General features: G+C 56.5%; 226 protein-coding genes, 1 tRNA gene, 2 pseudogenes and 1 riboswitch (2 of these 230 running past the window's edge). Of the genes and pseudogenes, 105 read left to right on the top strand and 124 right to left on the bottom strand.

Annotation, left to right across the window (positions count from 1 at the left end):
* Both zwf and gnd read right to left on the bottom strand, forming a co-directional pair.
* On the bottom strand, window positions 1-678 hold the beginning of the coding sequence (gene zwf, locus ACYVIS_RS15725) for a glucose-6-phosphate dehydrogenase (RefSeq protein ID WP_460874375.1). Its footprint begins 723 nt before the window's first position; the window shows 678 of its 1,401 coding nt (coding positions 1-678); it begins with the start codon at window positions 676-678; its stop codon lies off the left edge, out of view.
* 2 nt (window positions 679-680) lie between these two features.
* A complete protein-coding gene (gnd, locus tag ACYVIS_RS15720; RefSeq protein WP_460874374.1) occupies window positions 681-1,709 on the bottom strand; it encodes a phosphogluconate dehydrogenase (NAD(+)-dependent, decarboxylating) in 1,029 nt (342 codons plus the stop codon).
* 511 nt (window positions 1,710-2,220) lie between these two features.
* Here gnd and ACYVIS_RS15715 point away from each other — a divergent pair.
* Both ACYVIS_RS15715 and ACYVIS_RS15710 read left to right on the top strand, forming a co-directional pair.
* Window positions 2,221-2,397: a CsbD family protein gene (locus ACYVIS_RS15715; protein ID WP_460874373.1), complete on the top strand. Its 177-nt coding sequence runs from the start codon at window positions 2,221-2,223 to the stop codon at window positions 2,395-2,397.
* Between the two features lie 24 nt (window positions 2,398-2,421).
* Window positions 2,422-2,841 (top strand): PRC-barrel domain-containing protein, encoded by a 420-nt coding sequence (locus ACYVIS_RS15710; RefSeq protein WP_460874372.1) that lies wholly within the window; start codon window positions 2,422-2,424, stop codon window positions 2,839-2,841.
* 144 nt (window positions 2,842-2,985) lie between these two features.
* Here ACYVIS_RS15710 and ACYVIS_RS15705 read toward each other — a convergent pair whose 3' ends face one another.
* The 4 genes from ACYVIS_RS15705 to ACYVIS_RS15690 all read right to left on the bottom strand — a co-directional run bounded on the left by ACYVIS_RS15705 (window position 2,986) and on the right by ACYVIS_RS15690 (window position 5,707).
* A complete protein-coding gene (locus tag ACYVIS_RS15705; protein ID WP_460874371.1) occupies window positions 2,986-3,717 on the bottom strand; it encodes a Crp/Fnr family transcriptional regulator in 732 nt (243 codons plus the stop codon).
* 249 nt (window positions 3,718-3,966) lie between these two features.
* A complete protein-coding gene (locus tag ACYVIS_RS15700) occupies window positions 3,967-4,125 on the bottom strand; it encodes a DUF3309 family protein (RefSeq protein WP_232743181.1) in 159 nt (52 codons plus the stop codon).
* A 156-nt stretch (window positions 4,126-4,281) separates the two neighbouring features.
* Entirely contained in the window at window positions 4,282-5,367 is a 1,086-nt protein-coding gene (locus ACYVIS_RS15695; RefSeq protein WP_460874370.1) for a calcium:cation antiporter, read from the bottom strand.
* Window positions 5,276-5,707, bottom strand: a complete 432-nt coding sequence (locus tag ACYVIS_RS15690) for a hypothetical protein (protein WP_460874369.1) — start codon at window positions 5,705-5,707, stop codon at window positions 5,276-5,278. The genes ACYVIS_RS15695 and ACYVIS_RS15690 overlap by 92 nt, the downstream gene beginning before the upstream one ends.
* Before the next feature lie 34 nt (window positions 5,708-5,741).
* Here ACYVIS_RS15690 and ACYVIS_RS15685 point away from each other — a divergent pair, with 34 nt between their 5' ends.
* Window positions 5,742-6,080 carry an ElaB/YgaM/YqjD family protein gene (locus ACYVIS_RS15685; protein ID WP_460874368.1) on the top strand — a complete coding sequence of 113 codons (339 nt, stop codon included), beginning with the start codon at window positions 5,742-5,744 and terminating at the stop codon, window positions 6,078-6,080.
* A gap of 249 nt (window positions 6,081-6,329) precedes the next feature.
* Window positions 6,330-6,719, top strand: coding sequence for a low affinity iron permease family protein (locus ACYVIS_RS15680; RefSeq protein ID WP_460874404.1), 390 nt, complete (start codon window positions 6,330-6,332; stop codon window positions 6,717-6,719).
* Between the two features lie 61 nt (window positions 6,720-6,780).
* On the opposite strand, the gene ACYVIS_RS15675 is transcribed toward ACYVIS_RS15680, so the two are convergent.
* The gene (locus tag ACYVIS_RS15675; protein WP_232743178.1) at window positions 6,781-7,005 is read right to left on the bottom strand and encodes a hypothetical protein; all 225 of its coding nucleotides are present in this window, start codon (window positions 7,003-7,005) and stop codon (window positions 6,781-6,783) included.
* 152 nt (window positions 7,006-7,157) lie between these two features.
* Between ACYVIS_RS15675 and ACYVIS_RS15670 the strand changes: the two genes are divergently transcribed.
* Together ACYVIS_RS15670 and ACYVIS_RS15665 are read left to right on the top strand one after the other, a co-directional pair.
* Window positions 7,158-7,373 carry a glycine zipper 2TM domain-containing protein gene (locus ACYVIS_RS15670; protein ID WP_460874367.1) on the top strand — a complete coding sequence of 72 codons (216 nt, stop codon included), beginning with the start codon at window positions 7,158-7,160 and terminating at the stop codon, window positions 7,371-7,373.
* 100 nt (window positions 7,374-7,473) lie between these two features.
* Window positions 7,474-7,620 carry a lmo0937 family membrane protein gene (locus ACYVIS_RS15665; protein WP_232743176.1) on the top strand — a complete coding sequence of 49 codons (147 nt, stop codon included), beginning with the start codon at window positions 7,474-7,476 and terminating at the stop codon, window positions 7,618-7,620.
* Window positions 7,621-7,716: 96 nt separating this feature from the next.
* On the opposite strand, the gene ACYVIS_RS15660 is transcribed toward ACYVIS_RS15665, so the two are convergent.
* Window positions 7,717-8,349, bottom strand: a complete 633-nt coding sequence (locus tag ACYVIS_RS15660; protein ID WP_460874366.1) for a PRC-barrel domain-containing protein — start codon at window positions 8,347-8,349, stop codon at window positions 7,717-7,719.
* A 199-nt stretch (window positions 8,350-8,548) separates the two neighbouring features.
* On the opposite strand from ACYVIS_RS15660, the gene ACYVIS_RS15655 reads away from it, so the two are divergent.
* The gene (locus ACYVIS_RS15655; RefSeq protein WP_460874365.1) at window positions 8,549-9,268 is read left to right on the top strand and encodes a Crp/Fnr family transcriptional regulator; all 720 of its coding nucleotides are present in this window, start codon (window positions 8,549-8,551) and stop codon (window positions 9,266-9,268) included.
* 4 nt (window positions 9,269-9,272) lie between these two features.
* Here ACYVIS_RS15655 and ACYVIS_RS15650 read toward each other — a convergent pair whose 3' ends face one another.
* Entirely contained in the window at window positions 9,273-9,431 is a 159-nt protein-coding gene (locus tag ACYVIS_RS15650; RefSeq protein WP_460874403.1) for a glycine zipper 2TM domain-containing protein, read from the bottom strand.
* A gap of 548 nt (window positions 9,432-9,979) precedes the next feature.
* On the opposite strand from ACYVIS_RS15650, the gene ACYVIS_RS15645 reads away from it, so the two are divergent.
* Window positions 9,980-10,264, top strand: a complete 285-nt coding sequence (locus tag ACYVIS_RS15645) for a hypothetical protein (RefSeq protein WP_460874364.1) — start codon at window positions 9,980-9,982, stop codon at window positions 10,262-10,264.
* 104 nt (window positions 10,265-10,368) lie between these two features.
* Here the strand turns inward: ACYVIS_RS15645 and ACYVIS_RS15640 are convergent, their stop codons facing one another.
* Both ACYVIS_RS15640 and ACYVIS_RS15635 read right to left on the bottom strand, forming a co-directional pair.
* The gene (locus ACYVIS_RS15640; RefSeq protein ID WP_460874363.1) at window positions 10,369-11,064 is read right to left on the bottom strand and encodes a PepSY-associated TM helix domain-containing protein; all 696 of its coding nucleotides are present in this window, start codon (window positions 11,062-11,064) and stop codon (window positions 10,369-10,371) included.
* Between the two features lie 37 nt (window positions 11,065-11,101).
* The gene (locus ACYVIS_RS15635; RefSeq protein ID WP_460874362.1) at window positions 11,102-11,788 is read right to left on the bottom strand and encodes a Fe2+-dependent dioxygenase; all 687 of its coding nucleotides are present in this window, start codon (window positions 11,786-11,788) and stop codon (window positions 11,102-11,104) included.
* 492 nt (window positions 11,789-12,280) lie between these two features.
* On the opposite strand from ACYVIS_RS15635, the gene ACYVIS_RS15630 reads away from it, so the two are divergent.
* Complete coding sequence (locus tag ACYVIS_RS15630; protein ID WP_460874361.1) at window positions 12,281-13,720, top strand: phospholipase D family protein; 1,440 nt, start codon at window positions 12,281-12,283, stop codon at window positions 13,718-13,720.
* Between the two features lie 341 nt (window positions 13,721-14,061).
* On the opposite strand, the gene rpoN is transcribed toward ACYVIS_RS15630, so the two are convergent.
* Complete coding sequence (gene rpoN, locus ACYVIS_RS15625) at window positions 14,062-15,549, bottom strand: RNA polymerase factor sigma-54 (protein WP_460874360.1); 1,488 nt, start codon at window positions 15,547-15,549, stop codon at window positions 14,062-14,064.
* 260 nt (window positions 15,550-15,809) lie between these two features.
* Between rpoN and ACYVIS_RS15620 the strand changes: the two genes are divergently transcribed.
* The 4 genes from ACYVIS_RS15620 to ACYVIS_RS15605 all read left to right on the top strand — a co-directional run bounded on the left by ACYVIS_RS15620 (window position 15,810) and on the right by ACYVIS_RS15605 (window position 20,796).
* Complete coding sequence (locus ACYVIS_RS15620) at window positions 15,810-16,709, top strand: glycosyltransferase family 2 protein (RefSeq protein ID WP_460874359.1); 900 nt, start codon at window positions 15,810-15,812, stop codon at window positions 16,707-16,709.
* A gap of 212 nt (window positions 16,710-16,921) precedes the next feature.
* Complete coding sequence (locus ACYVIS_RS15615) at window positions 16,922-17,704, top strand: gluconate 2-dehydrogenase subunit 3 family protein (protein WP_460874358.1); 783 nt, start codon at window positions 16,922-16,924, stop codon at window positions 17,702-17,704.
* A 3-nt stretch (window positions 17,705-17,707) separates the two neighbouring features.
* A complete protein-coding gene (locus ACYVIS_RS15610) occupies window positions 17,708-19,471 on the top strand; it encodes a GMC family oxidoreductase (protein ID WP_460874357.1) in 1,764 nt (587 codons plus the stop codon).
* Window positions 19,472-19,488: 17 nt separating this feature from the next.
* Window positions 19,489-20,796, top strand: coding sequence for a c-type cytochrome (locus ACYVIS_RS15605; RefSeq protein WP_460874356.1), 1,308 nt, complete (start codon window positions 19,489-19,491; stop codon window positions 20,794-20,796).
* Between the two features lie 41 nt (window positions 20,797-20,837).
* On the opposite strand, the gene ACYVIS_RS15600 is transcribed toward ACYVIS_RS15605, so the two are convergent.
* The 6 genes from ACYVIS_RS15600 to coxB all read right to left on the bottom strand — a co-directional run bounded on the left by ACYVIS_RS15600 (window position 20,838) and on the right by coxB (window position 27,494).
* Window positions 20,838-21,386, bottom strand: a complete 549-nt coding sequence (locus tag ACYVIS_RS15600; RefSeq protein WP_460874355.1) for a ferritin-like domain-containing protein — start codon at window positions 21,384-21,386, stop codon at window positions 20,838-20,840.
* A gap of 110 nt (window positions 21,387-21,496) precedes the next feature.
* Window positions 21,497-22,279: a PRC-barrel domain-containing protein gene (locus tag ACYVIS_RS15595; RefSeq protein WP_460874354.1), complete on the bottom strand. Its 783-nt coding sequence runs from the start codon at window positions 22,277-22,279 to the stop codon at window positions 21,497-21,499.
* Window positions 22,280-22,394: 115 nt separating this feature from the next.
* Window positions 22,395-23,732 carry a c-type cytochrome gene (locus ACYVIS_RS15590; protein ID WP_460874353.1) on the bottom strand — a complete coding sequence of 446 codons (1,338 nt, stop codon included), beginning with the start codon at window positions 23,730-23,732 and terminating at the stop codon, window positions 22,395-22,397.
* Between the two features lie 22 nt (window positions 23,733-23,754).
* Entirely contained in the window at window positions 23,755-24,354 is a 600-nt protein-coding gene (locus ACYVIS_RS15585) for a cytochrome c oxidase subunit 3 (protein WP_460874352.1), read from the bottom strand.
* Window positions 24,347-26,338, bottom strand: coding sequence for a cytochrome c oxidase subunit I (gene ctaD, locus ACYVIS_RS15580; protein WP_460874351.1), 1,992 nt, complete (start codon window positions 26,336-26,338; stop codon window positions 24,347-24,349). The genes ACYVIS_RS15585 and ctaD overlap by 8 nt, the downstream gene beginning before the upstream one ends.
* 151 nt (window positions 26,339-26,489) lie before the next feature.
* Window positions 26,490-27,494, bottom strand: coding sequence for a cytochrome c oxidase subunit II (coxB, locus tag ACYVIS_RS15575; RefSeq protein ID WP_460874402.1), 1,005 nt, complete (start codon window positions 27,492-27,494; stop codon window positions 26,490-26,492).
* A gap of 646 nt (window positions 27,495-28,140) precedes the next feature.
* Here coxB and ACYVIS_RS15570 point away from each other — a divergent pair.
* The gene (locus tag ACYVIS_RS15570) at window positions 28,141-29,493 is read left to right on the top strand and encodes a sigma-54-dependent transcriptional regulator (RefSeq protein WP_232743166.1); all 1,353 of its coding nucleotides are present in this window, start codon (window positions 28,141-28,143) and stop codon (window positions 29,491-29,493) included.
* Window positions 29,494-29,508: 15 nt separating this feature from the next.
* Here the strand turns inward: ACYVIS_RS15570 and ACYVIS_RS15565 are convergent, their stop codons facing one another.
* Window positions 29,509-29,766 carry a histidine kinase dimerization/phospho-acceptor domain-containing protein gene (locus tag ACYVIS_RS15565; protein WP_460874350.1) on the bottom strand — a complete coding sequence of 86 codons (258 nt, stop codon included), beginning with the start codon at window positions 29,764-29,766 and terminating at the stop codon, window positions 29,509-29,511.
* 201 nt (window positions 29,767-29,967) lie between these two features.
* On the opposite strand from ACYVIS_RS15565, the gene ACYVIS_RS15560 reads away from it, so the two are divergent.
* The 3 genes from ACYVIS_RS15560 (at window position 29,968) to ACYVIS_RS15550 (ending at window position 32,743) form a co-directional block, all read left to right on the top strand.
* On the top strand, window positions 29,968-30,726 hold the full coding sequence (locus ACYVIS_RS15560; RefSeq protein ID WP_460874401.1) for an endonuclease/exonuclease/phosphatase family protein: 759 nt from the start codon (window positions 29,968-29,970) through the stop codon (window positions 30,724-30,726).
* Between the two features lie 107 nt (window positions 30,727-30,833).
* On the top strand, window positions 30,834-32,078 hold the full coding sequence (locus ACYVIS_RS15555; RefSeq protein ID WP_232743164.1) for an AI-2E family transporter: 1,245 nt from the start codon (window positions 30,834-30,836) through the stop codon (window positions 32,076-32,078).
* A gap of 71 nt (window positions 32,079-32,149) precedes the next feature.
* Window positions 32,150-32,743: a BPSL1445 family SYLF domain-containing lipoprotein gene (locus ACYVIS_RS15550; RefSeq protein WP_232743163.1), complete on the top strand. Its 594-nt coding sequence runs from the start codon at window positions 32,150-32,152 to the stop codon at window positions 32,741-32,743.
* Window positions 32,744-32,817: 74 nt separating this feature from the next.
* Here the strand turns inward: ACYVIS_RS15550 and ACYVIS_RS15545 are convergent.
* Window positions 32,818-33,743, bottom strand: a pseudogene (locus ACYVIS_RS15545) (rhodanese-like domain-containing protein).
* Window positions 33,744-33,994: 251 nt separating this feature from the next.
* Window positions 33,995-34,723, bottom strand: coding sequence for an FUSC family protein (locus tag ACYVIS_RS15540; protein WP_255696736.1), 729 nt, complete (start codon window positions 34,721-34,723; stop codon window positions 33,995-33,997).
* Window positions 34,724-34,824: 101 nt separating this feature from the next.
* Here ACYVIS_RS15540 and ACYVIS_RS15535 point away from each other — a divergent pair, with 101 nt between their 5' ends.
* The gene (locus ACYVIS_RS15535) at window positions 34,825-35,181 is read left to right on the top strand and encodes a carboxymuconolactone decarboxylase family protein (RefSeq protein ID WP_232744539.1); all 357 of its coding nucleotides are present in this window, start codon (window positions 34,825-34,827) and stop codon (window positions 35,179-35,181) included.
* 130 nt (window positions 35,182-35,311) lie between these two features.
* Here ACYVIS_RS15535 and ACYVIS_RS15530 read toward each other — a convergent pair whose 3' ends face one another.
* Entirely contained in the window at window positions 35,312-35,884 is a 573-nt protein-coding gene (locus ACYVIS_RS15530) for an NADPH-dependent FMN reductase (protein WP_232743161.1), read from the bottom strand.
* Between the two features lie 289 nt (window positions 35,885-36,173).
* Between ACYVIS_RS15530 and ACYVIS_RS15525 the strand changes: the two genes are divergently transcribed.
* Entirely contained in the window at window positions 36,174-36,392 is a 219-nt protein-coding gene (locus ACYVIS_RS15525) for an RNA polymerase factor sigma-54 (protein WP_255696620.1), read from the top strand.
* Here ACYVIS_RS15525 and ACYVIS_RS15520 read toward each other — a convergent pair.
* The 4 genes from ACYVIS_RS15520 to ACYVIS_RS15505 form a co-directional block, all read right to left on the bottom strand.
* Window positions 36,374-37,297, bottom strand: coding sequence for a LysR family transcriptional regulator (locus tag ACYVIS_RS15520; RefSeq protein WP_232743159.1), 924 nt, complete (start codon window positions 37,295-37,297; stop codon window positions 36,374-36,376). The genes ACYVIS_RS15525 and ACYVIS_RS15520 overlap by 19 nt on opposite strands.
* Window positions 37,298-37,427: 130 nt before the next feature.
* Window positions 37,428-38,213, bottom strand: coding sequence for an enoyl-CoA hydratase (locus tag ACYVIS_RS15515; RefSeq protein ID WP_232743158.1), 786 nt, complete (start codon window positions 38,211-38,213; stop codon window positions 37,428-37,430).
* An 8-nt stretch (window positions 38,214-38,221) separates the two neighbouring features.
* A complete protein-coding gene (locus tag ACYVIS_RS15510; RefSeq protein WP_460874349.1) occupies window positions 38,222-39,187 on the bottom strand; it encodes a Bug family tripartite tricarboxylate transporter substrate binding protein in 966 nt (321 codons plus the stop codon).
* A 3-nt stretch (window positions 39,188-39,190) separates the two neighbouring features.
* Complete coding sequence (locus ACYVIS_RS15505) at window positions 39,191-40,381, bottom strand: CaiB/BaiF CoA transferase family protein (RefSeq protein WP_460874348.1); 1,191 nt, start codon at window positions 40,379-40,381, stop codon at window positions 39,191-39,193.
* A gap of 360 nt (window positions 40,382-40,741) precedes the next feature.
* On the opposite strand from ACYVIS_RS15505, the gene ACYVIS_RS15500 reads away from it, so the two are divergent.
* Both ACYVIS_RS15500 and ACYVIS_RS15495 read left to right on the top strand, forming a co-directional pair.
* Complete coding sequence (locus ACYVIS_RS15500) at window positions 40,742-40,999, top strand: curlin repeat-containing protein (RefSeq protein WP_370635939.1); 258 nt, start codon at window positions 40,742-40,744, stop codon at window positions 40,997-40,999.
* A gap of 50 nt (window positions 41,000-41,049) precedes the next feature.
* Complete coding sequence (locus ACYVIS_RS15495) at window positions 41,050-41,454, top strand: hypothetical protein (RefSeq protein WP_460874347.1); 405 nt, start codon at window positions 41,050-41,052, stop codon at window positions 41,452-41,454.
* 113 nt (window positions 41,455-41,567) lie between these two features.
* On the opposite strand, the gene ACYVIS_RS15490 is transcribed toward ACYVIS_RS15495, so the two are convergent.
* The 7 genes from ACYVIS_RS15490 to ACYVIS_RS15460 all read right to left on the bottom strand — a co-directional run bounded on the left by ACYVIS_RS15490 (window position 41,568) and on the right by ACYVIS_RS15460 (window position 49,289).
* Complete coding sequence (locus ACYVIS_RS15490; RefSeq protein ID WP_460874346.1) at window positions 41,568-42,119, bottom strand: NADPH-dependent FMN reductase; 552 nt, start codon at window positions 42,117-42,119, stop codon at window positions 41,568-41,570.
* Between the two features lie 144 nt (window positions 42,120-42,263).
* Window positions 42,264-43,028: an SDR family oxidoreductase gene (locus tag ACYVIS_RS15485; protein ID WP_232743154.1), complete on the bottom strand. Its 765-nt coding sequence runs from the start codon at window positions 43,026-43,028 to the stop codon at window positions 42,264-42,266.
* 69 nt (window positions 43,029-43,097) lie between these two features.
* Entirely contained in the window at window positions 43,098-44,282 is a 1,185-nt protein-coding gene (locus tag ACYVIS_RS15480) for an ABC transporter ATP-binding protein (protein WP_232743153.1), read from the bottom strand.
* On the bottom strand, window positions 44,279-45,988 hold the full coding sequence (locus ACYVIS_RS15475) for an ABC transporter permease (protein WP_232743152.1): 1,710 nt from the start codon (window positions 45,986-45,988) through the stop codon (window positions 44,279-44,281). The genes ACYVIS_RS15480 and ACYVIS_RS15475 overlap by 4 nt, the downstream gene beginning before the upstream one ends.
* An 11-nt stretch (window positions 45,989-45,999) precedes the next feature.
* Window positions 46,000-47,106: an ABC transporter substrate-binding protein gene (locus tag ACYVIS_RS15470; RefSeq protein ID WP_232743151.1), complete on the bottom strand. Its 1,107-nt coding sequence runs from the start codon at window positions 47,104-47,106 to the stop codon at window positions 46,000-46,002.
* Window positions 47,107-47,403: 297 nt separating this feature from the next.
* On the bottom strand, window positions 47,404-48,024 hold the full coding sequence (locus ACYVIS_RS15465; RefSeq protein WP_232743150.1) for a trimeric intracellular cation channel family protein: 621 nt from the start codon (window positions 48,022-48,024) through the stop codon (window positions 47,404-47,406).
* Window positions 48,021-49,289 carry a M20 family metallopeptidase gene (locus ACYVIS_RS15460; RefSeq protein WP_460874345.1) on the bottom strand — a complete coding sequence of 423 codons (1,269 nt, stop codon included), beginning with the start codon at window positions 49,287-49,289 and terminating at the stop codon, window positions 48,021-48,023. Before ACYVIS_RS15460 ends, ACYVIS_RS15465 begins: the two co-directional genes overlap by 4 nt.
* 318 nt (window positions 49,290-49,607) lie before the next feature.
* Here ACYVIS_RS15460 and ACYVIS_RS15455 point away from each other — a divergent pair, with 318 nt between their 5' ends.
* On the top strand, window positions 49,608-49,970 hold the full coding sequence (locus tag ACYVIS_RS15455) for a PAS domain S-box protein (RefSeq protein WP_232743148.1): 363 nt from the start codon (window positions 49,608-49,610) through the stop codon (window positions 49,968-49,970).
* On the opposite strand, the gene ACYVIS_RS15450 is transcribed toward ACYVIS_RS15455, so the two are convergent.
* Entirely contained in the window at window positions 49,971-50,216 is a 246-nt protein-coding gene (locus ACYVIS_RS15450; protein WP_232743147.1) for an NAD(P)H-binding protein, read from the bottom strand.
* 73 nt (window positions 50,217-50,289) lie between these two features.
* Here ACYVIS_RS15450 and ACYVIS_RS15445 point away from each other — a divergent pair, with 73 nt between their 5' ends.
* Window positions 50,290-50,886: an undecaprenyl-diphosphatase gene (locus tag ACYVIS_RS15445; RefSeq protein WP_232743146.1), complete on the top strand. Its 597-nt coding sequence runs from the start codon at window positions 50,290-50,292 to the stop codon at window positions 50,884-50,886.
* A 118-nt stretch (window positions 50,887-51,004) separates the two neighbouring features.
* On the top strand, window positions 51,005-51,757 hold the full coding sequence (locus tag ACYVIS_RS15440) for a COG4705 family protein (RefSeq protein WP_232743145.1): 753 nt from the start codon (window positions 51,005-51,007) through the stop codon (window positions 51,755-51,757).
* A 65-nt stretch (window positions 51,758-51,822) separates the two neighbouring features.
* Here ACYVIS_RS15440 and ACYVIS_RS15435 read toward each other — a convergent pair whose 3' ends face one another.
* Window positions 51,823-52,122, bottom strand: a complete 300-nt coding sequence (locus ACYVIS_RS15435; RefSeq protein WP_232744537.1) for a hypothetical protein — start codon at window positions 52,120-52,122, stop codon at window positions 51,823-51,825.
* Window positions 52,123-52,365: 243 nt separating this feature from the next.
* Between ACYVIS_RS15435 and nadE the strand changes: the two genes are divergently transcribed.
* Window positions 52,366-53,196 (top strand): ammonia-dependent NAD(+) synthetase, encoded by an 831-nt coding sequence (gene nadE / locus ACYVIS_RS15430; RefSeq protein WP_232743144.1) that lies wholly within the window; start codon window positions 52,366-52,368, stop codon window positions 53,194-53,196.
* Here the strand turns inward: nadE and ACYVIS_RS15425 are convergent.
* Window positions 53,189-53,464 carry a metal/formaldehyde-sensitive transcriptional repressor gene (locus ACYVIS_RS15425; RefSeq protein WP_232743143.1) on the bottom strand — a complete coding sequence of 92 codons (276 nt, stop codon included), beginning with the start codon at window positions 53,462-53,464 and terminating at the stop codon, window positions 53,189-53,191. The genes nadE and ACYVIS_RS15425 overlap by 8 nt on opposite strands.
* Window positions 53,465-53,531: 67 nt before the next feature.
* Here ACYVIS_RS15425 and dmeF point away from each other — a divergent pair, with 67 nt between their 5' ends.
* Window positions 53,532-54,461: a CDF family Co(II)/Ni(II) efflux transporter DmeF gene (dmeF, locus tag ACYVIS_RS15420; protein WP_232743142.1), complete on the top strand. Its 930-nt coding sequence runs from the start codon at window positions 53,532-53,534 to the stop codon at window positions 54,459-54,461.
* A gap of 42 nt (window positions 54,462-54,503) precedes the next feature.
* Window positions 54,504-54,725 carry a GDCCVxC domain-containing (seleno)protein gene (locus ACYVIS_RS15415; protein WP_232743141.1) on the top strand — a complete coding sequence of 74 codons (222 nt, stop codon included), beginning with the start codon at window positions 54,504-54,506 and terminating at the stop codon, window positions 54,723-54,725.
* 118 nt (window positions 54,726-54,843) lie between these two features.
* Here the strand turns inward: ACYVIS_RS15415 and ACYVIS_RS15410 are convergent, their stop codons facing one another.
* A complete protein-coding gene (locus tag ACYVIS_RS15410) occupies window positions 54,844-55,350 on the bottom strand; it encodes a cupredoxin domain-containing protein (protein ID WP_232743140.1) in 507 nt (168 codons plus the stop codon).
* A 147-nt stretch (window positions 55,351-55,497) separates the two neighbouring features.
* Between ACYVIS_RS15410 and chrA the strand changes: the two genes are divergently transcribed.
* Window positions 55,498-56,703, top strand: a complete 1,206-nt coding sequence (chrA, locus tag ACYVIS_RS15405) for a chromate efflux transporter (protein ID WP_232743139.1) — start codon at window positions 55,498-55,500, stop codon at window positions 56,701-56,703.
* 54 nt (window positions 56,704-56,757) lie between these two features.
* On the opposite strand, the gene msrA is transcribed toward chrA, so the two are convergent.
* The 4 genes from msrA to ACYVIS_RS15385 all read right to left on the bottom strand — a co-directional run bounded on the left by msrA (window position 56,758) and on the right by ACYVIS_RS15385 (window position 59,441).
* Complete coding sequence (msrA, locus tag ACYVIS_RS15400) at window positions 56,758-57,474, bottom strand: peptide-methionine (S)-S-oxide reductase MsrA (RefSeq protein WP_232743138.1); 717 nt, start codon at window positions 57,472-57,474, stop codon at window positions 56,758-56,760.
* 15 nt (window positions 57,475-57,489) lie between these two features.
* Window positions 57,490-57,630, bottom strand: coding sequence for a hypothetical protein (locus ACYVIS_RS15395; protein WP_232743137.1), 141 nt, complete (start codon window positions 57,628-57,630; stop codon window positions 57,490-57,492).
* A 126-nt stretch (window positions 57,631-57,756) separates the two neighbouring features.
* Entirely contained in the window at window positions 57,757-58,728 is a 972-nt protein-coding gene (locus tag ACYVIS_RS15390) for a c-type cytochrome (RefSeq protein ID WP_460874344.1), read from the bottom strand.
* On the bottom strand, window positions 58,725-59,441 hold the full coding sequence (locus ACYVIS_RS15385) for a c-type cytochrome (RefSeq protein ID WP_460874343.1): 717 nt from the start codon (window positions 59,439-59,441) through the stop codon (window positions 58,725-58,727). Before ACYVIS_RS15385 ends, ACYVIS_RS15390 begins: the two co-directional genes overlap by 4 nt.
* Window positions 59,442-59,692: 251 nt before the next feature.
* On the opposite strand from ACYVIS_RS15385, the gene ACYVIS_RS15380 reads away from it, so the two are divergent.
* The 10 genes from ACYVIS_RS15380 (at window position 59,693) to ACYVIS_RS15335 (ending at window position 70,073) form a co-directional block, all read left to right on the top strand.
* On the top strand, window positions 59,693-60,727 hold the full coding sequence (locus ACYVIS_RS15380) for an ABC transporter substrate-binding protein (RefSeq protein ID WP_460874342.1): 1,035 nt from the start codon (window positions 59,693-59,695) through the stop codon (window positions 60,725-60,727).
* 3 nt (window positions 60,728-60,730) lie between these two features.
* The gene (locus ACYVIS_RS15375; RefSeq protein ID WP_460874341.1) at window positions 60,731-61,816 is read left to right on the top strand and encodes an ABC transporter ATP-binding protein; all 1,086 of its coding nucleotides are present in this window, start codon (window positions 60,731-60,733) and stop codon (window positions 61,814-61,816) included.
* Between the two features lie 10 nt (window positions 61,817-61,826).
* Window positions 61,827-63,509, top strand: coding sequence for an ABC transporter permease (locus ACYVIS_RS15370; RefSeq protein WP_232743132.1), 1,683 nt, complete (start codon window positions 61,827-61,829; stop codon window positions 63,507-63,509).
* 112 nt (window positions 63,510-63,621) lie between these two features.
* Window positions 63,622-64,785, top strand: coding sequence for a metallophosphoesterase (locus ACYVIS_RS15365; protein WP_460874400.1), 1,164 nt, complete (start codon window positions 63,622-63,624; stop codon window positions 64,783-64,785).
* Window positions 64,786-64,911: 126 nt separating this feature from the next.
* Complete coding sequence (locus ACYVIS_RS15360) at window positions 64,912-65,730, top strand: GntR family transcriptional regulator (protein ID WP_232743131.1); 819 nt, start codon at window positions 64,912-64,914, stop codon at window positions 65,728-65,730.
* Between the two features lie 40 nt (window positions 65,731-65,770).
* Complete coding sequence (locus ACYVIS_RS15355; protein WP_460874340.1) at window positions 65,771-66,754, top strand: Bug family tripartite tricarboxylate transporter substrate binding protein; 984 nt, start codon at window positions 65,771-65,773, stop codon at window positions 66,752-66,754.
* Between the two features lie 4 nt (window positions 66,755-66,758).
* On the top strand, window positions 66,759-67,994 hold the full coding sequence (locus tag ACYVIS_RS15350) for an aconitase X (RefSeq protein WP_460874339.1): 1,236 nt from the start codon (window positions 66,759-66,761) through the stop codon (window positions 67,992-67,994).
* Complete coding sequence (locus tag ACYVIS_RS15345) at window positions 67,991-68,476, top strand: aconitase X swivel domain-containing protein (protein WP_460874338.1); 486 nt, start codon at window positions 67,991-67,993, stop codon at window positions 68,474-68,476. The genes ACYVIS_RS15350 and ACYVIS_RS15345 overlap by 4 nt, the downstream gene beginning before the upstream one ends.
* A gap of 133 nt (window positions 68,477-68,609) precedes the next feature.
* Window positions 68,610-69,341: a maleate cis-trans isomerase family protein gene (locus tag ACYVIS_RS15340; protein ID WP_460874337.1), complete on the top strand. Its 732-nt coding sequence runs from the start codon at window positions 68,610-68,612 to the stop codon at window positions 69,339-69,341.
* A 171-nt stretch (window positions 69,342-69,512) separates the two neighbouring features.
* Window positions 69,513-70,073 carry a peroxiredoxin gene (locus tag ACYVIS_RS15335; RefSeq protein ID WP_370635937.1) on the top strand — a complete coding sequence of 187 codons (561 nt, stop codon included), beginning with the start codon at window positions 69,513-69,515 and terminating at the stop codon, window positions 70,071-70,073.
* Window positions 70,074-70,115: 42 nt separating this feature from the next.
* Here the strand turns inward: ACYVIS_RS15335 and ACYVIS_RS15330 are convergent, their stop codons facing one another.
* The 7 genes from ACYVIS_RS15330 to ACYVIS_RS15300 all read right to left on the bottom strand — a co-directional run bounded on the left by ACYVIS_RS15330 (window position 70,116) and on the right by ACYVIS_RS15300 (window position 74,212).
* Window positions 70,116-70,679 carry a DUF1415 domain-containing protein gene (locus tag ACYVIS_RS15330; RefSeq protein ID WP_232743126.1) on the bottom strand — a complete coding sequence of 188 codons (564 nt, stop codon included), beginning with the start codon at window positions 70,677-70,679 and terminating at the stop codon, window positions 70,116-70,118.
* Window positions 70,680-70,753: 74 nt separating this feature from the next.
* A complete protein-coding gene (gene arfB, locus ACYVIS_RS15325) occupies window positions 70,754-71,176 on the bottom strand; it encodes an alternative ribosome rescue aminoacyl-tRNA hydrolase ArfB (RefSeq protein ID WP_460874336.1) in 423 nt (140 codons plus the stop codon).
* Between the two features lie 27 nt (window positions 71,177-71,203).
* On the bottom strand, window positions 71,204-72,283 hold the full coding sequence (locus ACYVIS_RS15320; protein WP_460874335.1) for an alpha/beta fold hydrolase: 1,080 nt from the start codon (window positions 72,281-72,283) through the stop codon (window positions 71,204-71,206).
* Window positions 72,284-72,361: 78 nt separating this feature from the next.
* Window positions 72,362-72,952: a hypothetical protein gene (locus ACYVIS_RS15315; protein ID WP_460874334.1), complete on the bottom strand. Its 591-nt coding sequence runs from the start codon at window positions 72,950-72,952 to the stop codon at window positions 72,362-72,364.
* 100 nt (window positions 72,953-73,052) lie between these two features.
* Entirely contained in the window at window positions 73,053-73,208 is a 156-nt protein-coding gene (locus tag ACYVIS_RS15310; RefSeq protein ID WP_460874333.1) for a hypothetical protein, read from the bottom strand.
* A 118-nt stretch (window positions 73,209-73,326) separates the two neighbouring features.
* Window positions 73,327-73,722, bottom strand: coding sequence for a PPC domain-containing DNA-binding protein (locus ACYVIS_RS15305; RefSeq protein ID WP_232743120.1), 396 nt, complete (start codon window positions 73,720-73,722; stop codon window positions 73,327-73,329).
* A complete protein-coding gene (locus ACYVIS_RS15300) occupies window positions 73,712-74,212 on the bottom strand; it encodes a DNA-binding protein (protein WP_232743119.1) in 501 nt (166 codons plus the stop codon). The genes ACYVIS_RS15305 and ACYVIS_RS15300 overlap by 11 nt, the downstream gene beginning before the upstream one ends.
* Window positions 74,213-74,554: 342 nt before the next feature.
* Window positions 74,555-74,622: riboswitch (Fluoride riboswitch) on the top strand.
* Window positions 74,623-74,825: 203 nt separating this feature from the next.
* Here ACYVIS_RS15300 and crcB point away from each other — a divergent pair.
* Complete coding sequence (crcB, locus tag ACYVIS_RS15295; protein WP_232743118.1) at window positions 74,826-75,209, top strand: fluoride efflux transporter CrcB; 384 nt, start codon at window positions 74,826-74,828, stop codon at window positions 75,207-75,209.
* Window positions 75,210-75,225: 16 nt separating this feature from the next.
* Window positions 75,226-75,549, top strand: coding sequence for a DUF190 domain-containing protein (locus ACYVIS_RS15290; protein WP_232743117.1), 324 nt, complete (start codon window positions 75,226-75,228; stop codon window positions 75,547-75,549).
* Between the two features lie 69 nt (window positions 75,550-75,618).
* Here the strand turns inward: ACYVIS_RS15290 and ACYVIS_RS15285 are convergent, their stop codons facing one another.
* The 8 genes from ACYVIS_RS15285 to ACYVIS_RS15250 form a co-directional block, all read right to left on the bottom strand.
* Window positions 75,619-75,831, bottom strand: coding sequence for a hypothetical protein (locus ACYVIS_RS15285; protein WP_232743116.1), 213 nt, complete (start codon window positions 75,829-75,831; stop codon window positions 75,619-75,621).
* Window positions 75,828-76,583: a COG4280 domain-containing protein gene (locus ACYVIS_RS15280; RefSeq protein WP_232743115.1), complete on the bottom strand. Its 756-nt coding sequence runs from the start codon at window positions 76,581-76,583 to the stop codon at window positions 75,828-75,830. The genes ACYVIS_RS15285 and ACYVIS_RS15280 overlap by 4 nt, the downstream gene beginning before the upstream one ends.
* A gap of 88 nt (window positions 76,584-76,671) precedes the next feature.
* Window positions 76,672-77,871, bottom strand: coding sequence for an alpha-hydroxy acid oxidase (locus ACYVIS_RS15275; protein WP_232743114.1), 1,200 nt, complete (start codon window positions 77,869-77,871; stop codon window positions 76,672-76,674).
* A gap of 55 nt (window positions 77,872-77,926) precedes the next feature.
* Window positions 77,927-78,928, bottom strand: a complete 1,002-nt coding sequence (locus ACYVIS_RS15270) for a tripartite tricarboxylate transporter substrate binding protein (RefSeq protein WP_460874332.1) — start codon at window positions 78,926-78,928, stop codon at window positions 77,927-77,929.
* 117 nt (window positions 78,929-79,045) lie between these two features.
* Window positions 79,046-80,074 carry a hydroxyacid dehydrogenase gene (locus ACYVIS_RS15265; RefSeq protein ID WP_232743112.1) on the bottom strand — a complete coding sequence of 343 codons (1,029 nt, stop codon included), beginning with the start codon at window positions 80,072-80,074 and terminating at the stop codon, window positions 79,046-79,048.
* A gap of 41 nt (window positions 80,075-80,115) precedes the next feature.
* Entirely contained in the window at window positions 80,116-80,790 is a 675-nt protein-coding gene (locus ACYVIS_RS15260) for an RraA family protein (RefSeq protein ID WP_232743111.1), read from the bottom strand.
* A gap of 204 nt (window positions 80,791-80,994) precedes the next feature.
* Window positions 80,995-81,864: a LysR family transcriptional regulator gene (locus ACYVIS_RS15255; RefSeq protein WP_232743110.1), complete on the bottom strand. Its 870-nt coding sequence runs from the start codon at window positions 81,862-81,864 to the stop codon at window positions 80,995-80,997.
* Window positions 81,861-82,067 carry a hypothetical protein gene (locus ACYVIS_RS15250; RefSeq protein ID WP_232743109.1) on the bottom strand — a complete coding sequence of 69 codons (207 nt, stop codon included), beginning with the start codon at window positions 82,065-82,067 and terminating at the stop codon, window positions 81,861-81,863. The genes ACYVIS_RS15255 and ACYVIS_RS15250 overlap by 4 nt, the downstream gene beginning before the upstream one ends.
* An 8-nt stretch (window positions 82,068-82,075) precedes the next feature.
* On the opposite strand from ACYVIS_RS15250, the gene ACYVIS_RS15245 reads away from it, so the two are divergent.
* The gene (locus ACYVIS_RS15245) at window positions 82,076-82,570 is read left to right on the top strand and encodes a redoxin domain-containing protein (protein ID WP_460874331.1); all 495 of its coding nucleotides are present in this window, start codon (window positions 82,076-82,078) and stop codon (window positions 82,568-82,570) included.
* Between the two features lie 45 nt (window positions 82,571-82,615).
* Here the strand turns inward: ACYVIS_RS15245 and ACYVIS_RS15240 are convergent, their stop codons facing one another.
* From ACYVIS_RS15240 to ACYVIS_RS15230, 3 genes are all read right to left on the bottom strand, one after another.
* Window positions 82,616-83,422 carry a slipin family protein gene (locus tag ACYVIS_RS15240; protein ID WP_232743107.1) on the bottom strand — a complete coding sequence of 269 codons (807 nt, stop codon included), beginning with the start codon at window positions 83,420-83,422 and terminating at the stop codon, window positions 82,616-82,618.
* Window positions 83,423-83,436: 14 nt separating this feature from the next.
* Window positions 83,437-84,789: an NfeD family protein gene (locus tag ACYVIS_RS15235; RefSeq protein WP_460874330.1), complete on the bottom strand. Its 1,353-nt coding sequence runs from the start codon at window positions 84,787-84,789 to the stop codon at window positions 83,437-83,439.
* A 181-nt stretch (window positions 84,790-84,970) separates the two neighbouring features.
* On the bottom strand, window positions 84,971-85,360 hold the full coding sequence (locus ACYVIS_RS15230) for a DUF488 domain-containing protein (RefSeq protein ID WP_460874329.1): 390 nt from the start codon (window positions 85,358-85,360) through the stop codon (window positions 84,971-84,973).
* A gap of 396 nt (window positions 85,361-85,756) precedes the next feature.
* Here ACYVIS_RS15230 and ACYVIS_RS15225 point away from each other — a divergent pair, with 396 nt between their 5' ends.
* From ACYVIS_RS15225 to ACYVIS_RS15210, 4 genes are read left to right on the top strand one after another with little or no spacing between them, the layout of a single operon-like run.
* Window positions 85,757-86,671, top strand: coding sequence for an SDR family NAD(P)-dependent oxidoreductase (locus tag ACYVIS_RS15225; protein WP_232743104.1), 915 nt, complete (start codon window positions 85,757-85,759; stop codon window positions 86,669-86,671).
* Between the two features lie 10 nt (window positions 86,672-86,681).
* On the top strand, window positions 86,682-87,545 hold the full coding sequence (locus tag ACYVIS_RS15220; RefSeq protein WP_460874328.1) for a MaoC/PaaZ C-terminal domain-containing protein: 864 nt from the start codon (window positions 86,682-86,684) through the stop codon (window positions 87,543-87,545).
* A gap of 37 nt (window positions 87,546-87,582) precedes the next feature.
* The gene (locus ACYVIS_RS15215) at window positions 87,583-87,978 is read left to right on the top strand and encodes a Zn-ribbon domain-containing OB-fold protein (RefSeq protein WP_460874327.1); all 396 of its coding nucleotides are present in this window, start codon (window positions 87,583-87,585) and stop codon (window positions 87,976-87,978) included.
* Entirely contained in the window at window positions 87,978-89,150 is a 1,173-nt protein-coding gene (locus tag ACYVIS_RS15210) for a thiolase (protein ID WP_460874399.1), read from the top strand. The genes ACYVIS_RS15215 and ACYVIS_RS15210 overlap by 1 nt, the downstream gene beginning before the upstream one ends.
* A 57-nt stretch (window positions 89,151-89,207) precedes the next feature.
* On the opposite strand, the gene fumC is transcribed toward ACYVIS_RS15210, so the two are convergent.
* The 3 genes from fumC to ACYVIS_RS15195 form a co-directional block, all read right to left on the bottom strand.
* Complete coding sequence (gene fumC, locus ACYVIS_RS15205; protein ID WP_232743100.1) at window positions 89,208-90,602, bottom strand: class II fumarate hydratase; 1,395 nt, start codon at window positions 90,600-90,602, stop codon at window positions 89,208-89,210.
* Window positions 90,603-90,715: 113 nt separating this feature from the next.
* Complete coding sequence (locus tag ACYVIS_RS15200; protein ID WP_232743099.1) at window positions 90,716-91,783, bottom strand: type I glyceraldehyde-3-phosphate dehydrogenase; 1,068 nt, start codon at window positions 91,781-91,783, stop codon at window positions 90,716-90,718.
* A 96-nt stretch (window positions 91,784-91,879) separates the two neighbouring features.
* Complete coding sequence (locus tag ACYVIS_RS15195; RefSeq protein WP_232743098.1) at window positions 91,880-92,836, bottom strand: LysR family transcriptional regulator; 957 nt, start codon at window positions 92,834-92,836, stop codon at window positions 91,880-91,882.
* A 105-nt stretch (window positions 92,837-92,941) separates the two neighbouring features.
* Between ACYVIS_RS15195 and ACYVIS_RS15190 the strand changes: the two genes are divergently transcribed.
* Entirely contained in the window at window positions 92,942-94,408 is a 1,467-nt protein-coding gene (locus ACYVIS_RS15190; protein ID WP_460874326.1) for an MFS transporter, read from the top strand.
* On the opposite strand, the gene ACYVIS_RS15185 is transcribed toward ACYVIS_RS15190, so the two are convergent.
* The 3 genes from ACYVIS_RS15185 to ACYVIS_RS15175 all read right to left on the bottom strand — a co-directional run bounded on the left by ACYVIS_RS15185 (window position 94,398) and on the right by ACYVIS_RS15175 (window position 97,361).
* Window positions 94,398-95,180, bottom strand: coding sequence for an SDR family oxidoreductase (locus ACYVIS_RS15185; protein ID WP_232743096.1), 783 nt, complete (start codon window positions 95,178-95,180; stop codon window positions 94,398-94,400). The two genes, ACYVIS_RS15190 and ACYVIS_RS15185, sit on opposite strands and share 11 nt — an antisense overlap.
* The gene (locus ACYVIS_RS15180; protein ID WP_460874325.1) at window positions 95,177-96,313 is read right to left on the bottom strand and encodes a glycerate kinase; all 1,137 of its coding nucleotides are present in this window, start codon (window positions 96,311-96,313) and stop codon (window positions 95,177-95,179) included. The genes ACYVIS_RS15185 and ACYVIS_RS15180 overlap by 4 nt, the downstream gene beginning before the upstream one ends.
* 73 nt (window positions 96,314-96,386) lie before the next feature.
* Window positions 96,387-97,361, bottom strand: a complete 975-nt coding sequence (locus ACYVIS_RS15175) for a D-2-hydroxyacid dehydrogenase (RefSeq protein WP_460874324.1) — start codon at window positions 97,359-97,361, stop codon at window positions 96,387-96,389.
* Window positions 97,362-97,586: 225 nt separating this feature from the next.
* On the opposite strand from ACYVIS_RS15175, the gene ACYVIS_RS15170 reads away from it, so the two are divergent.
* Both ACYVIS_RS15170 and ACYVIS_RS15165 read left to right on the top strand, forming a co-directional pair.
* The gene (locus ACYVIS_RS15170; protein WP_460874323.1) at window positions 97,587-99,470 is read left to right on the top strand and encodes an alpha/beta hydrolase family protein; all 1,884 of its coding nucleotides are present in this window, start codon (window positions 97,587-97,589) and stop codon (window positions 99,468-99,470) included.
* A 217-nt stretch (window positions 99,471-99,687) separates the two neighbouring features.
* On the top strand, window positions 99,688-100,296 hold the full coding sequence (locus tag ACYVIS_RS15165) for a glutathione S-transferase family protein (protein WP_460874322.1): 609 nt from the start codon (window positions 99,688-99,690) through the stop codon (window positions 100,294-100,296).
* An 88-nt stretch (window positions 100,297-100,384) separates the two neighbouring features.
* Here the strand turns inward: ACYVIS_RS15165 and ACYVIS_RS15160 are convergent, their stop codons facing one another.
* From ACYVIS_RS15160 to proC, 6 genes are all read right to left on the bottom strand, one after another.
* A complete protein-coding gene (locus ACYVIS_RS15160) occupies window positions 100,385-101,086 on the bottom strand; it encodes an ABC transporter ATP-binding protein (RefSeq protein ID WP_460874321.1) in 702 nt (233 codons plus the stop codon).
* Window positions 101,087-101,854 carry a high-affinity branched-chain amino acid ABC transporter ATP-binding protein LivG gene (gene livG / locus ACYVIS_RS15155; protein WP_460874320.1) on the bottom strand — a complete coding sequence of 256 codons (768 nt, stop codon included), beginning with the start codon at window positions 101,852-101,854 and terminating at the stop codon, window positions 101,087-101,089.
* A complete protein-coding gene (locus ACYVIS_RS15150) occupies window positions 101,851-103,086 on the bottom strand; it encodes a high-affinity branched-chain amino acid ABC transporter permease LivM (protein ID WP_460874319.1) in 1,236 nt (411 codons plus the stop codon). The genes livG and ACYVIS_RS15150 overlap by 4 nt, the downstream gene beginning before the upstream one ends.
* Entirely contained in the window at window positions 103,083-104,009 is a 927-nt protein-coding gene (gene livH / locus ACYVIS_RS15145; RefSeq protein WP_232743088.1) for a high-affinity branched-chain amino acid ABC transporter permease LivH, read from the bottom strand. Before livH ends, ACYVIS_RS15150 begins: the two co-directional genes overlap by 4 nt.
* 225 nt (window positions 104,010-104,234) lie before the next feature.
* The gene (locus tag ACYVIS_RS15140) at window positions 104,235-104,807 is read right to left on the bottom strand and encodes a VUT family protein (RefSeq protein WP_460874318.1); all 573 of its coding nucleotides are present in this window, start codon (window positions 104,805-104,807) and stop codon (window positions 104,235-104,237) included.
* Window positions 104,804-105,637 (bottom strand): pyrroline-5-carboxylate reductase, encoded by an 834-nt coding sequence (gene proC, locus ACYVIS_RS15135; RefSeq protein WP_460874317.1) that lies wholly within the window; start codon window positions 105,635-105,637, stop codon window positions 104,804-104,806. Before proC ends, ACYVIS_RS15140 begins: the two co-directional genes overlap by 4 nt.
* A 171-nt stretch (window positions 105,638-105,808) precedes the next feature.
* Between proC and ugpB the strand changes: the two genes are divergently transcribed.
* The 4 genes from ugpB (at window position 105,809) to ACYVIS_RS15115 (ending at window position 110,152) form a co-directional block, all read left to right on the top strand.
* The gene (gene ugpB, locus ACYVIS_RS15130) at window positions 105,809-107,116 is read left to right on the top strand and encodes a sn-glycerol-3-phosphate ABC transporter substrate-binding protein UgpB (RefSeq protein WP_460874316.1); all 1,308 of its coding nucleotides are present in this window, start codon (window positions 105,809-105,811) and stop codon (window positions 107,114-107,116) included.
* Window positions 107,117-107,265: 149 nt separating this feature from the next.
* Entirely contained in the window at window positions 107,266-108,147 is an 882-nt protein-coding gene (gene ugpA, locus ACYVIS_RS15125) for a sn-glycerol-3-phosphate ABC transporter permease UgpA (protein ID WP_460874315.1), read from the top strand.
* A gap of 30 nt (window positions 108,148-108,177) precedes the next feature.
* Window positions 108,178-109,020: a sn-glycerol-3-phosphate ABC transporter permease UgpE gene (gene ugpE / locus ACYVIS_RS15120; RefSeq protein WP_232743083.1), complete on the top strand. Its 843-nt coding sequence runs from the start codon at window positions 108,178-108,180 to the stop codon at window positions 109,018-109,020.
* A 49-nt stretch (window positions 109,021-109,069) separates the two neighbouring features.
* Window positions 109,070-110,152, top strand: a complete 1,083-nt coding sequence (locus tag ACYVIS_RS15115; protein WP_460874314.1) for a sn-glycerol-3-phosphate import ATP-binding protein UgpC — start codon at window positions 109,070-109,072, stop codon at window positions 110,150-110,152.
* A 45-nt stretch (window positions 110,153-110,197) separates the two neighbouring features.
* On the opposite strand, the gene pdxR is transcribed toward ACYVIS_RS15115, so the two are convergent.
* Window positions 110,198-111,613, bottom strand: a complete 1,416-nt coding sequence (pdxR, locus tag ACYVIS_RS15110; protein ID WP_460874313.1) for a MocR-like pyridoxine biosynthesis transcription factor PdxR — start codon at window positions 111,611-111,613, stop codon at window positions 110,198-110,200.
* A 91-nt stretch (window positions 111,614-111,704) separates the two neighbouring features.
* Here pdxR and ACYVIS_RS15105 point away from each other — a divergent pair, with 91 nt between their 5' ends.
* Entirely contained in the window at window positions 111,705-112,145 is a 441-nt protein-coding gene (locus tag ACYVIS_RS15105; RefSeq protein ID WP_460874312.1) for a GNAT family N-acetyltransferase, read from the top strand.
* A 59-nt stretch (window positions 112,146-112,204) separates the two neighbouring features.
* Window positions 112,205-112,636, top strand: a complete 432-nt coding sequence (locus ACYVIS_RS15100; protein ID WP_460874310.1) for a carboxymuconolactone decarboxylase family protein — start codon at window positions 112,205-112,207, stop codon at window positions 112,634-112,636.
* A 115-nt stretch (window positions 112,637-112,751) separates the two neighbouring features.
* On the opposite strand, the gene ACYVIS_RS15095 is transcribed toward ACYVIS_RS15100, so the two are convergent.
* The 6 genes from ACYVIS_RS15095 to ACYVIS_RS15070 form a co-directional block, all read right to left on the bottom strand.
* On the bottom strand, window positions 112,752-113,873 hold the full coding sequence (locus ACYVIS_RS15095) for a branched-chain amino acid ABC transporter substrate-binding protein (protein WP_460874309.1): 1,122 nt from the start codon (window positions 113,871-113,873) through the stop codon (window positions 112,752-112,754).
* A gap of 78 nt (window positions 113,874-113,951) precedes the next feature.
* A complete protein-coding gene (locus ACYVIS_RS15090; protein ID WP_232743080.1) occupies window positions 113,952-114,452 on the bottom strand; it encodes a Dps family protein in 501 nt (166 codons plus the stop codon).
* A 77-nt stretch (window positions 114,453-114,529) separates the two neighbouring features.
* Entirely contained in the window at window positions 114,530-115,486 is a 957-nt protein-coding gene (locus tag ACYVIS_RS15085) for a LysR substrate-binding domain-containing protein (protein ID WP_232743079.1), read from the bottom strand.
* 72 nt (window positions 115,487-115,558) lie between these two features.
* Window positions 115,559-117,637 (bottom strand): ATP-dependent DNA helicase RecG, encoded by a 2,079-nt coding sequence (recG, locus tag ACYVIS_RS15080; protein WP_370635986.1) that lies wholly within the window; start codon window positions 117,635-117,637, stop codon window positions 115,559-115,561.
* Window positions 117,638-117,651: 14 nt separating this feature from the next.
* Entirely contained in the window at window positions 117,652-118,038 is a 387-nt protein-coding gene (locus ACYVIS_RS15075; RefSeq protein WP_232743078.1) for a Rid family detoxifying hydrolase, read from the bottom strand.
* Between the two features lie 79 nt (window positions 118,039-118,117).
* On the bottom strand, window positions 118,118-118,894 hold the full coding sequence (locus tag ACYVIS_RS15070) for a ferredoxin--NADP reductase (RefSeq protein WP_232743077.1): 777 nt from the start codon (window positions 118,892-118,894) through the stop codon (window positions 118,118-118,120).
* A gap of 374 nt (window positions 118,895-119,268) precedes the next feature.
* Between ACYVIS_RS15070 and ACYVIS_RS15065 the strand changes: the two genes are divergently transcribed.
* From ACYVIS_RS15065 to ACYVIS_RS15055, 3 genes are read left to right on the top strand one after another with little or no spacing between them, the layout of a single operon-like run.
* Window positions 119,269-120,309 carry a Fe(3+) ABC transporter substrate-binding protein gene (locus ACYVIS_RS15065; protein WP_232743076.1) on the top strand — a complete coding sequence of 347 codons (1,041 nt, stop codon included), beginning with the start codon at window positions 119,269-119,271 and terminating at the stop codon, window positions 120,307-120,309.
* 18 nt (window positions 120,310-120,327) lie between these two features.
* Complete coding sequence (locus tag ACYVIS_RS15060; RefSeq protein ID WP_232743075.1) at window positions 120,328-121,995, top strand: ABC transporter permease; 1,668 nt, start codon at window positions 120,328-120,330, stop codon at window positions 121,993-121,995.
* A 4-nt stretch (window positions 121,996-121,999) separates the two neighbouring features.
* Window positions 122,000-122,782: an ABC transporter ATP-binding protein gene (locus ACYVIS_RS15055; protein WP_232743074.1), complete on the top strand. Its 783-nt coding sequence runs from the start codon at window positions 122,000-122,002 to the stop codon at window positions 122,780-122,782.
* A gap of 26 nt (window positions 122,783-122,808) precedes the next feature.
* On the opposite strand, the gene ntrC is transcribed toward ACYVIS_RS15055, so the two are convergent.
* From ntrC to ACYVIS_RS15025, 6 genes are all read right to left on the bottom strand, one after another.
* Window positions 122,809-124,248 (bottom strand): nitrogen regulation protein NR(I), encoded by a 1,440-nt coding sequence (gene ntrC / locus ACYVIS_RS15050; RefSeq protein WP_232743073.1) that lies wholly within the window; start codon window positions 124,246-124,248, stop codon window positions 122,809-122,811.
* Window positions 124,245-125,300 carry a nitrogen regulation protein NR(II) gene (gene glnL / locus ACYVIS_RS15045; protein WP_232743072.1) on the bottom strand — a complete coding sequence of 352 codons (1,056 nt, stop codon included), beginning with the start codon at window positions 125,298-125,300 and terminating at the stop codon, window positions 124,245-124,247. The genes ntrC and glnL overlap by 4 nt, the downstream gene beginning before the upstream one ends.
* Before the next feature lie 48 nt (window positions 125,301-125,348).
* Complete coding sequence (glnA, locus tag ACYVIS_RS15040) at window positions 125,349-126,761, bottom strand: type I glutamate--ammonia ligase (RefSeq protein ID WP_232743071.1); 1,413 nt, start codon at window positions 126,759-126,761, stop codon at window positions 125,349-125,351.
* Between the two features lie 193 nt (window positions 126,762-126,954).
* A complete protein-coding gene (hemW, locus tag ACYVIS_RS15035; protein WP_370635985.1) occupies window positions 126,955-128,163 on the bottom strand; it encodes a radical SAM family heme chaperone HemW in 1,209 nt (402 codons plus the stop codon).
* Between the two features lie 93 nt (window positions 128,164-128,256).
* Complete coding sequence (gene rdgB / locus ACYVIS_RS15030) at window positions 128,257-128,856, bottom strand: RdgB/HAM1 family non-canonical purine NTP pyrophosphatase (protein WP_460874308.1); 600 nt, start codon at window positions 128,854-128,856, stop codon at window positions 128,257-128,259.
* A 62-nt stretch (window positions 128,857-128,918) separates the two neighbouring features.
* Entirely contained in the window at window positions 128,919-129,839 is a 921-nt protein-coding gene (locus ACYVIS_RS15025; RefSeq protein WP_232743068.1) for a LysR family transcriptional regulator, read from the bottom strand.
* A 113-nt stretch (window positions 129,840-129,952) separates the two neighbouring features.
* Between ACYVIS_RS15025 and ACYVIS_RS15020 the strand changes: the two genes are divergently transcribed.
* The 8 genes from ACYVIS_RS15020 (at window position 129,953) to kdpE (ending at window position 140,941) form a co-directional block, all read left to right on the top strand.
* Window positions 129,953-131,113, top strand: a complete 1,161-nt coding sequence (locus tag ACYVIS_RS15020; RefSeq protein ID WP_232743067.1) for an acyl-CoA dehydrogenase family protein — start codon at window positions 129,953-129,955, stop codon at window positions 131,111-131,113.
* Between the two features lie 42 nt (window positions 131,114-131,155).
* Window positions 131,156-132,514 (top strand): MmgE/PrpD family protein, encoded by a 1,359-nt coding sequence (locus ACYVIS_RS15015; RefSeq protein ID WP_232743066.1) that lies wholly within the window; start codon window positions 131,156-131,158, stop codon window positions 132,512-132,514.
* A gap of 289 nt (window positions 132,515-132,803) precedes the next feature.
* Entirely contained in the window at window positions 132,804-132,893 is a 90-nt protein-coding gene (gene kdpF / locus ACYVIS_RS15010; RefSeq protein ID WP_232743065.1) for a K(+)-transporting ATPase subunit F, read from the top strand.
* A gap of 1 nt (window position 132,894) precedes the next feature.
* Window positions 132,895-134,700, top strand: coding sequence for a potassium-transporting ATPase subunit KdpA (gene kdpA / locus ACYVIS_RS15005; protein WP_232743064.1), 1,806 nt, complete (start codon window positions 132,895-132,897; stop codon window positions 134,698-134,700).
* Window positions 134,701-134,782: 82 nt separating this feature from the next.
* Window positions 134,783-136,810 carry a potassium-transporting ATPase subunit KdpB gene (gene kdpB / locus ACYVIS_RS15000; RefSeq protein WP_232744533.1) on the top strand — a complete coding sequence of 676 codons (2,028 nt, stop codon included), beginning with the start codon at window positions 134,783-134,785 and terminating at the stop codon, window positions 136,808-136,810.
* A gap of 9 nt (window positions 136,811-136,819) precedes the next feature.
* Window positions 136,820-137,392, top strand: a complete 573-nt coding sequence (kdpC, locus tag ACYVIS_RS14995; RefSeq protein ID WP_232743063.1) for a potassium-transporting ATPase subunit KdpC — start codon at window positions 136,820-136,822, stop codon at window positions 137,390-137,392.
* A 94-nt stretch (window positions 137,393-137,486) separates the two neighbouring features.
* Window positions 137,487-140,225 (top strand): DUF4118 domain-containing protein, encoded by a 2,739-nt coding sequence (locus ACYVIS_RS14990; protein ID WP_232743062.1) that lies wholly within the window; start codon window positions 137,487-137,489, stop codon window positions 140,223-140,225.
* Window positions 140,226-140,239: 14 nt separating this feature from the next.
* Window positions 140,240-140,941, top strand: a complete 702-nt coding sequence (gene kdpE, locus ACYVIS_RS14985) for a two-component system response regulator KdpE (RefSeq protein WP_232743061.1) — start codon at window positions 140,240-140,242, stop codon at window positions 140,939-140,941.
* A gap of 40 nt (window positions 140,942-140,981) precedes the next feature.
* On the opposite strand, the gene rph is transcribed toward kdpE, so the two are convergent.
* Window positions 140,982-141,716: a ribonuclease PH gene (gene rph, locus ACYVIS_RS14980; RefSeq protein WP_460874307.1), complete on the bottom strand. Its 735-nt coding sequence runs from the start codon at window positions 141,714-141,716 to the stop codon at window positions 140,982-140,984.
* Window positions 141,717-141,905: 189 nt separating this feature from the next.
* Here rph and ACYVIS_RS14975 point away from each other — a divergent pair, with 189 nt between their 5' ends.
* From ACYVIS_RS14975 to ACYVIS_RS14965, 3 genes are all read left to right on the top strand, one after another.
* Entirely contained in the window at window positions 141,906-142,832 is a 927-nt protein-coding gene (locus ACYVIS_RS14975) for a YicC/YloC family endoribonuclease (protein ID WP_460874306.1), read from the top strand.
* A 16-nt stretch (window positions 142,833-142,848) separates the two neighbouring features.
* Window positions 142,849-143,028, top strand: a complete 180-nt coding sequence (locus ACYVIS_RS14970; protein ID WP_460874305.1) for a hypothetical protein — start codon at window positions 142,849-142,851, stop codon at window positions 143,026-143,028.
* Window positions 143,029-143,127: 99 nt separating this feature from the next.
* Window positions 143,128-145,368: a TonB-dependent receptor gene (locus ACYVIS_RS14965; RefSeq protein ID WP_460874304.1), complete on the top strand. Its 2,241-nt coding sequence runs from the start codon at window positions 143,128-143,130 to the stop codon at window positions 145,366-145,368.
* A gap of 55 nt (window positions 145,369-145,423) precedes the next feature.
* Here ACYVIS_RS14965 and ACYVIS_RS14960 read toward each other — a convergent pair whose 3' ends face one another.
* Window positions 145,424-145,933, bottom strand: a complete 510-nt coding sequence (locus ACYVIS_RS14960) for a cupin domain-containing protein (RefSeq protein WP_232743057.1) — start codon at window positions 145,931-145,933, stop codon at window positions 145,424-145,426.
* A gap of 14 nt (window positions 145,934-145,947) precedes the next feature.
* A complete protein-coding gene (locus ACYVIS_RS14955) occupies window positions 145,948-146,838 on the bottom strand; it encodes a 5'-methylthioadenosine/S-adenosylhomocysteine nucleosidase (protein WP_232744532.1) in 891 nt (296 codons plus the stop codon).
* 226 nt (window positions 146,839-147,064) lie between these two features.
* On the opposite strand from ACYVIS_RS14955, the gene ACYVIS_RS14950 reads away from it, so the two are divergent.
* Window positions 147,065-148,714: a VRR-NUC domain-containing protein gene (locus ACYVIS_RS14950; protein WP_232743056.1), complete on the top strand. Its 1,650-nt coding sequence runs from the start codon at window positions 147,065-147,067 to the stop codon at window positions 148,712-148,714.
* Window positions 148,711-150,987: an ATP-dependent DNA helicase gene (locus tag ACYVIS_RS14945; protein WP_460874303.1), complete on the top strand. Its 2,277-nt coding sequence runs from the start codon at window positions 148,711-148,713 to the stop codon at window positions 150,985-150,987. The genes ACYVIS_RS14950 and ACYVIS_RS14945 overlap by 4 nt, the downstream gene beginning before the upstream one ends.
* Here the strand turns inward: ACYVIS_RS14945 and ACYVIS_RS14940 are convergent.
* Genes ACYVIS_RS14940 through ACYVIS_RS14930 form a run of 3 tightly spaced genes read right to left on the bottom strand, consistent with a single transcriptional unit; the run spans window position 150,920 to window position 156,956 of the window.
* On the bottom strand, window positions 150,920-152,515 hold the full coding sequence (locus ACYVIS_RS14940; RefSeq protein ID WP_232743054.1) for an efflux transporter outer membrane subunit: 1,596 nt from the start codon (window positions 152,513-152,515) through the stop codon (window positions 150,920-150,922). The two genes, ACYVIS_RS14945 and ACYVIS_RS14940, sit on opposite strands and share 68 nt — an antisense overlap.
* Window positions 152,516-152,534: 19 nt before the next feature.
* Window positions 152,535-155,720 carry an efflux RND transporter permease subunit gene (locus tag ACYVIS_RS14935; RefSeq protein WP_232743053.1) on the bottom strand — a complete coding sequence of 1,062 codons (3,186 nt, stop codon included), beginning with the start codon at window positions 155,718-155,720 and terminating at the stop codon, window positions 152,535-152,537.
* Window positions 155,721-155,747: 27 nt separating this feature from the next.
* Window positions 155,748-156,956 (bottom strand): efflux RND transporter periplasmic adaptor subunit, encoded by a 1,209-nt coding sequence (locus tag ACYVIS_RS14930; RefSeq protein ID WP_232743052.1) that lies wholly within the window; start codon window positions 156,954-156,956, stop codon window positions 155,748-155,750.
* A gap of 394 nt (window positions 156,957-157,350) precedes the next feature.
* Here ACYVIS_RS14930 and ACYVIS_RS14925 point away from each other — a divergent pair, with 394 nt between their 5' ends.
* The 3 genes from ACYVIS_RS14925 to ACYVIS_RS14915 all read left to right on the top strand — a co-directional run bounded on the left by ACYVIS_RS14925 (window position 157,351) and on the right by ACYVIS_RS14915 (window position 161,214).
* Entirely contained in the window at window positions 157,351-158,367 is a 1,017-nt protein-coding gene (locus tag ACYVIS_RS14925) for a LysR family transcriptional regulator (RefSeq protein ID WP_232743051.1), read from the top strand.
* 251 nt (window positions 158,368-158,618) lie between these two features.
* Complete coding sequence (argG, locus tag ACYVIS_RS14920) at window positions 158,619-159,947, top strand: argininosuccinate synthase (RefSeq protein ID WP_232743050.1); 1,329 nt, start codon at window positions 158,619-158,621, stop codon at window positions 159,945-159,947.
* A 70-nt stretch (window positions 159,948-160,017) separates the two neighbouring features.
* Window positions 160,018-161,214 (top strand): MFS transporter, encoded by a 1,197-nt coding sequence (locus ACYVIS_RS14915; protein WP_232744531.1) that lies wholly within the window; start codon window positions 160,018-160,020, stop codon window positions 161,212-161,214.
* Here ACYVIS_RS14915 and ACYVIS_RS14910 read toward each other — a convergent pair.
* The gene (locus ACYVIS_RS14910) at window positions 161,198-161,857 is read right to left on the bottom strand and encodes a DNA-3-methyladenine glycosylase I (protein WP_232743049.1); all 660 of its coding nucleotides are present in this window, start codon (window positions 161,855-161,857) and stop codon (window positions 161,198-161,200) included. The genes ACYVIS_RS14915 and ACYVIS_RS14910 overlap by 17 nt on opposite strands.
* 79 nt (window positions 161,858-161,936) lie before the next feature.
* Window positions 161,937-162,845, bottom strand: coding sequence for a LysR family transcriptional regulator (locus ACYVIS_RS14905; protein ID WP_232743048.1), 909 nt, complete (start codon window positions 162,843-162,845; stop codon window positions 161,937-161,939).
* Window positions 162,846-162,958: 113 nt separating this feature from the next.
* Between ACYVIS_RS14905 and ACYVIS_RS14900 the strand changes: the two genes are divergently transcribed.
* Window positions 162,959-164,050, top strand: coding sequence for a tartrate dehydrogenase (locus ACYVIS_RS14900; protein WP_232743047.1), 1,092 nt, complete (start codon window positions 162,959-162,961; stop codon window positions 164,048-164,050).
* A 133-nt stretch (window positions 164,051-164,183) separates the two neighbouring features.
* A complete protein-coding gene (locus tag ACYVIS_RS14895; RefSeq protein WP_460874398.1) occupies window positions 164,184-165,140 on the top strand; it encodes a Bug family tripartite tricarboxylate transporter substrate binding protein in 957 nt (318 codons plus the stop codon).
* 78 nt (window positions 165,141-165,218) lie between these two features.
* On the opposite strand, the gene ACYVIS_RS14890 is transcribed toward ACYVIS_RS14895, so the two are convergent.
* The 10 genes from ACYVIS_RS14890 to ACYVIS_RS14845 form a co-directional block, all read right to left on the bottom strand.
* Complete coding sequence (locus ACYVIS_RS14890) at window positions 165,219-165,623, bottom strand: RidA family protein (RefSeq protein WP_460874301.1); 405 nt, start codon at window positions 165,621-165,623, stop codon at window positions 165,219-165,221.
* An 18-nt stretch (window positions 165,624-165,641) separates the two neighbouring features.
* On the bottom strand, window positions 165,642-166,538 hold the full coding sequence (locus ACYVIS_RS14885) for an alpha/beta hydrolase (RefSeq protein WP_460874300.1): 897 nt from the start codon (window positions 166,536-166,538) through the stop codon (window positions 165,642-165,644).
* A 2-nt stretch (window positions 166,539-166,540) separates the two neighbouring features.
* A complete protein-coding gene (locus ACYVIS_RS14880; protein ID WP_460874299.1) occupies window positions 166,541-167,254 on the bottom strand; it encodes an ABC transporter ATP-binding protein in 714 nt (237 codons plus the stop codon).
* On the bottom strand, window positions 167,247-168,026 hold the full coding sequence (locus tag ACYVIS_RS14875) for an ABC transporter ATP-binding protein (RefSeq protein WP_232743043.1): 780 nt from the start codon (window positions 168,024-168,026) through the stop codon (window positions 167,247-167,249). Before ACYVIS_RS14875 ends, ACYVIS_RS14880 begins: the two co-directional genes overlap by 8 nt.
* The gene (locus ACYVIS_RS14870; RefSeq protein ID WP_232743042.1) at window positions 168,019-169,017 is read right to left on the bottom strand and encodes a branched-chain amino acid ABC transporter permease; all 999 of its coding nucleotides are present in this window, start codon (window positions 169,015-169,017) and stop codon (window positions 168,019-168,021) included. Before ACYVIS_RS14870 ends, ACYVIS_RS14875 begins: the two co-directional genes overlap by 8 nt.
* A 110-nt stretch (window positions 169,018-169,127) precedes the next feature.
* Window positions 169,128-170,012: a branched-chain amino acid ABC transporter permease gene (locus ACYVIS_RS14865; protein WP_232743041.1), complete on the bottom strand. Its 885-nt coding sequence runs from the start codon at window positions 170,010-170,012 to the stop codon at window positions 169,128-169,130.
* A gap of 26 nt (window positions 170,013-170,038) precedes the next feature.
* Window positions 170,039-170,944, bottom strand: a complete 906-nt coding sequence (locus ACYVIS_RS14860; protein ID WP_232743040.1) for a hypothetical protein — start codon at window positions 170,942-170,944, stop codon at window positions 170,039-170,041.
* 13 nt (window positions 170,945-170,957) lie between these two features.
* Complete coding sequence (locus ACYVIS_RS14855) at window positions 170,958-171,887, bottom strand: ferritin-like domain-containing protein (protein WP_232743039.1); 930 nt, start codon at window positions 171,885-171,887, stop codon at window positions 170,958-170,960.
* Window positions 171,888-171,943: 56 nt separating this feature from the next.
* Complete coding sequence (locus tag ACYVIS_RS14850) at window positions 171,944-173,119, bottom strand: ABC transporter substrate-binding protein (protein ID WP_460874298.1); 1,176 nt, start codon at window positions 173,117-173,119, stop codon at window positions 171,944-171,946.
* A 61-nt stretch (window positions 173,120-173,180) separates the two neighbouring features.
* Window positions 173,181-174,005, bottom strand: coding sequence for a GntR family transcriptional regulator (locus tag ACYVIS_RS14845; RefSeq protein WP_232743037.1), 825 nt, complete (start codon window positions 174,003-174,005; stop codon window positions 173,181-173,183).
* Between the two features lie 124 nt (window positions 174,006-174,129).
* Here ACYVIS_RS14845 and ACYVIS_RS14840 point away from each other — a divergent pair, with 124 nt between their 5' ends.
* The 4 genes from ACYVIS_RS14840 (at window position 174,130) to ACYVIS_RS14825 (ending at window position 178,166) form a co-directional block, all read left to right on the top strand.
* Window positions 174,130-175,455, top strand: a complete 1,326-nt coding sequence (locus ACYVIS_RS14840) for a hypothetical protein (protein WP_460874297.1) — start codon at window positions 174,130-174,132, stop codon at window positions 175,453-175,455.
* A gap of 231 nt (window positions 175,456-175,686) precedes the next feature.
* On the top strand, window positions 175,687-176,820 hold the full coding sequence (gene pbpG, locus ACYVIS_RS14835; protein WP_232743035.1) for a D-alanyl-D-alanine endopeptidase: 1,134 nt from the start codon (window positions 175,687-175,689) through the stop codon (window positions 176,818-176,820).
* A gap of 39 nt (window positions 176,821-176,859) precedes the next feature.
* On the top strand, window positions 176,860-177,669 hold the full coding sequence (locus tag ACYVIS_RS14830; RefSeq protein WP_460874296.1) for an NRDE family protein: 810 nt from the start codon (window positions 176,860-176,862) through the stop codon (window positions 177,667-177,669).
* A 41-nt stretch (window positions 177,670-177,710) separates the two neighbouring features.
* Entirely contained in the window at window positions 177,711-178,166 is a 456-nt protein-coding gene (locus ACYVIS_RS14825) for a peptidase associated/transthyretin-like domain-containing protein (RefSeq protein ID WP_460874295.1), read from the top strand.
* Between the two features lie 292 nt (window positions 178,167-178,458).
* On the opposite strand, the gene ypfH is transcribed toward ACYVIS_RS14825, so the two are convergent.
* Window positions 178,459-179,229 (bottom strand): esterase, encoded by a 771-nt coding sequence (gene ypfH / locus ACYVIS_RS14820; RefSeq protein ID WP_460874294.1) that lies wholly within the window; start codon window positions 179,227-179,229, stop codon window positions 178,459-178,461.
* 111 nt (window positions 179,230-179,340) lie between these two features.
* Window positions 179,341-182,106 carry a magnesium-translocating P-type ATPase gene (gene mgtA / locus ACYVIS_RS14815; RefSeq protein WP_232743031.1) on the bottom strand — a complete coding sequence of 922 codons (2,766 nt, stop codon included), beginning with the start codon at window positions 182,104-182,106 and terminating at the stop codon, window positions 179,341-179,343.
* 456 nt (window positions 182,107-182,562) lie between these two features.
* Here mgtA and imuA point away from each other — a divergent pair, with 456 nt between their 5' ends.
* The 4 genes from imuA to ACYVIS_RS14795 all read left to right on the top strand — a co-directional run bounded on the left by imuA (window position 182,563) and on the right by ACYVIS_RS14795 (window position 188,523).
* Window positions 182,563-183,294 carry a translesion DNA synthesis-associated protein ImuA gene (imuA, locus tag ACYVIS_RS14810; protein ID WP_370635935.1) on the top strand — a complete coding sequence of 244 codons (732 nt, stop codon included), beginning with the start codon at window positions 182,563-182,565 and terminating at the stop codon, window positions 183,292-183,294.
* Window positions 183,224-184,747: a Y-family DNA polymerase gene (locus ACYVIS_RS14805; protein WP_460874293.1), complete on the top strand. Its 1,524-nt coding sequence runs from the start codon at window positions 183,224-183,226 to the stop codon at window positions 184,745-184,747. The genes imuA and ACYVIS_RS14805 overlap by 71 nt, the downstream gene beginning before the upstream one ends.
* 21 nt (window positions 184,748-184,768) lie before the next feature.
* Complete coding sequence (locus ACYVIS_RS14800; RefSeq protein WP_460874292.1) at window positions 184,769-187,921, top strand: error-prone DNA polymerase; 3,153 nt, start codon at window positions 184,769-184,771, stop codon at window positions 187,919-187,921.
* 143 nt (window positions 187,922-188,064) lie between these two features.
* The gene (locus tag ACYVIS_RS14795; protein WP_232743028.1) at window positions 188,065-188,523 is read left to right on the top strand and encodes a GatB/YqeY domain-containing protein; all 459 of its coding nucleotides are present in this window, start codon (window positions 188,065-188,067) and stop codon (window positions 188,521-188,523) included.
* Between the two features lie 35 nt (window positions 188,524-188,558).
* On the opposite strand, the gene ACYVIS_RS14790 is transcribed toward ACYVIS_RS14795, so the two are convergent.
* The gene (locus ACYVIS_RS14790) at window positions 188,559-188,957 is read right to left on the bottom strand and encodes a BPTD_2524 family lipoprotein (protein ID WP_232743027.1); all 399 of its coding nucleotides are present in this window, start codon (window positions 188,955-188,957) and stop codon (window positions 188,559-188,561) included.
* 119 nt (window positions 188,958-189,076) lie between these two features.
* A complete protein-coding gene (locus ACYVIS_RS14785; protein ID WP_460874290.1) occupies window positions 189,077-190,153 on the bottom strand; it encodes an alkene reductase in 1,077 nt (358 codons plus the stop codon).
* A 112-nt stretch (window positions 190,154-190,265) separates the two neighbouring features.
* Between ACYVIS_RS14785 and ACYVIS_RS14780 the strand changes: the two genes are divergently transcribed.
* Both ACYVIS_RS14780 and ACYVIS_RS14775 read left to right on the top strand, forming a co-directional pair.
* Complete coding sequence (locus ACYVIS_RS14780; RefSeq protein WP_232743025.1) at window positions 190,266-190,919, top strand: potassium channel family protein; 654 nt, start codon at window positions 190,266-190,268, stop codon at window positions 190,917-190,919.
* A 4-nt stretch (window positions 190,920-190,923) separates the two neighbouring features.
* Window positions 190,924-192,291: a TrkH family potassium uptake protein gene (locus ACYVIS_RS14775; protein WP_232743024.1), complete on the top strand. Its 1,368-nt coding sequence runs from the start codon at window positions 190,924-190,926 to the stop codon at window positions 192,289-192,291.
* On the opposite strand, the gene ACYVIS_RS14770 is transcribed toward ACYVIS_RS14775, so the two are convergent.
* Genes ACYVIS_RS14770 through ACYVIS_RS14760 form a run of 3 tightly spaced genes read right to left on the bottom strand, consistent with a single transcriptional unit; the run spans window position 192,288 to window position 195,005 of the window.
* Window positions 192,288-193,181 carry an amidohydrolase family protein gene (locus tag ACYVIS_RS14770; protein ID WP_460874289.1) on the bottom strand — a complete coding sequence of 298 codons (894 nt, stop codon included), beginning with the start codon at window positions 193,179-193,181 and terminating at the stop codon, window positions 192,288-192,290. The genes ACYVIS_RS14775 and ACYVIS_RS14770 overlap by 4 nt on opposite strands.
* Before the next feature lie 20 nt (window positions 193,182-193,201).
* Window positions 193,202-194,164 (bottom strand): Bug family tripartite tricarboxylate transporter substrate binding protein, encoded by a 963-nt coding sequence (locus ACYVIS_RS14765; RefSeq protein WP_460874288.1) that lies wholly within the window; start codon window positions 194,162-194,164, stop codon window positions 193,202-193,204.
* Between the two features lie 55 nt (window positions 194,165-194,219).
* Window positions 194,220-195,005: a class II aldolase/adducin family protein gene (locus ACYVIS_RS14760; RefSeq protein ID WP_232743021.1), complete on the bottom strand. Its 786-nt coding sequence runs from the start codon at window positions 195,003-195,005 to the stop codon at window positions 194,220-194,222.
* 252 nt (window positions 195,006-195,257) lie between these two features.
* Between ACYVIS_RS14760 and ACYVIS_RS14755 the strand changes: the two genes are divergently transcribed.
* Window positions 195,258-196,190 carry a LysR substrate-binding domain-containing protein gene (locus ACYVIS_RS14755; RefSeq protein ID WP_232743020.1) on the top strand — a complete coding sequence of 311 codons (933 nt, stop codon included), beginning with the start codon at window positions 195,258-195,260 and terminating at the stop codon, window positions 196,188-196,190.
* A 56-nt stretch (window positions 196,191-196,246) separates the two neighbouring features.
* Here ACYVIS_RS14755 and ACYVIS_RS14750 read toward each other — a convergent pair.
* Window positions 196,247-196,323 (bottom strand) — tRNA-Pro (locus ACYVIS_RS14750).
* 101 nt (window positions 196,324-196,424) lie between these two features.
* Window positions 196,425-197,405 (bottom strand): Bug family tripartite tricarboxylate transporter substrate binding protein, encoded by a 981-nt coding sequence (locus ACYVIS_RS14745; RefSeq protein ID WP_460874287.1) that lies wholly within the window; start codon window positions 197,403-197,405, stop codon window positions 196,425-196,427.
* Window positions 197,406-197,851: 446 nt separating this feature from the next.
* Between ACYVIS_RS14745 and ACYVIS_RS14740 the strand changes: the two genes are divergently transcribed.
* From ACYVIS_RS14740 to ACYVIS_RS14710, 7 genes are all read left to right on the top strand, one after another.
* Window positions 197,852-198,376, top strand: a complete 525-nt coding sequence (locus ACYVIS_RS14740; protein WP_460874286.1) for a curli production assembly/transport protein CsgE — start codon at window positions 197,852-197,854, stop codon at window positions 198,374-198,376.
* A complete protein-coding gene (locus tag ACYVIS_RS14735; RefSeq protein ID WP_460874285.1) occupies window positions 198,377-198,826 on the top strand; it encodes a curli assembly protein CsgF in 450 nt (149 codons plus the stop codon).
* Between the two features lie 56 nt (window positions 198,827-198,882).
* On the top strand, window positions 198,883-199,773 hold the full coding sequence (locus tag ACYVIS_RS14730; protein ID WP_232743009.1) for a CsgG/HfaB family protein: 891 nt from the start codon (window positions 198,883-198,885) through the stop codon (window positions 199,771-199,773).
* 41 nt (window positions 199,774-199,814) lie between these two features.
* Window positions 199,815-200,381, top strand: a complete 567-nt coding sequence (locus ACYVIS_RS14725; protein ID WP_232743008.1) for a hypothetical protein — start codon at window positions 199,815-199,817, stop codon at window positions 200,379-200,381.
* Window positions 200,382-200,432: 51 nt separating this feature from the next.
* Window positions 200,433-200,837: a hypothetical protein gene (locus tag ACYVIS_RS14720; protein ID WP_232743007.1), complete on the top strand. Its 405-nt coding sequence runs from the start codon at window positions 200,433-200,435 to the stop codon at window positions 200,835-200,837.
* Between the two features lie 89 nt (window positions 200,838-200,926).
* A complete protein-coding gene (csgH, locus tag ACYVIS_RS14715; protein ID WP_232743006.1) occupies window positions 200,927-201,235 on the top strand; it encodes a curli-like amyloid fiber formation chaperone CsgH in 309 nt (102 codons plus the stop codon).
* Between the two features lie 329 nt (window positions 201,236-201,564).
* Window positions 201,565-202,437 carry a response regulator transcription factor gene (locus ACYVIS_RS14710; RefSeq protein ID WP_460874284.1) on the top strand — a complete coding sequence of 291 codons (873 nt, stop codon included), beginning with the start codon at window positions 201,565-201,567 and terminating at the stop codon, window positions 202,435-202,437.
* 101 nt (window positions 202,438-202,538) lie between these two features.
* Here ACYVIS_RS14710 and ACYVIS_RS14705 read toward each other — a convergent pair whose 3' ends face one another.
* Window positions 202,539-203,567, bottom strand: a complete 1,029-nt coding sequence (locus ACYVIS_RS14705) for a transporter substrate-binding domain-containing protein (protein WP_460874283.1) — start codon at window positions 203,565-203,567, stop codon at window positions 202,539-202,541.
* A gap of 120 nt (window positions 203,568-203,687) precedes the next feature.
* On the opposite strand from ACYVIS_RS14705, the gene ACYVIS_RS14700 reads away from it, so the two are divergent.
* Entirely contained in the window at window positions 203,688-204,662 is a 975-nt protein-coding gene (locus ACYVIS_RS14700; RefSeq protein ID WP_232743003.1) for a Bug family tripartite tricarboxylate transporter substrate binding protein, read from the top strand.
* A 135-nt stretch (window positions 204,663-204,797) separates the two neighbouring features.
* Window positions 204,798-205,241 carry a universal stress protein gene (locus ACYVIS_RS14695; protein ID WP_232743002.1) on the top strand — a complete coding sequence of 148 codons (444 nt, stop codon included), beginning with the start codon at window positions 204,798-204,800 and terminating at the stop codon, window positions 205,239-205,241.
* 89 nt (window positions 205,242-205,330) lie between these two features.
* Here ACYVIS_RS14695 and sufT read toward each other — a convergent pair whose 3' ends face one another.
* From sufT to ACYVIS_RS14660, 7 genes are read right to left on the bottom strand one after another with little or no spacing between them, the layout of a single operon-like run.
* Window positions 205,331-205,888, bottom strand: a complete 558-nt coding sequence (gene sufT, locus ACYVIS_RS14690) for a putative Fe-S cluster assembly protein SufT (RefSeq protein WP_460874282.1) — start codon at window positions 205,886-205,888, stop codon at window positions 205,331-205,333.
* Between the two features lie 13 nt (window positions 205,889-205,901).
* Entirely contained in the window at window positions 205,902-206,357 is a 456-nt protein-coding gene (gene sufU, locus ACYVIS_RS14685) for a Fe-S cluster assembly sulfur transfer protein SufU (RefSeq protein WP_460874281.1), read from the bottom strand.
* A complete protein-coding gene (locus ACYVIS_RS14680; protein WP_460874280.1) occupies window positions 206,350-207,612 on the bottom strand; it encodes a cysteine desulfurase in 1,263 nt (420 codons plus the stop codon). The genes sufU and ACYVIS_RS14680 overlap by 8 nt, the downstream gene beginning before the upstream one ends.
* Window positions 207,609-208,916, bottom strand: coding sequence for a Fe-S cluster assembly protein SufD (gene sufD / locus ACYVIS_RS14675; protein ID WP_460874279.1), 1,308 nt, complete (start codon window positions 208,914-208,916; stop codon window positions 207,609-207,611). The genes ACYVIS_RS14680 and sufD overlap by 4 nt, the downstream gene beginning before the upstream one ends.
* Window positions 208,913-209,683: a Fe-S cluster assembly ATPase SufC gene (gene sufC, locus ACYVIS_RS14670; RefSeq protein WP_232742997.1), complete on the bottom strand. Its 771-nt coding sequence runs from the start codon at window positions 209,681-209,683 to the stop codon at window positions 208,913-208,915. Before sufC ends, sufD begins: the two co-directional genes overlap by 4 nt.
* 12 nt (window positions 209,684-209,695) lie before the next feature.
* On the bottom strand, window positions 209,696-211,144 hold the full coding sequence (gene sufB / locus ACYVIS_RS14665; protein WP_232742996.1) for a Fe-S cluster assembly protein SufB: 1,449 nt from the start codon (window positions 211,142-211,144) through the stop codon (window positions 209,696-209,698).
* The gene (locus ACYVIS_RS14660) at window positions 211,141-211,638 is read right to left on the bottom strand and encodes an SUF system Fe-S cluster assembly regulator (protein ID WP_232742995.1); all 498 of its coding nucleotides are present in this window, start codon (window positions 211,636-211,638) and stop codon (window positions 211,141-211,143) included. The genes sufB and ACYVIS_RS14660 overlap by 4 nt, the downstream gene beginning before the upstream one ends.
* A 261-nt stretch (window positions 211,639-211,899) precedes the next feature.
* Between ACYVIS_RS14660 and ACYVIS_RS14655 the strand changes: the two genes are divergently transcribed.
* The gene (locus tag ACYVIS_RS14655; protein ID WP_460874278.1) at window positions 211,900-212,634 is read left to right on the top strand and encodes a carbonic anhydrase; all 735 of its coding nucleotides are present in this window, start codon (window positions 211,900-211,902) and stop codon (window positions 212,632-212,634) included.
* A gap of 38 nt (window positions 212,635-212,672) precedes the next feature.
* On the opposite strand, the gene ACYVIS_RS14650 is transcribed toward ACYVIS_RS14655, so the two are convergent.
* The 3 genes from ACYVIS_RS14650 to ACYVIS_RS14640 form a co-directional block, all read right to left on the bottom strand.
* Window positions 212,673-214,469, bottom strand: coding sequence for an ABCB family ABC transporter ATP-binding protein/permease (locus ACYVIS_RS14650; RefSeq protein WP_460874277.1), 1,797 nt, complete (start codon window positions 214,467-214,469; stop codon window positions 212,673-212,675).
* Window positions 214,470-214,562: 93 nt separating this feature from the next.
* The gene (gene ribA / locus ACYVIS_RS14645) at window positions 214,563-215,210 is read right to left on the bottom strand and encodes a GTP cyclohydrolase II (RefSeq protein ID WP_460874276.1); all 648 of its coding nucleotides are present in this window, start codon (window positions 215,208-215,210) and stop codon (window positions 214,563-214,565) included.
* A 176-nt stretch (window positions 215,211-215,386) separates the two neighbouring features.
* Entirely contained in the window at window positions 215,387-216,088 is a 702-nt protein-coding gene (locus ACYVIS_RS14640) for a pirin family protein (RefSeq protein ID WP_460874275.1), read from the bottom strand.
* A 137-nt stretch (window positions 216,089-216,225) separates the two neighbouring features.
* On the opposite strand from ACYVIS_RS14640, the gene ACYVIS_RS14635 reads away from it, so the two are divergent.
* Window positions 216,226-217,155, top strand: a complete 930-nt coding sequence (locus ACYVIS_RS14635; protein WP_460874274.1) for a LysR substrate-binding domain-containing protein — start codon at window positions 216,226-216,228, stop codon at window positions 217,153-217,155.
* A 27-nt stretch (window positions 217,156-217,182) separates the two neighbouring features.
* On the opposite strand, the pseudogene ACYVIS_RS14630 reads toward ACYVIS_RS14635, so the two are convergent.
* Window positions 217,183-218,082, bottom strand: a pseudogene (locus ACYVIS_RS14630) (LysR family transcriptional regulator).
* A 93-nt stretch (window positions 218,083-218,175) separates the two neighbouring features.
* Between ACYVIS_RS14630 and ACYVIS_RS14625 the strand changes: the two are divergent.
* Genes ACYVIS_RS14625 through ACYVIS_RS14615 form a run of 3 tightly spaced genes read left to right on the top strand, consistent with a single transcriptional unit; the run spans window position 218,176 to window position 220,896 of the window.
* The gene (locus tag ACYVIS_RS14625; protein ID WP_460874273.1) at window positions 218,176-219,537 is read left to right on the top strand and encodes an acyclic terpene utilization AtuA family protein; all 1,362 of its coding nucleotides are present in this window, start codon (window positions 218,176-218,178) and stop codon (window positions 219,535-219,537) included.
* Window positions 219,530-219,901, top strand: coding sequence for an AtuA-related protein (locus ACYVIS_RS14620; RefSeq protein WP_460874272.1), 372 nt, complete (start codon window positions 219,530-219,532; stop codon window positions 219,899-219,901). Before ACYVIS_RS14625 ends, ACYVIS_RS14620 begins: the two co-directional genes overlap by 8 nt.
* A 20-nt stretch (window positions 219,902-219,921) precedes the next feature.
* Complete coding sequence (locus ACYVIS_RS14615) at window positions 219,922-220,896, top strand: Bug family tripartite tricarboxylate transporter substrate binding protein (protein WP_460874271.1); 975 nt, start codon at window positions 219,922-219,924, stop codon at window positions 220,894-220,896.
* A 13-nt stretch (window positions 220,897-220,909) separates the two neighbouring features.
* Here the strand turns inward: ACYVIS_RS14615 and ACYVIS_RS14610 are convergent, their stop codons facing one another.
* Window positions 220,910-221,803, bottom strand: a complete 894-nt coding sequence (locus ACYVIS_RS14610; protein ID WP_460874270.1) for a LysR substrate-binding domain-containing protein — start codon at window positions 221,801-221,803, stop codon at window positions 220,910-220,912.
* A 168-nt stretch (window positions 221,804-221,971) separates the two neighbouring features.
* Between ACYVIS_RS14610 and ACYVIS_RS14605 the strand changes: the two genes are divergently transcribed.
* From ACYVIS_RS14605 to ACYVIS_RS14585, 5 genes are all read left to right on the top strand, one after another.
* Entirely contained in the window at window positions 221,972-222,364 is a 393-nt protein-coding gene (locus ACYVIS_RS14605; protein WP_460874269.1) for a cupin domain-containing protein, read from the top strand.
* 10 nt (window positions 222,365-222,374) lie between these two features.
* Window positions 222,375-223,991 (top strand): sulfatase-like hydrolase/transferase, encoded by a 1,617-nt coding sequence (locus ACYVIS_RS14600; protein WP_460874268.1) that lies wholly within the window; start codon window positions 222,375-222,377, stop codon window positions 223,989-223,991.
* A gap of 40 nt (window positions 223,992-224,031) precedes the next feature.
* Complete coding sequence (locus tag ACYVIS_RS14595; protein WP_460874267.1) at window positions 224,032-225,000, top strand: Bug family tripartite tricarboxylate transporter substrate binding protein; 969 nt, start codon at window positions 224,032-224,034, stop codon at window positions 224,998-225,000.
* A gap of 28 nt (window positions 225,001-225,028) precedes the next feature.
* Window positions 225,029-225,973, top strand: coding sequence for an alpha/beta hydrolase (locus ACYVIS_RS14590; RefSeq protein ID WP_460874266.1), 945 nt, complete (start codon window positions 225,029-225,031; stop codon window positions 225,971-225,973).
* A 125-nt stretch (window positions 225,974-226,098) separates the two neighbouring features.
* A protein-coding gene (locus tag ACYVIS_RS14585; RefSeq protein ID WP_460874265.1) for a sigma-70 family RNA polymerase sigma factor crosses the window boundary here: on the top strand, window positions 226,099-226,398 show its 5' portion. It continues 231 nt past the right edge of the window; only the first 300 of its 531 coding nucleotides appear in the window; the start codon lies at window positions 226,099-226,101; the stop codon falls past the right edge of the window.

The raw sequence follows: 226,398 nt of genomic DNA, 5'->3' as shown, positions 1-226,398 counted from the left end.
TACATCGCGAATTGCGCCCACGCTTTCATAAAAGCTTCCACGCCCCTGCACGCCAAATGATTCGGCCATGGTGATTTGAATGCTTTCTATGTGATTGCAATTCCAGATGGGGTCGAGCAATGCATTTGCAAAACGGAAATAAAGAAGGTTCTGAACCGGTTCCTTGCCCAGATAATGATCGACCCGAAATATCGCCTCGGCGGGGAATGATTCCATCAGCAACCGGTTGAGCGCCTGTGCCGAAGGGAGGTCGCGGCCAAAGGGTTTTTCGACAATCACACGGGCATTTTTGGCGCAGCCCGATTTGGATAAACCCTTTACGACCGTCCCGAACAGTTCGGGTGGCACGGCCAGGTAGTGCAAAGGCTGTGTTGCCTTGCCCAATGCCGCATGCAGTTTCTGGTAAGTGGCGTCGTCGAGGTAGTCGCCGCTGATGTATTGGAGCCGCGCCGAGAGCTTATTGAAGGCATCGCTGTCCAGCGTGCTGTGTTTTTCAATGCTGTCGCGCGCCCGGGCGATGAATTGATCAATGCTCCAGGCAGATTTTCCCAGGCCTATGACAGGTATATCGAGCTGCCCGTGACGAATCATGGCCTGCAGCGCGGGGAAAATCTGCTTGTAGGCCAGATCGCCGGTAGCCCCAAAAAAAACGAATGCGTCCGACTTTGATGAAGCCATGTTCAGCCTCCGGCTTTCGGGTTTGATTTCTCCACATGGCCTCCGAACTCGTGTCGCATGGCAGACAATACCTTGTCGGCGAAATCCGCATTGTTGCGCGAGCTGAAACGCTCATACAAGGCGGAGCTCAGGACCGGGGCCGGCACCGCTTCGTCGATGGCGGCCATGATGGTCCAGCGTCCTTCGCCCGAATCCGAAACCCTGCCTTCGAACGAGGCAAGCTGGGGGTCTTTTTGCAGAGCGCTGGCGGTAAGATCCAGCAGCCACGAACCGATTACGCTGCCTCGGCGCCAGACTTCCGCCACTTCGGGTAAATCGAATTCATATTGATAAAACTCCGGATTTCTCAGCGGTGTCGTTTCGGCGTCGACATCGCTGGACCGCGTTCCGATATTGGCATTTCGCAAAATGTTCAAGCCTTCGGCATAAGCAGCCATGATTCCATACTCGATGCCGTTATGGACCATTTTGACGAAGTGTCCCGCGCCGTGCGGCCCGCAATGCAGGTAGCCCTGTTCGGCCGTGCCGTCGCCACGGTTGCGGCCTGGGGTAACAGGCACCGTGTCAGGCCCCGGAGCAAGCGCCGCAAAAATGGGTGCCAGATGTTGTACGGTCGTTTTTTCTCCACCTATCATCAGCGAGTAACCTCGTTCTAGTCCAAAAACACCGCCGCTGGTTCCAACATCCACGTAATGGATTCCGCTTGACTTCAATTCGGTGCTGCGGCGAATGTCGTCGCGGTAATACGAGTTTCCGCCATCGATGACAATGTCTTCAGCGTCGAGCAGCGGAGTCAGTTTTTCCAGCTCGCCATCGACTACCGCTGCCGGCAGCATCAGCCAGAGCACTCGCGGCCTGGACAGCGCGGCAATAAGATTTTCAAGTGTGTCAGTTCCCTTGGCGCCCTGATCTTCGAGTTTTTTTACGGTCTGTGCATGGGTGTCGTACACAACGCATTCATGGCCTTTTTTCATCAGGCGTCGTGTCATGTCGCTGCCCATGCGCCCCAATCCGATCATGCCAAGTTGCATTGAAAATCTCCTGGAAGTTTATTGAAGTAAATTGTTATTCCGGCGCTCGGACCTGCTTGCGTCGCTGCCCGCAAGCGTCCGAAAACTGCTTTGAACCGTTTCGTTTGATTTTGAAACGGTCTTTAAGAGAAGACAACAATTGCCAGAATTAGTTCTTGAAGGGCGCACTGCAAGTGCACTATGGCAGTCCGCATGTAGTCAGTAACCATTATGCGCGCTATCGAACAAAATAACAGCACGCGAGCGGGCCTGGATCTGTACGATTCCGTACAAAATATCAGCAATCCATTGCGTGTTCAAGCAAGTTAGCGGGTATTTTCACTCTTCTGAAAAATTCGGAAACGTTAATTAATCAGATGAGCAATTTACTCAATCGCGGGGATAGGGCCGGTGCTGATTGTTCGATAGCGCACAGACAATATGCCGCCTTGCGTTCATTCTTGCCGAAGCGGTCGATGGGAGTTTTACGTCGTACCGACTTATCGTAAAAATTATTTATCAGGAACTCATCATGAATAAAGATCAAGTCAGTGGGCGCGCTCAAGAGGCAGGAGGCCAGGTCAAAAAGGCCGTCGGCAAAATCCTGGGAATTAAAACTCTTGAAGAAAAAGGCAAGCTTGAGAAATTGGGCGGAAAGGTTCAGTCTGGCTTTGGCGATTCAAAAAATGATCTCAAAAATAAACGTTGATCTTTTTACCGAAAGGGGATGGACATGATTTACGAATATCAGAAACCAGATCGCATGAGCAATGCGCGAGTGAGCAGCCCCAGCGTGGACGTTTGCGTTCTTTGTGAGCCCAGTCTAATGGGCACCAGCGCGCTGGTGGGCAGCTCTGTTCATAATCACAAAGGCGAGGACCTGGGCGAAGTCAGGGAAATCATGCTGGACGTGCATACAGGTCAAGTGAGCTACGCAGTACTGTCTTTCGGCGGCTTCCTGGGTATGTGGGAAAAGCTCTTCGCCGTGCCTTGGGATGCGTTGACCCTCGAGCCGAAGCAGGGGCTCGTAATCTTGCAAGTGGAGATGGATCGCCTTAAACAGGCGCGTGGATTCGATAAAAAAAAATGGCCCAGTACAACAGATTCGCTCTGGCTGCAGGGAATACGACCTTACGATCAAGCCAATCTGTAATAAAAATTCAGCTCCAATAGCCCTTTTTCCGTAGAATTGATGCAGTTTGGTTTCGTAATTTCGATCCAGGGGCTATCTTCGTTATAGCCCGGACTGCTTTTGATCTGCTCGCGCGTAAGCGATACTTCTGTCGAAATGCTGTGCCTAATCTGAAGTCAGTGTGCGATTACCCCCTGGCAACAGGCGATCGCACTCCTTCTTGACCACCTGGTAGCATTCGCAGGCGCGCGCCTCGAGCCCTGGCCGATCAAGGACGGTGATCCGGCCACGACGGTATTCGATCAAGCCAGCCCTTTGTATATTTCCGGCGGCTTCTGTGACGCCTTCGCGGCGCACTCCGAGCATGTTGGCAATGAGTTCTTGTGTCATGACCAACTCGCTGGAAGGAAGGCGGTCGAGGCTTAGGAGCAGCCAGCGGCAAAGTTGTTGGTCCAGTGAATGATGGCGGTTACATACCGCGGTCTGTGCCATTTGCGTCAGTAGCGATTGGGTGTAGCGCAACAATAACTGCTGCATTGGGCCGGCACGATAGAACTCGTCTTTCAAGAATTGCCCTTTCAGGCGATAGGCATGACCGGCGCTTTGCACAACGGCCCGGCTTGGTGTGGTTTCGCCACCCATGAAAAGTGAGACGCCAACGATGCCTTCGTATCCGACGACTGCAATTTCAGCCGATGCCCCGTTTTCCATGACATAGAGCAGTGAAACAATCGAAGTAGTGGGGAAATAGACGTGGCGCATATGCGCGCCGGATTCGTATAGCACGTTGCCAAGCGGCATCGATATCACTTCCAGATTTGGAAGCAGGCGGATGTACTCGTCTGTCGGCAGAGCGGCAAGAAGGTGATTTTCGCGTGGATCGTGAAGGATGAGCATAATTGTTTTTGATCAGTGGCATCGATCGCCCGGCCTGGCCGGCGCCGCTGAATCAGATGCTTGATTGTCCTTGTTATGAATGTCTCGTACTTTATCTACATTCTATGTTGGACATGAGACGTAGTATTGTTCTTCGTCAAAACGGAATTGAACCGTGGGGAACAGATGAACCAGATGGTGGACTGCAGGCCCAAAGGCTTTGGTGCCCGGCGCGTCTAAAGCTTGGCTGCCGCGACGTGGATTGCATCCCTATATTCTGCCCATCAGCAACAGAACGATCACAATCACCAACACCAAGCCAAGGCCGCCGCTGGGACCGTAACCCCAACTACGACTATGAGGCCAACGTGGAACTGCACCGATCAGCAACAAGACCAAGATAATCAGAAAAATCGTTCCCAAAGTCATTTTATATCTCCTAACAGTCATAATGGGCAGGGCAGTCATCGCCACGTCCTCATATCGCACTGTTACATAAATTGGAAACACAGTCTGTGCGGTATCATACACAATGCCCGCTTCGCCGCCATGGTCGCGAGAGGTTTCAATGATGCAATCAAGGGCTTATACGCCCAGGGCGAACAACATCATGAATGTGGCAAAAAGCACAAAATGCGTCATGCCCTCGATGGCATTGGTCTGGCCATCATTAAGATTGATCGCCACGACGACAAGAGTGAGAAGCGTCATGACTGTCTGAACCGGTGTCATCGCCATTTGGAATGGTTGGCCGCTGTATAGCGCCAGTGCTTCCATTGAGGGGACCGTCAAAACCACAGTGGAAAGCGATGCACCCATTGCGATGTTGACCACCGATTGCATGCGGTCCGCCAGTGCAGCGCGTAAAGCGGTGAGGATCTCGGGGGTGGCGGAAATAATGGCAACGATCAACGCTATGGTTCCCAGAGGTACGTTTATTCCCTTGATGCCTTGCTCCAGTGCCTTGGGCAGCAACTCGGCCAAAGCACCCACCACCACGATTCCTCCCACCATTATCGCGATCGAATGTGTGCGTCCCATGTTGGCGGCCGTAGCCGGCAACCGGCGCCGCTTCTTGTCGGGGTAGCTATAGCTAAAGAAATAGCTGTGCGGCCCGGCCTGCATGCGCAGGAACACACCATACAGCAACAGCATTGTGATAATCGTAAAGATGGAATACGCCCGCCAAGCCTCTTTGGCAATAAATTCCGGAACCATCATCGAAATTCCCATAGCCGTCAAGATCATGGCGCTGTAGGTGCGCGCCGAATCGTCGTTATATGACTGCTCACCGTGCTTGAATCCGCCGATCAGCGCCGCTACTCCCAGTATGCCATTGATATCCAGCATTACCGCCGAATAGATACTGTCGCGCACCAGCGTTTTGGATGTAATGCTGGTAGTCATGATGCCCAGCACTACAACCTCGACCAGCACGGCCGATAGCGTCAGAATCATGGTGCCGTAGGGGTCGCCAACCTTCTGCGCGATGATCTCCGCATGATAGGCAATGCTTAGGGACGCGCACAGAATCGCTGCAATCAGGACTATGGCCGTCAGCAGCGCAAGCACTTTTCCGTCATAGGGGAAAAATGTATTGGCGGCATACCCCATACCGGCTGTCGCGATGGCAACGAACAGAAATTTTTCTTGATGCAGGAGATTTTTCATAAATGGCAAGCCCTTCCATTTCAATGACAAGCGGGGCTATGCCCGCAAGATCCTTTACCGCTGCTGGTTGAATTTGCATAAAGCTGGCATTTTGTGCAATCACAATTAAAAGCAAGCAATAACCATGCCAGACAATGGCGCTTGGAGGCCACGCCTCGCACATCGGCGGCGCCAAATATAAAGCCGTAAAATTACCGGATTGTGTAAAAAATACCGCGCACGATATGCTGTGGCTCCTGTCGCGATTCAATCGCAAGGTGCCGGAATTATTTTGAAAATTGCCAGGCACGTTTCTTGCTCGCTTGTTATGGAAATCAGAAAAGATATCCGCGATGGACATTTCGGTGCTTTTCTGTTCTTAACAAGGAGCACACATGAGTGCAGAACAGCATCGCATCAACATAAACCGGCAAAAAGAACGTGTCGTTTTCGACATGAAAGACTTGATCGCCGGCACTGAAGCCCTATTGCGGTCTACTGCTTCCTATACGGGCTCGGAAATCGAACAAGCGCGGGCCAGTTTGAAAGAGCAGCTTCAGTCAGCGCAGCAACAAGCCAGCCAATGGAACCAACTGGCCAAAGACCGATATCGCGATGCTTCGGATGCCACCGACGAGTATGTGCACGACCATATATGGGGCCTATTGGGTGCTGCGGCGGTTGCAGGCCTTGTCATCGGCATGTGTCTGGGCAGTGACAAATGCCGCGGCTGATCTTTTTTTCTGAAATTTTCGGCAGGGTGTAATCGCGACATACTGATCGTGCGCGCATTGCGCGGAAATATTATGAACGACCAAATTGATTTATCTGGCAAAACAGCCGTAACAGAAGAGAATACACGGGCGCCTGGAGCGGGCCCTCACCTGGAGAAGCCTGCGGTAGCCCATGGACAAGAATCGACGTGGGAGGAAAAATGCGAGAGCAGCCCCGAGGAAACACGCCGTGATACTCCTGGGCTTGGCATAAATATCGTTTTTGACCGCTTCGCCCGTTCCGTTACCGGTTGGGCAGGTTCTCCCGCCGCATTCGGGCTGGCCTTTCTGGTAGTCGTCGTGTGGGGAGCCACCGGCCCAATATTTCATTATTCAGAAACCTGGCAATTGGTCATCAATACGGGAACAACCATTATTACCTTCTTGATGGTGTTTATTATTCAGCAAAGCCAAAACAAGGATAGTGTCGCGCTGCACTTGAAGCTCAATGAGTTGCTCGCCTCCCAAAAAGGAGCCAGCAATAGCCTTGTCGATATTGAAAAACTCGATGACGGCCAATTGGAAAAAGTAACGAAATTTTATGCTGAACTGGCTAAACGCGCCGACGAATTGCAGGGCACCGCTCGATCACCCCGATAGTGATATAGCCCCGGGATGCAGTGCGGCAGTCGCTTTTTCGTGCCGTGGCGTTGTTCACTACTCAGGAGCTTGATTTTGTGGCTTTTTTTGTGCTGATGGATACTGGATCGCTGGCCGGAAAGCTTTCCTCCAGGGCTTCGTCCAAAGCCTTCTCCTTTTTTGTCTTGGTCTTTACGTCTGGATTGAGCGCGGGCTTGCCCACGAATTCTTCGCCAGTCCCTGGATTGGCACGCTTGGTAGGAAAAGGCGTATTTTTTCTGCCTAACGCTGTATCGTTCTTTTTCATGCTGCGGCTCCTTGCCACAATTGGGTTATTTGAAGTCAGCAAGCATTGTGCCCAATTATCATCAAGTTCACGCGGCACGCCGCTTGCTTGTTTAAGCGCGTTGGCACACAATTTCATCGTGGCCAAGTCAAATCAACCAATGAGGTGTTTCTATGAAAACAACGAAACGAATCGCGGTTAGTACATTTGTAATGGCAATCCTGCTCAGCCTTGGCGCATGCAGCGGAATGTCCAGGCAAGGTAAAAATACAGCCATCGGCGCTGGTGTAGGCGCTGTAGGAGGCGCAGTTCTGACCGGCGGCAGCACACTGGGAACATTAGGTGGGGCGGCAGTCGGCGGTGTGGTCGGCCACGAGGCCGGTAAGTAACTGATACGCGTTGCTGGCCAGAGGCCAGTCACGCGCTTCATGCGGCGTGGCTCCTTCCTTGTTCCTCTGCTTGAAAAATTTTGCGAAGGAAAAGACTGATATGCTCTATACGATCGCAGTGATTCTTATTGTTTTGTGGCTGCTTGGGATCGTTACCTCGTACACGATTGGTGGTTTCATCCACATTCTTATCGTTGTCGCCATTGTTCTGGTCCTGGTGCGCCTGATTAGCGGCACAAGGTCATAAACTGTAATGCATTAGGCCACTTCCTTCCAAGTGGCCTAATCATGAACACCTTGCGCAGTTGCATCAAGGTGTTCCTTGCATATAAACGCCTCATGGCTACTTCATATATTTGAATTCCGGCATGGATTTCAATTGCTCTTTTGTATAACCCTTGAGTATCAATTTATTGCCCGCCGATGTGACCGCATCAAAAGGTATGGCTACGGCATGGTCACCCATTCCAAGGAAGCCGCCGGCGGCCACTATGAAATATGTGCTTTTCCCGTCAGGGGAAATAATAATGTCATTGACCTCTCCGACTTTCTCGTCGCTTTCGTTATACACGGTCTTGCCCATGACCTTGTCTTTAACACTCCAGCCTGTAACGATGCCGCCGATGTGAGTATTGGTGGTTCCCGCGACGGTCGTGTTTATCTTGGCAGTGTCTCGATGGGCATTGCCGGGGTTTGCATTTATCTCCGGAGTTTCGGATTTAACGCTTTTATCGATGGGCGCACTGTTTTGTGCAAATACGTTCTGCGCCATCAATAAAGGTAAGGAACAAATGGCAAAAGCGAGGATTTTTTTCATAAAAGACCTTTGAGTGGTTGATAAAAATAAGAAGTCCTTGTGCCACGGTGGCTCTGGATAACCTTCAGACTGACAATAGCAGTTGCTATGCATGCGGATCTGTTCGCTTACATACATAAGGCTGAAAAATGCCCTGAATTCCGGTTTGGCACGCTTCACGCCAAGCCAGTGATAGCCGTATGCTGGACACTAACGGGCAGGATGGAATACTGAATAGGAATTGACAGGACAGGGCAAGAGATCAAGAATTGAAAATCACAGACCACATGGCCAGAATCATTCCGGTACAACTGTCCATAAAGAATTGTTACAACTGGTTTGGCAAACATACCGACGTTCTGCTCATCAGGAGCGGCCAATGCTGAGGCAACACAGTTTAGAATTGAACCATCTGCTGGCCGTCATGCCTGCGGAGGAAAGAGATCGATTGACTCCTGATCTGTCGCTGATTGACGTGCCGCTGGGGTATGTCGTCTACGAATCCGGAAATCCGTTGGATCATGTTTATTTTCCCACTACCTCGATCATTTCCTTGCTGCATGTGACCAGAGACGGGGCCTCCGCCGAAATCGCGATTGTTGGAAACGAGGGGGTTGTTGGCATTGCTCTATTCATGGGAGGTGAAACGACGCCAAGCAGGGCAATAGTGCAAAGCGCGGGTCAAGCCTATCGACTCAACGCCCGCACGCTAAAAAAAGAGTTCAATCGCGGAGGTATCTTGCAACGGCTATTGCTGCGCTATACTCAGGCGCTAATTACGCAAATGGCTCAGACTGTCGTATGCAATCGGCATCATTCGATTGATCAGCAATTGTGCCGTTGGCTGCTGTTGAGCCTTGATCGGCTGCCCTCGAACGAGTTGGTGATGACGCAGGAATTGATCGCTAATATGTTGGGGGTGCGCAGACCCGGTGTTACCGAAGCAGCGTTGAAACTGCAGGACGCCGGCCTGATCCATTATAGCCACGGGCACATCCAAGTACTGGACAGGCCGGGCTTGGAGACGCGCGTATGCGAATGCTACGGCGTCGTAAAACGAGAGTTCGATCGTCTGCTGCCGGATCTGCATGCGGCCTAAACGACTACCTTCCCACTTGGTTTCCGACAACCCCGCCCACGGCAGCTCCACCAATTGTGCCTAATGGACTGCCGCCGGTCAGTACCGCACCCGCAACGCCACCCACTCCAGCACCCACAACGGTGTCTGTGCCGCGCCTGGACATGCCGCCGCACCCAGCCATGCTCACGACGACAAGCACAGCCGCCACACCCACGATATATTTGCGAAAGTTACCCATGATGATACCTCTTGTTCGCCGCAAAGGACGATCTGGCGCGGTTGGCTCAAAGAGCCATTGATATAGATATATCGCATACCGCTGAATACTTTTCATGCTAAAGAAAGAAAGGGCGATCGTCTGTTCGACAACGCACATTCAAAGGGGCCAGCTCGAGCGTGGGGCAGCATTGCCATTGGACTTAACAGACATTGTTCTGTAGCGCACAGACGGGTATCTCATTTGGAGGGATGATGTCTTCGATTTAGATCGGAGAATGATATGCGTATTTTTATCTATACATGCCTTGCTGTTCTTACGGCCGCGCTCTCGGGATGTGTATGGGGACCCGGTGGCGGCTACCGTGGAGACCGAAATGACGGCCATCGCGGCAATGCGGTGACTCAGCAACACAGGCCTGACGGCCATATGAACGATTCCCGATACTCTCATGACCAAGGGTGGCAGCAACATTGATTTTTACAATGTGCGACACATCAAAGAGGCTTACTATGTTTACCACCGTTCTTCCCGTTCATAAGGGATTCGAGATTCAGACGTACATCTACGTCAGCAGAGATCAACACGGCATGCCGGCGTGGAAGGGCCAGGGATATGATGTCTCGGTAAGAATTTTCCGAGCCGGCAGCGAGCCCGACATGCTCAATAGCCGGATATTCCCGCTTCCCAGAAGTCTTTCATATGATGCCCTGGGGGAGGCAAGGCGCGCCGGCGTGAAGCACGGAAGAGCCGTCATTGACGGCAGTATTCTGGGCCAGTCTGTATCCGACATGTAGTCACGGGGAAGAACTCGGCGGCGTGGAGCTGGGCGACGCCGCCTTTGGCTTCCTTTCGAAGCCAGCCGAAAAGATAAGGCAGCGGGGCATTGGAATCGACTGAGTTATAAGCGCACGCTGATTAATCCGGCGACTGTCGCGGCCGATAACGCGAAAATCAATGTCCCGATGGCTCGCTTGCGGCTGGTTTGCACCCACAGGATTACACCCGAAATCGACAGAAAAATCAGAGATCCCGCCAAGGTATCAACCAGCAAGATCCACGGGATGCTCATTCCCACGCCTTTATGCAGGTTCATGAGCGTGCCCAGAAAACTATTGTCGGTGCGACGCACGCTTACCGAACGGTTACCCGCCCAGGCATCTACAAGAGTCAGGGAATGCGGGCCGCCAAACCTGAAACTCCAGTGTTCCGGCTGCATGTGCATGGATGGCTGCGCGGAGCCGGCGGTTGCCGGTTCCGCCCATGCGACCCGACGGGCGGGTTCGACGCGTATCGAGGGTGGGCTGTCCAGATTCAATGCTCCCTGCAGCCAGAGGCCCATCTCTTTGGCATTGGGCGGAGTCGGGTCGGGGACGGCAATTTGCATGGTCGTGCGTTGCTGGGCTGCCGCCGGCAGTTTCAGCACTGCCCGATGGTTGAGCCAGATGCCGCTGGTGCCAAACAACAGTCCAAGAAGGGCTCCCCACAGCCCAATCCAGCCATGGGTCTTGCGTATCCAGCGTATAAATCCGGCGCGTCGGTTATGCTGTCGCGCACGTGACGCATGCGTGGTACTGCTGGTTTGAGTAGTATTCATCGTAATCCGTTGGAAATAGGCATGCAGGCGCCAACCTTCAAGGCTGGCCCCATTGCCGCAATAAGTTGTGATAACAGCCAATCAGCGTGCGGCGCGCGGCGGCGTCCGCTCCTGTTTGGTTCAGACGTTGGATGGCGTTGTCCATGTCGAAGAGCAGCGAACGCCGCCCGTCATCGGACACGAGGCTCTGTACCCAGAAAAAACAGGCCACGCGCACACCGCGGGTAACCGGGGTAACCAGGTGAAGGCTGCTTGCTGGATAAATAACCATGTCGCCGGCCGCCAGCTTGACCGCATGTACGCCATACGTGTCTTCCATCTGCAGCTCGCCACCGTCGTAGTCGGAGGGGTTGCTGAGAAACAGGGTGGCGGAAACATCCGTGCGCAGTTTTTGACCAGTGTGCGGATGGATACGAAAGCTGCCGTCCACATGCGCTCCGAAATTCATGCCCTCGCTGTAACGGTTGAACATGGGAGGGTAGACCACATTGGGTAGCGCAGCGCTGATAAACAGCGGATGCCGCTCCAGCGCGCCCACAATGATTTTCTGGCAGGCTTGCGCCACGTCGGAGCGCTCGTCGATCTGCTGGTTGAATTTTACCGGCGCACCTTGATAACCGGCCGTCACGCGTCCATCGACCCAGGCGCTGCCGGCCTGGTCCAGATGGTTGCGGACAGTTTTGACGTTTTCCGGATCAAGTACGTTTGGAACCGAGATCAGCATGATTATTGTTGTGTAGTTTCAAAGTGATTTACATGCGATAAGCCAGCGACAGCATGACAGTGCGGCCGGCTGCTGTGCGATGGCAGTGGGTGACGCAAATAGAGCAAACAGAGCCGTGCCTACAGGGGTGTAGCGATTCATGAGGGAAGTCTTCTTCGGGTAACTTCAGGTCGTGCTGTGTGGTTCAAGCACTTTTTATTAAATACAAATGATAATGGTTATTATTATAATGAATTTTTACGAAAAACTGTCGCGGCGAAACAATTTTTATAATTCCAGGCCCTGTGACAGACGCAGGCCTCTTTGGCTTGTCGGGCAGTTTGGCGCTGAGCTCCAACCCGTCCTGGATCCAATAAAATACTATCCAGTGTGGCTAAATGGAGAAGGCCCATGAAATGGCCTGGTCTACGTACTCTTTGCGCACCAATGACCGTAGTCCTGCTGCTGTCTGGCTGCGCGCAATTGCCTTCTCTAAAAGGGCGGAGCCAGTCTGTGGCCGTTCAGAATACAGCCGATACGTCCCTGGGCACTTTGCTTGAGCCGCTTGTGCTGGCGCATCCTGGAAAATCCGGAGTGATACCCTTGGCAAACGGCCCCCAAGCGTTGGTCACTCGAATTTTCCTGGCGAATGTGGCGCAGCGTTCTCTTGATGTCCAATACTACATCTGGCATAACGATATAGCGGGAACCTTGCTGTTTGAAGCACTGAGTCGCGCAGCCCGGAGAGGCGTCAGGGTTCGGCTGCTGCTTGATGACAATAACCGCGACATTGACGGCATCCTCAGGGCCCTGGACGCGCAGCCCAACATCGAGGTGCGCCTGTTCAATCCTTTTATGCATCGCAGTTGGCGGGTTCTGGACTATCTGGCTGATTTCCCCAGGTTGAACCGCCGCATGCACAACAAATCGTTTACCAGCGACAATCAAGTCACTATCGTGGGCGGGCGCAATATAGGCGACGAGTACTTTGGCGCGGGCCAGGATTTCTTGTTTGTTGATCTGGATGTGCTGGCGGTTGGCCCGGTGGTGCAGGCGGTCTCGAAGGATTTTGATCGCTATTGGGCGAGCGGCTCATCCTATCCCGCCGACCGTATATTACCCAAGGTGGATCCAACTTCTATTTCAGATCTGTCGGCCGCCGCCACTGCAGCCCAACAAGAGCCGGTCGGGCATGCCTACGAACAGACGCTCGCCGCGCTGCCGTTTCAGAAACAGTTGCGCGAGGGCCATCTGCCCTTTGTGTGGGCTACCACTCATATGATTAGTGACGACCCGGCCAAAGGGCTGGGTCTCGCAACAGATAATGAATTGCTGCCGAAGAGGCTCGAGCGTATTTTTGGATCTCCCGAACACGAGTTGCAGATTGTGTCGCCGTACTTTGTGCCGACCTCGACAGGGGTTCGCTACCTTGCCGCCCTGGCAAAGAGTGGCGTAAAAATCACCATTCTTACCAATTCGCTGGAAGCCACCGACGTGGCCATAGTCCATGCGGGCTACGCGAAGCGGCGAAAACCGCTACTGCGCGCAGGCATTGCCTTGTTCGAAATGAAGCGCCTGGAGCCGGGAAGGAGTTCCAGGAAACGAAACCTGACTGGGAGCTCGGGCTCCAGCCTGCATGCCAAGACGATTTCGATCGATCATTCGCGTATATTCATAGGATCGTTCAACTTCGATCCTCGCTCCGCACGCCTCAACACCGAAATGGGTTTTGTAATCGATAGCCCCCAAATGGCACGGGCAATTCCTCAAGCGATCGGCGGCAATGTTCTGAGCCGAACCTACGAAATCCGCCTGAATCCGGCTGGTGAACTGCGATGGCTGGAACATAAAGACGGTAAGGTGATTGTGTACGATACCGATCCAGGCACAGGATTCTGGCTGCGGTTCGGCGTGTCCGTATTGTCGGAGCTGCCAATTGACTGGTTGCTGTAATCTTTTCTATGTATGACAGCGTACAGAAAAGGCTTTGCAATTCGACTACGCTGAGCCTGCTGTCTGAACTTGATGTTGCGTGTACCGATTTTGCAGCGCGGCAAGGTTCGGCTTTCAACCATCAATCATCCTATGAGGCTATCGATGATAAGGCACCAATTGCAACAAAAAATGCTCGCCTGGGAGTCGCGCCAGGTACTGTTGGAGCCACCAGGCGCAGCTAAAGACTTTATAGAAAACTCCAACACTCAATACCAGGCGGCAGCGCGGCCAAAGCGGAGCAAGCCCACCAGGATTCCAGCCAGGATGGACTAAGGCCGGACACTCTGGACTGGAGACTATCACGCAGATCGCCGCAGCTCTGCCGCCGGACGCTTGATCTGGGCGCGATACTTCGATACCGTTCTACGCGCGACGACGACTCCCTCGTGAGCCAATTTGCGAGCGAGCACTACATCAGACAGCGGCTCTTTAGGATTTTCTTCCTCGATCATTTCCTGAATCAGCGCGCGCACGGCCATAGCCGAGCATGACCCTCCCGATCGAGTTGCCAGTTTGCGCGAAAAAAAATGCTTGAATTCGAAGATTCCCGTTGGAGATGCCAGGTATTTATGGCTAGTTGCACGCGATATGGTGGATTCGTGCAAGCCGAGCTCATCGGCGATTTCGCTTAGCATCATGGGGCGTAGCGCCACTGCACCATAGTCGAAAAACGTCTGTTGCCTAGCTACGATGGCTTGCGCCACGCGCTGTATGGTGGCATTGCGCTGCTCCAGGCTGCGCACCAGCCAGCGCGCTTCCTGCAAGGCGTTGGCCATCGGAGAACGGTCGCCACCGTGGGATTCGCGAAATAATTTGGCATAGGTGTTGTTCAGGCGCACTTGCGGCGCCGTATCCTGATTTGTCGTCGTCATCCATAATTTCCCCACCTTGCGCACAATGGCATCCGCAATGACATAACATGAGGGTTCGACGGGAGTAAAACAGGCGGCGGGGCGAGGGTTGAGGCTGCGGATCAACGTACACGCCTGCATGGCCTGTTGTTCTGTGCAGGCCATAAGCCTGGCCAGCCCGCTGTAATCGCAACGCCCCAGTTGTTCGAGCGCATCGGCGGCAATGCGCAGGGCCAGTCCGCGGCCTGCGGTATCATCGTGCAGGGCGTTCAGCTGCAAGCTCAGGCATTCAGACAGATCGCGCGCGCCCAGGCCTGGCGTGTCCAACTGCTGTACCAGCTTCAAAGCGGTGATCCATTCGCTATCGCTGACCGGTGGGCTGAACTGTTTGGCGCCGGCCAGATCGGAAAACGAAGTTCGCAAATAGCCGTCCGGATCAAGCGCATCAATAATAAATTCGATCAGACATCGTTCTCGTGCGCTCAGTTCATAGCCACACAGGCCGGCGCGCAACGAGTCCTGAAGGTTGGTTGGGCTCTGCGCCCATAAGCCCACATCATTGTCTGCGTGACTGTGTGTGCCTGGATAGTCGCCCGAATAGCCGGATGCCGAATCGGCTACGTTGTATTCGAGGTGTTCAACGCCAGGGCCGTCCGCATCCGGTTCAGGAGCGGCGGCCGGCCCTGAACTTGCGGGTTCTTGATTGTGCGCTTCCGATGCTTCCGTGGTGACATCCATGGCCAAATCAGCCGTGCGCAAACCGATGGCGTGCGCACCTTCCGCAGGATCTTCCAAAAAGGGGTTGTTGGCAATTGCCTCGGCAACTTGCCGATTGAAATCCAGCGTAGACATTTGCAGCAGCTTGACTGACTGTTGCAGGCGCGGAGTGAGGCTGGTTTGCTGTTCCGCCTGTATATCATAAGTGAGCTGTACCAATTTGCACCTCGTTTGGAAACATGGGCTCCAGGGCCTATACCATGATTCAAGCAATAACTGTGCCAAGTATGGAAACGAGATGGGAGCCCTGTCCGCCGCATGCCAATATCACATCACCACATCGAGTGTGTGTGACGCCCGAAACTATAAATTACCGATTTGGTGTAAGAAGTACCGGCCCATCGACAGTTGGAACAAGGCTGGTGCGCTGGGCACACTCTATGCTATTTACCTTGGAATAGGTTTATCGGGAAAAAGCCATGGAAAATTCCGTAGAGGCGCGTATCACGATTTTGGTGCTGACAAGTAATCACTGTGCTCAATTGCTGGACACTCTTGGGCTGATTTGCAAGTTGCCTGAACGCTGGCCGATCATTGTTGTTGACAACGGTTCGAACGACGGCACAGCGGCTGCAGTTACCGCGCGCTTTCCCGAAGTGTTGTTGATCTGCGCTGGACATAATCTGGGTGCGGCGGCGCGAAATATCGGCGTGGCCTACGTCCATACCCCTTACGTTGCTTTTTGCGATGATGATACGCACTGGGAGCCGGGCGCCTTGAATCGGGCAGCCCATCTGCTCGACGCAGCGCCCGATGTGGCAGTACTGAGTGCTTGCGTGAAGGTGGGCGTTCAGCGCGAGACGGATCCTCTTTGCGTTTCCATGGGGCATAGTCCTTTAGCCAGAGAGCATTTGCCCGGCCCGCAACTACTGGGTTTTATGGCGGGTGCCTGCGTTATGCGCACGCGGGCCTTTTATGACGTAGGAGGCTACTGGCCGCCGTTCTTCCTGGGAGGAGAAGAGGTCTTGATGGCCCTGGACTTGGCTGAACGCGGCTGGCGCATGGTTTATGCGGACGATGTGGTTATTCGGCATTTCCCGGCTTCCGGGCTGGATTCCCGGCAAGTGCAACACCGCCTTATCCGCAATGCGATCTGGGTGGCATGGATGAGACGCCCCTTACGCGCAGCCTGGCGTGAAACATATTTTCAACTTGCGCAGGCTCGTCAAACCGATATGTTTGGGTGGCTGGTGCTGCAAGTGTTATGGGGCCTACCCCGTGCGTTGCGACTGCGCAGGGTTATTTCGCCCGCTATAGAAGCAATGAGGGATTTGCTTGACCATGCATCGATGCCCCCGTTCATGGGGTCGGCGCGCTGATTTCACGCTAAAAGCGTAGCGCTCCGGCTTCCTCCAGTACTGACGCATCTCTCCTGCTGGAAAAGTGTTTTGTAAAGAATACAGTGGTTTGTAAATAATGCACGGTTGTTTATATAGCACGCCTGAATCGGGATAGGCACAGAATTTGCTGTCGAGTCGACAGCATGTTGCGGCGGCATGGCGTCCTGCCGCTCATTTAAAGAGGTGGATACGTGAACACTCCGTTGGGGTTCGGAAAAATATTGTCTCGTGCGGGCAACAACAGTTATTCGGTCGACACGTCTCAAGCCGAAATTGACCACCTTGTTTCAGCGCTTCGACGGCGCCTGCTTGCAGGCGCCTTGTTTCTGCCTGTAGGCGGCTTGCTGTTTGGCTGTGCCGGCAATGAAAAATCCAGGCCTCCTTATTTCCGAAGCTTCCTCAATGACCACGAGCGCCGATTTGTCGATGCGGCAACGGCCAGGCTGATTCCAGACGAAGATAGCGGTACCGGAGCTCCCACTGCCGCGGTGACCTTTTTTATCGATCGTCAGTTGGCCGGTCCGTATGGGCATGCCCAAACCTGGTATATGCAAGGGCCTTGGGAGAAGGGCACGCCCGAGCAGGGATATCAATTGGCTTATACGCCGGCCGCCCTGTATCGCGTTGCCATTGACAACGTCGACGCTTATTGTCGTCAGGTTTTTCAAAAACAATTCGCCGAATTGTCGCCATCGCAACAGGACCAGGTATTGCATGGGCTCGAGCATGGAAAGATCAAATTGAAAGATGTGCCAGCCAAAGCTTTTTTCACGCTGCTGTGGCAAAACACACAAGAAGGCTTTTTGGCCGACCCCATGTATGGTGGAAATCGAAACTTTACGGGCTGGGCGCTGATCGGATTCCCGGGTCCGCGCTACAACTATGTCGACGAAATCAGCCTCTATGGCAAACCATACGCACAAGCGCCTGTCGGCTTGCTGGGCCGCGACGGAAAACAGGTTTTGAAAGGATAAGCAATGGCAACTCGACTTCCATCTGTTGACGTGGTGTTAGTGGGCTTTGGCTGGACGGCCTCCATTATGGCGCAAGAACTCACCGACGCAGGTCTCCAAGTGCTGGCGTTGGAACGTGGCCGCGATCGCAACACGGTGCCGGATCTGGCGACCACGCTAATCCAGGACGAGTTGCGTTATGCGGTGCGCAATGACATGTTTGAAAACCTTGCGCGCGAAACCCTGACCTTCAGAAATTCGTCGGATCAAACTGCCTTGCCAATGCGCCATCTGGGTTCGTTTCGTCCCGGAGCCGGCGTGGGAGGGGCGGGAGTTCACTGGAATGGGCAGACATGGCGTTTTCTACCTACGGACTTCAAGCAGCGTAGTCATATCGAGGAGCGCTATGGCAAGAAATTCATTCCCGAGGACATGACAATCCAGGACTGGGGCCTGACATACGAAGAGTTGGAGCCTTACTACGACAAGTTCGAGTATCTGTGCGGCATATCGGGGCAGGCCGGCAATATAAACGGAAAAATCCAGATCGGCGGAAATCCGTTCGAGGGCGCGCGCTCGCGCGCTTATCCACTGCCGCCGCTTAAACGCAGCCTGGGTACCGTATTATTTGACAAGGCGGCCAGGGAAGTCGGACTGAACCCATTTCCGGGGCCAGCGGCAAATACATCCCAGCCTTATTTGAACCCTCTGGGTGTGCAAATGGGACAGTGCACTTATTGCGGTTATTGTGAATGGTTTGGCTGCGGCAATTATTCCAAGGCATCGCCCCAGACCACGATTTTGCCGGTACTGCTGAAAAAGGAAAATTTTTCGTATCGGACCGGTTGCGATGTCACCCGCGTCAATATGGACCCATCGGGCAAGCGGGCCACAGGAGTAACTTATGTCGATCTGGAAGGGCGCGAGTTTTCACAGCCTGCCGATCTCGTTATTTTATGTGCCTTTGCTCAGCACAATGTACATTTGCTGCTTCTCTCGGGAATAGGCAAGCCCTACAACCCCAAAACCGGTACAGGCGTGACAGGCCGCAATTACGCCTACCAAATTACCTCTTCGGTCGATGTGTTTCTTGATGACATCATGAACCCTTTTATGGGCGCGGGCGCATTGGGCCAGTGCGTGGACGAGTTCAACGGTGACAATTTCGATCATGGTCCGCACGGATTCATAGGCGGCGGCTATCTCGCTTTATGGACCACGGGCGGCCGCCCTATCCTGCAACACCGCGTTCCAGAGGGGACACCCACCTGGGGTGCAGGGTGGAAGAAAGGTCTGGCGGAAAATTATCTTAAAAGCGCATCGGTCGCGACTCATGGCAGCGTCATGAGTTATCGGGACTCGTACCTGGACCTGGATCCGACTTACCGCGACATTTACGGCAATCCCATGCTGCGCCTGACGTTCGACTTTCATCGCAATGAGCACGATATGTCTCATTTCCTTACCGACAAGGCGACGCTGATTGCCAAGGCAATGAAACCGCGCTCGATCAAGATTATGCAGCGTGACGGTCATTATTCCATTTTGCCCTACCAAACCACGCACAATACCGGCGGCGCCGCGATGGGCGATGATCCCCGCACCAGTGTGGTGAATCGCTATCTGCAATGTTGGGATGTACCCAATGTATTCGTAATGGGGGCTAGCGTGTTTCCGCAAAACGCGGGCTACAACCCCACAGGCACGGTCGGCGCACTGACCTATTGGGCAGCGCACGCCATCCGCACCCGCTACTTGAAAGACCCTGGGCCTTTGGTTCAGGCATAAGCATAAAGGAGACGGGTATGTTTCGGGCACGTCATGCAGCATTGGAGTTGACGGGCATGCTGGGGCTGGTCTTTCTGACCACCCAGGGCGCCTGGGCTCAGGGAACCGGTTTCACCCAGATACAGCGCGGGCGCTACCTAAGCAAAATAGGTGACTGCATGGCCTGTCATACGGCCAAAAATGGAAAGCCATTTGCCGGAGGGAGTCCGGTGCCGACTCCGTTTGGAACCATTTTTTCCAAAAATATCACGCCGGATCTTGAAACCGGCATAGGCAAATGGTCTAACGACGATTTCTACAAGGCGATGCATTTTGGAATAGGCCGAGACGGGCATCATCTTTATCCCGCTTTCCCGTATCCCTGGTATACCAAAATGACCCGTGCCGACGTCGACGCCATTAAGGCCTATCTCGATACACTGACGCCGGTGGCTCAGGCCAACAAGCCGTCGCAACTGCCGTGGCCGTTAAGCACGCAATCGGCCGCCGCGGGCTGGCAAATGCTGTTTTTCCACGCTGGAGAATATAAACCCGTTGCCGGCAAATCCGACATTTGGAATCGCGGCGCTTATCTGGTTGAGGGCGGCGCCCATTGCGCCGCCTGCCACACACCGAAAAATATGTTTGGGGCGACCAAGGAGAATAAAAACCTATTGGGCGGCGATGCGGGGCAGTCGTGGTTTGCGCCCAGCTTGTCTGGCGATATGCGTGATGGAATCGGCTCCTGGAGTACCCAGGATATCGTCGATTATCTGAAAACAGGTGCCAATCGCCACGCGGCCTCGGCCGGTCCCATGACGGAAGTCATCATGAATTCGACCCAATATCTCACCGACGCGGACTTGAAGGCCATGGCGGCATATCTGAAGGACTTGCCCGGTGATGCCGCTCGGAAAGGCGCCGATTCGAGCGTTAAAACCACGCCGGACAAAAGCAAGGTGGAACTTTCGTCTTTGGATCACGGACGGGCACTTTATACCGATAACTGCATAGGATGCCATATGGCCGGAGGAACCGGACAGCCACACGCATTCCCTGTGCTTAAAGGCAGCCCATCAATTCAGGCGGCCAAGGCCGATACGATTATTCAAGTGATACTTTCCGGCTCAAAAATGGCCGATCCCAAAACGCGGCCCACGGGGCTTGCGATGCCGGCCTTCGGATGGAAGCTTAGCGACTCGGAGGTTGCGGATCTGACAACATACATTCGCAACGCCTGGGGAAATCGAGGCACGGCGGTAAGTCCGGACGCGGTAGCCAAAGTGCGTAAAGACGTTCATAAAGCCGGCGCGCCGGAGCAGGGCGCATTGAATAGCCCCTACTGAAAACCGCGAACCACGGCCGGCTTTAAGCCGGCCGCTTTTAACTAATCAAGCAGGTCGCGCATTTCGTCGGCATGTTCCTCTTCTTTGGCCAGGATCCCTACCAGCATGAGTCTGGTCGTGGGATCGGTATCACCTATTTTTTCAATCATCTGGCGATACGATTCAACAGCAACACGCTCAGCAATAAGATTGGCCCGGATCATGGCTTTAATATCGCTCGAGCTATCATATTCAGCATGGCTGCGCTCGTCCAAGGTGGCCGGATTCAAATCGGGCTGGCCGTTCAACTGAACGATGCGCTCGGCAATCTGATCGGCATGGCCTTGCTCGTCTTGCGCATGTTCCAGGAATTCCTCCTTGATCGGCGTATTCATCAAACCTGCTGCAGTGTAATAGTGGCGCTTGTATCGCAGTACACAGACGAGTTCGGTGGCCAGGGCGCTGTTAAGGAGAGCCAAGATTTCCTCGCGATTGCCCTGATAACCAGCCGTAACGGCTCCATCATCCATATTTTTTGCCGCTTCCCGAATCGCGGAGGTGTCCAGCGGCGAGCGATAGGTTTCTTTAGGCTTGGCTTTGTCTGATTTCATGGCATCTCCTGTTCAAAAACGTTGCTGGAGGCAAGATCTCAAAGAGAGTCATTGCCGATATGCTCTTGGTGCTTGCCCTTGCGGCGGCAAGTCAAGAGATGGGGATCCGATTAGTCCCAATATCCCTTTTTGCCGTAAAACTGATGCAGCTCGGTCTCGTAGTCTCTTTCCAGAGCCATGTCTTCATTGTATTCAGGGCTGTTTTTGATCTGCTCGCGTGTCAGTTTGGTCTGTACGGTGGAATCCATCCAGTCTATGCTTTCAATCCACTGGGTCGCGATAAGAACTTTTTTTCCGCCTGGCCACCAGTTATGTGTGTCCACCACCAAATAGCGTATAGCCCATTCCTTATCGTCGAAGATAAAGCCTTTCACATGGCCGATAGCTTCATCGGTGCCGTGAATATCATAGCCGGACACCTCATCGCTGCTGTGCAGATGAACATCTTCAGACGTGTCTGAAGAGGCGTGATCCAGTGCTTCGTCACGTTGCTCCGCTGCTGGAGAAAGGCCTCCCGCCACTGTGGATACGGGCATCGGATAGGCACCAATTCCCCACATATAAGGTCCCGACCAGTACTGCCCGTATCCGTAATAGCGGGAATATTCGCTTTCCGAGTGACGCGATACAGGCTTTTGGGTATCGACGTCAGGCGCATTTTTTACCTGCTCGCGCGTCAATGAAACCTGTATGGTTTCTGACGCATCGTCGATCTCCGTGATTGAATAGGGGGATAGCAGCACTGGGCGCTTCGCCAGCCACGAACCGGTCTCTACGATCAGGTAGCGCACGCCCCATCGTTCGTCGTCGAAATATATTTCCTTGGCATGACCTAACTCGTCATCGGTCGCGCGAATGGCATGGCCATTCAAACTGGCTACTGTGCGTAACATAGGACTGCTCCTGGGTTTATGAATGTCGTTATGCAAGCAGCAATTGCCGTGCCTGAGCTGGAGATCCGTAGCCTTTTACTATCACATAATGCGGGGTGATGCCGATAACGGGCGCTTACTTGTGAAGCTTGGTGCGCAATGTCGAGACGTCGCGTGTGGTCACGGCCGCCGCGTCGTTGCCCCAGGTGGTGCGCACGAAGGTCAAGACGCGCGCAATTTCGGTATCGGTGAATTTACCCGAGAACGCGGGCATTTTACGATGTTCGGGCCCACCGAGCGTTTGCGGGCTGGCGCCACCCTCAAGCAAAAGCCGTATAAGCGAGGTCGTGTCAGCCGCCAGTACGGCGGGGTTGCCGGCCAACGCAGGAAACTTCTGCGCCTTCCCGTGCCCATCCGCTTGATGGCACTTCATGCAAAATGACATATACAGACCCGCGCCAGGACGCTCGATAGCGCCGGTTTTCAATGAGGCTACGGCTTGTTGCGCTGCAAGGGACTCTGGCTTGTATGCTCCTGTTTTTTCACTTGCGGGCAGGCTCTTCAAGTAATGAGCCACTGCCTTCAAATCATTGTCTTTGTAATATTGGGTGCTTATTTCCACCACCCGCACCATGCTGCCAAAAGTGACAACATGCGTATTGACCCCGTGCCCGGTTTTCAGGAATGAAACAATGTCCTGTTCCGACAATCGTCCCAGGCCGGAACCCATATCGCCGTCCAGGCTCGATGCGTACCAGTTGTCGTTGACGGCGCCCGCCAGATAGTGCTTTGAAGACTCGTCGTAGCCACGCTCTTCCATGCCGGGCCCACGAGGCGTATGGCATGCACCACAGTGCCCAAGCGATTGCACGATATAGGCCCCTCGATTCCACAGGACATCATGGTCGGCCGTAGGCGTAAAGCGTTCATGGGACACAAACGCCATGTCCCAGAAGGCCAGGCCCCAGCGTTGGTTGAAAGGAAAAGGCAGGTCCGTCTCGGGAGGCCGATTGTCGACCGGCTGCACGCCGTGCATAAAGTAGGCATATAGGGCCCGCATGTCCGGTTCGCTGATCTTGGTAAACGAAGGATAAGGCATGGCGGGGTATAGGCGCTTGCCATCGCGCCTCACACCATCGCGCAAGGCGCGTTCAAAGTCGGCATAGCTGTAACGGCCAATGCCGGTTTGTTTGTCCGGCGTAATATTGGTCGAATAGATGGTGCCGAACGGTGAACCCAGCGCCAGGCCGCCGGCGAAGGGTGCGCTCGATGTCGCCGCCGTGTGGCAGCCCGCGCAGTCGCCGACCTTCGCAAGATAGGCGCCGCGAGCCATCAGGGTGGCATCCGGGGCGGTCTCTTTTATGTTCGCGCTATGGAGCTCTTGCGCAACGACGGGAGAAGCCAGGCATAACTGGCTCGCTGTGAGAGCCCAGGCAAGCGAGGCAAGCAGGGCGCGCGATGGGGTCTGGTCCATTATGGTTCGTTCCCGTCCTGGCCTAGAATAAAAAAGGCGTGATATACAGCGTGGTGAAAATAAAAAGCCACACAATATCGACGAAATGCCAATACAAGCCTCCTATGCGCAGAGCGGCGCAGCGCTTGTCGTCGAAATAGCCCAATGAGGTCCAGATAAGCAGGAACGCCAGCACGATTAATCCGACCAGCACATGAATGACATGAAAGCCGGTAATGGTGAAATATAGCGATCCATATAGGTGTGTCGTAATGCCATAGGGGTGGTGGCGCCATTCCATGAGCTGGATGCCAACGAATAGGATGCCAAGTGTAATGGCCGTCGCCATGGAAGCAACGGCCCATTTGATCCTGCGCCTGCGCACCAGACGCTCGCACAGCCACACAAAGACACTGCTCAACAGCAGAATGCCTGTATTAAGCGCCCCGATGCCAATTCGAGGCAGCCCTTCAGGCGGCCAGTGCTGCAGGGTCTGCGAGGCAAGGTACAGATATGAAAAAATCAAATATGCGAATAACGATGCTTCGGTGACTATCATTGCGCCCATTCCCCACCAGCCGCCGGACAATTCGCCCGCGCTGCCTACTGGTAAGATACGACCGCGGTCCATAAGCTCACTCATCGTACTCTCCCGCGTCTCGCACTGGCTGCGGTTCGCGCTGAATCAACAAGCGCTCGGGCCATAGCCATATCAAAATCGACACCGCGCACGCGGCTGCCATCAAGCCCGTGAATATCCATGCACGCCACAGCATGGCGACAAACAGCAATGCGCTGGACAGGCCGAGCAGAAAGGGCGCATAAGAGTCCGATGGCATTTTCAAGATGACGCTGGGATCGGCTCTGATCGAACTCGTACCCAGGGCCTCACGGCCGTGATCGAGCAGAAAGCCAGTATCGAGCGAGGAATGAGCCCCCAGTCCGATCCGGTCTTCCCACAGCGGATACCGGCTTGCCACGGTCGGAACAACCGCGAAATTGTAGGGTGGCGGAGGGGAAGGGATGGACCATTCGAGCGATGCTGCATCCCATGGATTGATGCCGGCGGCTTTGCCGTTGCGCAGACTCAGCGCAATATCCACCATAAAAATGAGTATGCCCAGAGCGAACACGAACGACCCTATTGATGTGATCATATTGCTCGTGTCCCATCCCATGCCGGCTGGATAGGTATACATGCGACGCGGCATGCCCAGAAGCCCCGAGATATGCATGGGGAAAAAGGCGACGTTAAAGCCCACGAAACTGATCCAGAACGAGATTTTTCCAAGCGCCTCGTGAGTCATTTTCCCCGTGACTTTCGGAAACCAGTAATAGATGCCCCCCAACACCGGAAAAACGTTGATCCCGAGCAGCACGTAATGCAGGTGAGCGACGATAAAATAGGTGCCAGTGAGTTGTAAATCGAAGGGCACGGCAGCCGTCATGACGCCAGATAGGCCGCCAATGACAAACAGTAGGACAAAGCCTGAAAAAAACAGGAATGGCACACGGTATACAGGGCGCCCGAGCCAGATCGTTGCAATCCATGCGAAGGTTGCCACGGCGCTGGGAATTGAGATGATGGTGCTGGTGGCACCAACAAATGATAAGGTTGCAAGCCCGATGCCGGTGGAAAACATATGGTGAATCCAGACCAGGAAACCGATCGCCATGGTGGCTACCGTGGAGATTGCAACCGCCGAGTAGCCCACCAGCGGCCGGCGACAGAAGGTAGGCAAGGCATCCGACACGATTCCCATGGCCGGCAGCACCACGACATATACCCAGGGATGCCCGAACATCCAGAACAGATGCTGCCACAGCATCGGTCGTCCGGCATTGGCGACATCAAAAAAATGAGTGCCTACTTGCCGGTCCAGCCACAACATTAAAAATGCCAGGCTGACGGCAGGCACTACCAGCAGGTTGGCCACCGAGGCCGTCATGGTGCCCCACACCAGAATGGGCAGTCGGTTGATCGACATGCCCGGCGCGCGCATCCGCAATAAAGTGACGACAAAGTTCACCGACCCAACCGTGGTCGAGACACCCAGCAATATCATGCCAAGGGCGTAGACATCTATATTGGGCCCCGGGCTGTATTCGAGGTTGGCAAGCGGCACGTAATTGAACCAGCCCGCGTTAGGCGCCTCTCCAAGAGGAAAGCTGGAATACAGGAAAACTCCAGCGAATAAAAAAACCCAATATGACAGCGCGTTCAGCCGAGGAAACGCCATATCGCGTGCGCCGAGGATAAGAGGCCACAGATAATTCGAAAAACCCGACAACACCGGCAATGCATACAGGAAAATCATTGTGATGCCGTGCATCGTGAAAATTTGATCGTATTGCGCCGGCGACAACAGGTGCGAATCCGGCCGCGCGAGCTGAACGCGCATGACCAAAGCCTCCAGGCCCCCGGCAATCAGAAAAAGGAACGCAGTCACGATGTAACGCAAGCCGATGCGTTTATGATCAACGGTCGCAAGCCATCCTCGCCAACCTGGCGTGCTTTCCCATAAACGACGCAGATATTGCTCACGTTCGCCGCCTGGCGCCATGCGGCTGATTTCCGGCTGGCGAGCCAGGCGCAAGTCAGGCGAATCGGGTGGGCGATAAATCATGCATTTCCTTCTTCGAAACAACGTTTTGGCAGCCATCAATTTGATGGTCAAGGCTTTAGTAAATTTCGCCTTTCTTGCCGCGAATTTTCACATTCAGCGGGGAGGAGGGGTCGCGGCATCGGCCATGGATACCTCCCCGAGGGCGTCAGCATTAATGCAAGGTCGCTAAATACGCCGATAGCGCTGCGGCATCTTGCGCGTTCAGCGCGATGCTTGGCATAAGCGAGTCGGGCTTGATTTCCTGCGCATGCTCGATCCAGTCGAGCATGTGTTCGGGTGTGTTGCTCAGAACGGCCGCTGCCAGTTTTCCACGCGATCCTATATGCGTGAGGTCGGGAGCGAACACCCCAACTGCGTCGCTGCCGCGCACTGCATGGCAGCCGGCGCAGCGGTCCATGAAAACTTTCTGGCCGATTCGACCGATTTCGTCAACGGGTGGTACCGCCCGGCGCAGTTGCGAGGCGCGCCAGGCCTCGAATTCCGTACGTGACTGTGCGACGACTTCAAAGCCCATGTGTGCATGCTGCGCGCCACAAAACTGTGAGCACTGGCCGAGATAGATGCCAGGGGTGTCCGCCTGGATCCATTGTGTGTTGGTTTGCCCCGGAATCGCCTGTGTCTTGCCGGCAAGCCGCGGTACCCAGAACGAATGGATCACGTCGGCACTTTTTAGGTCGATCTTTACGGGAATGCCGGTGGGGATGTGAATTTCATTGGCCGTTGTAAAGCGCTGTGCCCGATCGGCAGCGTCGGTGTAGTCGACTTTCCACCACCAATCGTAAGCTGTGACAACAATTGTCAATGATGGCACCGATGATGGTGGGCGGCCTGCCCAAAGCACGACAAGCGCATAGTAGAGAGCTACGAACAATGCCGCGGACGACACGGCGGTGCCGATATATATCCATGCCATGCCGCCGCCTTCCTTGCCAAGTTCGCGCGAATCGGCGGGCGGGCGCTGCCGCTTGAGTGCCGCCAATAACAGCGCGGAAATTATGACGATGACGGCAATGCATAGCGCGGTTATACCCCAGCTCAGGTGCATCGCTGGCGATGCGGCGGGGCCTGCCGCATGCAGGAAATAGTCCAGTGGCGCAGCAGGTGACAGCGCCGGCAAGAAAACCGCCAGCAAAAGGACAAGCCTGCGCGGTGTCAATGTGGGCACTGATTGCCCGGCCTGGAGGCGAGGCCAGATAATGGATGTTTGTTATTGAGTTTCTTTTTCATGTCGTTTGCTCATCGTTTGCTCAAATAGGGACTGTTGAATAATTCTGGACCCAAAAAACAAACGTCGCAATACGGCTTCTACAGCTTTTTTATGCAACCGTCACACCCATTCGAGCAGCCCGGCTCGGAAAATTCAACGATGCTTCGCTCGAACCGAGGCCTGGGCACATGACTTGCTGTCCGGGAACGGCATTGAAATCGAGCGAGCCCAGAATGTGGCACCCGCTACACTGCATCGGGACCGATCCGGAGAGTGCAATCCACCTAGTTTCGTGCACAAAGCGCGATGAATGACCGGCAAGCCATGAAGCTAGCCCTGTTATTCTCAATGTAATGAAATTCATGACATTAAAAGTGTAATAATAAGCTTCTTCATCCCTACCGTTAGCATTTTGTTGCATTTTCTCTATTCGAGTCGGTGCAGCCTAATGTAAAACGAGATACGGTATTTTTAAAAAATATCGAAAGAACAAGCGGGAAATCGAAACGCAGAATATGAACTGATGTGCATTCGCACTGGAAGTCGTCTATGCAGCGGATTCCAGACTGCCTGAAACCACTAATATCAAATCCATATGCCGCATCTATTAATCACCGACGATGAGCCTACCATCCGCGAATTGCTTGCCGAAATAGCAGAAGGCGAGGGTTACACTGTAGCGGTGGCGGCCAATATACGTCAGGCTCGCATTCAAATTGAACGTCAAAAGCCCGACATGATCCTGCTCGACATGATGTTGCCCGATGGCGACGGCATCGAGTTTTGGAAAGGCCTTGAACTGGTCGATACACAGGTTGTTTTTATTACCGGGCACTCAAGCATTGACAGTGCAATCAATGCCCTGCGCTGTGGGGCCGTTGATTATCTGCGCAAGCCTGTCAGCCTGCACCGAGTACGTGCTTTGCTGAGCGAGTTGAAGTCTTTGCTGCATGAGCCTCTCATTCCGGGTTCAAACGATTGCTTTATCAAAATGATAGGGAAGTCGCGCGCCATGCAACTGCTGTGCGCCCGTATTGAGAAAGTGGCGCCCACTCGGGCCACAGTGCTGCTCGTGGGAGAAAGCGGTACCGGCAAAGAGCTTGCCGCCGAAGCCATTCATTTGGCCAGCCCCCGGCACAACAAACCCTTCATGCCAGTCAATTGCGGCGCCATTTCGCCCAACTTGATCGAAAGCGAATTGTTCGGCCACGAAAAGGGTAGTTTCACCGGTGCCGATCGCCAGCATAAAGGGTATTTCGAGCGGGCTCAGGGCGGCACTTTACTGCTGGACGAAATCACCGAAATGTCAATGGAATTGCAGGTGCGGTTGCTTCGGGTTCTGGAAACGGGCTGTTTTATGCGCGTGGGTACGAATACCGAAATCCCTGTCGATGTACGAGTGATTGCCGCCACCAATTTCAATCCGGAGCAGGCAGTGAGCAACGGCACACTGCGCGAAGATTTGTACTATCGACTGTGCGTATTTCCTTTGGAACTTCCACCTTTGCGCGAGCGCGAAGGCGACGTTGTGCTGCTTGCCGAGCACTTTCTACAAGAACTCAATGAAGAAGGCCACACCCGCAAGTCTTTTGCGCCCGATGCCATGAAAGCCATACAAGAATATTCATGGCCGGGCAATATACGGGAATTGCGAAATTATGTATACCGCAGCTATATTCTCGCCGACGAGGTGATTAAAGGTAATTTCACTTCTTTCGATCTGCAGTCACATTCGGCGGGGCGGGGCAGCGATATTTCGCTGCCGGTGGGGGTGCCGCTGGCCGACGCCAACCGGCAGCTCATCCTGGCGACCTTGAAGCAGTGCGGAGGGGTGAAGAAGGTGGCCGCTGAAAGGCTGGGCATAAGTCTTAAAACCTTGTACAACCGGCTTGAAGAGTACGGCGCCGCGGCCGACAAAGATACATCGTCTTCCCTGCCTTCCAATTAACCTGACAGCAAACTATTATAAAACCGGGTCGCCCGCATGTGTCGTTACTTGCGTCGCAGACGACTGGTCAAGCTGACAACGAGAGAAGGCTAATAACTGCTGATTGAGCTTGGCGCCACGCTCTATGCCATGACGAGCGGCTGCAAAAAGGCGGCCGGTGGCCTCGTCATGAGCGATTCGCTCGCTTAGCATTTCGAGACTTAAACCAATAGTCATAAAAATGTTGTTGAGTTCGTGTGCGATGATCTCAGCAGTTTTCTCGGTCTCTTCCATTTTGGCATTCGCCTTGCAGGTGTCGATTGTCCGAGGATGCGGATCGTCGGCCTGGAAACCACTCTATTCCAATGCATGACTGCTTGTCAAACAAAGTCGAGCCCACGGCTTGGTGCTGCGGTCAAGGGATTCAGAGATCCACGCCCTGGGCGCGGTACTTGCTGACTGATCCATATTCGATCGCTGCGGATCCCCATGACTATCGACAATCCTCCATTCAAATTAAAGATTCTCACTGTAAATGCACATAAGGGATTTACGGTTTTCAACAGCCGTTTCATTTTGCACGAACTGCGTGATGCGATCCGGGCAGCGGGGGCCGATATCGTTTTTTTGCAAGAAGTGCTGGGAGCCCATCAGGAGCATGCGAGCCGTCTTGCGCGCTGGCCCGCCACCAGCCAATACGAATTCCTGGCCGATTCTATCTGGCCCGATTTTGCCTATGGCCGCAATGCCGTTTACCCGTATGACCATTATGGCAATGCCTTATTGTCCAAATACCCGATCACGCATTATGACAATCTAAATATTTCAGTAGGCAAGCACGAGAAGCGTGGCTTGCTGCATTGCGTGGTGAGACCGGTGACCCTTGACACGGACATACATGCTATTTGCGTCCATCTTGGATGGCGAGAGCAGCAGCGCAGCCTGCAATTATCTGATCTTTGCCGCCGCATCGATGATCATGTCCCCGCTGACGCGCCACTACTTGTAGCGGGCGATTTCAACGACTGGCGCTTGCGCGGACATCATTTGCTGATGCGTCGAAGCGGCTTGAAAGAAATTTTCAATGAAAGGCGAGGGCGGGTTGCCCGTAGCTTCCCGGCGTGCTTCCCATTTTTACGTCTCGATCGGATTTATGTGCGAAGCATCACACAATTCGAACCTGCCAGGCAGGTCGCGGACCCATGGAAACAATTGTCCAACCACGCGCCTCTGGCTGCGGAGATCGAGTTATGACGCTCAAACGGTCAATGGAAAATTTCCATGGAACCAGACTGTCGGCCAGCATGAAAATTGCTGGCATTGATACTCAAGAACAATAATTTGATTTGCCAGAGGCACCCATGGATGCAGATCGATCCGAAACAGTCTTGCGCGATGTGCTGACCACTAATGCAGAGAGTAGCCAGGGCATCGCTCCAGGCCCGGCCATTGCACTGGCCCATGCCACGCCGCCATCGGAACATCGCAAAGTGAATGTCAGTAGCGTTGCGTTGTCCATACTCACAGCCATCGCATTTGTTTTTGCGTTGCAATGGGCTCGCGGATTTTTCATCCCACTTGTTTTCGGCATTTTGATCTCCTACACGCTCAATCCCATGGTCGTTTGGCTGGAGCGCATTAAAGTGCCACGCGCTGTAGGCGTGGGTCTCATTATGCTCGGTCTTCTGGCCACGACAGCCGTAGTGGCGACCACGGTATACAGAGAGGCTCAAGCCATCATGGATGAAACGCCGATGGCGATCTATAAGCTCAACGCTGCACTCATAAGAACCAACGACGGCAAACTAGGAGCCTTGGATAGGCTTCGCAGCATGACCGATGCGCTTAAAAAGGCGGCTAGTTCGGCGACTGACACAGAGGCAAATAACGAAACCAAAGGCAGTAGGGCCAAAGGCAAGAATCAGGTAGCCGACGCAGCCGCGGCAAAGCCACCCGGATTCAACGTCAGTGGTTGGCTTTGGGCCGGGTCATTGAGCGCTGTCGGTTTGGTAGGGCAGTTGCTCATGGTCCTTTTTCTGGTTTTTTTCGCCTTGCTCTCGGGAGACACATTTAAGCGAAAACTGGTGAAACTTACCGGGCCCACGCTGACGAACAAGAAAATTACCGTTCATATTCTGGACGACATCAATACATCGATCCAGCGATATATGTTTATGCTTTTTGTGATGAACATATCTCTGGCCCTCATCACATGGCTGGTGCTGCACTGGATTGGACTTGGCAACCCGGGAGCGTGGGCAGTCGCGGCCGGCCTGCTTCATGTCATTCCCTATTTTGGACCATTGATCACCGCGGTTGCGATAGGCGTTGCCGCATTTTTGCAGTTTGAGTCGTTTTCGATGATGTTCCTGGTATTCGGTGCATTGCTGGTGATTTCAGCTGTGGTTGGGATGCTGATTACAACCTGGATGACGGGCCGGATTGCGAAAATGAATGCAACTGCCGTTTTCATTGGGCTGCTGTTTGGCGGATGGCTTTGGGGGCTGTGGGGCATGTTGCTTTGTGTTCCTCTTATTGTTGTTATAAAAGTCATTTCAGGACACATCGAGGGCATGCAGGCGATAGCGGAATTGTTGGGCGAATGACTTGTTTCTTTAGTTGGGCATGTTTCTTGCTGACTGGCAAATACAGCACTCCAACATCACAGAGGTTAATTATGAAACAAAAACTATCGATGTCTCGCAATAAAGGTCTAGCCATTCTGGCTGTAGCAGTGGCCAGCCTGGCATTTTCGGGCTGCACCACGACCGCGCCGAAGGATCAGGCGACCGCCAGCCAGCAGCGCAGCGACATTAACACGAGTGCGAATGCGACTCTGTCCCGGCTTTACAAGTCGGCGCCCGACTCGCGCGCCCTTGTCGAACGAGCCAAGGGAGTCTTAGTGTTCCCGACTGTTCTGAGCGCGGGCTTTGTGATCGCTGCCGAACACGGTAATGGTGTCTTGCGGGTGAATGGTCGCAATGATGGCTATTACAGCACTACGGCTGGTTCTATCGGCCTCCAGGCGGGCGCCCAATCCAAGGCAATAGTCTTGCTGTTCATGACCCAAGAGGCTTTAGATAAGTTTCGCAACAGCAATGGTTGGACGGTTGGCGCTGATGCAACGGTTGCCATTGCCAATATAGGCGCCAATGGCAAAATAGACACCAACACCGCGAAACAATCCGTTGTCGGTTTCGTGCTTACCAACGCGGGTCTGATGGCGGGCGTCTCGCTTGAAGGCGCCAAAGTGCAAAAGGTCGCGCTTTAGCGGATGGGGCACTTGGCATAATTTCATAATGTCCAAGTCGTTCATGCTCGGTGATAAGAGGAATAACGACAGTTTTACGATTCAACTGAATAGCCAGCGGCAATCCATGCGTGGATGCCGCCGGCCAATGGCCGTACGCGACTGTAGCCCAGCTTCATAAGGTGCTTGGCGACTTGGTCGGAAGAGGCTTCATTGGGACAAGCGCAATACACAATGACTTCACCGTCATGCGTCATATCCAGGTCAGAGGGGAGAGGCCCTTTTATTTGCATCGGAACAGCGCCCGGTATACGGCTTTCATCCTGTGAGAGCGCAGAGCGGACATCAATGATGGTGGGCGCCGTGCCTTGCTGCAATAATTGGTGGAGTTCGTCCATAGATATGCGCGCCATGCATAAGGACTTCAGGAACTGCTGGCGCTGCCACCATTTTCTTGCAATAAACGCGAACAACGCTGCTCCTATCAAGAACAGGCCCCACTTGCCCAGATGTTCAAGGACGTTCAGCAGGTCGCCGATAGTTGTGCTAAATAGCGAACCTAGATAAATGGCTGATCCGGCCCAAAGCGCGGCGCCCAAGCTATCGAAGAAAACAAACTTCAGGCGCCGGGTTCCCAGTGCGCCGGCCAATGCGCTGGCGATGGATGCGAAGCCAGGAATAAACTTTGCAACCATCAAGGATGGCACCCCCCAGCGCAAGTAAACCTGCTCAGTCTGCCTGACGCATGAATCAGGCGAGAATGAAATACGACAGAGCAAAGACATGACTTTGCGGCCATAGCGTTTTCCTACCTGGTACCACGCGACATCAGCAATTAATGCGGCAAGCACGGCGACGAACAGCAGCAAAGGCGCTGAATAGCTGCTGCGTACCAGCAATGCGCCGGTGATGACTAGTGTGGGATAGGACGGGGCAGTGGCGTACCCAATTGTTCAATGAGTACATTGAAAAAGACAAGGGTAAGGCCGTATTGTTCGATCAGATGTAAAAGATAGTCCATTGCAGCGCTAAAGACCTTGTTGGTTAAAAAAATCTGGGCATGGCAGACGGGTTCAATAGGCAGGCCAGATGACAAATTTGAACATCATAAGTTCGATATTATGAACAATTGGTCGTAGCAATGAAGGATTGAAATGGTCTTTTGATGTACTCGAGACTCAAGGACTTGTGGTTGATCGTGTTGATAAGAGACTTAATCATGAGTCGATAGGCTATACACGAGCGAGTCATGCAGATTTATCATCTCCGTGTTCAGAAATTCTGGCAGATGGGAAAGCGGCGCGGGCTTCGTTCCTGCATGAATGGCATCGGATAGCGTTGCCAGCGCTTGTCTGGCCTCCCTCTCGCCGTCGGGGCCGAACAGCGTGCGAGCCATTTCAGGGGCGGCGTCCGCTCCCGCAGACTCCAGCGACCAGCAGGCGGACAGCACGCGGTAGCCAAGCCGCTGCGCCGCGACGACCGCGGGCCATGACCGCTCGGCAACATCGCGATGCCACAGCGTGGCGCCGACGCTGACATCGTAGGCCTGGAGCAGGGCAATGATGTGATGTGAAGATCGCGGCGTGCCCGTCGGGCAGCGCCGGTCGTAACCTCTCCTTCGGCGGCATGGCCGAGCGTCGTCGTAAGCGCCGCCAGCGCATTGACGAGTTCCTGCGGAATGCGCTCCACTACGGTGCGCAGCGTCGTCATCGCCAAGATCGCAAGACCAGTCATGCAGCCGATAAAGGTATCGACGCCGCGCACCCAAAGCACGTGCCCTACATCCGGCACGGGATGCCCGCCCGATGCGATGGTCAGGGCCGCAGCGGTGATGAACACGACGGCCAGAGCATAGTTGCGAGTCACGGTCATCTCGATGATGAACTGGAGAAGCATGAGCGTCAGGACGAGCCACAGCCCTTGAGGATGCACTGCGAGAATGACCCCAGCCAGGATCAGACCGACCAAGGTGCCGTTCATCCTTTCGACGCCGCGTGGCACCCACAATGAACTACCATTCTGCTTATATAGGATCCTAAACCAGTAACGGATGTTCACCGAGAATTTCCGCTAAATTGCTCAACAATGGAGAACTGATCATGATGCTAGATTGGAATGAATATCGTAAACAAGTGGGTGCCGGCGTCAAAGAGGTCGCCCAACTTAGTCCTGACACCATCAAAGGGTATGTCGGCCTCAGTTCGGCTGGCCAGCAAAAGAATTTGCTTGGTGCAAAAGTGCGCGAGCTTATTGCCTTGGCGGTTGCCGTCACGGTGCGTTGCGACGGTTGCATTGCCGTCCATACCGAAGCCGCCATCCGTCAGGGGGCCAGCAAGGAAGAAATTGCGGAGGCGTTGGGCGTGGCCATCTCGGTCAATGCCGGTGCGGCGCTCGTATACTCGACGCGGGTGATGGATGCGGTCAAGGAGTATCCGGCCGTTCAATCATCGCATGTCTGAGTCAGGCACAGCCAAGCGCACTGGGAGTGCGGGATTATGGCAGCCACAAGGGCGGCGACCACAAGGGTCGCCCCTACGATGCAGCGGGTACGTTTTGCAGCGACACCCCGCGTGGGCACCATTTAAACGATTAATCCTTGTTGCGTAGACTTTTAAGGGCTTCGGTCCAGCGATAGAGCTCATTGAGCATGGTGGTCGCCGAATTGATGATGAGCTCATTCGCCTTGAAATTCTTGTTCTCATCAAGCAATGTGGCAACCATGGGAATGGCAACCCCTTCCACCATTGGCATCATTTTCAAGGTTGTGACGAGTTGCTTTTCAAGTTGTACCGCGCGCAAGCCGCCCGAGACGCCGCCATAGCTGACGAAGCCGCAAGGCTTATAGTTCCACTCCTTATAAACATAGTTCAATGCATTCACGAAGGAGGGCGGCGGGCCGTAATTGTATTCCGGCGTTACGAACACGTAAGCATCTGCAGCCGAGACACTTGCGCTCCAGGCCTTCGTGTGTTCCTTTTCATATTGGCGTAACGCCGGATGGTGAGGTTCGTCGTACAGCGGCAAATTGAAATCGGCTAAATCGACAAGAACGACCTCAAACTCGGAATGTTGGGCCGCGTAATCATTGAACCAATGAGCTACCGACGGGCCGACCCTACCGGGCCGGGTACTACAGATAATGACGTGAAGCTTAAGCACCATAATGAGGGTCCTTGATTGTAGTGTTGCCCGGCCTGGAGCCGGACAGAAAGCCTGCCTTACTTGCCTGATTTGAGGGCAGTATAACCACCTCTGGCCGGATCGCTCAGGCTAAACCATTGCTGCATGGTTTGTCAGTGATTTGTCCTGAATGGCCGGTGAGGCATCTATGCTCAGCAAGGCGTATCATTAACTTTACATAATATACATTATGCGTATATTATTGGAGCGCTTCGCAGGCACATGAATAAGTAAGTATGCTTGTTCATGTGCTTTGCCTTAGCTACTTAAGTTGCGGCCATTCACCCGCAGGACACCATTACCATGTTCGCCAGCGATCACAAAGCCTGCGCTAAGTAAAGAGCCGCTGTCTGATGTAGTGCTCGCCCGCAAATTGGCTCGCGAGGGAGTTGTCGTCGCACGTAGAACGGTGTCGAAGTATCGCGCCCAGATCAAGTGTCCGACAGCAGAACTGAGAAAATCCATCTCAGTTCATAAGGACTGTGACTGACGCGCCTCCACGACTTGAGGGTCATTCAACAGAATCTCGGAGAACTGCCGGACTAGCGTGGATTGATCTCCTGTTTCGGCACGCAGCACCAAATGCAGCGTTCGTTCAGCCCAGACGTCTGTTATGGGTAGTGCAAGAAGTTGTCCCTGCCCGGTAGCCGGACCGGCAATGCTTGCAGGCACAATGGCGACGCCCACACCGGCTCCGACCATGTACAGCGCTGCGCTGAAATTGTGTACATGCACCCGGACTTTCATGGATTTTCCAGCCAGGCGTGCTTGGTTGGACAAGAACAGGAAGTTGCTGCTTGCGCGTTGCATGGACACCAGGTCGTGGTCCAGGATCTCTTCAAACACTGTGCGAGGCGCGCGTGCCAAGGGGTGGTCGGGAGGCATTACGCAGACCAGCCGGTCTTGCGCATAAAGCCGGCGCTCCAGGCTGGGCAAGGGGTCCAGATCTGAGCCAATTCCGATGTCGGCCACGCCCTCCTCGATTGCGCCACTGATTTTCAGGCTTTCCTGTTCTTTAAGATCAACATTGATTCCCGTATTGCCGGTAAGAAACCTGGCAAGACTGGGTATCAGGAAGCCATTGAGCGAACTGCTATTGGCCAGCACCCTGATGGAGCCGCGCAAATTGCCGGAATAGTCGCTGAGCTCTGTGTGCATGGTCTCAACGCTCGCCAGCAGTTTCTTGGCATGGCGGGCCAGAACCTCTCCCGCCGGTGTCGTCGTCATCCCTTTCGAGGTTCGCACGAATAGCCCGCTGCCCACCGTGTATTCAAGGTTTTTCAGTCGATAGCTGGCCGACGAGGCCGTCATGTGCATCGTGGCTGCCCCGGCCGAAAGGTTCTGAGCCTGGACGATGGCAAGAAAAAGCTTCAAGTCTTTTAGTTCGTAGCGCACAAAATAATGTCCCGTTGATCGTTACGCAAACAGCTTGGCCAATAATGATAGGCTTTTTTACCGCGCAAACGAAAAGCCCCCGGTTCTTGCATAAAGGAACCAGGGGCATTAAACGATGACGGTCGCGCCACTAAACGGACTTCTGTTTTGCCTTGATGAATTCGCCCATGTACTTCTGCGGCTCACCTGTATTGAATGCCTGCGCGAACTCGCGCACGCCATTCAAAATGGAGGTTTCAAGTGGTTCGTTCTCCCATTCGCGCAACAGTCTTTTCTGCTGAGCCAAGGCGGCTGGCCCCAAGCCAGTCATCATTCGGGCCACGCGCGTGACCTCTTCGTCCAAATCGGTCAGTGGTACCACGCTGTCAAGCAGCCCCCAGTTCAGGGCCTTGTCGGCGTCCACAATCTCGCCCGTCAACAGCATCCAGCTGGAACGCGCCGTGCCAATTAGTCTGGGAAGCAAAGCCGCCTGGATAATGGACGGAATGCCCACCTTGACCTCGGGCATACCCATTTTTGCCGCGTCCGCGCCAATGCGGAAATCGCACGCCAAGGCAAACTCCATACCGCCGCCCAGGCACCAGCCTGGAATGCGCGCGATCACCGGCTTGGGAAGCAGGCGTATCGCGTCGGAGAGTTTGCGAAGGCCATCGATGAAAGCTGCGGCGCGCTGCATGTCGAAGTGGGCCATTTCTTTGATGTCGGCGCCGGCAATGAATGCCCCATCACCCTCACCCCGCACGACCAGCACGCGGATGTCGTCGCGATCGGCAACATGGGCCAGTGCCTCGGTCAGTGCGCAAATGACCGGAGTGCTTAGGATATTCAGCTTTCCGGCATTCTGGATACGCAGTGTTCCAGTGCCGCTATCATCCACCGACAGATCGGCGTGTTCAGACCAAGTATTTTCGCTCATCGTTCACCTCAAAGCTTTTCAAAGCCAATGGCTTGCACGACGCCCTGCCATCTTTTGTTGGACTCTTCAATGATTTTCTTGAATTCCTCGGGGCTTGTATGATCCGGGACGGCGCCTTGCTTTTCGATCAGATCGATCACCTTGGGGTCGGCCAAAACCTTACCGACCGCTTTGTTAAGGGTTTCGAGCACGTCAGCGGGAAGCTTTGCCGGTGCCGCCATGCCAAACCACGAGGGAGTATTCAATTGTGGGTAGCCGACTTCCGCATAGGTGGGAACGTCGGGCATGCTCTTCACACGGCTAGGGGCCGCTACAGCAAGAGCGCGAAACGTGCCGGCGGCGATCTGGCCGGCGGATGACGGAAGGTTGTCGAATACCACATCGACCTGACCACCCAGAAGTCCGGCCAACGCTGGCCCCAGGCCGTTGTAGGGCACGTGGAGCATGTTGGTTTTCGTCACGCTCAGGAAACGTTCGCCGAACAGATGGCTATAGCCCCCAAGCCCGGATGAACCAAAGGCGAGCTTGCCTGGCTTCGCCTTCAACACATCGAGCAATTGCTGGAAGGTCTTGATGTTCGACTTGGCACTGACGTCCAGGACGCCCAGCACATTGGCCAGGTTGCTAATGGGAGTGAAATCGTTGATGGGATCGTATGGCGGCTTGCTTCGGACGCTGGGGTTGACGGCGTGCGAGCTCTCCACAGCCATGACCAGGGTGTATCCGTCGGGCTTTTGGCGTGCGGCATAAGCGCTGCCCACGGCACCACCAGCCCCAGGCTTATTGGCGACCACGACGGACTGCCCCAGGACATCGCCGAGCTTGGTCGCCACAATACGGGCAATCAGGTCTGTGGTCCCACCCGGTGCGTACGGAACAATGAATTCGATGGCCCGATCCGGATAGGCGGCGGCCGATATGGTTGAAAATGAAAACAGGCATGCGGCGATGCCGATTTTGATGTGTTTATGCATTCCTTATCTCTCAATATTTGTATTCAAGCATTCGAGTACCGACGCGGTATGCTCGCCCAGTAATGGAGGAGCCGCGGGATACGTGCCGTCTTCTTGGTTTCCGGCCAACATCGGATTTTTGACCAGCTTTATTTCACCCAGCTTGGGATGGATGATTTTTTGAAGCATTTGACGGTGCAGAACTTGCTCGTCCTGAAACACTTCTTCAAGCGAATTGACCGAACCCCAGGATATGCCCAGCTTATCGAGCTCTTCGGTCCAGTATTGTCGTGGTTTCGTTGCCAGTATTTCACTGAGAATGGTTCGCAATGCGGCCAGATGGTTGATTCGGCCGCTGTTCGTTTTGAAGCGGCCATCCTGGGCAAGCTCGGGCCGCTCACAAAAATCACAGAAACGCGCAAATTGCGTGTCATTGCCGATTGCCAGGATGAAAAAGCCGTCACTGGCCTGGAAAACCTCGTAGGGAGCCAAATTGGGGTGCGCATTACCGCTGCGCCGTGGGCTTGAGCCCGACACCAGAAAATTGGCGGCCTGGTTGGCATTCAAGGCGACGGCCACATCCAACAGTGCCAGATCCAGCCACGCGCCCTCGCCTGTTTGCGTGCGCTGAAACAGGGCGGCCAAGACTGCGGAAGTGGCATACATTCCGGTGGAGATGTCCACCACGGCGACACCGGTACGCAAGGGGCCGGCACCCGGCGCGCCATCGGCCGGGCCCGTGTAGCTCATCAAACCGCCAAGCCCCTGGAAAATGTAGTCATAGCCGGGACGATGCGCCTTGGGCCCGGTTTGGCCGTATCCCGTAATAGACGTGTAAATCAGCCGTGGATTCACCGCCTTGACGCTATCGTAATCCAGCCCGTACTTTCCCAACGTTCCGACACGGAAGTTTTCCACCAGCACGTCGGCATCACGAATCAGCGCCAACAACTGCTGCCTGTCGGCTTCTTGAGTGAAGTCCAGCGCAACGGACTTCTTGCCGCGATTGCAACAAGTAAAGTAGGCGGACAAGATGTCGCCTTCCACGGATTCCAGATATGGCGGCCCCCAGCCGCGCGTATCGTCACCGCTGCCGGGTCTTTCGATCTTGATGACTTCCGCACCCAGGTCGGCAAGATTTTGGGTGCACCACGGGCCAGCCAATATGCGTGACAAATCAACTACTTTTACGCCCTTCAATGCCGTACCCAACATATGCCAGCCTCATTCAAATAGTGCCTGGAAGTCTAAGACGGAAGCAAATGTGTGGCCAGTTGAAGTTTTCGTTGGCGGCGTTCGAATTTATTCAACACCTTGCGAATCGACTGTGTTCATACGTTCGAATTACGCCATAAAGCCACGTGGGATTAAATCGCATGCCCTATGTTGCTGCCCCTTTCTCCTATCTAAGATGGGATCCATTAAAGGCAGTTTCAACATGTTTTTAAAAAGCGGTAGTTGTGAGCAATAGGCAGAAAAGCTTGGCCAGAATAAAACAATAAAGCAGGAAAAATCCCCACTAACCGTGTCGTGGTAAAGCCGGGATGAGCACTCAAGACAATGTGAATCTGCAATATGCCAGCCTGCCTTCGCCGAAGAGAAATAACCAGTCGTTCCACTCAGGAACAAGGTGGATCGCAAACGGTGAGGCTGTATCAGAACGCCAGCAATAACAACGCCACTATTACCCAGGACGGTTACGGAAACTCGGCTTTTGCAAGCCAGGATGGAAGCTTCAATGCTATGTCAGTCACTCAATATGCAGGAGCCCCGCCGCTCAAGGTTACTCAATACAACAGCGTCGGAGCCTATGCGAAAGTAATCCAGTGCTAAGACCGCTGGGTTAGGGTGTATTTCAGGTCTTAAATTTGAGGAGAATCACAATGAAAATCAGTCTTTCAGCACTTGCGTTGGGTCTGGCATTCGCATTCGGGGCGCCCGCCATGGCGTCGAACGGCGGCAGCATCTACCAAGCCGGCAGTGACAACGATGCAGCCATTACCCAGACCTACAACGACTACGCGCTATCGTCGATTGACCAGCGGGGCAGCGACAATACCGCCAAATCCGACCAGCACGACACCTTTGCCTACACGAAAAGCACTATTGGCCAGGCCGGTAGCGACAATTTCGCCAAGGTAGACCAGCATGACGGCGGCAATATGGTCTCTTATATTGCCCAGACGGGCGGCAACAATAACGCCAGGGTTACTCAAACCGGCTGGAATCAGACTGCCAGCATAATTCAGTCGGGCTGGGGCAATACGGCCAAAATCACACAGCACTGATATGTATCGACCTTGTCAATTACTTTATCCATTTTCCTCGAACGCGAGGCTCATTGATCGGCGAGCCGCGTTCGGGCGCCTTTAGCATAATGCGCTTTGACTTGCCTGCGATATTATGATTTCACAAAATCGACGAAATCATGCACGAACTGCTGTAATTGCGCCTTTACTTTCTGATCGATGAGATCGCCTGCATCGTTAAATACGCTTCCGGCGCGGGACACCAGCAGACGGCCGTCAAACCACGGGCGCACGCCCAAGGTCCGCAGCACAGGCAGCCAGGCCGCCTGAGATAGGACCGTGCCGAATCCGCCGGGCGACGCGCCCGTGATGGCAATGGGACGATTGCCAAACACGCGGGCAATGTCAGCCGAAGGCCGAGACAACCAGTCGATGGCATTTTTAAATACACCAGGCATCGAATTATTGTATTCCGGCGTTACCAGCAGCACCCCGTCGCAAGCCATGATCTGGCTTTTCAAGACCTGCACTGCGGGGGGAATACCCTCTTTTTCCTCAATGTCGCCGTCATACAGCGGAATCCCTTTTATGGTCGCTATTTCCAAAGTGGAGCCATCGGGCATAACTCCGGCGGCCGCGCGCAACAGCGCCGCGTTAAACGAACCGGAACGTAAACTGCCTGCTATCCCAACGATTTTTGCCATCAGGCTCTCCCCTCTAGGCATACTTTGCTCAGGGCAAGGATTTATACCCGTGAGGTTTTTGAAGCTGGAACTAATTTGCCCATCGCACACGCACGTACATTATGCGATATCTAAGGTTTTTTGGATATTTGTTGAAACCCTTTTTCAACCGCGGCCGACAAACGGCATATTGCTCGCCATGACCGTCATATTGAGTACATTGGTCGTCAGAGGCATGGCGGCGACAAGGCGCACCGCGTCGGCAACGTATTTGACATCGAACATAGGCTCTGCTGCCGTTTGGCCGTTGGCTTGCCGCACGCCTTTGGACATACGAGCCGAAAGTTCTGTCAAGGCATTGCCGATGTCAACCTGGCTGCACACAATGTTGTACTCGCGGCCATCGAGCGCAATGCACTTTGTCAGGCCCAGCACTGCGTGCTTGCTGACGGTATAGGGAGTGCTGAGCGGACGCGGCGCATGGGCCGAGATGGATCCATTATTGATAATACGACCGCCCTGCGGCGTTTGTTTTTTCATTAATCCGAATGCCGCACGGGCACACAGGAACATGCCGGTAATGTTCGTATCGATGACATTGGTCCAGTTTTCAAGCGGTAGCTCATCGATGGTTAGCGCTGGAGCGTTGATCCCGGCATTGTTGAACAGTACATCGAGCCGCCCAAAGTTTTTTTCGATCTCGGCAAACAATGCTTTCACGCTCGCGGCATCGCGCACATCGGTGGGTACAGCCAGCGCGTGCTGCCCGGCGCCCTTCGCCGTTTCGGCCAGTTCGACAAGCGGCTCCGGCCGCCGTCCGGCAAGCACGACGGTAAAACCGTCCTGCAGCAGCGCTTGCGCCACTGCCCGGCCGACACCGCTGCCGGCTCCGGTGACAAGCGCGATTTTGGATACAGGGGAAGAAGTCATGAACAGTCTCGGAAAAAATGGAATAGGGAAAAACGCCAGATCAGGCAATGAGCAAATTCTTGGTCACGCTTAGTCGATCAGAGGGGCCGCTAGCACCGGTTTTTGCATGGACCGGGCAACATGCTCCGGCTCGGGTAATGCACCTGGCTCCAGAAGAACGCAATGTTCGGGATTGATGGACAGATAGGCGGTCGAACCCTGCGTCAGGGTCTCGGCCTTGGTTTGCCGGATCACAATTTCGCGGTTGCCCCAATCGACATGCACCTGTGTCAGATCGCCCAGAAATACGGCGCGCCTGACGACGACAGGCCAGACATTGATCTGGTCCGGTGGCGGCTCGGCACTTAGCTGCAGATGGACGGTGCGCACCGACATCATGGGGTCCGGTCCGGGCGAGCGGTTGCAGGCGGTGCCGTGCACGATATTGCCGCCGTCGGCTTCCAGTGCGATCAGCCCATCCTGGGCCAGATCGTGGCGCAGCCGGCCACTGATCAGATTGGCGGAACCGACGAAATCCGCAACGAATGCGGTGCGGGGATAATTGTAGATCTCACCGGGGGATCCAGCCTGTTCGATGTGGCCGCCACGCATGACAATGATATTGTCCGACATGGCCAGCGCCTCTTCAAGATCGTGCGTAACGTAAACCGATGTGACACCCAGGCTATGTTGCAGTTCCCGCAGTTCGATGCGCATTTCCGAGCGCAGCTTCGCGTCCAGGTTGGACAGTGGTTCGTCGAACAGCAGTACTTGGGGTGAAAAGGCGCACGCCCGGGCCAATGCCACGCGTTGCTGCTGCCCGCCGGACAGTTGTGAAGCGTTACGGCTTGCATAGGCCTCCATCTTCACCAAGGCCAGCGCCTGGCCGACTTTTTCCTTGATTTCGGCCGCGCTCTTGCGCCTTACCCTCAGGCCGTAGGCCACGTTCTCGAATACAGTCATGTGCGGCCAGATCGCGTAAGACTGGAATACCATCGACAGTCCGCGCCGCTCCGCCGGCAGGTTGATGCCCTGCGCGGCATCGTACATGGTGCGGCCGCCGATGTGGATCGCCCCCCCGCTGGGCCGTTCCAACCCGGCAATCGCCCGCAATGTCGTGGTCTTTCCGCAGCCGGACGGCCCAAGCAGCGTTAGTTGCTCGCCCTGCTTGACCGAGAAACTCACTGGACCAACTGCAAGCGTGGAACCATAGTGGATCGTTAGATTTTCGACCTCGATTTCCGGCCGTTCGGCTTTCTCTTGTTGCAACATCATGCCCCTCCATACTGCGAAGCCCGGCGCGTGATCAGTGTGAACACGACCATCACCACGCCCACAACGACTGTCTGTATTAGCGCCATCGCCGCCGTCAGCTCGGAACTGCTCGAGAAAAAGGCTTCAACGATGGCGGGTGTCATTACCTTGGAATTCGGCCCCATCAGAAGAATGGACGCTCCGAGTTCGCGTACACTTGCCACGAACATCAATAGCCACGCGGCAAGAATCCCGGGCCGCAGCAGCGGAGCGGTAATGGTACGCATACGATAGCTCCACGATGCGCCACTGACCTGGCCGCATTCGTCGAGGCTCTTGTCGAGCTGCACGATCACGCTCGAAATTGTACGCACTCCCAGTGGCAGGAATACAGTCAGATAGGCAATCAGCAGGATCCAGAAGGTACCGTAGATCGGGATCGGAAACACCAGCCAGGCCCACATCATGCCGAACGCGAAGACCAGCCGCGGAACGGCCTGGGGAAACATGACTATGTATTCAAGCGCCCCGCGCCCCGGCATGTTGCTGCGCTGAATGATCCACGACAGCAGTCCGGTTATGGCGACCCCTATCGTTGCGGTCAGCAACCCGAGCAGAAGGCTGTTCCACAGCGCCGAGCGAACAGCGTTCAGGGAAAAAGCGGTGCGATAATTTTCCAGCGTGAAGTTGTCAATTTTTGGAAAGGCTACGGCCAGCTTCTGCACCGAAGCATATACCAGCGTCGCCACTGGCAATATCACCGACAGGAACACGTAGGCCATGCAGATGGCGAACAGCGCCCAGCGCAGCCAGCCCACGTCCATGATACGGGGACGGAACGCCTTGCCGCTGACGGTGACGTAGCTGCGATTGGCGATGATGCGCCGATAAAGGGTAAGCATCAGGAACATTGCGGCGAACAGCGAAACCCCCATGGCGGCGGCCAGCGGCGTGCGCGGCGGGTATTGCAGCACAAACTGATAGATGGCGGTTGTAATGACATAGAATCGCGAAGGTGTACCAAGGACCAATGCTGCCGAGAACGAACCCAGCATCTCGGCAAACACGAAAATCGTCGCACCCAGAACCCCGGGCGCGACCAGCGGCAACGTCACCTTCAACATTGTGCGCAAACGGCCCGCTCCAATGATCTGCGAGGCCTCTTCGAGCGACGGGTCCATCGACTTCATTACGGCGCCGATCATGACGAACGCGACCGACCCCTCGAACAGGGCCATCACCCAGGCGATACCGACCGCCGAGTTGATGTTGATCAGTGCACCCTGCCCGCCCATGCTGCGCCAGAGTTGATTGATGAAGCCGCTTTCCGGAGCCCCCAGAAGATTCCAGGCCAGTGCCCCCAGCAATGGCGTGACATAGTACGGCACGACCATCATCTGTTCCAGCGTTCGCCGGAACGGCACATTGGTGCGAGTCAGTATCCAGGCGATCAGAAAGCCGAAAAACAGCGCCACGGCCGTCGCCATGAAAGTCACGCTCAGTGTGTTGAGCATGATTCCCCAGTAATCCGACATTGCGGCAAAATTGTCGAATCCATAGGCGGTCGGCGGCCGGACGCTTGAGTCGCCCACATCGAGCGATGCCTGCACCAGATAATAGATGGGATATAGAACAAAAATGGCTACCACGGCGACAACCATTGCCATGGGGGCCATTTGGCCGGACAGCACCCGGCGAGGTGCGAAGCGTATTTGCGCTGCGAACATGGGCCGAGCTCCTACAGTCCGAGCATGGAGTTCCATTCCTTCATGAACTGGCCGTGACTGGCTGTGAAATTGGCCATGTCGGTCGGAACCAGTAGTTTGAAATCGCGCAATCGTTCGCCGCCAGGCATGGGTGGCGCGTCTTTACGCACTGAACCGTAATAAAGGTATTTATTGTTCTGGTAATGCGTCTGCCCGCGGATCGACATCAGCCAATCAACGAAGAGTCGAGCGGCTTCGGGGTGCGGCGCCTTGTCGACAATCCCGTTGAGCATTGGTGCGGCGGGAAGCCCATCGCTCGGTGCCACGAAGGTAACGGGTGCGCCCTTGTCCTTGACAAGCATATAGCCGGCGTATTCGGCCAGCACGCAAAGCTTGTCGTCGCCCTTGGATAGACGGTCGAACACCTGCGCGCGGGAATCGAAGCCGCGTGGTCGAAGCTTGGCAAATTGCTTCCAGAAGTCGTCGCCGTAAAGGCGGCGCAGCTCGTACCATTCGGCGAACTGCATGCCCGAGGTGGATTGCTTGGCGCTGACGGAGTTCTTCCATATCGGATTGAGGACGTCTTTCCAGGTTTTGGGAGCATCAGCCGCCTTCACCAGATTGCTGTTATAGGCAAGGCCGGCGAAACCCACAGCGACCCAGAAATAGTCACCGGCGGGCGAGCTGAGATGCCCTGGATCGTACGCATCGGCTTGTGGCGAAAGGTATCGCTGATAGCCGCCGCGCTTCTGGAAATCGAGCGCGGTCGAAGGTTCGGAGAACTGGATGACATCGGCGTCGTAGCGCCCGGCCGAGCGCTCAGCCAGTATTTTGCTGAACAGTGCGCCGTTCTGCGCGCGCACATACTTGCCTTTGATTTTGGGGAAGTCTTTGGTGAAGGCTTCGATGATACCGGCGGCGGCGGGCTCGCTGTCGTGAGTGTAAAAAAGGAATTCGCCCTCCTTCTCTGCCTTCGCAATGTCGGCGCCCGTAGTGAAATTGAGCACCTTGGTTACTGGGCGGGTCTGCGCCACTGCGTTCTTTGGCAGCAAGCTGCTTAAAGGGAGCGCGGCAAGGGCCAGGCCGGCCTGCAGTGCGTCGCGTCGTGTAATGTGTCTTGTTTCTTTGTTTGTTGACATTTGTTCCACTCCTCCTTGAGGTCCTTGTCAGACCGGGTTTTTACCTACTGAACCAAACGGTATTTCCTTCCAGATATGCGCGCATTACTCTCACGGCGTACTCTCCCGCGGCACTGAAGAGTACGTAACACTGGACAAAATCCGTTGTAAACCATTGCCCTGCTTATGTTTTCAGCTTAGAACAAGATGTATGATGTCATCTTGAAATACTAATATATCACGTCTATTGCCCGTGGCAATAACTATTTTTTTACCCCAGTTCGCCGCTCTTTTTTTACGGTGGCACGCGGTCGATTTCTAGTCGTCCTTGGCAAACCGGGGAAGATTCCAGTGAAAGCGCAGCGACAGGTAGCGAATTACAAAACACAAGACTATTCCCGCCCAGGGAACCCAGCGCAAGGACCAGCCCAAGACTTCGCCGCCGGTCTGAAATACCGCCGCAATGAGCGCCGCCGAGGCGTAGATTTCCTTTTGCAGGATGATCGGCGTGCGATTCAGAAATAGATCACGCAATGCGCCGCCACCCACCGCCGATATCATGCCAAGAATGACGGCCGCTTCCATGCTGTGACCATAAGCCAGGGTTTTGTGGGCGCCAAAAACGGCAAAAAAACCCAGCCCCACGGCATCGAACAGAAGTACCGGGTGGGAGAGTTTTTGCACCAGTTGGCCGCAGCCTATGACCACGCCTGCCGCGACGACAGACAAGGCAAGATAACGCCAATCCGACAAACCCGCGGGCGGCAGCGCGCCTATGCATACATCCCTGATAATGCCCCCGCCGCAGGCAGCCGTGTAGGCCAAGGTGATGATGCCGAATAAATCCAGCTTTTTTTGATGCGCGGCAACGGCCCCGCTGATGGCGAAAGCGAATGTGCCTATCAGATCGAGCGAGGTAAACAAGGCATATATGCTCACTCCTTTTGCCCCTTCCCGCACAGCCAGGCCGATGTGGCCGTCAGCATCGCTTGCAGCCCGGCTTTCAATGTGGGGTTGAGTGCCGGAGCGAATCTGGGTGAATGATTGCTGGGAATGGCATTCAGTTGCTTCGCTTCCCTGGCCTTGATGTAGGTTTGGGCGTCGGTGCCTCCCACAAACCAGAAAACATAAGGCACTTTCCAGGTGCGCCCGAAAACGCTGAAGTCTTCGCTGGCGCCGGCAGGCTTGGTTTCATATGCGCGCTCGCCGAATTGCGCCTTGAATGCCTGGGCTACTTTTTCGGTCGCCTCCACATCGTTTCGGGTCAGGGGGTAAGAGCTGAGCGTGGTGAATTCGGGTTCCCGCGGGGCGTTCGACGCGGCGCATTCCGCACAGCAGATCCGCTTGATGGCGGAAAGCATGGTGTCGCGCACGTCTTCGTCATAGGTACGTATGTTCAGCTTGAGCGTGGCTTCGTCCGGAATGATGTTTTCCTTGGTCCCGGCCTGCAAGGACCCAATCGTCAATACCGCGCTGTCTATCGGAGCGATTTCGCGTGACACGATCGTTTGCAACCGCATTGTGGTCGATGCCGCCATGATGACCGGGTCGATGGATGTTTGCGGCTGCGAGCCATGCGAGCCGCGACCAAAAAGCCTGACCTTCATGCTGTCGCCCGCGGACAGGATGACACCACTGCGATAGCCTATGGTGCCGGCTTCCCCTACCATAACGTGCTGGCCCAGAATGATGTCCGGTTTGGGAAAGCGTTCGAGCATCCCATCGTCGATCATGCCTTGCGCCCCGCGCCCGACTTCCTCGCCGGGCTGGAAAACCGCCAATACAGTACCCTTCCACACATTGCGGTGCCGCGACAAAAGCCGTGCCGCACCCATCAGCCAGGTGACGTGCATATCATGGCCACAGGCGTGAGACACGTCGACCTCGATGCCGTCTTCGTCCTTGGCTTTGACGGTACTGGCATACGGCAAGCCAGTCGCTTCGGCGACAGGAAGCGCATCCATGTCGGCACGCAGCATGACCGTGGGGCCTGCGCCATTTTTCAAGACGCCGACCACCCCTGTCAGGCCAATCCGGCGCGATACCTCGAAACCCTGGGCAGCCAGATAGTCGGCCGCAATACCCGCAGTGCGGACCTCCTGCATGGAAAGCTCAGGGTTGCGGTGCAAGTCTTTATAAATGGCTTCCAGTTCGGGAAGCAATTCCTGGGCGTCTATGTCCAAAGCCGAGGTCAATGCATTCATGACATTCTCCCTTCCTGTTGTTTGAAATGGATCAGGCTGCCCACCGTTGGAGTGCTGCGCGGTAGTGCAAATCATACGCTCAGCCCGGATGGAACTCCACGCGCCCTGCCCATAGACCCACAGCGCGGAAAACTCCAGCATCCTACGTACCCAGACGTCGTAGAAGTTTGTCCTGATCCTTCTGAATTGCCAGTATTTTTCTTGATAAATATGCGAGAGAAAGCCCTGATGAAATGAGTCGCTTTCAAGTCAAAAATGTATACTGTATTCTTATAAATCAATTCGTTACGATAATATTCTTATTTAAATTCTAAATTCATGACTGAACTTCACACCCTGGCTCTTGAACAGACTGCCGATGCCGTCATCGTTATCGATACTCAGGGAATCATTCGTATCTGGAACCAGGCTGCCGAACACTTGTTCGAGTTCAGCGCCGCCGAGACCATTGGCATGAGTGTCGATCTGATTATCCCCGAGCGTTTGCGGGAAGCTCATTGGCGAGGTTTTTCCCTGGCGATGGCCACCGGCAAGACTCGACTGGGCGGTGCCCCCACCCGGACGCGCGCCTTGTGCAAATCGGGCAACAGGCTTTACGTGCAAATGAGCTTTGCCGTCATTCGCGACGCGTCGGGGCAATCCGTCGGCTCGGTTGCCATGGCGCGGCGGATGGATTCCTGATCAATAACCCACAGTGAAACGCCGGCGCGAATGGGCTGGCTTTTCGAGTTCGTCCATCATCGCCACGGCATAGTCCTGCAGGGAGATTTTGCTATCGCCCTGCGCGTGACCACTGAAGGCGCTGATAACGGCATCATGGCCTCGCAACTGAGTGGCCAGCGTCGCTTCGTTGAGAACATCGGTTTGTACTGCCCTCAGGTTCGCATGTGCATTTACTTTGTCGGGATGGGAAACGAGTGCGGTCACCTATCCGGCAACACCCGTGTGTGCAGTCATGCTGCTCAGTATCAGCTAAGTCTGGCCCTGTACTGTGCCGCATATGGAAAAACTCAATATTGCGCTGTTTCTGCTGATCAATGCGCCACAGCACCCTCATGCGGCATTGCTTGCGATTGCACAGGCGCTGGCCAACTACGTCATCTGGATCGTGCCGGCCGTCTTGGTGCTTGGCTGGCTCAAGGGGAACGATAGCGTACGCAAGATGATGTTCGAAGCGGCCGCTTCAGGTTTGGCGGGGCTGCTTGCCAATCAGGCGATTGGGCTGGCGTGGCAACATCCCCGTCCCTTCATGATTGGACTGGGCCACACATTCATCGCACATGCCCCCGACTCCTCATTTCCAAGCGATCATCTAACCCTGCTTTGGGCTGTTTCATTCAGCTTTTTAATGCATCCCCGTTTACGTGCTGGCGGAGCGGCCTTGGCCATTCTGGGCTTGCCCGTTGCCTGGGCGCGCATTTACCTGGGGGTGCACTTTCCCCTGGATATGGCTGGAGCGGCAGTGGTCGCGGCTTGCAGCGCAGGGTTGTGCTGGCGGGCTGGATGCCGCGTCATGGAGCCTGCCTTTCGTTGGGCCGTGGCGATATACCGCATCGCGTTCGCGCCGCTGATCCGGCGGGGCTGGGTGAAATGGTAGCGCCCTGCCCGGCATCCGGGTTTTCTCAGCCAGGTCGGCAACCGTCGTTGCCCATTAATTTCCTACCTTGTTTAAGCGAGCTATTATGAATACGCCCACGAACCAAGATATACGGACGATGCTGAACAAAGTTCCGGAAGTCACAATTTTCTTCTGGGTCATCAAGATCATGGCGACTACGGTCGGAGAAACGGCCGCCGATTTTCTCAACGTCAATATGCACCTGGGCTTGACCGGGACGTCCATTGTCATGGGGGTGGTTCTGCTGGGTTTTCTCCTTGTCCAGCTTCGGGCCGGCAAATACATTCCCTGGATCTACTGGGCTACCGTAGTCCTGCTCAGCATTTTCGGCACGCTTCTTACCGATAATCTGGTCGATAATTTCGGTGTGTCGCTGCAGGCCACCACGGCAGTGTTCAGCGCAGCACTGGCAGCAACATTCGTCAGTTGGTATATCAGCGAAAAAACGCTTTCGATCCACACCATTTGCACCACCAGGCGCGAGCTTTTTTATTGGGCGGCAATCCTCTTTACGTTTGCGCTGGGCACTGCGGCCGGGGATTTGGCCGCGGAAGGCCTGCAGCTTGGCTATGCGGCATCGGCGCTGATCTTTGGCGCGCTGATCGGCCTGGTTGCCCTTGCACACTATGCCTTTGGGGCCAATGCAATAGCGGCATTCTGGATAGCCTACATTCTTACCCGCCCCTTCGGCGCATCGTGCGGCGACTTTCTTTCTCAATCGCCCGATAGTGGCGGACTCGGCCTGGGCACGGTCGGAACCAGCGCCCTGTTTCTTGGAACGATCTTTGCGCTGGTGTCGTATTTGACGGTCAAGCGCAATAAAGTCTCAGTGCCGCAGGAAGAGGTATGAGCAAGCGGCCTCGCCATAAATAGCAATCTGCTGGCTTGTGAATCGAGCCTATCGCACGCCCATTATTAATCGTCGTCGTCCTCTTCTTGGTGATGGCGGCTCCATTTTCTATTCCAATCCCTATCTCGCCAATGACGATCTTCCCGCTCCTCATAGCCCGGGTATCCATACACAACGGGCGGCCCATAAACTACGGGCGGCTCCCTATACACTACGGGAGGCGGCTCGCGGTAGACGACCACCGGGGGCTGGATCACAGGAAGGGGAATACCGAGAAATACATCAAGGTCGACATGGGCGGCAGCAGCGCTGGACACGCTTGCCGCTGCAATTCCAGTCAGTATCAAAATGCCGAATCGTTTCATTTTTTTTGCTCCAGTCCCAAGTTCATGCAGCGTGGCCAACTTCTTGGACAATGAGGAAAGTCTACTCATTAATAGTCCAGGGCTGTGAAACCGCCACGTGATATTTGTACTTGTCTGTAACTGTCCCCTTCAATAGGCCGTGCATTTTCGCCAGTCGCTCGCGAATGGTCACATTGAGATATTATTTTGCCTGACAAGGCTTATTTTTCTTTCAGACCAACCCTAGCCCAGAAAGGCCCGACCGTGCCAACACCAGAACAACGCGACATTATTGCCGAACTTTGTGTAAGCAGCGCCTTTGACGCAGAGCGGGAAATCGAGCGCCGCGTAAAGTTTCTCGCCGATTATCTGCTGTCCACCCGTCTTCACGCCTTGGTCCTGGGCATCAGCGGAGGCGTGGACTCCCTGGTGGGCGGATGCCTGTCGCAACGAGCGGTGGAACAAGCCCGTCATCGCGGGCATGCGGCAACTTTTGTGGCAATGCGCCTGCCTTACGGCGAGCAGCACGACGATCACGACGCGCGAGCTTCTTTGGATGTGATCAAACCGGACAAGACTGTCACAGTCAATATCAAGCCGGCCAGCGATGCCATGTTGGGCGCTTTGCTGGATGCGGAAGTGGAGTTTCGCGATGCCGCGCAGCAGGATTTTTTGTTGGGAAATATCAAGGCGCGCCAACGCATGATTGCTCAATATGCGGTGGCTGGAGCCCATGGGGGACTGGTCGTCGGCACCGACCATGCCGCGGAGGCGCTGATGGGTTTCTTTACCAAATTCGGCGACGGCGCGGCCGACCTTACTCCACTGACAGGGCTATCCAAACGGCGCGTGCGGGCACTGGCCCGGAAAATGGGCGCACCCGATTCCCTGGTTTTCAAGGTGCCCACGGCGGATCTTGAATCGCTCTCTCCCTTGAAGCCGGACGAAGACGCTTTCGGCGTTACGTATAACGAAATTGACGATTTTCTTGAGGGCAAGGACGTCTCGGCGCACGCCTATGACATCATCCTGCGCACTTACCGAAATTCCGCGCACAAAAGAGCTCTGCCGGCGATCCCGGAGCCGGTTATTTAAGGTACGAGCGCAGGGTACGCACTACCTGCTCCACATCGGCCTGGCGCTGCCGGGGCGGCACCTTATCCGCCCCCAGGTGCTCGCGGATGTGCCCTTCCAGGACCTCAGTCATCAAGCCATTGACGGCTCCCCGGATAGCGGCGATTTGCTGAAGCACTGCGGAGCATTCCGCTTCTTCAGCGATTACTTTTTCCAATGCTTCCGCTTGCCCTTTAATACGCCGGATTCGAGTTAATAGCCGTTTCTTGTCCCGTAGGGTATGTGACATATTTTTCCTATTCTTATATCTATACTGGGGTATAGTATAAATCATTTGTTTGGCAAGGCGGCACGCAATGGAGCAACCATTAGTCGAAGACAACGGGCATCACTCTCACGTTTTCAACGAGGGCAATCCCCTGTCTCAAAAGAACACCGCATGGGCGGCCGCGCTCACCGCGCTGATGATGGTAGTGGAGATTGCGGGAGGCTACACACTTAATTCGATGGCGTTACTGGCCGATGGCTGGCACATGAGCTCCCACGCGCTGGCCCTGGGCCTGTCCGTGCTGGCGTATACCTTTGCCACGCGATTTGCGAAAGATGCCCGATTTGCCTTCGGGACATGGAAAATCGAGGTTTTGGCCGGCTACACGAGCGCCCTTCTGCTCGTCCTGGTGGCTGGCTCGATGTTGTTCCAGTCCGTTGAGCGGCTATTGTCGCCCGGCCCGATTTTCTACAACGAGGCTATTGTCCTTGCCGCGGCAGGGCTGTTGGTCAATCTCGCCTGCGCCTGGTTGCTCAGGGGCGGGCATAGCCACGACCATCATGATCATATCGGCCATGAGCATCATCACCAAGATCTGAATTTACGTGCGGCTTATGTGCACGTTATCGCCGATGCGGCAACCTCTGTGCTGGCCATTGTTGCCTTGATTGCCGGAAAGTTCTGGGGCGCCAGCTGGCTTGACCCCGCAATGGGTATTGCCGGAGCAGGATTGGTCGCTGTGTGGGCATACGGCCTGTTGCGCGATTCGGGGCGAGCTCTCCTGGATGCCGAGATGAACGCACCCGTGGTGGGGGAAATTCGGGATGCAATCGAAGCAAGCCCCGTCAAGGCAACTATCAGCGATTTGCATGTCTGGCGGGTTGGCAAAGACAAATATGCCTGTATTGTCGGCCTAATGACCGACGCCGACGCCTCGCCCGATTATTTCCGGCGTCAATTGAGCATCCATGAAGAACTCGTGCATATCACCGTGGAAATAAACAGAGTGGCGCAATAAAATTGCGAAAGGCATCGCATTCATCCATAAAAGGAAAATAACATGAGCGGGTTTATTCTTGAAAGTGTCCTGACCTGCCCGGAATGCGGACACACCAAGGCGGAAACAATGCCGACCGACTCCTGCCAGTGGTTCTATCAATGCGAACACTGCCATGCGGTGCTCAAGCCCAGAGCCGGCGACTGCTGTGTTTACTGCTCATACGGTTCCGTGCCTTGCCCGCCGGTTCAGGAGCACGGGAAAAAGCACCATTGCTGTGATTGACCCGATATTTGCACTGAGCCGATTAGCGGAAAATACCGATACGCCGTGCCACGGCAGTCGCTGCGGCTACACCTGACTTCTTTCTCTGTTTTCAGGCATGGGCCCAGTTCTCAATGGACTATTGGATTTTGATCTTTCCGATCATGCCCGCTTCCATATGTCCTGGAACCAGGCAGGCAAAATCAACGATTCCTGTTTGTGGGAATTGCCAAATCATATCGCCTTTTTGCCCGGGATCAAGCGTAATCACGTTGGGCTCGGCATGATTCATTCCAGGCATATTGCGCATCATGGCGGCATGTTCCTTCAGCTCCGCCGTCGAACCTATCATCATTTCATGAGGAATTTTTCCGGCATTTTTAAGCAAAAACCGGACAGTCTCGCCTGGCCTAACCTGGATTTGCCCTGGATGGAAGCGCATTGTGTCGTCCATGACAATGTCAACTGTGCGGCTTACATTGACCGCATCGCCGGGCCGCCCCGTGGCCGATCCGTTTTCGATGCCGGACATGCCCTGACCCGGCATGGATTTCATATCGTGGCCGTCGATATGGCCGCCCGCGGCCAGAACCAAGGCGGGCATGGCGCCCAATAGCAATAGCAATAGCAACAAAGTTTTCTTCATGGCAACTCCTTATTCGGGCCGATGGATCAGAGGTCAAATACTCTTGGATAAAATAATAGTGTTTGAAGTAATACTTCCTACCCCAATGTTACCGAAACTTGATAAGCATGCACTTTTCAGTCATTACAGACTTGGCGGATGATGTCTATGGAAATTGAAGGTGCTCAGCGCGAGCGGGCATGGTCCATATTTCTGATCTTCTTGCGCTTGGGGCTGACCTCTTTTGGGGGGCCTGTGGCGCATTTAGGCTACTTCAGGGCTGAGTTCGTCACGCGTCGGCGCTGGCTTAGCGAACATAGCTATGCAGACCTTGTTGCTTTGTGCCAGTTCCTGCCGGGGCCAGCCAGCAGCCAGGTTGGCATGGCGCTCGGCTTGTCACGTGCCGGATTTTCGGGAGCGCTGGCCGCCTGGGCGGGATTCACTCTGCCATCGGCAATCATGTTGGTTCTGTTCGGGCTGGGTATGTCTGTATGGGGTACGGCGTTTCCCCTGGGAGTGCTGCATGGACTGAAGGTGGTCGCTGTTGCTGTGGTCGCGCAGGCCGTGTGGGGCATGGCCAGTAAGTTGTGTACGGACCGGGCACGGATTTCCATTGCCGTCGCATCAACCTGCGTTGTCCTTTCGTGGCCCAATGCATGGGGGCAAGTCGGCGTGATTGCCGCTGCCGCGGTGGCGGGATTCATGCTTTTCAAGCCGGCTCAAGATGCCATCCATGATCCGCTTCCCATCACAGTCAGTCCGCGCGTTGGCATTGTATCGCTGGGCCTGTTTTTTTGTTTTCTGTTTGGCCTGCCTATCGCTGTGGAAGCCTGGCCCGGTCAGGCACTGGCGATGGCCAGCGCCTTTTACCGCGCCGGATCCTTGGTCTTTGGCGGTGGCCACGTTGTACTGCCGCTGCTGCAATCCGCGGTCGTACCAGGCGGCTGGGTGACAAATGAAACCTTTTTGGCGGGTTATGGCGCAGCGCAGGCGGTCCCGGGCCCGCTTTTCACGTTTTCAGCCTTTCTGGGAGCCTCGATGAGCCTCCCTCCCAACGGATGGATCGGTGCTGCGATTTGTCTGGGTGCCATCTTCGCACCCTCTTTTCTGCTGGTGATTGGTGCATTGCCGTTCTGGGTGCGATTACGCCGCAGCGCGCGCGCCCGGGCGGCGCTCGCCGGGGTGAATGCGGCTGTTGTCGGCCTGTTGCTGGCGGCGCTCTACCAGCCGGTGTGGGTCAGCGCCATTTTCAAGAAGGAGGACTTCGGGTTGGCGCTCATTGCATTGGCTGGCCTGATGTTCTGGAAGCTGCCGCCCTGGCTGGTCGTTTTCGGCTGCGGGGTGGGTGGATGGCTATTAAGCATCATTTCATAAAAATGGACCATCGCGAATGTCGCTGGCTCTGCCTCTTCGCATTCGACGCTCTTGCTACGGCGTTTTCACCAGCACCGGGTCATTCCGGTAGCGATCCGGAAACAAGCGCTTGAGCTGCGCAATCTTGGGAAGGTCGTTGATAACGATGTATGGATAATTGGGGTGCATCGTCAGGAAATTCTGATGATAGGCCTCGGCAGGATAGAAGCCCGTGTATTTTTCGATGCGAGTGACCAGCGGGCGGCTGAACAGATGCGCGGCATCGAGCTGAGCGATGTACGCTTGCGCAACCTGCTGCTGCAGGGCGCTTGTAGGAAAAAGCGCCGAACGGTACTGCGTGCCGGTATCGGGGCCCTGACGGTTCAGTTCCGTTGGATTATGCGCGACGGAAAAGAAAATTTGCAGGAGCTTGCCATACGTCACTGTGGCGGGATCGAAGGTGACTTGCACGGATTCCGCATGGCCGGTGCTGCCGCCGCTGACGGTTTCATAGTGCGCAGTGCCCGCCACACCGCCGGCGTAGCCGGATACGGCTTGCTGTACACCCTGTACATGCTGGAACACGCCTTGAACGCCCCAGAAGCAGCCGCCTGCGAAGACGGCTGTCTCGGTATGCGCGCCGCCGGCCGGCTCATTATGCGCAGGGGGAGGAATGGCCGTCGCGGTTTCCGCTGTGCCGAACGAATAGGCTGTGCATTGCCAGGCCAGCAAGCCGGCGGCAATAGCCATTGCAGCGGCGCCCCTCTGCATGAATTGTCGTCGTGTAGCCATCGTATGGGTGATTCCTTAGTAGCCGCCGCCACCGTTGCCGGTATCGTTCGTCATTGGAGAGGTGCCGCTGTTATAAGTTCCGTCACCCGCGGCGCACCCGGACAGAACAGCCGCAATGACTACCAGAAATACCAGCAAGAGCTTGTTCGCTTTCATAATGTAACCCCCAGGTATGCAATAAGTGCTGCCCACCTAGGTAAACGTTCCTATCGACCGCTTTATTCCAACTCCGCCGCGAATGTTTCCATTCTCCGGCTAACGATACTCGCTGAATATTCGAAGTTATCGTGCGATGGCCGTGCCGGCGCCGCGCAATCTGCCGCCGGCTGGAACAGCGTCGGCACCTAGAACCTTGCCATTGATCGTCTGGCCGTACAGGTCGGAATCCGAATCGTGGTATTTTTTGCGGGTTGCCTCCAATGAGCCCTCGAATCGAGGGTCTTGCGGCCTGTCATGGGCATTCATGAAATAAGCCACATCCCAGGCTTGCTGATCGGTCAAGGAATAGCCTTTGCTCAAAGGCATGTTGGCCTTGATGAAAGCCGCCGCCGTTGCAACACTGTGCATGCCCGCGCCCCAGTTATACGAGTCGTCGCCCCATAGTGCCGGGAAGACCATGCGGCCTTCGACGCTTTGGCCCTGGCCGTTGGCAGCGTGACACAGAATGCAGTTTTCCTGGAAAACCTTCTGGCCACGGGTGTAGTCGGCTTTTTGCGTCGGCGGCGGCAAGCTCTTGAACCCCTGCCCCGCAAGTTTCACGCCAGTGGGCGCGCCTTTTGCGAGCCAATACATGTAAGACTCGAGGGCTACAATGGTTTCACTGTCGGCGGGCGGCATGGCGCCGTTCATGCTGTAGCGGAAGCAGCCCTGAAGGCGCTCCGCCAGGGTATTGACGTGGCCATTTTTGGCCCGGTAAGCAGGATACAAAACATAGGCGGCCCAGAGCGGCGATGCATTCTTGCGGCGGCCTGCGTCCATATGGCAACTGGCGCAGTTCATGATGTTGCCCACGTACTGGCCCGCTTGTTCCGGAGTTTTCAGGAAAATATCCTGCCCTTTGCGCACCATTTTCCCAAACTCGCCATCCGGGATAGCATCGGCCGCAGGCGGTGTGAATTGCGGCTCTGCGGCCGCAACGGATATCGTGGCGGTCTTCGTGTCGGGATTGGCTGTTTGCGCTCCCGCAGGAAAGGCTAAACTTAACAGCGACAATGCAACAGCGCCATGGGCAAAACGAATGCGTGTAGAAATCATTGCTTTGCTCCTTTTGTCTCAACGGCGTCGAGCCCCGATCCAGGCAGCTTCGACAAATAATCCGCAACCGCCGAAATCTGGGCTTTACTCATGCGGCCTGCAATGTCGCCCATCAGGGCCTGAGGGCCTGGAGCGCGCTTCTTTTCCTGCCAGCCGGTCAGTTGCTCCTGGATGTATTTGGCGGACAAACCGGCAAGCGCGGGAAAATGCTCGCCGACACCCACTGCGCCCGGCCCGTGGCACTGAAAACAGGCGGGTATATCGTGATCCCAATCGCCGCGACTGGCCAGCCATGCGCCGACCGCGTTTTTTTGAGGGTACGTATCGATGAGCCGGCTCAAGGCTTTCGTGTCGAACGGCGCAGGCAGCTTTGAGTAATAGCCTGCAACGGCTTTTATCTGCTCGGCGTTCAGCCCCTTGGCAATCGGCGCCATGATCGGATTGCTCCGTTCCCCGCTGGCAAAATCCTGCAATTGCGATGCCAGGTAAGAGGCGCCCTGCCCGGCCAGATACGGGAAACCGGCTGCCGCCATGCCTTGTCCCTTTGCACCGTGGCAACTGGCGCAGGCGGGAACCCCCGAGGCTCCGGACGCCGCTATGGTCTGGCCCATATCTTTTGCCGATTCCGCCCAGGTTGCAGGCATGAAGGCTAAAAGCCCTGTCGCCAGTACACAGCATGCCCCGCGTAGGGGGAAGCCAGACTTGTTGAGCATGTATGTCTCCTTTTGAGAGCGCCTGCGATCACTCTCGCCGATCCGCCCGCGCATGCGAGATTATTCAGCATATCGCGGGATCAATACAGATAATTTTTCCCTGTGCTGGGGATTGGGGTGAAATGTGCGGACTGCGGGTTTGCTCGGATGCTTATATCTTGAAACCATTCTTCTGAACGGCTACCATTCCTGAGCGCTATATGTATTTCGTAGCAGCACCATTTCAAATTTAAAAAAAAGGGGCAGGTGCAATGAACGCCATCGATCGTCGAATTTTTCTGAAACTGGCCGGCGCAGCCGGCCTGGCTGGAATCTCAGGTGCGCTGCCGTCCGCCTATGCCGCGGACGAAACTGCACTATCCAAGGCCAAGGCCGAAGGCAAGGCCGTGTTTTACGCCAATATTACGTCGGTCAAGGCGATCATGAAGGCCTTCAATGCAGATACCGGCATCGATGGCATATATACACGCCTCTCCAGCTCGAAGTTCTTGCCAACCATACTCACCGAATCCGGCGCCGGCAAGTTGCTGGCTGATGTGGTGCAGGCTCCCAGGCCCATGCTGGAGCTGCTGAACGAAAAAAAGGTGCTGGCGCCCTATCACTCTCCTGCTGCCGCCGGATACCCGGACTGGGCGACAAAAGACGCGGGGATCACGCTTTTCGGTATCGAGTACGTGTCCTATCTGTATAACAAAGATCATGTCAAGGAAACCGACGCGCCAAAGCGCTATGAAGATCTGGCCGATCCAAAATGGAAGGGCAAGATCGTAATGGCCAATCCAGCTACCCATTCTTCGACTATCTCGTGGCTGGTCGGGCTCAAGGAGTTCGCTTTCAAATCCGAGGCCGACTGGATGCAGTATCTGCAAGGGCTGGCGGCCAACCAGCCTATGTTCGTGGATTCGTTCGGCCCTACGCCCGCCCCGGTTGAAAGCGGCGAGAAGCTGATTGGCATCTCCATGCCCAAATACATCATTACCAAGGCGCCCGCCCCTCTGGCCTGGGGGCCGCGCGGGGGGCAGCCGCTGCTCGGTACGCCACGCGCGATTGGCGTGGCGGCCCATGCGCCGCACCCGAATGCGGCGCGCGCGTTCATGGACTTCTGGCTTTCCAAGAAAGCGATGAGCCTGTTGGCCAAGGATGTGGGCGAATACGTGCTGGCGCCTGGTGTCTTTCCGCCTATTGACGGTATAGATAAAGTGAAGGTGATGCCGGTGCGCGACCTGTCCGACAGCGAGATTCAAAAATGGGGGCACGAGTTCGGTCAAATCTTCGCGGCCAAGTAAAGCATGGAAATCAAGATCGAAGGGCTGTCCAAAAGCTATGTGTCCGAAGGCAAGACGGTCAAGGCTCTCGACAACATCGACCTGACCATCCCGGCCAACGAGATTTTCACCTTGCTGGGGCCCAGCGGCTGCGGCAAGACCACCCTGTTGCGCTGCATTGTTGGCCTTGAAACACCCGACGAGGGTGAAATCCACATCGGCGGCGAGCTTGTGTGGTCGAAGAAAAAAGGTATTGCCATTCCTCCCGAAAAGCGTGGCTTGGGCATGGTATTTCAAACGTATGCCATCTGGCCGCACATGAATGTCTTCGACAATGTGGCCTACCCGCTGCAAATCCGGGGAGAGAGCAAAAAGGCTATTGCCGAAAAGGTAGCCAGGGTACTGCACTTCGTGCAGCTCGAAGGCGTTGAAAAACGTTCCGCGACCCGGCTCTCAGGCGGCCAGCAGCAGCGTGTCGCATTGGCTCGGGCCCTGGTTGCCGAACCCAAGGTAATTCTCTTCGACGAACCCTTGAGCAACCTGGATGCCAAGCTCAGGGAAGAAACACGCAAGGAACTCAGAACCTTTCTGGGAGCTCTCAAAATCACGGCAATCTATGTCACACACGATCGCGTCGAAGCCCTGGCATTGTCCGATTCCATTGCCGTCATGCGCTCGGGAAAAATCATCGAAATCGGCACTCCGCAGAAAATCTACTTCAATGCGGATCACCGTTTCGTGGCCGACTTCATCGGACGCGCCAACCTGATCAATGCCACAGTGCGCAGCGTGGAAGGCAATCTGACCCGAGTCGAGTCGGGGCTGGGCCTTATCGACTGCCAGCATCGCGACCTCCCGGCCGGCAGTGAAGCAACCTTGTGCATACGGCCGGAATTCATCCGCATTGGCGACAACAATCGGGAAACAGGGCAGAACATTATTGGCGGTCATATCGAGTCCCTGGAATTCGTCGGCGAAGTCTATGAGGCGGAGATCCGTGTGGGCAATGAACATCTGCTGGCCAGGATAGATCCTAGTATTACCATGAAGGAAGGCGATCAGGTTAGCTTCTACCTGGATCCCGCCCACTGCCTCCTCGTATCGGCCTGACATGGCAGGCATGAATCCGTCACGACCCAAGCTAACGTGGCTGCTGATCGCCATTGTCGGGTTTCTGACCCTTTGTCCGGTGGCGATGCTTTTTATAGGCAGCTTTTCCCAGGGGCTGACGGCATTCGGAAAGTTCACTCTCGACAAGTACCTTGCAGCGTATACCGACCCGGTATTGCTTGATGTCACCATCAATACCATTGTTTTCGTGCTGGGCTCGTCAATACTGGCCACTGGGCTGGCGCTCTTTCTCGCCTATCTGAACACTCGAACCAATATACCGTTCAAACCGTTGTTCACGGTGCTGTCGATTGTTCCGATGATGATCCCGCATTTGCTGTTTTCGGTCAGTTGGGCGCTGCTGCTGAATCCCTCCAACGGCCTGATCAATAGCTTTCTGAAAGAAGTCTTTTCGCTGCAAAGCGCGCCGTTCAATATTTACTCCCTGCCTGGCATGATTTTGGTTGAGGGGCTGTTGAATATGCCCATCGCGTATCTCATCATTGCGCCGGCCATGGCTTCCTTCGATGTGTCCCTTGAAGAATCGTCAAGGGTATTCGGAGCCAGCGTTTGGCGCACATTGGTACGAGTGACCTTACCTGTGCTGCGGCCGGCCATTCTTGCGGCGTTTGTACTGGGCATGGTACGCAGCCTTGCGTCATACGCGGTTCCCCGGGTTCTCGGCACACCCGGCCGGGTAGACGTGCTGGCCACGTATTTATATCAGATGGTCGCGACCGGTTTTTCGCCGGATTACGGCAAGGCCGCCGCACTGGGCATGAGCGTGCTGGCGGCATCCATTGGATTGATTGTGCTGTACCGCGCCCTGACCTCCGAAAGCGGCAAATACGTGACTATCTCGGGCCGCGGCTACCGTCCGACCACAATTGAGCTCAAGCGCGCAAGAATGCCGCTTTTTACCCTGGTGGCCCTGCTTTCCTTTGTCATGGCCGTACTTCCGGTAGCGGTGCTGTTCTACACATCGCTGGTGCCGTACTCGATGGTTCCGAGCGCGCGGGCTTTTTCACTGATGGGCTGGAAAAACTGGATCGACGTACTGCAAGACCCCGCATCGCTGCTCTCGCTGAAGAACAGCTTGTTCCTGGCTGTGGTCGGAGCCTCGCTTGGCGTACTGCTCTCGATATTCGTGGCCTATGTTATCGTCAAGATACGAACACGCGCTTCGGGGCTGCTCGAGTCGCTCAGCTTTCTGTCGTTTTCCTTCCCGGGCATCGTCATTGGCATTGGATTCATGTGGTTTTTCGTGCAGACACCGTTGTACGCAACGCTGACGGCCCTGCTTGTTGCTTACATCGCCACCTATCTGCCCTACGGCGTCCGGCCTTTGGCAAGCGCCTTCGTCCAGGTGCATGCCCATCTTGAAGAATCGTCGCTGGTCTGCGGGGCAAGCGCGCTGACGACCATGCGCCGCGTCATTGTGCCATTGCTTATCCCCGGCATTGTCTCGGCCTGGATACTCATGGCGACAATGTTTGTGCGCGAACTGACCGTGTCGGTGGTGCTTTCGCGGCCAGGAAGCGAAGTGCTGGCGGTCCAGATTCTCAGCTTCGCCGACGACGGGCTGTGGGGCAAGTTGTCCGCGCTGGGAATCATCATGATATTGATCTCGACCACCCTCGTGCTGCTGGCCATGTACGCCGGCAAGAAATTCAGGGCCGCACAAGGCGCATGATTCCATTGCTCCCCGGATCGCCCTGCTTATCGACCTGAATCGGCATAGTGGGAAGCGCATTGCGAAGCATTGGGATTTCACCGCCTACAATGCTGACATTGCCATCCACAAGATAGCCATGACACGCTTTTCCTTTTTGCTGCGCCTGCCGATTATTCTGCTTCTGGCCGACATCTATGTCGCCCTGCGATTGACAATCGCGGCTCCTCCCGGCATCACCCGATGGCTGGCGCCAACCGCGCTGCTGCTGATCTATCTGCTGATCCTGGCCGGTTTCTTTACACGCCGGGCGGTAGGAAAGCCGGCCATCGACGCGATTGCCTGGGCTGGCTTTCTGTCTCTGGGCCTGTTTTCCTGGCTGTTTGTGTTGACTTTGCTGCGCGATGCCTTGCTGATAGCGATAAAGGCCGCGACGATGGCCGACGGCGGAATTTTCAGCGATTCCGCCATAAGTCTGTTGCATGCGGCAAGCGCCCTGGCCGTACTGGTTGTAAGCCTGCTTGCGGTTCTGTTGGGCCTGGTCAGTGCCCGGCGTCTTGCGCGAGTGGTGGATATCGAGGTGCGACTGCCCGATCTTGCCCCCCCCCTGCGGGGATTCACCATCGTACAAGTCTCCGATCTGCATGTCGGCCCAACCATCAAGCGCCGCTACGTGAGCGCAGTGGTGCACGCCGTTAATGAGCTTTCGCCCGATATCATCGCCCTTACCGGGGATCTGGTCGATGGCAGCGTGGCCAGCCTTTCCGAACACATCCAGCCTTTGGCCGGGCTCAAGGCGCGCCATGGTGTCTATGCAGTTACAGGCAATCATGAATACTACTCCGGGGCGGCACAATGGGTGGCCGAGTTCCGGCGGCTGGGGTTCCAGGTACTTATGAATCAGCACCGGGTCCTGGTCCGCCAAGACGCCACGCTGGTAGTGGCCGGCGTGACCGACTTTAGCGCCCGGAACTTCGATGCCGAGCAGGCCAGCGATCCTCTGCTCGCCTTGCACGGCGCGCCCGCCAATGCCGCGGCCAGGATATTGCTGGCGCATCAGCCGCGCAGCGCCCGTGCCGCGGAAGCGGCGGGTTACGACCTGCAGTTGTCGGGCCATACTCACGGTGGACAATTCTGGCCTTGGAAATACTTTGTGCCCCTGCAGCAACCTTTCGTGGACGGCTTGCATCGATACGGCCGCATGCAGGTGTATGTCAGCCGCGGCACAGGCTATTGGGGACCGCCAATGCGCCTGGGCGCGCGCTCGGAAATAACCCGGATTCGCCTGGCCGGCTAGAACTTCCTTCCAGAATTCCCGCAGCCCGAAGCTTCGGGGCATCTCCGATACGTGAAAACCCGCATTTAAAAATTGGCACAAATTGAGCCACCTATTCTATAATGTATTAATACAACCTAGAACATTATGGCCAAGTCAAAATCTCTCAAGAAAAGCCCCTCATCGCAAGCGCTGCTGGATCCGCTTTGTGAAGAGCCTCTCTATATCCAAATCGCCAACCGTCTGGCTACGGAAATCTCCAGCGCCCGACTGGCCCCCGGCATGCGTGTACCCAGCGAAGCCGAGCTGATGACCATTTATGGGGTAAGCCGCATTACCGTACGGCAGGCCATTGCGCTGCTTGCCCGCAATGGGCAGGTTGTGGCGCGCCGCGGCAAGGGTACATTTGTATCGCGACCACCGCTGCATCAAGACCTGAGCATGTTTCAAGGATTCCAGGATGCCTTGCGCAATCAGGGAGTCGAGCCTCAGACCGAACTGCTTGAATTTTCAAGCTCGGCCGGCCGCATCGACCGCAGCCTGCCCGAAGGGCTGGACCTGCCGGTGCGCATGCGGCGCCGCTATTGTGTAGACGATCAACCCTTTGCCGTGGTGGAGGCGTTCTTGCCGGCATCGGCCGCCGCCGTGGGCGAGCGCCGCGCGCGCGATTTGATGGTCTATGAAATTCTGCAGCAATTTCTCGGCCTGCGCATCGATCGTGCCGATGTCGTCATTCGCTGTGCACAGCCTACCGCCGCGGTGAGCCGCGAATTGGCGATCGATGCGCGGGCCAACGTACTTGTCATGGAAAGAACCTCGCGGACGGCGGCCGGGGCAATTTGCGAATTCATGCGCATCTATATTGTTCCGGAACGCTATGCGTTCCGTCTCAGCATGCCCGGGCCGCTCGAGATTGCGAGCGCTTTGCGTCCGGTCGAACGCGGAAAGAAGCTTAAACAGCAGTAAATCCAGCAGGCCTGATCACCCACCCCCAGGAGCGAGTGCCATGTCATTTTCGAATCACCGTCGTCAATTGATGCTTACGCCGCTAATTGCCGGACTATCCGGCATTTTCCAATCGACGCGTGCGTTGGCGCAAACGTATCCGTCCAGCAAAGTACGCATGATCGTGCCATTTCCACCCGGAGGCCCGACAGACATTGTTGCCAGGCCTCTGGCGAAATTGCTTGGCGACATCCTGAAGCAGCAGGTCTATATTGACAATCGGGGCGGCGCGGGCGGATCCATAGGCGCAGAAGCGGTCGCCACGGCATCGCCAGATGGCTATACCTTATTGATGGCGACTGTCGGAACCAATGCCATCAACACCACACTCTACAAAAAACTGCCCTACGATGTCATTGCCAGTTTTACGCCTATATCCACCATAGCCAGCGCGCCGATCGGCGTTGTGGTCAACCCCAAGGCCGGATTCAAATCGCTGGCAGACCTCGTGACTCAGGCTCGAGCGCGGCCGGGCCTGATCAACTATGGTTCGGCAGGCAATGGAACGCCGGGGCATCTGGCCGGCGCCATGTTCTGCAAGGCGGCCGGCATCACGCTGACGCATGTGCCGTACAAAGGCAGTTCACCGGCAATCACGGATCTGATTGGCGGCCAGATTCCTTTGATGTTCGATCCGGTGCAGTCCATATTGCCGCATGTACTCAGCGGCAAGTTGATTGCCCTGGCCGTGACCAGCCGAACGCGATCGAGTGTGTTGCCGAATGTGCCTACGGTATCCGAATCAGGATACGAAGGGTTCGAAGCAACAGCCTGGTGGGCTGTATTTGCCCCTGCGAAATTACCCCCCAATATAAAACACATTTTGACTACCGCCCTTGAAAGCATAGTCCGTTCCGAAAGCTATGCCAAAAGGCTCAATAGCATAGGCGTGCAGCCGCTCGATGTTCCGCTGGCCGCGTTCCAGAAAAAGGAAATTGCCAAATGGGGCGCGGCAGTTCGCGAAACCGGCCTTTCCCTGGATTGAAACCATGAATTTAAACGATGAAGAAAAAGCCATGCTTGCCGGAGAATTCGGCAAAGTGGCGGAAATTGCAATCAGGCATCAAGTCTCTGTCGGGGATTTTTTTGGGGCCAAGGATTTCGTTCCCATTACGCAGGCCCATATCATGGCAGACACCGAAAGCCTGGGGCAAGCCGGAGTGTTGTGGCTCGAAGGGCTGGCGGAAGCCAAAGACGGCCGCCATCAGGTCCGGGTGCCGACCATCACCGATCCCCGTGGCACCGATTTTTCGAAATCGGATGTAATTGGCCAGGCCGACTGGATGCTGCATCTGGAAAGGCGCGCCATCGATGCATTCGTGAAGCTGGGTGTGAGCATGACCGACACCTGCATCAACTACCAGACTGTGCTTGCCGCCACTCGGGGCGAGCATGTTGCGTTCGGCGATACCGGCGTGGTGATCTATTCCAATTCGGTCAATGGCGCACGGTCCAATTTCGAAGGCGGCCCTTCCGCCCTCTCTGCCGGTCTGACAGGCCGTACACCGCGCTACGGTTTTCATCTTGACGAACACCGGCAAGCCACGCTGCGCGTGCGTGTGGAATGGACCCCGAACACGCTGAACGAATGGGGAGCGCTGGGCGGGGTCATCGGCCGTCTGGCGGGAAATTATTGGCAAGTCCCCGTTATAGAGGGGATAGACAGAGCGCCAACTTCCGACGAACTCAAGCATTTCGGAGCGGCGATGGCCAGTTTCGGATCGACGGCCCTCTACCACCTGGTCGGAATCACACCTGAAGCGTCGCGCCTTGGCGATGTCGGCGGCGATGTCCTGCCAGTGCAACATCATATAAAAAAGAGCGACCTTGACGCTTTGCGAGACAGCTATGCCGTCGACAATAAAGTCGATGTCGTTGTGTTTTCCGCGCCGCAGCTCAGTCTGTATGAACTGCGATCTATTGCTGCGCTAAGCAAGGGGCGGCGCTTCAAAGTTCCGTTACTGGCAATTACCAGCCCCCAAGTCAAGCCTGATGCCGACAGATTCGGATATACCCAGGACATAGAATCCGCAGGCGGTACGGTGATGTCGGGCATGTGCTTCTATCAATCTTATGCACGCGAGATTGCCGAAGCCAAAGGCTGGAAGCACCTGGCAACCAATAGCGCAAAACTGGTCAATATCCTGGGCGGCTATGGCTATGTGCCAAAACTTGCTTCGATGGAAGCCTGCATTGCAGCGGCTGAAAAAGGAGAACTTCAATGAACACGCTGCTATTTCACGCGCGCCACGCAATGGGGCGCAAAGTCTCGGGCAAAGCCCTCGTCGCCCATGACGGGCTTTCGGCGCGCTACGACCTGGACCGGCTTCGAGGTGTGTTTTCACGCCCCACGCATAAACTGGCTGGCCAATCCTACGTCGACTGCATACTGGTGCTGGATACCGCCAAGGGGGGAGTTGCCAGCGCATGGATGCTGCATGAAATGCGCTCCCGCAACATGGCGCCGCTGGCCATTGTCTTCAATACGGTCAATACCATTCTTGTGCAAGGCGCCGCGCTGGGCGACATCACCATGCTTGCCGGATTCGATGAAGATGTAACTGCCTTGGTGCCGCATGGATCGCAGATTGAACTCGACCCGCAGGCAAAAACATTGCGCGTCATCGATCAATTCGGCCAGGCGATTGCCGATTCGAGGCAAACCTCTGGCAGTTCTCCGTTAAGGCCCATGCATAAGCGCAGCTGATTAGCGTTCGTCGATAGCCGTCGGCTCGCTATGCATGATGGCCGGCTTTCGGCACTACAATTTATCCATGCCCGGGCTGTGGATTTTGTATACGCAGCAATTATTTTTCTTCGAATCAAAAGGACCTTCTTCCATGACAGGTTGGCGCGCACGACTGGGGTTTCTTATCCCACCCGGCAGTCCCACGACAGAGCCGGAAATCTGCAAGATGACGCCACCGGGCGTATCGGCTCATTTCACGCGCATGGTCGCACACGGCATCGCGGGAAGCCTTGAGGGGCAAGAAGAACGCAACAGAACGCAAATAGCGCATCTCGACGAGAATATTGCGCTTTTGTCCATGGTGAAGCCTTCGGTAATCACCCTGGCACACACGGCCACCAGCTATACCCTGGGCCGGGCTGCCGAACAAGATCTCGTGCAACGCATCGAAGGCACCACAGGCATCCCCTTCATTACCGCTTTTGGAAGCGTCGTTGCCGCCCTCAGGCATCTGGGCATCAGCCGCGTAGCGGTTGGAACTCCCTATAGCGAAGCCTCCACGCTTCAATGCAAGGCCAATCTTCAAGCGCATGGCTTCGAAGTCGTCAGTTGCGCGCGCCTTGAAGGCGTGACGAATATCTACGACGAAACTGCGGAACGGGCGTATCGGCTCGCCCGGCAGGTAGATGTCGTCGGTGCGCAAGCCGTATTTCTCAGCGGCGTCGGCATGCCGACGATCGATATACTGGAAGTGCTGGAACGCGACATTGGAAAGCCGGCCATATCCAGCGCATCGGCCATGATGTGGAATGCATTGCGGATCGCCGGCGTCAATGCCTCTGTAGCGGGATATGGCCGGCTTTTACAAGGCTTGCAGGGCTGACCCATGCGACGATTTGTTTATCCGAGCCCGCCCCGGGTTCGTAAAGGAGCCATAATGAATTGCCATATAAAGTGTGTCGTTGCAATGATTGGGCTAATGTTATCGATGCAGGTTGCCGCCCAATCGATGTGCCGCCCAGTCTTGTGCGCCTTGCGACATCAAGGAAAAATCATGAAACTTCGCTTTGATCCAGTCAAATTTGCCGGATACGGGGCATGCGCCCTGCTCTGCTCCATGCCGCTTTCGAGCCAGGCCGCGCTGGCGGCGGGAAATCCGGCGCCAAGCTTTACCGTAGAAGCAACCCTGGGTGGCAATGCTTTCGGTTTCTCCCTGGATGAGGCCCTTAAAAAAGGCCCGGTTGTGCTCTATTTTTATCCTGCCGCCTTTACAAAAGGCTGTACGATCGAGGCGCATGATTTTGCCGAAGCGACCGACGAATACAAAAAATACGGTGCGACGGTATTAGGCGTTTCGGCCGACAAGCTCGACAAACTCAAGAAATTCTCTGTAAGCGAGTGCAGGAGCAAATTTGCGGTTGGGGCCGATCCCGATTCAAAAATAATCAGGGCATACGATGCCAAGATGGCGTTTATGCCGAACATGGCCAACCGCATCTCCTATGTAATCACCCCCGACCATAAAATTTACTATGAATACAGCAGTATGGATCCGGATGGCCACGTAAAAAACACCATGGCGGCGGTCAGGAAATGGGCTGACGAGCATCGGTGACCCGGCCGGCGACCGCTGTGTGCATAATCCAATTCAATGCAGTTAGTCATCGGCGGGCTTATTCAGCCAATTGTGCCAGCCATCGTGGCCGAGGCGACGGAGCGTTTCCTGGTTGCGTTCGTAGATTGTGCTCGTATCGGAAAACCCTGCCAGCGCACGCTCAATACTGGCTTCGCGCAGCAACTGAAAAATCGGATATGGAGCCCGGTTAGTGTAGTTTTCAATGTCGTCGGTACCCCTGTCGGCGAACTGATAGCGCGGATGAAAGCTTGCAATCTGCAATACTCCGGTCAAACGCATACGCTTGAGCAAGCGCTGGGCTCGATTCAAAAAATTGTTGTAGTCAAGAAAGTCGCTCAAGATATCGGGCACGATCAACAGGCTTGTATCGACCTGGGCCGGATCGGCATCAGCCAAATAAATCATTTCGGCCTCAAGCGCCGCCAAAACGTCTTGATCGGATATCGAGCGATCAATCACGTACCGGATCTGCTTTTTTATATAGACGCTTTTGGCAAATGGACATAAATTGAGCCCGATAACGGCGCGAACAAGCCAATGCTGTGTCGCCGCCAAAATCGATGCATCGTTTTCAACTTTATTCATTTGATCCCTTGCGGCGGTTCGCGACCGGCCGTATCAGTATGGCGATTTTCGGCCTTTTTAGCCGACTGGCCTGCTCAGCCGTGGGGGTCGTCTATTTTGGCGCGCAAGCGTTTGACTTCGCCATGCAGGGTTTTGCGCAAAACCCGCCGGCGTTGCGATGCGCGCGTCGGGCGGGTCGGTTTGCGCAACGTGGGCTGGTGCACGGCGGCGCGAATTAAGGTCAATAGCCGCTCGATGGCATCGGCGCGATTCTTTTCCTGGCTGCGAAAAGATTGCGCCTTGATCACAATGATCCCGTCCTTCGATACGCGGCGATCACCCAGCGCATGCAAGGCGGCCTTGCACTCTTCAGGCAAGGTCGATTGGGAAATATCGAAACGCAGATGAATGGCGCTGGATACCTTGTTCACATTCTGGCCGCCCGCGCCTTGGGCGCGAATCATGGTGAATTCGATTTCGCGTTCGTCGAGGAAAAGATTGGCATGTATATGGAGCATAGGCAGCGATAGTACTGCATTAAGCCATCACGGCTTGCGTGGGCAGCTTGCCGGGATCGATCCGCCAAACAGAACGGCTTGCCCGCACGCAGAAGTAAACATGCGCCGGGCGTCATGCCCCACCCCGGGCACTTCAACGAGGGATTGCTTCAGATGGGCTGGATGGCGGTGTTGCATGTAGCTGAAATAGGCCAGCCCTCGAGCCAATCGATATGGGCCCTGGGCCATTCCCGCGCACGAGCGGTCGATAAAATGGGTGTACGGATTGGTGTCGGCCGTACCCAGCAAATACGCAACCTCGCGCATGGCATAACGGGCCTCGAGTCCGGCTTCGTTCTGTTTTGCGACATAAGGGGGAGCGTCTTTCAGCCCATATTTCCATTCGATGGCCTTGGGACACGATGCAATATCGGCGGGCTGGAACGAACCCTGCGGAGCAGGCCTGTCGTTGCTGAAATACAAATAGCTTGATGGATTTGCCACGACGTAGCGAACGTCAATGCCCGCCTTGCGCGGGATTGCTTCGCCCTGGCCTGCTACGGCATAGCGTTGAACAACCTGAGCGCCGGCCGAATGCCCCACCACAACAAGCTGCGTCAGGGCCGGATATAGCGTGCGATCGGCAAAATGCCCGAGCAGCGCATCCAATGCAGAAAAAGAACTGATCGGAACCGGAACGCGTGCCGGTTCACCGCCTTTCCAGCCCCCCGAACTCCATGCCAGAGTGTCGGGTGGGAGCTTGAATGCGCGCACATCCTGGAGAGCCAGGAACTGCGGCGCAACTACCATAGTGCCTGCGCCTTTCTTTCCGGCGTCCTGCACAGTCTCCTGGCCACTGGCAAAGTAAGTACCCGCGTTTCGCAGCGTACCATGAACAATGATCAGCACTCTTTTTATATCGGGCGCCGCAACGTCAATCTTGCGGCTGGCATAAAGCGGCAAGATTCCAGTTCCGTCCTGCGTGGTAACGACGAGGTGCTGGTTGGCGATTTCCTTTACGGGCGCCTTCTGGCCCGATACTGTTTTTTTGGGCTCGGCATTGCAATTCAATGCTCCAAGAGCGATAAAAACCGTAAAGAGAAAGCGCATTGCCAAACTTGCGGGCATGGAGGGCTCACTTTTGTGTCGAGAAGGAAAATTTCCGGTGATTTGTGTACGCAGCACGTATCAGTCAGGCCTATCCAGTCATAAAGGCGGCACCAGGCCGTTCAATCCGACCGTAACTCGTACCGTACTGATAGAGCCATCCGCTTGTTTTGTTGCGCGGATCGATACGTGTTCCCCTGGCGTGAGTGCGCTGCGATCGCTTGGGGACAACATTACAATCGGTACGCCATCCGGTATTTGAACCTGTTGCTCTCCACCTTTGTAATGCAGAGTCAATATACGGCCATGCACAGCAGTCACCACGTTTTCCACGGTTGCGTTGGTCATGGTGTTTTCATTATCCATGGGGCGATGGCCCTCGCCGGTCCCGCGCATGCTCTCGGGGAAAATATGCACTTCCAGCGCCACCAATTGGCCATTGGGCCCTGGGCGGGCGGCTGTGCCGACAAATTTTCCGGTGCTGATGTCCGCCAAGCTGGCGGCCGCCATGGCTGTGACCTTGGCTGTGTCCTCGAGCTTGATATGAAAAACGGTTGCATCCTTGGTTTTTATGGTCAGGATGGAATTATCGAGTTTTTCGATTTCTCCGCGTACCCGCGCGGACTGCGCAAACGAGGAAACCGAAATAGCGGACAGCAGTAGCGCCGCAAGGATACGACTAAGCTTCATGATGTGTGTTCCGGCAGTCGATAATTTCCGATGGCCCTGAAAGCCCCGGTTTCAGACACTAGGTGTTTTTCGAGTGTAATCCTAAAGGACGGATATGGGGTCAATCCGCATATTTGCCGTTCATAAGCGTCTGCAATCCCTTGAGCAGCTCGCGCAACTCGGCTTGCATCGCCAGCGCGCGAGCGGTGGAATCATGCCTCGGCCGGTTTCCGAAGTTTGGCGTAGCTCCGCTGCCTCTGGTAACGGCGATTTTCATGCTGGCCGCCCTGGCCGCTCTCTGGCTTTCACATCGTAGCCAGGTGCGAGCCACTGGCGCGTGTCCGGCCTGCATTTCATGAGTCGCCATACGGCCATACGGTTACAGACTGCAGGCATCAATCGGGCAACCACTCCTGCACCGTCATTTCAATGGTAATGCAGGTTGGCGATGAGCCCCGCACGAACTTGCCTGCAAAAACAGTACCCTGGTTATCGGCGACTATGCCGAATAAATTCGCCGCGGCATGCCCGGACCTTGCATCGACCGACACATTCCCGGAAAGGGACAGCAACTCTACCGCATAGCCCTCCACATCGACAGTCTTGGAGGTATCTCCAGCCGACTGTTCCAGCCGGGCGCGGAACAGGCTGCCCAGGCCGCCCTTGACCACAGCATTCTCGACCTGGTTTCTGGCACACAGTTCCTCAACGCTTTCGACCAGATCGTCATTGCAAAGCAAGCGGGCGGAAAAAATGCGGCCGAACTTGCCGCTGACTAGCCTAGACTCCATGGCTTGGCCTCTCGTATTTGACGGGGTGGAATACGTGCATATTCGATGTGCGGTCCAATTCGACGGCGAAACCGGTATTGGGCGTGGATGTTACCTGTATGGTCAGCCCTGCGCCGCCGGCCATGCAATCCATCACGCTTAAATGGCCGCCGTGCATCCGGTTGTCCGCATCAATCAGAAAACCGTGGCAATGCAATAAAGGGGTTTCGTTCTTCCCAAGGCCGTAGATCGCATTGGCCGAAAAAAGCAAAGCCTTGCCTATGTTGATCCCCGTGCCGTACTTTACCAAGGTCTTGCCGGTAGTTTCGGGAGGCGCGGTATGGTAGACGGCCAAGTCCAGCATGCCGGGCGCAAATTCAAGTTGGGCAAACCTGATTGCAGCCTTGTCCAGCGCCTGGTGCACGCCATTCCAGATGCTTTCGCCGGCGTTTATGGATAATTGAAAATGGTCGACATCCCAATCGTCGACAGACAAGACTCTGCTGCTCATGGCGAAAACCTTTAAAAAGCGGCAATGGCTCGTGGCGTATTGCAACTTAAATCCCGGATGATGTGTTCCTCGGCATGAAGTCCTTGTGGGGCAGCCGAGGAGCATTTCTGCAATAAGGTCCATATAATGGATCGAACTACAGATTCATGGCTTATGATAAATGAATATGTTTCCTGCAACAAGAAGAATCAAGGATATTAGGGGTAGTTACCAATCCATAATATGGACTCATAATGCATGGGCCACGGTGCAACGCACCGCGTGCTCAAAGTGCGATGTAAAAATGCCGGCAGATATGCCGGATCATGCGATTTGATTGCGTGCCGTAGCAGCGCTTGCTACACTTTGCGCGGAGATGGCATTCCTCCGTTAACCGTCGGCACGCGCCGGATGATGATGCCTGCAGGTTCCTGGGTCAGGAGCTGCGGGCCCGCGTGCAAGCAGCGATTTTATCGGCCAGGATCACATATTCATTACAAGGATCTCGCCCCATGAAAACCTGGCTGCTTACCCCCGCCGTACCGACTCGTGTACTTCCCTCTTTCCCTGTCGCGCCCCAACCGGGCATGCCTGTTTGCTCAAATTGCACCGACTCCCGTACGGATTGAACATCATGGGAACTGCAATTTTCGCGATCTCGATTGGTGCGGCGCTGGGTGCACTGCTGCGTTGGATTCTGGGACTGAGCTTGAACTCGTTCTGGCCCACGATACCGCTGGGCACCCTGGCGGCCAATCTTATAGGCGGCTTGCTTATAGGGGTTGCCAGCGAGTTTTTCAGAAACCACAGCGGCTTGTCCCCAGAATGGCGATTGGCGGTAATCACGGGATTCATGGGAGGGCTGACCACATTCTCCACATTTTCGCTCGAGGTTGGCAGCCTGATACAGAGTCGGGAGATTGCCAGCGCCGCGCTTGAGATCGGTTTGCATGTTGTCGGTTCTATCGGGCTGACCTTGCTTGGCATCGTCATTGTGCAATACTTGTCCCATAGCTGAACAAGGAGTCGGTACCATGACAGGCTATCAGTTGAGCTTTTTCATGCAGCAGGATCGCACTTATAAAAATATGCCGCTTCATCAGTGGCTGCTGAACCTGGCTCAATCCATGCAGATTCGCGGTGCCACAATGTTTGCTGCGCAAGAAGGCATAGGCAGCGGACGGCGCCTTCATTCGGCGCGTTTTTTTGATTTGGCGGATCAGCCTATCGAGATCACCATGGTGGTGTCGCAGGCCGAATGCGATGCATTTCTGAAGCACCTCAGAGACACGCCCGAACTACGTCTTTTCTATTCCAAAGTACCGGTCGAATTTGGATTTATTGGGGAACCTGACTGAAAATACGGTGCTTGGGCTGCAAGCGCGCCGCGAAGCGGCCCAGGCCAGGCGATGCCTTTCATGCCTGCCTTATTTATGCCGCTTGACCGTCTGCATGATGTTGCTCAGCAGGATCACCAGGCACCCCAGGAAAAATAGCGGCGCGCTCCACGGGCTTTGTGCAGCGAAAACCCGCAATACCAATCCGGCCGCCACGCACCACGCAATGAGCGCAATTGCCAGACTGCCGTCGTCCACAAACAGGCGCCCTACTTTGCGCATGAACTCGATGATTCCTTTCATTGCGCGCCACCGATGGATTGAAACCGCTTGCGGGCCAAACTGACGGCAAACAGCGATACGACAAGCAGCACAAGCACCAGCAATAGAATCGCCAGATCTGCGCCCGGCCATGCCAGGCCCAACCCTTCGCCTACCCAGAAAATCCCGAAGGCCGATATCAATATGCCAACCGCGAATTTGAGTGTGTTTTCGGGAATACGGGCCAGCGGCTTTTTCAGCATTACGCCCAGCCCGATGACAAGCAGACCGGCCAAGGCCGCACCCGCACTGGCGGGTATGAGCATATTGCCGGCGGCGCCCACGGCAATGACAATAAAAACCACTTCAACACCTTCAAGCAGCACGGCCTTGAAGGCGGTCGCCACAGCCAGTGGGTCGAGCCTGCCTTTGATGTTTACTCCGGAGGCTTGCAATGCCGCGGTTTCGGATTCGAAGGCCGCCTGCTCATCATGCAGTCTGACAACGCCGGCTGCCCGCAATATGGCCTTGCGCAACCAGCGCATGCCGAAGAGCAGCAGCAACATCCCTATGGCCAGCCGCAGCAGCCCTATAGGCATGCGTCCCAGCAGAGGGCCAAAGACAAGAATCATAACCGCAAGCAAGACCGCGCCACCGGCGACGCCCGCCAGGGCGGATCGCCAGCCGCGCACTGTGCCTACCGCAAGCACAATAGTCAGGGCCTCGACGAACTCGACCAGCGAAGCGAGGAATGCCGCCAGTATTGAAGGCCCTGCGTGGGCCCAGAGCATCATGCCGGCCTCCAGGGAAAGCCCTTTCGATCACCAGATAATTCAGTTGCGCTGGCACTGGCTGTGCTCATTGACATCTGCTACCCCCACCTCAGCCAAGATACTTACTGAAAACACTATTATTCAACAAAACGGCAAGGCACTGCTCATTTATGTCTTGCGGCTTAGTCAAACCCAGCAAGCTGAGATTGCGCTTGAATTCGGAAGCCAGCAGATCCACGGCGTGCCCGACTCCATGCCGCCCTCCTATCGCTGCCGCGTATCCGAACGGCCTGCCTACAAAAACAAATTTTGCGCCCAAAGCCAGTGCTTTGACGATATCGGTCCCACGTCGAATACCGCTGTCCATCATCACAGGAATATCGGGGCAGGCGTCCACGATATCAGGCAGTACCCGAAGCGGCGACAACACGCCATCCAACTGACGCCCGCCATGGTTGGACACGATGATTCCATCGGCGCCATGCTCGCGGGCCAGCAGCGCATCAGGCCGCGCCATAATACCCTTGACGACCAACTTGCCGGCCCAGAGCTTGCGGATCAGTTTGAAATGAGACCAGTCAAGATGGCCGCGATCGGAAAAGTCGCGCAAGATGTTGCGAGAAATAATCGGAGCCCCACGCGTGGCGTAGTTGTTTTCGAAATGTGGGATTCCATACATGCACACCGTTCTTAAGAATGTGCCTAGAGTCCAGCGGGGATGAAGAACGCCATCCATCAATAGTCGCAACGAGGGCCGCAAGGGCGTCGAAAACCCGGCCCGGATGTTATTTTCTCGATTGGCGGCCACTGGGGTGTCGACGGTAATAACCAGTTTTTGATAGCCGGCGCGGGCGACTCTCTGGACCAGCGAGGTGATTTGATCTTCGCTACCCGGTAGATAGGCTTGAAACCACACATTGCCGCTGATCCGCGCAACATCCTCCAATGGAATCAGCGACGAGCCGCTCATGATCATGGGGATGTTCTTGTCATGGGCGGCTTGCGCCAGCACGCAGTCTCCACGAAACGCCGATATGGCGCTTAAACCCATGGGTGCGATGCCGAATGGGGCCGAATACATATCGTCCCATAAAGCAATATCGCTGGCCGGCTTTGCTACATTACGCAAGATGCGGGGCACAAAAGCCAACTCGTTGAAAACGGCACGGTTGTCATTGGCCGAAAAATTGGTTTCGGCGGCGCCCGCAATATACTCAAAAATGGCCCTGGGCAGGTATTTTTTGGCCTCGGCTTCGAAATCGTCCAGGCACAAGAGGCGTTCAAGCCGTTTTTTTGAGTGCGTCGTCATCTTGCGGCAATTATAGCGGGGCGCAAAGTTTTGTCATGCCGATTTCACACGCGCTTTACTGTTCAGACCAAGGTGTTTCTTTCCAGAATGCCTGAAAGTCTTTTTCACCCTGCTCCAGTTCTGCTTTATAGTCGGCGGGCGCGAGGTAACGGATGGGAACAAATAACTTATGTGCCTGCGCTTGGAATTCCGGATCAAGTACGGCTTTTTGTACAGCCTTGACAAGTTTCTGGTTTACGTCGTCAGGCAAGCCTTTGGGGGCTCCGATACCACGCAGCGATGACATGATTATGTTATAGCCTTGCTCCTTGAAAGTTGGAAGCTCCGGCGCCAAGTCGGTACGATTTTCACTCATGGAACCCAAATCCCTCATGGGAGATCCGCCCTTTTTATAGGCCATGACTTCGCCCACATTCATAGCAGCCATTACGATTTGCTGGCTCAAAACCGCACCGCGCACCTCACCGGCTCCTTTGTATGGAACATGCGTCAGCTTGGTGCCTGTATATTTTTCAAAAAGTAGCATGGCCAGATGGTCATCCGATCCGGCCCCGGTTGTTCCGACGGTGACGGCTCCGGGATTTTTCTTGGCGTATTCGGCTAGATCTTTAAGCGACCTGATTGGATTGCTTTCGAGAACGGCGAAACTGTCCGGGTCGTCAATCAAATTACCAATCAGATCAAAATTTTTCCAATGAAAATTGGATTTCCGTTCAATCGGAATCGTGAGCATATTGGGGGTATTCAGAAAACCAATGGTATAGCCATCGGGTTTGGCGCGGGCAATGTCGGTAAATCCAATGGCACCGCCAGCTCCTGGGCGATTCAGCACCACTATCTGTGCATTATTTCCCAAGTATTTTGCGATAAATGGCGCAATGGCTCGTGCGACAAGATCTGTGCCGCCGCCAGGACCGTAGGACACAATCATATTGATGGGATGATCTGGATATGCTGCCTGAGCAGCAGGGCTATAAAATAAAGAAGGGAGCGTCGAAACAATAGCACCGAGTGCCAGATACTTTATTTTCAAAAACTTGGTGTGGGAATAAAACATCGTATATCTCCTGTTTTGAATTATGGTTGTGATGTGCCGCAGTTAAGTGCGACGTAGTGTGGCTTCAAAGCGGCTAGCTCCCGCTGCACAGGCTTCACGCTGATTTCCAATTGAGCCTCAGCCATCCAAAGAGCGGAGCCGTGACAAAAACGCGGGTAAAACTTCCTTGTTGATGACTCTGTCTGGATTGCCGCCCGTGCAAATCTTGACAATCTGTTCGGCGGCCATTCGTGCAACATTTTTACGCCCCTCGTAAGTGACCCCTGCTGTATGGAAAGTCGACACCACGTTATGAAGCGACAATAAAGGGTGGCCTGCCGATGGTGGCTCCGTCTCCCAGACATCCAGCCCAGCTCCTCCAAGATGCCCTGAAATCAGTGCTGCATATAGGGCTTCTTCGTCGTGGATTCCGCCGCGTGCTGTTGTAATGAAAAGTGCCCCACGCTTCATTTTTGCAAAGGCCTGTGAGTCAAACAGATGCATGGTTTCCCGATTACGCGGGCAATGCAAAGAAACCATATCCGAAGATTCAAGCAACTCGTCCAGGGCCGTGGATTGCGCGCCACGCATCGCCATCTCGGCAGGCGTCAGATAGGGGTCATAAGCCAATACTTTCATGCCAAATGCATCACCAATCTGCGCCGTACGGCTTCCAGCATGGCCAAGGCCAACCAAGCCGAGAACCTTGCCATTCAGTTCGTGGCCCATAAGATCTTCGCGGGAAAATCCGGCCTCTCTTTTTAACTTGTTGTCGGATTCGACTATGCGGCGCGAAACTGCAAGTAGCAGGCCAAACGTATGCTCAGCCACGGAGTTGGCGTTGCCACCAGCTTGATTGACTACCAATACTCCCGCATTGGTGCATGCCTTGACATCGACTGTGTCATAGCCTGCACCCGACGTCGAAATACAAACCAATTCGGGGCAGCGCTGCAATAACTCTCCAGTTACAAACCAAGTTTTCGGAACTTCATCCTTGGCAGCGGAAATGTGGTAAATATGCGCCCGTTTCAGTGCTGCCCATATTTCATTCTCGGGAGTCTTGATATCGAGAATTTTCAGGCTGCTCTGCGGACATGCCGCCAGAATTTGGTCAAAACTGGCATCAGTCCAAAGATTGAGCCTTACGACGTTTTTAGTTTTCATGTCTGTTGCGATTTAAGCTTGCGGCTTTATTTTTATAAAAATTACTTTACGATCTCGCAATTCAGATGATTCAGACTGGCATCAATCCACGAGGTGTCCAATGAACCGTTGGCTATGTCAGCCATGATTTTTATTTCGAGCTCGTGCTTGGTCTTGGCCGCTTCGTAGACAGCATCGATATGATCAAAAGGAACACATAACAGCCCGTCTTCGTCGCCGACAATCAAATCACCAGGCTCGACAATCATTCCATCCAGGCTGATTGACACATTGATTTCACCCGGACCATTCTTATACGGGCCGCGATGCGTAATGCCAGCCGCGTAGACCGGGAAATGCCCTGTGCCTATTGCTCCCACATCGCGAACGGCACCATTGATGACCAAACCGGCAATGCCTCTTTTTTGCGCCGTGCTTACCATGATTTCACCTATGATGGCATTGGTCAGATCGCCCCCGGCGTCAACCACGATCACATCTCCTGGCTGTGCCAGATCCAGGGCCTTATGCACCATAAGGTTGTCACCCGGGCGAGTCTTGACAGTAAAAGCCGGACCTGAGAGCACGCCCGACAAATGCATTGGGCGCAAACCCGGCCCGCCCGCCGTTATCCGCGCCATGACATCGCTGATATTTGCTACCGGGAGAGCGCGGAATTTTTCAGCCCACGACTGCGCCACTCGATGTTTGCATTCAAGAATCCGAAATCCAATCATTGTTCATACCATTAGAGTTAGCGATGCTTGTTTCAATCAGCATGGCTTTTTGATCAAAACTGAGGTGTTGCCATCAAATTGCAGAAGGCCTTATAGATCAAAATTCTAGTGGAGCGACGTGTCATCGAACTGCAATTATTTTTTCTTTAAACGGAAAAAAAATTGTGTTTGAACGCAGAATTGCTTCTGAATATCGGATAAAAATCAGGCAAAGATTTTTTGAGCATGATCTACCAAAGCTTTGGCCAACGCGATACGCGGCCCCTGCGTTGCCCAAATCAATCCAATTCGCCGAATTGGAGTCCTCTCCGGCAAAGGAACCTTGAGCAACGAACAGGTTTGATACCAAATCGAGAATGAATCGGGAACCAGCGCCACCCCTACTCCGCGTTCCACCAGAGAGACTATCGTCAAAAGGCTATCGATTTCCAGGCGTTGATTGGGAACTATGCGATTGTCCTTGAGGTAGCGATCGACAAGCTGACCACTATATGCGGCCCTGTCGTAGCGAATGAAAGGCTCTGTGAGCAACAGGTCGTGAGCACTGCGGCCGGCGAGCGCTGGCGGTGCGATAACAATCAGCGGTTCTTCCTGCAAAGTACACCATTCACAATTCTTGGGAATGGTGTACTGGGGTTCGATGACGACAGCCACGTCAAGTTGGCCACTGTGCACCTTGTGACACAATTCAACCGATGGGCCGTATGCGATGAAAATCGACAGTTCGGGATAAATACTGCAAAATTTTTCAAGCAATTCCGGCAGGTGAGTTGTCAAGGCTGATGGAAACACACCGAGCCTGAGCTCTCCGACTAGAGTCCCCTTTTTGGCAATGGCCTGCAGATCCCGTGTTTCCTGAATCAGCGCTTTCGCACGGTCATAGACGCGCATTCCCGCTTCAGTCGGTTTCACGGTATGTCCGGAACGCTGAATAATGGCTATGCCCAACTCTTCCTCGAGCGTACGGATTCGGGCCGCGACGGCGCCCGAAGTGATGTCAAGCCTGCGTGCAGCCTCGGCGAAGGATTTCGATTCGACGACTTTGACAAAGCTCTCAAGATAGGTGGTATTCATTCAATCTTGTCTCTATTACCATTTTTAATCGAGAGAATGATTTTACCGATAGCTCGGGATGCATCCAGCCGATAGGCGATTCGCTTGACACTATACGGCCACGCTTCTGAAAAAAGTTTATAGTAGGCGGCAGCAATTTGCCGAGCTTGCCTCTCTGTAAAAGCCGCCCTCGCGGCTTTACCCCGACCGGCAGCTTGCAGCATGGCTGTCCATGCTGTATTTCCTGGAGAAAAGCGTGAATCCATCCTACGAGCAGGCTCAACCCTGGTCGATCAGCCAATGGTTGAATACCGTGACCCCCATCAGCCTGGAGTCCTTACGTGGCAAGGTAACGGTGCTGCATGCGTTCCAGATGCTCTGCCCTGGCTGCGTGTCTCACGGCATTCCTCAAGCCAAGCTGATACATACGGCTTTTCCGTCCGACAAGGTTCAGGTAATCGGTTTACATTCAGTGTTCGAGCATCATGAGGCCATGACCCCTGTTGCCTTGCAGGCATTCGTCCATGAATACCGCCTTGGCTTCCCGATAGGCATCGATCAGGCCGATCCGGCGGATCCCATTCCCTTGACCATGCGCGCCTACAGGCTGCAGGGTACGCCCAGCCTGATATTGATTGATAAAGCAGGCTACATACGGCTTCATCATTTTGGCCAGATCGATGATCTGCGCGTAGGCGCGGTGATTGGTCAGTTGCTGACCGAGTAAGCCCGCGCCGCAGGGATGCCCTTGAGCCACCCGCGGCAGGCACACCTATCCCGCCCTGTCTTCCAAAGGCGGGATAGGCCTCGGCTCTGAAGGCCCGCCCGCCTTGTTCAATAGGGTACTGAGCAAATCAACGGGTATGGGAAAGACCAAGGTAGAACTTTTATCTCCAGCCACCTGAGTCAGGGTTTGCAGGTAGCGCAGTTGCATGGCCGAGGGTTGTTGCGCCAGGATTTGGGCGGCTTCCATCAGGGCTTGCGCCGCCTGCTTTTCACCTTCGGCATGAATCACCTTGGCACGCCGCTCGCGTTCGGCTTCGGCCTGGCGGGCGATGGCGCGGATCATGTTTTCGTTCAAATCTATATGCTTGATTTCAACATTGGTGACTTTGATGCCCCAGGAGTCGGTCTGCGCGTCGAGTATCTGCTGGACATCCAGATTGAGCTTTTCACGCTCGGACAGCATTTCATCCAGCTCGTGCTTGCCCAACACAGCGCGCAATGTGGTTTGAGCCAGTTGGCTGGTGGCTTCCAGATAGCGTTCGACCTGGATAATGGCCTTTTCCGGAGCTATGACCCGAAAATACAGGACCGCATTGACTTTGACCGACACATTATCGCGTGAAATAACGTCCTGGCTGGGAACATCCATGGTCACAACACGCAAGTCGACCCTCACCATCTGCTGTATGCCCGGAATGACAATTACCAGGCCCGGTCCTTTAACCTGCGTAAAACGGCCGAGCGTGAAAATAACCGCACGCTGATATTCGCGCAATATTTTGATCGCGCTGACCGCCAGAAAAACCAGGACGAGAATAACCCCGATCAGACTTATATTGAATTGGTAAAACATGACATTCTCCCGCGTTATTCTTTGTAGAGCTTTTTGATGCCGAGCCTCTGGACCTGCAGCGTCAAGCCATCGATTGCCGTCACACGCACAGAATCCCCCGTGGACAATGGTTCGTGGCATTGGACGCGCCAGCTCTCGCCATGTACATCGGCATACGTAACGCTGTTGCGCGCCAGAGTCACCACACCTTGCAGGCCTATCATTTCTTCGCGCCCGCTAACTACCTGACTCCGGTGCGCCCTCGCAGCCAGAGTCCCGATGGCAAGCAGCAGCACCGCGCTGACCGCGGCAATACCCGTCAGAAAAGGAATCGACAGATCAAACCCCGGGACGCCTGTATCCATTAAAAACAGGCCACCAAAGAAAAAGGCAACCAGGCCGCCAATTCCAACCACACCGAAGGTAGGCAGAAACGCTTCGGCAATCATCAGGGCAGCCCCAATGGCGATCAGCGCCACGCCCGCCCAGTTGACCGGCAACAGTTGGAAAGCGTACAGGCCAAGCAACAGGCAAATAACCCCGGCTACGCCGGGCAAGGCCATTCCGGGGTTGGTAAGTTCGAAAAACAGGCCATATATGCCTACCATCATCAGTACCAACGCGACTTCAGGATTGGCCAGAAAGGCCAGTATCCGGCTATGCCAATCGGGGACAATCTGTTCAATATGCGCGCCGGCAGTGGACAGGCGCACGGTTTGGCCTGAATCAAGCTTTACCTCGCGGCCGTCAAGCCTGGCCAGCAAATCATCAAGATTATTGGCTACGACATCAATGACCTTTGATTGCAGGGCTTCCTGCGCCGACATGCTTGCCGCATCGCGCACGGCTTTTTCGGCAAAGCCGCTATTGCGGCCGCGCAGTTGGGCCAAGCTGCGTATATAGGCAGCCGCGTCGTTGGTCACTTTTCTTGTCATGGTGTCACCGCTCGGGCCGGCGGGGGCGGGATGAGTCTCGGACGGCTGCCTGGCGGCATCCTTGGCAGGCTGCGCCGCATGCCCCTCGCCGGAAGGCGCAGCACCAGGGTCGGGTGCGGGGTTTCCGGAAAATCCTATCGATACGGGTGTTGCGGCACCCAGATTGCTGGCAGGCGCCATTGCCGCAATATGGCTGGCATAAAGAATGAACGTACCCGCGCTGGCTGCGCGCGCTCCGCCCGGTCCTACAAAAGTGGCCACAGGAACGGGCGAAGCCAGAATCAGCTTGACGATGGTTCTCATCGATGTATCGAGCCCACCCGGCGTGTCCAGCTCAATAACTATCAGCTGTGCCTTTTCTTCGGCGGCGTGTGTAAAGCCACGAGTCAGGAAGTCGGAAGTCGCCGGGCTGATAATGCCGTCGATATGCAGCACCACCACAGTTTTCGGCAACGGGGCAGCCTGCGCCGGGCAGGCGACTTGCAAGGCAAAACTACTGAATAGCAGCAGTAGGCTGCATATAGCCAATCGTTGCAGAGCGCCACCCATATCGGGCCCCTTGAGTCATGCAGGAACCGACAATGGGATCATGGCCTTTGTCTGTCCTGCATTGACAGTATAGCGCCGGGTTCGATCATTTCAGCGATACCTTGCGTTTGGTCGATGCGGCCTTGTTCATCTCTTCGGCCAATATCAGCGCGTGATTATGCAATGGGTCTTTGGCGGCATATACCAGCGTGACAAGCTGCCCGCCCGCCGCTCCAATCACCTCGCGCATGCGCGCTTGCTGCTCCGCGGATCGCAATTCGGTCTGATAGCTTTGTTTGAATTCGTCCCAATGCTCGATCTTGTGCCCAAACCAGACGCGCAAGGCGACTGTAGGAGCCAGATCCTTGCACCAGGCATCGAACTTGAAATTCTGCTTCGACACTCCCCTTGGCCACAGGCGATCGACAAAAACCCGGTAGCCGTCGGAAGGATGCGCTTCGTCGTAAGCACGCTTTATAGTCACATGTGCAGCCATTTTTTTTCTCTCGCTGAACGTTTAGCAAAGAGCCGTGTATCAAAGACACCATGATGCAAGTAGGGCTAAACAGCTCATGCATCGCGCTTCAATGCCAAACCGATATCCAATTTCTAGTCTACTCCACCTTGACCGCCCATTTTGCAAAAGGCGCCTTTCGTTTTTGATCCCGGTCAGTGGGAAATACCTCAAAATCGGCCCTGCCCCGCCTCTGCTGTTTTTGTATTCTTAAGAGAGGGTTTGCCAAAAAGAATGACGTCTTTCCGGCGATATCCCCTACTATAGGTAGACTGGCGCTAGCGGTAGATTTTCGATATTGACGCTATTGTCCTGATCCACTTACTCGCGAATGATCGGGCGCAGATTTGCCCGCCGCACACGAAAAGGAATCTTCACATGAGCGGTATCGTATCCGGAAAAGTTGCAGTCGTAACCGGCGCAGGCGGCGGTATTGGCCGGGGCGTTGCGCTGGCCTTGGCGGCGGCGGGCGCAAAGCTTGTAATCAACGACATCGGCGTTTCGCTCTCGGGCGAAGGCGGGGGCGACGGGCCGGCGCAAGCCGTGGTTTCGGAAATTCGCAAGGCTGGCGGCATAGCGGTTTCCAGTACCGATAGCGTTGCTTCGCAAGACGGGGCTGGGAAGATCATCCAGGCCGCACTGGACATTTACGGCCGCATCGATCTGGTGGTGAACAATGCCGGCAATTTGCGCGACCGTTTGTTTCACAAAATGAGCAGCGACGAATGGCAGCAGGTGCTCGATGTGCATCTGAATGGTACGTTTTACGTCAGCCGCGCCGCAGCGCCCCATTTTCGCGAACAGGAATCGGGTGCCTTCGTTCACATGACTTCCACTTCGGGTCTTATCGGCAACTATGGCCAGGCCAACTATTCGGCGGCGAAAATGGGAATCGTCGGCCTGTCCAAATCGATTGCCCTGGACATGGCACGCTTTAATGTCCGTTCGAATTGCATAGCACCCTTCGCCTGGAGCCGCATGACCAGTTCCATCCCCGCCAATACTCCGGAAGAAAAAGAGCGGGTTCAGAATCTTCAGAAAATGGAAGCAGGCAAAGTGGCGCCTATGGTGGTCTATCTGGGCAGCGACGCGGCACGCGAAGTAACGGGGCAGATTTTTGCCGTGCGCGCCAACGAAATCATGTTGTTCAGCCAGCCTCGCCCAATTCGCAGCGTGCATATGTCGGACGGCTGGACGCCGGAATCGATTGCAGAGGTGGCCGTGCCCGCGCTCAAGCACCATTTTTTCAAACTGGAGCGTTCCCCGGAAGTCATAGATTGGGACCCCATCTGAGGCCGCCGACATGCCATTAGATTACGCCGTGGTCAAAAACTGGCAATTTGCCGATGTAACCCAGGAATATACCGAGAAAGACACCATTCTGTATGCGCTGAGCATAGGCTTGGGGCACGACCCCCTGGACGAACGACAGCTCCCCTTTGTATATGAGGCGCGGTTGCAGGCATTTCCCACCATGCCGGTTGTCCTGGGTTTTCCCGGTTTCTGGATGCAAGACCCTGACGCAGGCATTACCTGGGTCAAGCTGGTGCATGGCGAGCAGCGCCTCACTTTGCACAAGCCTCTTGCAAAAGCCGGTAAAGTGGTCGGGCGCTGCCGCGTTTCGCATGTCATCGACAAAGGCGCCGAAAAAGGAGCCCTGGTCATCGTCGAACGCAAGTTGTTCAGCGCGCACGACCATGTTTTGCTGGCAACCATCGAACAAACTACTTTTTGCCGGGCAGACGGCGGCTTCGAGGCCGGAGACAGCCCCCCGGAAGCATTGCCCAAAGTACCCTCGACACCTCCCGATTTCACTTGCACCCTGCCTATACTGCCCCAGGCCGCATTGCTGTACAGGCTTAATGCCGACCTCAATCCTTTGCATGTCGACCCCAAGGTAGCGCTGCAGGCTGGGTATCCAAAACCGATTCTCCACGGCCTATGCACATATGGCGTCGCTGCGCATGCCATCCTCAAGACCTTTTGCGAATACAAGCCCGAGCGCCTGGCTTATTTGCATACCCGCTTCTCGTCTCCGGTATTTCCCGGCGAAACCCTGGTTTGCGAAATGTGGCGCGCCGATTCGGGAAAAATACATTTTCAAGCCAAAGCCATGGAGCGCAATATCGTGGTGCTTGGCAATGGCATAGCAGGAATTAAAGTATAAAGACTTGCACCAATTCTCCCTGAAGGTCGATCCATCCATGCCAAACGCACCAGCACCCCACGAGACAGGCGCCGATCTGTATTTCCGCGAACAGCTCGATCAGGGCAATTTTCTGATACAGCGCTGCACGTCATGCCAGCATAGTGTTTTCTACCCTCGAATGCTCTGCCCCTACTGCGGCTCGGACCATCTCGAGTGGTTCTCCCCTTCGGGGCTGGGCACGGTCTACTCCAGCACTGTGGTCAGGCGCAGGCCGGAAGACGGCGGCAACTACAATGTTGCGCTTGTCGATTTGAAGGAAGGCTCGCGCCTGATGAGCCGCGTCGAGGGCATACCTCCGGAATCCGTCGCAATCGGCATGCCGGTAAAAGCCCGAATAATAAGTGCAGATGAAGGCAAACTGCTTGTGTTCGTCCAAACAGAGGCTGAATGATGATAAACAAACGTCTCAGGGGAGCAGTTGCCATTGTGGGCATAGGACAGGCGGGCATAGGGCAGGCTACCGGCTTTTCCGAAATGGAAATCCTGGTGCAGGCCGCCCAACGCGCCGTCGCCGACGCGGGCCTGACCATGCAGGACATCGACGGCATTACCACGGCAAGCGTTTCAGCCCCCATGTGGGCAATGCCTGTCATCGAGCATTTGGGGATCAAGCCCACGTTTATCGATGGCACCATGCTGGGCGGCTCCAGCTTTGTTGCGCACCTGATGCCCGCCCTCCAAGCCCTGGAGTCGGGGCAATGCAATGCCGTCCTTGTATGCTATGGCAGCACACAACGCACTTCCACGCTCAACCGTGCCGAAATTGGCAAGATTCGGCGCAAGCTTGACCCTCAGCCTTACGAGGCGCCCTATAACCCGCTCAATCCTTTGAGCTCTTATGCTCTGGCTGCTGCCCGGCATATGCACCAGTATGGAACCCGGCGGGAGCATTTGGCGGAAGTGGCCGTCGCCGCCCGCAAATGGGCGCAACTGAACCCGGAAGCGCTGATGCGCGACCCTTTGACAATAGACGACGTCTTGTCGGCACGCATGGTTTCAGATCCTCTGACCATACGCGACTGCTGCCTGGTCAACGATGGCGCGGGAGCCTATGTGCTGGTACGCGCCGATCGGGCCAAGTCGCTCAAGCACAAGCCTGTCTATGTTCTGGGTAATTCGACGGCGGTCTGGAATCGCCAGATTTCGTCGATGGACGATCTTACTGTCACCGCAGCCACGCAGTCGGGCCGGCACGCATTTGCAATGGCGCAAGTGAGTCCCGCCGACATGGATGTGGTTGAGCTTTACGACGCCTTTACGATCAACACATTGCTCTTTCTCGAAGACCTGGGCTTTTGTAAAAAAGGGGAAGGCGGCAGTTTTGTCAGTGGCGGCGCCATTGCTCCGGGCGGCCGCCTGGCAGTCAATACCAATGGTGGCGGCCTCTCGTGCATTCATCCCGGCATGTACGGCATTTTCATCATGATCGAAGCGGTCAGGCAATTGCGCGGGGCATGCGGCGAGCGCCAGATCGCCGGTGCCGAACTGGCGCTCGTGCATGGCAACGGCGGCACGCTGTCAAGCCAGTCTACGGCTATTCTGGGTTCCGAGAATACACTCTGATCACCTTTCCGCGAGCACAACGATGCGCGTCTGTTCGACGCGCCGACCATGCTTTTTTCAGGTATGCGTCATATCCATCGGCACAATCCAGGCGTCGTACTGCTCGGCGCTGACATAGCCCAGGGCCAGGGCGGCGGTGCGCAAGGTAGTTTGCTCGTGCTGTGCCTTTTTGGCAATGGCCGCGGCTTTATCGTAGCCAATATGGCGGTTCAGGGCAGTTACCAGCATCAGGTTCTTTTCCAGATTGCTCGCGATTTTATCCAGATTGGGCTCGATGCCCACTGCGCAATGATCGTTAAAGGCGCGGCAGGCATCGCCCAGCAAGCCTATGCTTTCAAGCACGTTATGCACCATGACAGGCTTGAATACATTAAGTTGAAAATTACCTTGGCTGCCTGCGAACGCCGTGGCGGCGTCGTTGCCGAAAACCTGCACGCAGACCATCGTCATGGCCTCGCACTGTGTTGGATTGACCTTGCCGGGCATGATGGACGAGCCGGGTTCATTATCGGGAATCTGCAGCTCGCCGATGCCGCAGCGCGGGCCGCTGGCCAGCCAGCGCACATCATTCGCCATTTTCATGAGCCCCCCGGCCAGCGTACGAAGCGAGGCGGAAAGATTGACCAGGGCGTCGTGGGCCGACAGGGCAAAGAATTTATTGGGTGCCGACTGAAAGGGCAAACCGGTAATAGTGGAAATATGAGCGGCTGCCGTGTCGCCGAATTTCGGATGGGAATTGAGCCCGGTACCCACAGCCGTACCTCCAATGGCCAAATCGTATATTCCGGGCAGGCAGGCTTTGACCGCGGCCAGTGAAAAATCGATTTGCGCTACCCATCCGCCGATTTCCTGTCCCAATGTAATCGGGGTCGCGTCCTGCAAATGCGTCCGTCCTGTTTTCACCACCCCCTGATATTGCGCGGACTTGGCAGCCAAGGTGTTCCGCAGCAATTCAACCGCTGGAATCAGGGCTCGATGCAGCTCTTGTGCAACCGCGATATGCATGGCGGTCGGAAAGGTATCGTTGGAGGATTGGCCGCGATTGACGTGATCATTGGGATGCACGGGCGTCTTACTGCCCAGCACTCCGCCGGCCATCTCGATCGCCCGGTTGGCAATGACTTCGTTGGCATTCATATTGGACTGCGTGCCCGATCCGGTTTGAAACACGACCAATGGAAACTCCTGGTTGTGCTTGCCGGCAATCACTTCATCGGCTGCGCGCGCCACCAGTTCGGCAATATTTCCGGGCAATTCACCCAACTCGGCATTGGCTTGAGCCGCAGCCTTTTTCAGGATTCCCAAGGCTTCGATAACCGGAGCCTGCCATTTGAAACGTGCCACCCCTATAGGAAAATTTTCTATGGAACGCTGCGTTTGCGCGCCCCAGTAATGATCTCCCGGGACATCGATGGCACCCATCGAGTCAGTTTCAACGCGGGTTGCAGCCATGAAATGCTCCTTGATTCAATATGTAAAATTGGGTCTTTGCAATAAAAAGTGATGCACACTATACGCCCGTCCGGGCTGTGTCAGGGCTGAATTCCTCTCACCCGGCGGGGGCTCTATGCATGCTGTGCGGCAAGTCTTGCCGGCTGCCGCTGATGCGCATAATGATGCGACCAGACCTCGGCCGCATCCAGCAGTCTGCACGCGAACGCCCATTCGTTATCGAACCAGACAAAAACATTGGCGAAACGGGGTCCATTGACTCGTGTCTGGCTGCCGTCCACGATCGCCGAATGAGGATTGTGATTGAAGTCGACCGACGCATGAGGAGCATCCGAATAAGCGAGCAGGCCAGGCTGGCACTCGGCGGCGCCGCACAGCAGCGCATTGATTTCTTTGGCGCTCGCATCGCGCTGCAAATTCACCATCATGTCGATGGCCGAAACATTGAGCGTAGGGACGCGAACGGCCTTGGCCTGGACCCTGCCCGCGAGCTGCGGCATAAAACGCTCCACGCCTTGGGCCAAGCCGGTGGCCACAGGAACAATCGATTGCATCGCTGAACGGGTCCGGCGCAAGTCTGAATGATGATAGCCGTCGATCAGCGGTTGGTCGTTCATGACGGAATGCAGAGTCGTCAGAAAGGCATGTTCAATGCCAAAGGCACGGTGCAGTTGCGCGATGACCGGAACGATGGCGTTGGTCGTGCAGGACGCATTGGAAACCAGGCGTTCCGTGCCGGTAAGTTCGTGATGATTGATTCCGTAAACCATGGTGAAATCGACGTCCTGCGCACTGCGCCCCGGATGCGAGAGCAGCAGGCGTGGGCAGCCGGCATCCAGGAAGCGGTTCAATTCGTTGCGCGTACCATAATGGCCGGAACACTCGATCAGCAGATCTATCTTCAAACTGTCCCAATCGACGTCTTCAGGCGCCTGTGCATGGCTGACCTGGATGTGTATGCCATCGATGATCAGGCTGTCGGGCCCCTGCTCCACTTGTCCGGGAAATACTCCATGAGTGGAATCGTACCGGGTCAGATAGACCATTGAATCCAGATCCGCCGGCTCGTTGATCGCCACAATCTGGAACCTGCTTTTCAGTGGAGATTCCTGCAAGGCGCGCAAAAAACAGCGGCCAATGCGGCCATAGCCGTTGATTGCCAGACGGACCGGGCGATTCATGATAACGATTCCAGATAAAAATTCCGAGCGGCTTGCGACGAATACACGGCAGCCTGCACACACGGATTCAAGAGAGTTCAGTACAAAAGAACTGTACTACTTTCCGTGCATTCGTGGATTCATGGAAGCCATGTTCACCGCCGGCTCCAGGCGAGGCGAGTCTTTTTCTCGAATCGATGCGGCCTTGGACAATTTTTCGAAAACCTCGATGATTGCATCGGCAACTGCCCTGACTCTTGCAGTTCGATTCAGATCGCCATGCAGAACCAGCCACATGTCATAAGGCACCGCCCTATCCGGCCAAATGCGCTGCAGCAGAGGGTCGTCGTGCGCCAGAAACGTCGGCAGCTCGCCAATGCCCAGGCCGGCCCGCACTGCATGGAACAGCATCAGGCTTGTGTTCACCTCCAGCGCTACTTTCGCGTTGCATATGGGTTCTTCGCACAGTGTTTCACTCTGATAGCGGGCGATGGACGGTTGGTAGATGACCACATCGTGGCCGGCCAAGGCAACGCCCTGCCGCGGCTCGCCGCGTGCCTCCAGATAAGATTGGGAGGCATAAAGAGCCGCTTCGCAGCGTGCCAGATGGCGAGTGATCAGATCAGGACTGTCGGGCCGGACGGGGCGGACCGCCAGATCCGCTTCACGCCGCGTCAGGTTCGTCATTTGCGAGGACGTTGTCAGGACGACCCGTATGTCCGGATGAGATGCGTGCAGCGTTTGCAAAGCATTCATCATGGCGTAAACCGCCGTACCATCGGTACATGCCACCCGGACAGTGCCGGACAGTTGCTTGTCGGTGCCCTGCATTTGCCGCTGCAATTGATGAGCCGCGTTTTCCATACGCTCGGCGGCATGGAAAGCAAGCTCGCCGGCCGGCGTCGGCACGTAGCCGGCTGGCGTCCGTAAAAACAGCCTGACATCAAGCGACTTTTCAAGCGAAGCAAGGCGCCGACCGACTGTCGCCTGATCGACATGCAGCGCGCTGGACGCGCCGCGCAAGGTTCCCATGCGGTAAATGGCAAGAAAAACCCGGGCGTTGTCCCAATCCATTTGAAATGCAATTTTGCATGATGACAAGGCAATAATACTGCTTTTATGCATTTACGGCAGCCTTTAACATTTCCACCATATTCTTCAAGATATGGAATTGTCATCATGCCGATTACACAACAATGCGCCGGCCTGGCTCCAACGCTCATCCCCACTGCAAAAGAGACATCCCGCATTTCCGCATGGCCGCTCATCGCGTTGGCGCTCGGCTTTGTCATGGCCATGCTTGACGTCACCGTTGTCAATGTCGCCTTGATGCATATACAAGCCAGTCTGGATATAAGCTTGGCCGGCCTGGTGTGGGTGGTGGACGGCTACACCCTGACATTTGCCGCATTCTTGCTGCTGGGCGGGGCGATGGCGAACCGTTATGGAGCCCGGGCCGCCTATATGGCCGGACTGTGCATATTCGTCAGCGCGTCCCTGCTGTGCGGCTTGGCTCCCAGTGGCGCCGCCCTCGTGGGAGCACGCCTGCTGCAAGGTGTTGGAGCCGCCCTGTTCATGCCGGCCTCCCTGAGCTTGCTGAATCAGGCATACCCGGAAGACTCAGCGCGCATCAAGGTATTGAGCCTGTGGTCGGCCATCGTATCGGCCGCGGGTGCAACAGGGCCACTGGTAGGAGGTATCGTTGTGGCCGCGGTCGGCTGGCGCTTCATTTTCTGGCTGAACATTCCGATCGGCCTGCTGGGGATAATGCTGGGTTTGCGCCATCTTGCCCCATCGCCCCGCCATCGCCAGGCGCTAGGCACGACAGGCCACATGCTTGCCATAATCGGCTTGGCCGCATTTTCTTTTGTCATGATCAATGGAGCATCATACGGCTGGTCATCCATGGCAATTCTGGGCGCGGCGGCCATGGGTATTGCCGCCATATTGCTGTTCGCGATGAGAGAACAGCGCAGCGCCACGCCCGTCGTGCCGCGGGACCTGTCCCATAACTCGCGCTTTGCCGCCACCAACGGCATCGGTTTTTTTATCAATCTCGGAGCATACGGGCAACTGTTCCTGATCAGTTTGTATCTGCAGCAGGAGCGCGGCGCCGACGCCTGGCATACCGGCATCGCCCTTTTGCCCTTGATGGCAATGTTCAGCATCGGCAGCTTGTTGTCCGGCCGGATCAGCGCCCGCCGGGATACACGCACCACCATGCTGGCGGGGCTTGCAACGGCGGGAATCATTTTCGTCGGTCTGACGATTTTTACGGCACGCATGCCCTATGCGCTACTAATCGTGCTGATGGCAGCGGCCAATCTCGGCGTAGGTATGGCCGTGCCGGCAATGACCGTTATCATGATGCAATTGGCGGGCCAGGATCATGCCAATATCGCGGCCGCGGCATTGAATGCCAATCGCCAGATTGGCGCCTTGGTGGGCGTTGCGGTGATGGGTGCGGCGATCCATATGCAGCCCGACTGGTCGCATGGTTTACCGTGGATGTGCGGGGTTGTCGCGATCGCCTACCTGGTAGCCGTACTGATTGCGGCTCGATATATCAGTGCCTCCGCCCCCGGCCGGGCAATGAATCTGCAAGACAGGGTCGCCCGGACGCCCGCGCCAAAGTTTAAAACGTAATGGAAAAGCCTCCGTCGACCACCAGAATATGGCCATTGACGTACGATGCGGCAGGCGAGGCCAGGAACACGGCGGCGCCTGCTATCTCGCTGGGCCGACCCCAGCGCCCAAGCGGATTGCGGCCCACGACCCGTTTGCTTTTGAGCGGGTCGTCGACCAGTTGGGCATTGGCTTCCGTCGCAAATGTGCCGGGCGCTATGCCATTGCTGGTAATCGCCTTGGGCCCGTATTCCACCGCCAGTGCACGCACCATGCCGCTCAATCCCTGCTTGGCAATCGGATAAATCGCATCGCCGGCCCGCGCCAGCTCGCCGGCAATCGACGTCATGGTAATAATGCGGCCCGCCGCCGCGCTCTTGGCCATGGCTTGGGCAGCGAGCTTGGATAAATGAACGCCGGCAATCAGGTCGACATTGACCAATTCGACAATTTCGGCGAGCGAGGCCTCTCCCAGTGTTTTGCGTATACGGATCCCGACATTGTTCACCAGAATATCGGGCACGCCAATCTGCGCGCAAAGCTGCGCGTACGCCGCTTCCTGAGTGTCGAGCCGGGCGATATCGTGCACGAACGGATAGGCCAGGCAGCCCTGCGAGCTCAGTGCCGCCACGGCCCGCGCCACATGATCGGGATTCCGGCCGTTGATGACCACACGGGCTCCGCTGGCGGCGTAGGCTTTTGCAATGACCAGCCCCAGGCCTTGCGTTGATCCGGTAACCAGGGCCAGGCGGTTATTGAGGGAAAAATCGGGTAGATCGCCGAGGTTTGTCATGACTTATGGCCTGCAAGCCAGATGCGCACGCTATCGCCGGCTCTTTGCCGTAAATACTGGGGAGCGTCTTTGCAAGCTTGCGCCAGGGTAATGGGCCCCGGCACCAGACTGAACGCCGCCGTGATTCCGGCCTTGTACAAAGCTTCGTACCCGGCGCCCAGGGACCCTACTATTGCTATAACCGGTATGCCCAGGGCCTGGGCGTAGGCGGCGACCCCTGCCGGTGTCTTGCCATGCAGGGTTTGCGCATCCATCCGGCCCTCTCCGGTGAAAACCAGGTCGGCCCCCACCAGCGCCTGGGGCAAGCCGGACAACTCGGCAAGCAGCTCTACCCCCGGGCGGAACGAACCGTTCAGGAATGCCTTGATCGCAAAACCCAGGCCGCCGGCCGCACCGGCACCAGGAGTGTGCTGCTCGTCTTTTCCCAGAATACGAGCGCTCAGGCCGGCAAAATGCCCAAGCGCGGCATCGAGCTGTTCAACCTGCTGGCCGCTGGCCCCTTTTTGCAGGCCGAAAACCGCTGATGCACCCGACGGCCCGCACAACGGATTGTCAACATCCATGGCGATCTCAAACGCGACGTGCCGCAAACGCGGGTCGATCGCCTCCAGCGACACGCTCGCAAGCTGTTGCAAGGCAGCTCCGCCTGGAGGGAGGTCCTTGCCTTGCGCATCGAGCATACCGACACCGAGCGCCTGCAGCATACCCGCCCCACCGTCATTGCAGGCGCTGCCGCCCAGACCTATGGTGATATGCCTGGCGCCGGCGTCCAGCGCTTGCAAAATCAATTGGCCAACCCCGAAACTCGTGGCGGTCAGGGGATTGCGCTGCTCAGGCGGGATTTGTGCCAGCCCCGCCGCCGTGGCGATTTCAATGAAGGCATTGCCGTTTCCGAGCCAGGCCCAGTCGGCAAGACAAGGCTGATTGTTGGCGTCGCTCACTGTCGCGCTGCGGCGCTGTGCCGAACTGGCGGCGATGGCGGCGTCGAGCGACCCCTCTCCCCCATCGGCCATGGGTACGCAGACAATTTCCGCTTTCGGCAGCACATCGCGCACACCTTCCGCCATGGCATTGGCGACTTCGGGAGCGGTCAGGCTTTCTTTGAATGAATCAGGAGCAATAACGATGCGCATTGAGCGGCTCACTTTCAGGAACAAGTAGTGACGAGTTGAACAAGATCATACAAGACGGCAATCGGTGCAAGCCCTATTTGGCCTTGACCACATTGCGGGGAGATCCGTTATGAAAGGCTTCGATATTATCCATGAGCTGATCCGCAAGGCCTTGTACCGCCTCGTCGCTGGCCCACGCCACATGCGGGGTCAGGATGAAATTGGGCAGTTCCAGCAATTGCACCAAAGGATGCTGGTTGTCGGGAGGCTCAGGCGTCGTGACGTCGAAGCCGGCGCCGCCGATCTGGCCGGATCGCAGCGCGCGCGCCAATGCCTCTTCATTCACCAGCCCGCCTCGGGCGGTGTTGATCAGCAGGGGTTTGCGAGTCATCTGGGCAAACTCGGCATCGCTGATCATGCCGCGTGTTTGCGCGTTAAGCGGGCAATGCAGGCTGATGATATCGCTTTGGCTGAGCACTTGCTCAAAAGGCGTATACAAAGCTCCGGCTTTGCCGGCCCCCTTGCGTCCCGCAAAGAGCACTCGCATGTTCAGGGCTCGGCCGATGGCGGCGACTGCCTGGCCCAGCACGCCATCACCGATAATGCCTAATGTGGAACCCGCCAGATCTTTGATCGGATAGTCGAAATAGCAGAATTGCTGCGAATCGTGCCAGCGTCCGGCCTTGACCGATTCGCGATAGGCCACGATGCTGCGGCGCAGGGCGAATATCAGTGCGAACGTGTGTTCGGGCACGGTATTGACGGCATAACCCTGGATGTTCGACACGACAATGCCGCGTTCCTGGCAAGCCGGCAAATCCACGATATCGGTTCCTGTGGCGGCCACGGCGATCATCTTGAGCTTGGGTGCGTGTTCAAGCGTGGCCCGGCTTAACGGCACTTTATTGCTGATCACGATATCGGCCTGCGCAATCCGGCCGGCGATATTGTCTTTGGCTGTGCGGCCGTATACGGTCAACTCATGGGCAAAAGACAAAGGCCGCAGCACTGTTTGCGCTGAAATGGTTTCGCGGTCCAGGAAAACAATATGCGAAGGGCGGTCAGCCATGAAAATCCTTGGAGAGGTTGTATGAGAGCTGGTTCTTGTGCGAAGGGCGCTTTGACGACAGGCCTACCCGCGTTACAGCGACATCAACGGGCAAGTATATAAACAAAACCCGCTCTGTTAAAAATCGAATCCGGTTTATCCGATATAGTACCGAGATCATATCCATACGCCAAAATTCCGACCATGCCGACAAATCCGTTCTCCCGCTTGCTGCATAAAACACATATGATATCCAACGACGGCGGCCTCGCCGCGCCGCAGGCTCCGAAACACTATCCTGTCAAGGATTTTTTCCGGAATCCCGACCGCGGCTTTTTCCGCTTGTCCGAAGACGGCACCATGCTGGGTTTCATGGAGCCGGTCAGTATCGATGGCAAGCCGGCCCGCATGAATGTATTTGTGCAGGCGCTTGAGGGCAGCACGCCAGTGGGTGAGCCGCGTCGCCTGACCGGCGAAACGGAGCGCGACATCGGCCAGTATTTCTGGAAAGGGTCGCATACAATTCTGTACGAGAAAGACTTCAACGGCGATGAGAATTTTCACGTGGTTGCGGTCGACGTTTCCGCAGGCACCATCACCGACCTGACGCCGCTTGAAGGTGTGCGAGCCAGCGTCGAAGACGACCTGGAGGACGATCCCCTACACATACTGATCAGCCATAACGGACGCAACCCGGAGGTATTCGACGTCTATCGCGCCCATGTGAAGACCGCGGCACTGAGCCTGGTGGCTGAAAATCCCGGCAATATCGTGGCTTGGCAAACCGACCACGCCGGCCGCGTACGGGCAGGCATCACCAGCGACGGGCTGCACACCACCTTGCTCTATCGGGACGATGAAACAGCATCGTTCAAGCCCATTATCACCACCGATTTTCGCACGACCGTCAGCCCGGAATTCTTTACGTTCGACAATAAATCTTTTTATGCGCTGAGCAATCGCGGCCGGGATCTTCTGGCGCTGGTCATCATAGACCCGACCCGCCCCGATCAGGAACAAGAGATTTTTACCGCCGATTCCGTCGACCTCGATGGCGCCGCCTATTCACGGCTACGCAAGGTATTGACGGCAGCCGTCTATCAAGCCGATAAGCCGGCGTACCATTTTTTCGATGCAGTCAGTGCCGAGCGCTTCAAGCGCCTGTCGGGAATGCTGCCCGGCTACAAAATAGCTTTTCAAAGCAGCACGCGCGACGAAAGCAAATTCATTGTGGCCGCCTATAGCGATAAAACGCCCGGCGCACGCTATCTTTACGACGCCGATCGCAATACGCTGGACAAACTGGCCGATATCAACTCCAGTCTGCCCGAGCAGGACATGGCGTCCGTGCGGCCTATTCAATACCAATCGCGGGACGGCCTGACCATGCACGGTTATCTGACCTTGCCGCTTGGGCGAGAGGCAAAGAATCTGCCGTGCATTGTCAACCCACATGGGGGCCCCTGGGCACGCGACGGCTGGGGCTTCAACCCTGAAGCGCAATTTCTCGCCAACCGGGGCTATTGCGTGCTGCAGATGAATTTTCGGGGCTCCACAGGCTATGGGCGGCGCTTCTGGGAGGCCAGTTTTGGGCAGTGGGGTCTGAGCATGCAGGACGACATTACGGACGGCGTGCAATGGCTGGTCGACCAAGGCATCGCAGACCCGGCACGCATCGCTATTTATGGCGGCAGCTACGGCGGCTACGCGACCCTGGCCGGCATCACGTACACACCGGACTTGTACGCCGCGGCAGTAGACTACGTGGGAGTTTCCAATCTGCTGACATTCATGGACACGATTCCTCCCTACTGGAAGCCCATGCTCGAGAAAATGCACTGCATGGTCGGCAGCCCCGAACACGACCGGAGCCGCCTGGTTGCTACATCGCCGGCCTTGAACGCCGATAAAATCAAAACGCCTTTATTGATTGCGCAAGGGGCGCACGACCCACGCGTCAACAAGGATGAAAGCGATCAAATGGTGGCAGCCCTGCAGGCCCGCGGCGTAGAGGTCGAATATATTGTCAAGGATAACGAAGGCCACGGTTTTCATAACGATGAAAACAAGTTCGAATTCTACGATCGCATGGAAAAATTTCTTGCCTTGCATTTGAAGTCGCGCAGTTGATTCGATTTTCAGTCCGGCGGCATGATTCGCGGGTGTCTCCCGCCGTATGCGGAGCGGCCCGCGGCGAGCCCACACAACGGGCGCGGAAATGGAATAAGATACACGCAACGTAATTCCGATAGCGCACTATTCAAGGAGGTTGCCGGAACTGGGTCACGCCATGCGTGACGCGCTATCCCTCTTTGGGCCATCCCCCGAAGTTTCCAGCATAAGATCAATGAAACTTTATTACTTGCCGGGCGCATGCCCTCTCGCGACGCAAATTGTTCTGGAATGGATAGGCAAGCCGTACGAATCACAGGCCGTGACCCGCACGGAAATAAAAGAACCGCCGTTTCTGGCTCTGAATCCCGTGGGCTCGGTGCCCGTATTGATCGACGGCGATCTGACCCTGACGCAAAGCGCCGCTATTCTGGAATATCTGGCGGAAAAAAATCCCGAAGCAAAACTGTTGGGCGACACGCCCAGGGAACGCGCCGAAATGCGGCGCTGGCTGAGTTTTTGCAATTCAGACCTGCACCGTACCTTCAGCCTGGTTTTCGGCCCGGCAGCCTTTACCGATAACGCGGATTTTCAAGCGGAACTGGCCAGCAAAGCGGCGGCAAGAGTCGTTTTCCTGCTTGGCATCGTTGACAAGCATCTGGCGGGAAAAAAATGGCTGAGCGGTAGCCGGTCGGTTGCCGATCCATACCTGTACACCATCATTCGCTGGGCTAAAGCCAAAGGCCTGGACATATCAGGTTTGTCGAATTTGCTGGCCTTTCACGACCGCATGTCAGCCGACCCCGGCGTCCAGGCCGCTTTGAAAGCGCAAGGATTGGCGTAACACCCTGTTAATGGCCAAAGGCTTGTTGTCGATTGAACGGCCTTTTGCAGGGGGGCAGCCTTGTGGCCGCCCGCCTTCCAACCCCGCTTTACGCGCCAAGATAAGCTTTGCGTACTTCGTCGTTGCTCAGCAAGTTGGCGCCAGTGTCGGCCAACACCACTTTGCCGGTTTCGAGCACATAGCCGCGATCGGCTACCTGCAAGGCTTTGTTGGCATTCTGCTCGACAAGAAAAACTGTCACGCCCTGCTGGCGTATCGTACGGATAATTTCGAAAATCTGGGTAATGATCAAAGGCGCCAGGCCCAGCGTAGGTTCATCGAGCAGTAAGAGCTTGGGCTGCGTCATGAGTGCCCTTCCTATGGCCAGCATTTGCTGCTCGCCGCCCGACATGGTGCCGGCGCGCTGATTGGCGCGCTCTTTAAGCCGGGGAAACATTGTATAAATATGATCAAGACCATCGATAATCTGTTTCTTATTGAGAAAAAAACCACCCATCTGCAGATTTTCGGTTACGGTCAGGTCGGAGAAGATTCGCCGCCCTTCGGGTGAAATGGCAATGCCCTGGCGCATGATGGCATGCGTATCCGCAGTGGTAATGTCCTGCCCTTCGAAAGTGATGCGGCCGCTTTTGGCCCGCGGCGAACCGCACACGGTCATGAGCAAGGTGGTTTTGCCCGCACCGTTGCAACCGATCAAAGTGACGATTTCGCCTTGATTGACTTCAACCGAAACATCATCCAGAGCCTGGATGGCGCCATAATAAGTATGGACGTTTTCGAGCTTCAGCACCTATTCTTCCCCCAGGTATGCTTTGATGACACGCGGGTCGGAGCGGACTTCGGCGGGCAGCCCCGTGATGATTGGCTTGCCGTGTTCCATGACCAGGATGCGATCTGATACCCCCATGACCAGGCTCATATCGTGCTCGATGAGCAAAACAGCCACATCGAATTCTTTGCGCAGGCGATCGATGAGCAGTTGAAGATCGCGTTTTTCCTGTGGGTTCAAACCCGCTGCCGGTTCATCGAGCATGAGCAGGCGTGGCTTGGTGATCATGCAGCGCGCGATTTCCAGCCGGCGCTGATGCCCATAAGCCAGGTTGCCTGCCTCACGATTGGCGAACTGGCGTATGCCCATGAAATCGAGCCAGTCAACCGCATGTTTAAGCGCTTGCTGTTCGGACCTGCGATACGAGGGTACCCTGAACAAACCCTGCAAGAAACCCGTCTGTAGTCGAGTGTGCTGCGCCACCAGCAGATTTTCCAGCACGGTCAGTTGTTTGAAAAGCCGCACGTTCTGGAATGTGCGTACCAAGCCCTGCTGCGCAACCTTGTGGCTGGGCAAGCCGCCGATTTTTTTCCCATCCATCAGGATGTTGCCGGTCGTGGGCTTGTAAAAGCCCCCAACACAGTTGAACACCGTGGTTTTTCCCGCCCCATTAGGCCCGATGATGGCAAAGACTTCGTCGCGCCTGACTTCGAATTCAATATCGTCGACGGCCAGCAGGCCGCCGAAACGCATGGTCAGCCCGGATACCTTCAACAGAGTGCCGCTCATGTCGTCAGCTCCACTTGCGGGCGCTTGACCGGCAATAAGCCTTGGGGACGCCACATCATCATCAATACCATTACCAGACCGAAAATCAACATGCGGTACTGGGCGAACTCGCGGGCCAATTCAGGTACGACCGTCAGCACTATAGCGGCAAGAATAACCCCCAGTTGCGAGCCCATGCCGCCCAGGACGACGATGGACAGAATCAGGGCCGACTCGATAAAGGTAAATGACTCGGGGTTGACCAGGCCCTGCCGGGCCGCGAAAAAAGCCCCTCCGAATCCGGCAAACATGGCGCCCATGGTGAAGGCCGACAGTTTGATGCGGGTGGGATTGAGCCCCAGCGAGCGACACGCAATCTCGTCTTCACGCAGGGCTTCCCAGGCGCGGCCGATAGGCATGCGTATTACACGGGAAGACACAAACAGGGCCAGCAGCGCCAGGCACAAGACCGTCAAATAAAGATACACAATTACGTCTTGGGTATTGAACGTCCAACCCATCAGTTCGTGAAAGGTGGTTTGCCCCTCCGCCGCTCGGCGCACCATCGGGTAGCCGAATACGGTCGGCTTGGGTATGCCTGATATGCCATCCGGGCCGCCGGTAATCGAATACAGGTTGGTCAACAGCAAACGTATCATTTCGCCGAAACCCAGGGTCACGATGGCCAGGTAGTCGCCGCGCAATCGCAGCACCGGAAAGCCCAGCAGAAATCCGAACAGCGCGGCCATGCCGCCCGCCAAAGGCAGAGCCTGCCAAAAGCCCCAACCTGCCCAGTGAAACAGCAAAGCATAGGTATAGGCTCCGACCGCGTAAAAACCCACGAAGCCCAGGTCGAGCAAGCCGGCAAAACCCACAACAATGTTCAGGCCCAGGCCCAGCATGACGTAAATCAGTACCAGCGTCGCGAGATCGACCTGCGCCCGGCCTGTGGTAAACGGCCAGATGACAGCGACCGCCACAAACACGTAGATCAGTATGCGCCGCGTGGAATCGCTCAGCACCGGCATGGCGAAGCGCTTCTTGCCTTTCGTTGAGAATAATCGCTGTACGACGGCAGGCCGGAACAGCTGGAACACAAACACGATGGCCATGCCGGCCAGGATCATGGGCCAGTCGGGCAGAAGATGGGTTTGCGCCCCGCGGCGCACGATCTGCAAGCCGAATACGGGCGCAATAATAACGCCGGCCATGAAGGCTGCAATCAGCGCATTCTTGAAATTCGTACCCTTCATACTTTTTCCACTTCAGGCTTGCCCAACAGGCCGGTTGGGCGAAACAGCAGAATCAGCACCAGCAGGCTGAACGCCACAATATCCTTGTATTGGGAGGAAATATAGGCTGCCGCCAGTGTTTCAGCCAGCCCCAGCAGTACGCCGCCCAGCATGGCGCCCGGTATGCTGCCTATCCCGCCCAGCACAGCGGCCGTAAAGGCCTTGATTCCGGCGATGAAGCCGATAAAGGGATTCAGCTTGCCTATGGCCAGAGCAATCAGCACGCCGCCCACCGCCGCCAGCATGGCGCCGATGACGAAGGTAAAGGAGATGATGCGATTGGTATCGATACCCAGCAGATTCGCCATGTGTATATCTTGCGAACACGCGCGCGATGCGCGGCCCGTGCGTGAATATTTGATGAAAAGCGAAAGCGCGACCATGAGCAGGACAGTCACGACAATGATCATGATGCGCGAGTAAGGCACGGTGACCGCAAAATCGGAACTCATATTGAATTGAACCGAGCCGGTTATCAGCGCGGGGACTGCCATATCGCGTGCGCCCTGCCCGATCGCCACCCAGTTCTCGAGGAAAATGGACATGCCGATGGCTGAAATAAGCGCCACCAACCTGGGGCTGCTGCGCACCGGCGCATAGGCGACTTTCTCGATGGCATACCCATAGATGCCCGTTACCACGGCGGCGACCAGCAGCATGGCCAGCACCATGAGCGGCAAAGGCAGGCCGCTATTGACGCCAATTGCCGACAAGGTAACCAGGCCTACATAGGCGCCGATCATGTAGATGTCGCCATGCGCAAAATTGATCATGCCGATGATGCCGTATACCATGGTGTAGCCGATGGCGATCAGTGCATAAATTGCGCCGAGCGACAAGCCGTTGAACAGTTGTTGCGTAAGTTCGGGTATGAAATCAGACATAAGAGCAGGGGTTCCAGGTAGCTGTGGCTTGGATGGCCGGCAACAGCAAAGCTATTTTGCAGGAACTCGTCATTACTGTTCTCCGATGAAGTTCGCCGTAACAAATTATCCGCGTTGCAGCCGGTCGGACGAACTTGTTACGGCGAACTCTAGTAGCAGGCTTCTGCCTCGTATGGCTTGGCCATTCTGACGATTAGCCCCTGCCTTGTCACTACGGAAAACCCCTTAGGCATTTTGCTGCATCGCGGCAGGACGAGCCAAATTCCACATCATGGCGCGAAATGGCGCCAACATCGTTAAATTGACAAATAGCTTGACGGCCAGGTCGCCAAACAGCAAGGCCAACCAGGGCACGCCTGTTCCTGCAAACGCCACACTGAAAAACACGAAGGTGTCGAGCGTGGCGCCCGCTACGCCGCCCAGCAGCGGAGCGCGCCACCAGCGTTGGTCGCGCAAACGGTCGAATACGTGGATATCCACCAGTTGCGCGCACAGGAAGGCAAGGCCTGAAGCGCCGGCGATACGCGGCGTGGCGACCCAGAATGACACCAGCAATGCGGCAACAAACCCTATTACGGCAACCCGCCGCGCAGCTCGCGCACCAAAGCGGCGATTCAGGACATCAGCCACCAGAAAGGCAATCGGGTAGGAAAGACCGCCCCATGTCAACCAATGATTGATCGGATACTGCACCAGGATATTCGAACCCACGACAACCACGCCCATGGCAAGGACGGCAATAAAAAACTGGGAAGGAGTCATGGGCACCAGCAGCCTGCTTGAACCGGAGAAACTCATTTTGCGTACTCGATGGCCAATTCGGCCGCCCGGCCGGATGCCGCCAGCATTGCCTGGCCGACTATGGCCGCAAACTGGCGCTGTTCGAATACGGCAAGCGCCGCCGCAGTGGTTCCGCCCTTGGAAGTCACGCGCTCGCGCAAAGTGGCCGGCGGCTCGGGCGACAAGGCAGCCAGTTGCGTAGACCCATGCAAAGTGGCCAGCGCCAGCTGGCGCGATTGTTGGTCGCTGAGCCCCAGATTTTTGGCTCCTTGTATCAGGGCCTCCAGAAACAGGAATACATAGGCGGGGCCGCTCCCCGACAAGGCGGTGACCGCATCGAGCGCCTGATCGCTCTCGACCCAGACAACCTCCCCCACTGCGCGCAGGAGCTGCTGGGCCAGGGCTTTGTCGTCTTCGGACACGCCCGACAAAGCCATCATGCCCGTAATGCCCTCGCCGATCAGGGCCGGCGTATTGGGCATGCAGCGCACCGCGCGCAACCAGGGGCGTTCCGGCGTACCCAGCCAGCCGGCAATGGTGGTACCGGTAATGCCGGCCGCGATGCTGACGACGAGCGTTTCGGGCTGGATGAACGGCCGACAGCTGAGCACCGTTTCTTTCATGTGCTGAGGCTTGACGGCGAAGATCCACACCCGGCGCCCGGCCAGTTGGGCATCAGGGGTAGCAGCCACCGTCGTGCCGCGCTCTTGCCAGGCCGCCCTTACGGATTCATTGGGGTCGATGACATGTACGTCGTGTGCGGCGCAGCGCTTGCCGATGAGGCCCGTCGCCAGTGCGGTTGCCATATTGCCGCCACCGATGAGAGAGAGGGTAAGTTCTTTAGTCATAGGGGGCATATTGTACGATTTCTGCGAAATTGATGATGGTGTTTATATGCATTGACCTGCGCATCCAGTGTCGTTACAGTCACGACATTGTAATAAGCATGTCATAGACTACTTAACAGGCTTGACCGTGTACACGACGTCTCGGCAGGCTTTTCCAAGGAGAACAAGCTCATGAGAGCGAAATATCTAGCATTATCGTTCGCCGGTCTTATCGCTACCCTCGGCACGGCGCATGCGGCGACCGACATCACGTTCTGGCATGCGATGCAGGGTCCTCTGGGCGAGCGCGTCAACTCTATTGTCGACCAATTCAACAAGAGCCAGTCCGACTATGTCGTCCATGCGGTCTACAAAGGATCCTACGCCGAAACGATGAATGCGGGCGTTGCCGCTTTCCGTGGCGGCAATGCACCCGATATCCTCCAGGTCTTCGAGGTGGGTACCGCCACCATGATGTATGCAAAAGGGGCCATCGTCCCGGTCCAGGAAATGTCCGAAAAGGCCGGCGACCCCATCAATCCCAAGGATTTCCTGGGCGCGGTAGCCAGCTATTATTCCTCGCCGTCGGGCAAGCTGGTATCCATGCCTTTCAACAGCTCGACACCCGTTTTCTATTACAACAAAGATGCTTTCAAGAAAGCGGGCCTCGATACCGAAAAACCGCCCAAGACCTGGCCCGAAGTGGCCGAGGCCGCTAAAAAACTGCGTGCGTCCGGAATGGAATGCGGCTATACCACCAACTGGCCGTCATGGATCCAGCTCGAAACCTTTGCAGCCTGGCATAACGTTCCCTACGCCTCGAAAGATAACGGCTTTGGCGGCCTGGATGCCCGCCTTGAAGTCAACAAGCCCTTGTTCGCGCGCCACATGAAGTTCCTGGCCGATATGGCCAAGGCAGGCACATTTACCTATGGCGGCCGCGGCGATACCGCCAATGCGCTATTCATCTCGGGCAAATGCGGCATGTTTACCGGCTCCAGCGGAACGCGCGCCAGCATACTCAAAAACGGCAAATTCAGCCTGGGCACATCTACACTGCCCTATTATGCCGACGTAAAAGGCGCCCCGCAAAACACCATCATCGGCGGCGCTTCGCTGTGGGTTTTTTCCAAGAAATCCCCCGCGGTATACAAGGGTATCACCAAGTTCTTCAAGTTCCTGGCCAGCCCGGAACAGGCAGCCGCATGGCATCAAGGTACCGGTTATGTCCCGGTCACCAAGGCTGGCTACGAGCTGACGAAAAAATCCGGTTTCTATGAAAAAAATCCGGGCACCGACATCGCCGTCAAAGAGCTCGACGCCACTACCACCAAGAACTCTCGCGGCGTACGCCTGGGCTATCTGCCCCAGATTCGCGATATCGAAGATGGCGAAATGGAACAGATCTTTGCAGGCAAGGTCAGCGCCCAGGCTGGTCTCGACGTCATGGTCAAGCGCGGCGATGAACTGTTGGAGCGTTTCCAGAAAAGCGTCAAATAAATAGTTGGCGGGCCTACTGAAACCGTGAGGCATGCCCCGAAGCACAGGGGCACTCTTCACGGTTTTTTGGCCTGTGCCACAATGGCGCCTGCGGCTCGCGGAGGCCCGGGCGAAGACCGGCCGGAAGGGCAAGATCACAAGGCTCAAGCATGGAAAAACGTGTTGTATTCACTCATAAAGCCCTGCCCTATTTTTTGCTGGCGCCCCAGTTGGCGATCACCATCCTGTTTTTCTTTTTGCCGGCGGGACAGGCCATGTGGCAAGCCTTCCGGATCGAAGATCCTTTCGGACTGTCTTCCCAGTTCGTAGGGCTGAGCAATTTTGCCGATTTGTTCTCCAATTCCGACTATGTCCATTCGTTCGAGGTCACGGCCGTTTTCTCGCTGCTGGTTGCCGTATCCGGCCTGGTGATCTCGTTGCTCCTGGCTGTCATGGCCGACCGTATAGTCAAGGGGGCCGGTTTTTATAAAACCCTGCTGATCTGGCCTTATGCTGTAGCCACAGCCATTGCCGGGGTTTTGTGGCTGTTCATGTTTTCGCCGTCTGTCGGCGTGCTCGCGGTCTATCTCACCCGCCTGGGTGTTTCCTGGAACCCGCGGCTGGATGGCTACGACGCCATGGTCCTGGTGGTGCTGGCCTCGGTCTGGAAACAGATTTCCTATAACTTCCTGTTCTTCCTGGCCGGCCTGCAATCCATTCCACGATCATTGATCGAAGCGGCGGCCATCGACGGAGCAAGCCCCGCGCGGCGCTTCTGGACCATCGTATTCCCCCTGCTGTCACCCACCACCTTCTTCCTGCTCGTGGTCAATGTCATCTACGCGTTCTTCGACACTTTCGCCATTATCGACATCATGACCCAGGGCGGCCCCGGAACTTCGACCGCGATCCTGGTCTACAAGGTCTACAACTCGGGCTTCAAGGGGCTCGACATAGGATCATCGGCCGCGCAATCCGTCATACTGATGCTGATCGTCGTCGGCCTTACGGTAATCCAGTTCCGTTATATTGACCGCAAGGTCAACTATTAACGAATCCAGGAATCGAACAGAGACTCTACCATGATAGAACGCCGTCCTTACCTGGATTTTTTCTCCCACCTGATCCTGCTCCTCGGGGTTGCGATTATTGCCTTTCCGCTCTACATCACATTCGTGGCCTCGACCCAAACCGCCCAGGAAGTAGCCCAGGCGCCCATGTCGCTGCTGCCGGGCGGCCATTTTTTCCACAACTACATCACGGTGCTGCTGGGCAGTGAAAACAACACGCCGCCGGTGGGCCGCATGATGTGGGTGAGCACGGTCATGGCACTGGTCATCTCCATAGGGAAAATCGCAATTTCCATGCTGTCGGCCTTTGCCGTGGTCTATTTCCGGTTCCGGTTCCGGATGTTCTTTTTCTGGATGATCTTCGTCACCCTGATGTTGCCTGTCGAAGTGCGAATCGCGCCTACCTACAAGGTCGTGGCGGATCTGGGCATGCTGAACAGCTATGCCGGCCTGACACTCCCGCTCATCGCCTCGGCAACGGCCACTTTTCTATTTCGCCAGTTCTTCCTGACTGTCCCCGACGAGCTGGTCGAGGCTGCCCGCATCGACGGGGCGGGCCCCATGCGATTCTTCAAGGATATTCTGTTCCCCTTGTCCCGGACCAGCATAGCCGCCCTGTTCGTGATCCAGTTCATCTACGGCTGGAACCAGTATTTGTGGCCGCTCATCATCACCACGCAGGAGCGCATGTACCCGATCGTCATCGGCATCAAAAGCATGATTGCCGGCGGCGATAGCGTAACCTCCTGGAACCTGGTCATGGCGACGGCCATATTGGGGATGCTTCCGCCTGCGGCGGTAGTGATCCTGATGCAGAAGTGGTTCGTAAAGGGCCTGGTCGATGCTGAAAAATAAGCACACCGCCCATAGGCAGGGCTGTGCATACAATTGGAATTAATCAACTATGGCTACACTCAGTTTTCGCAATGTCACCAAAACTTATCCGGGCAACGTCGCCGTCATCCACGGTATCGACATGGATGTGGCCAATGGCGAATTCATCGTTATCGTAGGCCCGTCCGGCTGCGGAAAATCCACCCTGATGCGCATGGTGGCAGGGCTTGAAAGCGTTACCGGAGGCGAAATCGCCATCGACGGCAAGGTGGTAAACGATCTTGAGCCCGCCGAGCGCGATATCGCCATGGTGTTCCAGAACTATGCACTTTACCCGCATATGTCGGTGTTCGAAAACATGGCATACGGGCTGAAAATCCGCAAACTCACCAAAGAAGATATCCGGCAGCGCGTCGACAACGCCGCCCAGATCCTGGAGCTGGAACATTTGCTCGATCGCCGCCCTCGTCAGCTATCGGGCGGCCAACGTCAGCGGGTTGCCATGGGGCGCGCTATTGTGCGCGAGCCGAAAGTATTCCTGTTCGACGAACCGCTTTCCAATCTGGATGCCAAGCTGCGCGTACAGATGCGCCTGGAAATCCAGAAGCTGCACCGCCGCCTGCAAACCACCAGCCTGTATGTCACCCACGACCAGGTAGAGGCCATGACGCTTGCCCAACGCATGGTCGTCATGAACAAAGGTATTCCGGAACAGATCGGCACACCGATCCAGGTTTTCGAAAAGCCCGCGTCGGTTTTCGTTGCCAGCTTCATAGGCTCACCCCCGATGAACCTGATTCCGGTACAAATCGACGCCCAGCGCCAGGTTCGCAGCACCGATGGCTGCGTGCTCGATATCGCGCAGCAGGCGATTCCCGCTTCGCTGGCAAGCCGTAGCGTGATCATGGGCATGCGCCCCGAACACATGCACCTGAATACCCCCGGAGTGCCTGTCGATATCGAAATGGTCGAAATTCTTGGCTCTGAACAACTTGTCCACGGCCGCCTCGGCGACACCCAGATCGTATTGCGTTGCCCGGTAGGGCTGACCGCGTCCCGACCGGTCCAGGCCGGCGATAAAATCCAGATGGGCGCCGACAGCAACCATTCCCTGCACTGGTTCGATGCCGAAACCGGCAAACGCATCGATTGACCAAATGCAGAACCAGGACAGCCGGCCATCTTCGGGATGCGACGTCTATAATTCGCCCAGGGCGTGGCCAAGGCGCTGGCTCGATGTCACGGCCTGCTCAGGTGTAGCAAGGTTGGTAAAGCCCAGTAACAGCCCTTTGGGCACCCTTCCACTCATACTCCAGATGGACAATGCCTGTACGGCCAAGCCTTGAGCATTCGCCGCTGCGGCCAGAGCCTTATCGCTCTTCTTCGTGTCCAGCTGTGCCAGTACATGAATGCCCCCAGCCCGGCCCGGGACATGCAGTTTCCCGCCAAACACCTGCCCCAGGGCATCGAGCAGATAGCCGCGCCGCATCGCATAAAGGTTGCGCATCTTCTTGAGATGGCGGGCAAAGTGCCCCTGCGACATGAAATCGCCTACTGTGGCCTGATGCAGAATAGATCCCTGGCCGTGAAACACCTCCGCCGTGTCCCGGAATCTTCCTACCTCTTTCTCTGGTACGACCAGATAGGCAAGGCGTAGCCCGGGAAACAGCACCTTGCTGAAGGTGCCGGTATAGAGCACGCGCCCGCCGCGATCCAGGCTCTTCAAGGCAGGCAGCGGGCGACCATGATAGCGGAATTCACTATCGTAATCGTCTTCGATGATCCAGGCCTTGCGGGAGTCGGCCCAATCCAGCAAGGCCAGACGGCGAGGCAATGACAATGCGACGCCCAGCGGACTCTGATGCGTGGGCGTGACAACGGCAAAGCGGGCATTTGCGGCGCCTTGCAGGCCTGCGTTGACGTTAAGCCCTTCATCGTCCACAGGCACCGGTGTCAGATGCATTCCAGTGCGCGTCAGGAATTGCCGGGCAAACAGATAGCCTGGATCTTCAAACCAGCCGGTATCGCCCGCCCGCAGCACGGTGCGGCAGATCAAATCCAGCGCACCGCGGTAGCCTGCCGTGACAAAGACCTGCTCATGCGTGCAGGCAATGCCGCGTGAAATGCCGAGGTAGGCGGCGATCGACCGGCGCAAGGACTCATAGCCACTGGGTTCCGGATAAGCCATGGCAGCCGCATTCATGCCGCGCAATCTGCGGCCGGCAAGCCGCACCCATGTCTTGCGAGGGAATGCGTCCAGCGCCGGAAGTCCCAGTTGAAAAAGCCGGGGCTCGGATGCTCCGGCCTGGAGCTGTTGCCCAAGCCCCTGCAAGGCCACGGGTGACCTCGTACCCGCGTGTTCACCCAATTGCGGAGACACCACGGTGCCGGCCGGACCACGGGCCAGCAGATATCCTTCGCCAGTCAGCATCTGGTAGGCCGCCTCCACCGTGCCACGAGCCAGGTTCAACTCACTGGCCAAGCTGCGCACGGATGGAACGCGATCTCCCGCGCTCAGTTTGCCTTCAGCGATGGCGTCGCGAAAACGCCGATACAACTGCAGGTAAATCGGCGCCTCCTGGCCCCGACGCGGCTGCAAATAGCGGAAATCCATCCTTATGTCCTATTTATATTTTATATTCTTGCACCTTTCGACTATGACATTATTTCCCTAAAGTAAAGGCTGCACAACAAAGACCTACGCCATGACAGCCATACGCTTGAGCCCTATCGAAACCCAGCGGGACTGCCTGGCTTGCTTCCCGGTAATGCTGGAACTCAGGCCGCATCTCGCCAGCGGGAAAGCCTTCGCCGAGCAAGTCCGGCGGCAAATGGAGCAAGGCTACCGGCTGCTTGCGGCCTGGCAGGACACGCAAGTCGTGGCCCTGGCCGGATATCGCCTGCAGGAAAATTTGCTTTGCGGGCGTTTCATCTACGTCGACGATCTGGTGGCGACCGCCGACGCGCGCAGCCACGGCTTGGGCGGGCAATTGATTGGAGCGCTGCGCCGGGAGGCACAACGACTCGATTGCGCTCATCTGGTCCTGGACACTGCTCTGGCCAATGCCTTGGCACAGCGTTTCTATTTTCGCCAGGGAATGCTGGCAACGGGCTTGCATTTCAGACAGACCCTCCCGGTGAACTGAAATCGAGCCCGTCCACTCGACCTCTTATTTGATCCTTCATCACTCCTTGGAGAATATGCATGAGTTCCCTCCGACTGCCCTACCAGACACTCTCTCCCGAGGCCTACCAGGGCTTGGGCGCCGTAAAGAAAGCTTTAGCGAAAAGCACTCTCGGCAAACCCTTGATAGAACTGGTCAATCTGCGGATTTCGCAAATCAACGGCTGCGCCTATTGCCTGGAAATGCATTCGGCGCTGTTGCGCTCGGGCGGAATGCCCGAGGCGAAATTGGATAGCGTAGCCGGGTGGCGCGTGAGTTCGCATTTCAGCGAACGGGAGCGTGCAGCGCTGGCCTGGGCGGAGTCATTGGCGGACGTAGCCAACACCCACGCTCCCGATGATGCATTCGAACCGCTCAAGGCGCATTTCAGCGATGCCGAGATATCGGATTTGTGTTTTGCCATCGCGTTGATGAGTGCGTTCAATCGCTTGGCCATAGGTCTGCGCCAATAATTGCCTGCATGCCAGGTGCAATTTTCAGCCCTTTTCGGGATGAAATAAAAAGGCCTCCGGGAGTTTCCGCCTGGAGGCCTGACTGCCAGTCGGGCTGGCTTATGTATGTTCCGTTTTATTTATAAACGGTTTTCGTGCCATCTTTGTGCCACGTAAATACATCGAATTTGAAGTTGGTCAGGTCGCCCTGCTTATTCCACGCGATTTTGCCTATGGGCGTATCGATGGAATGGCTGTGCAGATAGGCAGCCACTTTTGTTGGGTTGTCGGCGCCTACGCCTTTAATGCCGTCCGCAATCGCCAGGGTTGCGGAATAGGCGGTAAGCTGGAACGCGCCGCTTGGGTCGCGTTTCTTGTCTTTAAAGGCCTTGACCACTGCCGCGTTGCTGGCGTTTTGAGAAAAATCGGCAGGAAGCGTCAAAAGCATGCCTTCGACGGCCGGGCCGGCAATGGCGTTGATGTCGGGATTGCCCACGCCTTCAGGCCCCATGAAGCGGGCCTTCAGGCCTTGTTCGGCGCCCTGGCGCAGCAACAGGCCCATTTCGGGGTGATAGCCGCCGTAATAGACGAAATCGGCATCCACGCTTTTCAGCTTGGTGATGACCGCCGAATAATCGCTGTCGCCAGCGTTGATCCCTTCGAACAGCACAACCTTGATGCCGTCTTTTTCCAGCTCGTTCTTGACGGCGGTAGCGATACCCTGGCCGTACGACTGCTTGTCGTGAAGCACGGCCACGCGCTTGGGCTTGATTTTTTCGGCTATGAACTTGGCGGCGGCGGGGCCTTGCTGGTCATCGCGGCCGATAGTGCGGAAGATAGTGTCGTAATTCTTGCCGTCGGTAACGGCGGGCGATGTGGCCGATGGAGAAACCATGACCACGCCTTCGTCGTTGTAGATATTGGTTGCGGCAATGGTGGCACCCGAGCAGACATGGCCCACTACATAATGTATTTTTTCATTGACGACGCGATTGGCGACAACCGGGCCTTGTTTGGGTTCGCATGCGTCGTCGATCGTGACGGCTACAAGCTGTTTGCCTAAAACCCCACCCTTGGCATTGATTTGCTCGATAGCGGTGTCTACACCTTGTTTAACCATATCGCCATATTGCGTGAGCGGCCCCGTGAACGGGCCGGCAATGGCAATTTTGATGGTATCGGCGCTGGCTGCGCCAGACATGAGCATTCCGACGGCAAGGCCGATAGCTGCCGCAGCTGGAGTGAAACGAATATTCATAAGGCCTCCTGATTGTACGGCGCAAGCATACACTGAAAGAGGCGTTTATGACTAGAATCCGGCGGGCAGGGTTTTCTATTATTGCAACAAGCTGCGCAGCATCCACGCATTTTTTTCATGTATGTCGAGGCGCTGGGTCAGGAGATCGGCGGTAGGCTGATCGTTGGCCGCATCGGCACGCTTGAATGCGGCCCGAGCGGTTTTGGCCACGGCTTCGTTGCCTTTGACCAGCATGCGTACCATTTGGTCGGCATCAGGGACCGTATCGGGCTCGGCGATCGAAGACAGCTTGGCATATTGAGCGTAGGTGCCTGGCGCATAATGACCCAGGGCGCGAATACGCTCGGCAATGCTGTCGAGGGCCTGCCATTCTTCGGTGTACTGCGTCATGAACATGAGATGCAGCGTATTGAACAACGGCCCGGTCACGTTCCAGTGAAAATTGTGGGTCATCAGATATAGCGTGTAGGAATCGGCCAGCATTTTGGAGAGTTCGGCAGCCACGGCGGCGCGATCTTTCTCGGAAATGCCAATATCGATGAGCATTGCGTTATTACCAGATTTAGCTGTTTTAGCCATATCAACCTCCGGGTGATGATGAGTTTGAAGCACCATCCAAGGATAACATGGGCGTGTGACAGAAGACCGGCAATGCATCAGGCTTCAAGCAACTCTTTGGCGGAACGCGTCTGCAGATAATTGACGCCGGGCAACCCACATGCATATACGGCGGAAGTCAGCGCATCGATCGCCGCCGGGCGTGGAAAGCTTTTACGCCAGGCCAGCACAACGCGCCGGTCCGGAACGGGTTTTTTAAAGGGGATATAGCTCAACAAGTCGTTTTGCACGCCTGGCATGGACAAAGAACTGGCCGGCAGGACGGTCACCCCTATGCCAGCCGCGACCATATGCCGTATCGTTTCAAGCGATGAGCCTTCAAACGTGCGCTGGATACCGTCGCTGGCGGCCGAATAGCGCGACAGCTCGGGGCATACTTCAAGAACCTGGTCTCTGAAGCAATGGCCGGTTCCAAGCAAAAGCATGGTCTCTTCCTTGAGCTCATGGGCGTCGATTTCCTTGAGCTTGGTCCAGGGGTGGTGCTTGGGCACCGCCACAAAAAACGGCTCGTCATAGAGAGGACGCATCATCAGCCCCGATTCGGGCAGAGGCAAGGCAACGACCGCGCAATCGATTTCACCTTGCCGCAGCAATTCAAGCAGGCGCACTGTAAAGTTTTCCTGTAATAGCAGCGGCATCTGCGGCGTCACGGCGATTTGCGTAGGGACGAGGCGCGGCAGCAGATAGGGGCCCACAGTATGAATAACCCCCACGCGCAAAGGGCCCGCCAAAGGGTCATGGCCCTGGCGAGCGATCTCGCGCAGATTGGTGCTTTCTTCCAACACACGCTGCGCCTGCGCCACGACACGCAAGCCGATAGGCGTAACACCCACTTCGGTCCCTCCGCGCTCGAAGAGTACGACTCCCAGTTCATCTTCGAGCTTGCGAATAGCTACCGACAGGGTTGGCTGACTGACAAAGCACGCTTCCGCCGCCCGGCCGAAATGGCGCTCACGAGCAACAGCCACAATGTATTTCAATTCCGTCAAAGTCATGCTGCATCTCACAATATAAATACGTTTACGGTAAAACAGTCACATGTTCCGGTGCTGTCGACTCGCCAAAAATCAGCTGCGCAAAAAATCCTGTCGTCCTCGCACCCAGCGCTGCAGGTGGGCTTGCGCCTGCTTTGGAAAGTGCTCCCTGAGCTCCTGGGCCGCCGCTCTGGCATGCTCGACGATCAGGGCATCCGTTTCCAGGCTGGCGAAACGCAATAATTCGACACCCGACTGCCGCACACCCAAAAACTCGCCCGGGCCACGCTGAGCGAGATCGCGCCGGGCAATTTCAAATCCGTCGGCCGTTTCATACATCGCACGCAGGCGCTCGCGCGCAACCCGCGACAAGGGCCCCTGATACATGAGCACACATACCGACTTCACACTGCCCCGGCCAATCCTGCCGCGTAACTGATGCAGCTGCGCCAGGCCAAATCGTTCGGCATGCTCAATGATCATAAGCGACGCGTTGGGCACATCGACTCCGACCTCTATGACCGTGGTGGCCACCAGCACATCGATAAGCCCATTGCGAAAATCCTGCATGACCTCGGCCTTGTCGCCGGGCTTCAAGCGCCCGTGCACCAGGCCAATCCGCAAATCGGGCAAGGCCTCGGCCAACCGGGCATGGGTGTCCACTGCCGTTTGGAGCTGCAAGGCCTCGCTTTCCTCAACCAAAGGGCAAACCCAATACGCCTGGCGTCCAAGCCTGACTTCGTCGATGACGCGAACCATGACTTCGTCGCGGCGCGTATCGGCCACCAGCTTGGTCAGTACCGGGCTGCGTCCGGGCGGCAGCTCGTCGATCACCGAAACATCCAGATCGGCGAAAAAAGTCATGGCCAGGGTTCGCGGTATGGGCGTGGCACTCATGCTGAGCTGATGGGGAATCACGGCCGCGGCGCTTCCCTCGCCTTTGCGGCTGAGCAGCAATCGCTGCCCGACCCCGAAACGATGCTGCTCATCGAGTATGACCAGATCCAGACGAAAAAATTTCACCTTGTCCTGAATCAGCGCCTGGGTTCCGATGACGAGCTGCGCATCCCCGGACGCAATGGCCAGGGATGCCTCCCTGCGCGCCTTGACGCTCAGGCTCCCTGTAAGCCATGCTACTTTCACACCCAATGGCTCCAGCCACGAAACCAGTTTCTGAAAATGCTGTTCAGCCAGAATCTCGGTGGGTGCCATGATCGCCACCTGAGAACCGCTGGCGATGGCCTGAGCCGCCGCCAAAGCCGCAACAACGGTTTTGCCGCTACCGACATCGCCCTGCAATAAGCGATGCATGGGAAACGAACGGGCAAGATCGTGCGCAATTTCAGCAGAAACCCTTTCTTGCGCGGCGGTAAGGCTGAACGGCAGGGCCCGGAGCAGGCTTGACGCAAGCTCACCGCCTCGCAGGGAGCGTGCGCGCTGACGCAATCGCGCAGCGCGCGCTGCCGCCAGGGACAACTGCTGGGCCAGCAGTTCGTCGAATTTGATACGGCGCCAGGCGGGATGATCACGTTCGATCAAGTCGGCATACGAAATATGCGGTGGAGGATGATGCAACACCCGAATGGCCTGATCGAACGGGATCAGCTCATGACGGGCACAGATTTCAGACGGCAGCGTATCCGACAGATCCGCCACCTGAAGAGCGCGGTCGATCGCGCGTCGCAAGGTCGGTTGCTGCAATCCGTCGGTCGTTGGATAAACCGGAGTCAGGGAATTGGGGAGCTCGCCGCCCGCGGCAACCACCTTCGGATGCACCATCTCACGCCCGGCAAAACCGGCGCGGACTTCGCCGCGCACGCGCACACGATTGCCAACCGCGACCTGCTTTTGCTGATTGGGATAAAAATTAAGCCAGCGAAGCACAAGCTCGCCCGTTTCATCCTCGATCAGCGCAAATAACTGGCGCCGCGGGCGGAACTGCACTTCGCAGCGTACGATCTCGCCCTCTACCTGCCGCGTCTGGCCGGCATATAAGGAACCGATGGAAACAATCTGTGTTTCATCCTCATAGCGTATGGGCAGATGCACGACAAAATCCTGCGGATCTTTCAAGCCCAGGTGCAGAAGCTTGCGCTCAGTCAGGGAGCTGGATTTTGCGGGCGCGGGGGACGTAGCCTTGGCGCGTGGCCGTGAATAAGCCTCGGACACGATCTTTGCTTATTGGCCTAGATGACAATAACCGCTTCGACTTCGAACTGGGCGCCTTTGGGCAGGTTGGCAACCCCTATCGTTGAACGCGCTGGGAAAGGCTGCGGAATAACGTCGGCCATAATGGCGTTGGCACTGGCGAACTTGCTCAGGTCGGTCAAAAACAGTGTCAGCTTGACGATGTTCTCGAGTGTGCCGCCGGCCGCTTCGATGACTGCCTGCATATTGGCGAACGACTGGCGCACCTGCCCTTCGAAGTTCTCGGAAATCAGCTCGCCGGTACCTGGTTCCAGGCCGATCTGGCCTGACAAATACACTGTTTTTCCTGGTGCGGCCGCAACAGCCTGCGAATAAGGTCCCACGGCGGCTGGAGCCGCATCGGTATGAATAATCTGCTTGGCCATGAAATAACCTCTGAGAGATAAAAACAAAACATCTATCAGAGTTTAATCATCTATAGAGAATATTAACAGCCCCAATGGTCTATTTTTCGACGAAAGCCCGTTCGACCACATAATCTCCAGGCTGGCCTACTCCCGCCGAGATGACGAAGCCGCGCCGATCCAGCATCTGGCTGATGTCGTTGAGCATGTGCGGGCTGCCGCAAATCATGCCGCGATCGGTTTCGGGATTCAAGGGAGGCAGGCCTATATCCTGGAACAAGCGCCCGCTTTCGATCACTTCTGTGATGCGGCCCTGATTACGAAAGGGTTCGCGAGTAACCGTGGGATAGTAGATCAGCTTGTCTTTGATGTGCTCGCCGAAATACTCGTTATTGGGCAGATCGTTCTGGATGAAGTCCGCATAAGCCAGTTCGCTGACGTGACGCACACCGTGCAGCAGCACCACCTTGTCGAAACGCTCGTAAACATCGGGATCTTTGATGATGCTCATGAATGGCGCCAGGCCGGTACCCGTGGCAAACAGATACAGATGCTTGCCGGGCTTCAGATCGTCGACCAGCAGCGTGCCTACAGGCTTCCTGCTGACCAATACCGCATCGCCCGCCTGCAAATGCTGCAAGCGCGATGTCAACGGCCCGTTCTGGACTTTGATACTGAGGAATTCCAGGTTTTCTTCATAATTGGCGCTGGCAATACTATAGGCGCGCATCAAGGGCTTGCCATTGACTTCCAGGCCCAGCATGACGAAATGGCCATTGTGGAACCGTAATGCCGAATCGCGTGTGGTGGTAAACGAAAACAAGGAGTCGTTCCAGTGACGAACGCTCAGAACCTGCTCAGAATTAAAAGCTGCCATGTATTTGCAAAAAAAAAGAATAAGGTTCGGCCAGCATGTTCAGAATTGCCGCTGAAATATCAAGCCTTTACCGGGATGCGCCTAATTTTACCCTACGCTGCGCCCTGCTTTCCCGAATACATCGCGCATTGAAGGGCTACCGATGCTCAAGCATACCGTTGGCTGACCGCCTTGTCCCGCATGGCTTGCCTGAAAACTTACATTAAGTTGAATGAATTTATCGAATCTGTTATCTTCCTGAGAATCATTTCTATTTAAACATATTTACACGCCGATTTATATCTTCGGCATTGCGCGGTCTTTGCGTTTGCAGGGTTCGCGCGGCCAATTCAATCCCCTTTGTTTTCAGATTCCAGAATATCAGGAGAAATTTGATGGGTTCAACCCGTACGCCATTATCCACGCTATGCGCTTTCGCGTTGGCAGGCCTGAGTGCGCTGCCGCTGGCGGCCTGCGCGGCTGACGTCAATCTGTACACGACCCGCGAGCCATCGCTCATACGGCCCCTGCTCGATGAATTCACCAAAGATAGCGGCATTGCGGTCAACACAGTGTTCGTCAAGGATGGCCTGATAGAACGCATCAAGGCCGAAGGAGCGAAATCGCCGGCCGACATGCTGATGGTCGTGGACATAGGCAATATGCTCGACCTGGTTGAAGCCGGCGTTACGCAACCGGTCAGCTCCACCGTGCTGGAAGAAGCCATTCCCGCCAATCTGCGTGGAGCCGATAAGCAATGGTACGCCCTGTCATTGCGCGACCGTGTGGCCTATGTGGCCAAAGATCTGGACGTCGGGGCCATTACCTACGAGGCATTCGCCGATCCGAAATGGAAAGGCAAAGTGTGCATACGGTCAGGCCAGCACCCCTATAACACGGCCTTGATAGCGGCCATGATTGCGCACAATGGCACCGAGGCCACCGAAGCCTGGCTAAGAAATGTCAAGGCTAATCTGGGGCGCAAGGCGACAGGCGGCGACCGCGACGTGGCTCGCGACATCCTTGGCGGCATTTGCGATATAGGCATTGCCAATGCGTACTATGTCGGCCGCATGAAGAACGCCCAGCCGGGTTCGGACGCCCGCAAATGGGGTGATGCCATCAAGGTTGTGCGTCCTGTGTTCGCCCATGAAAAAAGCCGCGGCACCCACGTCAACATCTCCGGCGCATCCATCGCAAAACATGCTCCGAACAGAGAAAACGCCGTCAAATTGCTTGAATATCTGGTTTCCGACAAGGCGCAAAGCTTGTATGCCAATGCCAATTACGAGTATCCAGTCAAGGCCGGCGTCAAGCTGGACCCAGTCGTGGCCAGCTTCGGCCCTCTGGAAATAGACCCTCTTCCCGTTGTGGAAATTGCCAAGTATCGCAAGCAGGCAAGCACGCTGGTGGACAAAGTCGGTTTCAACAACTAGCGCGGGAATCCAGACACTTTGCGTTGGCCTTGTTTTTCCCTGGCTAAATCGGGTCTGGCCTGGCAGTTGGGGGCATTCCTGATAGTGCTGTGCGTGATCGCGCCCATCATTGCCTTGGGCGGGTTCGCCATGGAGGGCTCTTTTGCTCATTGGGCTCACCTGCTTCATTATGTCCTGCCTGAAGCCCTGGGCAACACAGTTTTGCTGTTGCTTGGGGTAGGTGTGCTGGTCACGTGCCTGGGTACAGGCAGTGCCTGGCTGGTGACGGCGTACGAGTTCCCTGGAAGCAAGGTCTTGTCGTGGGCACTTTTGCTGCCGCTGGCCGTGCCCACATACATTGTGGCATTCGCCTATCTGGACATCCTGCACCCTATCGGCCCGATACAGACTTTGCTGCGCGATGTGCTGGGCTACGACAGCCCGCGTCAGTTTCGCCTGCCTGATCTGCGCTCATTGCCTGGCGCAATTTTCCTGCTCGGCTTCGTGCTTTACCCGTATGTGTATTTAAGTACCCGGGTTATGTTCTCGACACAGGCCGCCAGCTTGGTCGAAGCCGCGCGGGTGCTGGGCGAACCCGCCAGCGGCGTATTTTTCAGGGTCGCCCTGCCCATGGCCCGGCCGGCCATTGCGGTCGGTGTCAGCCTCGCGCTGCTCGAAACCCTGAACGATATAGGCGCCTCGGAATTTCTGGGGGTGCAAACCCTGACTGTATCCATATACACAAGCTGGGTATCGCGCTCGGACCTGGCCGGCGCGGCCCAAATTGCCCTGGCCATGCTGGCCCTGGTGATTGCGCTGATTCTGCTGGAGCATCGAGGCCGCCGCCGTCAACGCTATGCCAATACTCAAAGAATGCGCTCCCTGCAGCCCAAGAGACTGAACAAACGGGCCGCGCTCGTGGCATGCGCGCTGGGCTGGTTGCCCGTCATCATAGGTTTCGTGGCGCCGGCACTGTATTTACTCAATGAAACATTCAAGCATTTCCACCTGGTCGGCGGTGTTTCGACTCAACTGATACAGAGCGGGATCAGCACCGTCAAAATTGCATTTTTTGCCACGCTGGCAACCCTGGGTTGCGGTCTGATTCTTGCCTGGGTTGGCCGCAGCACCCGAACAGTGTCGCCATTTCGGGCCTCCCGGCACTACGTCCGCATCGCCAGCCTGGGCTATGCGGTGCCAGGCACAGTGCTGGCCATCGGCCTGTTGACGCCGTTTGCGCTCCTTGACGGCGGCATGGCATGGCTGACTCGGCAATTCGACGATCTTGCCCCAGGCTGGCTGCTCATGGGCTCTTCGACCGCTCTTGTCAGCGCGTATGTGATTCGCTTTCTGGCCATTTCGGCCGGAGGGATCGAAGCCGGCCTGCTGCGGATTCCGCCTTCGCTGGAACAAGCTGCCCGCCTGCTGGGCGAAACGCCCGGGGGCACTCTGCGCCGAATTCATCTACCCTTGCTGCGCCCCGCCTTGGGAGCCGCGGCCCTGCTGATATTCGTCGACGCCATGAAAGAGCTGCCGGCCACACTGCTGTTGCGCCCTGTGAACTTCGACACCCTGGCCACTTGGCTTTACGCCGAAGCGGCGCGCGGCACCTACGAAGAAGGCTCCGTAGCCGCCCTGGCGATTGTGCTGGCGGGATTGCTGCCGGTTATTTTACTGGCTCGAACTCAATTTAAAGTTAAACATTAATTTTATGCCTGAATTCCTTGAATTAAATGGAATTTCTTTGTATTACGATACTCCTGATGGAGGTTTGCCCGTCGTCGACAAACTGTTCTTAAGCCTGGGGCGCGGCCACATCGGCTGCCTGTTGGGGGCGTCGGGCTGCGGCAAGACTACGGTATTGCGGGCAATTGCCGGCTTCGAGCCGGTCCGCGCCGGCTCCATACGCCTGGGTGACACGATATTGTCGTCCACCGAATACCAGATTGAGCCTGAATATCGCCGCGTCGGCATGATGTTCCAGGATTACGCCCTGTTTCCTCACTTGAATGTGGAAAAAAATATCGCATTTGGCCTGCGCCGCCAAAATAAAACCCACCGCGCGCGGCGCATAGACGAACTATTGACGCTGGTAGGGCTGACGGGCTGCGCCCGGCGCTACCCGCACGAGCTGTCCGGCGGACAGCAGCAGCGTGTCGCACTGGCTCGCGCGCTGGCTCCCGAGCCTGACCTGCTGCTGCTCGATGAGCCATTTTCCAATCTGGACATAGATACTCGGGAGCGCCTGGCCTTCGAGGTGCGCGACATTCTGAAAAATACTGGCCATACCGCCTTGCTCGTGACCCATAACCAGGCTGAAGCGTTCGCCATAGCGGATCGGATCGGGGTCATGCGGGTCGGGAAAATCGACCAATGGGACACACCCTACGCGCTGCATCATCAACCGGCCAATTCATTTGTCGCCGATTTCATCGGACGCGAGGCACTGATGACGCAACGCGCTCAGGCCCGCCTGCGCGGCGAAAACAATTAAATTCGAGCGGGCCTTTTCCGCAAAGCCTATTCGTCGTCCAGGCCCAGTTCCTGGCATTTTCGTGTCAGGGTGTTGCGCCCGATTCCCAGCCTTTGTGCCGCTTCAACGCGTTTTCCATGGCTATGGCCAAGCGCAATACGCAATAACACGCGCTCGAAGTCGCGCGTCAGGGTACTCATGATGGCGGGCTCGCCTTGAACGAGCTTTTCCTTCACCTGCTTTGCCAGCATCGCAGTCCAATCCGGCCCTTGCGCCGCGACGGGCTCTTCCGTGTGAGGGTGGCCGGCCGAAATCAAGGCAATAGGCGTGGCCGCCGGCGCACCGATTTCCGGAGGAAGATCGTCCGTATTCACCAGTTGGCTGGCGGACATGACTGACAGCCAGTGGCAAAAATTTTCAAGCTGCCGGATATTGCCCGGATAATCGAAGGCCATCAGGGCCCGCAAGGCTTCAGGCGTCAGGCGCCGCACCGGCACACCCAGGCTGCGGGCGCTGTTTTCCAGAAAAAGCTGCGCCAGGGCGGGAATGTCTTCCTTGCGTTCGCGCAGCGGCGGCAAACGCAGGCGGATTACGTTCAGGCGATGGAACAGATCTTCGCGAAACTGCCCCTGTGCTACTCGTTGCTCCAGAGGCTGATGCGTGGCGGCGACGATGCGGACATCGACCGTCACGGCCTGGGACCCGCCAACCCGATAAAAACTTCCTTCGGCCAGGACTCGCAACAGGCGAGTCTGCAACTCCAGCGGCATATCGCCGATTTCGTCCAGGAATAGGGTGCCGCCATGCGCGGCTTCAAAACGCCCGCGCCGCAGATTCGTAGCGCCGGTAAAAGCGCCGCGCTCATGGCCGAACAGTTCGGCTTCCAGTAAATCGCGTGGTATCGCTGCCGCATTAAGCGCTATGAACGGACCATCGGCCCGGGCGCTATGCGTATGCAAGGCACGTGCTATCAACTCTTTGCCTGTCCCCGATTCCCCCGTTATAAGCACTGTTGCGCGCGACGTCGCCAGACGTCCGATCGCGCGAAACACCTCCTGCATGGCCAGCGACGAGGATTGCAGCATGGCCGACCCGCTGGCACTTTGTTGCGCCTGATCTTGCGGATCTTGCTCCTGTGCGGCGCGCCGAATCAGGGCGACGGCCTCGTTGACATCGAAAGGTTTGGCTAGGTAATCGAAAGCCCCCTTCTGAAATGCCGATACGGTGCTGTCCAGATCGGTGAAAGCGGTCATGACTATCACCGCCAGACCGGGGTGCCGCTGTTTGATGGCCTGCAGCAGGCTCAGGCCATCCTGCCCGGGCATGCGCACATCGGTCACCAGCACAGCCGGCGTGGCATCTTTGAGGGCCTCGAGCACCGCCGCCGCCGAGGTAAAGCTTTGAGCGTCAATCGAGGCGCGGGCCAGCGCCTTTTCGAGCACCCAGCGTATGCTTTGATCGTCATCGACAATCCAGACGGGCTTCATGGCAGCTCCAAAGGCAATATCATGCGAAATTCCGTATGGCCCGCAGTCGAGTCGAATTCAATCACGCCGCCATGCTGCTGTACAAATTCCTGGGCCAGACTCAAGCCCAGGCCGGTGCCGCTGGCTCGACCCGTTACCAGAGGATGAAAAATCTTGTCATGCAAATCGACGGGCACACCAGGCCCATTGTCGATAACCGAGACCACGATACCCATTTTGACCGGTTGCGTGGCCAACATCAGCTGACGGCCGATGCGGGTGCGTAAAACCAGTTTGGGTGCACTCGCAGCCGTACTTTCCGTGAGTGCCTGCGCTGCATTGCGCACCATATTCAACAGGGCCTGCAATAAACGTTCCAGGTCGCCCATGAGCTCGGGGGCCGATGCATCGTAATCGCGCACAATTTCTATTTTCGACCCGTATTCGGCACGCGCCAGGGTATAAACGCGCTCGCAAATTTCATGAATATTGAAACGCGCCCTGTTCAGCGACGCACCCTGTGGAATGATGAGGCGATCAACCAGACTGGTCAGACGATCGGCCTCGGCCATGATCACTTGCGTGTATTCGCGCAACGATTCGTCGCCAAGCTCGGCCTCCAGCAACTGCGCCCCGCCGCGAATTCCGCCCAAGGGGTTTTTGACCTCGTGCGCCAGGTTGCGCAGCGATTCGCGTTGCACATCGAGCTCCTGGCTAAGATGCCGATTGCGCTCGAGCAGGACATGATGTTCGAGCTCCCGCACTTCGAGCAATGCCGCCCAGTCCTGCTGCTGTAAATGCACCAGGGTCAGGCTGACCGGTATGGAGGTTCCCGGGCGGTTGATTGAAAGATCCTGGCGCAACACACCGAACTTGCCCTGGATAGCCTCGCCGAAGCGCGCCTTCAGCGCGGCATCGGCATTATTAAAAAGGGCATGGCCGAAAACACCACTCAGTTGCCTGCGCGACAATCCGAATAGTTCTTCGGCGGCTGCGTTGACATGAGCCACCCGTCCATGCTCATCGAGAAGCACTACGGCTGTGGCCAATAAGTCGTAGCTTGCTATGTCCATATAGTGCGCCTCGCAGGCCGGGTGCACTGGCATCCGGCCACTGAACGCCTACAGACTGTAGTACATATCGAACTCGACAGGGTGAGTGGTCATGCGCAAGCGCGTGATCTCGCCCATCTTGAGTTCAATATATGCGTCGAGCATGTCGTTGCTGAACACTCCGCCGCGCGTCAGGAACTCGCGATCGCGGTCCAGGGCGTTGACGGCTTCTTCCAGCGACGAGCATACCGTTGGAATCTTTGCATCTTCCTCGGGCGGCAAATCGTACAGATTTTTGTCTGCCGGATCGCCAGGGTGGATTTTGTTCTGCACGCCATCCAGGCCGGCCATCATCAATGCAGAGAAGGCGAGATAAGGATTGGCCAGCGGATCGGGGAAGCGCGCTTCGACGCGGCGGCCCTTGGGATTGCCGACATAGGGAATGCGTATCGAGGCCGAGCGATTGCGCGCGGAATACGCCAGCTTGACCGGTGCTTCGTAATGAGGCACCAATCGCTTGTACGAATTCGTACCCGGATTGGTCAAGGCATTGAGCGCGCGGGCGTGCTTGATGATGCCGCCTATGTAATACAGAGCGAACTCGGACAAACCGGCATAACCATTACCCGCGAACAGGTTCTGGCCGTCTTTCCAGATGGATTGGTGCACATGCATGCCCGAACCGTTGTCGCCGACGATAGGCTTGGGCATGAACGTGGCGGTTTTGCCGTATACGTGCGCCACATTGTGTATCGTGTATTTCAGGATCTGGTTCCAGTCCGCGCGTTCGACCAGAGTGCTGAATTTGGTGCCGATTTCGAGTTGGCCGGGAGCCGCCACTTCGTGATGATGCACTTCCACCGGCACGCCCTGCTGTTCCAGCAGCAGGCACATTTCCGAGCGCATGTCGTGAAAGGAGTCGACGGGGGGGACCGGTACGTAACCACCTTTGATGCCGGGGCGATGCCCCAGATTTCCGCCGTCCATGTCCAGGCCGCTCGACCAGGGGGCTTCTTCGGATTTGATCTTGACGAAACAGCCCGACATGTCGGTGTTCCAGGTAATGGCGTCAAAAACGAAAAACTCGGGTTCCGGGCCAAAATAGGCAGTATCGCCCAAGCCGCTGGATTTGAGATAGGCTTCTGCCCGCTTGGCCAGGGAGCGCGGATCGCGGTCGTAGCCTTTCAGATCCGAAGGCTCGACAACGTCGCAAGTCAGAATCAGCGTCGTCTCTTCGCGAAATGGGTCCATGCGGGCCGACTTGGGATCGGGGATCAGGAGCATGTCCGACGCTTCAATCCCCTTCCAGCCTGGCAGGGACGACCCATCGAAGGCTTGCCCGGTTTCCATTTTGTCCTCGTCCACCGTATGGCCCGGCGCGGTGAGATGATGCTCGCGTCCCAAGGTATCGGTAAAACGAAAATCAACAAAAGCGACTTCGCGTTCTTTGATGAGCGTAACAACTTCTTCTGCGGTGGACATATGGGCTCCTGAGCAAATAATAGGTCAAACCAATTTTGAGTGGTCAGAGGATGTAAAGCAAAAATCGTGCCAGGCTTTCGAATCCTTGGGGATTCAATTACTTGAACATTGAAGATTCGGTTTATTTCAGACAAACAGAAATAACGCACCATAATGGTGCAAATTATAGTGCATAAACGCCCGGAATTGGGCATTACTCTAAAAACTCGGCTTGCAAATCGTTTAAAAACTGCCAGCCCAGGGCGGTAGCCTGCAATCGTACAGGATCGGATTCGAGCAGGCCTCTGGCGACGGCGCGGCCCACAGCCGGGGCAATGGCCAGCGTCGACAGGCCCGTTCGTTCACTGAAACTGGCGCTTGACACGCCCGCCTTCAGCCGCAAGGCATTCAACATGAATTCGAATCCCAGCTCGTCGTTCCCGACAGTACGCTCTTCCGCGATATGGCTGCCATCGAGTCGCGGCGCCCGGTCCATCCAGGAGGCCGGGTTTTTGAGTTTTGCCTGCCGGATGATCTTGTCATGAAATGACAGTTTGCCATGCGCGCCCGGACCTATGCCCAGATAATCGCCAAATTCCCAGTAATTCAGATTATGGCGGCAGCGCGCGCCTGCCTTGGCATAGGCTGACACCTCGTAGCGCTCCCACCCCCGAAGGCTGGTCTGTTCGGTGATCAAGTCCTGCATGGCGGCGCTGGCATCGTCGTCGGGGACTGGAGGCGGATATTTGGCAAATACGGTGTTGGGTTCGAGAGTCAGATGATAAAGCGACAAATGTTCAGTATCGAAGGACATGGCCTGGCGCAAGTCCTGGGCACAGGCTTCCAGGGATTGCCGGGGCAAGGCGTACATGATGTCCAGATTGACTCGGCCCACGGCATTTTGCGCGATGTCAATGGCTGCGCAAGCCTGTTTGGCATCGTGTATGCGGCCCAGGGCCTTGAGGGCCTGATCGTCAAAGCTCTGGATACCCAGCGAAATCCGGTTTATTCCGCTGCGGGCATACTCGGCGAAGCGCCCTGCTTCCACCGTGCCCGGATTGGCTTCCAGGGTTATCTCGGCGTCGGGCAAGACGTTCAGATAAGCGCGAAACAAAGCCAGCATCTGGTCGATCGTCGAGGCCGAGAGCAGGCTGGGCGTGCCCCCGCCTATGAAAATTGTTACGACCTGGCGGCCCCAGACCTGCGGCAAGGCTTGTTCCAGATCGGCCCGCAAGGCGGCAAGATACTGCTGTTCGGGCACTTCGCCCTGCAGAGCATGCGAATTGAAATCGCAATAAGGGCATTTACGCACACACCAAGGCACATGCACGTATAAAGACAATGGCGGCAGGCTGGTCAGTATTGCATTGGCAGGCGTAACCAGCTTGCCATGGGATTGGGCCGGCCTGGCTTCTGGCACAATAGAAAAAGTGGGATGCACCGCGGTCTCGCAACGGGTTGATGGTGAGGCTATTGCCGCTAGCTTACTACCGGATACCTAGCATGCGCCAATCGGCTAGGCTCGCAGCGCTTGTATCAGTTTTTTCAAGGCTTGCGCGCGATGGCTGAATTGGTTTTTCTCTTCCGGACTCAGTTGCGCCGCTGTTTTTCCCAGATCGGGCAAATAAAAGTACGGATCGTAGCCGAAACCATTGGTGCCTTGCGGCGTATCCACCACTTCGCCCTTCCAGACTCCTTCGGCGACAATCGGCCGCGGATCATCGGCCGAACGCAGATACACCAGTACTGCCACATAAGAGGCTATGCGATCCCTATGAGGCGCCAGCATCCGGAGCAGGTGCTGGTTATTGGCCGCGTCGGATTTTTCACCACCATTTTGCAAAGCATAGCGGGCCGAAAACACGCCAGGTGCGCCGCCCAGGCAATCCACGCAAAGGCCGGAATCGTCGGCCAGCGCGGGCAAGCCGGTATGCAGGCTTGCATGACGGGCTTTGGCCAGGGCATTTTCGACAAAAGTGGCAAACGGTTCATCCGCTTCGGCCACACCCAATTCACCTTGGGCCACCATCACCAGACCCGCCTGACCAAGAATGGCTGAAAATTCTTTGAGCTTGCCGACGTTATTGGAGGCTAGTACTACTTTGGAATCTGGCATGGGGCAATTCGCGTCAAACCCATAGTTTAACCCGGGCGAACGAGCGGGCACGAGGCTCGCTCCTACAGAGCCGCCACGTCGGCGGGCTGGGCCGCGTCCTGAACCAGCAGCGATACAAGCTCTTTGGCAAAGACCGGCAACCTGTCGAACTGCCGCACGCAAATATGCAGTTTGCGCAGTGCCCATTCATCGCTGAGCGTAATGATTTTAAGGCGCAGGTTCTTCACATAACGGTGTGCGGCCGATTCAGGAATTACGCCGATCCCGACCTGGGCGGCAATCATGCGGCACACCGTTTCGAAGTTGCTGACTTCGACCCTGAAGCGCAGAACGCGCCCCATGTCATCGGCGGCCTGCAGCAAGAAAGCATGAATGGCGCTCGCTTCGGACAAGCCTACGTAATCGTATCGCAGCGTTTCTTCGAAACTCAGGATATCGTGCCCAGCCAATGGATGGTCCGAGCGTGTGACCAGTACCAGCCTGTCGGTTCTATACGGCAGGAACTCGACATTTTCTCCACCGCCGGCCTGGGCGGTGACCCCGATGTCGGCGGTCCCGTCGGCGACGGCCTTGACTACCTGGTAGCTTAAACGCTCGCGCAATTCGATATTGACGTCGGGGTGATTGGCCAGATAGTGCGCCAGCACGGCCGGCATGAATTCATTCATGGCCGTGGTATTGGCATATACCCGCACACTGCCTTTGACGCCTCGCGCGAACTCCTGGATATCGCCACGCAAATGCTCGATCTGGCGCAGCACTATGCGGGCATGTCGTACGAACGCCTCGCCCGACGGGGTCAGTGTCACTCCCTGGCTATTGCGATACAGCAAGGCCGTGCCCAGATGGATTTCCAGGTTTTTGACACGATTGCTGGCTGCGGGCAGCGACAAAAAACTGCGCTCGGCGCCTTTGGTCAGACTGGAGGCCCCCGCCACATTGACCATCAGTTGCATATCGGTCAAATCAAAGTGCATGGCCATAAAATGAAGCCTTCTTCAAAAAAAATAAACTCCCGCTTAAGCAATCAATAATAGGCAAGCATGTTGCGTTCGGGCACAGTAGCAGCATTGTAATGAAATCAGGATAGCCCCCAATGCAGGAGCCAAACCGACAATACCAGGAAATCCGCGACGCCATCCGCGATTTGTGCGCCCAGTTTCCTCCCGAATACTTCCGGAAAATCGACGAGCAGCGCGGCTACCCCGAGGAATTCGTCAACGCGCTAACCGAGGCCGGCTGGCTGGCTGCGTTGATTCCGCAGGAATACGGCGGATCGGGCCTGAGCCTGACCGAGGCCTCGGTCATTATGGAAGAAATCAATCGATCGGGCGGAAATTCCGGTGTTTGCCATGGCCAAATGTACAATATGGGAACCCTGCTGCGCCATGGTTCCAAAGAACAAAAAGAACGTTACCTGCCGCGCATCGCCACGGGCGAGCTGCGCCTGCAATCGATGGGAGTAACTGAGCCCACTACGGGCACCGACACCACAAAAATCAAAACCATGGCGGTAAAAAAAGGCGACCGGTATGTGGTGAATGGCCAAAAGGTCTGGATCTCGCGCATCCAGCACTCCGACTTGATGATTTTACTGGCCCGCACTACCCCGCTCGACCAGGTCAAGAAAAAATCCGAAGGCATGTCGATTTTTATCGTCGATCTGCACCAGGCCATCGGCAAAGGCCTGGCCGTGCGGCCCATTCCAAACATGGTCAATCACGAAACCAATGAGCTGTTTTTCGACAATCTGGAAATTCCGGCGGAAAACCTGATCGGCCAGGAAGGCATGGGCTTCAAATACATACTCGATGGGCTAAACGCCGAACGCACCCTGATTGCCGCCGAATGCATCGGCGACGGCTACTGGTTCGTCGACAAGATATCGGCTTACGCCAAAGAGCGTATCGTATTTGATCGCCCCATAGGAAAAAACCAGGGCGTGCAGTTTCCCATCGCACGGGCGCTGATCAACATCGAGGCTGCCAGCCTGATGCGCTACGAGGCCTGCCGCCTGTTCGACGCGCACCAGCCCTGCGGAGCCCAGGCCAATATGGCCAAGCTGCTGGCGGCAGACGCTTCATGGGAAGCCGCCAACGTTTGCCTGCAATTTCACGGCGGCTTCGGTTTTGCCAACGAATACGATATCGAACGCAAATTCCGGGAAACCCGCCTCTATCAAGTGGCGCCGATTTCCACTAACCTGATTTTGTCCTATGTGGCCGAGCACGTGCTGGGTTTGCCGCGCTCGTTCTGAACGCCAGCTTGTTTTTTATTCTTCTACACGCACTGCAAGACCATGAATCATCCCAGCGCCGAACTCTGCCGATTTGCCGCCGAACTCAACTTCGGCGATATCCCCGAACCCGTATTGCGTCGCGCGGAAGATCTGCTGCTCGATTGCCTGGCCTCGATACTGGCTGGCTCAAGTTCCCGGCCGGTACAAACCGTATCGGGCTTTGCCCGGGCCATGGGGCCGGCCAGCGGGCCCTCCGAAGACATGGTCACGCGCCGCAGTTCCAGCCCTTTGTTTGCCGCCATGGTCAATGCCGCCTCGGCACACATGGTCGAACAGGACGATGTGCACAATGGCTCGGTATTTCATCCTGCCGCCGTGGTGTTCCCTCCCGCCATTGCCATGGCGCAGGCTTTGGGGCGCTCAGGCAAAGACCTGCTGGTCGCTTCGGTCGCCGGCTACGAGGCCGGCATACGCATAGGCGAATTCCTGGGCCGCTCGCACTATACGGTTTTTCATACCACCGGCACGGCCGGAACGCTTGCCGCGGCAATAGCCACAGGCCGCCTGCTTAACCTGGATCCGGCACAAATGCTGCACGCCCTGGGTTCGGCCGGAACGCAAGCGGCTGGCCTGTGGGAATTCCTGCGCGACGGAGCCGACTCCAAGCAATTGCACACAGCCAAAGCGGCAGCCGATGGCCTGACCGCCGCCTGGCTGGCCAGCGAAGGGTTTACCGGGGCCTCACATATACTGGAAGGCCCGCAAGGCATGGCGGCCGGCATGTCGCGCGATGCGGACCCCAGCCGCCTCACGAATCTGTTGGGTTCGCGCTGGGCCCTGCTTGAAACTTCATTCAAGTATCACGCCTCCTGCCGCCACACCCACCCCGCCGCCGACGCCTTGCTGCAGGTCATGCAAACCCATAAGCTGGAATTCAGCGATATCGCCTCGGTGGTCGCCCACGTGCACCAGGGTGCCATCGATGTGCTCGGGCCAGTGGTCAAGCCCGAAACAGTGCATCAGTCGAAATTCTCCATGGGCTCGGTCCTGGGCCTCATTGCCCAGCGCCGGCATGCCGGCTTGCCCGAATTCGATGCCGGCTTGAACGATCCGGCCATCGTCGATTTTCGCCAGCGCGTCACCATGCAGCTGGACCCCGAAGTCGACGCCGCCTACCCCAGGCAATGGATAGGCAAAGTCACCGTGCAAACCCGCCAGGGGCAGACACTTGCCGGGCGTGTCGACGTACCCAAAGGGGATCCGGGCAATACCCTGTCCAGACTCGAGCTGGAAGAAAAAGCGCTGCGCCTGGGCATCTATCGCAACGCGGCCACCCCCGAAGAAGTGCGGAACCTGATAGCCAAGGTCTGGAATATGGCCAATAGCGAGCGGATCGGACGTTTCCTGAGCCAGGGGTAAGCTTCGCCGCTACGGCGCACGGGCGGGCCCCTTATGCCCCCCATCATGGCAGCCACAGCCCAATCAGCCGGACAACCGGCGATCATCCCTGGAAATATTTACTTTTCCTTTACGCCTGCAGGCCCAGTCTTTACTAATTATTTAGACGCTTCCGACTAAGCTGCTCATCATCGGCGCAAGCCTTTTCGATGAGCCTCTTGATGGACCTGATTTATATCGGCGCAATCCTCGTGTTTTTAATTCTCGGCAGCCTGCTCGCCATGGGCTGCGACAAATTAAAAGGACGGTCATGAACACCTTTTACGTCATAGGCGCAATCGCTGCGCTGGGCCTGCTCGTCTATTTGATTGTCGCTTTGTTCAAGGCCGAGGATTTGTGACATGACTGCGCAATCATTCATGCTGCTTGCCGCGTTCCTGGCGATATTGCTGATACTCGCCTATCCATTGGGCATCTATCTGGCTAAGGTGGCAAGCGAAGCGCCCGTCGCCGGGATGGGCTGGCTCGGCAAAGTTGAAAGCCTGCTCTATCGGATGGCAGGGGCATCGGCCCGTTCCGCCATGAGCTGGAAACGCTATGCGCTTGCCCTGCTTGCCTTCAATGGCTTGGGCGCGCTGGCCGTATATGCCATGCAGCGCCTGCAGGCCTGGCTGCCGCTCAATCCGCAATCTTTTCCCGGCGTCGGTCCCGACCTGGCTTTTGATACGGCGATCAGTTTTGTCAGCAACACGAATTGGCAAAGCTACGGCGGCGAATCGACCATGAGCTATCTGACTCAGATGGTAGTCTTGACGGGGCAGAATTTTTTCTCGGCGGCGACAGGCATCGCGGTAGCCTTTGCACTGATACGCGGCTTTTCGCTTCGCTCCGCCCAATCGATAGGCAATTTCTGGGTGGATATCACGCGCGTGACGCTCTATGTCCTGCTGCCGCTGTCAACCTTCTTTGCCATATTTCTGATGAGCCAGGGCGTTGTCCAGAACTTCTCGGCCTACCAGAACGTGGGCTTGCTCGATCCTGTCACGTACCAGCAGGTCAAAACCGATGCCACGGGCCAGCCGCTGAAAAATGCGCAAGGCAATCCCGAGACGGAAACATTGATCGCGAAAACACAATCGCTGGCGATGGGTCCAGTCGCTTCGCAGGAAGCCATTAAAATGCTGGGCACCAATGGCGGCGGCTTTTTCAACGCCAATTCCGCTCATCCTTTTGAAAACCCGACGCCGCTGTCGAATTTTGTCCAGATGCTGTCGATACTGCTGATTCCGGCCGGCCTGTGTTTCGCGTTCGGCCGCATGGTCGCAGACATGCGGCAAGCCTGGACGGTAATAGGAGCCATGATCGCGATTTTCATCGTGATGGCGGCGGTCACGATGATCGCCGAACAGCACGCAAATCCGTTCTTCCACGGCCTGAACATCGACCAGGCCGCATCCGCCCTGCAGTCGGGCGGGAATATGGAGGGCAAGGAAACACGCTTTGGCATCAGCGCATCGGCCTTGTTCGCGGCAGTCACGACCGCGGCATCCTGCGGTGCGGTCAATGCCATGCACGATTCTTTCATGCCGCTCGGGGGCATGATGCCGCTGCTGCTTATGCAGTTCAGTGAAGTGATCTTCGGTGGAGTGGGCTCCGGCCTGTACGGCATGCTGATTTTCGCCATTCTTGCCGTGTTCATCGCCGGCCTGATGATAGGCCGCACCCCCGAGTATCTAGGAAAAAAAATACAGTCCTACGAAATGAAAATGACCTCGATCGCGATTCTGTCCACACCGGTGCTGGTATTGGCCGGCACGGCAATCGCTGTCATGACGGGGCCCGGCCAAAGCGCGGTCGGCAATCCCGGCACCCACGGGTTTTCGGAAATTCTCTATGCTTTCAGTTCCGCGGCCAACAATAACGGCAGCGCATTCGCGGGCTTATCGACCAACGCGCCGTTTTACAACGTAATTTTAGCGATTGCGATGTGGTTCGGCCGTTTCGCCGTGATCGTGCCCGTCCTGGCGATAGCCGGTTCTTTGGCCGCAAAACCCCGGCTCGAGGCCAATTCCGGCACCATGCCCACGCACGGCCCTCTGTTCCTCGTCTTGCTGATCGGCACGGTCGTGCTGGTTGGCGTGTTGAACTATGTGCCGGCACTTGCCCTGGGGCCTATAGCCGAACATTTGCAACTCTTCGCTCGCTGACAAGGGATCCGCCATGCATCCATCTGTAGCCAAAAAGGCAAATGCCTCGCGTGCGGCCCTCACGCAATTCGACTTGTATTCAATGCTTATCGCCTTGATTGAAGCGTGCAAAAAACTTGATCCGCGTATCCAATGGCGCAATCCGGTAATGTTCGTGGTGTATGTGGGCAGCATCATGACCACCCTGCTGTTCATCCAGGCTGTCGTCGGCGTGGGCGAGGCAAGTCCGGGATTTATTCTTGCCGTGGCAATCTGGCTTTGGTTCACCGTGCTGTTTGCCAATTTCGCCGAGGCCCTGGCCGAAGGCCGCAGCAAGGCACAGGCGGCATCGCTGCGGGCCTTGAAGAAAACCATTATCGCCAAGAAGCTGGAGACCGCCCGGCATGGCAGTCCATGGGCCGCAACCGATGCCATTGCGCTGCGCAAAGGCGATACGGTATTGGTCGAAACAGGAGACACCATTCCTTCCGATGGTGTGGTCATCGACGGAGTGGCTTCTGTAGATGAAAGCGCCATCACAGGGGAATCCGCGCCAGTCATTCGCGAATCGGGCGGCGATTTCAGTTCAGTGACGGGCGGAACACGGGTGCTGTCGGACTGGTTGATCGTTCGCGTGGCGACCAATCCCGGCGAAGCATTCCTGGACCGCATGATCGCCATGGTCGAGGGAGCCAAACGCAAAAAAACGCCCAATGAAGTCGCTCTTACGATCTTGCTGGTAGCGCTCACCATAGTCTTTCTGGTGGTTATCGTCACCTTGCTCCCTTACTCGCTCTATTCGGTTCATATTGCCAACGGCGGTTCGCCGGTGTCAATCACCGTATTGATCGCCTTGCTGGCCTGCCTTATCCCGACCACGATAGGCGGCTTGCTTTCAGCCATCGGCGTGGCCGGCATGAGCCGGATGATGAGGGCAAATGTCATCGCCACGTCGGGCCGCGCGGTCGAAGCGGCGGGCGACGTCGATATACTGCTGCTGGACAAGACAGGAACCATTACCCTCGGCAATCGGCAAGCCGCATTGTTTGTCCCCGCTCCCGGCCTCACGGAACAGCAACTGGCCGACACGGCGCAACTGGCATCCCTGGCCGATGAAACGCCCGAAGGACGCAGCATCTGCATATTGGCCAAGCAGCGCTTCAATATCCGCGAACGCGACATGACGGCGCTGCATGCCAGCTTCGTGCCCTTCACTGCCCAAACCCGCATGAGCGGTATCGATATTGACGGCCGCGCGATTCGCAAGGGCGCCGCCGACGCGATCAGGCGTCATGTCGAATCGCTGGGGCAGGCTTTTCCGGCTGAAGTCGAGAGAGCCGTGGACGATATGTCCCGGCGCGGCAGCACTCCCCTGGTTGTGGCTGACAATGGCCGGGTAATAGGTTCAATCGAACTGAAAGATATAGTCAAAGGCGGTATCAAGGAACGGTTCGCCGAACTGCGTCGCATGGGTATCAAGACAATCATGATTACCGGCGACAACAAATTGACGGCCGCCGCGATCGCCGCCGAAGCCGGCGTGGATGATTTCCTGGCCGAGGCCACGCCCGAGGAAAAGCTGAAACTGATACGCGGCTATCAGGCGGAAGGACGAATGATAGCCATGACGGGCGATGGCACCAATGACGCTCCGGCGCTGGCCCAGGCGGATGTGGCCGTGGCCATGAATTCCGGCACGCAAGCGGCCAAGGAAGCCGGCAATATGGTCGATCTGGACTCGAATCCGACCAAGCTGCTGGAAATCGTGGAAATCGGCAAACAGATGCTGATCACACGCGGCTCGCTCACGACGTTTTCCATTGCCAACGACGTCGCCAAGTATTTTGCGATTATTCCGGCAGCGTTCGTCACTACGTATCCGCAACTGAAGGCGCTCGACGTCATGCATCTGGCCAGCCCCTCATCGGCCATCATGTCGGCGGTGATTTTCAATGCCTTGATTATCGTGGCTCTGATTCCATCGGCCCTCAAAGGCGTCAAATACCGTGCCGTTGGCGCTGCGCAGTTATTGCGCCGCAACTTGCTGATCTATGGACTGGGCGGGATCCTCGTGCCATTCATCGGCATCAAGCTGATTGATCTGGCGCTGACCTTGCTTCATCTTGTGTAGGAAATCATCATGAAAGACACACTGCGCCCGGCGTTCATACTTTTTGCAGCACTTAGCCTGATTTGCTGCCTGGTATATCCCTACGCAATAACAGGCATAGGCCAAATAATCTTTCCCTACCAGGCCAATGGCAGCCTGATACAGAAAAATGGCCGGACGATAGGATCGGCGCTCATCGGCCAATCGTTTTCGTCGCCACGCTATTTTTGGGGGCGGCCATCAGCCACCGGGCCGATGCCGAACAATGCGGCGGCCTCCGGAGGCTCCAATCTTGGCCCCTCCAATCCCGCACTGCCGGACTCCGTAAAAAGCCGCATTGCAGCGCTGAAACGGCTTGATCCGGACAATACCTTGCCAATTCCTGTCGATCTGGTCAGCGCTTCGGCCAGTGGCCTGGATCCGGAAATCAGCGTCGCGGCGGCCAATTACCAGGCCCCGCGTATCGCCCGCCTGCGCAAGCTCCCTCTCGCGGCGGTTCTCAAGCTCATTTCCAGCCATGCACAGGTTCAACATCTCGGCTTTTTTGGCGAGCCCAGGATCAACGTACTGGCCCTGAATATGGCGCTCGACGAGCAGCACTGACGTATCATGGCAAATACAGGCCCGGGAACAAGGATCGGGCTTTCCGCACTAACCGGGAAATGCGAAACATCAATCCATATTGCCGCACCGACACATGCCTTCAAACGACTATCCGCGTCCGGATCCTGATGTTCTTCTTGCCCAGGTAACCGAGCAGCAACGCCAGGCCTCGCGCGGGAAACTGCGTATTTATTTCGGTGCGTCGGCGGGCGTAGGCAAGACCTACGCCATGCTGGCGGCCGCCCGCCAGCTCCAGAGCGAGGGACTCGATGTCGTAATCGGCATTGTGGAAACACACGGCCGCAGCGAAACTGCCGCACTCGCCCAGGGCCTTGAAATCCTGCCTTTGAAACTACTCGAATATCGAGGTAAAGACCTCAGGGAGTTCGATATCGATGCGGCGTTGGCTCGCCATGCGGAGCTGGTGCTGGTAGACGAGCTGGCGCATTCGAATGTGCCCGGCTCACGCCATCCCAAACGGTGGCAGGATATCGACGAACTGCTCGACGCAGGCATGAATGTCTTCACTACCGTGAACGTGCAGCATCTCGAAAGCCTGAACGATGTGGTGGGCGGCATTACGGGCATCCGCATCACGGAAACCCTGCCCGACACCTTTTTCGACTCGGCCGCCGAAGTGGTGCTGGTCGATCTTCCCGCCGATGAATTGCTGGCCCGGCTCAAAGACGGCAAGGTCTATCAGGCGCAACAGGCCGGTCATGCCGCCCGCCATTTTTTCCGCAAGGGCAATCTTATTGCCTTGCGCGAGCTGGCGCTGCGGCGCACCGCCGACCGGATAGGCAGCGATGTTCAGGCCTACCGGATCGAAAAATCGATCAATAAAGTATGGGAAACCGATACCGCTTTGCTGGCCTGCGTGGGTCCGAGTCCCGTGGGAAGCGAACATCTGGTCCGCAGCGCAGCCAGGCTCGCCGGCCAGCTAAATGCCCAATGGCACGCCATTTATATTGAAACACCTGAGCTGCAGCGTTTATCGTCCAGGGAACGTGAGCGTATCCTGAAAACATTGAAGCTTGCACAGAACCTGGGAGCCACCACGGCCGTCCTGCCAGGCAACAATGTCACCAGGGAAATCGCCGACTACGCGCATGGCCATAATTTTTCCAAAATCGTTCTCGGGCGTGGCCATCCGCCGCCATTCTGGAAAAAAACCCATGCCAGGCGCATCGCCGGCTACGCACCCGACCTCGATCTCATCGAAATCAGCCACGCCGGGCTGGCCGAAGGGCAGATAGACAGAAACCCAGGCCCCAACCTCAGGGTTGGCTCTTATGACTCACCCCGTCCCTCGCGCAGGGACAGGCACCCCTGGCGCTACATCTGGGCGGCGATCGCCTGCGTTTTAACCGCGATCGGCGTCACGCCCATGCTGCCTTACTTCGATCTGGCCAACATCGTCATGCTGTTCCTGCTGCTGGAGGTGCTGATAGCCATACGGCTTGGGCGCGGGCCTGCGGTTATGGCGGCATTCCTGAGCGTTGCCCTGTTCGATTTCTTTTTCGTCCCGCCCCGCCTGTCCTTCGCGGTAGGCGATGTCCAATACCTGCTTACATTCGCCGTGATGCTGATAGTCGGGCTGATTACCGGGCAATTGGCCTCCGGACTGAGTTATCAGGCCAAGGTTGCCGCGCATAGGGAACGGCGCGCCCGCGCCTTGTACGAATTCGCCCGTGAACTATCCAGCCCCCTGGAAACAGAAAAAATTGTGGACATCACACAGGACGTCATCCAGCGCATGTTCCACTCCAGGGCAAGCCTATTGTTGCCCGACGATAACAGCCGCCTGCGGGCTTCTGTTGCAGCGCCTGGGCATTCCAGCACGGTTCCGAATCCGGACTCTATCGATATGGGTACCGCACAGTGGTCCTACGACCGGGCATTGCCGGCTGGGCTGGGCACCGATACCCTGCCCGGCAGCAAATTGTTTTATCTCCCGCTGATAGCACCGATGCGCACCCGCGGCGTGCTTGCCATACAGCCGAGGAGCCATCGCTGGATCTGGATCCCCGAACAGCGGCAGCACCTGGACACCTTTGCAACGCTTGCCGCCATCGCCCTCGAACGCGTGCATTATATCGATGTGGCGCGAAGCGCCCTGGTGCGAATGGAATCGGAACGCCTGCGCAACTCTTTGCTGGCAGCGCTGTCGCACGATCTGCGCACGCCGCTGACTTCACTGGTGGGATTATCCGAAGCACTCACCTTATCGCGGCCCGCGCTGACGGGGACGCAATCGGAGCTGGCCCATGCCCTGCACAATGAATCCCTGCGCATGAGCAATCTGGTTGCCAATCTGCTTGATATGGCGCGTATCCAGAGCGGCGAAGTTCAGCTCAATCGGCAATGGCAACATATCGAGGAAGTCCTGGGCAGCGCATTGCGCATCAATCAAGCTTTGCTGCGCGGCCATGAAATAGCGACCCGGCTTGCCCCGGATCTGCCGCTGGTTCATTTCGACGCCATGCTGATCGAAAGAGTGCTGTGCAATCTTCTGGAAAACGCCGGTAAATACACTCCAAGCGGTTCTCGCATCACGATTGCCGCAAAAACCGCAAGCCAATTCCTGGAAGTTTCAGTCTATGATAACGGGCCTGGCTTGCCCCCTGGAAAGGAGGAAGCCATTTTCGAAAAATTCACTCGCGGCGCACAAGAATCCGCAACCAGCGGAATCGGCCTGGGCCTGGCGATTTGCCGGGCCATCGTTGCGGCGCATGGAGGTGTCATCCGCGCGGCGCAATCACCGGATGGTGGAGCCTGCTTCGTTTTTACCTTGCCTTTGGGCACAGTTCCAGACATGCCCGACCTGGACTAAAGTAATCCGCTACCATGACAGAATCGGTTCCCATTGCACTGTTGATCGAGGACGATCCACAAATCAGACGCTTCCTTCGCATGTCGCTAACGGACGAAGGATGGCAAATCGTTGAAGCGGACACGCTGCAACGCGGCCTTATCGAAGCCGGCACACGCAGACCCGAACTGATCATTCTCGACCTTGGCCTGCCGGATGGCGACGGGGTCGATCTGATAGCCGATCTGAGGCAATGGTCCCGCGTTCCTATTATCGTATTGTCGGCGCGGACCAGCGAGGCCGATAAAATCAAGGCGCTAGACGCCGGAGCCGACGACTACCTCAGCAAGCCGTTCGGAGTCGGGGAACTGCTTGCCCGAGTCCGCTCCGCGCAACGACGTGCCCAACAAACCGCGGCCGTCGTGCATGGCATCATCGAGTTTGGCGATGTCAAAATCGATCTCCAGGCTCGCATGGTAAGCAAGGCAAACCAGATGGTGCACCTTACACCTACGGAATACCGCTTGCTGGCGGTCCTGGCGGGCAACGCGGGGCGCGTCGTCACCAATACGCAACTATTGCGCCAGGTCTGGGGCCCCTCGTACACCGAAAATGCCCATTATCTGCGAATTTACATGAGCCATTTGCGCCAGAAACTGGAAGACGACCCCGCCCAGCCACAATACCTCCTGACTGAAACCGCAGTGGGCTACCGCCTGCTCCTCCCCTTGCTGTAGGGCGGGCCTGCTGATTTCCATAGCGATATCTGCGTTACCGTTATGGCGTGACAGCCTGCTGCTGAAATTTCGCCAGTTGCGCGATGCCATCGCGCGCCAGATCCAGGAGATTGTCCAAAGCCCCGCGATCGAAGGTCTGCCCTTCGGCCGTGCCTTGAACTTCGACAAAGTGCCCGCTGCCGGTCATGACGATATTCATATCGGCATCGCAGCCCGAGTCTTCTATGTAATCCAGATCCAGCACTGCCCTGCCGTCGACCATGCCCACCGACACCGCCGCCACGCTGTCGCGCAACGGGTTGACGGCAAGAACCTTGCTATCGATCAAACCCTGGACGGCCAGCGCGGCGGCTACCCAGGCACCTGTAATACTGGCGCAACGCGTGCCGCCATCGGCCTGCAAGACATCGCAATCCAGATGCAAAGTGCGCTCGCCCAGGGCTTCCAGATCGAAAACCGCCCGCAAACTGCGGCCGATCAAGCGCTGAATTTCCTGAGTGCGCCCGCTTTGCTTGCCGCGTGCCGCTTCGCGGTCGGAGCGTGTATGCGTGGAACGCGGCAACATGCCATATTCGGCCGTAACCCAGCCTTGCCCTTTGCCTTTTAGAAAGGACGGCACTTTTTCCAGTACGCTGGCATTGCACAAGACATGGGTGTCGCCGGCCTTGATCAGCACAGAGCCTTCCGCGTGGCGGGTATAACCGGTTTCAATCGACAAGGGGCGCAACTGGTTGATTGCACGGCCCGAGGGGCGGTGCTTGGTGGAAGTGGACAAGGCTTTCCTTTGAGTAATCGTTGGTTGGCGAAGGACAAACAGTACTGAGCAGTCTATTTTAAAGGCTCGTACGGGAAAACAGGCAAGGCAGCAAGGCATCTGGCCGGAAAAAAGCAAGTTATCCGGCTTTTATGTTGCCAGCCATATCGGCCATAATAGGCATCTCTCTCATTCTCAGCAGGACACCCCATGATACGCAGCATGACCGCATTTGGCAGTGCCCGAGCCGAATCGCCCGCCGGCAGTGTGACCATAGAGTTTCGCAGCGTCAACAGCCGCTTTCTCGATCCGAACTTTCGCTTGCCTGAAGATCTGCGTATGGCCGAGGGAGCGATTCGAGAAAAACTGGGCCAGTTCATCAGTCGCGGCAAGATCGACATCCGTGCCAATTATGCCCGCACGAAAAATGACACGGACAAAACCCTGGATACTGCTTATTTGGCAGTCGTCGCCGAACAGCTCGCCGCGGCGCGGGCCGTCATACCCGATATGGAAGCCCCCAGGCTTGCCGAGCTGCTGAATCATTCAAACAGTGCCGACAGCGGTACATTCGATCCGGAAATTTGGACAGCCATGTGTCTGGAAGCCGCCACGCAGGCGCTTGCCGAGCTGCAGGCGAATCGCGAACGCGAAGGCGCCCGTCTTGCGGCCATGATGCTGGCCTGCTCCGCCGAAGTGGCCGATATCGTGCTTCAAGTGGAGCGCGAATTACCTCAACTGCTTGCCGATCATCAGGAAAAACTCGCCAACAAGCTGCGCGAAACGCTGGAAGCTGCCAGCCCCGGCGGCTTTGCGCAAATCAGCGGCCCTGAACTGTCGGCCCGCATCGCCCAGGAAACCTCATTGTTTTCGCTGCGTATCGATGTCGCCGAGGAGCTTTCACGCCTACGCTCGCATATTTCGGAGCTGGAACACTTGCTGCGTACAGGCGAAACCAGCACCGACAAAAAGAAAACCGGCAGCATTGGCAAGCGCCTGGACTTCCTGTTCCAGGAAATGAACCGCGAGGCCAATACGCTGGGCTCCAAAGCCAGCGGCCTGAGCATCACCCGCGCCGCTATCGACCTGAAATTGCAGATAGAACAAATGCGCGAGCAGGCGCAAAACATTGAGTAATCTTCCACGACGCTTCATGAGCGATTGCACATCTCTGAAAAGCCCGTATTTACGGGCTTTTCTCATTTCATCAGGACGCTGGCTTGCTGTGAATCCAGGCAGTATCGCGCTCGACCGATACTCTATGCTGTTTGTGCTCGAACTGCTGGACTATGCGGATCAAGGCGTCGAACGCGATGAAAACGGGTTTGGATAAACATCATGGCCTGGGAATTTGCAAAAATTTCCCTTAGAGATAATAATGCGAATGATTTTTATTTAAATATCGATTATTTATCTGAAAGGCTACACATTAATGCCCCACCCCGTTTCTCACGCACACCAGGCAGACTCGCAAACGTGCCGCAAATCGCCGCCCGTCATCACTTTGCGGCGTAGCCGGCCGGGCGGTGCGATCCAGGGAACACTGGGCGCGGCGCTCCTGCTCGGCGCCGCGGTAAGTCCTGGCCTGCTGTACGCGCAAACCATCGCCGCGCCCGCCCCAACGCTGGAAACGATCACGGTCTCCGGCACGCGCTCCGTCTCCAAACCGACGCCGCCCGCCTACGCCGGCGGCGAAGTCGCGAGCGGAGGCCAGGCCGGCATTCTGGGCAACCTGGACAATATGGATATGCCCTTCACCCAAACCAGCTATACATCCAAGCTGATCCAGGACCAGCAAGCCCGCACCTTGGGCGATGTACTGAAGAATGACGCGTCGGTGCAGGTCGGCAATGGTTACGGGAACCAGGCCGAAACCTTTGTCATCCGGGGCTTTCCGCTGAACAACGACGACCTTTCATTCAACGGCTTGTACGGCATACTGCCGCGCCAGGTGCTGCCGGTCGAAATGGTGGAAAGAGTCGAAGTCTTCAAGGGCGCCAGCGCATTTCTGAACGGCGCCGCACCCGGTGGCTCCGGCCTGGGCGGCATCATCAACATCCAGCCCAAGCGGGCCGCCGACACACCATTGACGCGGTTGAATCTCGACTACACCGGCCGCGGCCAGTTCGGCGGCGGCGTCGATATCGGCCGGCGCTGGGGTGATGACAATCGGTTCGGCATCCGTGTCAATGCCGCCCACCGCGATGGCGATACGTCGGTTCCAGGCGCAGGCATGCGCAGCACGGTCGGCACCATCGGCCTGGATTACCGCGGCGATCAGCTCCGCGTGTCCCTGGATGCCGGCTATCAGAAGATCCACTTCGATCACCCACGCCCCACGATCAATATAAGCGGCGCGGTGCCGGATGCGCCATCGAACAGCATCAATTACGGGCAGCCCTGGGCCTACAGTGATCTAGAAAGCACCTTTGCGGTGACGCGCCTCGAATACGACCTGAATTCGAACTGGACCAGCTACGCGGCAGTGGGTGTGAGCCGCGACAAGGAAAGCGGCGACTATTCCGCACCGACCGTCGATGGCCAGGGCATAGGCACCCGAGGCTTGCTGTCCGTGCCTTTCCAGCGGGACACCTTCACCGGCGAAATCGGCTTGCGCGGCCAATTCCGCACCGGCCCGATCGGCCATCGCGTCAATCTGGCCTATTCGGCCCTGAACAAGACCGAACGTACGGCGTTCGAATACATCAGCGCCGACCCCGCCAATATATATGAGGAAATGAACGTGCCGCGTCCCGTGGGCGTCGTCACCGGCAACATGGACGATCCCAATGTTTCGCAGCGCCTGCAGTTGCGCAGCGTCGCGGTTTCCGACACGCTGTCGTTCTTCCACGGTGATGTGCTGCTCACCCTGGGTGCGCGCAACCAGAGCCTCGTCAGCAATAGCTACGATGTCGCCACGCGGGCGCAGACCTCCAGATACGACAAATCGATCACTACCCCGGTGGTGGGCCTGGTAGTGCGGCCATGGGATACCGTGTCGCTCTACGCCAACCACATCGAAGGACTCAGCCAGGGCGACATAGCCGGGGCGACCGCGGTCAATGCCAACGAAGCGCTGGCTCCCTACCGGACCAAGCAGAATGAGGCAGGCATCAAGGTGGATCTGGGCAACTACGGTGGCAGCCTGGGCGTTTTCCAGATCGAGAAGCCGGTGGCTTACCTGGATCCGGCCACGAACATCTTCGGCCCATCGGGTGAGCAGCGCAATCGCGGCGTCGAACTGAACGTGTACGGCGAACCGCTGCGCGGCTGGCGCGTACTGGGCGGCGTCACTTTCATGGATCCCCGCCTTACCAAGACCAGCGGCGGCGCCAATGACGATAACTATGCCCCGGGCGTGCCGCGCTTCCAGGGCGTCATCAGCACCGAATGGGACCTAAGAGGCGTACCCGGCCTGACCTTGCAGGCCAGCCTGCTGCATCACGGGTCGGAATATACCAGCGCCACCAATGCATACAAGATTCCCAGTTGGACCCGGCTGGACCTGGGCGCGAGGTATGCCACCAAGGTTAACGGACACAATGTGGTCTGGCGCGCCGGAGTGGAAAACGTCGCCAATCGCGCCTACTGGGCGTCGATTGCGCCGCAATTCGGACAGATAACGCAAGGCGAGGGGCGAACCGTAAAATTGTCGATGTCGGCCGATTTCTAGGGCAATGCGGGCTTTCCGGCCCATCGCTGGGCCGGCCTCTGGCTCAATGCCGACATCACGCAGGCCTGAGCAGGCGCTTGATCAATTTCGCATGTTGGGGATATTGCCCAAGCAGTTCGTCTGCGACGGCCATCTCGAATTCGCTGAACTCAAATCCCGGCGCCACGGTGCAACCCACCAGGGCATACCCCTGCGGCTCCGCCAGTTCGGCGCCAAACCAGCAGCCGGCCGGAACTACTGCCTGGAAGACGGCATCGGCCCTTTCCTGCGCATTGCCCAAGCGGTATGTGGCGAGCTCGCCCTTGCCGTCCAGCACATGCACGTCCAACGGACCGCCGGCATAAAAATGCCAGATTTCATCCGAAGCGATCCGGTGCCAGGCCGAATACGCGCCCTGATCCAGCAAATAATAAATAGCCGTCGAAGCGCTGCGCTGCGCACCATCCGCGCTGCGCCGCACGCTCTGCCCGCCGCGATAGGTTTCGCGGTAATAGCCTCCTTCCGGATGCGGCTGCAGTTGGAACCGCTCGATCAGGCTTTCCACACGCGTGGCATCGGTATTCATGCGGCGCCTTTTCCTTATTTCCAGGCAGCGAGGAAAGCCAGCAGGACCCTGGCCGAGTTGTCGGCCGCGATATTCATGAAAGTATGCATCTCGTTGACGCCCTCGCCGCCGCCGGCCAAGTCGCTGAGCGAGCGAAACGCAATGAATGGAACGCCATTGCTGTAAGCCACCATGGCGCAGGCGGCGCTTTCCATATCGAGCACATTGGCATGGAAGGTTTTGAATGCGTACTCGCGAAAGGCGGCGTTATCCACGAAGGCCGAACCCGACACGCCGTTGCCGCCAACGACCAGCGCGGGATGGCGCTTGAGGCATTCATTCCGCTTGTCGCATGAAGCAAGTTTCACGTTGCGGATGGACTTGGCTACGGCCAGCATCTGCGGATCGACATCGAACCAGAATTTCTTGCTGGCTTGCGGCTGGGCGGCGGAACGTACTTTTACCGGCCGCGGATACATCATGCCGAAATTGGGAAAACTGAAATCGTCTTTGCCGGGCGGCGGCTGAAATACGCCGGGCGCCGTTTCACGCGCCATCAGCACTTCCAGATACTGGCCCCAACGCTCCACGACTGTCACATCGCCAATATGCAAGGAGGGATTCACCCCTCCCGCAATACCGCTGAACACCACATGGCTGATCTTGAAACGATCCAGCGCCAATTGCATATTCATCGCCGCATTGGTCATGCTGATGCCGCTCAGGAACAGCACCACGGGCTTGCCCTGCAGCGTGCCGGTGGTGAATTCCACGCCATTGACGGAGAACTTCTCCGGCTGCTTGAGCTTGCCGTGCAACAGGGCCAGCTCGGGCTCGAATGCCGAAATAACGGCGATGCGCGATATGCTGTCCAGCAATGCCGCCGCATGCGCGGGCAACAGCAGGCAAGAGGCCACGAGAAGCATGGCGGAGACAGTTCTGACAATGCGGTCGAAGTAGCGGGACATGGCGCGGGGTCGCAAATAATAGTTCAAGGAAAGGGCATGCCGCATTGTACGTGCAGTGCCATCGGGGTCAATACACAACGCCCATCCAGCTTTCACGCGGTGATCGATAAAAAGCCCGCCGGCCATGAATAGTCCTGGCCCAAAGCTTGATATACTGTTTTTAAATACAGTAATACGCAATACCATGAACCGAGTGCTGGAAAACCGCTACTACTATCTTGACAATTTCGAGATGGTCTTGCGCTGGGTCGAACAACGCTACAGCGACCTGCTGCTCGATACCGAGCGCGATTTCATCGGGAACTTCAGCATGCTGCCTCGCGCGTCGCGCGCGCTGCTGGTCAGGATGATCATGCGCAAGGGCACGCTCTTCAGAAGCAGCAAGCTGCACTATGACGAAATCGGCGGCGCCGTCGAGGCCGCGCAGGCTTTGATCGAACAGCGCTGGCTGGACGACAGGCCACCGCTCACGCTCGAGCAATTGTTCACGCTGCTGACCAAGGCGGAACTGGGCTGCGTATTCGACTCTGCCTTGCCCGATAAAAACGCCAGGAAAGCCGACCAGTTGCAGTCTCTTAAAGACCGCTACACCGAACTCCAGCCCTACGATGCCTGGTATTGCGGCGCTACCGACCACGTGTATGAACTGCTCGTCATGCCCGTTTGCGAGTGCCTGCGCTTGATGTTCTTTGGTAATTTACGCCAGGACTGGTCCGAGTTCGTCCTCGCCGACCTGGGCCTGTATGCGTATGAAAAGGTGGAATTTCCCGCTACCTCGCGCATTTTCCAAAACCGCCAGGACATCGCCGACTATCTGCATTTGCATCATTGCCGCGAACGACTCCGCTCGGGCACCGATGCAGGCCTGGTGCAGACTGATATTCCTTCGGATCCGTACCAGAACGAATGGCTTGAACAACGCCGCGCCAAACTGCTATTCCAGATCGCTCGACACTACGAAAAAGACAAGGACTGGGCTCGCGCCCATGCTTTGTATTCGCAATGCGCCTATTCCGGCGCCCGCAGCCGAGCCGTACGCGTTCTGGAACGCAGCGAACAATTCGAACCCGCCCTGCAATTAGCCCTGGCAGCCCAGCAGCAGCCGGAAAGTGAGGCGGAACAGCAGCAAATGGGCCGCATCGTTCCGCGCTTGCTGTGCAAGCTGGGCCACCCTCCCGTGCCGCGCGCCAGCGCCGTACCCATAGCAAAGCTGACCCTGACCCTGCCCGAACCGAGCCTATCCATGGCTGTGGAAGAACTGGTCCAGAGCCATTTCCAGCAGGCACTGAGCCCCGTCTATTACGTAGAAAATACGCTGGCCAACGCACTGTTCGGCTTACTGTGCTGGAGAGCCATTTTTGCCCCTCTTCCAGGAGCCTTTTTCCATCCCTACCAAAGCGCTCCGGCCGACTTGCACAGCGCCGATTTTTACCGGCGGCGCCAGGAACTCTTCAGGTCTTGCCTGGCTCAGCTGGATTCCGGCGAGTACACGCAAACCATCGCGCAAAACTTCAGGAACAAGGCCGGGATCCGCTCGGACTTCGTGGCATGGGAAATATTAAGCCATGAAATTCTGGACCAGGCTTTGGCCTGTATTCCCGCCCTGCATTTGAAAAAATGGTTTGAGCGGATCTTGCTCGATATCCCCTCCAATCGCTCCGGCTTTCCAGACCTGATCCAGTTCTGGCCTCGGGAAAAACGCTACCGGATGATCGAAGTGAAAGGCCCTGGCGACCGCTTGCAAGACAATCAGCTGCGATGGTTCGACTACTGCGCGAAGCACGATATGCCTGTGGCGGTCTGCTATGTCCGCTGGGCGGAAGACGCGGCATGAAATATACCGTTGCCGTGCGAACCCTGTGCGAGTTCACGGCCAAACAAGGCGACCTCGATCTGCGTTTTACTCCCTCGCCCACCGCGCGGGAAGGCATCGCCGGCCATGCACTGGTTGCGTCGCGCCGTGGCGCCGATTATCAATCGGAAATAAGTCTTGCCGGGGAATTTCAGCACCTTACTGTCCGCGGCCGCGCCGACGGATACGATCCGGTGCAAAACCAGCTCGAGGAAATCAAGACATTCCGTGGCGAACTGGCCTCCATGCCCGCCAATCACCGCTACTTGCATTGGGCCCAAGTCAAAGTCTATGGGCACCTGCTATGCGAAAAGCTGGGTTTGCCGGAACTCAGGCTGGCATTGGTTTATTTTGACATCGTCGCCAAGCAGGAAACCGTATTGAACGAACTGTACAGCGCCGCAACGCTCAAAAAGGGTTTCGAAAGCCAATGCCGGCAATTTCTGGACTGGGCCGCCCAAGAACTGGCCCACCGTGTCAACCGCGACCACGCGCTGGACGGCCTGCGCTTTCCGTATGCCCAATTCCGCACCGGCCAGCGGCCTTTGTCCGTAGCAGTATATAAGGCGGCGCGCAGCGGCCTATGCCTGGCGGCTCAGGCTCCGACCGGCATAGGCAAGACTGTAGGCACTCTGTTTCCTCTTCTGAAAGCCGCCCCCGCCGCGCAACTGGACAAGCTGTTCTTCCTGACCGCAAAGACTTCGGGCCGCAATATCGCCTTGAACGCCTTGGCGCAAATCCGGAACATGAACTCCGGCACGCCGCTGCGCATCATCGAGCTCGTCGCCCGGGACAAGGCCTGCGAACACCCGGACAAGGCTTGCCATGGCGCATCCTGTCCTTTGGCCCTGGGGTTCTACGACAGGCTGCCGGCAGCGCGCCAGGCGGCGCTCGACACCGCATGCCTGGACAAGCAGGCACTGCGCCGGATCGCTTCCGAACATCGAGTATGCCCTTATTATCTGGGCCACGAATTGGTGCGTTGGTGCGACGTGGTGGTTGGCGATTTCAATTATTATTTCGACTCGAGCGCCATGCTGCATGGCTTGACCATCGCCAATCAATGGCGTGTGGGACTACTGGTCGACGAAGCGCACAACCTGATCGAGCGCGCCCGCAAAATGTATACGGCCGAGCTCGAGCAGGCGGCCTTCACGGCACTGCGCCGCTCGGCGCCGCCGGCGCTGAAAAAAACCTTGGGCAGCGTCAGCCGCTGCTGGAATGAGCTGCTGAAAAACCAGCCCGCTCCTTACCAGGCGTACAACGGCGTTCCGGCAAAATTCATCGCCGCGCTGCAGCGGGCTGCCGCAGCCATCATCGATTACCAGACCGACAACCCCACTCATGCCGATAGCTCCTTGCAGCGTTTTTACTTCGATGCTCTGCATTTCCTGCATATCGCCGAGCTGTTCGATACTCATTCCCTGTTCGATATTGCCGTGCCCGCAGCCCGCGTGGGCGCCGCAGGCCAACAGTCGGTATTATGCTTGCGCAACATCATCCCCGCCCCCTTCCTCGCGCCCCGGTTCAGCACAGCTCATTGCACAACGCTGTTCTCGGCCACACTGACTCCCCGGCGCTTCTACAGCGACATACTGGGCTTGCCGCCCGACAGCGCATGGATCGACGTGGAGTCGCCTTTCAGGCCCGAGCAACTGACAGTCCAGGTCGCCCGCCGCATCTCGACCCGCTACCAGCACCGCGAAGCATCCTTGCAGCCCATGGCCGACTTGATGGCCATGCAATACAGCAAGCAGCCTGGCAACTATCTTATATTCCTGAGCAGTTTTGATTACCTGCGGCAACTGTCCGCCCTGTTCAAAAGCCGCCACCCCGGGATCCCCATATGGGAGCAGGCGCGGCATATGGACGAAACCGAGCGCGAGGCGTTTCTGGAACGCTTCACGGAGGCTGGACGCGGTTTCGGATTTGCCGTCTTGGGCGGCGCCTTCGCCGAAGGCATCGACTTGCCCGGGCAAAGACTGATAGGCGCTTTCATTGCGACCCTCGGACTGCCTCAGATCAATCCGGCCAATGAACAGATACGGGAGCGCATGGGCATGGCCTTTGGTGGAGGCTATGAATACGCCTACCTGTACCCGGGTATCCGTAAAGTGGTGCAAGCCGCCGGGCGCGTGATCCGCACACAATCAGACCAGGGTGTGGTGTACCTCATGGACGACCGTTTCAATCGGCCGCAGGTGCGCGGCCTGCTGCCGAAGTGGTGGCGTGTGACATGCCTTGAGCCGGGCTGATGGGCGACCCCTCAATACCGTTGATCGCGCCAGACAAGCTGGCCCTGGCTCCTGGCCCCTGCGCAAGTTTTTTTGCGGATTTGCCGCCGTCCCAGCCGCCACCTACGGCCCGGATCAGATTGACCGCCGCGGAAGCCCGCTCACCGTCCAGTTGCACGGCTACGCGGCGCTGTTGCAGCAAGACCCGATCTCCGTCAATGACATCCAGGTAACTGATGGACCCTTCGCGGTATTGGACATGCAGCAGCCGCGCCGCGTGAGCAGACGCTTTGACGGCATCGTCCTGCACCCGGGTCTGGTCGCCCAGTATGCGCAGATTGGCCAGATTGTCTTCCACCTCTTTAAAGGCAATCAGTACCTTCTGACGGTAAGAAGCTACATCTTCCTCATACTTGGCACGTGCGCGATCGAGGCCGGCCTGGCGCTGACCGCCATCGAAGATCGGCAGCGACAGCATGGTACCCACCAGCGGCCCGAGCAGAAAGGCGCGGCTGGACCATTGAAACAGATTGCCCAGCTCGGACGACTCGTAGCCATAGGCCCCGGTGATATCCAATCGGGGAAAGAAGGCCGCCTTGGCCGCGCCGATGCGGGCATTGGCAGCCGCCATGGAACGCTCGGCCGCGGCGATATCCGGGCGCCTTTCCAGCAATGAAGAAGGCAAACCCGCCGGGATATTTACCGATACGCGTTGCAAAGGATCTTGCGTGAAGGAAAATTCGGCGGGCGCTTTGCCCAGCAATATTGCCAGGGCATGTTCGGCCGTCGCACGCCTGCGAGCGATTCCCAACGATTCCGATTGAGCGGAAGCCAGTTCCGACTTGGCGCGCGCGACATCCAGTTCGCCAATATCGCCTTCGGAAAACCGCCGCTGCATTAGTTGCAAGGTATGTTCGCGCAGCTGAACCGTTTCGCGATAAAGCTCTTGCTCGGCATCGAGTTCGCGAATCTGGTAATAGCTTTGTGCCACATCGGCTTGCAAAGCCAGCTGCACCGAGCGGAATAAGGCCTCGCTTTGCTGCTCGTCTGCTGTGGCGGCATTGACATTGGCGGAAACGCGGCCGAACAGGTCGGCTTCGTACGAGACGCTGGCCTGTCCGCGCCACAAAGTGGCCGGCGCGTTGGGCGCATCGTCGGGCAAACCTTGCGAGGCATTGGAGGCGCGCTGCCGGGTCGGCCCGAAACCGGCATCGACCTGGGGAAACAGTGCAGACCTGGATCCATGCAGCAAGGCACGTGCCTGTTTCAGGCGCGCGGCGGCGGCCTCCAGGTCGTGATTGCCGGCCATGGCCTGCTGCTCCAGGGCGTTCAGCGTTGTATCGCCGAACACCTTCCACCATTGGCCGCGCTCCATATCCTCGGAAGGCTGTGCGGCCTTCCATTGCCGCGCGGCTTCGGGAGACATGAAGGCCTCTTTGAAGGCTGGCGGCGTGTCCACCGACGGCCGCTGATACCGGGGCCCGACCGAACACGCCGCCAATACCAGCAAGGCACCCGTGGACAGCAGAAACTTTGTTGCTTTGATCATTTGAAGATTCCAGATATACCTAGTGTTCGGGATGCGGCGAAAGCGCCGGAGCTTCATGGGCCGATGCCGAATGCAGCTTGCGTGCGCCGAATGAGCGCAGCAGCACATAAAAGACCGGCGTCAGGAACAGGCCGAATGACGTCACCCCCAGCATGCCGAAAAACACGGCAATACCCATGGCATGGCGCATTTCCGACCCTGCGCCGCTGGCCGTGACCAGCGGCACCACTCCCATGATGAATGCGATCGAAGTCATCAGGATGGGACGCAGGCGCAAGCGGCTGGCCTCGATCGCCGCTTTCAATGGCGTATTGCCCTGCAACTCCAGCTCGCGCGCAAACTCCACGATAAGAATGGCGTTCTTGCAAGCCAGTCCGACAAGCACCATCAACCCGATTTGAGTGAAAATATTGTTATCGCCGCTCGTCAGCCATACCCCGGTCAGGGCGGCAAGCACCCCCATGGGCACGATCAGAATGACCGCCAATGGCAGGGTCAGGCTTTCGTACAAGGCGGCGAGCACCAGAAATACCAGCAGCACGCTGATCGGGAACACCCAAATGCCTGCGTTGCCCGCCAGCATTTGCTGGTAAGTCAGGTCGGTCCATTCGAACTTGACCCCGCGCGGCAAGGTCTTGGCGGCAACACGCTCGGCGGCGGCCTGCGCCTGATCCGAGGAATAGCCCGGAGCGGGACCGCTGTTGATGTCCGCCGAGGTATAGCCGTTATAGCGGACCACCATTTCGGGCCCATAAGTAGGCGTGACCTTCACCAGGGAAGAAAGCGGGACCATTTCGCCCGCGCGATTGCGGGTTTTCAACTGCAGGATGTCTTCGGCCTTGGCGCGAAACGGTGCGTCGGCCTGTGCCCTTACCTGGTAGACGCGTCCAAAACGATTGAAATCGTTGACATAGAGCGAGCCCAGATATATTTGCATGGTATCGAACACATCGGTAATCGGTATGCCCAATTGCTTGGCCTTGACGCGATCGAGATCGACATTCAACTGCGGAACATTGATCTGATAACTGGAAAAGGCTGGACCCAGCTCAGGCGTTTTTCGGGCTTCGGCAAGAAAGGCCTGTGCCGCCTCATCGAGTTTGGCATAGCCCAATGCTTCGCGATCCTCGAGCTGCAGCTTGAAGCCGCCTACCGTCCCCAGGCCCATGACGGGCGGCGGAGGAAATACGGCGATGAAAGAATCCTTGATGCCGGAGAACTGGCGATTGAGCGCCGCCGTAATAGCCTGCGCAGACAAGTTTGCGCCGCGCCGCTGATCAAACGGTTTCAGCGTAAGGAATACGATTCCGGCGCTGGAGCTATTGGTAAAGCCATTGATCGACAGGCCGGGAAATGCGACGGCGTTTTCGACGCCGGGCTGCTTCAAGGCAATGTCGCTCATCCGGCGTATCACCGCCTCGGTACGATCCAGCGACGCGCCGCTGGGCAATTGCGCAAAGCTGATCAGGTATTGCTTGTCTTGCGCCGGGACGAATCCGCCGGGGACGATATACGATACACCGACCGTCAGGGCCAGCAATACCAGGTAGACCCCCATGGACGAAGCCTTGCGCGCGATAACTCCCGACACACCCTTCGCGTAACGCTCGGACGAGCGCCCAAAGAAACGATTGAAGCGCGCAAAGAACCCACCCAGGACGCGATTCATGCCGCGCGTGAGCCAGTCGGGTTTTTCGTCATGGCCTTTGAGCAGCAGCGCGGCCAGGGCGGGCGACAAGGTAAGCGAATTGAACGCCGAGATCACCGTGGAAATCGCGATGGTCATGGCGAACTGCTTGAAGAACTGGCCGCTCAACCCTGTGATGAATGCCATCGGCACGAATACCGCAACCAATGTCAGGGCAATGGCGACAATCGGACCGCTCACCTCGCGCATGGCGCGGTACGTGGCCTCGCGAGCCGACAGTCCGCTGGCGATATTCCGCTCTACGTTTTCGACTACGACGATGGCGTCATCCACCACAATCCCTATGGCCAGCACCAGCCCGAAAAGCGACAAGGCGTTGATGGTGTAACCGAATGCCAGCAACAGCGCGAACGTTCCTATGATGGATACGGGCACGGCCAGCAATGGAATGATCGAAGCGCGCCAGGTTTGCAGAAACACGATCACGACCAGCACGACCAGGGCAATCGCCTCGAGCAGCGTTTCAATGACCGCCTTGATGCTGGAACGGACGAACTGGGTGGGATCGTAGACAATGCTGTACTTGACGGAGGACGGAAAATCGGCGGACAGCTCTTTCATGGCCGCCCGTACCTGATCGGACACAGCCAGGGCATTCGCGCCGGGCGACTGCATGATCCCCAATGCCACGGCCGGTTTGTTATCGAGCAAGGAACGCAAGCCATATTCGGATGCCGCGAGTTCGACGCGAGCCACGTCGCCAAGCCGGGTCACCCCGCCATCGTCCGATGTTTTCAACACAATATTGGCAAAGTCCTCCCGCGTGTGCAAGCGGCCCTGCGCATTGACGGACAACTGCATGGGCACGTCCGGAGAGCTGGGCGAGGCGCCGATGACACCGGCGGCCACCTGTACGTTCTGCTCCCGTATGGCCTTTACCACATCGCTGGCTGTAAGACCGCGCTGGGCGACCTTCTGCGGATCCAGCCAGATACGCATGGCGTAGTCGCCCGAGCCCCACAGTTGTACTTCGCCAACGCCGGGAATGCGCGCCAGCCGGTCTTTTACGTTCAACAACGCGTAATTGCGCAGATACGTCATGTCGTAACGCGTATCGGGCGAGATCAGGTGCACCACCATGGTCAGCGTGGGAGAACTCTTGATGGTTGTAACACCGAGCCTCTGTACATCGTCGGGCAAGCGGGGCAAAGCCTGGGCCACGCGGTTTTGCACAAGCTGCTGCGCCTTGTCCGGATCTACGCCGAGGCGGAAATTGACCGTCAGCGTCAGATTGCCATCGCTATTGGCCTGCGACTGCATGTACAGCATGTTCTCTACGCCGTTGATGGATTCTTCCAGCGGCGCGGCCACGGTTTCGGCAATAACCTTGGGGTTGGCGCCGGGGTACTGGGCATGCACCACCACGGATGGCGGCACGACCTCGGGATATTCCGAGATAGGCAACTGAAATACCGCCAGCGCGCCGGCCAACAGGATAAGAATGGACAGCACGCCCGCAAAAATGGGCCGATCAATGAAAAATTTTGAGATATTCATGAAATTCCGGATTTAGGCTTCGTGGGCTCAGGATTTATTGCTGTCTGCCGATTTCGCCGGGTCGGAAGCAGCCAGGCTGCGCGGGCTTTCCATAAGCACGATTTTCGGATTGAGCTGGTCTCCGGGCCGTACACGCTGCAAGCCGTTGACCACGATCCGCTCGCCCGCTTTCAGGCCGCTCTGGATGACTCTGAACCCATCGTAATTGGCCCCTATGCGAACTTCCCTGTAGCTGGCCTTGTCGGCCCCATCGACCACCAGTACAAAGCGTTTGTCCTGATCGGTGCCGATTGCCTTTTCGTCGATTAAAACGGCTTGATGCGGCGCGCCGCCGCCCAGACGGATGCGAGCATACAGCCCGGGCACCAGTTCGCCATCGGGATTGTCGAATTCCGCACGCACACGTATCGTGCCCGACGAGGTATCGAGCTGATTGTCGACGGATTCCAGCCTGCCCTTGCGGGGATAAGCGTCTTCGTTGGCCAGGCCCAGATACACGGGCAGAGGTGTGCCGCGGCCCTCGCGGGCAGGATTGACGAATTTCAGGAAACTTTGCTCGTCGACATCGAAAGAGGCATACATGTGCGCCACGGAAACCAGTGTCGCCAAAGGCTTGGAACCCGCCCCGGCGGCAACGACGTTGCCGACGGTCAATTCCGCGCGCGACATCCGGCCCTCAATTGGAGCGCTTATGCGGGTATGCTCCAGATCCAGTTCCGCCGATTCGAGGGCAGCCTTGGCTGCTTGCAGATTGGCGGCCGCTTCACGCGACGCATTGCGTTTCTCTTCGAAATCGCGCCGGGCAATGGCATTGTCGGCCAACAGGCGCTGGCCGCGAGCCAAATCGGAGGCCGTGTAGGCCGCGCGTGCCTGAGCTGCGGCAAGCTGCGCTTTGGCGCGATCCACCGTGGCGGCATAAGGACGCGGATCAATGGTGAACAGCACATCGCCCTTTTTGACAAGGCTGCCATCCTTGAAATGAACGGCGACCAATGTACCGGAGACCAGCGGCCGGATTTCAACCCGGTTTACAGCTTCAAGGCGGCCCGAGTAATCGTGCCAATCCGTGATGCTGCGGTCCAGGACGGTGGCAACGTCGACGGGTGTTCCGGGCGGCATGATCGCCGCCGGTTTGCCCGGAGGAGTACCCGCGTCGACGCGAAGAGCGACAACGCCGCCGACAAGGGCCAGCGCCACGATTGCCACCCAGGCAAACCGATTACGCAATAGAGACATGATGATCCTTCAAAATGTGTTTATTCGGGAAACCAAGCGCGAAAACACGCAATCGGCCAATAGCTCCCGAAGGTGCCGTTCGTTGGAAAACGATGGGCGCCGGGCCGGAACGGCCATAGCCTGTGGCGTACGCGTGAGAAAAAAAACAACAATATACTGTATATATACACAGTATATTGGAAATTGCGCCGCGCCATTGCGTGAAAATCAAAAGCACCTGTTCGGCAATACACCTGGACAAGCGGAATCGTCGAGAAGAACCAGCATTATTAATGTTGCTTAAAAATAGATAAATATCTATTATTTGCGAACACTATTCATTTAACACAAACAATGCAATGCAAAGGAACGCACCCTACGGCGCGGATCCAGGCACTGCCCACCGGAACATGCCATGGACCGCTTTCAGGCTATGCAAGTATTTACCCGTGTCGTGGACGCGAACAGTTTCACTCTGGCGGCCGACAGCCTCGGGCTGCCGCGCGCCACCGTTACGACTACCATCCAGAATCTGGAACGCCGCCTGCAGGTACGGCTGCTTAATCGCACTACACGCCGGCTGAGCCTGACTCCGGACGGCGCCGCTTACTATGAACGATGCGCTGGCATCCTGGCCGACGTGGAAGATGCGGAAGCGGCCTTCCACGATATTGCGCGAGGCCCCAAAGGCCGGCTGCGCATCGATGTACCTTCCACGATCGGCCGCTTGATCCTGATTCCGGCGCTCTGCGAATTCCATTCCAAATACCCGGATATCGAACTGGCTATAGGGCTGGGAGACCGGCCAGTAGATCTGGTGCAGGAAGCGGTGGATTGCGTCATAAGGGTCGGCGATCTGCGCGATTCGGCCATGGTCGCCAAGCGCATAGGCAGTTTTGCGAGCGTCACCTGCGGCGCTCCCCGCTATCTGGAAAAATATGGCGAACCCCAAACTATCGAACAGTTGCAAAATCACCACGCCGTGCACTACTTTTCAAGCCGTACGGGCCGGACCATCGATTGGAGCTTTGTCGTCGACGGCGTTGCCACCGATGTCAAGGTCAAGGGATCCATGTCGGTCAATGATGCCGAAGCCTATGTGGCTTGCGGTGTGCAGGGTTTTGGCTTGATCCAGCCCGCACGCCTGATGGTATTGCCGTACCTGGAATCGGGCGAACTGCGCGAAGTGCTGTCGCCGTGGGTGCCGCCTCCCATGCCGATTTCCGTGGTCTATCTGCACAACCGGCACCTGTCGCCCAAAGTGCGGGTTTTCGTGGATTGGGTCAGCGAGCTGTTTGGCCGCTGTCCGCTGCTGAGCGGGCGCGACGCGAAACCGGGCGACAATCACGATTGCACTTTCAGCGGCGCACCGCAAACCCAGACCTTGCGAACCATTTTCGAACAAAAAAACATCGCCGAAAGCGTTTTCTGATTCACGCTGATCCCGCACCGGGTGCCGCTCTGAAGCGGCACCCAACCGCCTGCCATAAAACAAAGCCTGTACGCTTTCATCAGGCGCGAAACTCGCGGATCACCCCTGGCAGGCCTGATTCGTTGTTGGCGCCACGTCGACCGCGTACAATGGCGTCTGGCTGCGGTCCGGGGTAATTCTTGCAACCGGCTGCCGGGAAGACGCCACTACTCAAATGAAATCCACAACCCCTTCATAATCTTTACTTACCGATGACTACCATTCTGCAGCACATCCCCACAGGCAAACGGGTCGGAATCGCCTTTTCGGGCGGCCTCGATACAAGCGCGGCTCTTCTCTGGATGCGCCAAAAGGGGGCCATTCCCTACGCGTATACCGCCAATCTTGGCCAGCCCGACGAACCCGATTACGACGACATCCCGCGCCGCGCCCTGCAATACGGCGCCGAGAAAGCGCGCCTGATCGACTGTCGTCAGCAGTTGGTGGCCGAGGGAATCGCGGCGCTTCAGTCCGGGGCATTCCATATTTCCACGGCAGGCATCACCTACTTCAATACCACGCCTATCGGCCGGGCCGTCACCGGCACCATGCTGGTAGCCGCCATGAAGGAAGACGATGTCAATATCTGGGGCGACGGCAGCACATTCAAAGGCAACGACATCGAGCGCTTCTATCGCTACGGCCTGCTGACCAACCCGAATCTGCAAATCTACAAACCGTGGCTGGACCAGGCTTTCATCGACGAACTCGGCGGCCGTGCGGAAATGTCGGAATTCATGCGCCAGTCGGGCTTCGATTACCGCATGTCTTCGGAAAAGGCCTATTCCACCGACTCCAACATGCTGGGCGCAACGCACGAGGCCAAGGACCTTGAACACCTCCACAGCGGCATCAAGATCGTCCAGCCCATTATGGGCGTGGCATTCTGGCGCGACGACGTGCAGGTAAAAAGCGAAGAAGTCAGGGTGCGTTTCGAAGAAGGCCGGCCGGTGGCCCTCAATGGCGTCGAGTTCGGCAACGAGGTAGATCTGCTCCTGGAAGCCAACCGCATCGGCGGCCGCCACGGACTGGGCATGAGCGACCAGATCGAGAACCGGATCATCGAAGCAAAAAGCCGCGGCATCTACGAAGCCCCCGGGCTTGCCCTGCTTTTCATCGCCTACGAACGGCTCATAACCGGCATCCACAACGAAGATACCATCGAACAGTATCGAGACAACGGCCGCCGTCTGGGCCGTCTGCTTTACCAAGGCCGCTGGTTCGATCCCCAGGCCATCATGCTGCGCGAAAGCGCGCAACGCTGGGTTGCGCGGGCCATTACCGGCGAGGTCACGCTGGAACTGCGCCGCGGCAACGACTATTCCATTCTCAACACTGTTTCCTCCAACCTTACCTACAAGCCCGAACGGCTTACCATGGAAAAGGGCGAATCGTTGTTCTCGCCGCAGGACCGTATCGGCCAGTTGACCATGCGTACGCTCGATATCGTCGACACTCGCGAAAAACTGCTGAATTACGCCAAGTCCGGATTGCTGAGCTCGACCGCGAACACCGCCCTGCCCAAGCTCGAAGGCGAGTAACGTGCCCGCGCCGGCGGCAGACACCGAATCCCCTTATGCCTGGGCTCGGCTGATCGTATCGCTGCTGCTGATGACCATAGGCGGATCGGGCATGTATTCGGTCATTGTCGTGCTGCCGCGCATCCAGGAAGAGTTCGCGGTAAGCCGGGCCGATGCTTCCCTGCCCTATACGCTGACCATGGTTGGCTTCGGCCTGGGCGGTATCCTGATGGGCAAGCTGTCGGACCGCTTCGGAGTCGTCATCCCTCTAGTGGTCGGCACGCTGGGCCTGGGCCTGGGTTTTATCGTGGCGGGCACGGCCAGCCACTTGTGGGTGTTCAACCTGGCGCAAGCCCTGCTGATCGGCTTGCTCGGAACCTCGGCAAGCTTCGCGCCGCTGGTGGCCGATACTTCGCAGTGGTTCACGCGGCGCCGCGGTATTGCGGTGGCCATCTGCATGAGCGGCGTTTATGTGGCGGGTGCCGTATGGCCGCCTATCATGCAGCACTTTACCGAAACGGCCGGCTGGCGCCAAACATATATTGGCGTTGGGGTATTCTGCATGCTGAGCATGTTGCCCCTGGCCGCCGTGTTTCGCCGGCGCCCTCCCAACTCGACCGCCTCGGCCCGATCATCCACACAGTTATCCGCACGGATTAAACAGGAACTGGCCCGCGTAGACCCGAAACGCCCCCTGGGGCTTTCGCCCGGGGCGCTCCAAGCCTTGCTATGCGTGGCCGGCGTGGCCTGTTGCGTGGCCATGGCAATGCCGCAGGTGCATATCGTGGCCTATTGCGGCGACCTGGGCTTCGGCCCGGCTCGCGGCGCGGAAATGCTGTCGCTCATGCTGGGGCTGGGCATCGTCAGCCGCCTGGTCTCCGGCTGGATCTCCGATCATATCGGCGGATTGCGCACCCTGCTGCTGGGTTCGGTATTGCAGGGAGCCGCCTTGCTGCTGTTCCTGAATTACAAGAGCATAGTGTCGCTGTACGTGATCTCCGGCATGTTCGGCCTGTTTCAGGGCGGCATCGTGCCTGCGTACGCGGTGATCGTGCGCGAATACTTCACCCCCAAAGAAGCCGGCGCACGAGTCGGCACCATACTCATGGCCACGCTGTTCGGCATGGCATTGGGCGGCTGGCTATCGGGCGTGATTTACGACCTGAGCTATTCGTATCACGCGGCATTCCTGAACGGCATAGGCTGGAACCTGCTCAACGTCGGCATCGTCGGTTTCCTGCTGTACCGTTCACAACGCGGCCCGGGCTTGCTCAGGGCTGCCGCCTGACTCCCTGAGATCGCAAGGCAATGCGGGCTGCCAGCGCGGCTTCCCGTACGCTGCAACCGTCAATATGATCATTGACCAGGCCCATGGCCTGCATCAGGGCATACATGGTTGTCGGCCCGACAAAGCTCCAGCCGCGCTTCTTCAGATCTTTGGACAATGCCACCGACTCGGGCGAAGTGGTCATCGCCCTTAGCGCATCATAGGTAATACGATCCGGCCGGCCTTGGGAATCGGGCTCGAAACGCCAGAAAAAGGCGGCAAGCGAACCGAACTCGTCACGTAGTTCGAGCGCCCTCTTCGCATTGTTGATGGTGGATTCGATTTTGCCTTTATGGCGGACGATACCGGCATCGGCCAGCAGCCGGGTTACATCCTGTTGATCAAAACGGGCCACCTTGTCCATGTCGAAGCCGGCAAACGCCCGGCGAAAGGATTCCCGCTTGTTCAGGATGGTCAGCCAACTGAGGCCGGCCTGAAAACCCTCCAGGCAGACCTTTTCGAACAAGCCACGATCGTCCACCACGGGAAACCCCCACTCGTGATCGTGATAATGCTGATAAGCGGGGCTTGCCTGGCACCAGATACAGCGCGCGGTGCGGTGCTCGTCGGAGAACAGGCCTGTCGTTTCGGAGTTTTCGGACATAAGTGAAATTCTGCTCAAAGAGTGTTTTTTCAGGCCCGGACGAAGAAGGCGACCCGGCAAGATAGCGCGGCCCGCAACGCTATCGGGCAAAAGACTGTACTGCAAAATCGACAAAGGTGCGTATGCGCGCCGAAAGCTGATGCCGCTGAGGATATACCGCGTAGATATCCGCGTCCGGCGTCTGGTATTCAGGCAGCACCTGCACCAGCCGACCGCTGCTCAGATACGGAGCAATGTCCCATTCCGCCCGCATCAGAATGCCGTGGCCATCCAGCGCCCAATTGACGGCCACTTCACCATCATTGGCCGTCAGATTTCCCTTGATCTTGATAGTCTCGGTCTTGCGCGCGTTGCCGCTCCCGGTAGTCAGGCGCCAAACCCCATAGGCTTCATCGCCCTGGCGTATCCCTATGCAATTATGCATGGCCAGATCGCCCGGAGTTTGAGGCGCATCGTGAAGAGCAAGGTATTTGGGCGATGCGCACAGCAGGCGCCTGTTTGCCGCCAGGCGGCGCGCGACAATCCTCGCATCGGGCGGCTCGCCGAAGCGTATGCACACATCGAACGCGTCTTCGCTGAAAGGCGGCGGATTCACCGACAATTGCAGTTGCACCTCTACTTCGGGATGCTTGAATATAAAACGGGAGATCAATGGTGCAATATGGCTGCGCCCAAATCCAGGCGAGGCATTCACTCGCAGCAAACCTTTCGGTTCGGCTCGCGAACGGCCCAGCAACTGTTCCATGTCATCGATATCGGCCAAGATGCGGCGCGCATGGGCCAGGTAAAGCTCGCCTTCGGGAGTCAGGTGCATACGCCGGGTAGTGCGGGTAAGCAGAGGCACCCCCAGCCGCCCTTCCATCAGCCCCAGGCGCTTGCTGACCGCGGGCGTCGTGATGCCAAGGTCTCGCGCCGCGGCGCTTAGGGTCCCGCATGACACAAGCGTGGAGAAAAAGAAGAGCTCCGAAGGATGGGTGCCAGAACTCATGGGCGTGCCGATTGTTAAATACAGGTTAAGGATGGATTCACTGCAGACATCTATTTTGTACCAATTTCCTTCTATAGTTCAAGCATAGAAATCCAGTCTTTACGGAGAACCGCATGAAAACATACCGAATTGCCACAATTCCCGGCGACGGCATCGGCAAGGAAGTCATACCCGCCGGCCGGCAAGTGCTCGAAGCGCTGGCCGGTGCCGACGGTGCATTTGCGTTCGAATTCGAAAACTTCGACTGGGGCGGCGATTACTACCGCAAACACGGCCTGATGATGCCTGAAGATGGCCTGGACGCGCTGCGCAACAAGGATGCCATATTGTTCGGTTCCGCCGGCGATCCGGACATTGCGGATCACATCACCCTGTGGGGCCTGCGCCTGAAAATATGCCAGGGCTTCGACCAATACGCCAATGTGCGCCCTACCCGCATTTTGCCTGGCATCGATGCCCCGCTCAAACGCTGCACGCCGGATGATCTCAACTGGGTCATTGTGCGCGAAAATTCCGAAGGCGAATATTCCGGTGTGGGCGGACGCGTGCATCAAGGACACCCCATCGAGGCCGCCACCGATGTGTCTATCATGACGCGCGTCGGCGTGGAACGCATACTGCGCTTCGCCTTCAGGCTGGCCCAGTCGCGCCCGCGCAAATTGCTGACAGTCATCACCAAGTCCAATGCCCAGCGCCATGCCATGGTCATGTGGGACGAAATCGCGGCACAAGTGGCCAAAGAATTCCCCGACGTGACATGGGACAAAGAACTGGTGGACGCCGCGACTGCCCGCATGGTGAATCGCCCCGCCACGCTGGACACACTCGTTGCCACCAACCTGCATGCCGACATACTGAGCGACCTGGCCGCTGCCCTGGCGGGCAGCCTGGGCATTGCACCCACCGGCAATATCGACCCGGAGCGCCGCTATCCATCCATGTTCGAGCCCATACACGGCTCCGCATTCGACATCATGGGCAAAGGCCTGGCCAATCCGGTTGGAACATTCTGGTCGGTGGTGATGCTGCTCGAGCACCTGGGAGAAACGGCCGCGGCCGCCCGCGTCATGCAGGCCATCGAGCACATCACTGCCAACCCGGGGCTGCACACCCGCGACCTGGGGGGCACGGCCACGACCGTTCAAGTCACCCAGGCGGTCTGCGAGCAGATCGCAGCCGGCCGCGCCAGGCATCGAGCGGCCTGACACGATTTTCCTGATGCAATCCGCATCAACGGCGGCTTCAGGAATTTGTCGCTGCATACTTATAAATACGGGGAGACACACCATGCAATCCAGATCTTTACGCAACACCGCCGCACGTACCTTCCAGCGCTCAATGCTGATGCTGGGATTGATCGGCGCATCGACATTGTTCGGGACCTCGGCGCTGGCCGACACATGGCCCAGCAAACCAATCAGCCTGGTCGTTCCTTTTGCGGCCGGCGGAACCACCGATGTGCTGGCGCGCTCGCTGGGAGACAAGTTGTCCAAGGCCCTGGGCCAGCCCGTGATTGTGGAGAACAAGCCGGGAGCCGGCGCCACGCTGGGCGCGGATCTGGTCGCAAGGGCGAAACCCGACGGCTACACGCTGCTGATGGGGGCGGTGCATCACACCATCGCAACGAGTTTCTATAAAAAACTGCCCTACGATTTCCAAAAAAGTTTTGAGCCCATCACAACGGTTGCGCTGGTGCCCAACGTCCTGGTGATCAACGCAAGCACCAAGGCCTCAAATGTCCAGGAACTGCTGGCTCTGGCCAAGGCCGCGGCAGGCAAGATGGCCTTCGGCTCCAATGGCTACGGCACCTTGCAGCACCTGATCGGTACGCAATTTGCCAACCAGGGCGGAGTCGAGCTCTTGCATGTGCCTTATAAGGGCAGCGGACCCTTGACCACCGATCTGATCGGCGGGCAGATTTCCATGTCTTTCGACACCGTCACACCGGTGCTGCCGCATATTCAAAGCGGCAAGCTGCGCGCCCTGGCCGTGACCACCGCCAAGCGCTCTTCTGCGCTGCCGGACGTCCCGACACTTGAAGAAGCCGGCATGAAGAATTTCGACTTCGGCACCTGGTTCGGCGTTCTGGCGCCCGCGGGTACACCCAAAGACATCGTAAGCAAGCTCAATGCCGAAATGGTCCGGATCATTCACTCGCCCGAATTCGGCAAACGCATGGCGGACATAGGCGCCGAGCCCATAGGCGATACTCCCGAACAAATGAAACAGCAGATCAGCAACGACACGCAACGCTTTGCCGCGTTGATAAAAGACTCCAAGCTCAGCATAGAGTAAAGCTTGCCATGCCTCGATGCAGAAGAGGCCTTGCCAACGACCGACACTACGCCTTGTTGCCGCAGTGGCCGGTCGTTTCTATATTTCCGCAGGCAGGGACATGAATGCGACCACATCCACTTCCACCTTCCACTCAGGCCGGGCAAGGGCTTTGGCGACAATCAATGTGGATGCAGGACGCGCATCGCCAAGGTATTTCAAACGGACGGGGCCCAGCAAAGAAAGCTCGGCTTCGTCGGTGATATACGTCACAACCTTGACAAGATGAGCAACTGTCATTCCCGCCGTTCGTAGAATTTCCTGGATGTTCGACCATGCTATATCGGCCTGCTCCGAAAATCCTTCGGCCACGCTCCCGTCTGGCCGCACCCCTACTTGACCGGCAATATGCAGCCACTGACCGGAACCGCCGGTCAAAATGCCCTGGCTATAAGGGCCAAGCGGTTCGCCTACCTGCGGCGGATTAAGAGCTTGCATGCTCATTAGGGTTCTCCATGTAAATCAGGGCCGATTGCCCGGTTTGCGAAACATGCCCATGGTTTTATCGAACAATGGACTCGTTGTGTTGGAACCGGAAGCGAAATCCATGAGCAAATCAAAGTGATTGCGTTGCGGCACCACCATATTTTCCACTTGATGACCATTTTTTTCGCAAAACCTGGAAAAATCCAAGCTCTGTTTCTGGAAGCCTTGGGTTTCCAGTTCTCCGACAGCCAGCAGCATGGGGATATCGAATAAGCCCTGGTTGCCGTACAAGCTCCATTTTTGAGCTTCCTGCGCAGACATATTCAAGTCATTATTGATTGAAGTAGACAGCAAAGGCTCCAGATCGAACAAAGCGCTGAGGCCGACATAGCCCAGCAATTTGCCTGCGAGTAGAGGTATGTGCTCGCGACAAATCGCCCTGGCGGCCATATGCCCGCCTGCGGAGTGCCCTGAAATCACGATACGGTTGTCGTCGTAGCCCAAGCTTTCGCCATGCTCGGCCAGCCATGAAACCGAATCGCACACCTGGGCCACGATGTCACTGACCGTCGCCTGCGGCGCCAAATCATAATTGGGCATGGCAACCGCGACTCCTTGCGACAGATAGGCGTCCGCAATGAAGGAAAAATCGTGTTTATCCAATGCGCGCCAGTATCCGCCATGAATAAAGATCAATAATGGGGGGCGGCTCCCGTTTTCTGGAACGAACAAATCCAGAACGCTCGCATCCTTTGCACCGTACCGCAAGTCAAGATTGGCTCCTGATCGTCGACGTGTCTGCGCGCTGCGATGTGCGAACTCTCTGTAGATTTCCGTGCGCTCAGGATGCCGGGCACGCAAGTTATATTGAGCTTCGCATGCGGGATCAATATTGGAGCTTATTAAAGCGGACTCAATCCGGCTGATTTCCATTCTTAAATCCCCAAATAGGCGGCTTGCACCCGCGTGTCGTTACGCAAGGACTCCGCACTGCCGGAATAGGCAACCGTCCCTTCTTGCAATACGTAGCCATAGTTTGCCGTATTAAGGGTAAGGCGGGCGTTCTGCTCGGCAATCAACAAAGTCAGGCCTTCCTGCTGCAGGCGCTGAATAGAGGAAAAAATGTCTTTTACGACTAAAGGCGCCAAGCCCATGGAAGGCTCGTCCAGCATAAGAAGACGGGGGCTGCTCATCAAGGCCCGGCCGATAGCCACCATCTGCTGCTCTCCTCCGGACAGCGTGCCGGCCGCCTGGCTGGCGCGTTCTGCCAAACGTGGGAACAGGCCCAATACATAATCCATATTCCGGCGAAATTCGGTATGCCGGCGAGCGCGCAGGAGCTTGTACCCGCCCATTTCAAGATTCTCGTGAACCGACAAAGGCGTAAACACCCGCCTTCCTTCGGGAACCAGCACGATCCCGCGCGCGACGATTGCGTCGGTTGACAAGGATTCGATCGGTTCGCCCTCAAAGAATATGCTGCCCCGCAATGGCCGCAGCAACCCGCTCAAGCTGCGCATAGTCGTGGACTTGCCCGCGCCGTTTGCCCCCAGCAGGCAGCCAATTTGCCCCTCGGGGACATGCAGGGTCATATTTTGCAAGACATCGCCCGCGCCATACGATGCATATAAGTCACGAACTTCAAGCATCGGCGACATCCTCTCCAAGGTATGCTTTCAGAACTTCAGGATCTCTACGAACAGCGGCGGCGGTGCCTTCGGCAATTTTTCTCCCATAATTCAGAACGACGATATCGTCGCAAAGCTGCATCACAAAGCTCATATTATGTTCGACCAATAAAACACTGACCCCATCCCTGTTGATATTTCGAATGACCGCGGCCACCTGCCCTACCTCGGCATGCGGCACTCCGGCAACCGGCTCGTCCAGAAGAAGTAAAGCAGGGTTTGTGGCAAGCGCGCGGGCGATTTCCAGAATTTTGGCTTCGCCAAAGCTTAGATCCGCCGCCAGTACATTTGCCTTCCGGCCAAACCCCAATAAATCCAGCTTTTCATGAGCGCTGGCCCGGATTTGGGCTTCTTCAATGCGCTGCTTGGGAGTGCGCAGCACACACGCCCATAAACCCGAGCGGAAGCGGGCGTGACAACCGACCATTACATTTTCCAAGACGGTCAAATCTTTAAATATCTGCAGATTTTGAAAGGTCCGGGCTATGCCGATTTTTACGCGCTTATGGGAAGCGACACCCTGGATTTCATGCCCCTTGAATTTGACAGTCCCCGTTGTTGGAGGAATCAGGCCGGCAACAATATTGAACAGAGTACTCTTGCCCGCGCCATTGGGTCCGATCAAGCCCTTTATCTGACCCTGCTTCATGCCAAACGACAGATCGGACAGCGCAGCCAGCCCGCCAAAACTTATGCTGAGCCTGTCCACCGCGAGAAAGCTCGAGTCAGTCATTGCCAACCTCCGGCGCGGCAATGCCGCCGCCTGCCTTCATACGGATGCGACGCCTCCACAACCGTTCAAGCATTCCGGCAATTCCTCCCGGCACGAACATCAACACCGCAATCATGCCTACGCCAAAGATCAAAAGCTGAAGATCGTGAAAGGATTGCAAAAGTTCAGGTATCACGGTAAAGACAAGCGCGCCAAATAACGGCCCCCAGTATTTTCCCCATCCTCCCACCGCTACCATCATTACCAGTAAAACCGATGCGAAAAAATTGAAAGTTTCCGGTGATGCAAACTGCGTGTAATGCACATACAAAGAGCCTGCCAGCGCCGCCAGGGACGCGGACAACACAAACACCATGACCTTAAGCCCATAAGTATTGATACCCAGGCTGGCCGCCCCGATTTCGCTATCGGCCAAACTGGTTATGGCCCGGCCAACCCTCGAGCGCACCAGGTTCAAAATACCCCACATCACCAGCAGGCTCACCATCCAGGCCAAATAGAAAAACCATCGATCAGTACCGAAGGGAAGCCCAAAAATATGAATAGGATTGACTCCAGACAGCCCGTTCGGGCCACCGGTCAGGCCAACGAGCTCCACGAACAATACCGACAAAATCGCATTGAACCCAAGTGTGGCCATGGCCAGGTAGTGGCCTCGCAGGCGCAAGGTGGGCAAGGCCACCAACAAGGCCGAAAAGGCGGTCAATGCCATCGCACAGAAGATATCGATTAATCCGGGTATGCCGTATTTGGAGGAAAGCACACCGCTGACATACGCCCCGAGCCCAAAGAATCCGCCGTGGCACAGGGAAATTTGCCCGCAGTAGCCCATAATAAGGTTGAGGCTGGCCACCAGGATGAGGTTGATGCAAAACATCACCCCTAGGCCAACTATATAGCCGTTAGGCGCAACCCAGGGAAACAGCAGAAAAACCAGCCATAGTCCGAACAATATTCGCACATCGTACCGCCCACTTGAACCTTCTGACATACAAAATACCTGCCGGTTAGCAAACGTTATCGGGTCATGGAGCATTTCCAGCGGCACTCCGGAACACCAGGATTCTCTTCATAAGCCGAGCGCCAGGACATTATTTTTGGCTAGACCTTGCTTATTTCAGCTTTGCCAAAAATACCTTGCGGCCGCAAAAACAACACCAACAAAAGTAAAACAAAAGATACTGCATCTTTGAAATGCGAAGACAGCAAGCCGCCGGTGAGAGACTCGGCAATCCCCAAAAACAGTCCGGCCAGGAATGCCCCATGCAGGCTGCCGAGCCCGCCGAGAACAGCAGCGCTGAACCCCTTGAATCCCAGTATCGTCCCGTTGTCGTAGGAGGTCAGGGTAATCGGCGTGATAATCACTCCCGCCACTCCCCCTGCCAGCGCCGCCAACATGAATGCCCACATCACCGAGCGCTTGACATTGATACCGACCAGCGCCGCGGCATCGCGATCGGCCGCCGCCGCCCTCATAGTCTTGCCCAGCAAGGTACGCTCGAAGAAAAATTGTGTCATCAGCATGAACGCAAACGCCAGGCCCAGTACCCAGAAACTTTGAGGGGTAATGCTGGCTCCCCCAAGCATGACGGGCTGATCGCCTGAAAATGCGGGATACCCCATGGGAGTTTTACCCAGTATCAACATAACCAGGCTTTTGGTGCAGATAGCAATTCCAATGCTCAGCAGTGTTATCAGCATCGGGCTTGGTTTCTTCAGGGGGTGGATAACCAGTCTCTCGGAAACCCCGCCAATCAAGCTAACGGCAACCACAGCTATCGAGCATGACAGCCAGACGGGGATTATCGCGGTCGCATAGGCCGTCGCGGCAATCATGCCTCCTGTCATGACCCACTCGCCTTGCGCAAAATTGATGGAGTCGGTGCTCTTGAAGATAACGTTGAAGCCAACCGCGACGATGGCGTAAATGCTCCCTGTTGTAAGGCCGGCGATCAGGAGCTGAATAGCTTGCACATAAACATCCATGACGACTCCGTACCCTGGGTTCAGGGTTAAAACGTTCCCAGCCGGGGATGTGCGAATCCAGGCAGCTCAATTCCAAATGTCTTCAAACGGATTCTTACCCCGGCAATATAAGAAAGAAAGATGACCTGCTCGCGCGCCTGCGTCGATGCGCCCAACCCCGCCAGCGCCGCAACCTCTGCCGCTCGTGTCTCGGCGTCAGCCGAACCGGACAACCATGGGCAGTGATAACCGCGCATCTCTATATTTTGTATATAGTCATGCACACCAATGGCTACAGCGGTACGCTGAGCGTCGGACCACATCCCGACCCGCTCGGAAACGTACGTCCATCCAAATGCAACATGCCGTTCCTTGGCCTGGACGCTTTTCTGCAGGATTTGTTGCGCAACAGGCTCGGTGGCGTTATCAAGATAGGCGCGAAACAACTCGAGCTCCAGGCCGTCTTCAACCGCCGAATGCACGGTAAAGAAAATATCGGCATCCTGTTCGGCATCGAGTATCTGGCGATGACGATACTGGTTGAAAACCACCTCGCTTTCTGCTTGCGGAGGGCGATCGATATAGCCACCGAGCAGCTTTGCATACCGATGGCAACTTTCTATCTGCCATGCTTCTTCCGTATTGCGGACTGTCAGGAAATACTTGGGGTCGGATTCGCGGCCTGCCTCAAGACAAAGCCGGACCAGAAGCGCCGGTGTTTCGTACAAGCCCGCATATTCCACCCAGGCACGGCGACTCCACACTAAACGGGCGGCATCAAGGCTTGCCTGTTCAAATTTACCGGCATCAAAATCATTCCATGCTATGTCGGCCTCGGGGTTCCATCGGCTTTCTTTACCCGTTTCGTATAGTTCACGTATGGAGCCAATGGATTGCGTAAGACTTACGGGGAAACGCCGCTCTACCGGAATTTTCGTTGTATGTGCTTGCATAATCAGTGTCCAATTAAAACTTGCCGATTTTTGGATGTGAAAAAGCGGGTAAATGAACACCCCAGGATTCCATTTGACGGCGGATACGCTGAACTGTTTCTACGAAGATCGGTTTTTCAAGCTCTTCCACTGTCGATCCCAGGCCAGCTTCCCAAGTGATGCGATCGATATCCATTTCGGCCTGTGAAGCAGGGTTTTGAGGGGCCAGCCATGGACTGTGGTAGCCGTTTAACTCGACCTTTTCAATCATTGAAATCACGGCATTCTCAACGACTTTGATTTCTTCCTTTGTCATTTGCGGAATACGGTAATCCAGGAACCTCCAGCCAAATGCGCAATGCCGGACTTCGTCGCGCATGATGCGAGTGCAAATCTGCTTGGCGACCGGATCGCGTGTGATATCGACCAAATGGCGAAAAACATCGAAGGCGATTTCTTCGGCGCCGCAAACCAGTGCCGCCAATATCGCCTCAATCGGCATATGCGGATCGAGCGCCATCTTCCGTACGCCATGAGTGGCAACCGCCCCTTGATACCCGGCCTGGGTGGGCTGCTCCATATAGCCGCCCAGTAATTCCGCCATCCGCACGCACACTTCGGCATGCCGGCTTTCTTCCTGCGAGCGGATGGTAAAAAACAAACGCAAATCGGCCGGGCAGTTGTCATGGCAAAACCGTATTTGCAAAGCGGGGCTTTCGGAAATGGCGCCATACTCGCTCCATGCCCGCCGGCTCCAGTACTGACGACCGGCGTAGCGCTGCTCATCGGTATACAGAGTGGGATCAAAAGCGTCCCAATCAATATCGGTTCGTGGATTCCATTGTTTCGCCGTAGCCAGGTGATACAACTCGCGTATCTTGGGTATATGGGTGTCCAAATCCAACGGAAACTGGTTTTTCATCTCGTCCAGAATGGTACGAGGATGCTCGATGACTGTACTCATGAAAACACTCCGAAATAGATTTGCTCCAATGACAGGTTTTGATTGAATGCGCTATATCAGTAGTCGGCCAAGTGAAACTGGCCGCCCTTGTAGTCGAGCATCACAATGTCGCTTTTGGACAGCCCGGAATGCTTGTCGGCGGAAAAATTGTAAACGCCGCTGACACCCTTGTAGCCTCGGATTTGAGATAATGCCTCGCTGATTTTTTGCTTGTCGTGGCCGGCTTTTTCGATAGCCATTTTTGCCAGCATGATGGCGTCATAGGTTTGCGCCACATATTGATTTGGCTTGCGTTTGTATTTTTTCTCGAAACGGTTGCTTAAATCGAGAATCCGGGCCTTGATGGGATCGGCATCGGGCAGATCCTGGCCCACCGGAAACTTGACACTGACCAGCAGAAGGTTTTCGACCGCATCGCCGGCCAGCTTCATATAGCGTTGATCCACAAACCCGTAGCTGTGCACCAGAGTCAGCTTATCCAAACCCAGCTGCTTCGCCTGTTTGATGAAAACCACCCCTGTCGGAGTCACGGTCCAGCAAATAATAGCCTGCACGCCGGCTTTCTTGATAGCGCTCAATTGAGGCGTCAAGTCTGTATCCGAAGGGTTGAATGATTCATACATGAAATCGAACCCGCGTTTCGCGGCAAGTTTTTTTGTTTGTTCGACTGCGCTCTGACCGAACCCGCTGCTATCTGCCAGCAAGGCAACTTTCTTGATGCCTTTTTTTGAAAAATAATCGAGCACCCGGCCGATGACCTGATCGTCATCCACAGTGCTTTTAAAAGTATGCTGGCGCTCCTTGACCGGATTGACGATCTGCATGCTTCCTTCGGTGGAAATAAATGGCATGCCGGCTCTTTCGGTCATGGGAGCCATGGCCATGGCAATACCGCTCATATTGCCGCCACCAACGATGATATCCACTTTGTCCTGTGACAAAAGGCGTTTGGTTTCATTGATCGCCTTGGCCGTTTGGCTTTCCGCGTCGTAGAAAGTCCATTTGACCTTTTTCCCGTCTATGCCTCCGGACGAATTGATGTCGTCGATAGCCATTTCCATGCCTGCCTTCATGTCTTCGCCCAGAAACGCGGCGGGCCCGGTTACCGACAAGATGGACCCTATGTGCACGACGTCATCCGCGTGAGCCTGCAGCCCAAAACCCAACACTCCCACGGACGACATAATGCAGGTAGATAGAGAAGTTATTAATGCTTTCTTGATATAACTCATTTGTCTGCTCCTAATTATTTTGATGGAATGATGCTGCAACAATGGTCGGATCGACTTCGTTTCAACGACGTTTTAATTGTGATTTGCGCATTTCAGGATGGCTGCGGAATTCCAGGGCGTCTATGACCGAAGCATTCGCCTGACGCTCTTTTTTCAACGGGACGCGTATCGAATAACGCACCTGATCCGCTCGGTAATGCGAGATGCCGGACATTACAGGCCTGTCGTTCAAGTCGTAATACACCAGATGACGCGTCAAGATGGGGTCATCCGGCATCAAGCCAAGGTAGTCGGCATGTTCGGGCTGAACGGACTCCGCCTCAACCTTAAGTTCCCCGTACGACAGGTCCACATACTGGCCGACCAGATCCAGCAAGGAGCCGGCAGCGACCTGTTTGGCATTTATTGTCTTGATTACGCATACCGGAATATATCGATAATCGATTGATATCGGCACATGCTTTACCGTTCTCAGCCTAAGTATGCTCCATACAGGATCCCCGGTTTTGATATCGAGTTGCTGGGCCGCACGGGCATCGCAAGGCTCGATCGCGCAATGCAGAACCCGCAGCTCGAGGGCACGCCCTCGAGTAGCCCACTGATCGATAAAATCCATGGCCGTGCTGAACCGTTCATCGACTTTCGGAGCACAAACAAAAGTGCCCGAACCCCGCACACGCCGCAGATATCCCTCTTTAACGAGATCCTGTACAGCCTGCCGCACGGTCATGCGGCTTACTCCGAATTGTTCGCTGAGCTCTTGATCTGTATGGAACCGCTCGCTGTCTTGCTGCCACCCCAGGATCATCGACAACACTCTGCGCTTGATCTGCTCATAAAGAGGGAGAGGCGAATTGCGGTCGAGCGAAATTGCCGCATTACGCATAAGAGACCTTATGAGAATTTATATGCTTTCCAACGCGGCTCAACATATTGATATCTCTCTGTTAGAATTGTCTAGTTAACTAGACTTTATGATATATTGGATTGGCCGTCAAGCAGGATTGATAATGAACATTGCAACTCTTGACCTACCCGTCTCCGACACAAAGGGTTTCTCTTTTGCGCAGTTTGCCTTCACCCGGCCTGCGCCCCTCGACAACATCGATACGATCGTTTGGAATCCCGGTGCGCTGCTGCCGCAAATGAAAGATCAAATCGAACAGATCGATCCCGCTGTGCTCAGCGTAAGAGGCTCCGAATCCTTATTGGCGATGTCGCGTTATTGGCGCAAAGAACTCGATAGCCTGCTGGCCAGAGGCGGCTCTGTGGTCGTGTTGAGCTGCCCGCCAAAAACAGTCGGCGTACACACGCTTCAGGAAATCATGCCCTACGACATATACGAACCATTGCTGCCACTGCGCGTGGCAACGCGGGCATATGATGGCGGCGAATCAATTTGCCACGCGGGCGACCCTTTCCACACTCTTTTTCGGCGGATTGGCCATATGCTCAGGCCGACCGCGACGCTTGATTCCTACTCCGGCATTCCCATCCTGCAAAATAACGCAAGGCAAACTTTGGCCGTCTACTGCAATCCGATCCCTGGACGGATCATGATCCTGCCCGCACTGGCGCACAAAACGCTGGAGCAACCGGAAATGGCTGTCCAGTTCTTCTCTGCCTTGCAAGAGAGCATAGATCGGCTAGGCCATACCGCTAATGCCGGCAACGCAAGCTGGCTAGGCAGCTATCGCTCGGTCGCCGAGGAAACGCTATATGCGCAACGAGCGGATTATTTTCGCCAGATGGATGGACTGCAAAAAAAAATAGATCTCTTGCAGGCCGACATTGACCAATACGAATTCTTCAAACAACTGCTCGGGGGTGAAGGCCGTGGAGTTTATACTGCCGTCGCGGAGTTGTTCAGACGCAAAGGGGCTTTCGTACAGCCGGACTGGCTGGAGAATAATTTGCTTTTGGTGGAGCTAAGTAAAAATCACCTTGCCGTAAAAATACGATTGCCCGGAGAAACCGTTGACGAGGCTTATTTTCGGAAGCTGGAACAATCGCGTCAGCGCATCGCCGAGTATTTTGGACGGCCGGTTCTCACGCTGCTGGCGGACTGCTCCGGTAATGGAGTTCCGCTACCGGAACGGAATCCGAACGTTGATGAAGCAGCCATGGCCCGCCGTCATGGCTGCCTCTATGCGGAAGGCATTCACTTGTATGGTTGGCACATCGGCATCGACAACGTCGACCCAGATGCCTGGGCTGCGCACCTTGAACAAAAGGAAGGCCTGTACCTTGAGCACTTGAGGCAAACAGTCAATGCAAACCTGGGGCAAACGCCATTGAAAACGTCCTATAAACAAACCGGCCCGACCAAGCTATGAAATTGACAATAATCGACGTAGCCGTATGATCTCTCAAAACCTACTGCCCAACTCAATATACTGTATTTTTAAACAGTAAATATGGCCATTTATCATAAGGTTTTAAGGCTGACTTAAAAAATAACTTAAAAAGACTGTGTAACTAACTAATATTATTGGTATTTTTTTTCATTTCTGATATTATTTGCCTCAGCCAAAAAATAATACCCTCAACGTACTGTGTACCCGACTATGCGACAAATCTGGAATCGAACGTCTTTATTGGCTTTACTGCCATTACTAGCACTTGTCTTCAATTTCAGCCTTAGCGCAGACGCGTACGGCAGCACGCATACCACGGTACAAAACAGCAAACATCACGTTTCGGCGAAAAAAACTTCCGCGCATCATTCCAGCAAAAAAACATCCGCCAAAAAAAGCAAGGCGCATGTAAAAACCAGTTCCAAACGCCACGCCTCGGCGCACAAGGCCCGCATTACCCATCGAGCCAGCCTGCGCACCCGGCATCATATTGCCAGTGCGGCGCACACCCGGCGTGTTGCGTTTCAGGAAGAAAACCACGATGCAATCACACACAGATCTCAAAGAGGCCTCGAACCGCTGACGCCGCACGCCGCGCTCAGATCGGAAGTGGCCTATGTGCAGGATCTGGAAAATTCCACGGTGCTCTACGACAAGAACAGCGACGAGGTCCGTCCCATCGCTTCGATCTCCAAACTCATGACGGCCCTCATCGTCTCGGAATCGGGGCAGTCCATGAGCGATATGCTGACCATCACCGAAGACGATGTCGATCACCTGCGCCATTCCCGCTCACGCCTGACGGTCGGCTCCACCCTCAGCCGGGCCGACATGCTGCACCTGGCATTGATGTCGTCCGAAAATCGCGCTGCCCATGCCCTGGCGCGCAATTACCCGGGGGGCATCCCCGCTTTTGTCCGCGCCATGAACGACAAGGCGCGCGCCATGGGCATGCGCAAAACGCACTTCATCGAACCCACGGGGCTGTCGAGCGACAACGTATCCACACCACGCGACCTGGTCAAGCTGTTGGTGGCCGCCAGCAAGCAGCCGCTGATTCATCGCTACACAACCGACGATCATTACGAAGTGGCTGTCGCGCACGGCCGACGCCTGATTTACAACAATACAAACGGACTGGTTCGCAATCCCAACTGGAACATCCAGATTTCCAAGACGGGCTTCATCAATGAATCCGGGGAGTGTCTGGTGATGCTGACGCGTATCGATCGCCGCGAAGTGGCGATTATTTTGCTGAACTCCACCGGCCGCTATTCCCGCATTGGAGACGCCATGCGCATCCGCAACCTGGTCGAGCGGGAAACCAATATAGCCATGCTATAAAGACAAGGAGGAATTCCTCCTCGTGAGCATCATGATTTTATGTGCATTGCCTACCTTGCAATCCGTGCCCATGCCGACTGGCCTTTGCTGATAGCGGCCAATCGGGACGAATTCCACGATCGACCGAGCCTGGCGGCTGCGCCGTGGCCGGATAGACCCGATGTTATTGCCGGAATCGACTGCCAGGCTCAAGGCACCTGGCTGGGTGTTACGCGCCAGGGGCGATTCGCCCTGCTCACGAACTACCGCGACCCCGCGCACATGATCGGCAATGCCCCATCGCGGGGCGAGTTGGTCAGCCGCTACCTGACTCAGCCTGTGTCCGCGCGACAGTATGCGCAAGGCGTCTCGGATGCGGGTGCGGCCTATAACGGCTTCAATCTTATTGTGGGAGACCTGGCCGGGGCGTACTACGTCGGCAACCGGGATCCCCGCAATCAGGCCTATCCAATGCGCGAAGGCCGATATGTGGTCTCCAATCATCTGCTGGATACACCTTGGCCCAAGGCCGAACGCTTGCGCCGGGCGCTTGATGGATTTCCTCTGAACGACCTGGAAAAATCATTGACTCCGGTTTTTGAGATCCTCAAGGACGATACCAGGGCGGACGATCATGTTTTGCCGGACACAGGCATCCCGCTAGATCGGGAGCGCTTGCTCAGCAGCCCTTTTATTGTCAGTCCTGGCTATGGGACGCGCTGTTCCACCGTTATTGCCGTTCATGCAAGCGGGCGCGCGGTACTGAGCGAAATTACATATGACCCTGCCGGCATTGCCACGGAACGCCACGACTGGCCTTTTACGATCGAAATGGACCAGCCCCGGCCTGATTCTTTCAATACGGAATAGAGGAATAGAATAAGGCTGATGTATTCAATCTGGAGAATGCTATGAATGCCTTGCGCCTACCCGCCTCGAAATCCACACTGCCACTCATATCGCGGCTCATGCTTGCCGCCGTTTTTCTGCTGGGTATGCTGGCCTTTGGCCAGGCTCGCGCCGAACTACCTCCTTTGCAGCACCTTGGGTCGGTCGATTATGTCAGCGGCGGAATTGGAATTGACGAGTCGACCGCCTTCAAGGCTGCCATGTCGCAGTTTCCTCTGGCGCTGACTTTTGCCAGCAGCCTGGATGGCACGGCGGCGTATGTGTCCGACGTGCAGGTGGTGATACGCGATAGTCAGGACACCGATGTATTGAATGTTGCGTCAGACGGCCCTTATTTTCTGGCACGGTTACCGGCGGGCAAATACAAGATCTTCGCGACCTACAATGGCAACACGCAGTCGCGCACGGCGGAAATCGGCGGTAGCGGAACGGTTCGCCTTATGTTCGAATGGAAATAGCCTTGGCCTTCGCTGGCTCTTAACGGCCATCCGTCATTTGTGTTCTTTAGCGTTCTTAAGCGTTCTTAAGACGCGGGGGTGGCGGCCCAGGCGGGGTGGGGCTCGCATCGTCCGGTCCTGACTGTGCCAGGACTGCCCGCGGACTCAACGCTCGCCCCACCCCGCCTGGGCCGCCACCCCCGCTTGCGTTGAGGTTTTTTGGGCGATTGCAGATGGCTTTTGCATGCGTATGGGCTGACGCGACTATGCGGGAATTGTGTGGGCACCGCGCGGCTGCTCGTGAATCCGGGAATCAATGCAAAGTCCGGTTTCCAGCCCAATCCTTGCCCGGATCGCTGTCATCGCCGCCGCCCTCTTCACCGTCTTCATCTTCATTCTCGGTATTGAGGTCTCCTAGCGCGGCTTCCCAACTGCGTAACGGAACGCAGGTCTGCAGCCTGTGCAAGGCCTGATGAATCAAGGCCGGGTGCAATTCATGCCCAACGGTCGACGCGATATCCAGGGTAGCGTCGCCCCGCAGTTCCGCCAGCCGCGCGTGCGTACTCCGGATCTGGCCCACCGGCACCAGGGTATCGTCCGCGCCATGCAGAAAATGCAGCGTCGTGGCTCTGGGAGCGGCCGCGGGCGGGCTCGCGTAGCATCCGGAAAATGCCAGCACGCGTCCCGCCAGATCGGGTTGCGCCATGCAGGCTTCGAGCGCCAGGGTCGCTCCTTGGGAAAAACCTGCCAGCGCGGTCTGCTCGCCCGATAAGCCATGGCGGGCCTGAAGCTGTTGAATTTGAGCAATCAAAACAGGCAAGGCCTGCGCTACATGCGCCGCATCGTTGCTTTTACCCGGATCGTCCGGCTTGAGCCATTGATATTGGCCGGCCTGCATAGCTTCGATGCCATAAGGGATCACGACCAGAGCATTGGGGAAGGCCTGCTTGATCGCTTGCGCCAAAGGCAGCAATTGCTCAGGACTGGCCGATTCTCCATGCAGAAGCACGAACAGTTGCTGCGGCTTGCCTTGATCGGGCGAAAAAACCAGCGGATCCGGGGTATCTGATTTCAATATAGACATGGTTATCGCATTGGAAATACATATTTCGGCCTGATGGCACACATCCCAGGCCAGCCATCATCAAGCAGGTAAAAACGCCGCCGGCAACCTGCCTGCGGCGCACTGACCCTATTATTGCCAGCCATAGCGGCGATCGTAAAGCCCCTTCATCAACTGTATCAGACACACATAGCCCAGCAAAATAGCCAGCATCCAGGGGAAATAGCTCAAGGGAAGCGCCTGCAGTTTGAAATAGTCGGCCAATGGCCCCATGGGCAGGTAGACCCCCGCGGCGACGATCAGGGCGGTCATCAGCAGCAGTGGCCATGATGCCCTGCTCTGGAAAAACGGAAGCTTGCGCGTGCGTATCATGTGCACCACCAGGGTCTGCGACAGCAAGCCTTCGACAAACCAGCCGGACTGGAACAAGGTCTGATGCTCGGGCGAGTTTGCCGCAAAAACGAACCACATCAGGACAAACGTTGCAATGTCGAATATTGAGCTGATGGGGCCAAAAAACACCATGAAACGGCCCAGGCTCTCGGGATTCCATTTCTGGGGCTTGGACAAGAGTTCGTCATCGACATTATCGAAGGGAATAACGATCTGCGAAATATCGTACAGCAAGTTTTGCACCAGCAAATGAATCGGCAACATGGGCAGAAATGGAATGAATGCGCTGGCCACCAACACCGAAAACACATTGCCAAAATTCGAGCTCGCCGTCATTTTGATGTATTTCAACATATTGGCAAAGGTCTTGCGGCCTTCGATCACGCCCTGCTCAAGCACCATCAGGCTCTTTTCAAGCAGAATAATATCGGCCGCCTCTTTGGCAATATCCACGGCCGAATCCACCGAAATACCGATATCTGCCGCACGCAATGCCGTTGCGTCATTGATGCCATCGCCCATGAATCCCACTACATGGCCCTGGCTGCGCAAGACTCGCACAATCCGTTCTTTTTGCGCCGGAGAAAGCTTGGCAAACACCGTTGTTTTTGCCGCGGCCTGCATCAATTGGGCGTCGCTCAGGTCGTCAATCGCGCCGCCCAGCAGCACGCCTTTGATATCCAGATCCACCTCTTTACACACCTTGAGCGTAACCAGCTCATTGTCGCCGGTCAGGACTTTGACCTCGATGCCGCTGGCTTTCAGAGCCTGCAAGGCCGGCCGCGTAGTTTCTTTGGGAGGGTCCAGAAAAGCCATATAGCCGATCAGGGTCAGGTCGGCTTCATCGGCCACGCCATAAGCCGCGCGTGTCGGCGGCAAGTCTTTGCCGGCCACGGCCACCACACGCAGCCCTTCCTGGTTCAGCCGCGTCGTGATCTGGCGTATGTTTTCCAGCCACTCCAGGCTCAGCGGCTCTGTCTCACTTCCATTGCGAACCCGTGTGCAGGCTGCAAGCACTTCTTCCAGAGCTCCTTTGCAGATAAGCTCATGGTGGTCTTCTCGCTCGCTGACCACTACCGACATGCGGCGCCGGACGAAGTCGAACGGGATTTCATCGACCTTGCGGAAATTGTGGGCCAGATTCAGCTCCTGGCGCAATTCGGCATGCTCCAGCACAGCCACATCCAACAGGTTTTTAAGCCCGGTTTGATAATAGCTGTTCAAGTACGCCATCTCCAGCACATGATCGTCGGCGTGGCCAAAGATATCGGTATGGCGCTCCAGCACGATCCGGTCCTGGGTCAGCGTGCCGGTTTTATCCGTGCACAGTATGTCCATGGCGCCGAAGTTCTGGATCGCTTCCAGACGCTTCACAATCACCTTTTTGCGCGACAAAGCCACGGCGCCTTTAGCCAGCGTGGACGTGACGATCATCGGCAGCATTTCCGGCGTCAATCCTACGGCAATCGACAAGGCGAAGAGCGCCGCCTCGACCCAGTCTCCCTTGGTGAATCCGTTCAGAAGCAAAACCAGCGGGGCCATGATCGACATGAAACGGATCAGCAGCCAGCTGACTTTGTTCACTCCGGCTTGAAACTGCGTAGGAGTCTGGTCGGCCGCAGTCACCCGTTCGGCCAATGCGCCGAAGTAGGTTTGATTGGCAGTCCCCACGACTACGGCTATGGCCGAGCCGCTTATGACATTGCTGCCCATGAAGCATAAATTTTCCAGCTCGAGCGGATTCGTCACCGACGCATCGCTTTGCTGGGCAAATTTCTCGACCGGCAAGGATTCGCCAGTCAGGGCCGCCTGGCTGATAAACAAGTCCTTGGCACCAAGCACACGCAAATCGGCAGGCACCATATCGCCGGCCGAAAGCAAAATGATATCGCCCGGGACCAGCAAGCTGATAGGCACTTCGGCCTTGCGCGGGTTGCGCGGATGCAGGCGTATTCCAAAGAACTGTTCGGCCTCGAAAGCCGCGGTTTGAGCCGGATCGCGGCGCAGCACCGTAGCGGTATTGCTGACCATCTGCTTGAGTTTCTCGGCCGCCCCGTTGGAGCGCTTTTCCTGCACAAAACGCAGCAGAGTCGAGACGACCACCATGGTGCCTATGACTGTTGCCGCTTTCAAATCCTCGGTCAGATAGGAAATCAAGGCCAGAACCGTCAAGAGCAGATTGAATGGGTTGCGATAGCACAGCCATAAATGCACCCACCATGGCATGGGTTTCTCATGGGCAATTTCGTTGGGGCCGATGGCTTCGCGTTTGGCATCGGCCTCAGCCTCGCTCAATCCGTCGTTATGCGAGGCCAGGTCCCGCAGCACGGCATCGGGCACGGCTTGCGATACTTCAAGCAGATAGCCGGACAAGCGGTCGGATACCTTCTGGCCGACGGCGGAGCCGCGCAACAGGTCCAGAAAAGCCCGACGACGGAACTGACGGGCCGGCAGGCCCTTGTTTACAAACGCCAGGAGGCGCAATTTAATGGAATTGAAATGCATGGTTCTTCCCTACCGGCCAAGACGAATGCTTGCCGGAATTCCAGATTCAACAACTCCGCAATCGTTCAGGACGATAAACACGCATTGCAGGCCTTGAAAACCAGGCACGGCAAGACATCGTCCACGAACGCATCGCGGCAAACAAGAAGGGAAAAGAAGAAATCAACGGGGCCGAATGGCCCATCGATGCCGCTATTCGCCTGTAACAAAGGCAGCGGCGGAAGAGCTTATGAAAACCTCGTCGTTAGCTGCCGATGCAAGATCGACTACTACTCGAATCACTATCCACGAGGGAGCTCCTGTAAAAAAGACTCGCGCACTATACCTCCGGCTTCGATGAATAACAAGGCTTTGCGAGAAAAAGCAGAAACCTGTGGCGCTGCGGCCTTGTTGTGGCTATCATTGATACTGTATATTTATACAGTAAAATTACGAAATAATCCGCAGCGCACCAACATGAACACTATCCGATCTCCCGCCCTGGCGCATCCCGAACGCATCCACCCGGCACTATGGCGTGGGTCCCAACTGGCCCAGGCCCGTCAAACAACGGTGCCTACCGGGTTCGATAGTCTCGATCGCGAACTCCCCAACCAGGGTTGGCCCACCGGCACATTAATCGAGCTCATGCCAGCGCGGCCCGGCATCGGTGAAATGCAGCTGTTGCGCCCTGCGCTTGAACTCCTCGACCGCGAGCGCTGCATAGTCTTGGTAAGCCCCCCCTACATGCCTTATTTTCACTGTTGGTTCAATTGGCAACTCGGCGGGCATCGCCCGGTATGGGTCAAAGCCAGCAGCATGCCCGACTGCTTATGGTCAGCCGAGCAAATACTCAAATACCAGGCTTGCTCCGCCTTGTTGTGCTGGACGACCCATATCCGTCCCCAGGCACTGCGCCGCCTGCAACTGCTTGCCCAGCAAAGCGACGCCCTGTTCCTTATGTTCCGCCCGCCCGTCGCCGCGCTGCAGGCCAGCGCTTCGCCCTTACGCCTGGGCCTCGCACCCAGCCGCCAAGGTCTTGTCGTCTCCATACTCAAGCGTCGCGGGCCTCTCTGTCCAATTCCCGTCCTCATCCCTCTTTACCCCACGCATTCCCAAATAGCCGTTCCCGCGTCTCATGCACCTCTGGATCAGTATCTACCTGCCCACGCACAGCCTCGACGCGCTTTTTCCCCATTGGCCAATTAATACGCCACTGGCCGCGGTCTTGCGCCAGGAAAAGGTCTGGGCCTGCACTTCAGCCGCACAAGCGCTGGGGGTGCGAGTTGGCATGCGCCGCAGCAGCGTGCTGGGGTTGGCACCGCGCATTGTCTTGCGCAACGACGACCCTCGGGCGGAACAGCATTATTTGCAGCAGATTGCACTGAGCTTATTGCAATACACCCCCTGCCTGGCATTTTTCGACCCCCACACCCTGGTGCTCGATGTCAGCGCCAGCCTGCGGCTGTTCAACGGGCCGCGCGCTTTGTGGCGGCGGCTGGCCAGTACCCTGCATGCATTGGAAACCCACGCCTGCCTGGGCATGGCGCCCACTGCACGCGGCGCCTGCCTGCTGGCCCGGCAAACCCATTCCAGGCGTCGACGTGTGCTGCGGCATGTCTCGCTGCAACGTCTGCTCGACCCGCTGCCCGCCGGTTTATTGCCGGCAACGCAAACCTATGCCGAATGGCTGCAAGGCATAGGCTGCCAAACGCTCGGGCAATTGCGCCAGTTGCCGCGCAAAGGCCTGCAACAACGCAGCGAACCGGCCCTGGTCCAGACGCTGGACGCCGCCTACGGTGCAGTCGACGACTACTTCAACTGGTTCGAAGCGCCCGATCGTTTTTCACAACGCCACGACCTGCTCGAGCGCATCGAATACACCCCGGCAGTGTTTCACGCGGCTACCCGGCTCATCGAACAGCTTTGCGGCTGGCTGCAAGCCAAACATGGCACCGTCACAACGCTTTGTTTCGGCCTGCATCATGAAAAAGGCCGCCATGCGCGGCCACCCACCCTTGTGAATCTCAAACTGTCGGAACCGGCGTGGCAGCCTGGCCATTTTGAAATCGTCCTGGGCGAACAGTTGCGGTCCCTCAGCCTGCCCGCCCCGGTCATCGCCATCGAACTGGAGGTTGCCGCCATCGAGGCCAGGCAAGGCCTGAGCCAGAGCCTGTTTATCGAACCCGCCCAATGGCCCAGCCAGGAACGCCGTTTGTTCGATATATTGCGCGCACGCCTGGGCGCGGAAAATGTTCTGCACGCCCATCCCCTGGCCGATTATCGGCCTGAGCGGGCCAATCGCTGGGAATCCGTCCCCGGGCCATCATCCCACGCACCAGCAAACCGGGCCGAACACGCGCTTTCCGGCAAAACCGGCACATTATCAAGCGGCATGCCGCCGCAACTCCCCGACTGTGCCAGGCCATTCTGGCTATTGCCTGAACCGCTCGCGCTGGAAACCCGCAACAATCATCCCGTTTACAAGGGGGCAAGCCTGCGCCTGGTCCAGGGCCCTGAACGCATCGAAACCGGCTGGTGGGACGAACCCGGCCAGGAGTTACGCGACTATTTCATTGCCCAGGATGTCGGCGCCGCCCGCTACTGGATCTACCAGGATCGCCGCTCACCCGGCTGGTTTTTGCAAGGCTTTTTTGCCTGATTTTCCCAGGGCCTGGCCTGTATGCAAAAAAACCTGATCCCTCCATACGCCGAACTGGATTGTCTTTCGAATTTCACTTTCCTGAAAGGCGCCTCGCATCCGGAACAACTCGTGGAACACGCAGCAAAACTCCACTATCAGGCACTGGCCCTGGCCGACGAATGTTCGCTGGCCGGCGTTGTGCGGGCGCACGGCGAAGCCAAGCGGCAAAACCTCAAACTGATTATCGGCAGCCGCTTCGTTCCCGAACAATGCCCGGCCGAAATCATCGTGCTGGCATGCAACCGCAACGGCTACGGCAATTTGTCCGAGCTCATCACGCTGGCTCGCGCAGGCAGCGTCAAGGGTCAATATCGTTTGAGCCTGGACGACTTTCTCAAGCCCCAAGCCGGCTGGGAACATCTTGAAAACCTGCCCGATTGCCTCATTCTTTTCAAACCTGGCAATCCAGATCAGACTGAAACCTGGCTGCCTCAGCTCGAATCCCTGCTTAAGGCTTTCAAGGGCCGGATCTGGCTCGGGCTTGGCCGGCACTATCAAAACAAAGACATTCGGCCCACGACAAAACTGCAAACGCTGACCTCCAGGCTCGGTATTCCGCTGGTCGCCACCGGCGGCGTCGAGATGCACGCCCGATCGCTCCAACCTTTGCACGACACTTTGGCAGCCATACGCCTGAAGCGCCCCATCCAGGAATGCGGCTATGCACTGCAAGCCAATGCCGAGCACCATATGCGCAGCATCCGGCGCCTGGCGGCGCTATATCCGGAAAGCGCATTGTTGGAAACTCTTGAAATTAGCCGCCGGTGCACTTTTTCCCTGGACGATATCAAATACGAATACCCCATCGAAATCGTTCCTGAAGGGCATACCGTCAAAACCTATCTGCGCCAGGAAACCTATGCCGGCGCACAAAGACGCTACCCCCAAGGGCCAAGCGACGCCGTCAAAGCTCAGTTGGAAGAGGAATTGGGGCTTATCTCGGAATTGGACTACGAGCCTTATTTTTTAACCGTATACGATATCGTGCTCCATGCCCGGCAACAGGGCATACTCTGCCAAGGCCGCGGTTCGGCGGCCAATTCGGCCGTATGCTATTGCCTGGGAATCACCGAGGTCAATCCCGAAAACGGCAATTCACTTTTTGCCCGCTTCATCAGCCGCACGCGCAACGAACCGCCCGACATCGATGTCGATTTCGAGCACCGGCGCCGCGAAGAAATCATTCAATACATTTACCGCAAATACGGGCGCCAGCGAGCGGCCCTCACAGCCGTGGTCACCACCTACCGAACCCGCAGCGTCTTGCGCGATACGGGCAAGGCGCTGGGGCTGGACCTGGATCTTGTCGCCCGGGTGGCGCATTCCTTTCACCACTGGGACAGCAAACAGGCGCTGCTTGGAAAAATCGCCGAGCAAGGCCTGGACCCCGGCTCGCGCATTGCAAAGTCGTGGGCCGGACTGGCGCAGGATCTCATGGGCTTTCCTCGCCACTTATCGCAACACCCGGGCGGCTTCGTGATTGCGCGCAGCAAGCTGACGCGTCTGGTGCCCATTGAAAATGCGGCCATGCCCGAGCGCAGCGTCGTGCAATGGGACAAAGACGATCTCGACGCCATGCACCTGCTGAAAATCGACGTGCTGGCATTGGGCATGCTGTCCGCCCTGAAACGCGCCCTGGCCTTGACCGGCTGGTGTCGCGCCCAGGCACTGACCATGCAGACCATACCGGGTGCCGACAAACCCACCTACGAGATGATGTGCCGCGCCGACACCATCGGTGTATTCCAGATCGAATCGCGCGCCCAAATGAGCATGCTTCCACGCCTTAAGCCCGAAAAATTCTACGACCTGGTCGTGCAGGTCGCCATTGTGCGGCCGGGGCCCATACAGGGCGGCATGGTTCATCCTTATCTGCGCCGGCGGCAAAAAATCGAAAAACACGACTGCCCTCCTGGCCTCGAGCACATCCTTTCCCGCACCCTGGGCGTACCCATATTCCAGGAGCAGGCCATGCAGATCGCCAAGACGGGAGCCGGTTTCAGCGACGATGAAGCCGATGAGCTGCGCCGTTCCATGGCGGCCTGGCAGCGCAAGGGCGGCGTCGATAAATTTCGCACAAAATTCCTCGACGGCATGCGCAAGCACGGTTATGCGGAAGATTTTGCCGAACGCCTATTCAAACAGCTGGAAGGCTTTGGCGAATACGGTTTCCCGGAAAGCCATGCCGCCAGCTTTGCGATCCTGGCCTATATAAGCGCCTGGCTCAAACGCCACGAACCCGAGGCCTTTCTGGTGGCGCTGCTGAACTCCCAGCCCATGGGTTTTTATTCCTCGCGACAACTCGTTCAGGATGCCCGCAATCATCAGGTCGCAGTCCTGCCCGTGGACATAGCCACCAGTTTGTGGGAAGCCGCATTCGAATTTCCGGCCCTACCCCCACCAGTCGGCGGCGATACGGTACGCCCCCAGGTACGGCTGGGCTTCAATCTGATCCGTGGCCTATCTAAAGAAGCCGGCTTGCGCATCGAGTCCGCGCGCCGGCAGCGGGCGTTTACCGACACCCACGACCTCGCCCTGCGCGCCGCCCTGAGCCGGCACGATATGGATGCCCTGGCAGGGGCCGATGCCTTGCTCTCCCTGAGCGGACATCGGCGCCTGGCGCATTGGGCCGCGGCGAATGGCCCTTTCAAGGGGCTGCTGCGCCCGGCCCCGCTTGCCGATACCCATCTACCCGAGCTGCCCGAACCCACCGAGGGGCAAAGCACACTGGCCGACTATCGATCTCTGGGGCTTACTCTTGGACGACACCCTGTGGACTTTCTGCGGCCCGCTCTGCAGGCACGGCATTTTGTCAGCGCGGCCACGCTTTTAAAGGACTATCCCGACCGCCGCCTGGCCCGCGCCTGCGGCATGGTAACCATGCGCCAGCGGCCCCAGACCGCCAAAGGCATCGTCTTTGTCAGCCTCGAAGACGAAACGGGATCCGTCAACGTCATTGTGCGGCCCGATCTGGCCGAGCGCCAACGCACCGAACTCACCCAGGCCGGCTTGCTGGGCGTCTATGGCATTTGGCAACGCCACCAGGGAACCTGCCATCTCATCGCCAGCCGACTGGTGGATTTAAGTTCGCTGTTGGGCCAGCTAAGCATTCCGAGCCGGAATTTTCATTGACGAGCCTTTGCATGGCCAAAAACCCGCCCACGCAGCCCGCGGCCATCGCAGCGGCAAAAACCGAATTATCGTATGCGCGTTAAAATGAATGCCACAGTTTTTGCATTTCATGCACGGGCATGAATTTTTACTTAGGACAAACTATGAGCAATACGCTCAAACCTCAACTAGCCGAAGCCGTCAAAGCCGCCATGCGTGCCAAAGAAGCCGCTCGCCTGGGTACCTTGCGTTTTCTGCTGGCTGCCGTCAAGCAAAAAGAAGTCGACGAACGCCGCGACCTGAACGACAGCGAAATAATTGCCATCATTGAAAAGCAGGTCAAACAGCGCCGCGAATCGATAGCCGCTTTCGAACAGGCCGGACGCACGGAAACGGCCGAGCACGAGAAGGCCGAACTGCTTGTACTGCAGGAATTCCTGCCACAGGCTGCCGCGCCCGAGGAAGTCGCCGCGGCAATCCAGTCCGCCATCGACGAGGTTACTCGTCAAGGCATCAGTGGCGCACCCGCTATGGGTAAAGTCATGGCACTGCTCAAAGCCGCCTTGGCCGGACGCGCCGATATGTCGGCCGTTTCAGCCCAAGTCAAGGCCAAGCTGGCCTGAGCCGCCAAGCGTCCGAGCCCGATCCGGCGCCGATTTTACTTGTAGGCAAAACAGACCGTGGTATCCATGCGCACCGACTCCTGCATGGCGTCGAGCGCGGCCTTATCCCAGGGAGTGCGGCCCCAAATGGCCTGAGTCACCTGCGTATGCTGCGCATCTATGGCTTTGAGTTCGGTGCGGGCCACGGCGTCGCTACCCAAGGGATTGAGCACAGCCACCACACCGGAACGAGTATCAGGATTCAAAGAAGCCCGCACAGCAAACTGGTTCTTGCCGCGCAGACATTGCTCGGCCTGATCCCGCGCTCGTTGGTAGACCGTTTGGTAGTCGCGCGCCACCGAATACGAAACACTGGGCGATACCCCCGGCTGTATGCCTACGGCGCACCCCGACAGCAATCCTGTCACCGCCAATCCAAGAACAAACGATCTCACTGCCACTCCTCGTTGAACACGCCTTTGTGATTATGCATGAACACGCGGGCATCCGCCAAACATTACTGGTTTGACAGCACCACCGCTGCGGCAACAAGCACGCAGCGCCCGTTCTCTTCTCAAGCGACCAGCGCCGTCCGATCTTCACCCAAGCTCGGATAATCGGTATACCCTTCGGAGCCGTTTGCATAGAACGTGGCCGGATCTGCCTCGTTCAGGAGCGCGCCGGCATCCAGGCGCGCCACCAGGTCGGGGTTGGCGATAAACATCCGCCCAAAGGCCACCGCATCGGCATCGCCTCTGTCGAGCGCCTGCTGCGCGCGATCCAGGTCGAATTGCTCATTGGCTATGACCGGACCCGCAAACAGGCGCTTGAGTGTTGCCAACTGGCTGTCCTCACCCACGGCCTCACGTATGAAGATAAAGGCAATATGGCGCCCACCCAACTGCTCGGCTACATAATTGAACAACGCAGGCGGATTGGAGTCGGAGGTTGAATGCACACCGCCGCGAGGCGATAAATGCACGCCTACCCGGTCGGCTCCCCAGACCTCGATGCAGGCGTCCACGATCTCCAGCAGAAATCGCGCGCGATTTTCCACGGAGCCGCCGTATCGATCCTGGCGCCTGTTGGCACCATCCTGTAAAAACTGATCGATCAGATAGCCGTTCGCCGCATGAATCTCGACCCCATCAAAACCGGCTGCCATGGCATTGCGCGCCCCGCGCGCAAAGTCGGCCACAATACCGGGAATTTCCTCGGTGTCCAAAGCGCGCGGCGTGACATACCCGCGTTTCGGGCGCAACAGGCTGACGTGGCCCTGAGGGGCAATGGCGCTGGGCGCTACCGGCAAGCCGCCGTCCAGAAGCTCGGGATCGGACACGCGGCCTACATGCCAGAGTTGCAGGAAAATCTTGCCGCCGCGGGCATGAACGGCCTGAGTGATGGCATGCCAGCCGGCAACCTGGGCTTCAGACCAGATCCCGGGCGTATCCGGATAGCCGACCCCCTGGGCCGACACGGAAGTGGCCTCGGTCAGGATCAACCCGGCTCCCGCCCGCTGGCAATAGTATTCACGCATCAGGGCATTGGGAACACGGCCCTCCGTTGCGCGAGTGCGCGTCAAAGGGGCCATGACGATGCGGTTTTTCAAATGGACCGCGCCCAATTGGAGGGGCTCAAACAGATTGTGCATATAAAAGGCTCTCTTGAACTAACGTTAACCCTTAGTTTGCCTGAAATCCTTATGATATGTGCGGATATACTTATAACCCGACCTCCCATCCCCATCATAAGGACACCCGCCCATGGGACAATTTGCCGTTATCGGCCTGGGCCGCTTCGGTTCGGCCACCTCGCTCGAACTGGTAAAACTCGGACATTCCGTGCTGGGCGTGGACGCCAATAACAAGGTCGTCGACAAACTGGCAGACCAGATCACCCGCGCGGTCATTGCCGATGTCACCGACAAACACTCCCTGGAAGAGCTGGGCCTGGAAAACTACGATGTCGTACTTGTCGCCATCGGCGAAGACCTCGAGGCCAGCCTGCTTTGCGTCGTGCATCTGAAAAGCCTGGGCATCAAGACCATCTGGGTCAAGGCCACCTCGCATGCCCAGCACCTGATTCTCGCCAAGCTGGGCGTGGAACGTATCGTGCATCCCGAAGAAGAAATGGGAATCCGCATTGCCCAGGCCCTCAGCTACCCCATGGTCAACGACTATATTTCGCTGGGCAATGGCGAGTTCGTCGTTGAAATCGAGGCCAGCGAGCATTTGCAAGGCGTGCCGCTAAGCCATTTCCTGGGAAGCGGTTCAAACCCCATCCATGTCCTGCTCGTGAAACGGCGGGCTGAAATTACGTTCCATCCGGCCGCCACCTTCGCGCTCGAAGCCAAAGATACCCTGATCATGACCGGCCAGCTGCAGGCACTGAAAGCCCTCGCCCCCAGGCTGGAATAAGCTCATGCGCAACTGGCAACCCCTGCACGGCTACAAGACTTACAGACGGATCCGGAAAACCGGCCTGTTCAACGCAAGCCCGCCCATCGTCCTGGCTGCCGGCTTTCTCATTTTAATTGTGCTGGGGGCCTTCATGCTGTGGCTGCCGGTTTCCACACGCCAGCCCATCAGTTTTTTCACCGCCCTGTTCACGGCCACCTCGGCTGTAACCGTAACCGGCCTGAACCTTGTCGACCCCGGCAGCACATTCACTCACACCGGGCAAATCATCATTGCCCTGCTGATCCAGATCGGCGGCCTGGGTTTTGTCACTCTGGCCGTGGTCGCGGCATTGACCCTGGGCAAGAAAATCAGCATAAAGCAGCAGGCATTGGCGCTGGAAGCCTTCAACCAGACCAGTGTGTCGAAAATCCGGCAAACCGCCTATTCGGTGTTCAAAATTTCAGCCATCATCGAAATAGCCGGTGTCATCATCCTGACCTTGCGATGGTGGCCCGAATCGGGTTTTGTGTCCGCCTTGTACAGTGCCCTGTTCCACGCCGTATCCGCATTCAACAATGCCGGTTTTTCACTCTATTCGGCCAATATGGCGGGCTTCGTCGCCGACCCCATCGTTATTCTCACGATGTCCGCACTGATTATCCTCGGCGGAATCGGCTTTACCGTTTTGAGCGATATCAACGCCAAGCGCAGTTGGTCCAAGCTGCGCCCCTACACAAAAGTAATGATTCTTGCCACGCTGGTTCTCAATCTGGTGGGCTTTGTCCTCATCTGGGCGCTGGAATTGAACAACGCCGATACGCTCGGGCATTTGTCGTTTTCGGGCCAGGCCCTGGCTGCCTGGTTCCAGAGCGTTACGACCCGCACGGCCGGTTTCAACAGTCTTGATATCGCCAAGCTGACCGACACCAGTACCCTGCTCATGATATTGCTGATGTTCATAGGCGGCGGCTCGCTCAGCACGGCCAGCGGCATCAAGGTGGGAACCTTCGTTGTGCTGCTTGCGGCCGCTTATTCGTATATTTTTCGCCGCAAGGAAATCGTGCTGCTGAAACGATCGATTTCTCCCGAAATCATCCAGAAATCCCTGGCTTTGCTGCTGATCAGCACCGCGCTTGCCTTTGCCGGCGTTTTCCTGATTTCCATCTTCGACAAGGCGCCATTCCTGAGCATAGTCTTCGAAGTGGTTTCAGCCCTGAGCACCGTCGGCCTGACCCGCGACCTGACTCCGCATCTATCGGCCGCCAGCCAGGCTATTCTTATTGTGCTGATGTACGCCGGCCGCCTGGGGCCTCTTACTCTGGTGTACAGCATTGCGACACAAACGCGCAGCCGGATCCGCTACCCCGAAACGGAAATGCAAGTCGGCTAAGCCCCAAACCCATACAGATTCGCGGGATTATCGACCAGTACCTTTTTCAGGCTTTGTTCATCGGCAACCCAGCGCCTCAAGGTATTGAGCAATACGCCATCGTCGGGTACATCGGCCTCGTTGAAATAATTGATATGAGGCCAGTCTGTACCCCACACCACATGATCCGGATTGGCCTTCAATATTCTTTCCGCAAAAGCGTCGATATCGTCGTAATGGCCTTTTTTATTGCTGTTCCGATCCGCTCCGGAAATTTTTGTCCAGACCGAACCGTCGGCCAGCATGGCGCACAGCTTTCCAAAGCCGGGATTGTCAATGCCCAGGGCGACATTCATGCGTCCCATATGGTCCACAACCAATGGCACCTTCAGTTTCGCAAGGCGCGGAGCCAGCTCGGGCAAGTCGGGGGCATGGACCCAGATCTGCGCATGCATGTCCAGGTCGCGCAGCAAAGGCGCCAGGGCTTCCAAAGCCTGCAAACCCACTCCATTCTTGTATACCGCCTGGCCATTGAGCTTGTACAGATTGAATCTCAGGCCCCTGATGCCCGCTTCGCGCCATGCTTTCAAGACCGGCAAGCCGATACCCTGATCGCATACGGCAACGCCTCTTAACCTGTCGGGATATTTGCCGAGCGCATCCAGAACCGAGCTGTTGTCGGTGCCGCAGGCGCTGGCCGTCACAAGAACACCCCGCTGAAGACCCAGCCGGTTCAGGTGCCATATAAACCGCTCTGCATCATTTTCCGCGGGAGAGTAGCTGCGCTCATCGGCCAGCGGATATTGTGCATACGGGCCGAATATATGTGCATGGGAATCGCACGCATTCTCGGGAATATTAAAACCGACCTTTTGAAACGTATCAAGAGGAGGACAACAGGGATTCGACATTTTCGGATTGCTCACCACTATTATTTCTGTAACTTGCCTTCGGCGCTCAGCTTGGCCGCAATTTTGTTTTCGTCATTGATCATGCCCATGAATTTCTCGGGTGTGGACGACATGGAGGTACTCCCCACTTTCCCCAGGATGTTCTGCACGGACTTGTCCTGGGCAACCTTCTGCAAGGCTTTGTTCAGCGCCTCGACAACTTCGGTGGGCGTATCCTTGGGAACGAGCAGGCCCGTGCTGGTAGATGCGTCCAGGCCTTTCACGCCCGACTCTTCAAGGGTCGGAACATTGGGCAGCGAAGGCACTTTCTGGGCAGTCATGACGGCCAGCGCTTTCAGGTTACCCGACTGCAATTGTCCAGCGGAGCTGCTGAGCTGATCGACCACCACATCGATCTGATTGCCCAGCAAGTCCACCAGGGCCGGGCCCGATCCCTTGTAGGGAATAGCTGAAAACTTGCAATGCGAGGCGTCCTCAAGGCGGATCAGGCCTATGTAGTTGGTCGTACCGATACCCGAATGGCCTACAGTGACCTTGCCGGGATTGGCGCACGCATATTTCAGAAGCGACTGGATGGTCTGAAATTTACTTTTGCCATTGACATCGATAATCAAAGGGGTCGACGCAACCAGCCCCAAGGACCGGAAATTCGCCAGCGTATAAGGCGTCTTGGTCATATACGGTGTTACCGCTATGGCGTTGGGCGTTGTCACAAGCAATGTGTAGCCGTCCGGGTTCGAACGCGAGACGAATCCCGCACCGATGGCCCCCCCCGCACCCGGCTTGTTTTCCACGATAACCGAGGCACCCAAAGCCTTCTGCAGGGCCGGAGCGATAGCTCGCGCCGTAATATCGAGGTTGCCGCCAGGCGCAAAAGGCACGATCAACGTTATGTTTTTATCCGGATAAGCAGCGAAGGCCGAACCGCATGCGGCCACCGCACAAGAAATAATCGATAGCTTTATTGCTTTGTTAGTAAACATTGTTGTCTCCAGAGATATATTGTTTAAGCAAGACTTGCATAACCGCCATTCAGGCTCAGGTCTTGTAAGAGGGGTCCAGCCTGTCCAGCTTTCTGAGCAAAGCCGGCCATTCCATCAATCCGTAGGGGCGGCGCGTCCCGGGCTGATAGTTGTTCCACGTTTCTTCCAGCGTTTTTTGATCCACCTGCCGCAGCGGTGTGTTGCAAGCCATCGCCGCCAGTTGGGCACGGCACGACAACTCGAGCCTGTGCAGCCAGTTGAATGCCTCGCCTATGCTTTTGCCTACCGTCAAAGCCCCATGATTTCTCAGGATCAGAGCTTCGTTTTGCCCCAGATCCTTCACCAGGGATTCCTTTTCGGCCTCATCCAGAACTACACCCATATAGCTGTGGTAGCCGATCTTCAAAAACCGCATCGCCGTCTGGCTGATCGGTAAAAGGCCACATTCCAGAGCCGAAACAGCCATGGTCGGCCAGCTGTGGATATGAATTACGCATGCAACATCGTGCCGCGCCTCGTGAATAGCGCTATGAATGACGTAACCGGCCTTGTTGATGCCGTAGTCGAGCTCGCCGAAGTCGGGTTTCGCCAGTATTTTGCCGCTGAGATCCACTTTGATCAGGCTGGACGCTGTGATTTCTTCGTACATCATGCCGTAGGCATTGATCAGAAACGCATTCTTTTCGCCCGGTACGCTCGCGGATATATGATTCGCCACCATATCCGACATGCCATACAGCTCGACCAGGCGATAGCATGCCGCCAGATCCACGCGCATTTGCCATTCTTCGGTCGAGCACTTGTCTTTCATTGAAGATATTTTCAACTGGTTATTTTCCATGGAACCCCCGGATATCCGCCTGATCTTGCCCAATAAGAATTGGGACAGGCCACATAACGCTAAACAAATATTGGCCAGACCATGACTCTATGCGCGAATCGAGAACTCCGCTAGACAGCAAAACACAAGAGGTGTTTAATAAAATTAAAGGCTTGTACCGGCCTTTTGCGAACAAACCCATGGCCGTACCGCCCTTTTTCGGCCTTATCCGGCGGCCGGCCCATACCAAATTACCTATCGGCCTCCTTCCCTATGGAATTAAAACAGCTGCATTATTTTGTGCGAGTAGTAGAACTGGGCAGTATGGGCCGGGCGGCCCTTGAACTGAATGTCACGACCTCGACATTGAGTCAGCAAATCAGCCGCCTCGAAAGCGAGCTTTCCACACGCCTGCTTCAACGCCTATCGACAGGCGTCGTACCGACCGGAGCCGGAATCGAATTCTGGCAGCACGCCCAGGCCGTGCTGCGCCAGGTAAAAATCGCATCCAGCGCGGCCCAGGCAGGACGCCTGTCCGGAAAAGTCAGCGTGGGAATGGCGCCCACCACGGCATTGATGCTGGCCCTTCCCCTCTTGAGAGCCATGCAACAGCGCTATCCCAAAATACATCTGCATATCGTCGAAGGATTATCGGGGCATCTGACAGCCCTGCTGGACTCCAGACGGCTGGACTTGACCATGCGATTCGATATGGGCGAGGATCACCGGATGAGTGTCACTCCGCTATTGAAGGAATATCTCTTTGTCATCGGCATGAATAATCTGTCCGGCATGCCCAAGGGCAAAAGCACCCGCCTGGAGCATTTGGGCAAATTGCCCCTTATACTGCCCAGCGGCCGCCACACCCTGGTGAGCATCATCATGAATGCCTTCAAGCGGAAAAACATCATGCCCAATGTCGTGGCGGAAATCGACGGGCTCAATACGCTCATAGGCGCGGTGCAGGCCGGCATGGGAGCCACCATACACCCCAGTTCGGCGACCTCGTTCATTCATAACGAAAATATCGTATTGATTCCCATCGCCGACAAGTCGCTGCATCGATGCAGCATCCTGACCAGCCAGCCAGACGAAGAACTGTCCCCCGCCGCCCTGGCAACACGCGTCGTGCTTAAAGATGTAGCGCACGGCTTGATTAAAAATGGCTTATGGGAAGGGGCGTCGATACTAGGGCCCGAGAGGTAATGGCCAAGACAAAGATAAAGGGCTTAGCCGATAATCGGCTAAGCCCTTTGTTTTGTTGGTCGGGACGGCGGGATTCGAACTCGCGACCCCTTGCACCCCATGCAAGTGCGCTACCAGGCTGCGCTACGCCCCGAAACCAAAGGGTTTAACCTTCGGCCCACTGGCCGAGGCAAACCCCGATCCAGCGAAGAACAGGATTCTAGCATAAATATCTGCGACGCCTGCCCGCCCGTATCAATTCAATTGGATTCCAGACTTGGCAATCACTTTGCCCAACAGTTCTTTTTCATCTTTGATGTAGTCGGCGAACTGTTCAGGCGTGCCTCCGATCGTTTCGGCGCCTTCATTCGCCAATCGGGTCTTGACCTCGGGAATCTCCAATACCCGATTCAACGCCTCGTTCAGTTTAAGGACAATGGGGCGCGGCGTACCGGCAGGGGCAAGTATGCCGTACCAGGAATTCGTCTCGTAGCCGGCCAGGCCGGTTTGCGCAATAGTGGGTACATCGGGCAGCGCCGCAAGCCGCTTCGAGCCGGTAACGCCCAGCGCAATCAGCTTGCCGCTCTGGATATGCGGCAGGATCGCCACCACGCTGCTGAACATCATGGGCACTTCCCCGCTTAACAAACCGGTAAGTGCGGGACTCAATCCCTTATAGGGCACATGCACCATGCTCACACCGGCCATTGACGTGAACATCAAGGCGGCCAGTTGCGAGGACGAACCATTGCCATTAGAGGCGTAATTGAGCTTTCCGGGCTGCGATTTGGCCAAAGCGATTAGCTCTTTCACGGAATGCACCTTCAGCTTCGGATGCACCACCAGAACCAGCGGCGACTTGGCCAGCAGCGTGATGGGGGCAAAGTCCTTGATAGGATCATAGGCCAGGTTCTTTCGCAGGCTGGGGTTGATGGCAAGGCTGCCTACACCGCCCAGAAACAGCGTATAGCCGTCGGGCGCAGCCTTTGCCGCCAGCTCCGCGCCTATGGTGCCGCCGGCACCCGCCTTGTTTTCAACAACGATCGATTGCCCGAGAATCCGCGACAGCTGATCACCGACAGTACGCGCCACATTGTCGTTGCCGCCGCCGGGCGCAAAAGGCACGATCAGCCGGATAGGCCGGCTTGGATAGCCGAAAGCCGGCTGCGCCTGCGCGGTGCCCATGACAGCGCCAAACGCCGCCAGAGCAAGAATTTTTATATACACATTGATCATTTTTTTTGTCTCCCAGACATTTCAATCGCGCCGGTGGCGCGGCATTTGAGTCCCGCCCATCCTATATTCTGTGCCTGGATTACGCAATATGGCGTACAAGGCAATGCACTCCCTCCCCCCTGCACCGTAAGCTGTTCAGACTATATGGCTCCCCCAAGGCGCCCTGTCTTTGCCACGAGCCGCCTCACAACCGATCGGACCAGTAAATTTCTCTCGGGTATTCGACTAATCGCCAGCCTTCTTTCAGGCTGGCGCATCGACCGTTTTGATACGTTCGAATTACCCCATAAAGCCGACCAGGTATTAAATCGCATGCCCTATGTTGCTGCCCCTTTCACATATCTAAGATGGGCTCGTCAAGACAGTTTCAAAACATTTAAAAAAAACGGCACTTGTAAACGATACACAGAAAAGCCTGACTGGAACGAAACAACAAAGCAGGAAAAATGCCCGTTAACCGTGTCACAGAAATCACGGCAACACGGACGCAAATAAGGGAGAAGAAGGTGCGACAACCTGCCGTTCGACTTTGTGCGCTGGTGTTGCTCCTGACATTACAGACCGCGTACTCAAAATCCTCTCAGAAGGCCCCCGCCCCAGCCCCGGCCCCGGTGCAGAACCTGGACAGCGGGAGCATCAGCGATGAGCCTCTGGGCGGAGTCGTCATCAATAGAACGGTGACTGTGCTGGGATGGGATTTTTACAAGAATTTCGCCGAAGTATGGAGGGCTAAATATATGAATACGAAATATACCGTAACCGTATACGAACGGCCCACCGCCCAGTACGGCAGCGAAGTATGGGTTCAGTACCGCCAGAATCGCGTATTCCACACGTTTCTGTCTCCGGCCCGATCCGCCGCAAAAGAGATCAGCGGAAGAGCCGTAGACATAGTCTACAAAAACGTAGTCGACACGAATGTCCAACGCTTGTTATTCAACGATGTAGATCTCGGACCCGAGGAGATGTAAATGAAAACGACACGAATCTGCAAGCAAACTCAGTCCGCCTTGCGAAACTCCTTGATGCTTCTGGCCTTGCTTGCCGGGTCCGCATCGGCCACCGAGCTGGTCTACACCCCTGTGAATCCGTCTTTCGGCGGCAATCCCCTGAATGGCCCGGCGCTGCTGGCCACGGCACAGGCCACCAACAACCATACCGATCCCGCTGCCTCCGCGGCAGGCCTGCAGGACCAGACTCCGCTGCAACAGTTCAACGATACCTTGCAACGGACCATACTCAGCCGCATAGCGGCATCGGCAACTTCGTCCGTCGTGGGAACCGACGGAAGCCTCAGGCCCGGAATAGTACAGACGGGCGACTTCACCATCAGTATTGTCGATGCGGGCGGCGGGCTTCTTAATATCACGACCACCGACAAGACCACTGGCGCGTCGACTTCATTCCAGGTGGGGCAATGAACACCCTCCACCGGGCCGCCGGACCCGTATCCCGGCGGAGAGTTCATCGCGCTTGCATGACTGCCCTGGCCTCGATATTGCTGAGCGCGTGCGCGGGCATTCATCACCCGCCTTCCGGCGTAAGCGATTCCGCCAAACTATCGCCAGCCACCCCCGCCACTCATGACCTGGTGAAGCTGCCTCCTCCAAAAAGCCGGACGGTAGTGGCTGTCTACGGTTTTCGCGATCAGACCGGGCAGTACAAGCCATCGCCGGACAGTTCATTTTCGACCTCCGTCACCCAGGGTGCGGCCTCGCTGCTGATCAAGGCCTTGAAAGATTCGAACTGGTTCATACCGGTCGAGCGCGAAGGTCTTCAGGAGCTCCTGACGGAGCGCCGTATCCTGCGGGCGACGGATGCCCCGCCCCAGAAAGGAGAACCTCCTCTGGCAACTGTCCCGGCTTTGCTGCCGGCTTCGATTCTGATCGACGGCGGCATCATCGCCTATGAGAGCAATGTGCGTACCGGCGGCCTGGGCGCCCGGTTCCTGGGCGTCGGGATGACCACTCAATACCGCGTGGACCAGGTGACGATAAACCTTCGCAGCGTCAATATCGACAATGGCCAAATACTGCAAAGCGTCTCGACAACCAAAACAATCTATTCCTACGAGATCCACCCCAGCGTTTTCAAGTTCGTCAATTTCAAGGATTTGCTTGAAATCGAAGGGGGAATTACGCGTAACGAACCCGCGCAGCTGTGCGTCAAGGAAGCTATTGAATCCGCCGTGGTGCATCTGGTGGTGGAAGGCCTGAAAGATCACAACTGGGCACTCAGGAACCCGAGCGACTGGAATTCGCCCGTGATCCAGCACTACGCTCGCGAAGAAAACAATTATGTAGTGGCCGACTTGCCTGCCCCTGACAAGGGCGCAGAGCAAGCCGCCACGACATCTCCGGTCCGCTGAGTACTCATGCGAACACGCCGTCACACCTTAGGGAGAATGTCATGATTTACTCGACAAGCGGAAACCCAAGCAGCATTTGCAAGCGCCCGCAAATCATTTTATCGGCTCTTGCGCTGATGTCCGCGGGCATCGCCCCGGGCCACTGCTTTGGCCATGACCTGGCATCGTCGCCGGAACTGCCGTCTTCCGAAATGACAACGGAGAATGTGAATCTGCAATATGTCACCATGCCCCCGCCCAAGAAAAAAAACCAGTTGTCGACTCAGGCACAAGGTACTTCGCAAACGGTAACGCTGTATCAAAACGGCAGCAATAACGACGCCAATATTGCGCAGGAAGGTTATGGAAACTCGGCTTTTGCAAGCCAGGACGGTGCGAAAAACATAATCGACCTGAAGCAATACGGGTATGGCAATGACACGCTGATCGCACAAAACGGCTACGCCAACAGCGCGCAGGTGACTCAGAAAGCGAATTTCACTTCTGCGCAAGTGCTCCAGGACGGCAGTTTCAATACCACGTCAGTCACTCAATATGCAGGAGCCCCGCCGCTCAAGGTTACTCAATACAACAGCGTCGGAGCCTATGCGAAAGTAATCCAGTACTAAAGACCGCTGGGTTGGGATGTATCTCAGGTCTTAAATTTGAGGAGAATCATAATGAAAATCAGTCTTTCAGCACTTGCATTGGGTCTTGCATTCGCGTTCGGGGCTCCCGCCATGGCGTCGAACACCGGCACTGTGTATCAGGCCGGCAGCGACAACGATGCGGCAATTACCCAAACCTACAACGACTATGCTCTATCGTCGATTGACCAGCGGGGCAGCGACAATACCGCCAAATCCGACCAGCACGACACCTACGCTTACACGAAAAGCACTATTGGCCAGGCCGGTAGCGACAATTTCGCCAAGGTAGACCAGCATGACGGCGGCAACATGGTCTCTTATGTATCCCAGGCTGGCGGCTGCAACGACGCCAGGGTTACTCAAACCGGCTGGAATCAGACCGCCAGCGTAATTCAGGCGGGCTGGGGCAATACGGCCAAAGTCACACAACACTAATAATAATCACCATATAAACGGCGACAAGACCGCAGGCGGAGTAGAGACTGCTCCGCCTGTTTACCATTTCAAGCACAACGGAGGGCAATATGATTGCCGACGCGAATTTGCATGTCTGGCTGGAGGCCAACACGAATGCACGGCCAGGCATTGTTACCCCATACGTGGAAAGTTCCGAAAGCGCACGGATCCACTACAGCTTGTCTGCCATCAAAGATGGCCGAAGCGGCTCGTCCAGAATCAGTCAAAGCGGAACTGTGACGGTGCCCGCAAAAAAACCGACGGCACTGTCGCAGCTGTCGCTGGGCGCGGGCAAACACGATGCCTGTCGAATCGAGCTGATTCTGACCAAGGGAGGCATGCCTGCCGGCACGTATCATTTCGACTGCCCTCGATAACACTTGAATATGGCTGTCGATACCGCCGTCGCAGGCGCTCGCTGTTTGACGATAGACTCTTTGAATCGCCCACGATAAAATGTACTTAAAAGTAAAACATTGCATGTATAGCCGCGTCTGGTAGTATATGAAAGTGCCTATTGTGGCAATGAATGCCGGACAGATTTCCTTAATATGTGCAAAAAACAGATATATTGACTATCAAGTTGCAACAACCATGCTACCAATTACTACTTGCTGTTCCTTGAAGTAAACAACATACGAGCGTCCGCCCGGTAATATTTCCCTTTTTACTGTTACCGGGCAGGGGCGTTGCCCTGGAGGGAAAAATGGCAACAGTCATTGTGGTTGAGCCGCATCAGCCAGCACGCATGAGGATCCTGCAGTTGCTCGAAACCATGGCGCCCGCGATTCAATGCGAAGGGGCCGATTACTCGAGGCTGTTTCAGAACGTGCCCGCACTCAACAGGGTGGATCTTGTTCTGTTGTCCGTTCCAGGCCAATACGAAAGAATGGTCGATCTGGTGGCCGCGGCGCGCGGCGGCTTTGCCCCTCATCGGATCCTTCTATTGTCGGATACCCCTACACTGCCCTATTCCCTGCACGACCAGCCTTCCATCCTGGCTGGCTATATACCCAAAGATTCGTCGCCCGACATGATGAAAGCCGCAATAACGTTGGTTTTGGCGGGAGGCAAGTGTTTCCAGACCGCCGACGGCTCATCGCTTGCAAGCACTGCACCGGCAGCCGTTTTACCTGCCGACAGCACGCCGCGCCGCCGTTGGTACGATAAACTCGATACCCAGGCCGCAAGGGCTACCGACGCAGCTATGTCCTTATCGGGGTTTGCCCACGATGCGCGGATGCCCGGGCCTGTGCCGGAAATGGCCGATCCAGGGCCCGATCTACCCTTGCCCGAAGAGCACGACCCGCTGTGCCCCTCGCTGGTAAACACCGAGGCGGCATTGCTGAACATCACGCCTCGGCAATACGAAGTGCTGGTACTCCTGGCGCGTGGCTACCCCATGAAAACGGTGGGACGGCAGTTGAACATTTCCGTCGCCACCGCCAAAGCGCACACCGAGACCTTATATCAGCGCCTCGACGTACACAACAGAAATGCGGCGGTGTATGCCGCTGTTTCCCGGGGGGCCACTCTGGGCTGGCGCAAGTCGGATCTGCCAGAGAACGCATCTACATAAGCTCCCGCCCGATCCGATTCCAAGGCCACCATACAGAACCTGCCGGGAAAATGTCTTGAATCCGCCATCCTGCAGATTCAGATCGGCATCCGGCTGAAAGCTCACTTCTTCCAGTTCATGACTTCCGGCGAAAGGTCCACATGATGGTAGTGCCTGAATATTTTATTTAGCCTGCCATTTTCCAGATTCGTCTGAACCCACTGATCCACCCATTTATCGAGCTCCGGATTGCCTTTTCGCAGGCCTATGGCAAGCATGAAATCTTTCATGACGAATTTACTTTCGAAGCGATTGCCGGTTTTTTTATTGAGCTCATCCAGGCTTACAAGGCCTGTCGCCACATATTGAACCTGTCCGGAAACAGCCGCGGTAATCAACGTTGCCACATCTTCGTAGCGTTTGATTTCCGCCCCCTTGGCATTTTCGGTGACGAGCTTGTCTTCCACAGTGCCGCGAGTCACGCCGACAGCTTTGCCCACCAGATCGCCGTAGCCCTTGACCGCCACATTCCTGGGAGCAATGATGACCTCCCGTATCAGTGAATAAGGGCGCGAAAAATCAATTACCTTGGCTCGCTCCGGTGACATGGACAACACGGAAATAACCAAATCCGCCTTGCCGGTTTGCAGCATGGGAATTCTGGAAGCAACCGGAACACCAACAATTTTGAGCTCCACTCCCAGGTCTTTGGCCAATTGTTTTGCAGTGGCCACATCCGACCCATCCGGCTGCATTTCCCCATTTGTGTACGTATACGGCGTAACGCTCAGTGACGTGGCAACCTTCAGCACACCGGCAGCCTTGATAGCCGCCAGCCCGTCTGCGTAAGATGCTGCGCTGGCTGCCAACGAAAACAGCAGCACGCTGAAAATTCGTGAAAAAACTTGGCGCTTACCCATTTTGATATAGCCTTCAATTAAAGATGTACGTTGTCCGATGTCATTTCTATTAATTATCGCTGCGAAACTCTTTAGGTGAAATAGGGATAACCCTGAAAGCCTGCTTAGCGCAAGTCCGCACAGGGCTCGTGCAAAGTTGCCGGAGAGCGTCGATATGTCGCCCTGAGGGTTGTCTATGCGGCAAGTTGCTGACAAATAACTGAAAATAAAGAGAAAATCGTGCAAATTCACGGCTATCCGGCACAGAATACAAACCAAGAATCTGTTTAGTGATAAATTTCGCTGGGGTGTTGGTATCGACGCAAAGGCTTCATATCAAACTCCTTCAACTTAGACACAAAGGAGATTCTCTTGACCACTTTCAAATTAAGCGCATGCGCCTTGTTTGCCACCGCCGCATTTGCTTCGGTGCCCGCCTCGGCCGCAGGTTCATGGCCCGACCATCCCGTTATTATCGTAGTTCCATTTTCGGCGGGTGGCGCCAATGACCTGGTTGCCCGCATTTTCGCCAAAGAGCTCGGCAAAGAGTTCAAACAAAACTTTATCGTGGAAAACCGCCCCGGCGCGGGCGGCATCGTGGGCGCGGCGCATGTGGCCCGCAGCAAGCCAGACGGTTATACCTATCTGGTGGGCTCCAACGGCACCGTCACCAACAGCCTGATCCGCTCCGATCAGCCCTATAAAGACGATCAGTTGACGCCCGTTGCGCTATTGGCCATAGCCCCCTCGATTATCGTCACCAACCCTTCCAACCCCGCAAACAGCCTGAAGGAATTCGTCGAAAACGCCAAGAAAAATCATACCGACCGCATTACCTTTTCAACCGCCGGAATGGGTAGCACACCCGATTTCGTGGGTGAAATGGTCAAACAGGAAACGGGGTTGCCTATCCAGCAGATTGCATATAAAAGCGGCTCGGAAGGCGTAACAGCTGTAATGAGCAATCAAGTCACCGCGACCTCGGAAGCCAGCATCGTTACGCTACCGCTCATCAAAGCCGGAAAGCTCAAGGCACTGGCAACGACCTGGGTGCACAAGCTGGCCAGCGCCCCGGAAATCAAGACCACCGCCGAGGAAGGTTATCCAAACATTCGAATCGGCCATTGGGAGGGGCTGTACGCGGCAACAGGAACACCGGCAGACATACTCGACAAAATGAATGCGGCAGTGCGGCAAGCTACCAAATCCAAAGATGTGCTCGATGCTCTGAGCAAAAGCAGCATCGAGCCGGGAAGCGGCACGCGCAAGGAATTTACCCAATTCACCCAGGATGAACGTGCTCGCCTGGGTAAAGTGGTGAAAAAAGGCAATATGAAAGCAAACTAGCCTTGAAGGTGCGCGGCAAGCCGTTTGCGATGCAAAACGGGACAAGTTCTCTGAGAAGGCTTAACATAAGGATCGGTAAGCCTGTATTCAGAAATAATTAAGCAAATATTAAGCTTCATAGTCCCGGAGATAAAAATGTATAAACGCATACTTGTCGCCACCGACGGCTCAGCCTTGTCAGACAAGGCTGTCCGCAATGCCATTGGGCTGGCCAAAATGGCAGGGGCCGAACTGATCGCCCTCAAGGTTGTAGTGCCTGTCCCGGTCAGTTACTGGGAAGGCTCCACCCGCCTCGACATGCAAGAGTCGGCAAACGCCGAGAAACGCCACCTCGATGCGGGCCGCAGCATCGTTGAAGCGGTTAAAACGGCCGGGGAAGCCGAAGGCGTCACGGTCACGCCCCTTACCTTCAGCGGCGATCTCATTGCACAAACCATTATCGCCTGCGCCGAAAAGTACGAATGCGAGCTGATTGTCATGGCGTCGCATGGTCGACGCGGCATCAATCGTGTATTGCTCGGCAGCGAAACCCTGCAGGTACTGACACACTCGCGCATTCCGGTCCTGGTGCTGCGATAAGGCTACCCCGCAAAGGCCAAACGCCTTGTGGCGACCCGCAAGCGCAATCGCGCAGGTATGCAGCGCGCAGGCGGTAAGCGGCCTGTATTTTAAAACAATCCCATTTCCAGTCTTGCCGCTTCGCTGATCATCTCACGGCCCCAGGGAGGATCCCACACGAGGTCGACTTTGACTTCGTCCACGCCATGAATGGCCAGCAGCTTGGCGCGGGCTTCATCCGCCAGCAGAGTGCCCATGCCGCATCCGGGGGCCGTCAGGGTCATGCTTATATCGATGCGGAAGCGCCCTTCCGCGATAGGCTTGACGACGCAGCTATATACCAGGCCAAGATTGACGATATCGATGGGAATTTCAGGGTCGTAGCAGGTTGCAAGCTGGCTCCAGGCGGCCTGCTCCACCGACTCGGCCGTGGCGGGCCCTTCGGCCGCCGCACCCGCCTCTGCAGCGACAGGTTCCAGACCCAAGGCATCGGCGTCGCTTCCGTCAATCCGATACAGATTCCCGCCCACCAGCACCGTGTAGCTGCCGCCCAACTGCTGGGTAATCTGCGCTACGCTGCCCTCATCCAGAGTAATCGGCGAACCCCAGGGCACCTTGACGGCGGCACAGTCGCGGGTCAATTCCACTTCATGCATCCGGTTATCCATCGTATACGCTCCTTTATTCCGTTTTCGCCGCGTCGGATGCATCGGTAATGGCATTGTGCAAGGTATGCCACGCCAGTGTCGCGCATTTGACGCGCGCGGGAAATTCCCGCACCCCGGCCAATACTTCGAGCTTGCCGAAATCGCGACCCTCGGGCGCTTTGTCGGTAAGCAGCGCGTGAAAATCCTTGAACAGGGCCTCCACTTCGGCCAAGGGCCTGCCTTTGACGGCTTCGGTCATGAGTGAGGCCGAGGCCGTTGAAATGGCGCAGCCGTGCCCGACAAAACTGACATCCGCGATCACTCCGCCTTCCGTTCGCAGATAGACCGTCAGTTGGTCTCCGCATAAAGGGTTGTAGCCTTCGGCCGTATGATTGGCCTGAGGCATGGAATGAAAATTACGCGGTTGCCGATTGTGATCGAAGATCACCTCCTGGTAGAGCTCACGCAAATCACCGCCGTGCTCACTCATGCTTGCCACCCTTGCCAAACATTGCCTGGGCCTTGAGTATGCCCGCAACCAGCGCATCGATATCGCGCTCGTCGTTGTACAAGGCGAGGGACGCGCGAGCTGTACCGGGGATGCCGTAACGCGTCATGACCGGCATGGCGCAGTGATGGCCGGCCCGTATGGCGATGCCTTCCGTATCGAGTATGGTTCCCAGATCATGCGGATGTATGCCTTCCACCACAAAAGACAGAATACCGGCCTTGTCGTGTGCGGTGCCGATCAGGCGCAAGCCCGGCAGGCGGGTCAAGGCATCGGTACCATACGCAAGTATGGCCTGCTCATGCGCGGCGATCCTGTCCATGCCCAGGCCCTGGACATAATCGATCGCGGCGGCCAGGCCTATTACACCGGCAATATTGGGCGTGCCCGCCTCGAAACGCTGCGGGATATCGGCATAGGTGGTACGTTCGAAACTGACCGTGCGTATCATGTCGCCGCCGCCCTGCCATGGCGGCATGGCCGAAAGCAACTCGTGGCGCGCATACAGGGCGCCGATGCCGGTCGGACCGTACAGCTTGTGGCCGGAGAACACATAGAAATCGCAATCCAGTGCCTGGACATCAACGGCCTGGTGCGCCACCGCCTGCGCGCCATCGACCAGCACCTTGGCCCCTGCCTCATGGGCCTGGCGGGCTATCTCGGCAATCGGGTTGACAGTTCCCAGGGCGTTGGATACGTGCACCACAGCGACCAGCCGGGTCCTTGGACCAAGCAGTTTCCCATACGCTTCCATATCCAGCTCACCGCGATCGCTGATCGGCACCACGCGCAATACCGCTCCGGTCTGTTCGCCTATCAGCTGCCAGGGCACGATATTGGAGTGATGCTCCATGCCGCTCAGAATGATTTCATCGCCGGGCTTCAATTGCGCGCGGCCCCAACTGAAGGCCACCAGATTGATGGCTTCCGTGGTGCCGCGGGTAAAGACGATTTCTTCGGAACGGCCTGCGTTGAGAAAACTCCGTACCCGCTCGCGGCCCGCTTCGTACAAGTCGGTGGCATGCTGCGACAGGCTATGCACACCACGATGAATATTGGCATTCGCGTCGCGGTAGAAATCGCGCTCGGCGTCAATCACCGAGGCGGGCTTTTGCGTGGTGGCGCCGTTATCGAGGTAAACCAGACGCTTGCCGCGTATCTTGCGCGCCAGAATGGGAAAATCCGCAGCTTGCTGCAAACGCTCTGCCACAGGGGAGAAATAGCCGGGCGCGTTCATGCAAGTTCCTCCAGCATTTCACCGCCCGGCAAACGCCTGCGCATGGCGACGGCGGCGCGCAAGCGCAAGGAATCAAGGCCAATGCGGGCCAAGGTTTCTGCCGCAAATGCGTAGGTCAGCAAATTGCGCGCATGAGCCGGATCGAACCCGCGTGAGCGCAGGTAAAACAGGCTGTTCTCGTCGATCTGGCCTACCGTCGCCCCGTGTGCGCATTTGACATCGTCGGCGTAAATTTCCAGCTCGGGCCGGGTATCGGCTTCGGCCAGGCGCGACAGTAAAAGACTGTCGGACCGCTGTTCGGCATCGGTACGGTCGGCGCCCTGGGCCACATAGATGCGGCCGGCGAATACGCCACGTGCGGAGCCATCGAGAATACCCCGATAGAACTCGCGACTGGTGCCATGCGGATGCGCATGATCGATATGGGTGTGATGATCCACATGACGTCGCGCGTCGGCGTAGTACAGGCCGTTAAGCAGGGTTTCACAACCCTCTCCGTCGAAACGAGTGGCAATATCGTTGCGCGCCAGCCGCGCGCCAAAGGATAATGAGTGCGAGACAAATACCGAGCCGCGCTCTTGAACGGCATCGATGGCGGCCAGGTGGAACGCCTGTTCGCCTTCTTCCTGCAATTTGCAGTGTGTAATGCGAGCCTCCGCCCCCAGATGACTGCGGGTGACGGCATTCGTAAAGGTCACAGCGCCCTCGGCGCCCAGATAATGTTCGATGATCGTCGCTTGAGAGTTGGCTTCGGCCACAATCAGATTGCGCGGAAAACTGGCTCCCTGGGCACTGGCGATAAAAACCAGGTGGATGGGAGCATCTACCGCAACGCCGCGCGCCAGGCGAATGACTGCGCCATCACAGGCCAGCGCCAGATTGAGGGCCGCCGTACTGGCGCCATCTTGTTCCGTCCCGAAAAACGGCCGGATACTTTCCGCGTCGCGATCCAGCACTGCCGCCAGGCTATCGATGCGCGCACCGGCCGGTAAAGCTTCGATCTCCGATAGCTCAGGGGTATGGCGGCCGTCGACGAAAACCAGCCAGTGACCGACCTGGTCGCGCCGCAAATTGTCGAGCAAGGATCGCGCAGTCACGGCGGTTGCGGGCGCGGCAAAATCTTGCTGCTGAAGCGTGGCAAGCGATGTGTGGTGCCAGTTTTCATGTTTGGCCACGGGCCAGCCCTGATCGGCGAAACGCTCCATGGCGCGCTGCCGGCCCGCCGCCAGCCACGGCGCGCGGGCACCCGGCGAACTGGCGGCTTGCCCACGAAACTGCGCTACCCAGCTTGCTATACCAGTCATGACGCGGCTCCCGCCGAAGCGGCTATCTCATCCTCGATCCAGCCATAGCCACGATCTTCCAGCTCGAGCGCCAGTTCACGGCCACCCGAACGAACAATGCGGCCATGGGCCAGCACATGCACATAATCCGGCACGATGTAATCGAGCAGGCGCTGGTAATGAGTGATCACAACCAGCGAACGCTCGGGAGAACGCAAGCGGTTGACCCCATCGGCCACAATTTTCAAGGCATCGATGTCCAGCCCGGAATCGGTTTCGTCCAGGATGGCCAGCTTGGGTTCCAGCAGCGTCATCTGCAAGACCTCATTGCGTTTTTTCTCGCCCCCTGAAAACCCTTCGTTGACCGAACGATACAAAAACTCTTCGTTCATGCTGACGGCCTTCATTTCCGCCTTGACGCGCTTGATGAAATCCATGGCGTCCAGTTCCGGCAAGCCGCGATGACGCCGCACCGCGTTGACCGCGGCCCTTAAAAAGTAGGCATTCGATACGCCAGGGATTTCGATCGGGTACTGAAATGCCAGAAACAGCCCGGCGCGAGCCCGCTCTTCGGCTGGCATACCAAGCAAATCCTGCCCTTCCCAGCTAACCGTGCCACGATCGACCTGAAAACTGTCACGCCCTGCCAGCACCTGGGCCAGCGTACTTTTACCGGAGCCGTTGGGCCCCATGATGGCATGTACCTCACCCGCATTGACGACCAGATCGAGGCCACGCAATATGGTTTTACCTTCAACCGAGGCGTGCAGATCTTTAATATCCAGCATGTTTCTTTCTCCTTAACCTATGCTGCCTTCCAGGCTCACGCCGAGCAGCTTCTGCGCCTCGACCGCAAACTCCATGGGTAGTTCCTTGAACACTTCTTTACAAAAACCGTTAACAATCATCGACACTGCATCTTCGGCCGAAAGGCCGCGCTGCATGGCATAAAAAAGCTGGTCCTCGCCAATACGCGAAGTCGTGGCCTCGTGCTCCACCTGAGCCGTGGGGTTGCGCACCTCGATGGTGGGAAAGGTGTGCGCGGCGCAATTCTTGCCGATCAGCAATGAATCGCACTGCGTGAAATTGCGTGCACCTTCGGCTTTGGGCGTCATGCGCACCAGGCCTCGAAACACATTGCTGCCCCGCCCCGCCGAAATGCCTTTCGACAGGATGGTGCTGCGCGTATTGCGACCCATATGTATCATCTTCGAGCCGGTATCCGCCTGCTGCCTGTGGTTGGTCAGCGCCACTGAATAGAATTCGCCCACGGAATCGTCGCCGCGCAGGATCACACTCGGGTATTTCCAGGTGATGGCCGAGCCGGTCTCAACCTGAGTCCAGGAAATGCGCGAACGCGCGCCACGGCAATCGCCCCGCTTGGTAACGAAGTTGTAGATGCCGCCCTTGCCGTCCTTGTCGCCGGGGTACCAGTTCTGCACAGTCGAATACTTGATGCGTGCATCGTCGAGCGCGACCAGTTCGACGACCGCGGCATGCAACTGGTTTTCATCGCGCATGGGCGCCGTACAGCCCTCGAGGTAGCTGACCGTGGCCCCCTCTTCGGCAATGATCAAGGTACGCTCGAACTGGCCGGAATTCTGGGCATTGATACGAAAATAGGTAGACAATTCCATCGGGCAACGCACGCCCTTGGGAATGAATACGAACGAGCCATCGGTAAAGACGGCGGAATTCAGAGCCGCATAAAAATTGTCTCCCTGGGGAACCACCGTACCCAGGTATTTGCGCACCAGATCGGGGTGGTTTTTCACAGCCTCTGAAAACGAACAGAAGATAACGCCATGTTCAGCCAGCTGTTTCTGAAAAGTCGTCGCCACGGAAACCGAGTCGAACACCGCATCGACCGCCACGCCGGCCAGACGAGCCCGCTCGTGCAGCGGGACACCCAGTTTTTCATAGGTGCGCAGTAATTCGGGGTCGACCTCATCCAGGCTTTTGGGGCCATCTTTTTTTAATTTGGGCGCCGAATAATAAATAATGTCTTGAAAATCAACGGCGGGGTAACTGACCTTGGCCCATTCGGGCAAGCTCATGGTCAGCCAATGACGGTAAGCCGACAGCCGCCACTCAAGCATGAATTCCGGCTCGCCTTTCTTGGCTGAAATCAAGCGAATCGTCTCTTCCGATAAGCCCTTGGGCACAGTGTCGGCTTCAAGCTCGGTCACAAAACCGGCGGCGTACTCTCGATCGAGAAACGAGTCGATTTTGTCGGTCACGGTATTCATTTATGCAGACTCCATGTCGTAGAGGTGATACTTTCAGCGCCGGCCTTCGACTCCAGGGCCGGTCGCTCTTGCAAGGGATATTCAAGGGGAATCGGGCGCACCATATCGGCAATGCTTACATCTTCGAGGGTGCGGCGCACAATCGCGTTGATGCGTTGCCAGTTCATGCGTATCTGGCAACTGGTTTCAAAGCTGCAAGCCCCTGGCGTGGCGCTGCATTCGGTCAGGCCAAACGGCTGATCTTCCAGCGCATCGACAATCTGGGCGATATTGATCTGGGCGGCGGGCCTGCTCAACGCATACCCCCCGTGAGCGCCGCGGCTGCTTTTAACCAGATCATGGCGGCCGAGCGCCTTGAGCACTTTGCTGACAGTAGGCTGGCCCAGGCCCAGTGTGGCGGAAAGGTCGGCTACACTGAAAAGATGCTTCGGACTACTTGCCATATGGGTGAGCACCAAAGTGCCATAATCGATGATTTTGCTGATACGCAGCATTCGCATTCTCCTCGAACGCATTGGTTGTTTATACAGTACTTCATTGGTACTATTTGTGTCAAGAAACACCCTAGAGCCAGAATGGCCGAAAGTTGCAATATTGCTGCAGCACACCAAATCGCCGAGACGAAAAACCGCGCAATTCGATATCGCGGAAACGTACTTTTGGTTACCATAGCGACAAATGAAATTGCGCTGTGATCCCAGCCGTTTTTTGCACCGCCGCAGTCCGGGCTACCGCCTTTCCAAAGACAACACGCCATGAAAAAAATACTACTGGTCCTGATAAGCCTGCTGGCCTGTTCCGGCGCGGCCCATGCCGACGCAACACTCTGGACCTACACCGGCACGGAAGGCCCCGCCAATTGGGGCAAGCTCAGCCCCGACTACGCGATGTGCGACAAAGGCCAAAACCAATCGCCCATCAATATCCAGAAAGCGCTCAATACGCCGCTTGCCCGCCTGCAGATTCGTTACACGGCAGCCGGCAAGGACATCGTCAACAACGGGCATTCAATACAAGTCGGTTTCGCCGCAGGCAATACGCTCACGCTCGACAATACAAGGTTCGAACTGCAACAGGTGCATTTCCATGCTCCGAGCGAAAACGAAATCGAGGGCAAATCCTACCCGCTGGAAGCACACTTCGTGCATGCCGACAAGCAGGGTCATTATGCCGTCATTGCCGTTATGTTCAGAATCGGCAAAGCCAACCCCGGCCTGGCCAAACTGTGGCGGCAAATGCCCGGTGAGGCCGGCAAGCCGACACTTCTGAAAGATAGCTTCAAGCCTGTCGATCTGCTGCCAAAATCACTTGCTTATTACCGTTACAGCGGATCCCTGACCACGCCACCCTGCACGGAAGGCGTGCGCTGGCTGGTGTTGAAAAATCCAATCACCGCGTCCAGAGGGCAAATCGAGGCTTTTGAAAAGGTCATGAAGCACCATAACAACCGCCCGATCCAGCCTTTGAACGCGCGAGTCGTGGTGAAATAGCGGCGCCAGAGGGGTGCCATGAGCCATGCCCAGCCGGTCTATGATGCAGCGGGAATGACATCCTGTCCTGCTTGCTGCAAGCGCCACATTTGCGCATAGCGGCCGTTTTCCTGCAGCAAGGCCCGATGCGTTCCGCGCTCGATGACACGGCCGTGATCCAGCACAATAATTTCATCGGCTTCGGCTACCGTCGACAAACGGTGGGCAATAATCAGGGTTGTGCGATTTTTGGCGATTTGATCGAGCTCTGCCTGGATTGCCCTTTCGGTACGGGTATCGAGCGCGCTGGTGGCTTCGTCAAAAATCAGGATAGGCGGATTCTTGAGCAAGGTCCGCGCAATCGCGACACGCTGCTTTTCGCCACCCGATAATTTCAGGCCGCGCTCGCCTACCTGGGTTTCATATCCCTCGGGCAGGCTGGTGACAAAATCATGGATGCTGGCCGCCCTGGCCGCCTGAATGATTTCATCGTGGCTGGCTCCCGGATTGCCATAAGCGATGTTGTACAAAATGCTGTCGTTGAACAGCACCGTATCCTGGGGCACAATACCTATGTGCTGCCGCAAACTGGCCTGGGTCATGTCGCGTATATCGACGCCATTTATTTTGACCGCTCCGGCGTTCACATCGTAAAAGCGGAACATCAAGCGCGACAAAGTCGATTTGCCGGCTCCCGACGAGCCCACCACCGCCAGTGTTTTCCCGGCGGGAATCGTAAAGCTCGCGTCAAACAAGATCTGGCGATTGGCCTCATAGCCAAAATCGACATGCTCGAAGGCGATGCTTGCCTGAGTCGTGCGTAGAATTCGAGCATCCGTTTTATCGGCGACCTCCTGGCCTTGCTCCAGCAAACCGAACATGCGTTCCATATCGGCCAGCGCGTGCTTGATTTCGCGATACACGAAGCCGAGAAAATTCAGAGGGGCATACAACTGGGTCAGGTAGGCGGAAACCAGGACCACATCGCCCACCGACATGGTTTTTTTCACGACGCCTTCGGCCGACAGCCACAGCAACAGCGTGATACCTATGGTGATGATCACCCCCTGGCCCATATTCAGGAAATTCAGCGATATCTGGTTTTTGACCGCCGAATCAACCCATTTCCCCAGATTGCGGTCGTAGCGATCCAGTTCATAACCTTCATTGCCGAAATACTTGACCGTCTCATAGTTGATCAAGGCGTCAATCGCCTTGCTGTTGGCCTTGCTGTCCAGATCGTTCATGCTGCGGCGATACACCATGCGCTTTTCGGTGACCAGCAAGGTGAAAATAATATAGGTCGCTATGGTGCCCAGGGTAACCACGGCAAACAGAAAGTTGTAGCGCCACAGCAAAATGGCCGCCACCATGCTGATTTCCAATAGAGTCGGCAATACATTGAAGATGGTGAAATTCAGCAAAAAACCGATCCCCTTGGTGCCGCGTTCAATGTCGCGGCTCAAGCCTCCGGTCTGCCGATGCAGGTGAAAACGCATCGATAAAGCGAATAAATGCTCGAACACCTTGGCGGCAATACGCTGGATCGCACCTTGGGTCACCCGGGCGAACAAGGCGTCGCGCAGTTCGCCGAACACGCCGCTGGCCAGACGCGCAAAGCCATAACCCACCAGGGCCGCCACCGGCAGCACAATAAGCGTGGAAGGCAGGCTTAGCTTGTCAACAATCTGTTTGAGATAGATAGGCAAGATCACGCTCGCCACCTTGGCCGCGATCAGACAGGCCAAGGCCAGCATTACCCGGTATTTGAATTGCCAGATATGCGGCAAAAGGGATTTGATGGTCTTGAGGTCGTTACGATTTTTCGGCGCAGGGCCGGTATGGGTGAGTCTCATGCTGCAACTTGAAAAAGGGCTTCAATTCGGAAATCAAACGGCGTGGTGGGCGCGAAAGCACAAATACAGATCGGAAGCCGGCCTGACCGGACGTCACTCATTTTTAAGATAGTCTTTCAGCCAATGACCGAGCTTGGCAGCCTTTGTGTTCAGGTAATGCTCGTTGAACGGATTACGGTTGACCGTCAGGGGAATCCTCTCGACCACGTTCACACCCAGTTCCCCCAGCATATCGATTTTTTTGGGATTATTGGTCATCAGGCGAAGGCTGGCTATGCCAAGCCGATCCAGCATTGGCCTGCACAGATCGTAACGACGCATATCGGCGGGGAACCCAAGCCGCTCGTTGGCTTCGACAGTATCGGCGCCTTGATCCTGCAACTGATAGGCCCGAATCTTGTTGAGCAGGCCAATGCCGCGGCCTTCCTGGCGCAAGTAAAGCACGGCGCCACGCCCTTCGGCCGCAATATTGCGCAAGGCGTGTTCCAGTTGCGCCCCGCAGTCGCAGCGCTGGCTGAACAGGGCGTCGCCGGTCAGGCACTCGGAATGGACGCGTGCCAGCACAGGCTCGCCATCATCGACCTTGCCAAGTACCAGCGCAAGATGCTCTTTGCCCGAATCGCGTTCGGCAAAAGCGTGCAATTGAAATATGGCCCACGGCGTCGGCAGATCGCAAGAAGCGATGTAATCGAGTTTGCCGTCTTCCGGAGCGCCCGAATTGGCATTTTGCGAGGAAAGCATGCAAGACCTTGGAAATAAATAAGCAGTTTAAAGCCCAACCGCCTGAAAAATCGACGGGAGGATTATAAAAGGAGCCGCCTGCCCAAAAAAACGGCAAACCAGCTTCCCCCCGCCGCACATCACCGGCGATTTCAGCAGCCTATTCCAAAACGGCAATCGTCGCAGAGCCGGTCAAGTCACTGCGGCAAATCGAACAGCAGGACTTCGGCTGCCTGGGCCTGATCCAGGGTAACTCGGGTTTCATCGGTTATTTTCAACGCGTCTCCGCTCGACAGGCGAACGCCATTGACCGTAACCTCGCCGCGAGCCACATGCACATAGGCACGACGGCTTGGCGACAATGGATAGTCGACTCGATCGGCGCCATTCAAAATGGACGCAAAAACACTGGCATCCTGGTGAATCAGCACCGAGCCGTCGCGGCCATCGGACGAAGCGATCAACCGCAACTGGCCATTTTTGGCGGCCTGGTCAAAATGCTTTTCTTCATAGCTGGGTGCAATCCCGATTTGATTGGGCTCAATCCAGATTTGCAGAAAATGCACTTCTTCCGACTGCGAATGATTGAACTCGCTGTGGCGCACGCCGGTGCCCGCGCTCATGCGCTGCACATCGCCATAGCGGATCACCGAGCCGGTACCCATGCTGTCCTTGTGCTCCAGGGCGCCATCGAGCACATAAGAAATGATTTCCATGTCGCGGTGGCCATGAGTGCCAAACCCTTGCGCAGGCTGCACCCGGTCTTCGTTGATCACCAGCAAAGGCCCGAACCCCATTTGCCTGGGGTCGTGATAATTGGCGAAAGAAAATGTATGGCGAGAATTAAGCCAGCCGTGATTGGCAACTCCACGATCCTCGCTCTTGCGGATTTCCAGCATGATTATCCACTCCTTGATATAATATATTCAATAATTTCGAACAATAAAAATTGAAATAACTGCGATGTATCAATTATGAATCAATCGAGTTAAAAATAAAAACGGAAAATTTACCAATCTATGATCGAAAATATCGAATGTTTAAATTAAGTCTGGAAGCATTGCTGATTATTGACGCCATCGATCGCACGGGGTCCTTTTCCGCCGCCGCCAGGGAACTGCATCGCGTGCCTTCCACCATATCCTATACGGTCGCCAAACTTGAAGATGACCTGGGAGTGCAGGTTTTTGAGCGCGCCGGGCCGAAAATCAAACTGACTCCGGCTGGCCGCGAACTGCTCGGCGAAGGCCGCTACCTGCTCAAGGCGGCCGAAGATCTCGAACAGCGCGTGCAGCGTGTCGCCTCGGGCTGGGAAACCGAGTTCGCAATCAGCATGGACGCCATGTTCTCGCCCATTTCCTTAAGCGAAGATATCAAGGCGTTCTACGCCGCATCCGGTAAAACCCGCCTGCGTTTTACCCAGGAAGTCATGTCTGGAACCTGGGAGGCGTTACTGGACCGGCGCGCAGATATGCTGGTTGGCGCGGCGGGCGACGGCCCGTCGGGAGGCGGCTATGTGGCAGTACCCATGGGACGCATCGGATTTACTTTCGTGGTGGCGCCGACACATCCCCTGGCGGGTTTGCAACGTCCTCTTGCAAAAGCCGATCTGCACGGGCACCGAGCCATTGCCGTGGCGGATTCGGCGCGCAAATTGCCCCCCCGCACTGTTGGGCTGCTATTTGGTCAAGATAACCTGACTGTCCCTGACATGCGCAGCAAGCATGAATTCCAGCGCGCCGGACTCGGATTCGGCTTCCTGCCCGAACCTTGCGCGCGCAAGGCGATAGCAGCCGGTACGCTCGTGGCAAAAGAGGTGGAGGAGCCCAAGCCTCAAGAAACGTTCTACCTGGCCTGGCGTACCGGAGAAAACGGTGCCGCACTCAATTGGTGGAGAAAACAGTTGAGCCGGAATACAGTTTTGGAGCGGCTTTCCCGCGCCACAGCCGAACAGTACGGCGCATAGCCGGCCCAGAACCCGCACCGTTTCTCATCAATGCCCTGTCAAAACACCCTTCTGCTCCAGCAGCACATCGTAAAAGGCCCTGGCTGCGCTCGACAGGCTTTTCTCGCGCCGCCGGATCAAATACAAGGAACGCTTCAGGCGGTTCTTGGGCGACAAGGGAATCACGGCAATATCGGGGTGCCGGAACTGATACAGCGTCATGGCCGGCACAAGGCTCACGCCCAATCCCGCGACAACCAGGCCGGTGACCGAAGCCAGATGATCGACCTCCAGAAATGTGCTCATGTCTGAAAAGACACTGTTTTGCGCCAGGCTCCGCCGAATGCTGCTGGTTTTGCCCAACTAAATAAACGAGTTTCCTTTCAATGCCTTCAAGGTAATTGAGGAATTGCCGGCCAAAGCATGATCGCGCCGACACACCAAATAAAAATAATCCTCGCACAAAGGCTCGGCCATCAGGCCTGTCATATCCTGCCCTTCGGCCGCCACCGCAATGTCGGCGCCTCCCTGCCGCACCAGATCCAGACAGGGCTCCAGCAAGGCATCGTGCAACTGCAATTCGATATCCGGATACTGCGCGTGGAACCGGGCATATATCGTGGGCAACCAGCCTGCCGCCAGCGACGGCAAGGCGGCGACAGATACCCGCCCCTTGCGCTTGGCCACATGGTCCTGGATATCGGCCATGACAGCATCGAAATCGTTCAGCAGGCGCAATGCCGATTCATTGAACAACTCGCCCTCGGGAGTCAGCTCCACGCGCCGTGTGGTTCGATCGAATAATCGTACTCCGGCAACATCTTCGAGCGATTTTATAGAGGCGCTGAATGCTGGCTGTGTCTGATGGCAGCGCTGGGCAGCCCTCGTGAAATGGCGCTCCTGCACCAAAGCCACAAAGGCCCGCAGTTGTCGTGACGATATATTCATAAAAATACTCGATCAATAGATACAGAATTTCTATTTTACTTATTAATTACGGAACCCTATAGTTGCGTCAAATCAACGACTCCAAGCAGAACGATGGCTTCGACACCATTACAAATAGGCTGCGCCAGCGGCTTTTCAGGAGACCGCACCGACGGCGCCCTGCCGGTCGTGAAGACTCTGATTGAGACGGGAGGCCGGGCACTGATATTTGAAACCCTGGCAGAAAGAACCCTGGCGCTTGCTCAACTGGCAAAGAATCAGGACCCCGAAGCGGGCTACGAGCCGCTGCTGAGCGAGCTGTTGAGCCCCATTCTGGCGCTGTGCCTGAATCACGGAATTCAGATCGTCAGTAATTTTGGCGCAGCCAATCCGCCTGGCGCCGCACGGCGCATCGAACGACTGTCGCACGAGCTTGGCCTGCGGACGCCCCGCATCGCCACCCTGAGCGGCGACAACCTCGATAGCGCCGAGCAACGCGCCTTTCTACGCGACCGCCTTGGGGCGGAATTCGATCGACTGGATATCGTAAGCATCAACGCCTATCAGGGAGCCGCCGAGATTGCACAGGCATTGCAGGCCGGCGCTCAGGTGGTTGTCGCCGGCCGCGTCGCCGACCCGTCCCTGACGCTGGGCCCCGCCCTCGCACACTTCGGCTGGCAAGCCGACGATTGGCACAGGCTGGGCTGCGCCACCATGGCAGGCCATTTGCTGGAATGCGGCACTCAGGTCACGGGCGGCTACTTTGCCGTACCCGGCTTGAAAGAGGTGCCAGACATGCACAAGCTGGGATTCCCCATAGCCAGCATTGCCGAATCCGGCGCCTTATCCATTACCAAAGCGCGCGATACGGGCGGAATCGTCACGACCCAAACCGTCAAGGAACAATTACTGTACGAAGTTCACGACCCCGCGGCATACCTGACTCCTGACGTTACCGCCGACATCAGCCGGGTTCATGTTACGCAGACTGCGCCGGACCAGGTTGCCGTCGACGGAGTGACCGGATGGGCCAGGCCTGAAGAATTGAAAGTGAATATCTGCTATCGCGGCGGCTGGCTGGCCGAAGCGGAAATCTCGTACGCCGGTGTCCAGGCCGAAGCGCGCGCACGCCTGGCTGCCGAAACGGTACGGCGGCGTATCGGTGGGCAGCTTGATTTGCGCATTGATCTGATCGGCACCTTGAGCATATTTGGCGATGACGCCGGCGAACTATTGCGGCGGCATGCTCATGGCCGCGGGCAGGATATACGCCTGCGCGTTGCCGCGGCCCATCCGGAAAAAAATGTCGCCGAACGCGTATTGCGCGAAGTGACGGCGCTGTATACCTGCGGCCCGGCGGGTGGCGGCGGTGTACGTACATCGCTGCGCCCACGCCTGAACAGCATTTCCAGCTCGGTGCCCCGCGATCTTGCGCCGGCTGGCTGGCAATTCCTGAGGCCTGACCAACATGCATGACGACACCACTGTAATCGTGCCCTTGTACCGATTGGCGCATAGCCGCACCGGCGATAAAGGCGATATTTCAAACATCAGCGTCATTGCCTGGCAGGCCGATTACTACCCATTGCTCAAGGAACAACTGACCGGGCAGGCCGTATCGGAGTGGTTCTCACATCGGCAACCCAAAAGCGTACGACGCTATCTGGTGGAGTCGATAGGCGCCATGAATTTCGTACTGGATGGCATCCTGGACGGCGGCGTAAACGACGCCCTCAATCTGGATACGCACGGCAAGGCCCTGTCTTTCTATCTGCTCGATTTTCCCATTCGAGTCGATGCGCACCTGGCATCGACTTTGCCCGATATTCAATCCCTATAAACCCAAGGAGACAAACCACTATGATTCGCCGCTTTTTGAATAAAAATATTCTGCTTGCCCTGGCACTGGGCGCCTGCCTTCCATGGCAGGCCCAGGCCGCTTCCTACCCTTCCAAGCCGATTACATTCGTCGTGCCTTTTGGCGCCGGCAGTGCTACCGATCAGTTGGCACGGGCCCTTGGCCAGGGCATTACGGAAGAAACCGGCGATGTGGTGATCATTGAAAACAAGCCTGGCGCCAGCGCCATGATCGGCGCCAGCACTGTCGCCCGCGCCGAAGCCGATGGCTATCACGTGCTCATCACCACCAACACCTCGCAGGCCGCCAATCCGCATTTGTACAAAAAACTTTCGTACGATCCGGTGAAAGACTTCGAACCGGTTACGCTGCTCGGTACCGGCGGACAAATCATGGTGGTGAACCCATCATCTCCCGCAAAAACAGTAGAAGACTTTATCGCTCTGGCCAAGAAACAGCCCGGTAAAATGACTTTCGGCAGCGGCAGTTCAAGCAGCCGCGTGGCCGGTGAGCTATTCCAGCAAATGGCGGGCATACAGATTCTGCATGTGCCTTATAAAAGCAATCCGGCGGCCATTACCGATGTACTCGGCGGCCAAGTCGACATGATGATGGCCGATATGGCCACAGGCCTGCCGCAGGTGCAAAGCGGCAAGCTGCGGGCTCTGGGCGTCACCATGCTGACACCGTCGGCGCTGGCGCCGAACGTGCCGACCATCGACAAGGCAGGCGTACCCGGCTACGAAATGGGCTACTGGTTCGGCGCCTATGTGCCCGCCAGGACTCCCGCCGCCGTCGTCGATAAACTGCACGACCTCCTGGTAAAGGCGGAGACGCACGCCGCCGCGACCCGTTTCTACACACAGACAGGCACGCACCCGGTAGTCTCGACACCGAAAGAATTGCTGGCTTTCCAGAAGGCTGAAACGGAAAAATGGGGTGTAATCATCCGCAAGGCCGGGATACAGCCGGAATAAGCCGGCAATCGATTCAAAAAACCTTGGCGCAAAGCCGAAGGGCCGCCTGCAGCGCTTGCGCCGCGGGCGTAGGCACCATATCTTTTCGCCGAAACATATGCACCGTTGCATGAGCAATTGGCTCACGTACCGGAATCAGATCAACCGAGTGGCGCATATGACTGACTTCCAGAAGCCGACGCGGCAGCATAGACAATAAATCAGACTCCGCAACGAACTCCAAGGCCGAAATTGCCGAATCGCAATGCATCATCGGCACCGGCGCCTCTATACCCAAGGCAGAGAATGATGCCTCAAGAATATCGCCTGGCCCATCGATCGGCCCGCAACTGATCCAGTTGGCACGGCTCAGGCCTGACAGGCTGCCAATGCCACATAAAGGATGCCCGGCGCGGGCGACCACTCCCATCTCGCCGGTAAACAGTGCCTCAGTTTGATAGTGAGTCAGGGCATCGCTGCCTGGCAAGGGGCCGATTGCAAAATCCAGAACAGCGGCATCCAGCTTATCGAACACCTGCGGAAAAAGGCCATCGGTGATGCTCACGCGTACTTCTGGATAATCGCGGCGAAATAAGGCCATGGCTTTAGGCAAGAGCAGCACCAGCGCCACTGGCGACACGCCAATACGGACATGCCCTATCCTGTTGCCGCGCCGCTGCTCGATTTCCTCGTGCGCGCGCACCATTTCGCGTTCGATTTTGCGAGCGCGCAAAGCCAGGCGCGCACCATCTTCGGTCAGGCGAGTACCACGCGCACTGCGTTCAACCAACTTGACGCCCAACTCAAGCTCAAGCTGCTGAATACTGCGCGTCAGGACCGGTTGGGCAATCCCCAAGGATTGAGATGCGGCGCTTAGGCTTGAGTGCTCGGTCAAAGCCAACAGATTACGCAACTGCGAAAAACGCATGCGTGTTTCTCCATGTTCCGATTGAGACAAACTTGGATATTGAATCATTTCGGCCGACTCAGCCATACCTTAAAGGCATGAAATCAACCCAAAACAGCCCTGGTCATTCCGAATCAAAACATTAACATGGGCTCATGACCTCCTTCACCATTTCTAGCGGAGAACACCATGTCTGTCATTGATAACAGTGCAGTTCCAGCGTACCAGATCCCCGGCATCGAGCATAGGACCGTCGCAGGCCCCAAAGAAAACATGCGCCAAATGGAAATGTGGATGCAAACTATTGAGCCTGGCGGCGCCACCCCGGTTCACCGCCACGACTGCGAAGAGGCAATTGTCGTCTTGACCGGCAGCGGCGAATGCGTGATTGATGGCGTTTGCACGCCATTTGGTCCCAACTCCACACTAACCTTCCTGCCCAACGAAGTACACGAAATCAGAAATACCAGCACGGTTCCGATGAATATCGTTGCCGCGCTCAGTATGGCACCCGTAGACGTGGAAACCGAATTTGGCCAGCGCGTGACGCTCCCGTGGGATCAGCACTCCTACGCGAACTAAGGGGCCGGATATGTCCAAAAAAAGTCTGGACAAAGCAGCAGTTGGCAATCGGGATAAGCATCCGCGCAACGTGCTCTTCATCATGTGTGACCAATTGCGGCGTGATTATCTGTCGTGCTATGGCCACCCGACTCTACGCACCCCGAACATAGACTGGCTGGCAGGACGCGGGGTTCGTTTCGATAAAGCCTATGTACAAGGAGCGGTCTGTGGCCCTTCGCGTATGTCCATTTACACGGGACGTTACGTATCCAGCCATGGAGCCATTTTCAATTTTGTGCCTCTACGCGCAAGTGAGAGGGGGCTGGGCGATTATCTTCGTGAAGCAGGCATTCGCACGGCCGTGGTAGGTAAGACCCATATCGAAAGTGATGTGGAAGGCATGTCCAGGCTGGGGATCCAGTTCGACACCATGAAAGCGGTCATCGCTTCCGAAGGAGGATTTGAACCCTATGTCCGCGATGACGGCATCTGGCCCTTTGATGGCCCCAAAGGACTCAATCAATATGACATGTACCTGCGTGCCAAGGGCTACACAGGCACTAATCTGTGGCATGAACATGCCAATTCGTCTCGGGGCGAAAACAGCGAACTGCTTTCGGGCTGGAATTTGCGCAATGCCAACCAACCCGCTCACATCGAGGAACCTGACTCAGAAACGGCGTTCATGACCGACAGGGCCATGGATTTCATCCGTGCACGCGGCGACCAACCATGGTGTCTGCATCTTTCATACATCAAACCGCACTGGCCCTACATCGCTCCCGCTCCCTATCACAACATGTACGGACCCGAAGACATACTGCCCGTCATCCGGTCTCAAACAGAACTCGAGGACACGCACCCCGTCACCAATGGTTATCGCCAGTGGGACGTCAGCCGTAGCTTTTCCATCGAAGCAGTCCGCCAGCGCGTCGTTCCCACATACATGGGCTTGATCCGGCAAATCGATGACCACCTGGGCCGCCTGTTTGAGTTTCTGCGCCAGCACGGACGATTGGAAGACACCCTGATTGTGTTCACCAGCGATCATGGCGATTATCTGGGGGATCACTGGCTGGGTGAAAAAGAACTATTCCACGACACGGTATCGCGGGTTCCACTGATTATTTATGATCCGTCGGCCCAGGCTGACACTCGCCGCGGCAGCAGCGATTCCTCGCTGGTAGAGTCAATCGACATTCTACCCACGATACTCGATTCACTTGGGATCGCGATTCCTGAACACATCATTGAAGGTCGTTCGCTCAAGTCGCATCTGCATGGCACGTCTCCAACTCACTGGCGTGAATCGATCTTTAGCGAGTTCAATTTCGGCTTTCGGGACAGCGTACGTGGCCCGCTCGGACGTTCAGTCGACCGCTGCCATGGCATCGTAGCATTCGATGGACGATGGAAATACGTGCACTACGACGGCCTGCCGCCACATTTGTTCGATTTGCACAACGATCCAAACGAACTGGAAGACCGCGGCAAGGACAACGCTTTGAACGATGTCAAGGCCGATATGAAAGACTGCCTGTTCGACTGGATGTTCCAACGCAAACGCCACCCCACCATCAGCCTTGCCGCCGCGGATGCCTACCACGCGCGCGAACAGCGAGCCGTCAAGATCGGTTTGTGGTAATCAATACATTATCCTTAAAAACTGGCAAGAAGGAGACAAGATGAGAAAACTGATCAGCCTGCTGCTACTGATGGCCGGACTTGGGTTCGGGGCAAATTCCACTGCTGCCGCAACATACCCGGACCACCCCGTCCGCATTATCGTCACGCTTACCGCCGGCAGTCCGCCAGACATAGTGGCACGCCTCGTCGCCCAGAAACTGGGCAAAATGTGGGGCCAACCCGTCATCGTCGAAAACAAGCCTGGCGCTACAGGCGCTATCGGCATGGCTGACGTGGCCCGTTCCAAGCCCGACGGCTACACCATCGGCCTTCTGTACATGACTCACACCGTTTTACCCAGCCTAATAGGCAAGCTGCGCTACGATACCAGCAAGGACCTGGCGCCCATTGGCCAGGCCGTCTGGGCTTACAACGTATTATGCGTGCCTGCCAACAGCCCCTATAACTCCATACAAGACATCGCCACCGCGGCCCGTGCCCAGCCCGGAAAGATTACCTTCGGATCGGGGGGCAATGGTTCTCCATCTCATTTGATCGCCGAACTGGTGCGCCAGAAACTGGGGATTAAGCTCACGCATATCCCATATCGCGGGCCATCTGAAGCTCTGTCGGGATTGCTCGGGCGGCAAACCGACATGATGTTTGTAACCACCTCTGTAGCGGCAGAAAACATCAAAGCTGGCCGGCTAAAAGCCTTGGCTGTTACTGGCAGCCAGCGGCTCGAATCCATGCCTACGGTTCCCACACTGGCCGAACTGGGCATCAAAGGAATTGAATTGCGGGAATGGGAAGGCTTCGTGGCACCTGCCGGTACACCGACGGATATCATCGCCTTATGGGATCAAAGCCTCGGCAAGGTGCTGGCGATGAGCGATGTGAAAAAGAAATTCGGAGAGCTTGGGCTAGAGCCTCAGGCCAGCACCCCCGCTGCCTTCAAAACGATGATCGATTCTGATCTGAAACGTTGGCCCTCGGTCATTAAAGCCGCTCATATCGCCGAGAATTAAGGCGGCCACCCACGCCGGACGCACGCTCATGGCCAATCATCTCGACCTTACTTCTTCGCAACACGAAACGCAGTACAACCTGCGCCGGGCGCATCCTGATTTTCAGCATATCCTGGCCGATTGGCAAGAACAGTCGGCACAAACCCGCCGTGACCTGGCGATGGCGCCGAATCTGCAATACGGCCCGTCAGAATATGAAACTCTGGATCTTTTCTCTGCCAAAAATGAACATGCACCGCTGATTTTATTCATACATGGTGGCTATTGGCAAAGCGGCGATAAGCGCGATGTATCGTTTGTGGCGCGCTACCTGGTGGAAGCAGGCATAACAGTGGGCATTAGCAACTACGGCTTGGCGCCCGGCACTACGTTGGCCACTATGGTCGAGCAAACCCGGCGGACACTGGACTGGCTACACGCCAATGCAGTCCGATTCAATTTCGATCACCGACGCATCTACTTGATGGGACACTCCGCGGGCGCTCATCTCGCCGCAATGATGCTTACCAGGCACGGCCTCCAAGCCGCCAGCCCTGCCCCCCAGGCCGCGGGCGCACGCAATACCCCGAATCAGAATCCCGATCACTCCGGTAATTACGAAAACGGCAAGCCTGCAGTTCAAGGTGTCATCGCGATCAGCGGCCTGTTCGACCTTGCTCCGCTACTGCAGACCTCGATTAATCAGGCTTTGCAACTCAAACTCGGGGAGGCCGCCAGGCTCAGCCCCGTTCATTTGCAAAAAGAAGTGACCAGCCCTTTATACACCTTGGTGGGCGCGCGGGAAACTGAAGCATTCAAGACTCAGGAGCTCGCCATTGCGGCCCACTGGAATCAGGTATACCCGCTACCCCATGTTCCTGATAAGCATCACTACACCGTGCTGGATATCTTCATGGATCCTGCCAACCCATGGCTGAGGGAGATTGCTGCGCGGGTAACCAAGAGCAGGATCGGCTTTCCAGCCAACCGATAAACGGCATCATACACTGCCTCTCACCGTCCGCAACGTCTTGTTACTCGGCTGGCGCCGTTCAAAATTCATACAGACTCCAACACCTTATACAATAAACGACCCGATCGGGGAAAACCGGAGAATGTATGTCTGTTCCAAACTTCGATTATGAAGCAAAGCTTGTTGCATGCGCCCAGGGCGACCGCAAGGCGTTCCAGGAATTATTCCGGCAAGAATCGCCACACATGCTGGCATTGGCCACCAAAATGCTGTCGCAGCGCGCCGACGCGGAAGAAGTGGTGCGCGATTCATTTGTTCTGATCTGGAAAAATGCGGCCAGCTATGAAGCCAGCCTTGGAACAGCGCGGGCCTGGATATACAGCATTATGCGATATCGCATCCTGAATCGCCTGCGCCAGTCGGGACGGCACGTTCCCGCCGATGCC

Source organism: Paralcaligenes ginsengisoli (assembly GCF_054781135.1).
The sequence above is the reverse complement of the archived record's forward strand: the minus strand, read 5'-3'. Positions and strand labels throughout refer to the sequence as shown.

Bases quoted from the DNA above. Each gene is read 5' to 3' on its own strand.
- argG (WP_232743050.1), top strand. From the start codon at position 158,619: ATGACTACCATTCTGCAGCACATCCCCACAGGCAAACGGGTCGGAATC.
- ACYVIS_RS14680 (WP_460874280.1), bottom strand. From the start codon at position 207,612: ATGAACGCGCCCGGCTATTTCTCCCCTGTGGCAGAGCGTTTGCAGCAA.
- ACYVIS_RS15375 (WP_460874341.1), top strand. From the start codon at position 60,731: ATGGAAATCAAGATCGAAGGGCTGTCCAAAAGCTATGTGTCCGAAGGC.
- ACYVIS_RS15320 (WP_460874335.1), bottom strand. From the start codon at position 72,283: ATGCCCGCAAGTTTGGCAATGCGCTTTCTCTTTACGGTTTTTATCGCT.
- ACYVIS_RS14850 (WP_460874298.1), bottom strand. From the start codon at position 173,119: ATGAGTTATATCAAGAAAGCATTAATAACTTCTCTATCTACCTGCATT.
- kdpB (WP_232744533.1), top strand. From the start codon at position 134,783: ATGCTTATCGCCTTGATTGAAGCGTGCAAAAAACTTGATCCGCGTATC.
- ACYVIS_RS15605 (WP_460874356.1), top strand. From the start codon at position 19,489: ATGTTTCGGGCACGTCATGCAGCATTGGAGTTGACGGGCATGCTGGGG.
- ACYVIS_RS15300 (WP_232743119.1), bottom strand. From the start codon at position 74,212: ATGAGCAGCAGAGTCTTGTCTGTCGACGATTGGGATGTCGACCATTTT.
- ACYVIS_RS14970 (WP_460874305.1), top strand. From the start codon at position 142,849: ATGAGCGATTGCACATCTCTGAAAAGCCCGTATTTACGGGCTTTTCTC.
- ACYVIS_RS15475 (WP_232743152.1), bottom strand. From the start codon at position 45,988: ATGTTCGCAGCGCAAATACGCTTCGCACCTCGCCGGGTGCTGTCCGGC.
- chrA (WP_232743139.1), top strand. From the start codon at position 55,498: ATGGAAATTGAAGGTGCTCAGCGCGAGCGGGCATGGTCCATATTTCTG.
- ACYVIS_RS15585 (WP_460874352.1), bottom strand. From the start codon at position 24,354: ATGAGTGAGCTTATGGACCGCGGTCGTATCTTACCAGTAGGCAGCGCG.
- ACYVIS_RS15180 (WP_460874325.1), bottom strand. From the start codon at position 96,313: ATGCGCATCGTTATTGCTCCTGATTCATTCAAAGAAAGCCTGACCGCT.
- livG (WP_460874320.1), bottom strand. From the start codon at position 101,854: ATGAGCGGCACTCTGTTGAAGGTATCCGGGCTGACCATGCGTTTCGGC.
- ACYVIS_RS15335 (WP_370635937.1), top strand. From the start codon at position 69,513: ATGAAACTTCGCTTTGATCCAGTCAAATTTGCCGGATACGGGGCATGC.
- glnA (WP_232743071.1), bottom strand. From the start codon at position 126,761: ATGTCCACCGCAGAAGAAGTTGTTACGCTCATCAAAGAACGCGAAGTC.
- ypfH (WP_460874294.1), bottom strand. From the start codon at position 179,229: ATGTCTATATTGAAATCAGATACCCCGGATCCGCTGGTTTTTTCGCCC.
- ACYVIS_RS14990 (WP_232743062.1), top strand. From the start codon at position 137,487: ATGCCTTCAAACGACTATCCGCGTCCGGATCCTGATGTTCTTCTTGCC.
- ACYVIS_RS14845 (WP_232743037.1), bottom strand. From the start codon at position 174,005: ATGCGTAATGCGGCAATTTCGCTCGACCGCAATTCGCCTCTCCCTCTT.
- ACYVIS_RS14955 (WP_232744532.1), bottom strand. From the start codon at position 146,838: ATGCTTCTCGTGGCCTCTTGCCTGCTGTTGCCCGCGCATGCGGCGGCA.
- ACYVIS_RS15200 (WP_232743099.1), bottom strand. From the start codon at position 91,783: ATGAATCGCCCGGTCCGTCTGGCAATCAACGGCTATGGCCGCATTGGC.
- ACYVIS_RS15280 (WP_232743115.1), bottom strand. From the start codon at position 76,583: ATGATGCTCTGGGCCCACGCAGGGCCTTCAATACTGGCGGCATTCCTC.
- ACYVIS_RS14925 (WP_232743051.1), top strand. From the start codon at position 157,351: ATGGACCGCTTTCAGGCTATGCAAGTATTTACCCGTGTCGTGGACGCG.
- ACYVIS_RS14930 (WP_232743052.1), bottom strand. From the start codon at position 156,956: ATGTCTCTATTGCGTAATCGGTTTGCCTGGGTGGCAATCGTGGCGCTG.
- ACYVIS_RS14625 (WP_460874273.1), top strand. From the start codon at position 218,176: ATGGCTTCGACACCATTACAAATAGGCTGCGCCAGCGGCTTTTCAGGA.
- ACYVIS_RS14830 (WP_460874296.1), top strand. From the start codon at position 176,860: ATGTGCATTGCCTACCTTGCAATCCGTGCCCATGCCGACTGGCCTTTG.
- ACYVIS_RS15380 (WP_460874342.1), top strand. From the start codon at position 59,693: ATGAACGCCATCGATCGTCGAATTTTTCTGAAACTGGCCGGCGCAGCC.
- ACYVIS_RS15715 (WP_460874373.1), top strand. From the start codon at position 2,221: ATGAATAAAGATCAAGTCAGTGGGCGCGCTCAAGAGGCAGGAGGCCAG.
- ACYVIS_RS14590 (WP_460874266.1), top strand. From the start codon at position 225,029: ATGGCCAATCATCTCGACCTTACTTCTTCGCAACACGAAACGCAGTAC.
- ACYVIS_RS15175 (WP_460874324.1), bottom strand. From the start codon at position 97,361: ATGGCTGACCGCCCTTCGCATATTGTTTTCCTGGACCGCGAAACCATT.
- ACYVIS_RS15315 (WP_460874334.1), bottom strand. From the start codon at position 72,952: ATGAAGCTTAGTCGTATCCTTGCGGCGCTACTGCTGTCCGCTATTTCG.
- kdpA (WP_232743064.1), top strand. From the start codon at position 132,895: ATGACTGCGCAATCATTCATGCTGCTTGCCGCGTTCCTGGCGATATTG.
- ACYVIS_RS14635 (WP_460874274.1), top strand. From the start codon at position 216,226: ATGTTTAAATTAAGTCTGGAAGCATTGCTGATTATTGACGCCATCGAT.
- glnL (WP_232743072.1), bottom strand. From the start codon at position 125,300: ATGGACATAGCAAGCTACGACTTATTGGCCACAGCCGTAGTGCTTCTC.
- ACYVIS_RS15140 (WP_460874318.1), bottom strand. From the start codon at position 104,807: ATGAGTTTCTCCGGTTCAAGCAGGCTGCTGGTGCCCATGACTCCTTCC.
- ACYVIS_RS14605 (WP_460874269.1), top strand. From the start codon at position 221,972: ATGTCTGTCATTGATAACAGTGCAGTTCCAGCGTACCAGATCCCCGGC.
- ACYVIS_RS14775 (WP_232743024.1), top strand. From the start codon at position 190,924: ATGCGCAACTGGCAACCCCTGCACGGCTACAAGACTTACAGACGGATC.
- ACYVIS_RS15535 (WP_232744539.1), top strand. From the start codon at position 34,825: ATGCTAGATTGGAATGAATATCGTAAACAAGTGGGTGCCGGCGTCAAA.
- ACYVIS_RS15210 (WP_460874399.1), top strand. From the start codon at position 87,978: ATGATAAACAAACGTCTCAGGGGAGCAGTTGCCATTGTGGGCATAGGA.
- ACYVIS_RS14735 (WP_460874285.1), top strand. From the start codon at position 198,377: ATGAAAACGACACGAATCTGCAAGCAAACTCAGTCCGCCTTGCGAAAC.
- ACYVIS_RS14795 (WP_232743028.1), top strand. From the start codon at position 188,065: ATGAGCAATACGCTCAAACCTCAACTAGCCGAAGCCGTCAAAGCCGCC.
- ACYVIS_RS15620 (WP_460874359.1), top strand. From the start codon at position 15,810: ATGGAAAATTCCGTAGAGGCGCGTATCACGATTTTGGTGCTGACAAGT.
- mgtA (WP_232743031.1), bottom strand. From the start codon at position 182,106: ATGCATTTCAATTCCATTAAATTGCGCCTCCTGGCGTTTGTAAACAAG.
- ACYVIS_RS15310 (WP_460874333.1), bottom strand. From the start codon at position 73,208: ATGAAAATCGCCGTTACCAGAGGCAGCGGAGCTACGCCAAACTTCGGA.
- ACYVIS_RS15665 (WP_232743176.1), top strand. From the start codon at position 7,474: ATGCTCTATACGATCGCAGTGATTCTTATTGTTTTGTGGCTGCTTGGG.
- ACYVIS_RS15340 (WP_460874337.1), top strand. From the start codon at position 68,610: ATGACAGGTTGGCGCGCACGACTGGGGTTTCTTATCCCACCCGGCAGT.
- imuA (WP_370635935.1), top strand. From the start codon at position 182,563: ATGAACACTATCCGATCTCCCGCCCTGGCGCATCCCGAACGCATCCAC.
- ACYVIS_RS14720 (WP_232743007.1), top strand. From the start codon at position 200,433: ATGAAAATCAGTCTTTCAGCACTTGCATTGGGTCTTGCATTCGCGTTC.
- ACYVIS_RS15490 (WP_460874346.1), bottom strand. From the start codon at position 42,119: ATGGCAAAAATCGTTGGGATAGCAGGCAGTTTACGTTCCGGTTCGTTT.
- ACYVIS_RS15440 (WP_232743145.1), top strand. From the start codon at position 51,005: ATGCTGAACAAAGTTCCGGAAGTCACAATTTTCTTCTGGGTCATCAAG.
- ACYVIS_RS15480 (WP_232743153.1), bottom strand. From the start codon at position 44,282: ATGATGTTGCAACAAGAGAAAGCCGAACGGCCGGAAATCGAGGTCGAA.
- ACYVIS_RS14915 (WP_232744531.1), top strand. From the start codon at position 160,018: ATGACCATAGGCGGATCGGGCATGTATTCGGTCATTGTCGTGCTGCCG.
- ACYVIS_RS14655 (WP_460874278.1), top strand. From the start codon at position 211,900: ATGAAAAAAATACTACTGGTCCTGATAAGCCTGCTGGCCTGTTCCGGC.
- ugpE (WP_232743083.1), top strand. From the start codon at position 108,178: ATGATAGAACGCCGTCCTTACCTGGATTTTTTCTCCCACCTGATCCTG.
- ACYVIS_RS15245 (WP_460874331.1), top strand. From the start codon at position 82,076: ATGCTGTATTTCCTGGAGAAAAGCGTGAATCCATCCTACGAGCAGGCT.
- ACYVIS_RS14620 (WP_460874272.1), top strand. From the start codon at position 219,530: ATGCATGACGACACCACTGTAATCGTGCCCTTGTACCGATTGGCGCAT.
- ACYVIS_RS14825 (WP_460874295.1), top strand. From the start codon at position 177,711: ATGAATGCCTTGCGCCTACCCGCCTCGAAATCCACACTGCCACTCATA.
- ACYVIS_RS14855 (WP_232743039.1), bottom strand. From the start codon at position 171,887: ATGAGTACAGTCATCGAGCATCCTCGTACCATTCTGGACGAGATGAAA.
- ACYVIS_RS14740 (WP_460874286.1), top strand. From the start codon at position 197,852: ATGCCCGTTAACCGTGTCACAGAAATCACGGCAACACGGACGCAAATA.
- ACYVIS_RS15700 (WP_232743181.1), bottom strand. From the start codon at position 4,125: ATGACTTTGGGAACGATTTTTCTGATTATCTTGGTCTTGTTGCTGATC.
- fumC (WP_232743100.1), bottom strand. From the start codon at position 90,602: ATGGCTGCAACCCGCGTTGAAACTGACTCGATGGGTGCCATCGATGTC.
- ACYVIS_RS15105 (WP_460874312.1), top strand. From the start codon at position 111,705: ATGACAGCCATACGCTTGAGCCCTATCGAAACCCAGCGGGACTGCCTG.
- ACYVIS_RS15215 (WP_460874327.1), top strand. From the start codon at position 87,583: ATGCCAAACGCACCAGCACCCCACGAGACAGGCGCCGATCTGTATTTC.
- ACYVIS_RS14965 (WP_460874304.1), top strand. From the start codon at position 143,128: ATGCCCCACCCCGTTTCTCACGCACACCAGGCAGACTCGCAAACGTGC.
- ACYVIS_RS14885 (WP_460874300.1), bottom strand. From the start codon at position 166,538: ATGGAAATCAGCCGGATTGAGTCCGCTTTAATAAGCTCCAATATTGAT.
- ACYVIS_RS15610 (WP_460874357.1), top strand. From the start codon at position 17,708: ATGGCAACTCGACTTCCATCTGTTGACGTGGTGTTAGTGGGCTTTGGC.
- ACYVIS_RS14895 (WP_460874398.1), top strand. From the start codon at position 164,184: ATGCTGATGCTGGGATTGATCGGCGCATCGACATTGTTCGGGACCTCG.
- ACYVIS_RS15670 (WP_460874367.1), top strand. From the start codon at position 7,158: ATGAAAACAACGAAACGAATCGCGGTTAGTACATTTGTAATGGCAATC.
- ACYVIS_RS14615 (WP_460874271.1), top strand. From the start codon at position 219,922: ATGATTCGCCGCTTTTTGAATAAAAATATTCTGCTTGCCCTGGCACTG.
- ACYVIS_RS15170 (WP_460874323.1), top strand. From the start codon at position 97,587: ATGATATCCAACGACGGCGGCCTCGCCGCGCCGCAGGCTCCGAAACAC.
- ACYVIS_RS15370 (WP_232743132.1), top strand. From the start codon at position 61,827: ATGAATCCGTCACGACCCAAGCTAACGTGGCTGCTGATCGCCATTGTC.
- ACYVIS_RS15230 (WP_460874329.1), bottom strand. From the start codon at position 85,360: ATGGCTGCACATGTGACTATAAAGCGTGCTTACGACGAAGCGCATCCT.
- ACYVIS_RS15070 (WP_232743077.1), bottom strand. From the start codon at position 118,894: ATGGCAGCTTTTAATTCTGAGCAGGTTCTGAGCGTTCGTCACTGGAAC.
- ACYVIS_RS14755 (WP_232743020.1), top strand. From the start codon at position 195,258: ATGGAATTAAAACAGCTGCATTATTTTGTGCGAGTAGTAGAACTGGGC.
- ACYVIS_RS14765 (WP_460874288.1), bottom strand. From the start codon at position 194,164: ATGTTTACTAACAAAGCAATAAAGCTATCGATTATTTCTTGTGCGGTG.
- ACYVIS_RS15085 (WP_232743079.1), bottom strand. From the start codon at position 115,486: ATGACTTTGACGGAATTGAAATACATTGTGGCTGTTGCTCGTGAGCGC.
- ctaD (WP_460874351.1), bottom strand. From the start codon at position 26,338: ATGATTTATCGCCCACCCGATTCGCCTGACTTGCGCCTGGCTCGCCAG.
- ACYVIS_RS15305 (WP_232743120.1), bottom strand. From the start codon at position 73,722: ATGGAGTCTAGGCTAGTCAGCGGCAAGTTCGGCCGCATTTTTTCCGCC.
- ACYVIS_RS15500 (WP_370635939.1), top strand. From the start codon at position 40,742: ATGCCAGCCTGCCTTCGCCGAAGAGAAATAACCAGTCGTTCCACTCAG.
- ACYVIS_RS14745 (WP_460874287.1), bottom strand. From the start codon at position 197,405: ATGATCAATGTGTATATAAAAATTCTTGCTCTGGCGGCGTTTGGCGCT.
- ACYVIS_RS15395 (WP_232743137.1), bottom strand. From the start codon at position 57,630: ATGAAAGCGAACAAGCTCTTGCTGGTATTTCTGGTAGTCATTGCGGCT.
- ACYVIS_RS15505 (WP_460874348.1), bottom strand. From the start codon at position 40,381: ATGTTGGGTACGGCATTGAAGGGCGTAAAAGTAGTTGATTTGTCACGC.
- ACYVIS_RS15550 (WP_232743163.1), top strand. From the start codon at position 32,150: ATGAAACAAAAACTATCGATGTCTCGCAATAAAGGTCTAGCCATTCTG.
- sufU (WP_460874281.1), bottom strand. From the start codon at position 206,357: ATGAGTGAGCACGGCGGTGATTTGCGTGAGCTCTACCAGGAGGTGATC.
- ACYVIS_RS15690 (WP_460874369.1), bottom strand. From the start codon at position 5,707: ATGTCCATCGCGGATATCTTTTCTGATTTCCATAACAAGCGAGCAAGA.
- ACYVIS_RS14770 (WP_460874289.1), bottom strand. From the start codon at position 193,181: ATGTCGAATCCCTGTTGTCCTCCTCTTGATACGTTTCAAAAGGTCGGT.
- ACYVIS_RS14935 (WP_232743053.1), bottom strand. From the start codon at position 155,720: ATGAATATCTCAAAATTTTTCATTGATCGGCCCATTTTTGCGGGCGTG.
- ACYVIS_RS15285 (WP_232743116.1), bottom strand. From the start codon at position 75,831: ATGAAAGGAATCATCGAGTTCATGCGCAAAGTAGGGCGCCTGTTTGTG.
- ACYVIS_RS14905 (WP_232743048.1), bottom strand. From the start codon at position 162,845: ATGAGTTCTGGCACCCATCCTTCGGAGCTCTTCTTTTTCTCCACGCTT.
- ACYVIS_RS15185 (WP_232743096.1), bottom strand. From the start codon at position 95,180: ATGACAAACCTCGGCGATCTACCCGATTTTTCCCTCAATAACCGCCTG.
- ACYVIS_RS15250 (WP_232743109.1), bottom strand. From the start codon at position 82,067: ATGCTGCAAGCTGCCGGTCGGGGTAAAGCCGCGAGGGCGGCTTTTACA.
- ACYVIS_RS15515 (WP_232743158.1), bottom strand. From the start codon at position 38,213: ATGAGCGAAAATACTTGGTCTGAACACGCCGATCTGTCGGTGGATGAT.
- ACYVIS_RS15265 (WP_232743112.1), bottom strand. From the start codon at position 80,074: ATGAAAACTAAAAACGTCGTAAGGCTCAATCTTTGGACTGATGCCAGT.
- ACYVIS_RS14910 (WP_232743049.1), bottom strand. From the start codon at position 161,857: ATGTCCGAAAACTCCGAAACGACAGGCCTGTTCTCCGACGAGCACCGC.
- ACYVIS_RS15015 (WP_232743066.1), top strand. From the start codon at position 131,156: ATGAATCATCCCAGCGCCGAACTCTGCCGATTTGCCGCCGAACTCAAC.
- rdgB (WP_460874308.1), bottom strand. From the start codon at position 128,856: ATGCCAGATTCCAAAGTAGTACTAGCCTCCAATAACGTCGGCAAGCTC.
- ACYVIS_RS14840 (WP_460874297.1), top strand. From the start codon at position 174,130: ATGAACATTGCAACTCTTGACCTACCCGTCTCCGACACAAAGGGTTTC.
- ACYVIS_RS15435 (WP_232744537.1), bottom strand. From the start codon at position 52,122: ATGAAACGATTCGGCATTTTGATACTGACTGGAATTGCAGCGGCAAGC.
- ACYVIS_RS15025 (WP_232743068.1), bottom strand. From the start codon at position 129,839: ATGGCCATGCACTTTGATTTGACCGATATGCAACTGATGGTCAATGTG.
- ACYVIS_RS15150 (WP_460874319.1), bottom strand. From the start codon at position 103,086: ATGAAGGGTACGAATTTCAAGAATGCGCTGATTGCAGCCTTCATGGCC.
- ACYVIS_RS15645 (WP_460874364.1), top strand. From the start codon at position 9,980: ATGTTTACCACCGTTCTTCCCGTTCATAAGGGATTCGAGATTCAGACG.
- ACYVIS_RS14595 (WP_460874267.1), top strand. From the start codon at position 224,032: ATGAGAAAACTGATCAGCCTGCTGCTACTGATGGCCGGACTTGGGTTC.
- ACYVIS_RS14940 (WP_232743054.1), bottom strand. From the start codon at position 152,515: ATGATCAAAGCAACAAAGTTTCTGCTGTCCACGGGTGCCTTGCTGGTA.
- ACYVIS_RS15350 (WP_460874339.1), top strand. From the start codon at position 66,759: ATGAATTTAAACGATGAAGAAAAAGCCATGCTTGCCGGAGAATTCGGC.
- livH (WP_232743088.1), bottom strand. From the start codon at position 104,009: ATGTCTGATTTCATACCCGAACTTACGCAACAACTGTTCAACGGCTTG.
- ACYVIS_RS15225 (WP_232743104.1), top strand. From the start codon at position 85,757: ATGAGCGGTATCGTATCCGGAAAAGTTGCAGTCGTAACCGGCGCAGGC.
- ACYVIS_RS15485 (WP_232743154.1), bottom strand. From the start codon at position 43,028: ATGACTTCTTCCCCTGTATCCAAAATCGCGCTTGTCACCGGAGCCGGC.
- ntrC (WP_232743073.1), bottom strand. From the start codon at position 124,248: ATGAAGCCCGTCTGGATTGTCGATGACGATCAAAGCATACGCTGGGTG.
- ACYVIS_RS14880 (WP_460874299.1), bottom strand. From the start codon at position 167,254: ATGCTTGAAGTTCGTGACTTATATGCATCGTATGGCGCGGGCGATGTC.
- ACYVIS_RS15510 (WP_460874349.1), bottom strand. From the start codon at position 39,187: ATGCATAAACACATCAAAATCGGCATCGCCGCATGCCTGTTTTCATTT.
- ACYVIS_RS15090 (WP_232743080.1), bottom strand. From the start codon at position 114,452: ATGGCTAAAACAGCTAAATCTGGTAATAACGCAATGCTCATCGATATT.
- proC (WP_460874317.1), bottom strand. From the start codon at position 105,637: ATGACTAAAGAACTTACCCTCTCTCTCATCGGTGGCGGCAATATGGCA.
- crcB (WP_232743118.1), top strand. From the start codon at position 74,826: ATGGGAACTGCAATTTTCGCGATCTCGATTGGTGCGGCGCTGGGTGCA.
- ACYVIS_RS14890 (WP_460874301.1), bottom strand. From the start codon at position 165,623: ATGAGCATGCAAGCTCTTAATCCGCCGCAGGTAGGCGAACCGCTTGGC.
- kdpF (WP_232743065.1), top strand. From the start codon at position 132,804: ATGAACACCTTTTACGTCATAGGCGCAATCGCTGCGCTGGGCCTGCTC.
- pbpG (WP_232743035.1), top strand. From the start codon at position 175,687: ATGCGACAAATCTGGAATCGAACGTCTTTATTGGCTTTACTGCCATTA.
- ACYVIS_RS14785 (WP_460874290.1), bottom strand. From the start codon at position 190,153: ATGCACAATCTGTTTGAGCCCCTCCAATTGGGCGCGGTCCATTTGAAA.
- ACYVIS_RS15330 (WP_232743126.1), bottom strand. From the start codon at position 70,679: ATGAATAAAGTTGAAAACGATGCATCGATTTTGGCGGCGACACAGCAT.
- ACYVIS_RS14865 (WP_232743041.1), bottom strand. From the start codon at position 170,012: ATGGATGTTTATGTGCAAGCTATTCAGCTCCTGATCGCCGGCCTTACA.
- ACYVIS_RS15655 (WP_460874365.1), top strand. From the start codon at position 8,549: ATGCTGAGGCAACACAGTTTAGAATTGAACCATCTGCTGGCCGTCATG.
- sufC (WP_232742997.1), bottom strand. From the start codon at position 209,683: ATGCTGGATATTAAAGATCTGCACGCCTCGGTTGAAGGTAAAACCATA.
- ACYVIS_RS15240 (WP_232743107.1), bottom strand. From the start codon at position 83,422: ATGTTTTACCAATTCAATATAAGTCTGATCGGGGTTATTCTCGTCCTG.
- ribA (WP_460874276.1), bottom strand. From the start codon at position 215,210: ATGCTTTCCTCGCAAAATGCCAATTCGGGCGCTCCGGAAGACGGCAAA.
- ACYVIS_RS15390 (WP_460874344.1), bottom strand. From the start codon at position 58,728: ATGATTTCTACACGCATTCGTTTTGCCCATGGCGCTGTTGCATTGTCG.
- ACYVIS_RS15255 (WP_232743110.1), bottom strand. From the start codon at position 81,864: ATGAATACCACCTATCTTGAGAGCTTTGTCAAAGTCGTCGAATCGAAA.
- ACYVIS_RS15065 (WP_232743076.1), top strand. From the start codon at position 119,269: ATGGGTTCAACCCGTACGCCATTATCCACGCTATGCGCTTTCGCGTTG.
- ACYVIS_RS14780 (WP_232743025.1), top strand. From the start codon at position 190,266: ATGGGACAATTTGCCGTTATCGGCCTGGGCCGCTTCGGTTCGGCCACC.
- ACYVIS_RS15565 (WP_460874350.1), bottom strand. From the start codon at position 29,766: ATGGAAGAGACCGAGAAAACTGCTGAGATCATCGCACACGAACTCAAC.
- ACYVIS_RS15260 (WP_232743111.1), bottom strand. From the start codon at position 80,790: ATGATTGGATTTCGGATTCTTGAATGCAAACATCGAGTGGCGCAGTCG.
- pdxR (WP_460874313.1), bottom strand. From the start codon at position 111,613: ATGGATTTCCGCTATTTGCAGCCGCGTCGGGGCCAGGAGGCGCCGATT.
- ACYVIS_RS14945 (WP_460874303.1), top strand. From the start codon at position 148,711: ATGAAATATACCGTTGCCGTGCGAACCCTGTGCGAGTTCACGGCCAAA.
- dmeF (WP_232743142.1), top strand. From the start codon at position 53,532: ATGGAGCAACCATTAGTCGAAGACAACGGGCATCACTCTCACGTTTTC.
- kdpC (WP_232743063.1), top strand. From the start codon at position 136,820: ATGAAAGACACACTGCGCCCGGCGTTCATACTTTTTGCAGCACTTAGC.
- ACYVIS_RS14725 (WP_232743008.1), top strand. From the start codon at position 199,815: ATGATTTACTCGACAAGCGGAAACCCAAGCAGCATTTGCAAGCGCCCG.
- gnd (WP_460874374.1), bottom strand. From the start codon at position 1,709: ATGCAACTTGGCATGATCGGATTGGGGCGCATGGGCAGCGACATGACA.
- sufB (WP_232742996.1), bottom strand. From the start codon at position 211,144: ATGAATACCGTGACCGACAAAATCGACTCGTTTCTCGATCGAGAGTAC.
- ACYVIS_RS15455 (WP_232743148.1), top strand. From the start codon at position 49,608: ATGACTGAACTTCACACCCTGGCTCTTGAACAGACTGCCGATGCCGTC.
- ugpB (WP_460874316.1), top strand. From the start codon at position 105,809: ATGAGAGCGAAATATCTAGCATTATCGTTCGCCGGTCTTATCGCTACC.
- ACYVIS_RS15590 (WP_460874353.1), bottom strand. From the start codon at position 23,732: ATGGACCAGACCCCATCGCGCGCCCTGCTTGCCTCGCTTGCCTGGGCT.
- ACYVIS_RS15415 (WP_232743141.1), top strand. From the start codon at position 54,504: ATGAGCGGGTTTATTCTTGAAAGTGTCCTGACCTGCCCGGAATGCGGA.
- ACYVIS_RS15275 (WP_232743114.1), bottom strand. From the start codon at position 77,871: ATGACGACGCACTCAAAAAAACGGCTTGAACGCCTCTTGTGCCTGGAC.
- ACYVIS_RS15100 (WP_460874310.1), top strand. From the start codon at position 112,205: ATGAGTTCCCTCCGACTGCCCTACCAGACACTCTCTCCCGAGGCCTAC.
- sufD (WP_460874279.1), bottom strand. From the start codon at position 208,916: ATGACTGGTATAGCAAGCTGGGTAGCGCAGTTTCGTGGGCAAGCCGCC.
- ACYVIS_RS15530 (WP_232743161.1), bottom strand. From the start codon at position 35,884: ATGGTGCTTAAGCTTCACGTCATTATCTGTAGTACCCGGCCCGGTAGG.
- ACYVIS_RS15685 (WP_460874368.1), top strand. From the start codon at position 5,742: ATGAGTGCAGAACAGCATCGCATCAACATAAACCGGCAAAAAGAACGT.
- ACYVIS_RS15165 (WP_460874322.1), top strand. From the start codon at position 99,688: ATGAAACTTTATTACTTGCCGGGCGCATGCCCTCTCGCGACGCAAATT.
- ACYVIS_RS15635 (WP_460874362.1), bottom strand. From the start codon at position 11,788: ATGCTGATCTCGGTTCCAAACGTACTTGATCCGGAAAACGTCAAAACT.
- ACYVIS_RS14860 (WP_232743040.1), bottom strand. From the start codon at position 170,944: ATGCAAGCACATACAACGAAAATTCCGGTAGAGCGGCGTTTCCCCGTA.
- ACYVIS_RS15290 (WP_232743117.1), top strand. From the start codon at position 75,226: ATGACAGGCTATCAGTTGAGCTTTTTCATGCAGCAGGATCGCACTTAT.
- ACYVIS_RS15410 (WP_232743140.1), bottom strand. From the start codon at position 55,350: ATGAAGAAAACTTTGTTGCTATTGCTATTGCTATTGGGCGCCATGCCC.
- ACYVIS_RS14610 (WP_460874270.1), bottom strand. From the start codon at position 221,803: ATGCGTTTTTCGCAGTTGCGTAATCTGTTGGCTTTGACCGAGCACTCA.
- ACYVIS_RS15570 (WP_232743166.1), top strand. From the start codon at position 28,141: ATGCCGCATCTATTAATCACCGACGATGAGCCTACCATCCGCGAATTG.
- ACYVIS_RS15600 (WP_460874355.1), bottom strand. From the start codon at position 21,386: ATGAAATCAGACAAAGCCAAGCCTAAAGAAACCTATCGCTCGCCGCTG.
- ACYVIS_RS14960 (WP_232743057.1), bottom strand. From the start codon at position 145,933: ATGAATACCGATGCCACGCGTGTGGAAAGCCTGATCGAGCGGTTCCAA.
- ACYVIS_RS15190 (WP_460874326.1), top strand. From the start codon at position 92,942: ATGCCGATTACACAACAATGCGCCGGCCTGGCTCCAACGCTCATCCCC.
- ACYVIS_RS14600 (WP_460874268.1), top strand. From the start codon at position 222,375: ATGTCCAAAAAAAGTCTGGACAAAGCAGCAGTTGGCAATCGGGATAAG.
- ACYVIS_RS14760 (WP_232743021.1), bottom strand. From the start codon at position 195,005: ATGGAAAATAACCAGTTGAAAATATCTTCAATGAAAGACAAGTGCTCG.
- ACYVIS_RS15055 (WP_232743074.1), top strand. From the start codon at position 122,000: ATGCCTGAATTCCTTGAATTAAATGGAATTTCTTTGTATTACGATACT.
- ACYVIS_RS15470 (WP_232743151.1), bottom strand. From the start codon at position 47,106: ATGTCAACAAACAAAGAAACAAGACACATTACACGACGCGACGCACTG.
- ACYVIS_RS15495 (WP_460874347.1), top strand. From the start codon at position 41,050: ATGAAAATCAGTCTTTCAGCACTTGCGTTGGGTCTGGCATTCGCATTC.
- ACYVIS_RS15705 (WP_460874371.1), bottom strand. From the start codon at position 3,717: ATGCTCATCCTTCACGATCCACGCGAAAATCACCTTCTTGCCGCTCTG.
- ACYVIS_RS15355 (WP_460874340.1), top strand. From the start codon at position 65,771: ATGTCATTTTCGAATCACCGTCGTCAATTGATGCTTACGCCGCTAATT.
- ACYVIS_RS14950 (WP_232743056.1), top strand. From the start codon at position 147,065: ATGAACCGAGTGCTGGAAAACCGCTACTACTATCTTGACAATTTCGAG.
- ACYVIS_RS14730 (WP_232743009.1), top strand. From the start codon at position 198,883: ATGACTGCCCTGGCCTCGATATTGCTGAGCGCGTGCGCGGGCATTCAT.
- ACYVIS_RS15270 (WP_460874332.1), bottom strand. From the start codon at position 78,928: ATGTTTTATTCCCACACCAAGTTTTTGAAAATAAAGTATCTGGCACTC.
- ACYVIS_RS14805 (WP_460874293.1), top strand. From the start codon at position 183,224: ATGCACCTCTGGATCAGTATCTACCTGCCCACGCACAGCCTCGACGCG.
- ACYVIS_RS15385 (WP_460874343.1), bottom strand. From the start codon at position 59,441: ATGCTCAACAAGTCTGGCTTCCCCCTACGCGGGGCATGCTGTGTACTG.
- ACYVIS_RS14900 (WP_232743047.1), top strand. From the start codon at position 162,959: ATGAAAACATACCGAATTGCCACAATTCCCGGCGACGGCATCGGCAAG.
- ACYVIS_RS14875 (WP_232743043.1), bottom strand. From the start codon at position 168,026: ATGACTGACTCGAGCTTTCTCGCGGTGGACAGGCTCAGCATAAGTTTT.
- ACYVIS_RS15555 (WP_232743164.1), top strand. From the start codon at position 30,834: ATGGATGCAGATCGATCCGAAACAGTCTTGCGCGATGTGCTGACCACT.
- ACYVIS_RS15115 (WP_460874314.1), top strand. From the start codon at position 109,070: ATGGCTACACTCAGTTTTCGCAATGTCACCAAAACTTATCCGGGCAAC.
- ugpA (WP_460874315.1), top strand. From the start codon at position 107,266: ATGGAAAAACGTGTTGTATTCACTCATAAAGCCCTGCCCTATTTTTTG.
- ACYVIS_RS15425 (WP_232743143.1), bottom strand. From the start codon at position 53,464: ATGTCACATACCCTACGGGACAAGAAACGGCTATTAACTCGAATCCGG.
- ACYVIS_RS15360 (WP_232743131.1), top strand. From the start codon at position 64,912: ATGGCCAAGTCAAAATCTCTCAAGAAAAGCCCCTCATCGCAAGCGCTG.
- ACYVIS_RS15095 (WP_460874309.1), bottom strand. From the start codon at position 113,873: ATGAATATTCGTTTCACTCCAGCTGCGGCAGCTATCGGCCTTGCCGTC.
- ACYVIS_RS15460 (WP_460874345.1), bottom strand. From the start codon at position 49,289: ATGAATGCATTGACCTCGGCTTTGGACATAGACGCCCAGGAATTGCTT.
- arfB (WP_460874336.1), bottom strand. From the start codon at position 71,176: ATGCTCCATATACATGCCAATCTTTTCCTCGACGAACGCGAAATCGAA.
- ACYVIS_RS15595 (WP_460874354.1), bottom strand. From the start codon at position 22,279: ATGTTACGCACAGTAGCCAGTTTGAATGGCCATGCCATTCGCGCGACC.
- ACYVIS_RS14695 (WP_232743002.1), top strand. From the start codon at position 204,798: ATGTATAAACGCATACTTGTCGCCACCGACGGCTCAGCCTTGTCAGAC.
- ACYVIS_RS15695 (WP_460874370.1), bottom strand. From the start codon at position 5,367: ATGAAAAATCTCCTGCATCAAGAAAAATTTCTGTTCGTTGCCATCGCG.
- ACYVIS_RS15345 (WP_460874338.1), top strand. From the start codon at position 67,991: ATGAACACGCTGCTATTTCACGCGCGCCACGCAATGGGGCGCAAAGTC.
- ACYVIS_RS14650 (WP_460874277.1), bottom strand. From the start codon at position 214,469: ATGAGACTCACCCATACCGGCCCTGCGCCGAAAAATCGTAACGACCTC.
- ACYVIS_RS15195 (WP_232743098.1), bottom strand. From the start codon at position 92,836: ATGGATTGGGACAACGCCCGGGTTTTTCTTGCCATTTACCGCATGGGA.
- csgH (WP_232743006.1), top strand. From the start codon at position 200,927: ATGATTGCCGACGCGAATTTGCATGTCTGGCTGGAGGCCAACACGAAT.
- ACYVIS_RS15445 (WP_232743146.1), top strand. From the start codon at position 50,290: ATGGAAAAACTCAATATTGCGCTGTTTCTGCTGATCAATGCGCCACAG.
- ACYVIS_RS15640 (WP_460874363.1), bottom strand. From the start codon at position 11,064: ATGAATACTACTCAAACCAGCAGTACCACGCATGCGTCACGTGCGCGA.
- ACYVIS_RS14660 (WP_232742995.1), bottom strand. From the start codon at position 211,638: ATGCTGCGTATCAGCAAAATCATCGATTATGGCACTTTGGTGCTCACC.
- msrA (WP_232743138.1), bottom strand. From the start codon at position 57,474: ATGGCTACACGACGACAATTCATGCAGAGGGGCGCCGCTGCAATGGCT.
- ACYVIS_RS14710 (WP_460874284.1), top strand. From the start codon at position 201,565: ATGGCAACAGTCATTGTGGTTGAGCCGCATCAGCCAGCACGCATGAGG.
- ACYVIS_RS15220 (WP_460874328.1), top strand. From the start codon at position 86,682: ATGCCATTAGATTACGCCGTGGTCAAAAACTGGCAATTTGCCGATGTA.
- ACYVIS_RS15710 (WP_460874372.1), top strand. From the start codon at position 2,422: ATGATTTACGAATATCAGAAACCAGATCGCATGAGCAATGCGCGAGTG.
- ACYVIS_RS14870 (WP_232743042.1), bottom strand. From the start codon at position 169,017: ATGTCAGAAGGTTCAAGTGGGCGGTACGATGTGCGAATATTGTTCGGA.
- ACYVIS_RS14975 (WP_460874306.1), top strand. From the start codon at position 141,906: ATGATACGCAGCATGACCGCATTTGGCAGTGCCCGAGCCGAATCGCCC.
- ACYVIS_RS14800 (WP_460874292.1), top strand. From the start codon at position 184,769: ATGCAAAAAAACCTGATCCCTCCATACGCCGAACTGGATTGTCTTTCG.
- ACYVIS_RS14640 (WP_460874275.1), bottom strand. From the start codon at position 216,088: ATGCTGGAAATCCGCAAGAGCGAGGATCGTGGAGTTGCCAATCACGGC.
- sufT (WP_460874282.1), bottom strand. From the start codon at position 205,888: ATGGATAACCGGATGCATGAAGTGGAATTGACCCGCGACTGTGCCGCC.
- ACYVIS_RS15675 (WP_232743178.1), bottom strand. From the start codon at position 7,005: ATGAAAAAGAACGATACAGCGTTAGGCAGAAAAAATACGCCTTTTCCT.
- kdpE (WP_232743061.1), top strand. From the start codon at position 140,240: ATGACAGAATCGGTTCCCATTGCACTGTTGATCGAGGACGATCCACAA.
- ACYVIS_RS15075 (WP_232743078.1), bottom strand. From the start codon at position 118,038: ATGGCCAAGCAGATTATTCATACCGATGCGGCTCCAGCCGCCGTGGGA.
- ACYVIS_RS15650 (WP_460874403.1), bottom strand. From the start codon at position 9,431: ATGGCTGGGTGCGGCGGCATGTCCAGGCGCGGCACAGACACCGTTGTG.
- ACYVIS_RS15020 (WP_232743067.1), top strand. From the start codon at position 129,953: ATGCAGGAGCCAAACCGACAATACCAGGAAATCCGCGACGCCATCCGC.